The following is a 230,686-nucleotide window of genomic DNA, read 5'->3' on the forward strand; positions in this document are numbered from 1 at the left end:
CGGTTCGACGACACCTTCGCGTTCGTCGGCCCCGAACCGGGACCGGACACCGGCGCGCTGCGCCCGGCGTCGGACCGGGACCGCACGGTGCTCGTCTCGCTCGGCACCTCGGCGACCGCGAACCCGCAGTTCTTCCGCGGCTGCGCGGACGCCTTCGCGGGCAGCGGCTGGCAGGTCGTCCTCGCCACGGCGGGGCACCTCGGCGCGGCCGACGTCGAACGGCTGCCCGCGGGCGTCGAGGCGCACGACTGGGTGGACCACGACGAAGTGTTCCCGCGCATGCGCGCGGTGGTCTGCTCGGCCGGTGCGGGCACGGTCCTCGACGCGCTGCGCCACGGCGTGCCGGTGGTGATGGTGCCGCAGCAACCGGACGCCGTGACCTTCGCCCGCCACCTCCAGAAGCTGGGGCTCGGGAAGACGCTCGACCCCGAAGAGGCGACCGGCGCGACGATCCGGTCGGCGGTCGAAGCGGTCACCGCCGATCCCGTGATCGGCCGGAACGTCGCGCGCATGCGCACCGAAATCCGGGAAGCAGGCGGCTCGGTCCGGGCAGCGGACGTGCTCGAGTCGCTCTGGCCGCGCACCACCACACCCTGAGCGTTCGCCTCCGTCGTCACCGATCCGAACGCCCGGCACCCATCCGTTCGTCCCGACAACCCCAGAAGGTTCCCATGAAGGGCATCATTCTCGCCGGCGGCAGCGGCACCCGGCTGCATCCGGTGACGCTCGCCGTGTCCAAGCAGCTCGTGCCGGTCTACAACAAGCCGATGATCTACTACCCGTTGTCGGTGCTCATGCTGGCCGACATCACCGAGATCCTGATCATCACCACCCCGACCGACCTCCCCGCGTTCCGGCGCCTGCTCGGCGACGGGTCCTGGCTCGGGCTGCGGATCGACTACGCCGAACAGCCGGAGCCGAACGGCCTCGCCGAGGCGTTCATCATCGGCGCCGACCACATCGGCAACGACGACGCCGCGCTCATCCTCGGCGACAACATCTTCCACGGCCCCGGCTTCTCCGGCATGCTCCAGGCCAAGACGCAGGACCTGAAGGGCTGTCTCCTCTTCGGCTACCCGGTGTCCGACCCGCACCGGCACGGCATCGGCGAGGTGGACGAGAACGGCATGCTGATCTCGGTCGAGGAGAAACCGGCCCAGCCGAAGTCCAACCGCGCCATCACGGGGCTCTACTTCTACGACAACGACGTGGTGGAGATCGCGAAGGGACTGACCCCCTCCAAGCGGGGCGAGCTCGAGATCACCGACATCAACGCGACCTACATGGAGCGGGGCAGCGCGCACGTCGTCGATCTCGGGCGCGGGTTCGCGTGGCTGGACACCGGCACGCACGAGTCGCTGCTCGAAGCCGGGCACTACGTGCAGACGCTGGAGGAACGGCAGGGCGTGCGGATCGCCTGCCTCGAGGAGATCGCCCTGCGGATGGGGTTCATCGACCCCGTGGCCTGCCACCGGCTCGGCGAGCGGATCAACAAGTCGGTCTACGGGCAGTACGTCATGGAAATCGCGCTCGCCGCGCAACGGAACGGGAGGTGAGCCGGATGCGCGTCGTGGTGACCGGCGGGGCCGGGTTCATCGGTTCGCACTACGTCCGGCAGGCGCTCTCCGGCGCCTACCCCGGGTTCGAACCGGACGTGCTGACCGTGCTCGACCTGCTGACCTACGCCGGGAACCGGGCCAACCTCGCCCCGGTCGCGGCCGACGAACGGCTGCGGTTCGTCGTCGGCGACATCTGCGATCCCGCGACCGTCAAGCAGGTGCTGTCCGACGCCGACCTGGTCGTGCACTTCGCCGCCGAGTCGCATGTGGACCGCTCGATCGAGGGCGCGGCCGATTTCGTCCGGACCAACGTGGTCGGCACCCAGACGCTGCTCCAGGGGGCGCTCGAGGCGGGCGTCGAGCGGTTCGTGCACGTGTCGACCGACGAGGTGTACGGCTCGATCGACGAGGGCTCGTGGCCGGAGGACTTCCCCCTCTCGCCCAACTCCCCTTACGCGGCTTCGAAGGCGTCGAGCGACCTGATCGCGCTCGCCTTCCACCGCACGCACGGGCTGAACGTCTCGGTGACCCGCTGTTCCAACAACTACGGGCCGTACCAGTTCCCGGAGAAGGTCATCCCGCTGTTCGTCACCAACCTCCTCGACGGACTCCGCGTCCCGCTGTACGGCGACGGGCTCAACGTGCGCGACTGGCTGCACGTCGACGACCACTGCCGGGGCATCCAGCTGGTCGCCGCCAAGGGCCGGGCCGGCGAGGTCTACAACATCGGCGGCGGGACCGAGCTGACCAACCGCGAGCTGACCCACCGGCTGCTCGAAGCGACCGGCCGCGACGAGTCCGCGATCCAGCCGGTCGCCGACCGCAAGGGGCACGACCGGCGCTACTCGGTCGACATCACGAAGGCGTCGGCCGAGCTCGGCTACCGGCCGGAGGTCGACCTCGAGCGCGGGCTCGCGGAAACCGTCTCCTGGTACCGGGACAACCGGTCGTGGTGGGAGCCGCTGAAGGCACGCTGACCCCCGCCGCCCTCTTCCGAGCGGACTTCCCGCGACTGTCCCATGTCACCCGAAGGTGGACAACCTTCGTCGCGCACTGTGACCAGAGGACTGGGAATTTCCCTCAAAAGAGGAGACCATCGTGCGAGTGAGCAACGACCGTCCTTAGTGTCGGACTCGTTGATCACCTAGTGCTCTGGGGGAGTACTCACTCGTGCGGTCCACTGTGCGCAAACGTTTGCTATCCGGTCTCCTCGTGGTCGCGGCCGCCGCGAGCGGCATCGCCGCGGCCTCCGGCGACGGGGAGGCCCGCCCGGCGGCCGCTCCCGGCGGCCGGTACAGCGGGTGGGACGTCTACCGCGACATCGACGGCCTGAGTGCGCTGCGCACCGGCGACCGGGCCGGCCGGTTCTCCAGCTTCGACCGGTCGGGCGCCAACGACGACGGGTTCTTCGGCACCTACACCTGCCTGTCGGAGAGCCCGGACGGCTGCGTCATCGCCGACCGGACCGGCGCCGGGCAGCTGACCTCGATCTGGATGGTCGGCGACACGCCCCCCGACGAGCCGGATCCGCCGACCGGACAGACGGGCCACCAGGCGGCCGAGCAGGCGGCCCGGCCGCCGAACCGGGCCGTGGCGGCCCGGGTGCCGCCGCCCGACCGCTACGAGAACAACAGGATCAAGATCGAACTCGACGGCCGGACGGTGCTCGACGCCCGGATGGGCGACGTGGTGTCCGGCAAGCTGGGCGCGCCGTTCGCGTGGCCACTGGTCGGCGACAGCCTCGGCACCAAGGGCGGCATGTCGATCCAGGTCCCGATGCCCTACCGCGAGTCGATGCGCGTCACCATGCGCAACTCGCCGCTCTTCTACCACGTCGACTACCGCGACTTCGACGACGCTTCCCAGGTGCGCACGTTCGACCCATCCGACCCCGCCGACGACGTCCTCCAGCGGCTGCGGCGGTTCGGCTTCGACGATCCCAAACCCCCGGCACCCGGCGCGACGACCACGACGCGGACCGCCGACGTCCCGAGCGGCCGGGCCACCGAACCGGTCCGGCTGACCGGCTCCGGCCGCATCACCCGGGTGCGCGTCGCGCTCCCGCAGGTCGTGCCGGCCTCCGCGGGCCACGAGGACGGCCGGACGCTCGGCGCGGGCGGCGAGAGTTCGTTCCGCGTCACCGTCGATCCCCGCAACCAGGGGGTCCGGCTCACGCGCAAGGTCGACCCGGCGGAGACCGGGCCGCCCCCGCAGGTGTTCGTCGACGGCAAGCGGGTGAACGCCACCGCGCAAACCGCCGGCGCAGCCGGGTTCGAGTCGCTGCAGGTCCCCGCGGAGCTCACCGCGGGCAAAGCGTCGCTCGCGATCACCACCAAAGCCGACGCGAAGTCCACCGAATTCCGCTACGACGTCCACAGCCTCGTCGACGGCTCCTACACCCGGACCGACACGCTCGACGTCGGACACTGGCACGAGGCCGAGGAACGCGTCCACGGCTACACGAACCGCGGCGAGGTGTGGCACGGTCTGCGGGAGCTGCGCATCCCGGTGCCCGAAGCCGCCGCCGAGCGCTCGCGCGCGCTGCTCACCGGGGCGCGTCTGCGCATCTCGTTCGACGGGCGCACCACGGTCGACGCCCCCATCGGCGAGTTCTTCGGCTCCGGGCTCGGGGCGTTCGACACGCGGAGCCTGCTGTACGCCATGGACCCCTCGCCGGGCGGCTGGTACACGGCCTGGTGGCCGATGCCCTTCGCCGGCCACGCCGAGGTCGAGCTCGTGAACGACTCCGGCGTGCCCATCACCGGCGCGAAGGTCGAGGTCACGTCGGCGCCGGACGGCTCGGTCGCCGGCAAGCTCGCCGCCCAGTCCACCGGCTACTTCCACGCCACCCACGGCAAGTCCGGCAAGCTCCCCGACGGCACCGACGTGCCGCTGCTCGACGCACGGGGCCGCGGGACCTTCTACGGCGTCACCGACACGATGCGCGGCGCGCCCGGTGGCCTGAACAAACTCGAATTCCTCGAAGGCGACGAGCGCGCCTACGTCGACGGCCGCGCGACACCCGCGCTGCACGGCACGGGGACCGAGGACTTCTACGGCGGCGGCTGGTACTTCCTCGGCATCACCATGCCCGGGTCGACGCCGACGGCCGCCCTGTCCGGCTTCTCCGAGGAGGCCGACGGCTGTGTCTCGCTGTGCGTCGGGGCGACCAAGCTGCTGCTCGCCGACGCCATCCCGTTCGCCGCCTCGCTGCGGTTCTCCGCGGAACGCGGTTCGGTGAACACCGACCCGGTCGAGCACAGCTGGACTTCGTACTGGTACGGCCAGGAAAAGACCGGGCTGCGCGAAACCGACGTCATCGATCCGGCCGACGGCGCCAGCCGGGCGGCACACGGGTATCGAGCCGGCGGCGAGACGGTGTCCGCACTGGACAGCACGGTCGAGGGCGTGGACTACCGCGCGAACCTGCGGCGGCCGACGACCTCGGCGACCGGCACCGTCGCGTTCACCGTGCGGACCGCGCCGGACGGCCGCGGCGCGCTCCTGCGGCGGCTGGCCGACCAGCAGCTCGCCGGCCAGGAAGCCGCGGTGTTCGTCGACGGCAAGGCGGCCGGGACGTGGCGGCAACCGCTGCACGACAGCACTTCGCGCTGGCTCGAGGACGAGTTCGCGCTGCCCGCCGCGCTGATCGGGAACAAGCGCGAGGTCACCGTCGAACTCCGGCCGAAAGCCGGCGCGCCCGCGTGGTCGGCCTCGCAGTACCGGCTGCTGACCCGCGTCGAACCGTTCGCCGACACGACGCGGCCGGCCGCACCGGCTTCGGTGCGCGCGACGGCGGACCGGACCGACGCCGTCGACGTCGCGTGGGAGCCGGCCCGCGACGACGGGACGATCGCGCAGTACGAGGTGTACGCGGCGCGAACGCCCGAGGTGGCACTGACGACGGCGAACCTCGTCGGCACCACGGTCGGCCGCTCGTTCCAGCACCGCGGCGCCGGTCCCGGCGCGCAGTGGTACTACCGCGTCCGGGCGGTGGACGGCGGCGGCAACGCGAGCGAGCCCTCCGCCGCCGTCGCGGGAACCGCGGGACGGCAGTACGAGATCGAGGCCGAGGCACTCGCCTCGGCGGCACAGGCGAACGTGCCGCTCTACGTGCCGCTGAGCCCCATCATGTCGGACACGGCCTACGTGCTGGTCGCGGCGGACCACCCCGGCGACGGCTTCACCGCCTCCGTCACGGTGCCCCGGGACGGGGTCTACGACCTGAGCGCGTTCTGGTCGGTCTCCCCCGAACGCGGCCTGGGGGTGATCGAACTCGACGGCACGGCGGTCGGTGCGCCGTTCGACACCTACCGCCCCGGCGACGAGGCAGTCGTGCGGAACGACCGGGGCGCGGTGCGGCTGACCGCAGGCAAGCACGAACTCGCGGTCCGGACCGCCGGGAAGAACGCGGCGTCGGCGGCGCTGGTGCTCGGTCTGGACAAGCTCGTTCTCACACTTGCCTGAGCCGGAGAACACGGGGTGACCCAGGCAACAGAAGATTATCCGAAGGTCTGTCCGCAAAATATACTTTGGTATCTTGCCGACCGACTACGGTCAGCCGGAATGCGAAGAATCGGTTTCACTTATTAAAGCATGATCATTTGATGTAAACTTAACTTAACCCGGGAGTCAAAGTCCCGCCCTGAACACCGGCCTGACCACGGTTGACTGACCCACTCACTGCTGATAGGTTATGGTTAGAAGTTCACCATGGCTTCTGTGTTCACGAATTTAATATACAATTAACATTATTCGTAGGTCTCTGGGGGGTCTACTAATGAATGTTCGCATGGAAGCATCGCCTGCGCCGGGGAATATTTGCCCGCCACAGCGAACGGCCCGGCCTGCGGCCGGTCAGCTTTCGGAATTCTGTGTAGCCAATCTCGACCACAATCTACTCGTACTGGAAGCGAACGCCGAATTTCTCAACTACCTCGGCCGGTCGGCGGCCGAGGTCTACGGCCGGACGTTCAGCAAGTTCGTCCACCCGAGCGTCGAACGCCTCGTCTCCCAGCACCTCGCCGGCCTCCGGGCCGGCACCCGGGACCGGTTCACGACGCGGATGCTGGCCGAACGGCCGAGCTACACGGTGGCCTCCGGCGTGCTGACCGGGATCGCCGTGCGCAAGGCAGCAGGTGGGGTGAGCGGCATCGTCATGCTGCTCAAGCCCGATCGAGCACACGCCGTGGAGGGCGCGTCCGAGTCCGACCAGCGCAAGACGCTGAGCGAACTGGACGCGCGGGTGCTCGAAGGGATCGCCACCGGCATCTCGACCGCACGGCTGGCCACCAAGCTGTACCTGAGCAGACAGGGGATCGAGTACCACGTCAGCGCGATGCTGCGCCGATTCAAAACACCCAACCGTTCGGCACTGGTGTCCAAAGCGTACGCGCAGGGCATTCTTCCGGTCGGGCAATGGCCACCGAAGGTTTCACCGGAAAACATTCACTGACAACGACGTCGGTGAATGATCAGAGTTGAAGAAAAGGGCACCGTGCACTCCCGGCAGGGAACGCGGTGTCCTTTTCTTTTGGTCGTTCGACGTCCGCGCGATCGACGGGAAAATCCCAATGACTGGAACAATCGGCCGACCGGCGCGGTGAAGATCATCAGTGAGATCCGAATCACAGTTTACGCTGGCATAACTCGGTCGGGCACTGCACCACGGCCTCTTCATGATCACCCACGGTATCTCTTCCCGTGATGAAATTACCCGAATGGGTGAATACCTTTTCACGGATCCACCTGGACCGACCAAAGTCTTGGGTCGTCCGGAGCAATCCTGGACCTTTGACAGCTCGAAATCCCGCTTGATCCACGGTCAGATGGGTAACAGAGAGTCAGAGCTGGTTCCCACCGAAAGGACGGCCGGTGCCCGCGATGTCATCGAAGAACGCACGGACGCTGACAGCCCCGGCAGACGCCGCGAGAGCCGGCGCTGCGACACCGCATTCCGCCGCGCCCCCCGCGGTGCCCCCCATCGCGTGGGGACCGGTGCTGGCCATCGTTGCCCTCGTCGGCGTCGTGATGGTGGTGACCAGCGCCAACTACGCCCGCGGGTTCGACGAGATGTACTTCCTCATCGCCGGCCGCGATCACCCCGCACTGGGTTACTTCGACCAGCCGCCGCTGGTTCCGCTGCTGGCCGGCCTGCTGGACCGGTGGTTCCCGGATTCGCTGATTGCGCTGCGCCTGCCGGTCAGCCTCGCGGCCGCGGCGGGTGCGGGCATCACCGCGCTCATCGCCCGGGAGCTCGGCGGCGGCCGGGGCGCGCAGGCCATGGCCGCCGGCGCCTACGCGTGCAGCGGGATCATCACGGTCAGCCACTGGCTGGCGACCTACACCCTCGACCCGTTCTTCTGGACGCTGCTCACCTGGCTGGTGGTCCGCTGGGTGCGGCTGCACCGGGCCGGCATCCGCGACGACCGGCCCCTGCTGTGGGCGGGCATCGTCACCGCGGTCTCGCTCGAGACCAAGTTCATGATCCCGGCGTTCTGGGTGCTCACCGGCCTCAGCGCGCTCGTGCTCGGGCCGCGGGAACTGCTGCGCAGGCCGATGCTCTGGCTCGGCGCCGCCATCGCCGTGGTCTGCACCATTCCGGCGCTCGGGTGGCAAGCCACGCACGGCTGGCCGTACCTCGAGATGGGCCGGGTCGTCGCGGCCGAGTCCCCGGGCAAGGTGGCCTTCGTCATCACGAGCGTGTCCGGCGCCGGGTTCCTGGCGGGCGTGATCGGGCTCTGCTACGGGTACTGGCGCCTGCTGCGCGCCCCCGAGCTGCGGAGCTACCGGTTCCTCGCGGTCGCGCTGCTGGCGACGTTCGTCGCGTTCCTGCTGACCGACGGGCGGTTCTACTACACGATGGGCCTGTACGCGCTGCCGTTCGGCGCCGCGGCCGCCGAGCTGAGCCGGCGCCGGATGGCGAAGGGCTGGCGCCTGCTGGCCTGGCCGGTGTTCGCGCTCTCGGCCGTGCTCCTGGTGGTCCAGCTGCCGATCTACCCGGAGAGCAAGGTGCGCGGCATGCCCGAGTCGTGGAACGGCGTCCCGCTCGGCTCGACGTTCGCGGGCGGCGAGCTGCCGCAGCGGGACGTCGGCCTCCGCGCGGGTCAGGCCTACGCCGCGCTGCCGCCCGAGGTGCGCGAGCGCACCGCGGTCTTCGCCGAGATCTACCCGTTCGCCGCGGCGACCGATTACTACGGCCGCGGCTACGGCATCGAGCAGGTCTACAGCGGACACCGGGGGTATTGGTACTTCGGTATGCCGTCGGACACCAAGGACAAGGTCCTCGTGGTCAACCCGAGCCGCTCGGAGGGCAAGCGGGACCAGCTCGCGCCGTACTTCCGCAGCAGCCGCGAGGTGGCCGCCGGGCTGCTGACGTTGTACGAGGGCCGTGAGCGGCCGTGGAGTGAGATCTGGCCGCAGGTGCGGAACAGCTGATCACCGGGCCGGGCTTGGTGCCGGCGGCGTCGAACGCGCCGCCGGCACCCAGCCCGGCCCACCATCGCCGCTTCGATGGCTCAGCGGGCCGGCGCGGCCAGGCGGGCTTCCACGACGTCCGCGGCGCGCGCGGCTCCGCCCGCGTTCCGCGTCGCCTCGCGCAGGCGCTCGACGTTCTCCCCCACCGACTCGTCGCTCGCCACCGCCAGCACGGCGTCGCGCAGGGACTCCGCGTCCGCTTCCGCCGGGTCGAGCAGGCGGCCGGCGCCGAGTTCCACCGCGCGGCGGGCGACGAAGTGCTCCTCCGGGGTTCCTGGGACCAGGACTTGCCGCACGCCCGCGTGCATCGCCCGCATGACGCTGCTCATCCCGGCGTGGGAAAGCAGCACCGTGGCGTGCGGCAGCACCTCCGTGTGCGGCAGCCAGCGGTACGCCGTCGCGTTCGCGGGGAGCGGGCCGAGGTCGGCCGGGTCGAGGCCGCCGCCGAGGGTCAGGACCACGCGCCACGGCAGCCCTTCGAACGCCTTGGCGCAGCGGGTGAAGAAGCCCGCGTCCCGGTTCTTCTCCGAGCCGAGGGACACCACCACGAGCGGGTCGTCGCCGTCCGGTGGCTGCCACGATCGCTCGCCCGCGGGCACGTCCTCCACGCAGGGGCCGACGAACGCGTGCCGCTCGTCGAAGCTTTCGTGCTCCAGCTGGAACTCCTCGGGGAGGAACACCAGGTTGCTGCTTTCGCACGGGGCGTGGAACTCCTCCATCGGCAGGTCGGCCAGGCCGTGGCTGGCCAGCAGCTCGCCCATCCACGCGAAGAACTCCGAGAAGGCGGGGTGCGAGGCGTCCAGCTCCGGCGCGAACTCCGCCCCGACCAGCGGGCCGAGCTGGAACTTCTCGTTGGCCGCGAACGTCGGGTACAGCTGGATCGCCGGGCGCTGCCACTTCGCGGCCAGCACCCGGCCGGCGGCGTACGTGCTCGAGTCGTAGAGCAGCAGATCGGGCACCTCGCGGCCGGTGAAGAACGACTCGACCGGCGGGATGGTCGCCATCGCCTCCAGCATCGCGCGCAGCGGTTCGCGGGCCAGGTAGTCGGCGTCGAACACCTCCGGCAGCGGCCGTCCCGCCAGCGCCGAGACGTACGGCAGCACCTCGGCGCCCGCCGCCTCCGTCTCGGCGGCGAAGCGCGGGGTGGTCGGCATCGTCACCCGGTGGCCGCGCCGGACCAGCTCGCGCACCACCGGCAGCACCGGGTTCACGTGCCCGTACCCCGGGAACGGCCACACCAGCAGGTGCTTGCCGTCGTTGTCCTTCATCGCGCTGTCCTTTCCGCTGAGGAGAGTTCGCCCGGCGGCACCGTGAGGTCGGCGGGCAGGTGCCCGGCGAGCCAGTCCCGCATCACTTCGGCGGTGCCGGCGGCCAGCGACTCGACCATCGTGAAGTGGTCGCCGGGCACTTCGAGCACCGTGTGCGCTTCCTTCCAGGTGGGCTGCCACGGCTTGGCGCCGTCCGGATCCGGCTCCGGTTCACCCATCGCGTCCGCCGCGCGCAGGAAGAGGATCGGCGCGGCGGGCTCGCCCGGCGTCCACTCCCCGCTGATCCGGAAGTACCAGTCCATCGAGGTGAGCCGGGTGCTGTCCATCCGGCCCGCGATGTCCTCACGGGACAGCAGGCCGGCCATCATCTCCGGCCCCGAGACGCCGAGCGCGGCGGTGTCGTCCGGCCGGAAGCTGTCCATCATCACGATCGCCGCCGGGCGCAGGCCGAGCCGTTCGAGGTAGCACGCCGTCGCGTGCGCCATGAGGCCGCCCGCCGAGTGTCCGAAGAGGACGAAGGCGCCGTCTTCGACGAGCGGCCGCGTCGCCTCGCCGAGCACTTCGGCCGCCGCTTCGATCGACGTCGGCAGGCTCTCCCCCTTCGCGAACCCGGGGTTCGGGAAGGCGTGCAGCTCGTGCGTGCCGCGGAAGGCGGCCGCCATGCGGGCGTACTGGTGCACGCCGCCGAGTCCCGCGTAGGACGAGAACGCGATCAGCTTCGCCGGTGACGGCCCGCGCGAGAGCGTCACGTGCTTCGGGATCCTCGTGGCCTCCGCCGCCGTGGAGAACGTGGAGCGCAGCTTCGAGACGGCCCGCAGCATCTCCCACGTCTCGTGCTCCTTGCCCTGCTCGATGCCGAGCCGGAACAGGTCGCTGAGCGTCTCGCCGTCGTCGGCCGCTGCCGCGGTGGCGCCGGCCGGTGCGGTGGCGCCGGCCGGCGTGACGGTGCCGAGCGCGTCCGCGAGCTGGTCGAGCAGGAACTCCGCAAGGTCGGTCGGCACCGGGTGGTCGAAGACGAGCGAGGCGGGCAGCCGGAGCCCGGTCGCGGCGGCCAGCCCGTTGCGCAGCTCGACGGAGGTGAGCGAGTCGAAGCCGAGCTCGGCGAGCCCGCGGTCCGGTTCGATCGCGTCGGGCCCGGCGAAGCCCAGCACGGCCGCCGCGTAGGACCGGACGAGCCGCACGGTCTCGTCGAGGCGTCCGGCGGGCGGGAGCGCGGCCAGCCGCGTGACCAGTTCCCCGCTGTCGGCCTCGGCCGCCGCCCCGGCCACCCGGCGGGTGACCGGGGCCAGGGCCCGGAACACCTTCGGCAGCGTCTCCCCCTGGGTGCGCAGCGCGGCCAGGTCGAGCGCCACCGGGGCGAGCACGGGTTCTCCCGCGCCGAGGGCGACGTCGAGCAGCCGCAGGCCCTCCCCGGTGGGCAGCGGGGCGACCGCGCCGCCGCCGACCCGGGCCTGGCCCACCTGCTCGGGCGTGCGGCCCGCCTCGACCGACCGGGCCCACAGGCCCCAGTCGAGCGCGAGGGCGGGCAGTCCCCGCGAACGGCGGTGGTGCGCGAGCGCGTCGAGGAACGCGTTCGCGGCGGCGTAGTTGCCCTGCCCGGGCAGGCCGAGCACGCCCGCGACCGAGGAGAAGAGCACGAACGCCGCTAGCTCCCGGTCGGCGGTCAGGTCGTGCAGGTTGAGCGCGACGTCGACCTTCGAGCGCAGCACCGTGTCCATGCGCTCGGGGGTCAGCGACCCGATCGTGCCGTCGTCCATCACCACGGCCACGTGCAGCACCGCGGTCAGCGGGTGCGCCTCGGGGATGCCGTCGAGGACCGCGCGGAGCGAGTCGCGGTCGGTCGCGTCGCACGCGGCGACGGTGACTTCGGCGCCGAGCTCGGCGAGTTCCGCGACCGTCTCGGCGACGCCGTCGGCGTCGGGACCGCGCCGGCTGGTCAGCAGCAGCCGGTGCGCGCCCCGCTCGGTGACGAGGTGCCGGGCGACGCTCCGGCCGAGCGTGCCCGTGCCGCCCACGATCAGCACCGTGCCGTCGGGGTCCCACTTCGCGGGCTCGGCCTCGGCGACGGCCACCCGGGCCAGCCGCGCGACGCTCGTGGCACCCGCGCGGACCGCCAGCTGGGGTTCGCCCGCCGACGCGGCCGCGGGCAGCGCGGCGAGCGAGGCGGGGTCGTCGTCGTGGTCGATCAGGACGATGCGGCCGGGGTTCTCCCACTGGGCGGTCCGCACGAGCCCCCAGACGGCCGCACCCGCGAGGTCCGTGACGGCCTCGCCCGCGGTGGTGACCGCGCCCGACGTGACGACGACGAGCCGGGTCGAGGCCAGCCGGTCCTCGGCGAGCCAGTCCTGGAGCACCGCCAGCACCCGGTTGGCCGTCGCCCGGACCGCGTCGGCGGTCGCACCGGGCGCGACCGGCAGCACCACGGTCCGCACGCCCGCGACACCGGACTCGACGACCTCGCCGAGCGCGGCGACGTCCGGATAGGACTCGATGGTGCGCCGCCCCCGCCCGGCCTCGTCGAGGCGGTCGCGCAGGGCGGGCTCGTCGTCGCCGAGCACCACCCAGATCCCGTCGTCGGCCGGGTCGGCGACGACGGACGGCGACCACTCCAGCCGGAACAGCGAGTCGTGGTGGACCGCGCTCGCCGCCGCGATCGCGTCGGCCGGCATCGGCCGGAAGGCCAGCGAGCCGACGGTCAGCACCGGCGCGCCCGCCTCGTCGACCGCGTCGATCGCGACGCTGTCCGCGCCGGCGGAAGCCAGCCGCACGCGCAGCACCGAGGCACCGGCGGCGTGCAGGGCCACCCCCGACCACGAGAACGGGAACATGGCCGCGCCGTCCTCGCCGATCCGCACGACGCCGAGGCCGAGCGTGTGCAGCGCGGCGTCGAGCAACGCGGGGTGCAGGCCGTACCGGTCGGCCTCGCCGCCGTCGGGCAGCGCGACCTCGGCGAGCACCACGTCGCCCTGCCGCCACGCGGCGCGCAGGCCGCGGAACGCGGGCCCGTAGGCGTAGAAGCCCGCGGCGTCGTCGCCGTAGAAGCCGTCGAGCGCAATCGGCTCGGCGCCCGCCGGAGGCCACTCGCCGCCGAACGGTTCGGACGGCCCGGCGGTGGCTCCGGCGGCCAGCAGCCCGCTCACGTGCCGGGTCCACGGCTGCTCCTCCGGCGCCCCGTCCGGTCGCGAGTGGACGGTGACCGGACGGCGGCCGGACGCGTCGGCCGGTTCGACCCGCACCTGGACGGCCACCCCGCCGCGCGCGGGCAGCACGAGCGGCGCCTCGAACACGAGCTCGTCCACGGTGTCGCAACCGGCCTCGTCGCCCGCGCGGATCGCCAGCTCCACGAACACCGTGGCCGGCACCAGGTTCGTGCCGGCGACGACGTGGTCGGCGAGCCAGGACTGGGTGTTCGCCGAGAGCCGTCCGGTGAACAGGTACCCCGCGGAGCCCGCCAGCGACACCCCGGCACCGAGCAGCGGGTGCTTCGCGGCCGCCAGCCCGAGCGAGACCGGGTCGCCGCCGCCGAAGTCCGGCGCCTTCGGCCAGAACCGCTCGGGGCGGAAGGCGTAGGTCGGCAGCTCGACCGGCCGCGCGTCGTACGGGGCGAAGAAGCGCGGCCAGGTCACGGCCCCGCCCCGGGTGTGCCACTCGGCCAGCGAAGTGTGGAACCGGTCGAGCCCGCCGTCGTCGCGGCGCAGCGTGCCGGTCACCGCGCCCCGCCTGCCCGCGTCGTCCAGCGTTTCCTGGATCGCCGCCGACAGCACCGGGTGCGGGCTGACCTCGACGAACGCCGGGTAGCCCGCGTCCGCGAGCGCGCGAACGGCCGTCGCGAACCGCACCGGCTCGCGCAGGTTCGTGTACCAGTACGCGGCGTCGAGCTCCGCGCCGCCGACCCAGTCGCCGGTGACGCTCGAAAGCATCGGGATCGCGCTCTCGCGCGGCCGCACCGGGGCCAGCACCTCGGCGAGCACGGCTTCGATCCGTTCCACCTGCGCCGAGTGGGACGCGTAGTCGACCGCGATCCGCTTGGCGCGCACCCCGTCGGCGTCCAGGGCCGCGACCAGCTCGTCGATCGCGTCGCGCTCCCCCGCCACCACGACCGCCGAAGGCCCGTTGACCACCGCGACGGAGACCCGTGGTGCCCACGGTGCGATGCGGCGCCGGGCCTCCTCCTCCGGCAGGCCGATCGACGCCATGCCGCCGTGCCCGGACAGCCCGGCTTCGATGGCCTGGCTGCGGCGCACGACGATCGTCGCGGCGTCCTCCAGCGACAGCGCCCCGGCGACGCAGGCGGCGGCGATCTCGCCTTGCGAGTGCCCGACGACGGCGTCCGGCTCGACGCCGGCCGCCCGCCACAGGGCGGCGAGCGAGACCATGACGGCGAACGAGACCGGCTGGACGACGTCGACCCGCTCGAGCGAGGGCGCGTCCGGCTCGCCGCGCAGGACGTCGACGAGCGACCAGTCGACGAGGCCGGCGAAGGCGAGCGCGCATTCCGAAATCCGCTCGGCGAAGACGGGCGAGGCGTCGAGCAGCTCGGCGCCCATCCCGGCCCACTGCGCGCCCTGGCCCGGGAACACGAAGGCGGTCTTGCCGCCCGGCACCGCTTCCGCGCGCACGAGGTTGCTCGCCGCCGTCCCGTCGGCGAGGGCGGCGAGCCCGGCCCGGAACCCGGCGGCGTCGCCGGCCGTCACCGCGGCGCGGTGCTGGAACACCGCGCGCCGCGTCGCCAGGGTGTAGCCGACGTCGGCGAGGTCGACCTCCCCGTTTTCGTCCACATAGGACAGAAGCCGGGCGGCTTGTCCGCGCAGCGCGTCCGCCGTCTTGGCCGAGAGCACCCACGGCAGCGCCACACGGGCGCGCGGTGCGCGGGCCGCGGGCTCGCCCGGTTCGGGCTCTTCGAGGATCACGTGCGCGTTGGTGCCGCTGATGCCGAAGGACGACACCGCCGCGCGGCGGGGCCTTCCGCGGCGTTCCCAGGCCACCGGTTCGGTCAGCAGCCGGACGTGGCCCGCGGACCAGTCGACCTGGGGTGTCGGGGCGTCGACGTGCATGGTCTTCGGCAGCAGGCCGTGCCGCATGGCGAGGATCATCTTGATGATGCCCGCCGCGCCCGCCGCCGCCTGGGTGTGGCCGAGGTTGGACTTGACCGAGCCGAGCCAGAGCGGCCGGTCCTCGGGGTGGTCCTGCCCGTAGGTGGCCAGCAGCGCCTGCGCCTCGATCGGGTCGCCGAGCCGGGTGCCGGTCCCGTGGGCCTCCACGACGTCGACCTCGGCGCCGTCGAGGTCCGCGTCGGCGAGCGCCTGCCGGATGACCCGCTGCTGGGACGGCCCGTTCGGGGCGGTCAGGCCGTTCGACGCGCCGTCCTGGTTGACCGCCGTGCCGCGCACGATCGCCAGGACGGGGTAACCGGCCTCGAGCGCGTCCGAGAGCCGGGCGACGAGCAGCATGCCGAGGCCCTCGCCCCAGCCGGTGCCGTCGGCCGAAGCCGCGAACGATTTCGACCGGCCGCTGGCCGAGAGCGCGCGCTGCCTGCTGTAGTCGATGAAGGTGCTCGGCGTCGACATGACCGTCACGCCGCCGGCGAGCGCGAGCGAACAGTCGCCGCGGCGCAGGGCCTGCGCGGCGAGGTGCAGGGTGACCAGCGACGACGAGCACGCCGTGTCGATGGTGACGGCGGGCCCTTCCAGGCCGAGCACGTAGGACACCCGGCCGGAGGCGACGCTGCCCGAGGTGCCGGTGCCGACGTACCCCTCGGCGCCGTCGGGGAGCAGGAACAGCTGGGCGCCGTAGTCGTGGTACATCACGCCGGTGTAGACGCCGGTTTCGCTGCCCTTCAGCGACGTCGGGTCGATCCCGGCCGACTCGATCGCTTCCCAGCAGCCTTCCAGCAGCAGCCGCTGCTGCGGGTCCATGGCGAGGGCCTCGCGCGGGCTGATGCCGAAGAACGCGGCGTCGAACTCCGCGGCGTCGTGGAGGAACCCGCCCTCCCGCACGTAGCTGGAGCCGGCCTGGTCCGGATCGGCGGCGAACAGCGCCTCCAGGTTCCACCCCCGGTCCAGCGGCATCGGCGAAATCCCGTCGCCGCCGGCCTCGACCAGCGACCACAGGTCGTCGGGGTTGCGCACGCCGCCGGGGTACCGGCAGCTCATCCCGATGATCGCGATCGGCTCGTCGCCGGATGCCCGGGCCGTGCGCGTGCGCGTCCGCGCCGGGGCCTCGCCGAAAACGCGTTCGAGCAAGTGGTCGGCGAGCACGACCGGGTTCGGGTAGTCGAAGATCAGGGTGGCGGGCAGGCGCAGCCCGGTCGCCGCCGCGAGCCCGTTGCGGAGTTCGAGCGCCGTCAACGAGTCGAAGCCCAGCTCGCGGAACGCCCGGCCGGGCTCGACGCCGGTCGCGTCGGGGTGCCCCAGCACGGCGGCGGCCTGCGCGCGGACCAGCTCGACGACCGCGTCCCGCCGCTCGTCCGGGGCCAGCTCGGCGAGCCGTTCGCCGAGCGCGGTGGCGGATCCCCGCCGGGCCGCGGCGCCGGCGCTGCGACGGCGGACGGCGGGCACCAGCGCCCGCCAGACCGGCGCGAGGGCGTCGCCGATCCCGCGCAGCGCGGGCAGGTCGAGCCGCATCGGCACGTGCAGGGCGCTCGGCGCCGCCATGGCCGCGTCGAACAGCGCGCGGCCCTCGGCGGCGGACAGCGGCAGCACCCCACCGCGGGCGATCCGGGAGCGGTCCGCGTCGTCGAGCCCGCCGGTCATCGCGCCGGCCTCGTTCCACAGCCCCCACGCCAGCGACCGGCCGGGCAGGCCCGAAGCCGCGCGGTGGGCCATCAGCGCGTCGAGGAACGCGTTCGCGGCGGCGTAGTTGCCCTGCCCGGCGGCGCCGACGACACCGGAGATCGAGGAGAACACCACGAACTGGCGCAGGTCCATCTCGCGGGTCAGCTCGTGCAGCCACCACGCGGCGTCCGCCTTCGGCCGCAGCACGGTGGCGAGCCGGTCCGGGGTCAGCGCTTCGACGATGCCGTCGTCCAGGACCCCGGCCAGGTGCACGACGGAGCTGGGCCGGGCGGACGCGAGCAGCTCGGCCAGCGCGTCCGGATCGGCCACGTCACAGGCGACGACTTCGGCGTGGGCACCGAGTTCGGTGAGCTCGGCGACGAGCTCGGCCGCTCCCTCGGCGGCGAGGCCGCGGCGGCCGGCGAGCAGGAGCTTGCGGACGCCGTGCGCCGTCACCAAGTGCCGGGCGAAGACCCCGCCGAGGGCTCCGGTGCCGCCGGTGACGAGCACGGCCCCGTCGCCCCAGTCCACAGTGGACTCCGGGGCCGGCGGGGCGCCGCGGACGAACCGCGGCGCGCGGAGCACGCCGTCGCGCACGGCCAGCTGGGGCTCGCCGGTGCCGAGCGCGGCCGCCAGCACGGCGTCACCGGCGTCACCGGCGTCCTCGCTGCCGTCGGTGTCGAGGAGCACGAACCGGCCGGGGTTCTCCGTTTGCGCCGAGCGCACCAGGCCCCACACCGTCGCGGCGGCGGGATCGGTGACGCCGGAACCGGCCGCGACCGCTCCCCGGGTGCGGAAGACGAGCCGGGACGCGGCGAACCGCGGGTCGGCGAGCCACGCCTGCACGAGGCCGAGCGCCTGGGCGGCCAGCGCGTGGGCCCGCCCCGGCAGTTCGCCGTCGGCCGCCGGGGACACCAGCACGTGCTCGGGCACCGTGGCGCCGTCGTCGATCCGCGCGGCCAGCTCGGTCAGGTCGGTCAGCTCGGCCCCGGCCAGCTCGGTCCAGCCGGCCTTCGCCCCGGCCGGGACGTCCGGCCAGGCGAGCTCGAACAGCGACTCGGTCCCACCGGCCTGCCCCGGTTCCGCGGGGCCCCCGCGCAAGGTCAGCGACTCCACGGTCAGCACCGGCGCACCCGCCGGGTCCGTCACGTGCAGCACGACCGCGTCCTCGGTGGCGGCGGGGCTCAGCCGCACGCGCAGCGAGGCCGCGCCCGCCGCGTGCAGCTCGACGCCGGTCCAGGAGAACGGCAGCACGGTGGTCCCGGACGCGGCGCCGGGCAGCGCCGCGCCGGAGCCGACGCCGAGCGCGTGGAGCCCGGCGTCGAGCAGCGCCGGGTGCAGCCCGAAGCGGCCGGCCTCCGCCGCCGCGTCCTCGGGCAGGGAGACTTCGGCGAAGAGCTCGTCACCGCGCCGCCACACCGCGGTGAGTCCCTGGAACACCGGCCCGTAGGCCAATCCCGCGGCGGCCAGCTTGCCGTAGGCGTCGGTCAGCTCGACCCGGGTCGCGTCTTCCGGCGGCCACGCGGTGTCCTGGTCGATCCCGGCCGCGGCGCCGGTGCCGAGCACGCCGGTCGCGTGCCGGGTCCACGGTGCGTCGGCGCCCTCGTCCTCGGGCTGGGAATGGACGCTGATCGCCCGCGCGCCCGCGTCATCGGCGTCGCCGACGACGACCTGCAGCCGGACCCCGCCGCGTTCGGGCAACGCCAGCGGCACGGCGAGGGTGAGCTCCTCCACGTGCGTGCAGCCGAACTCGTCGCCCGCGCGCACCGCCAGCTCGAGGAACGCCGTGCCGGGCACCAGGATCGTGCCGGCGACGACGTGGTCGGCCAGCCACGGCTGGGTGCGCGTCGACAGCCGTCCGGTGAACACCGCACCGCCGGCCCCCGCGAGCCCGACCACCGCGCCCAGCAGCGGGTGCTCGGCGCCGCTCAGCCCGGCGTAGCGCATCCCGTCACTCCCGCCGGGCAGCACGACGTCCGGCCAGTAGCGGCTGCGCTGGAACGGGTAGGTCGGCAGGTCGGCCCGGCGCGCGCCGCGCCCGGCGAAGACCGCGGCCCAGTCCGGCGAGACACCGGCGGCGTGCAGGACCCCCACCGCGGTGGTCAGCGCCTCGGCCTCGTCGCGGTCCCGGCGCAGGACCGGGATCACCACGCCGTCGCCGTCCAGGCACTCCTGCGCCATCGGGGTGAGCACGGCGTCCGGGCCGAGCTCCACGAACCGGGTGGCACCCAGCGCCCGCAGCGAGCGGACGGCGTCGTGGAAGCGCACCTCGCGGCGCACCTGCCGGACCCAGTACTCGGCGGTGCTCAGCTCGCCCGGCTTCGCCGCTTCCCCCGTCACCGTCGAGACGACCGTGATCGATGGGTCCTGATAGGACAGTCCTTCGGCGACGGCCGCGTACTCCGCCAGCATCGGTTCCATCCGCGGCGAGTGGAACGCGTGGCTGACCCGCAGCCGCCGGGTCTTGCGGCCCTGCCGCTCGAACTGCGCGGCGACGTCGAGCACGGCCGGCTCGTCACCGGACAGCACGACCGACGCGGGCCCGTTGACCGCCGCCAGGGAGACACCGCCGGTGAGCAGCGGCGCGACCTCCGCCTCGGTGGCCGCGACGGCGACCATCGCGCCACCGGCGGGCAGCTGCTGCATGAGCCGGCCGCGCGCGGCGACGAGCACGGCGGCGTCTTCGAGCGAGAGGACACCGGCGACGTGCGCGGCGGCGAGCTCGCCGATCGAGTGTCCCGCGACCAGGTCGGGGGCCAGCCCCCAACGGCCGAGGAACCGGTACAGCGCGACCTCCACCGCGAACAGCGCGGGCTGGGTGTACTCGGTCCGCTCCAGCACCTCGGCCCCGGCGCCGAGCAGCTCCCGCAGCGGCCGGTCGAGGTGGCGGTCCAGCTCGGCGCCCACCCGGTCGAGCTCCTCGGCGAACGCGGGGAACGCCGCGGCGAGACCGGCGGCCATCCCCGTCCGCTGGGCACCCTGCCCGGAGAACAGGAACGCCGTGCGCCCTTCGGTGGCCACCCCGGTGAGCACCCCGGGCGCCCGCTCGCCCGCGGCGAGCGCGTCGAGGCCGCGCAGGGCGGTCTCGACGTCGTCGGCGAGCAGGACGGCACGGTGCTCGAAGGCGGAGCGGGAGGTGGCCAGCGAGTAGGCCACGTCGACGGCGGCGGGCTTCGTGGCCGAGGCGAGCAGCTCGCGCAGCCGCCGGGCCTGGGCCCGCAACGCCGCGTCGGTGCGGCCCGACAGCGGCCACGGCGTCGGCGCGTGCACCCGGACCGGCTCCGGCGCGGTTTCGTCGGGCCGGGGCGCCTCCTCGATGATCAGGTGCGCGTTCGTGCCGCTGACCCCGAACGCCGAGACCCCGGCCCGGCGCTTCTCCCCGGTCCACGGCTGAGGCTCGGTCAGCAGGCGCACGTCACCCGCCGTCCAGTCGACCCGGCTCGACGGCCGGTCGGCGTGCAGCGTCTTCGGCAGCTCGCCGTGCTGGAGCGCCAGCACGACCTTCAGCACGCCCGCGACACCCGCCGCCGCCTGCGTGTGGCCGAGGTTCGACTTGATCGAGCCCAGCCACAGCGGGCGGTCGCGGTCCTTCCCGTAGGTGGCCAGCAGCGCCTGGGCCTCGATCGGGTCGCCGAGCGAGGTGCCCGTTCCGTGCGCCTCGACGGCGTCCACATCGGACGGGGAGAGCCCGGCGTCGGCGAGCGCCTGCCGGATGACCCGTTGCTGCGACGGGCCGTTCGGCGCGGTCAGGCCGTTCGAGGCACCGTCGGAGTTGATCGCCGAACCCCGCACCACCGCGAGCACCGGGTGGCCGTTGCGCCGCGCGTCGGAAAGCCGTTCCAGCAGCAGCATCCCGGCGCCCTCGCTCCAACCGACACCGTCGGCGGAGTCGGAGAACGCCTTGCAGCGGCCGTCGGCGGCCAGCCCGCGCTGGCGGCTGAAGGCGATGAACGCCCCCGGCGTCGCCATCACGGTCACGCCGCCGGCCAGCGAGAGCCGGCACTCACCGGCCCGGAGGGCCTGCGCCGCGAGGTGCACCGAGACCAGCGAAGACGAGCACGCCGTGTCGACGGTCAGCGTGGGGCCTTCGAGCCCGAGCGCGTATGCGATGCGCCCCGACAGCACGCTGGCCGAGCTGCCGGTGCCGAGGTAGGCCTCGGTGTCGGGGGCCAGCGCCGCGAGCCCGCCGTAGTCCTGCCCGTTGGTCCCGGCGAAGACCCCGACCTGGCCGCCGCGCAGGGAGGCGGGATCGATGCCGGCGCGTTCGATCGCCTCCCACGACGTCTCCAGCAACAGCCGCTGCTGCGGGTCCATCGCCAGCGCCTCGCGCGGCGAGATGCCGAAGAACGCCGGGTCGAACTCGCCCGCCGCGTCGAGGAAGCCGCCCTCGGCGACGTAGCTCGTCCCCGGCTTGTCGGGATCGGGGTCGTAGAGCGAATCGAGGGCCCAGCCGCGGTCGGCGGGGAACTCCGCCATCACGTCGACGCCGCCGGACAGCAGGTCCCACAGCCGCTCCGGGGTGTCGGCGCCGTGCGGGAAGCGGCAGCTCATCCCGACGATGGCGACCGGCTCCGGCAGGGCCGCCTCGGCTTCGCTCAGCCGCTGCCGGGTCTGGTGGAGGTCGGCCGTCACCCGCTTGAGGTAGTCGAGGAGCTTGTCCTGGTCCGCCATCCTGGTTTCTCCGGTTCGTCGTCTCGCTGGCTGAAATGGCTCTTCGGACCGGCCTCAGCCGAGGCCGAGCTCCTGGTCGATGAAGGCGAAGACCTCGTCCGAGGTCGCCGTCTGCAGCTGTTCCGCGACCTCGGTCCCGCGTTCGCCGTGCTGTGCGTCGCCGAGCTGCTTCACGAGGGCCTGCAGGCGGGCGGTGAGGCGGGTGCCCGCGAGCTGCTCGACCGGCAGCGCGGCCACGGCGCTTTCCAGCCGGTCCAGCTCGGCCAGTACCGGCACGACCTCGGCCTCGCCGTCGGCGAACAGCTCGCCGCGCAGCCGCTGCGCCAGCGCGGCGGGGTTCGCGTGGTCGAACACGACGGTCGCCGGCAGCGCGACGCCGGTGATCGCGACGAGCACGTTGCGCAGCTCCACCGCGGTGAGCGAGTCGAAACCGAGGTCCGAGAACGCCTTCCCCGGCTCGATCGCGCTCGCGCCCTCGTGCCCGAGCACCTGCGCGGCCTGCCCGCGCACGAGCTCGAGCATGGCGTTGGCCCGGTCGCCGTCCGGCAGCGCCGCCAGCCGGGCCTTGAAGTCCGACGACGAGCTCTCCGGTTCCGCGGCGGAGGCGCGCCGGGCTTCGGGGATTTCGTCGAACAGCCGGCTCGGCCGCAGCGCCGTGAACCCGGGCGCGAAGCTTTCCCAATCCACGTCGGCCACCACCAGGCACGCGTCGGGCCGCGCGGCGGCGCGCGCCATCGCGATCATGGCCGTGCGCGGCGGCAGCGCCCGCACGCCGCCCCGGCGCTGCCGGCTCGCCACCGTCTCGCCCGCGGCCATGCCCGCCTCGGCCCACGGCCCCCACGCGATGGAGGTGGCGGGGAGGCCGGCCGCGCGGCGCTGCTCGGCCAGCGCGTCGAGCGCGCTGTTCGCGGCGACGTAGTTGCCCTGGCCCGCCGCGCCGATCGTGCCCGCGAAGGAGGAGAACAGCACGAAGGCCGCGAGGTCCCGGTCGCGGGTGAGCTCATCCAGATGCCCGGCGGAGTCCACTTTGGCCGCGAGCACGGCGGCGAGCCGGTCCGGGGTCAGCGAGTCGAGCACGCCGTCGTCGAGGACGCCCGCGGCGTGCACCACCGCCGTCAGCGGGTACTCCTCCGGGATCTCCGCGAGCAGCCGCTGCACCGCCTCCCGGTCGGCGACGTCGCACGCGACGACACTGACTCGCGCGCCGAGGTCCGCCAGCTCGGCCACGAGGTCCGCCGCGCCGGGCGCGTTCTCGCCGCTCCGGCTGGCGAGCACGAGGTGCTCCGCTCCCCGGCCCGCCGCCCAGCGGGCGACCTCCGCGCCGAGCGCACCCGTGCCGCCCGTGATGAGCGTGGTGCCCGGCACGGGCCACTCGGCCGCCGGGCCGGCGGGAGCGGCACGCAGCAGCCGCCTGCCGAAGACGCCGGTCGCGCGGATCGCGACCTGGTCCTCGCCGTCGAGGCCGGCCAGCACCCCGGCGAGCTGGTCGGCGCCGCGTTCGTCGAGTATCTCGGGCAGGTCCACGGCGCCGCCCCAGCGGTCCGGCGCCTCCTGGGCCGCGACCCGGCCGAGGCCCTGGACCGCGGCACCGGTCCGGCTGCGCACCGGTTCCGTCGCGTCGACCGACACCGCGCCCGTGGTCAGGCACCAGAGCGGGGCCGTGACACGCGCGTCCCCGAGCGCCTGCACGAGCGCCAGCGTCACCGCCGGTTCGCCGGTATCGGCCAGCGAGCACAGGGAGACCACGCCGGCGAGCTCCGGCTCGGCCGAGGCGGCCGCGCGCACCTGCTCGGCGAGCGCGGCGCGGTCCGCGCCCGGTTCGATCTCGACCGGCACACAGTGACCGAGCCGCTGTTCGAGGGCCTTCCGGACGGTCGTGGCGCCGTCGTCGGCCCGCACGGGCAGCACCAGCAGCCAGGTCCCGGCCGGGGCGGGGCGGGCGGCCGTCTCGATCCGCCGCCACCCGACCCGGTAGCTCCACGAGTCCACAGTGGACTTCTCGGTGTGCTCGCGCCGCCAGGCCGACAGCGCGGGCAGCAGCGACCCGAGCGTGGTTTCGCCGTCGACGGACAGGGTTTCGGCGAGCGCGTCGAGGTCCTCGCGCTCGACGGCCGCCCAGAACTGCGCGTCGACGCCGTTCGACGGGGCGGCCGCGGCCGCCCTCGCCGCGTCGAACCGAGGCCAGTAGTGCCGTCGCTGGAAGGCGTAGCCGGGCAGCGCGACCCGGCGCGCGCCGGTGAACAGCCGCGTCCAGTCGATCCGGTGTCCGGTGACGTGGAGCGCCGCGAGCGCCGTCAGCACGCTCTCCGGCTCGGGCCCGCCGTTCTTGCGCAGGACCGCGGCCATCGTGGCGTCGGCCGACTCGGCGGCCATCGCCGCGAGCACGCCGTCGGGGCCGAGTTCGAGGAACCGGGTGACCCCCTTCCCGGCGAGGAAGGTGATCCCGTCGTGGAACCGCACCGCCTGCCGGACGTGCCGGACCCAGTAGTCCGGCGAGGTCAGTTCGCCCGCCGCGGCGAGGGTGCCGGTCACGTTGGACACGACGGGAATCGACGGCTCGTGGTAGGTCAGCTCCGCCGCGACGCGCCGGAACTCGGCGAGCATCGGCTCCATCCGCGGCGAGTGGAACGCGTGGCTGACCGTCAGCCGGCGCGTCTTCCGCTCGTCCCGGAACCGCGCGGCGACCGCCTCGACGGCGTCCTCGTCGCCGGAAACCACGACCGAGGCGGGCCCGTTCACCGCCGCGATCGACACCCCTTCGGTGAGCAGCGGGGTGATTTCGGCCTCGCTCGCCTGGATCGCCACCATCGCGCCGCCGGGCGGCAGGGCCTGCATCAGCCGTCCCCGCGCGCCGACGAGCCGGCAGGCGTCGGCCAGCGAGAGCACGCCGGCCACGTGGGCCGCCGCGAGCTCGCCGATCGAGTGGCCGAGCAGGTGGTCCGGCGTGACGCCCCACGACTCCAGCAGCCGGAACAGCGCGACTTCGAGCGCGAACAGCGCGGCCTGCGTGTACCGCGTCCGGTCGAGCAGCCCGGTGTCACCGAACATCACCTCACGCAGCGGGTGGTCCAGTTCGGGGTCCAGGTGCGCGCACACCGCGTCCAGCGCCTCGGCGAACACGGGGAACGCCCCGGCCAGCTCCCGGCCCGCGCCGGCCCGCTGCGCGCCCTGTCCCGAGAACAGGAACGCCGAGCGGCCTTCCGCGACCTCTCCGGTGACACCGCCCCGGCCGCCCTCGGCGAGCGCCGTCAGCCCGGCCAGCGCGGCGGCCCGGTCGGCCGCGAGCACCACGGCCCGGTGTTCGAGCGACGCCCGGCCGGTGAGCAGCGACCAGCCGATGTCGGCAAGCTCCGCTTCCGTGCGGGACTCCACGACGCCGGCGAGCGCCCGCGCCTGGGCGCGCAGCGCGTCGGCACCGCGCGCCGAGAGCACGAGGGGCACCGCGCCGCCGTCGACGACGGGCTCGGCGTCCCGCGCCGGGGCCGGTTCGGTGTCCTCCTCGATGATGACGTGGGCGTTGGTGCCGCTGAGGCCGAAGGAGGAAATGCCGGCGCGGCGGGGACGATCGCCCCCGGTCCACGGCACCGGTTCGGTCGCCAGCGCGACTCGGCCCGCGGTCCAGTCCACGTGCGACGTCGGGGAGTCGACGTGCAGGGTCCGCGGCAGGACGCCGTGGCGCAGGGCCAGCACCATCTTCAGCACGCCGGCCACCCCGGCGGCCGCCTGCGTGTGCCCGAGGTTCGACTTCACCGACCCGAGCCACAGCGGCCGGTCGCGGTCCTTCCCGTAGGTGGCCAGCAGCGCCTGCGCCTCGATCGGGTCACCGAGCGTGGTGCCCGTCCCGTGCGCCTCGACCGCGTCCACATCGGACGCTTCGAGCCCGGCGGCAGCCAGCGCGTCACGGATCACCCGTTGCTGCGACGGGCCGTTCGGGGCGGTCAGGCCGTTCGACGCGCCGTCGGAATTCACCGCCGAGCCCTTGACGACGGCGAGCACCGGGTGCCCGTTGCGGCGCGCGTCGGACAGGCGCTCGACCAGCAGCAGGCCGACGCCTTCGCCCCAGGCCGTGCCGTCCGCGTCGTCGGAGAACGCCTTCACCCGGCCGTCGGGGGCCAGCCCGCGCTGGCGGCTGAACTCGAGGAACGAGCCCGGCGTCGACATCACCGTCACGCCGCCCGCCAGCGCGAGCGAGCACTCGCCGCGCCGCAGCGACTCACTCGCCCAGTGCAGGGCGACCAGCGACGACGAGCACGCCGTGTCGACGGTGACCGCGGGACCTTCCAGGCCGAGCGTGTACGCCACGCGGCCGGACACGATGCTCGCCGCGTTGCCGGTGCCCGCGTGCCCGGCGGAGTCCTGGTCGGCGTAGGCGAGCAGCATCGGGTAGTCCTGCCCGTTGGTCCCGACGAACACCCCGACCGGGCTGCCCTGCACCGACCGGGGGTCGATCCCGGCGTCTTCGAGCGCCTCCCACGACGCTTCGAGCAGCAGCCGCTGTTGCGGGTCCATCGCCACCGCTTCCCGGGGCGACACCCCGAAGAAGCCCGCGTCGAACTCCGCGGCGCCGTCGAGGAAACCGCCGTGCCGGGTGTACGACGTGCCGGGCCGTTCCCCGTCGGGGTCGTACAGCGCCTCGACGTCCCAGCCGCGGTCCTCGGGGAACGGCGTCATCGCGTCGACGCCGAGGTCCAGCAGCCGCCACAGCGCCTCGGGCGAGTCGGCGCCGCCGGGGAACCGGCAGCTCATCCCGACGATCGCGATCGGCTCGTCGAGCGCGACGGTCCGCGCGGCGCGGGCCGGTTCCGGCGCGCCGCCGAACAGTTCGGCGTGGAGGTGGCCGGCCAGCGCCTGGGCCGTCGGGTGGTCGAAGACCGTCGTCGAGGGCAGGGACAGGCCGGTGGCCGCGCCGAGCGCGTTGCGGAACTCGACGGCGGTCAGCGAGTCGAACCCGAGTTCCTGGAAGGCCCGGGCGGGATCGACGTGTTCGGGGCCCGGGTGGCCGAGTGCGGCCGCGGCGTGGGCGCGCACCAGTTCGAGCACGGCAGCCGGCCGTTCGGCTTCGGGCAGGTCGGCGGGCAACGGGCTCGCGGCGGCCGGTGACCGCTGCCCGGCGACGCGGCGCACCTCCGGGAGCTCGGCGAGCAGCGCGCTCGGCCGGGCGGTGGAGAAGCCGGGCGCGAACCGGGCCCAGTCGACGTCGGCGACCGTCACCGTGACGGCGCCGGTGAGCTGCCCCAGCGCCAGGGTGGCGGCGGCAGGCGGCAGCGGGGTGAGGCCGCCACGGCGCATCCGCTCGGCCCCGTCGGCGGCCATCCCCGACTCGGCCCACGGGCCCCAGGCGATCGAGGTCGCGGGCAGTCCCAGGCCGTGCCGGTGTTCGGCCACGGCGTCCAGATAGGCGTTGGCCGCCGCGTAGCTGCCCTGCCCGGCCGCGCCGACCGTGCCGGCGAACGACGAGAACAGCACGAACGCGTCCAGCTCGAGGCCGAGCTCGGCCGAGACCTCGTGCAGGGTCCGGGCGGCCACGCCCTTCGCCCGCACGACCGCCGCGAGCCGCTCGGGGGTCACGGCGTCCAGCACGCCGTCGTCCAGCACCCCGGCCGCGTGCACGATCGCCGTGACTTCGCTTCCCGCGGACTTCAGCGCGGCTCGGCACTGCTCGGCGTCGGCGACATCGGCGGCGAGCACGCTGACCTCGACGCCGAGGTCCGTCAGTTCTGCCGCCAGTTCCCGGGCTCCGGGCGCGTCCGGTCCCCGGCGGGACAGGAGGGCCACCTTCTCGGCGCCCGCCTCGGCGGCCCACCGCGCGACCCGCGCGCCCAGCGCGCCCGTGCCCCCGGTGATCACCACGGTCCCGCGCGGCCGCCAGGCGCCTTCCTTCGCCGGTGCCGTCCGGATCAGCCGTCGGCCGAGCACACCGGAGTCGCGGACGGCGAGCTGATCTTCATCGTCCTTGTTGGACAGCGCGGCGGCGAGATGCCGCGCCGAGCGGTCGTCGAGTTCCGCCGGCAGGTCGACGAGACCGCCCCATCGCTCGGGGAACTCCAGGGCCGCGACGCGGCCGAGGCCCCAGAGCTGGGCCTGGGCAGGGTCGGTGACGGTGTCCGGCACGGCACCGCGCGTCACGCACCACAGCGGCGCGGTGACACCGGCGTCGCCGAGCGCCTGGATCAGGGTGAGGGTGCCCGCGACCGCGCGGAACCGGTCGGGATCGGGGGTGGCGTCGAGCGCGAGCAACGACAGCACCCCGGCGTACCCGGCCTCCGGGACCGATCGCGCGAGCGATCCACGGTCGGCGGTGTGCGGATCGACCACGATCGTGGTGACGTCGGCGCCACCGTCGGCGAGTGCGCGCAGCACCGCGTCGTGACCGGACGCCGCGGCGGGCACGACGGCCAGCCAGGCGCCGTCGAGCCGTCCGGGTTCCACCGGCAGCGGCTTCCAGGTCGCCCGGTGGCACCACTGGTCCACTTCGGACTGTTCGGTGGGGCCGGCGGTTTCTCCGGGATCCAGCCAGAAGCGCTCGCGCTGGAAAGCGTAGGTCGGCAGCGGGACGCGCGCGGCCGCGCGGCCGGCGAAGAACCGTTCCCAGTCCGGGGACAGCCCGCTCACCTGCAGCCTGCCGACGGCGACCGTGATCGACTCGACGTCGGCGCGGTCCTTGCGCAGCGCCGAGACCAGCGTGCCCTCGACGGACTCCGCCGCCATCGCGGTCAGCACACCGTCCGGGCCGAGCTCCAGGAACCGGGTCACGCCCTGGCCGGCCAGGTACGTCACGCCGTCGTGGAACCGGACGGTGGCCCGCACGTGCCGGACCCAGTACTCCGGCGTGGTCAGGTCTTCCGACGGCGTTCCGGTCACATTGGACACCACCGGGATCGCGGGAGCGTGGTAGGTCAGCGTCTCCGCGACCCGGCGGAACTCGTCCAGCATCGGCTCCATCCGCGCCGAGTGGAACGCGTGGCTCACCGGCAACCGGCGGGTCTTCCGGCCCTCGAACCGCTTGACGACCGCGTCGACCGCGGCCTCGTCACCGGAGAGCACCACCGACGACGGGCCGTTCACCGCCGCGATCGACACCCCCTCGACCAGCAACGGCGAGACCTCGGCCTCCGCGGCCTGCACCGCCACCATCACCCCACCCGAAGGCAGCGCCTGCATCAACCGGCCCCGTGCCGAGACCAGGACACACGCGTCCTCGAGCGAGAGAACACCGGCCACGTGCGCCGCCGCCAGCTCCCCGATCGAATGCCCGACGAGGAAGTCCGGGGTCACGCCCCAGGATTCGACGAGCCGGAACAACGCCACCTCGACGGCGAACAACGCCGCCTGCGTGTGCACGGTCTGATTCAGCAGCTCGGCGTCGTCGCCGAACATCACCGCACGCAGGCCCTCCACGCGGGCACACACGGCGTCCACCGTCTCGGCGAACACGGGGAACGCGTCGTACAGCTCCTGCCCGGCACCGAGCCGCTGCGCGCCCTGGCCGGAGAAGAGAACCGCCGTCTTGCCCGCTTTCCCCTTGCCCGGCGCGACTCCGCGGACCTGGTTCGGCGAGTGGCGACGTCCGGCCAGCGCCGCCAGCTCCGTGCGCAGCCCCGCCCGGTCGGCGCAGACGAGCACGGCCCGGTGCTCGAAGGTCGCCCGCGCGGTGGCCAGCGAATACGCCAGGTCGGTGAGCGTGACGTCCGGATTCTCGTCCACATAGGACAAGAGGCGGGTGGCTTGTGCGGCCAGTGCCTCCTCGCCCCGGGCGGACAGCACCACCGGCACGACCGCCGTCCCCACCTGCGCGGGCTCCGGCTCGGCGACGTCCACCGCGGGTGGTTCCTCGACGATCACGTGGGCGTTCGTGCCGCTGATGCCGAACGACGAGATCCCGGCGCGGCGGACCCGCTCGCCGCCGGGCCACGGCCGCGCCTCGGTGAGCAGCTCGACCGCGCCGGCGGACCAGTCCACCTGCGGGGTCGGCTCGTCGACGTGCAGCGTGCCGGGCAGCAGCCCGTGGCGCAGCGCGAGCACCATCTTCATCACGCCCGCGACGCCGGCCGCCGCCTGGGTGTGCCCGATGTTCGACTTGATCGAGCCCAGCCGCAGCGGCTCCGCGCCCGCGCGGTTGCGGCCGTAGGTCGCCAGCAGCGCGTGCGCCTCGATCGGGTCGCCGAGCGCGGTGCCGGTCCCGTGCGCCTCGACGGCGTCCACATCGGACGCTTCGAGGCCCGCGCTGTCCAGTGCCTCGCGGATGACCTGCTGCTGGGACGGCCCGTTCGGGGCGGTCAGGCCGTTGGACGCACCGTCGGAGTTCACCGCCGAACCCTTGACGACGGCCAGCACCGGGTGGCCGTTCCGCTGCGCGTCCGATAGGCGCTCCAGCAAAAGCAGTCCGGCCCCTTCGGCCCAGCCCGTGCCGTCGGCGGCCGCGGCGAACGGCTTGCAGCGCCCGTCCGCGGCGAGCCCGCGCTGGCGGCTGAACTCGAGGAACATGCCCGGCGTCGACATCACCGTCACGCCGCCCGCCAGCGCCAGCGAACACTCCCCGCGCCGCAGCGACTGCGCCGCCCAGTGCAGCGCGACCAGTGAAGACGAGCACGCGGTGTCCACCGTGATCGCCGGTCCCTTGAGGCCGAGCACGTAGGCGACCCGGCCCGAGGCGATGGCGGTCGAGGTCCCGGTCAGCAGGTGCCCTTCGACGCCTTCGGGCAGGCTGGTCAGCCCGGAGCCGTACCCGGTCGACGCGGCCCCGACGAACACGCCGGTCCGGCTGTTCTTCAGCGTCAGCGGATCGATCCCCGCCCGCTCGAAGGCCTCCCAGGAAATCTCCAGCAGGAGGCGCTGCTGCGGGTCGGTGGCGAGCGCCTCGCGCGGGCTCATCCCGAAGAACGCCGGGTCGAACTGCGCCGCGTCGTACACGAACCCGCCCTCGCGGACGTAGGTCGAGCCGGACCGGCCCGGGTCCTCGTCGTAGAGCGCGGCGGGCCAGTTGCGGTCCAGCGGGAACGAGGAGATGCCGTCGCCGCCGTCGGCGAGCAGCCGCCACAGCTCCTCCGGCGTGCGCACCCCGCCGGGGTAGCGGCAGCTCATCGCCACGATGGCGATCGGCTCCGACTCCTTCTCCTCGACCTCACGCAGCTGTCGATGGGCCTGCCGCAGATCAGCGGTCACCTTCTTGAGGTAGCCGAGCAGCTTGTCCTCGTCCGCCACGTTCGTCACCTTTCTCGCCGGGCACCCTCAGGACCCGAACTCCTTGTCGATCAGGTCGAACAGCTCGTCGGCACTCGCGGCCGCCACGTCGCCGTCTCCGCCGCCGTCCGACGGCGCGCCGCTGCCGCTCCACCGGCCGAGCAGGTCCTCGAGCTTGCGCGTGATCGCCGAGCGCAGCCCGTCGTCGGCGGCGACCCGGGAGAGCAGGCCGCCCAGCTGGTCCAGCTCGCCGAGCGCGCGCTCGGCGGCCGGTTCCTCCTCCGGCACGATCTCGCCGAGCAGGTAGCCCGCGAGCGCGGTCGGGGTCGGGTAGTCGAAGACGAGGGTCGCCGGCAGCCGGAGCCCGGCCGCGGCGCCGAGCCGGTTGCGCAGCTCGACCGAGGTCAGCGAGTCGAAACCGAGCTCGTTGAACGACCGCTCCGGCTCGATGTCCCCGGCCGAGGCGTGCCCGAGCACCGCGGCGACCTGACCGCACACGAGCTCGACCAGCGCCTCGGCCCGCTCCGCCTCGGCCATCCCGCCGAGCGCCTTCGCCAGCGAACCGGCGACGTCCGCGGTGCCCGCGGACTGGGCGCTGCGCCTCGACGGCGTCTTGACCAGGCCCCGGTAGAGCGGCGCGAGGGCCTCGCCCTGCTCCCGCAGCGCGGCCGCGTCGAGGTCCATCGGCAGCAGCGCCGGCTCGTCGGTGGCGAGTGCCGCGTCGAACAGCGACAGGCCCAGCTCCACGGTGAGCGGACGCATCCCGCCGCGCGCCATCCGGGCGAGGTCGGCTTCGGTGAGCTTGCTCGTCATCCCGGCGCCCTGGCCCCACGGGCCCCACGCGAGCGCCGTGGCGGGCAGCCCGCTGCGGTGCCGCCGCACGGCGAAGGCGTCGAGGAAGACGTTCGCCGCCGCGTAGTTGCCCTGGCCCGCGCCGCCGAACAGGCCCGCGGCGCCGGAGAACAGCACGAAGGCGGCCAGCTCGGCGTCCCGGGTGAGCTCGTGCAGGTTGACCGCGGCGTCGAGCTTCGGCCGCAGCACCCGGTCGAGCCGCTCGTGGTCGAGCGAGGCGAGCAGCCCGTCGTCGACGACGCCCGCGGTGTGCACCACCGCGGTCAGCGGGTGCTCGGCGGGCACCCCGGCCAGCACGGTCGCGAGCGCCGCCCGGTCCGCGACGTCGCAGGCCGCGATCGTGACCTCGGCGCCGAGCCCGGCGAGTTCTTCGGCCAGTTCCGGGGCACCGTCGGCCTCGAGCCCGCAGCGGCTGGTCAGCAGCAGGTGGCGGACGCCGCGCTCGGTGACGAGGTGGCGGGCCAGCTCGCTGCCGAGGCCACCGGTACCGCCGGTGACGAGGACCGTGCCTTGCGAGTCGAGCGGCCGCGGCATCGTCAGCACGACCTTGCCGATGTGCTTGGCCTGGCTCATGAACCGGAACGCCTCGGGGGCGCGCCGCACGTCCCACGTGGCGATCGGCAGCGGGCGCAGCGCGCCGCCCCGCAGCAGCTCGACCAGCTCGGCGAGCATCCGCCCGATGCGCTCCGGACCCGCCTCGACGAGGTCGAAGGCCTGGTAGCGCACCCCTTCATGGGCGGCGGCGACCTCGTCGCCGGTGCGCACGTCGGTCTTGCCCATCTCGAGGAACCGGCCGCCGGGAGACAGCAGCCCGAGCGAGGCGTCGACGAACTCACCCGCGAGCGAGTTCAGCACCACGTCCATCCCGCGGCCCCCGGGCGCCGCGAACTCCGCCGCGAAGCCGAGCGAACGCGACGACGCGATGTGGTCCTCGGCGAGGCCGAGTTCGCGCAGCGCGTCGTGCTTGCCCGCGCTCGCCGTGCCGTAGACCTCCGCCCCGAGGTGCCGGGCCAGCTGCACCGCCGCCATGCCGACGCCGCCCGCGGCGGCGTGCACGAGCACCGACTCGCCCGGCCGGACCCCGCCGAGGTCGACCAGCGCGTAGTAGGCGGTCAGGTAGGCCAGCGGGATCGAAGCGGCCGTCACGAACGACCAGTCGTCCGGGATGCGCGCCACCATCCGGTGATCGGCCTGCACGAGCGGGCCGAACGCGCCGCCGAACATGCCGAGCACGCGGTCGCCGACCGCGAACCCGGTGACGTCCGGGGCGACCTCGGTGATCACGCCGGCGCCTTCGAGCCCCATCGCGCCGACCTCGCCGGGGTACATCCCGAGCGCGTTCAGCACGTCGCGGAAGTTGACGCCCGCGGCGCGCACGGCGATCCGCACGTGCCCGGGCAGCAGCTCGCCGACGGCTTCGGGGGCGGGCTGCAGCCGGAGGTTCTCCAGCGTGCCCCGCTGCCCGATGTCCAGCCGCCAGGACGGCGCGTCCGGCGGGGGCACCAGTGCGCCCGCGGACGGCTTCGCCAGCCTCGCCACGTGGGCGATCCCCGCGCGCAGCAGCAGCTGCGGCTCACCGCAGCCGAGTGCCGAGGGCAACGCCTCGATCGAGGCGGGCTCGTCGTCGACGTCGACCAGCAGCACGCGGCCCGGCTGCTCGGTCTGCACCGACCGCACGAGGCCCCAGACCGGCGCGGACGCGAGGTCACGGACGTCCTCGCCGTCGCGCGCGACCGCGCCCCGGGTCACGACGACCAGCGTCGAGGCCTCGAACCGCTCGTCGGAAACCCAGTCCTGCAGCAGGTCCAGCAGCCGGTAGGTCGCCGCGCGGACGTCCGCGGGCAGGTCACCGGTCGCGTGGCCGTTGGTCACGCACGGCACCAGCACGACGGCCGGCACGGTGTCCCCGGCGAGCGCGGCCAGGTCAGGGCAGGCCGTGACCGCGGCACCGGTGCGGGTCAGCTCGGCGGCCAGCTTGAGGTCGTCGGCGCCGAGCACGGCGAACGACGCCGAGCCCGTGGTCCCGCCCGGTTCGATCGGGCTCCAGTCGAGGCGGTAGAGCGATTCCGGTGCCGACGGCGCGGTCTGCAGCGCCTCCCCCGAGATCTCCCGCATCGCCAGCGACTCGATCGACGCGACGGGCAGGCCGGCCGCGTCCCACACGGTCAGCGCGAGCGCGTCGGGACCGGCCTGCGCGAGCCGCACCCGCGCAGTCGCCGCGCCGCCCGCGTGCAGCGACACCCCGCTCCAGGAGAACGGGAGCCTGCTGCGGCCCGAGCCTTCGAGTGGGAGGAACACCAGCGGGTGCAGCGCGGCGTCGAGCAGCGCGGGGTGCAGGCCGAAGCCGCCGGCCGCCTCCTGCTGCGCCTCGGGCAACGCCAGCTCCGCGAAGACGTCGTCGCCGATGCGCCACGCCGCCCGCATGCTCTGGAACGCCGGGCCGTAGGCGAACCCGCTGCGGGCATACATCTCGTAGAAGCCCTCGACGTCAAGTGCTTCCGCGCCCGCCGGCGGCCACGCGTCGAGCCGGTCCGCCGGCTCGACGGCCCCGGTGTCGAGGACACCGGTGGCGTGCAGCGTCCACGGCGCTTCCGCGCCCGCCTTCTCGGGTCGAGAGTGGACGGTGAGCGACCGGCTGCCGTGCTCGTCCGGCTCGCCGGCGACGACCTGCAGCTGCACGCCGCCGTGCTCGGGCAGCACCAGCGGGGCGGCCAGCGTCAGCTCGGCCACGCGGCCGCAGCCGACCTCGTCCCCGGCGCGGATCGCCAGCTCCAGGAACGCCGTTCCCGGCAACAGGATCCGGCCCTGCACGGCGTGGTCGGCCAGCCACGGCTGGGTCTGCACCGACAGCCGGGAGGTGAACAGGTGGCCGTCCGAGGCCGCGAGCGGCACGGCCGCCCCGAGCAGCGGGTGGCCCGCCGCACCGAACCCGGCCGCGCGGACGTCGCCGAAGCCCAGCGCCGACGCCGTCGGCCAGAACCGGCGGCGCTGGAAGGCGTAGGTGGGCAGGGCGACGCGGCGCGCGTCCCGGCCCGCGAAGAACGCGGCCCAGTCCGGCGACATCCCGTGGACGTGCAGCGTGGCGACGGCCGTCGTGATCCCGGTGACCTCGGTGCGGTCCCGGCGCAGCGCGGGCACGAGCACCGCGCCGGAGTCCACGCAGTCCGCGGCCAGCGCGGTGAGCACGGCGTCCGGGCCGAGTTCGAGGAACCGCGTCACCCCGTGCCCGGCGAGGTAGCGCAGGCCGTCGTGGAACCGGACGGCCTGGCGGACGTGCCGGACCCAGTACTCCGGCGAGGTCAGCTCCTCGGCCGTCGCCAGTGTCCCGGTCACGTTCGACACGACCGGCAGCCGCGGCTGCTCGAACGTCAGGCTCTCGGCGACCCGGCGGAACTCGGCGAGCATCGGCTCCATCGACGGCGAGTGGAACGCGTGGCTCACCGTGAGCCGCCGGGTCTTGCGGCCGGCCGCGCGGAAGTGCTCCGCGATCGCCTCGGCCGCCGCCTCGGTCCCGGAGACCACGACCGACGCGGGACCGTTGACCGCCGCGATCGACACCGGATCCGTCAGCAGCGGCGAGACTTCGTCCTCGGTCGCCTGGATCGCGATCATCGCGCCTCCGGCCGGGAGCGCCTGCATCAGCCGGCCGCGCGCGGCGACCAGCTTCGCGGCGTCGGGCAGCGAGAGCACGCCCGCGACGTGGGCCGCGGCCAGCTCGCCGATCGAGTGGCCCACCAGGTAGGCCGGGGTCAGGCCCCACGACTCGACGAGCCGGTACAGCGCGACCTCGACGGCGAACAGCGCCGCCTGCGTGTAGACCGTCTGGTCGAGCAGCGCGGCCGTTTCCGCCTCGGGCCCGTCCGGTTCGGCGAAGAGCACCTCGCGCAGGGGCCGGTCGGCGACCCCGCCCGCGGCGTCGAACTCGGCGTCGAGCTGCGCGCACACGGCGTCGAGGGCGTCGGCGAACACGTCGAAGGTGGCGTAGAGCTCACGGCCCATGCCCGCCCGCTGCGCGCCCTGGCCCGAGAAGAGGAACGCCGAACGCGCGTCCGGCGCCGCGACGCCCCGGATGACCTCCGCGGGTCCTCCCCCGGCCAGTGCGTCCAGCGCGGCCAGGAACTCCGCCGGCTCGGTGGCCACGATCGCCGCCCGGTGCTCGAACGACGAGCGCGCGGTGGCCAGGGTGTAGGCGACGTCGAGCGGATCGGCGTCCTCGCAGGCGGCCCGCAGCCGCGCCGCCTGGGCCGCGAGACCGTCGGCGGTCGCCGCGGACACGAGCCACGGCACCGGCCCGGACGGCTGCCGCTCGGGCACGGCCCGGACGGGTTCCGCGGGCGGCGCCTGCTCGACGATCACGTGCGCGTTGGTGCCGCTGAGCCCGAACGAGGAGATCCCGGCCCGGCGCGGCGTCCCGTTCGCCCGCCACGGCACCGGCTCGGTGAGCAGGGCCACGTCGCCGGCCGACCAGTCGACGTGCGACGACGGCTCGGTGACGTGCAGCGTCCGCGGCAGCAGCTCGTGCTGCAGCGCCAGCACCATCTTCATCACCCCGGCCACGCCCGCCGCGGCCTGCGTGTGCCCGACGTTGGACTTCACCGAGCCCAGCCACAGCGGCCGGTCCCGGTCGCGGCCGTAGGTGGCGAGCAGGGCCTGCGCCTCGATGGGGTCGCCGAGCACGGTGCCGGTGCCGTGCGCCTCGACCGCGTCCACATCGGACGGGCGAAGACCGGCGGTGGCCAGCGCGTCCCGGATCACCCGCTGCTGCGAGGGACCGTTCGGCGCGGTCAGGCCGTTCGACGCGCCGTCGGAGTTGATCGCCGAGCCCTTCACCACCGCCAGGACGGGGTGGCCGAGGCGCTGGGCGGCGGAAAGCCGTTCCAGCACCAGGATCCCGGCGCCTTCGGCCCAGCCCGTGCCGTCGGCGCTCTCCGAGAACGGCTTGCACCGCCCGTCGAGGGCGAGCCCGCGCTGACGGCTGAACTGCACGAACGACGACGGCGTGGACATCAGCGTGACCCCGCCCGCCAGCGCCAGCTCGCATTCGCCGTTGCGCAGCGCCTGCGCCGCCCAGTGCAGGGCGACCAGCGACGACGAGCAGGCCGTGTCGACGGTGACCGCCGGGCCTTCCAGGCCGAGGGTGTAGGCGATGCGCCCGGACAGGATGCTGCCCGAGTTGCCCGTCATGACGTAGCCCTCGACGTCGTGGTCGGACATCGCCAGCAGCGGCGTGTAGTCCTGGCCGGTGGCCCCGGCGAAGACACCGGTCCGGCTGCCGCGCAGGGTCGTGGGGTCGATCCCGGTGCGCTCGAGGGCCTCCCACGAGGTTTCGAGCAGCAGCCGGTGCTGCGGGTCCATGGCCAGTGCCTCGCGCGGGTTGATCCCGAAGAACGCGGCGTCGAACTGCGTGGCGTCGCCGACGAAACCGCCGGAGCGCACGTAGCTCGTGCCGGTGTTGTCGGCGTCCGAGTTGTAGATCGCGTCGAGGTCCCAGCCGCGGTCGGCGGGGAACTCCGTGATGGCGTCGCCGCCCTCGGCGAGCAGGTCCCACAGCTGCTCGGGCGAGCGGACGTCGCCGGGGAACCGGCAGCTCATGCCGACGATGACGATCGGGTCGTCGGCGGGCTGCGCGGTGACCGCGGCCGGGGGTTCGGCGGCGGGCGCGTCGTCGGCGACCAGCTCGCCACGCAGGTAGCGGGCCAGCGCGGTCGGCGTCGGGTAGTCGAAGATCAGCGTCGACGGGAGCCGGACCCCCGTCAGCGAGCTGAGCCGGTTGCGCAGCTCCACCGCGGTCAGCGAGTCGAAGCCGATGTCGCTGAAGGCCCGTGCGGCGTCGACCTCGTCGGCGCCGTCGAACCCGAGGACACCGGAGACGAACAGCTTCACGATGTCGAGCAGCTCCCGCTCCCGCTCGGCCTCGGACAGCCCGGCGAGCCGCGCCGACAGCGCCGAACCGCCGGCGTCCGGATCGCCGGACGCCTCCGCGGTCAGCTCCAGCGCGCGCTTCGCCTCCGGCACGCCCTCGATGAGCCGGCTCGGCCGCAGCGTGCCGAAGCCCGGCGCGTAGAGCGCCCAGTCGACGCCCGCGACGGTCACGCACGTGTCGTCGTGGTCGAGCGCCTGCCGCAACGCGGCGAACGCCTGCTCGACCTCCAGCGCGAGGATGCCGCCCCGGCGCTGGCGCTGCAGCAGCGCCGCGTGGTCGGCCATCCCGCTCTCGGCCCACGGCCCCCACGCGATCGACGTCGCGGTGAGGCCGAGCCCGCGCCGGTGCTCGGCGAGCGCGTCGAGGAACGCGTTGGCGGCGGCGTAGTTGGACTGGCCGGGGCCGCCCCAGACACCCGCGGTCGAGGAGAACAGGACGAACGCCGACAGCTCGGCGGTCCGGGTCAGCTCGTGCAGGTTGAGTGCCGCGTACGACTTCGCCCGCAGCACGCCGGCCAGCCGGTCCGGCGTCATCGAGTCGAGCATGCCGTCGTCGAGCACGCCGGCCGCGTGCACGACCGCGGTCAGCGGGTGCTCGGCGGGCACCAGGGACAACGTCGCCGCCAGGCTGTCGCGGTCGGCGGCGTCGCACGCGGCGATCGTCACGCCGACCCCGAGCGCGGCGAGCTCGGCTTCGAGTTCCGCGGCCCCCGGGGCGTCCGTGCCCCGGCGGCTGGTCAGCAGCAGGTGCCGGGCACCCTCGTGGGCCAGCCACCGGGCGATGTGCGCGCCGAGCGCGCCGGTGCCACCGGTGACGAGCACGGTGCCGGACGGCGACCAGGTGCCGTCGGTGCCCGTGCCGCCGAGCGGCGCCCGGACGAGCCGCCGCCCGAAGATGCCGGACGCACGCACCGCGAGCTGGTCCTCGCCGTCGATCCCGGTGAGCGCGGCCGCGAGGCGGCGGGCGGAGCGGCGGTCGGGACGCGCGGGCAGGTCGACGAGACCACCCCAGCGCTCGGGGTGTTCGAGGGCGGCGACCCGGCCGAGACCCCACACGAGCGACTGCGCCGGGTGGTCGAGCGAGTCCGCGCGGCCGGTGGAGACGGCACCCCGCGTGGCGCACCACAGCGGCGCGTCGACCTCGGCGTCCCCGAGCGCCTGCACGAGCGTGGCCGTGCGGGCCAGGCCGGCGGGAAGCTCGCGGTGACCGTCCTCGGCCGTCTCGTCCAGTGCCAGCAGCGAAAGCACGCCGCCGAGGGTGCGGCCGCCCGCCGCGTCGCGGACGGCATGGGCCAGCTCGGCGCGGTCGGTGCCCGCGGTGAGCCGTTCGACCTCGGCGCCGTGCGCGGTGAGCGCTTCGGCCGCGGCCGTCGCCCAGTCGCCGGTGTCCGCGCCGGTGACCAGCAGCCAGGTCCCCGGCAGCTCGGGAGCGGCCGGATCGGTGACGGGCCGCCAGCTCACCCGGTAGCGCAGGTTGTCCAATGTGGACTCTTCGTGGCGGCGCCGCCGCCACGAGGACAGCGCGGGCAGCACTGGTTCCAGCGCCGCCCGGTCGAGGTCCAGGGTTTCGGCGAGCGAGCCGAGGTCTTCGGACTCGATGGCGTCCCAGAACCGCGCGTCGGCCGGGTCGGCCGCGCGGTTGCCGTCCGAGGTACTGCCCGGCTCGGGGAACGTCGGCCAGAACCGCTGGTGCTGGAAGGCGTAGGTGGGCAGGTCGACGTCGGGCAGCTCGCGACCGGCGAACACCGGGGTCCAGTCGACCGCGAAGCCGCCGCAGTGCAGCTCGCCGAGGGACAGCAGGAACCGCCTCAGGTCCCCCTGCGTGCGGCGGAGGGTGCCGGCCACCAGCGGCCCGGGCTCGTCCTCGGCCGCCGTGCGGGCCACGTCCCCGACCGCCGTCGTGAGCACCGCGTCGGCGCTCACCTCGACGAACACGCCCGCTTCGCGCGTCGCCGCGAGCACGGCGGCGTCGAGCAGGACCGGGGCGCCGATGGCGCGGGCCCAGTACCCGGCGTCCAGCACGTCCACCGGGGCGCCGGTCACCGTCGAGACGACCGGCACCCGCGGTTCGGTGGTTTCGAGACCGTCGAGCTCCGCCTGCAGCCGGTCGGCCGCGGCGGGGTCCGGCAGGGGGCCGCCGCTCACGGAACGGGCCTGCCCGCCGCGAGCCCGGCACGCCTCGATGAACTCCTCGATCGCGCCCGGGTCCCCGGAGACGATGGCCTCCGCGGGCCCGTGCGAGGCCGCGAGCCGCACCCGGCCGCCGGTCTCGCCGAGCAGCACGTCCAATTCGGCACGGGCCAGCACCACGTGGGCCGCCGCGGCCGTTTCCGTCGCGCCGGTCAGCACCCGGCCGCGGGCGACGAGCACCTTCACCGCGTCACGCAGGGAAAGCGCGCCCGCCACGCAGGCCGCGGCGAGTTCGCCGTCGCCGTAGCCGAGCACCGCCGACGGCCGCACGCCGTGGGCACGCCACAGGTCGGCCAGCGCCACCGACACCGCGAACGCGCACGCCTCCGCCACGTCGATCCGATCGGCCGCGGGAGCGCCTTCCCCGCCGCGCAGCACGTCGAGGACCGACCAGCCGGTGGCCTCGGCGACGGCGTCGGAACACTCGCCGAGCCGGTCGGCGAACACGGCCGACTCGGCCAGCAGGTCCGCCGCCATGCCGTGCCAGCTCGCCCGCTTGCCGGGGAACACGAACACGGCCTTGCCGCGCGCGGCGGTGACCCCGGTGACCAGGCCGCTGTCGGCGCGCTCACCGGTCAGGGCCCGCAGCGCGCGCCGGAATCCGGTGACGCCGTCGCCGACGAGCACCGCGCGGTGCTCGAAGTGCGTGCGGCCCGTCGCCAGCATCTTGCCGATCGCGGCGGGGTCCAGGCCGTCCACGGAGTCCACCACGGACAGCAGCCGCTCGGCCTGCGCCCGCAGGGCACCGGCCGACCGAGCCGAGATCGGCCAGGCGACCGTGCCGCCCGCCGGCTCGAACTGCCGCGCCGGCTCCTCCGGGGCCAACTCGATGATCACGTGCGCGTTGGTGCCGCTCATGCCGAACGACGAGACGCCCGCGCGCCGCGGCGCGCCGGTCTCGGGCCACGGCCGGGCTTCGGTCGCCAGCTCCACGGCACCCGAGGACCAGTCGACGTGCGGGGTCGGCGTTTCGGCGTGCAGGGTCGGCGGGACGATGCCGTGCCGCATCGCCTGCACCATCTTGATCACGCCGCCGACGCCCGCGGCCGCCTGGGAGTGCCCGATGTTGGACTTGAGCGAGCCCATCCACAGCGGCCGGTTCGCCGGCCGGTCCTTGCCGTAGGTCGCGAGCACGGCGCCCGCCTCGATCGGGTCGCCGAGCGCGGTGCCCGTCCCGTGCGCCTCCAGCACGTCGACGTCGGCGGGGGCCAGGCCCGCGTTGCCGAGCGCGTGCCGGATGACCCGCTGCTGCGAAGGTCCGTTCGGCGCGGTCAGCCCGTTGGACGCGCCATCGGAGTTGAGCGCGCTCCCCTTGACCACGGCGAGCACGCGGTGCCCGTTGCGCCGGGCGTCCGAGAGCCGTTCGAGCAGCAGGACACCGGCGCCCTCGGCCCAGCTCGCGCCGTCGGCGTCGGCCGAGAACGGCTTGCAGCGCCCGTCGGGGGCCAGCGCCTTCTGCGCGCTGAACTCGATGAGGGAAACCGGGCTCGACATCACGGTCACGCCGCCGGCCAGCGCGAGCGTGCAGTCGCCCGCGCGCAGCGCCTGCGCGGCCCAGTGCAGGGCGACCAGCGACGACGAACAGGCCGTGTCGATCGAGACGGCGGGTCCTTCGAGACCGAGGGTGTAGGCGACCCGGCCGGACAGCACGCTCGGCGAGTTGCCCGTGCCGAGCATGCCTTCGGCGCTTTCGACCGCGTGCATGAGCAGCGAGCCGTAGTCCTGGTAGGTCACCCCGGCGAACACGCCGGTTTTACTGCCCCGCAACGCCTCCTGGGTCAGTCCAGCGCGTTCCAGCGCCTCCCAGCTGATCTCCAGCAGCAGCCGCTGCTGCGGGTCCATCGCCACCGCCTCGCGCGGGCTGATCCCGAAGAACGCGGCGTCGAACTCGCTCGCGTCGTGCAGGTAGCCGCCTTCGCGCGTGTAGCAGGTGCCCGGGGTCTGGCCGTCGGGGTCGTAGAGGGCGTCGAGGTCCCAGCCGCGGTCGGCCGGGAACCCGGTGATCTCGTCGGACCCGGCCGCGACGACCTCCCACAGCTGCTCGGGCGTGCGGATGCCGCCCGGGTAGCGGCAGGCCATCGAGACGATCACGATCGGGTCGTCGTCGTCGGCGGCGGCCGCGGTCACCGCGGGCACGCTCGCGCCCGCCGCGGCGCCGAGGAGCTCCTCCTCGAGGTGCCGGGCGAGCCCGGCCGGCGTCGGGTAGTCGAACACGAGACTCGCGGCCAGGCGGAGCCCGGTGACCTCGTTCAGCGCGTTGCGGAACTCGACCGCGCTCAGCGACGTGAAGCCGAGGTCGCGGAACGCCCGGCCGGGCTCCACCGTCTCCGGTCCCGGGTAGCCGAGCACGATCGCGGCCTGCTCGCGCACGAGGTCGAGCAGCAGGGTGTGCCGGTCTTCGGCGTCGACGGCGACGAGCCGCTCGCGCAGGCCGACCCCGGCGTCGCCGACGACGGTCTCCGGCACGGGCCGGGCCCGGCGCACGAGCGCGCGCAGCGGCGCGGGGACCGCCTGCCCCCCGAGGACGCTCTGGTCGACGTCCAGCGGCAGCACCGGCGAATCGGCCGCTCCGAGCGCCCGGGCGGCGAGCACCGCGAGGTCGTCGGCGGTGAGCGGGCGCAGCCACGGCCGGTCCGCCGCGTCGAGCCGGACCACGACCGCGGACCCGCCGGCCGCGCGACGCCGCCGCGCCAGCGCGTCGGCCGAAGCCGACGGTCCGGCCGCCAAGAGCAGCAGCCGCGCCGACGCCGGGATCACCGTTTCCACGGCTCGCAGCGTCCCGGGATCCGTTCCCGTGTGGACGATGGTGGTCACGGCGTGCTCGGTCACCAGCGCCGACACCGACGCGGCGTCGGCGAGGTCAGTCTCGACGACGGAAACCCCGTCGAGGCCGTCGAGTTCGGTGCCCAGCTCCGCCGCGCGCTGCACCGAACCGGCGGCGAGCAGCACGGTTTCGTGGCCGAGGGCGCGCAGCCGCCGGGCGAGCGGGGCCGCCACGGCGTCGGCACCGGCGTCCGCGAGCAGCACCGGGCCGCCCGGTTCGACGGCCTCGACGGCGGCGCGCACCAGCCGTGAGACGAGCACTTCGCCCTGCCGCACCACGGCTTCCGGCTCGCCGGGGACCACGACCGCCGTCTCGTCCGTGTCGACCACGGCGAACCGGCCGGGGTGTGCGGCCTCGGCGGCGCGGACGCGGGCCCAGAGCGCGGCACCGTCCTCGGTCCACTCGCCGTCCGCACCGGCCCCGGTGGTGACGAACGTCAGCGTCTCCCCCGCGAACGCGGGTTCGGCCAGCCACGCTTCGGCGAGCGAGGCGATTTCCTCCACTGTGGACACTGCCGCGGCAACCGGGGCCGTCCGCTCCAGTGCCGCGAGGCCGGTGTCGAGCAGGACCGGCGTGACCCCGCCCTCGGCCGGCTGCCAGTCCAGCCGGTAGAGCGCGCCGCGGCCGGCGTCCCCGGACGCGGCCAGCTGCCCGGCCGAGACGGTGCGCAGCACGAGCTCGTCGGCCGCGGCGAGGAAGCGGCCCGCCGGGTCGGCGAGCGTGACGGCGACCCCGTTGTCCGATGGCGAAAGCCGCACGCGCAGCGCGGTCGCCCCGGGCGCGCCGAGGGTGATCCCGCGCCAGGAGAACGGCAGCCTCGGTCCGCTCGCCCCGTCGCCGGCGGGCAGGAAGGCCAGCGCCTGCAGCGCCGCGTCGAGCAGCGCGGGGTGCAGGCCGAACCCGGCCGCGCCGGCGGACTCGGGCAGCGCGACCTCGGCGTAGACGACGGTGCCGAGCCGCCAGGCCGCCCGCAGTCCGCGGAAGGCCGGACCGTAGTCGAACCCGCCGTCGGCGCGCCGGTCGTAGTGGTCGTCGACGGGGATCGCCACGGTGCCCGGCGGCGGCCACTCGGCCAGTGCGGTTCCGGTGCGCTCGGCGACCTCGCGCAGGAGCGTGCCGCTCGCGTGCCGCGCCCACGTGCCGTCCCCGTCTTCGTGGCGGGAGTACACGGCGAACGACCGGATGCCGGCCGGGTCGGGAGCGCCGGTGCGCACCTGCAGCCGGATCGCGCCGGTCTCGGGCAGCGTCAGCGGCTCTTCGAGGACCAGTTCCTCGACGCCGTCGCAGCCGAGCACCTCGCAGGCGCCCAGCGCGAGCTCGACGTAACCGGTGCCGGGGAACAGAATCCGGCCGCCGACGACGTGGTCGGCCAGCCACGGCTGGGACCGCACGGACAGCCGGCTGCTGAACAGCGTCTCCCCGGACCCCGCGACCGCCGTGACGACGCCGAGCAGCGGGTGCCCGGAGGCGCCCAGCCCCGCGGTGGCCGGGTCGCCGCCGCCGTCGGCGGCTTCGAGCCAGTACCGCTCGTGCTGGAAGGCGTAGGTCGGCAGCTCCACGCGCCGGGCGCCGGGGCCGCCGAGCAGCGTGCCCCAGTCGGGGGCCAGGCCGCTGACGTGCAGCCGGGCCAGCGCGGTGAGCAGCGCGTCCGCCTCGCCGCGATCGCGGCGCAGCAGCGGCACGAGCACGGTGTCCGCCGGCAGCGGGTCGAGGCACTGCTCGGCCATCGGCGTGAGGATGGCGTCGGGGCCCAGTTCGACGAACCGGGTCACGCCGTCTTCGGCGAGGCCGCGGACGCCGTCGTGGAAGCGCACCGCTTCCCGGACGTGCCGCACCCAGTACTCGGGACTGCCGAGCTCGCGGGCGGTCGCGGGCTCGCCGGTGACGTTCGAGCGGATCGGGATCGACGGCTCGCCGTAGGTCAGCGACTCGGCGACCGCGCGGAACTCGTCGAGCATCGGGGCCATCAGCGGCGAGTGGAACGCGTGGCTCACCCGCAGCCGTTTCGTCATCCGGCCCTGGTCCTCGAACCCGGCGGCCACCTCCAGCGTCGCCGCTTCGGCACCGGCGATCACGACCGCCGACGGGCCGTTGACCGCGGCGATGGACACCTCGGCTCCGCGGCCGTCCAGTGCGGCGACGACCTCGGGTTCGGCAGCCTGCAGCGCGACCATCGCGCCCCCGGCCGGCAGCGCCTGCATCAGCCGGCCGCGCGCGGCGATCAGCTTCGCCGCGTCGGACAGCGAGAGCACCCCGGCGACGTGCGCGGCGGCGAGCTCGCCGATGGAGTGGCCGACGAGGTGGTCCGGGGTCACGCCCCACGCCTCGACGAGCCGGAACAGCGCCACCTCGATGGCGAACAGCGCCGGCTGCGTGTACGCGGTCTGGCTCAGCAGCTCCGCGTCCGCGCTGTCCGGCTCGGCGAACATGACCGTCTTCAGTGGACGGTCGAGGTGCAGGTCCAGGTGCGCGGTGACCGCGTCGAAGGCGTCGGCGAACGCCGGGAAGGCGGCGTACAGCTCGCGGCCCATGCCGGGCCGTTGCGAGCCCTGGCCGGAGAAGAGGAACGCGGTGCGGCCTGCCGTCGCGGTCCCGCTGAACACGCCGGGCGCCTTCGCACCGGCCCGCAGCGCCTCGAGGCCGTCCGCGAGGTCGGCGGTGTCCCGCCCGAGCACCACGGCGCGGTGCTCGAACGTCGACCGGGTCGTGGCCAGCGCGTGGGCGAGGTCGGCCGCGGGTGCCCCGTCGAGGGCGGACAGCAGCCGGTCCGCCTGCGCGCGCAGGGCGGCCGCGGTCCGGCCGGAGACGGGCCAGGCGAGCACCGGCGGCACGGTCCGGCCGGCGGCCTCGGGGTCGTCCGGGGTGGCGGCGGGCGCTTCGATGACGACGTGGGCGTTGGTGCCGCTGATCCCGAACGACGAGACGCCGGCGCGCCGGGGCCGGTCGTGCTCGGGCCACGGGGTGGCCTCGGCGAGCAGGCGCACGTGGCCGGCGGACCAGTCGACGTGCGGGGTGGGTTCGGCGGCGTGCAGGCTCGGCGGGAGCACGCCGTGGCGCATGGCCAGCACCATCTTGATGACGCCCGCGACACCGGACGCGGCCTGCGTGTGCCCGATGTTCGACTTGACCGAGCCGAGCCACAACGGCTGCTCGCGGTCCTGGCCGTAGGTCGCCAGCAGGGCCCCGGCCTCGATCGGGTCGCCGAGCGTGGTGCCCGTGCCGTGGGCCTCCACCGCGTCGACGTCGGCGGGCGAGAGGCCGCCGTCGGCGAGCGCCCGGCGGATGACCTGCTGCTGGGCGGGTCCGTTCGGGGCGGTGAGGCCGTTGGACGCGCCGTCGGAGTTGACCGCGGAACCGCGCAGGATCGCGTGCACGGTGTGCCCGTGGCGGCGCGCGTCCGAGAGCCGTTCGACCAGCAGCAGCCCGGCCCCTTCGGACCAGCCCGTGCCGTCGGCGGCGGCCGAGAACGGCTTGCAACGCCCGTCGGCGGCCAGCCCGCGCTGGCGGCTGAACTCGAGGAAGGACGCGGGGGTCGCCATCACGGTCACGCCACCGGCGATCGCCATCGTGCACTCGCCGTCGCGCAGGGCCTGCGCGGCCAGGTGCAGGGCGACCAGCGACGAGGAGCACGCGGTGTCGACGGTCAGCGTCGGCCCTTCGAGGCCGAGTGTGTAGGAGATCCGGCCGGAGGCCACGCTGCCGGAGTTGCCGGTGAGGAAGTGGCCGGCCAGCCCGTCGGGCACTTCGGCGAGCCCGGCGCCGTAGCCCGACGCGCCCGCGCCGACGAACACGCCGGTCTGGCTGCCGCGCAGCGAGTGCGGGTCGATCCCGGCGCGTTCGAACAGCTCCCACGCGGTCTCCAGCAGCAGCCGGTGCTGGGGGTCGGTGGCGAGCGCTTCCTTGGGGCTCATCCCGAAGAACAGCGGGTCGAACTCCGCGGCGTCGTCGAGGAAACCGCCGGTCACCGAGTAGGTCTTGCCCTCGACGCCCGGTTCGGGGTCGTAGAGCGCGTCGACGTCCCAGCCGCGGTCGGCCGGGAAGGTCGACAGTCCCTCGGCGCCGTCGGCGACCAGGCGCCACAGGTCGTCGGGGCCGCGGACGCCGCCGGGCAGCCGGCAGCTCATGCCGACGATGACGATCGGGTCGTCGGCCACCGGCGCCTGGGGCAGCGCGGGACCGGCCGCGCTCGCGGAGCCGAGCAGCTCGCCCAGCAGGTGCTCGGCGAGGGCGGCGGCGTTCGGGTAGTCGAACACCAGCGCCGCGGGCAGGGCGACGCCGGTCTCGGCGGCGAGCCGGTTGCGCAGCTCCACCGCGGTGAGCGAGTCGAGGCCGAGGTCCCGGAACGCGCGGTCGGCGGCGATCGCGCCGGCGGTGCCGTGCCCGAGCACGGCGGCGACCTCGGTGCGGACGAGGTCCAGCAGGATGTCGGCCCGCTCGCGTTCGGTGCGCGGCCGCAACTTGGCCAGCAGCGCGGAGCCGTCCGAAGTAGACGGTACGGGTGCGGCCGCGACGGCCGCGACGGCTTCGGGAAGCGCGCCGAGCAGCGGGCTCGTCCGCACGGCGGTGAACCCGGGCACGAACCGCGCCCAGTCGACGTCGGCGAGCACGCAGGTGGCCTCGTCCGTGCCGACGGCCTGGGCCAGCGCGTCGAGCGCGGTCCCGGGGTCGAGCACGGTCAGGCCCTGCCGCGCGAGGCGCTGCTGTTCACCGTCCGACGCGGCCATGCCGTCGCCGCCCCACGGGCCCCAGGCGATCGAGGTCGCCGCGAGTCCCGCCGCCCGGCGGCGCTCGGCGAGCGCGTCGAGGAACGCGTTCGCGGCGGCGTAGCCGGACTGCCAGCCGCTGCCCCAGGTCCCGGCGATCGACGAGAAGAGGACGAACGCGTCCAGCGGCTCGGTGCCGAACAGCTCGTCGAGGTGGGCGGCGCCCTGGGCCTTGGCCCGCAGCATGGCGGCCAGTTCGTCCACAGTGGATTCCAGCAGCGCGGTGCCCTCGGTGGCGCCCGCCGCGTGCACGACCGCGCGGATGTCCGCACCCTCGGCGCGGAGGCGGTCGACGAGCGCGGTCAGTTCGGCCTTGTCGGCGACGTCGCAGGCGGCGACGGTCACCCGCGTCCCGAGCGCGGTGAGCTCGGCTTCGAGCTCCGCCACGCCGGGTGCGGCCGGGCCGCGGCGTCCGGTCAGCACGAGGTGCTCGGCCCCGCGCGCGGCGGCCCAGCGGGCGACGTGCGCGCCCAGCGCTCCTGTGCCGCCGGTGATCAGGACGGTTCCGCTCGGCGTCCAGCCCGGCCCGGTGCCGGGGAAGCTCGCGCGCCGGAGCCGGCGGGCGAACACGCCGGAGTCGCGGATGGCCAGCTGGTCCTCGTCGGAGCCGGCGAGGACGGCGGCCAGCCGGCGCACCGCGCGCTCGTCCGGCCGCGCGGGCAGGTCGACGAGCCCGGCCCAGCGGCGGGACTGTTCGAGCGCCGCCACCCGGCCCAGGCCCCAGACGGCGGCCTTCGCGGGCACGGGCGGCTCGTCGGAGCGGCCGATCGAGACGGCCTCGGTGGTGACCGACCAGACACGCACGTCGAGTCCGGCGTCTTCGATGGTCCGCAGCAACGACACGGTGTCCGCGAGTCCCGCGGGCACGGCCGGGCTGCCGGGGTGGGGTTCGACGTCGAGGGCGAGCAGCGAGAGCACGACGCCCTGGCCGGACGTCTCGGCGGCGTCGCGCAGGCGATCGGCGAAGCCGGGGGTGCCGAACTCGATCGCGGTGCCGCCGAGGGCGGCGGCGAGCTCGGCGGCGAGCCCGCCCCGCGGAACGACGACGGGCAGCGCACTGTCCACAGTGGCCGATTCGAGCCCGGTGACCGGCTGCCAGCCGATCCGGTAGCGCCAGCCGTCGATGCTCGCCTGCCGGTCCTGCTTGCGGCGCCAGGAGGAGAGCGCCGGGAGCAGCGCCTGGAGCGACTCCTGCGTGGTTTCTTCCGACACGTCGAGGGTGCCGGCGAGGGCTTCGAGGTCCGCGCTTTCGACGGCCGCCCAGAACGCGGAGTCGGCCGGGTTCGCGCCCGCCGCGGTGGTGCTCGCCGCGCGCTCCGGCCAGTAGCGCCGTCGCTGGAAGGCGTAGGTGGGCAGGGCGATCCGGCGGGCACCGGGGAACAGCGGCGCCCAGTCCACGTGCTGTCCCGACACCGCGAGCGCCGCGACTGCCGTCAGCACGTTCCGCTCCTCGGCACGGTCCTTGCGCAGCGCGGACACCAGGGTTCCCTCGACGGATTCCGCCGCCAGCGCTGTGAGCACGCCGTCGGGGCCGAGTTCCAGGAACCGGGTGACCCCGTGCTCGGCGAGGTACGTCACGCCGTCGTGGAACCGCACGGTTCCGCGGACGTGCCGGACCCAGTACTCCGGCGAGGTCAGGTCTTCGGCCAAGGTTCCGGTCACATTGGACACGACCGGAATCGACGGGGCCTGGTAGGTGAGGGTCTCCGCGACCCGGCGGAACTCCGCCAGCATCGGCTCCATCAACGCCGAGTGGAAGGCGTGGCTCACCGCCAGCTGGCGGGTCTTGCGGCCCTCGAAGTGCTTGACGACCGCGTCGACCGCATTCTCGTCACCCGAGAGCACCACCGAGGAGGGGCCGTTCACCGCGGCGATCGACACGCCGTCGACCAGCAGAGGAGTCACCTCGGCCTCGGTCGCCTGCACGGCCACCATCACGCCACCGGCAGGCAGCGCCTGCATCAACCGGCCACGCGCGGCCACCAGCGCACACGCGTCCTCCAGCGACAGAACGCCCGCACCATGGGCCGCCGCCAGCTCACCGATCGAATGCCCGACCAGGAAGTCCGGCCGGACACCCCAGGACTCGACCAACCGGAACAGACCCACCTCGATGGCGAACAACGCCGCTTGCGTGTACACGGTCTGGTTCAACAACTCGGCGTCGTCGCCGAACATCACCTCACGCAGAGGCTGATCCAGCTCACCGTCCACGTGCGCACACACCGCGTCCACCGCGTCGGCGAACACCGGGAACGACTCATACAGCTCCCGGCCCGCACCGAGCCGCTGCGCACCCTGACCGGAGAAGAGGAACGCCGTGCTCCCCTCCGCCACGACACCGGACACCACACCCGCGGAAGACTCACCGGCAGCCAGCGAAGCCAGCCCCGCCAGGGCTTCGGACCGGTCGGCCGCCACCACCACCGCGCGGCAGCCGAGCGCGGCCCGCGTCGTCGCGAGCGACCACCCGGCGTCCACCAGCCGCGGCGGTGCCGCTCCGTCCAGTACCGCGGCCAGCCGGGTGGCCTGGGCCCGCAGCGCCGCGTCGTCGTGGGCCGAGAGCACCAGCGGCACCAGGCCGTCCGCCCGCTCCGGAACCGGCGGCCCGGCCGCGGCGACCGCGGGTGCTTCTTCCAGGATCACGTGTGCGTTGGTTCCGCTGAGCCCGAACGACGACACACCGGCCCGGCGCGGCCGGTCGCCGGCCGGCCACGGCCGGTCCTGCGTCAGCAGTTCGACGGCCCCCGCCGACCAGTCCACGTGCGACGACCGCTCGTCCGCGTGCAGGGTCTTCGGCAGCACGCCGTGGCGCAGCGCGAGCACCATCTTCATGACGCCGGCGACCCCCGCGGCCGCCTGCGTGTGCCCGAAGTTCGACTTCACCGACCCCAGCCACAACGGCTGTTCCCGGTCCCGCCCGTACGTGGCCAGCAACGCCTGCGCCTCGATCGGGTCGCCCAGCGTCGTCCCGGTTCCGTGGGCTTCGACGGCGTCCACATCGGACGGGCTCACGCCGGCCGACGCCAGCGCCGCCCGGATCACCCGCTGCTGCGACGGGCCGTTCGGCGCCGTCAAGCCGTTGGACGCGCCGTCCTGGTTCACCGCGGAGCCGCGCACGACCGCCAGCACGGTGTGCCCGTTGCGCCGGGCGTCCGACAGCCGCTCCACGACCAGCACGCCGGCCCCTTCGGCCCAGGCCGTGCCGTCCGCGTCCTCGGAAAACGCCTTCACCCGGCCGTCGGGGGCCAGCCCGCCCTGCCGGTCGAACTCGACGAACGAGCCCGGCGTCGACATCACGGTCACCCCGCCGACCAGCGCGAGCGAGCAGTCACCGGACCGCAGCGACTCGGCGCCCCAGTGCAGGGCCACCAGCGACGAGGAGCACGCCGTGTCCACCGTGACCGCGGGTCCTTCCAGGCCCAGCACGTACGCGACCCGGCCGGACAGCACGCTCGCCGCGTTGCCGGTGCCCGCGAACCCGCCGGAGTCCGCGTCGGTGCCCAGCAGCAGCCACGGGTAGTCCTGGCCGTTCGACCCCATGAAGACGCCGACCGGGCCGCCGCGCAGCGACAGCGGATCGATGCCGGCGTCTTCGAGTGCTTCCCACGACGTCTCGAGCAGCAGCCGCTGCTGCGGGTCCATCGCCACCGCCTCGCGCGGCGAAACCCCGAAGAAGTCCGCGTCGAACTCCGCGGCGCCGTCGACGAACCCGCCGACCCCCTCGCCGTCCCACCCGCGGTCGGCCGGGAACGGGGCCATCGCGTCGGCACCCGCTTCGAGCAGGTCCCACAGGCTCTCCGGCGAACGCACCCCGCCCGGGAACCGGCACCCCATCCCGACGATCACGATCGGATCGCCGTCGGTGCCGGGACCGGCGGGCGCGGCCGGCTGCTCGCCGGTGTCCGCGGGCGCGCCCAGCAGTTCCCCGGCGAGGTAGCCGGCGAGGACGGTGGCGTTCGGGTAGTCGAAGACCATCGTGGCCGGCAGCCGCAGCCCGGTGGCCGCGCCCAGGGAAGTGCGCAGCTCGACGGCGGTCAGCGAGTCGAAGCCGAGGTCGCGGAACGCCCGGCCCGGCTCGATGTGCTCGGGGCCGGCGTGGCCGAGCACCGCGGCGGCGTGGGCGCGCACCAGGTCGAGCAGCGCGCGGCGGGCCTCGGCGTCCGGCAGCGAGCCGATCCGGTCCGGCACGGACGAGGGGCCGTGCCCGGTGTCGTCGGCGGCCGCGGCGGCGAAGACCCGGCGGACCTCGGGCAGGTCGCCGATGAGCGCACTCGGGCGGGCCGCGGTGAAGCCGGGCGCGAACCGTTCCCATTCGACGTCGGCGACGGCGACGAACGTGTCGTGCGCGACCGCCTGCCGCAGGGCCAGCAGCGCGGTTTCGGCGGCCATCGGCGGCGTGCCGCCGCGCCGCATCCGGGCGTCGACCTTCGCGTCGGTGGCCATGCCGCTGCCCGCCCACGGCCCCCAGGCGATCGACGTCGCCGCGAGGCCCGACGCCGCGCGGTACTCGGCCAGCCCGTCGAGGAAGGCGTTGGCCGCCGCGTAACTGCCCTGTCCCGCCGCGCCGACCGTGCCGGCGAACGACGAGAACAGCACGAACGCGTCCAGTTCCAGGTCGAGCTCCAGCGACAGCTCGTGCAGGTTCCGCGCCGCGTGCGCCTTCGCCCGCACCACGCCCGCGAGCCGCTCGGGCGTCACGGAGTCCAGCACGCCGTCGTCCAGCACGCCCGCCGCGTGCACGATCGCCGACACGGGGATGTCCCGGCCCGCGGAGGCCAGCAGGGCCCGGCACGCTTCGCGGTCGGCGACGTCGGCGGCCATGACGCTCACCCGCACGCCGGTCTCCGCCAGCTCGGCCTTCAGCTCCGCCGCGCCCGGCGCGTCCATGCCCCGCCGCGACGACAGCACCACGTGCTCGGCGCCCGCCTCGGCGACCCACCGCGCGACCCGCGCGCCCAGCGCGCCGGTGCCCCCGGTGATCACCACGGTCCCGTGCGGCTGCCAGACCCGGTCGCCCGCCGGTTCGGCCCGGCTGAGCCGTCGCCCGAAGACGCCCGAGGGCCGCACCGCGACCTGGTCGTTTTCCCCGGCACCGGCCAGCACGCCGCACACCCGGCGCACCGCGCGCGCGTCGAGCTCCTCCGGCAGGTCGAGCAACCCGCCCCAGCGGTCGGGGAACTCGAGCCCGGTCACCCGGCCGACGCCCCAGAGCGTCGCCTGGCTCAGCCGGAGCACGCCGTCCCAGCGGCCGACCGAGACGGCGCCGCGGGTCGCGCACCAGAGCGGCGCGTCGATCCCGGCGTCGCCGAGCGCCTGCGGGAGCGTGACGCTCAGCGTGAGTCCCATGGCCAGTTCGGGGAACTCCGGATGCGGGTTCTCGTCGAGGCCCAGCAGGGACAGCACCCCGTCGAACGGGGTTCTGGCCTCGGCCACTTCGCGAAGCTGCGCCGCGAGTGCTTCGCGGCTGGTCTCGGTGGGGTGGAAGGACACGACCGCCAGGCCGTTCTCGCGCATGCCCGCGACGAGCCGGCCGGCGGGTTCGCCGGGGGGCGCCACGACCAGCCAGGTGCCCCGGGCCGGTGCGGTGAGGTCGCCGGTGAGCGGTTTCCAGGTCACCCGGTACCGCCAGGAGCCGACCAGGCTCTGCTCGTCGCGGTGGCGGCGCCACGACGACAGCACGGGCAGGAGGTCGTCGAGGGTGCTCCGGCCGGCCTCGCCGAGCCCGAGTTCCGCGCTGAGCGTGTCGAGGTCACGGCGTTCGACGGCGTCCCAGAACTCGCCGTCCGCGCCGCCGCTCGCGACCGGTTCCCGGGCGGCGGGTGCCGCGTCGAGCCAGTAGCGCCGTCGCTGGAAGGCGTAGGTGGGCAGGTCGACCCGGGCGGTGCCGGTGAACAGCGCCGTCCAGTCCACTTTGTGCCCGACGACGTACAGCGACGCCACCGCGGTGAGCACGCTCTCGACGTCCGCGCGGTCCTTGCGCAGCGCCGAGACCAGCGTGCCTTCGGCGGATTCCGCCGCCATCGCCGTGAGCACGCCGTCCGGGCCCAGTTCGAGGAACCGGGTCACGCCCTGCTCGGCCAGGTAAGTCACGCCGTCGTGGAAGCGGACGGTTCCGCGCACGTGCCGGACCCAATAGTCCGGTGCGGTCAGGTCTTCGGCCAGGGCGCCGGTCACGTTCGACACCACGGGAATCGTCGGAGCGTGGTAGGTCAGGGTTTCCGCGACCCGGCGGAACTCTTCGAGCATCGGCTCCATGCGGGCCGAGTGGAAGGCATGGCTCACCGACAGCTGGCGAGTTTTGCGGCCCTCGAACTGCTCCACGACCGACTCGACCGCGTCCTCGTCACCCGAGAGCACCACCGAGGACGGACCGTTCACCGCGGCGATCGACACGCCCTCGACCAGCAGAGGAGTCACTTCAGCCTCGGTGGCCTGCACGGCCACCATCACCCCACCACTCGGCAGGGCCTGCATCAACCGGCCACGCGCCGCCACCAGAACACACGCGTCCTCCAACGAGAACACACCCGCGACGTGCGCGGCCGCCAGCTCACCGATCGAGTGGCCGACCAGGAAATCCGTTGTCATGCCCCAGGATTCGAGGAGCCGGAACAAGCCGACCTCGACGGCGAACAACGCCGCCTGCGCATACATCGTCTGGTTCAAGAGTTCGGCGTCCTCGCCGAACATCACCTCACGCAGGCCTTCAACCTGCGTGCACACCGCGTCCACCACATCGGCGAACACCGGGAACGACTCATACAGCTCCCGGCCCGCGCCCGGGCGCTGCGCACCCTGACCGGAGAAGAGGAACGCCGAACGACCACCCGACACGACACCGGATACGACGCCCGGGGCCGACTCGCCGTCCGCCAGCGCGGCGAGCGCCGCGCCGCGATCGTCGGTCAGGATCACCGCGCGGTGATCCAGCCGCGCCCGCGTCGAGGCCAGCGCGAAGCCCGCCGCCACCGGATCTTCGATGTCCACAATGGATCGCAAAGCGCCCGCCTGTGCGCGCAGGGCGTCCGCGGTCTTGCCCGAAAGCAGCCACGGCACCACCGGAGACGCGGTGGTGACCCCCGTCTCCGCTTCCGCGGCCGGCGCCTGCTCCAGCACGACGTGTGCGTTGGTGCCGCCCACCCCGAAGGCCGAGACGGCGGCGCGGCGCGGCCTGCCGGTCGACGGCCACGGCCGGGCCTCGGTGAGCAGCCGGACGTTCCCCGCGGTCCAGTCCACCTCGGTCGACGGCCGGTCGCCGTGCAGTGATTTCGGCAGGATCCCGTGCTGGAGCGCCAGGACCATCTTGAGCACGCCGGCGACGCCCGCGGCGGTCTGCGCGTGCCCGAAGTTCGACTTGACCGAGCCGAGCCACAGCGGCTCGGCGGCCTGGCGGCCCTGACCGTAGGTCGTGAGCAGGGCCTGCGCTTCGATCGGGTCGCCGAGCTTGGTGCCCGTGCCGTGCGCCTCCACCGCGTCGATGTCGGCGATGCCCAGCCGCGCGTCGGCGAGCGCCTGCCGGATGACCCGTTGCTGCGAGGGCCCGTTGGGCGCGGTAAGCCCGTTGGACGCGCCGTCGGAGTTGACGGCGGAGCCGCGCAGCAGGGCGAGCACGCGGTGGCCGCGGCGCTGGGCGTCCGAAAGCCGCTCGACCAGCACCAGGCCCACGCCTTCGGCCCAGCCGGTGCCGTCGGCGTCGTCGGCGAAGGGCTTGCACCGCCCGTCGCGCGCGAGACCGCCCTGCCTGCTGAACTCCACGAAACCGTCGGGGGCCGCCATCACCATGACGCCGCCGGCCAGCGCGAGCGAGCACTCGCCGTTCCGCAGCGCCTGCGCGGCCATGTGCAGCGACACCAGCGAAGAGGAGCACGCGGTGTCCACGGTGACCGACGGACCCTCGAGCCCGAAGGTGTAGGAGATGCGGCCCGACAGCACACTGCCGGAATTGCCGGTCAGCAAGTGGCCTTCGACGTCGTCCTGCGCCTGCGCGCCGTGGCCGTAGCCCGACGGGCCCGCGCCGATGAACACGCCCGCGGGGCTGCCCTTCACCGACAGCGGATCGATCCCGGCGCGCTCGAACAGCTCCCAGGACGCTTCGAGCAGCAGCCGTTGCTGCGGGTCGGTCGCCGTGGCCTCGCGCGGCGACATCCCGAACAGCGACGGGTCGAATTCCGCGACACCGTCGACGAAACCGCCCTCGGCGACGTAGCTGGAGCCGGACCGCGCACCGTCGGGGTCGTACAGCGCGTCGAGGTCCCAGCCGCGGTCCGCGGGGAACGGCCCGACCGCGTCGACGCCGTCGGACAGCAGCGCCCACAGGTCTTCCGGCGACCGCACGCCGCCGGGGAACCGGCAGCTCATCCCGACGATCGCGATCGGCTCGCGGGCGCCGGACTCCAGCTCTTCGAGCCGGCGGCGGGTCTCGTGGAGATCCGCCGTGACCAGCTTCAGGTACTCGCGAAGCTTGTTCTCGTTCACCATGCGAACCTCGCCTGTGCACTACTGCGCCGGGTGGATGCCGAAACGGCCGGAAGCATGCGGCGGGGGCGAGCCGGAACCGCGGTCGCGGCCGGCTCGCCTCCGAGCTCGTTGGTGAGTGCACGGCGGAAGTTCCGCCGTGAAGGGCAGTGACAACCGGGGCTCCGCCCCGGGCCGGGGGCTCCGCCACCCGGCCCCCCGAAAAAGAGCAGTCAAGACCTGCCGAGCTCCTTATTGATGAACTCGAAAATCTCGTCATCGGTGGCTGAGTCGAGCTTTTCCGCAACGGTGGCGCCATCCGTCCTGTCCTGACCTTCTCCCAACACCGACAGCATGGTCCGAAGGTGGGAGACGACCAGAGGATGCGCACCATCATCTGGGGAAATTCTTGAAATCAGGGCCTCGATCCGGTCCAGCTCGGCGAGCACCGACAGCTCGCCACCGCCGCCCAGCTCGCCGTCGACGAACTCGGCCAGCGCGCTCGGCGTCGGCCGGTCGAACACGAGCGACGCGGGCAGTTTCAGCCCGGTGGCGCCGGTCAGCCGGTTGCGCAGCTCGACCGCGGTGAGCGAGTCGAACCCGAGCTCCTTGAACGGCCGTTCCGGGTCGAGCACGCTGCCGGCGGAGTGGCCGAGCACCGCGGCGACGTGGTCGCGCACGAGGTCGAGCAGGACCCCGCGCCGCTGGGCGGGCGGGAGCCCGGCGAGCTCGGCGGTGAGCGCCGCGCCCCGGTCCGGTGCCGCCGTGGGCTCCGCCTCCGCGAGCGCCGCACGGACCTCCGGCAGCTCGTCCAGCAACGGCCGCGGCCGCGCCATCGTGAAGCCGGGCGCGAACAGGGCCCAGTCGACGTCGGCGACCGCGACGAAGGTCTCGTCGTGGTCGAGGACCTGCCGCAGCGCGGCCAGCGCCAGCCCGGTCGGCATCGCGTGGACACCGCGGCGGCTCAGCTGCTCCTCGTCCGCCTGGTCCGAGACCATCCCCCCGCCGGCCCAGGCGCCCCAGGCGACCGAGGTCGCCGGGACGCCCCGCGCGCGCCGGTGCTCGGCGAGCGCGTCGAGGTAGGCGTTGGCCGCCCCGTACGCGCCCTGGCTGCCGCTGCCCCAGACCCCCGCGTTCGACGACAGGAACACCAGGGTGTCGAGGTGCTCGCCGTCCAGCAGCTCGTCGAGGTTGCGGGCACCGGCGACCTTCGCCGCCATGGTGGCCGCGACCTCGGCCGGGCTGGTCGACGCGAGCACGGCCGGGGTCGAGACACCGGCGGCGTGGATCACGGTGCGGACCCGCTCGCCGTCGGCCTCGAGCCGGCCCAGCAGGCTCGCCAGCGCGTCGCGGTCGGCGACGTCGCAGGCCGCGATCGTCACGCGGGCGCCGAGGGCGGCCAGTTCCGCCGCGAGCTCGGTCGCGCCGGGCGCGGCCGAGCCGGCCCGGGAGGTCAGCACCAGGTGCTCGGCTCCGGCCTCGGCGAGCCACCGCGCGAGGTGGCCGCCGATGGCGCCCGTGCCGCCGGTGACCAGTGCCGTGCCCGTGGGCTGCCAAGAGCGCCCGGGGACCCGGTCGCCGAGCGGGTCGTGCACGAGCCGGCGCAGGAACACCCCGGAGTCGCGCACGGCGACCTGATCCTCACCGTCCACACCGGACAGGACGGCCGCGAACCGCCGGTGCGCGGTCTCGTCCCACGTCTCGGGCAGGTCGACGAGCCCGCCCCAGCGGTCGGGGTGCTCGAGGCCGAACACCCGGCCGAGCCCCCAGAGCTGCGCTTGGCCCGGCGAGACGAGGCGATCGGCGCGGTGCGTGGCCACCGCGCCCCGGGACGCGAGCCACAGCGGCGCCGTGCCGCCGGCCTCGCCGAGCGCCTGCATCAGGCGCAGGGTCGCGGCGAGGCCGCGGGACAGCCCCGGTTCCGCCGGGTCCGGCTCTTCGTCGAGCCCCAGCAGGGACAGCACGGCGTCCGGGGTTCGCCCGGCCAGCGTGGGGGCGTCGCTGCCGGTGACGGCCACCGTGGTCACCTCGCCGCCCGCCGCGGTCAGCGCGTCGACGCAGCCTTGCACCAGTTCGTGCTCACGCAGCGCCGCGGGCACCACGACCAGGAACGCCCGCGACCCGAGCGCCGGGGCGGGTGCTTCCGGCTTCGCCTTCCAGGCGATGCGGTAGCGCCAGGAGTCGATGGTGGTGGTCTCCCGCTGCTTGCGCCGCCAGGTCGACAGCGCGGGCAGCACCACACCGAGCTCGCCCTCGCCGACGGCCAGTTCACCGGCCAGCGAGGCGAGATCGCCGCGTTCGACGGCGGCCCAGAACTCCGCGTCGACGGGATCCCCGGCCTTCGCCGCCGACGCCCCGACGGCGAGGGTCGGCCAGTACCGCTGCCGCTGGAAGGGATACGTCGGCAGGTCGACCCGCCGGGGGTGGTGCGCGGCGAACACCGCGTTCCAATCGGGGCTGATGCCACGCACGTGCAGCTCGGCCACCGACGTCAGGAACCGCTCCAGGCCGCCTTCGCCGCGCCGCAACGTCCCCACCGCGACCGACGGACCGGCTTCCGCCAGCGTCTCCTGCACGGCCATCGTGAGCACCGGATGCGAACTCACCTCGACGAACGCCGCATACCCCGCGCCGGACAACGCACGGACCGCCGCCGCGAACACCACCGTGTCCCGCAGATTGGTGAACCAGTACCCGGCGTCCAGCTCGGTCGTGTCCAGCCAGTCCCCGGTCACCGTGGAGAAGAACGGCACACTGCCGGACTGCGGCCGGATCGGGGCCAGGTCGGCCAGCAACCGGCCCTTCAGCTCCTCCACCTGCGCCGAATGCGACGCATAGTCGACTGGCACCCGCTTCACGCGCACGCCGTCGGCCTCGCACGAGGCCATCAGCTCCTCGAGTGCCCCGGGCTCACCGGACACCACGACCGCCGACGGGCCGTTCACCACGGCCACCGAAATCCGCGGCTCCCACCGGGCGATGCGGTCGCGGACAGCGGCCTCCGGCAGCGCGACCGAAACCATGCCGCCCTTGCCGGACAACGACTCGTCGATCGCCCGGCTCCGCAACGCCACCACCCGGGCGGCGTCCGCCAGTGACAAGGCACCCGACACGCACGCGGCCGCGATCTCGCCCTGCGAGTGCCCCACGACCGCGTCCGGCTCGATCCCGTAGGACCGCCAGAGCGCGGCCAGCGACACCATGACCGCGAACGACACCGGCTGCACGACGTCGACCCGCGCCAGCATCTCCTCATCGGCCAGCACGTCCACGAGCGACCAATCGACGAACTCGGCCAGCGCGTCCGCACACTCCCGCATCCGGGCTGCGAACACCGGCGAAGACTCCAGCAGTTCCACGGCCATTCCGGCCCACTGCGCACCCTGCCCCGGGAACACGAACACCGTCCGGCCGTCGACGTCCGCGATGCCCTCCACCGCGCCCGCCCTGCCGTCGGCGAGCGCCGTCACGCCGGCCAGCAACCGGGCCGGGTCGGCGCCCACGACGACCGCACGGTGCTCGAAGGAGGACCGTGCTGTCGCCAGCGAGTGGCCCACGTCCACCGGACGGTCCGCTTGGGCGGCGGGCCGGTCCGCCAGCGATCCGGCCTGTGCACGCAGCGCCTCGCGGGAGCGGGCCGACAGCGGCCAGGCCACCACCGGGAAGGTGTCGCCGTCGCGCTCGGGTTCCTCGGCAGGCGGCGGTTCTTCCACGATCACGTGCGCGTTCGTGCCGCTCACGCCGAACGAGGAGATCCCGGCCCGCCGGACCCGCTCGCCCGGCACCCACTCCCGCGCCCCGGTCAGCAGCTCGACCGCACCCGCCGACCAGTCCACGTGCGACGACGGCTCGGTGACGTGCAACGTCCGCGGCACCGACCCGTGCTGCAGGGCGAGCACCATCTTCATCACGCCCGCCACGCCGGCGGCGGCCTGGGTGTGGCCGAGGTTCGACTTGATCGAGCCGAGCCACAGCGGCGCGGTCCGGTCCTGACCGTAGGTCGCCAGCAGCGCCTGCGCCTCGATCGGGTCGCCCAGGGTCGTGCCGGTTCCGTGCGCCTCGACGACGTCCACATCGGACGGTTCGAGACCGGCGTTCGCCAGCGCCTGGCGGATGACCCGCCGCTGCGACGGGCCGTTCGGCGCGGTCAGGCCGTTCGACGCGCCGTCCTGGTTCACCGCCGAGCCGCGGACGACGGCCAGCACCGGGTGCCCGTGGCGGCGGGCGTCCGACAGCCGCTCGACCAGCAGCACCCCGACGCCTTCGCCCCACGCGGTGCCGTCGGCGTCGTCCGAGAACGGCTTGCACCGGCCGTCCGTCGAGAGCCCGCGCTGCCGGCTGAACTCCATGAACACCGACGGGGTCGACATGACGGTCGCCCCGCCGGCGAGGGCCAGGTCGCACTCGCCGCTCCGCAGCGCCTGCGCGGCGAGGTGGAGTGCCACCAGCGAAGACGAGCACGCCGTGTCGACCGTCACCGCCGGCCCTTCGAGGCCGAGGGTGTAGGAGAGCCGTCCCGAGACGACGCTGGCCGAGCTGCCGGTGGCCAGGTAGCCGTCGACCCGGTCTTCCGAATGGTGCAGCAGCGAGCCGTAGTCCTGCCCGTTGGTGCCCGCGAAGACGCCGGTGCGGCTGCCCTTGAGCGACCGCGGGTCGATCCCGGCCCGCTCGATCGTCTCCCACGCGGTCTCCAGCAGCAGCCGCTGCTGCGGGTCCATCGCCAGCGCCTCGCGCGGCGAGATCTCGAAGAACGCCGGGTCGAAGTCCGCGACCCCGCTGAGGAAACCGCCTTCCCGCACGTACGAGGTGCCGGCGTGGTCCGGGTCCGGGTCGTAGAGCGATTCGAGGTCCCAGCCGCGTTCCGCGGGGAACGGCGCGATCGCGTCGCCGCCCTCGGCCAGCAGCCGCCACAGCGACTCGGGCGAGTCGACACCGCCGGGGAACCGGCAGCTCATCCCCACGATGGCAATCGGCTCGTCGGCCGCGGCCGCGGCGACCGAAATCTCCTCGGCGGCGGTGCCGGTGAGCTCGTCGCGCAGGTGGTCGGCGAGGGCCGCGGTGGTCGGGTAGTCGTAGATCAGCGTCGCGGGCAGGCTCAGCCCGGCCGCGGCGCCGAGCGCGTTGCGCAGCTCGATCGCGGTCAGCGAGTCGAAGCCGAGGTCGGAGAACGGCTTCGACACGCCGATGTCGTCCCCGGAGGCGAAGCCGAGCACCCGCGCGACCTGCGCGGCGACCAGCTCGCGGACCCGGCGGGTCCGCTCGGCCGCCGTCAGGCCCGCCAGTTCGCGGCGCAGCGCGGGTTCGGCGGCCGCGGACTTCGCCCGCTCGGCCGCCGCCGCGACCTCGGGCAGGTCGGCGACGAGCGGGATCGGCGGTATCCGCGACCAGTCGACGTCGACGACGGCGAGCAGAGGCCTGCCGTCGGTCACCGCACGCCGCATGGCGGTGAACGCCTTTTCCGGCGTCAGCGGGGTCATGCCGGTGCGGTGCCGCCGTTCGGCGGCCGACTGCTCGGCGGCCATCCCGCCGCCGGCCCACGGCCCCCACGCGATCGAAGTCGCACGCCGTCCGCGGGCGCGGCGGGCCTGCGCGATCGCGTCGAGGGTGGCGTTCGCGGCGGCGTAGGCGCCCTGTCCCGGCCCGCCGAACGTGCCCGCGAACGACGAGAACAGCACGAACGCGTCGAGGTCGAGCGCGTCGGTCAGCTCGTCGAGGTGGCGGGCGGCGTCGACCTTCGGGCCGAGGACACCGGCGAGCCGCTCGGGCGTCAGCGACGCGAGCACGCCGTCGTCGACGACGCCGGCCGCGTGGACGACCGCGGTCAGCGGGTGCTGCGCGGGGACGGCGGCCAGTACCTCGGCGAGCGCGGTCCGGTCGGCCGCGTCGCAGGCCACGACGGTGACCTCGGCCCCGAGCTCTTCGAGCTCGGCCGTCAGCTCGGGCACGCCGGGGGCGGCGGGCCCGCGCCTGCTGGTGAGCACGAGGTGGGCGGCACCCGTGCGGGCGGCCCATTTCGCGGTCTGCGCGCCCAGCGCGCCGGTGCCGCCGACGACGAGGACCGTCCCGCTCGGCCGCCACAGCTCGGTGTCCGGCGCGTCGGCGAGCTCGGCGTGCGCGAGCCGGCGCGCGAACAGCCCCGCGTCGCGGACGGCGAGCTGGTCCTCGCCGCCGGGGGCGGTCAGGACGGCGGCCAGCGCGGCGACCGCGCCGTCGTCGATCCGGGCCGGGAGGTCGACGAGCCCGCCCCACTGGTCCGGCCGCTCCATCGCGGCGACCCGCCCGAGACCCCAGATCCCGTTTTGCGCGGGGTTGCGGACGTCGTCGGTGTCCCCGACCGAGACGGCGCCGGTGGTGGCGCACCACAGTGGACCGTCGAGGCCGGCGTCGTCGAGTGCGCGGAGCAGCACCGTGGTGGCCGGGAGCCCCGCGGCGGGGCCGAACGCGACGAGCGACAGGATTCCGGCGACCGGTTCCCCGGCGGCCGCGTCCCGCAGCCGCTCGGCGACGGTGGCCGGTCCGTCGCCCGGACCGACGGGCAGGGTCCGGGCCTCGAGTCCCTGCCGGTTCAGGAGTTCCGCGATCCAGTGGGCGGTTTCGTCCTCGGGGACGGCGAGCAGCCACGGCAGCCCCGGTTCGGCGGTACGGGCGGCCAACGGCTGCCACCGCTCCTCGTAGTACGGGGATTCCGCGGTGGCCGTGGCCCGGGCGGCGGGCACCGCGTCGATCCAGTAACGCTGGTGCTGGAAGGCGTAGGTGGGCAGGTCGACCCGGGCGGTGCCGGTGAAGAACACCGTCCAGTCGACGTCCTGCCCGACGACGTACAGCGACGCCAGCGCCGCCAGCACGTTCTCTTCCTCGGCCCGGCCCTTGCGCAGCGCGGACACCAGCGTGCCCTCGACGGACTCCGCGGCCATCGCGGTCAGGACAGCGTCCGGCCCCAGTTCCAGGAACCGGGTCACCCCCCGCTCGGCCAGGTAGCCGATGCCGTCGTGGAAGCGGACCGTTCCGCGCACGTGCCGGACCCAGTACTCCGGCGAAGTCAGGTCTTCGGCCAAGGTTCCGGTCACATTGGACACCACCGGAATCGAGGGGGCTTGATAGGTAAGGGTTTCCGCGATCCGGCGGAACTCTTCCAACATCGGCTCCATGCGGGCCGAGTGGAACGCATGGCTCACCGACAACCGACGAGTCTTCCGGCCTTCGAACTGCTCCACGACCGACTCGACCGCATCCTCATCGCCGGAAAGCACCACCGACGAGGGGCCGTTCACCGCCGCCAGCGACACACCGTCGACCAGCAGCGGCACCACCTCGGCCTCGGTGGCCTGCACGGCCACCATCACCCCACCGGTCGGCAGGGCCTGCATCAACCGGCCACGCGCCGCCACCAAGGCGCACGCGTCCTCCAGCGAGAACACACCCGCAACATGGGCCGCCGCCAGTTCGCCGATCGAATGCCCGACCAGGAAATCCGGGGTCACACCCCACGACTCGACCAACCGGAACAGAGCCACCTCGATGGCGAACAACGCCGCCTGCGTGTACACCGTCTGGTTCAACAACTCGGCGTCCTCGCCGAACATCACCTCACGCAAAGGACGATCCAGCTCACCGTCCACATGCGCGCACACCGCATCCACCGCGTCGGCGAACACCGGGAAGGAGTCATACAACTCACGACCGGCACCCAGCCGCTGCGCACCCTGGCCGGAGAAGAGGAACGCCGAACGACCGCTCGAAACCGTGCCGACCGGCGACTCGCCCGCGGCCAGCGAAGCCAGCCCGGCCAACGCCTCCGACCGGTCGGAGGCCAGCAGCACCGCGCGGTCCTCGAACACTGCACGGGACGACACCAGCGCCGCACCCAGCTCCGCCACACCGAGTTCCGGCCGACCGTCCACAAACGACAGCAACCGGGCGGCCTGGGCCCGCAGAGCCGAGCCACCACGACCCGACACGACCAGGGGAACGAGCGAACCCACGGGCGCGACCTCGGGCCGCGGCTGCTCCTCGGGGGCCTGTTCGAGGATGACGTGGCCGTTCGTGCCGCTGAGGCCGAAGGACGACACGGCGGCCCGGCGCGGGCGGCCTGTCTCGGGCCAGTCCCGTGCCTCGGTCAGCAGCCGCACGTGGCCTGCCGACCAGTCGACGTGCGGGGTCGCCGTCTCGGCGTGCAACGTCTTCGGCAGGACGCCGTGCCGCATCGCGAGCACCATCTTGATGATCCCGGCGACACCGGCCGCGGACTGGGTGTGCCCGAGGTTCGACTTGACCGAGCCGACCCACTGCGGCACGTCCCGATCGCGGCCGTAGGTGGCCAGCAGCGCCTCCGCCTCGATCGGGTCGCCGAGCGTGGTGCCGGTCCCGTGCGCCTCAACCGCGTCCACATCGGACGGTTCGAGACCCGCGTTCGCCAGCGCCTGCCGGATCACCCGCTGCTGCGACGGCCCGTTGGGCGCCGTCATGCCGTTGGACGCGCCGTCCTGGTTCACCGCCGAACCCTTGACGACGGCGAGCACCGGGTGGCCGTTGCGCCGCGCGTCCGAAAGCCGTTCGACGAGCAGGACGCCGACGCCCTCGCCCCAGCCGGTGCCGTCGGCGGCGGCCGAGAACGGCTTGCAGCGGCCGTCCCTGGCCAGCCCGCCCTGCCGGCTGAACTCGATGAACCCGCCCGGCCCGGCCATCACGGTCACACCGCCGACCACGGCCAGCGAGCACTCGCCCTGCCGCAGCGCCTGCGCCGCGAGGTGCAGCGCCACCAGCGAGGACGAGCACGCGGTGTCCACCGTGACGGCCGGGCCCTCCATGCCGAAGGTGTAGGCGATCCGGCCGGACAGCGCCGCGGACGACGTGCCGGTGAGCAGGTGCGCCGTCGCCTCGTCGGCGGGGTCCCACGCGCCCGCCGCGTACCCGGACGACGACGCCCCGATGAACACCCCGCCGGTGCCGCCGCGCAGGGTGGCCGGCGGGATGCCGGCCCGCTCGGCCGCCTCCCAGCACACTTCGAGCAGCAGCCGCTGCTGCGGGTCCATCGCCAGTGCCTCGCGCGGCGAGATGCCGAAGAACAGCGGGTCGAACTCGCCGGCGTCGTAGAGGAAGCCGCCGGTGTTCGCGTACGAGGTGCCCGGCCGCGTGGACTCGGGGTCGTACAGCGCCGCGAGGTCCCAGCCCCGGTCGACCGGGAAGCCGGCCACCGCGTCGGTGCCGTCGGCCACCAGCTGCCAGAGCTCTTCGGGCGAGCCCACCCCGCCGGGGAAGCGGCAGGCCATCGACACGATGGCGATCTCGTCTTCCGCGACGGCCCGCGTCACGGGTGCCGCGGCGGGCGGTGGCTCGATCGCCCCCTCCAGCTCGGCCCGCAGGTGCCGGGCCAGCTCGGCGGGGGTCGGGTGGTCGAAGACGAGGCCGACGCCGAGTTCGAGCCCGGTGGCCGCGGCGAGCCGGTTGCGCAGCTCGACCGCGGAGAGCGAGTCGAAACCGAGGTCGCGGAACGCGCGTGCCGGGTCGACCGCGTCCGCCGAGGCGTGCCCGAGGGCAGTGGCCGCTTCGGCGCACACGAGGTCGAGCAGGCGCCGTTCCCGCTCCGGCGCCGGGAGGGCCGCCAGTTCGTCACGCCACGAGGACGGCTGTCCCGGAGTGCCGCCGGCCGCCGGTTCCCGGGCGGCGGGCAGGTCCGCGAGCAGCGGGCTCGGCCGGGCCGAGGTGAACCCGGTGACGAACGCGGGCCAGTCGACGTCGGCGACGACCGGCGCCGGCTCGGTGCGGCCGGTGGCGGTCAGGAGCGCGGCGAGGGCGAGCGACGGCGGCATCGCGCCGAGCCCGCGCCGCCGCAGTTCGGCCTCGGTCGCGTCGTCGGCGGCCATGCCGGCGCTCGACCACGGCCCCCAGGCGATCGACGTCGCGGCGAGGCCGCGGCCGCGGCGGTGGGTGGCCAGCGCGTCGAGGACCGCGTTCGCCGCCGCGTAGGCACCCTGGTTGCCGCTGCCCCAGACGCCGGCGATCGAGGAGAAGAGGACGAACGAGTCCAGCTCCCGGTCGGCGAGGAGCTCGTCGAGGTGCCGCGCGCCGTCGGCCTTGCCCGCCAGCAGATCGGACAGCTCGGACACGGTCGTCTCGGCGAGCGGGGTGAACCGGGTGGCGCCCGCGGCGTGCACCACCGAGCGCAGCGGCCGGTCCGCGGTGTCGATGCGGGCCAGCAGCGCGGCGACCGCGTCCCGGTCCGCGACGTCGCAGGCGGCGATCGTGACGTCGCTGCCGAGCGCGATCAGGTCGGCTTCGAGCTCGGCCGCGCCTGCCGCGTCGCGACCGCGGCGGCCGGCCAGCACGAGGTGTTCGGCGCCGCGTTCGGCGAGCGACCGGGCGAGGAGCGCGCCGAGACCACCCGTGCCGCCGGTGATCAGCGTGGTCCCCGCCGGCTGCCAGCCGCCGGCCGGTTCCGCGCCCGCGTCCGTCGCCGGGACGAGCCGGCGGACCATCGTGCCCGAGGGCCGGACGGCGAGCTGGTCCTCGCCGTCGAGGCCGCGCAGGGCGGCGGCGAGCCGGGCGCGATCCCGGCGGCCGAGGGTCGCGGGCAGGTCGATCAGCCCGCCCCAGCGGTCCGGGTGCTCCAGCGCCGCGCTGCGGCCGAGCCCCCAGGTCGCGGCCTGTCCGGGGTGGGTCAGCGGGTCCGACCGGCCGACGGAGACCGCGCCGCTGGTGGCGCACCACAGCGGCGCCGTGACCCCGGCGTCGCCGAGGGCCTGGATCAGGGTGAGGGTGCCCGCGAGGCCGCGGGAAACCCCGGCGTCCCCGGTGGGGGTTTCGTCCAACGCGAGCAGGGAGAGGACACCGGCCGCGCCGGCGGCCACCTCGCGGAGGCGGTCCGGATCGCCGGGAACGCGCACGACTTCGGCGCCGTGCTCGCGCAGCGCTTCCTCGACGTCGGCGACGAGGCCCGCGGCGGCCTCGGCAGGCGGCACGACGAGCAGCCAGCGGCCCGGTAGGTCGACCGTGTCGGCGCGGGCCTGGTGCACCGGCTTCCACCGGACCCGGTAGCTCCAGGATTCCACTGTGGACGCCGTCTGGGTGCGCCGGCGCCACGAGGCGAGCGCGGGGGCCATCGCGGCGAGGGACGACCGCTGCTCCGGCGAGGACAGTTCCAGGGTCTCGGCGAGCGCGTCGAGGTCGGCGCGGTCGACGGCACTCCAGAACGCGTCGTCGACGACGGTGCCCGGCGCGAAGTCGACCGGCGCGGCGGTGTCGTCGGCGTCCGGCCAGTAGCGCTGGTGCTGGAAGGCGTAGGTGGGCAGGTCGACCCGGGCGGCACCGGTGAACAGCGCCGTCCAGTCGACGTCCTGCCCGGCAACATACAACGAGGCCACCGCGGTCAGCAGGCTCTCTTCCTCGGCCCGGTCTTTCCGCAGCGCAGACACCAGCGTGCCCTCAACGAACTCCGCCGCCATCGCGGTCAGCACACCATCCGGACCCAGCTCGAGGAACCGAGTCACGCCCTGCTCGGCCAGATAGGTCACACCGTCGTGGAACCGAACCGTTCCCCGCACGTGCCGGACCCAATACTCCGGCGAAGTCAGCTCTTCGGCCAAGGTTCCGGTCACATTCGACACGACCGGAATCGAAGGAACTTGATAGGTAAGGGTTTCCGCGATCCGACGGAACTCCTCCAGCATCGGCTCCATCCGCGCCGAGTGGAACGCGTGGCTCACGGACAACCGGCGCGACTTCCGGTCCGCGAACCGCTCCACGACCGACGCGACCGCAGCTTCGTCACCGGAGAGCACCACCGACGACGGGCCGTTCACCGCCGCCAGCGAAACACCCTCGACCAGCAGCGGCGACACCTCCGCCTCGGTGGCCTGAAGCGCCACCATCACCCCACCGGCGGGCAGGGCCTGCATCAACCGGCCACGCGCCGCCACTAGCGCACACGCGTCCTCCAAGGAGAACACCCCTGCGACATGCGCAGCCGCCAGCTCACCGATCGAATGCCCGACAAGGAAGTCCGGGCGAACGCCCCAGGATTCGACCAGCCGGAACAACGCCACCTCGACGGCGAACAACGCCGCCTGCGTGTACTTCGTCTGGTTCAACAGCTCGGCATCCTCGCCGAACATCACCGCACGCAAGCCGTCCACGTGCGCACACACGACGTCCACGACCTCGGCGAACACCGGGAACGAGTCGTACAGCTCCCGCCCGGCACCGAGCCGCTGCGCACCCTGGCCCGAGAAGAGGAACGCCGTGCGTCCCTCCGCCACCGCGCCGGACACCACGCCGGGAACCGGCTCACCGGCAGCGAACGCGGCCAGCGCCGCGGCCCGGTCGGCCGCCAGGACCACCGCGCGGTGCTCCAGCCGCGCCCGCGTCGAGGCCAGCGCGAAGCCCGCCGCAGCCGGGTCTTCGGTGTCCACAATGGATCGCAGAGCGCCCGCCTGTGCGCGGAGGGCGTCCGGTGTCTTGGCCGAAAGCAGCCACGGCACCACCGAGGACACCGGGGTGACCCCGGTCTCCGCTTCCTCCTCCGGCGCCTGCTCCAGCACGACGTGGGCGTTCGTGCCGCCGACGCCGAACGCCGACACCCCGGCCCGGGCCGGCTTGCCGGTCTCCGGCCACGGCTCGGCCTCGGTGAGCAGCCGCACGTCCCCCGCCGACCAGTCGACCTGCGGGGACGGCTCGTCCACGTGCAGCGTCTTCGGCAGCTGCCGGTGCCGCATCGCGAGCACGGTCTTGATCACGCCGGCGACCCCGGCGGCGGCCTGGGTGTGCCCGAGGTTCGACTTGACCGCGCCGAGCCGCAGGGGCTGCCCGGCCGGCCGGTCCTTGCCGTAGGTGGCCAGCAACGCATGCGCTTCGATCGGGTCGCCGAGCGTGGTGCCGGTGCCGTGGGCCTCGACGAAGTCGATGTCGGCCGGTTTGAGACCCGCGTTGTCCAGCGCTGCGGCGATCATCCGGCGCTGCGAAGGGCCGCTGGGAGCGGTGAGGCCGTTCGAAGCGCCGTCCTGGTTCACCGCCGAACCGCGGACGACGGCGAGCACCGGGTGGCCGTTGCGCCGGGCGTCGGCCAGCCGTTCGAGCGCGAGCATCCCGATGCCCTCGCTCCAGCCCGTCCCGTTCGCCCCGGCCGCGAACGCCCGGCAGCGGCCGTCCGGCGACAGGCCGCCCTGCTCGCTGAACTCCTGGAACGCACCGGGGGTGGCCATCACCGTGACCCCGCCGGCCAGCGCCAGCGAGCACTCGCCCTGCCGCAGCGCCTGCGCGGCGAGGTGCAGCGCCACCAGCGACGACGAGCACGCGGTGTCCACCGTGATCGCGGGCCCTTCGAAGCCGAAGGTGTAGGAGAGCCGGCCCGAGGCGACCGACGAGGCGTTGCCGGCGAGGAACCGGCCCGCCAGGTCCTCGTCCCAGTCCCGCCGGACGTAGGCGTAGTACTGGGTCATCAGCCCGACGAACACGCCGGTCCGGCTGCCGCGCAGGCTCGCCGGGTCGATCCCGGACCGCTCGAGCACTTCCCACGCGCCTTCGAGCAGCAGCCGCTGCTGCGGGTCCATGGCGAGGGCGTCCCGCGGCGCGATGCCGAAGAACCCGGCGTCGAAGTCCGCCGCGTCGTAGAGGAACCCGCCGCCGCGGGCGTGCCCCGGCCCGGAGAGCGCGCCGAGGTCCCAGCCGCGGTCGGCGGGGAAGCCGGAGATGACGTCGCGGCCCTCGGCGAGCACCTCCCACAGGTCTTCGGGCGAGCCGATGCCGCCGGGGAACCGGCAGCTCATCCCGACGATCGCGATCGGCGCGTTCGCGGCGGTGACCAGCTCCCGGTTCTGCTCGCGCAGCCGCTCGACCTCCTTGAGCGACGCACGCAGCGCCTCGACCATCTTGTCAGCGGGGTTCGGCATCGCTTTCTCCGTATCGGCACGCGGGGTCGGTCGCGGGGTCGGGCTCACGAGGTCGGTCCGCCGTCCAGGGCCAGCGCGATGAGCCGGTCGGCGTCCATGTCGTCGATCGAGTCCACCGGCGCGGCCGCTTCCGCGTCTTCGCCGTTCTCGTTCTTCCGGTCGGTGGGTTCGCCGCCTTCGGCGAGGTCGAGCAGCAGGTCGGCCAGCCCGGCCGAGCGCAGCCGGGCCAGCGGGATGGACGCGAGCGCGGCGCGCAGCCGCGCCTCCTCGCCGTCTTCGGCGGTCTCCGGGCCGCCGAACAGCTCGGCGCCGAGGTACCCGGCGAGCGCTCCGGCGGACGGGTGGTCGAACACGAGGGTGGTCGGCAGGCGCAGGCCGGTCGCCGCGGCGAGCCGGTTGCGCAGCTCCATCGCGGTGACGGAGTCGAAGCCGAGGTCGCGCAGCGCGCGATCGACCGGCACCTCCGCCGCGGTGCGGTAGCCGAGCACGGCGGCGGCCGCCGAACGCACCAGGTCGAGCAGCGCCGGCGCCCGCTGGGCGGGCGGCAGGCCGGCGAACCGTCCCGGCTCGTCCCGCTCCACCGGCGGCGCGGCCTGCCGGGCCCGCCTGACCTCGGGCAGGTCGGCGACCAGCGAGTCGCCCGCGTCCGCGGCGGCACGGGCCCAGTCGACGTCGGCGACCAGCGCGAACCCCGCGCCGTCGGCCAGCACCCGGTCCAGCGCGGCGAGCGCCGTCGCGGGATCCATCGGCGAGGAACCACCGCGCCGCAACGACTCCTGGCGCGTGCTCTGCTCCGCGAGACCGCCGCCACCCCACTGCCCCCACGCGACGGAACAGGCCGCCAGCCCCAGGCCGCGGCGGTGGGCGGCCAGCGCGTCGAGGTAGGCGTTCGCCGCCGCGTAGTTCGCCTGCCCGGCGTTGCCGAGCGTGCCGGCGGCCGACGAGAACAGGACGAACGCGGACAGGTCGAACTCCGCGGTCAGCTCGTGCAGGTTCCGCGCCGCGGCGACCTTCGGCCGCAGCACGTGCTCGAACCGGTCCGGGGCGAGCGAGTCGAGCACCCCGTCGTCGAGCACCCCCGCCGTGTGCACGACCGCGGTGAGCGGGCCGTCGGCGGTGACGTCGCGCACCAGTCCGGCGAGCTGCTCGCGGTCGGCCACGTCGCACGCCGCAATGGTGACCTCGGCGCCGAGGCCGGTCAGCTCGGTCCGCAGGGCCTCGGCCTCCGGGGCGTCGAGACCGCGCCGGCTCACCAGGACCAGGTGGGCGGCGCCGTGCTCGGCGGCCCAGCGGGCGACCCGCGCCCCGAGGGCGCCGGTACCGCCGGTGATCAGCACCCGGCCCCCGGCCGCCCAGCCGGCGTCCGGCCCGGCGGTCTTGCTCACCGCGCGCGTCAGCCTCGGGACGAAGGTGCCCGCCGCGCGCACGGCGACGGCCCGCTCGGAACCGCCGAGGGCCGCGGCGAACGCCTCGCGCGCCGGCTCGCCGAACTCCTCGGGCAGGTCGGCGACGCCGCCCCAGCGTTCGGGGTGCTCGATCCGCGCGACCCGCGCCAGCCCCCACACCGGAGCCTGCGCCGGGTGTCCGACGGGGTCGCCGTGGCCGGTCGTCACCGCGCCCGAGGTGGTCAGCCACAGCGGTGCGTCGATGCCCGCGTCGCCCAGCGCCTGGATCAGCGCCGCCGTGCCGCACAGCCCGAGCGACACCGACGAGAACACCGGATGGGCGCGCTCGTCGTGCGCGAGCAGCGAGACGATGCCGTCCGGCGTCACTTCCAGGTCGCCGAGCAGCTTCGCGAGGGCGTCGCGGTCGACGTCGGTGACCGCCAGCACGGTCACGTCGACGCCCTTGCCGCGCAGGGCTTCGCGCGTTCCGGCGAGGATCGGTTCGGGCACGTGGCCGCCGGTGACGACGAGCCAGTGCCCGGTGACGACCGCCGCCGGGACGGCCGCCGGCCGCCAGGTGATCTCGTACCGCCACGAGTCGACGGTCGCGCTTTCCCGGCGCCGTCGCCGCCACGACGTCAGCGCGGGCAGCACCGCGCCCAGCTCGTCCTCGGGCACGGCCAGCTCGCCGGCCAGCGACGGCAGGTCGGCGCGTTCCACCGCGGCCCAGAACTCGGCGTCGACCGGGTCCGCGGCCGGCGCGGGCCGGTCCGGGACGTCGAGCCAGTAGCGGCGGCGGTGGAAGGCGTAGGTCGGCAAGTCGACCCGGCGCGGCCGGTGCGGGCCGAACACCGCGTCCCAGTCGGGGCTGATGCCGCGCACGTGCAGTTCGGCCACCGAGGTCAGCAGCCGGTCCAGGCCGCCATGGCCGCGCCGCAGCGAGCCCACCGCAGCCGACGGACCGGCTTCCTCCAAGGTTTCCTGCACCGCCATGGTCAGCACCGGGTGGGCGCTCACCTCGACGAACGCCGCGTGCCCCGCCTCGCCGAGCGCGCGGATCGCCGGTTCGAACCGCACGGTCCGCCGCAGGTTCGTGTACCAGTACCCGGCGTCCAGCCCGGCCGTGTCCAGCCAGTCGCCGGTCACGGTCGAGAAGAACGGCACGGTCCCGGACCGCGGCCGGATCGGGGCGAGGTCGGTGGCCAGCCGCTGCTCCACGGCCTCGACCTGCGCCGAATGCGACGCGTAGTCCACTGCGATCCGCTTGGCCCGGACGCCGTCGGCCGCGCACGCGGCCATCAACTCGTCCAGCGCGCCGGGCTCGCCCGAGACCACCACCGAGGACGGGCCGTTCACCGCCGCCACCGAGATCCGCTGCTCCCACGGGGCGATCCGCTCCCGCACCGCCTGCTCGGGCAGCGCAACGGACACCATGCCGCCCCGGCCCGACAGCACCTCGCCGATCGCCCGGCTCCGCAACGCCACCACGCGCGCCGCGTCCGCCAGTGACAACGCACCCGACACACACGCGGCCGCGATCTCACCCTGCGAATGCCCGACCACGGCGTCCGGCTCGATGCCGTAGGACCGCCACAACGCCGCCAGTGAGACGTTGACCGCGAACGACACGGGCTGCACGACGTCGACCCGCTCCAGCATCTCCTCGTCGGCGAGCACGTCGAGGAGGGACCAGTCGACGAACTCCGCGAGCGCGTCGGCACACTCACGCATTCGCGCCGCGAACACCGGCGAAGACTCCACCAGCTCCACGGCCATTCCGGTCCACTGCGCGCCTTGGCCGGGGAAGACGAACACCGTCCGGCCGGTCACATCGGCCACGCCACGGACCGGATTCTGCAGCGCTGTAACGAGATCCGCCGGGTCCGAGCCCACCACCGCGGCCCGGTGCTCGAACATCGACCGGCCCGTCGCCAGCGTGTGGCCCACGTCCACCGGCCGCACCGGCGACTCGGCCACCCACGACGCCAGCCGTGCCGCCTGCTCCTCCAGCGACTCCGGCGACCGCGCCGACAGCACCCACGGCACCACCACCGCCGGGCCCTGGTCCGGCACCGGCTCGACGCCGTCCGGCGCCTCCTCCAGGATCACGTGCGCGTTGGTGCCACTGACCCCGAACGACGACACGCCCGCCCGCCGCACGCGCTCGCCGCGTGCCCACTCCCGCGAACCCGTCAGCAGCTCGACGGCTCCCGCGCTCCAGTCCACGTGCGACGACGGCTCCGACACGTGCAACGTCCGCGGCAGCACTTCGTGCCGCAGCGCCTGCACCACCTTGATGATCCCGGCCACCCCGGCCGCGGCCTGGGTGTGCCCGATGTTCGACTTCACCGAGCCCAGCCACAACGGCTGTTCCCGGTCCCGCCCGTACGTGGCCAGCAACGCCTGCGCCTCGATCGGATCACCCAAGGTCGTCCCGGTCCCGTGCGCCTCCACGACGTCCACATCGGACGCTTCAACACCGGCGTCGGCCAAGGCCGCCCGGATCACCCGCTGCTGCGACGGGCCGTTCGGCGCCGTCAACCCGTTCGACGCGCCGTCCTGGTTCACCGCCGAACCGCGGACGACGGCCAGCACCGGGTGCCCGTTGCGCCGCGCGTCCGACAGCCGCTCCACCAGCAGCACGCCGACGCCCTCGCCCCAGCCGGTGCCGTCGGCGTCGTCCGAAAAGGACTTGCAGCGGCCGTCGGCCGACAGTCCCCGCTGCCTGCTGAACTCGACGAACAGCGAGGGGGTCGACATGACCGTCGCGCCGCCGACCAGGGCGAGGGTGCACTCGTCCCGGCGCAGGGCCTGTGCCGCGAGGTGCAGCGCCACCAGCGACGACGAGCACGCCGTGTCGACGGTCATCGCCGGTCCTTCGAGCCCGAGCGTGTAGGCGATCCGGCCCGAGGCGACGCTGCCCGCGTTGCCCATGCCGAGGTGCGCGTCGAGCCCCTCGGGCATCGATTCGAGCTGGGTGAAGTAGTCGTAGTACATGAGCCCGGCGAACACGCCGGTCCGGCTGCCCTTGAGCGAGCGCGGATCGATCCCGGCCCGTTCGACGGCCTCCCAGGCCGTCTCCAGCAGCAGCCGCTGCTGCGGGTCCATCGCGGTCGCTTCCCGCGGCGAGACACCGAAGAACGCGGGGTCGAACCCGCCCGGCTCGTCGAGGAAACAACCCGTGCGCGTGTAGGTCTTGCCGGAGGCGTCCGGGTCCGGGTCGTACAGCGATGCGACGTCCCACCCGCGGTTGGCGGGGAACTCGGCGACGGCGTCACGCTCGCTTGCGACGAGCCGCCACAGGTCCTCCGGGGTGTGCACCCCGCCGGGAAGCGGCAGCTCATCCCCACGATCGCGATCGGGTCGTCGGCGGCGGCCGCCCGCTGCCGAGGCGCGGCCGGCGCGTCCCCGCCGGTGAGCTCCCGCGTGAGGAACCCGGCGAGCACCGCGGTGTTCGGGTAGTCGAAGACCAGGGTCGCCGGGAGGGACAATCCCGTCGCGGCGGCGAGCCGGTTGCGCAGCTCCAGCGAGGTCAGCGAGTCGAAGCCGAGCTCCTTGAACGCCTTCTCCTGGTCCACCGCCTGCGTGCCGTCGTAGCCGAGCACGGCGGCGACCTGCTCCCGCACGACGTCGGCCAGCACGGCGGCACGGTCCTGGGTGGACAGCGCGGCGATCCGGCCGGCGAGCGAACCGGATCGCGCGGCCACGGGGTCGACGCGGCGACGCCGGACCGGGACGAGCCCGGCCAGCCGGGCGGGCACCGGGTCGAGCCGCCGCACCGCCGCGAGGTCGAGCTTCACCGGCACGAGCACCGGTTCGCCCGAGGCGAGCGCGGCGTCGAACAGCGCGGTGCCCTCGGCGGCGGTGAGCGGCAGCACGCCGCCCCGCGCCAGCCGGGCCCGGTCGGCCTCGGTCATCGCGCCGGTCATGTCGCTCGCTTCGTCCCAGAAGCCCCACGCGAGCGACTTCCCGGGCAGGCCGGCCGCGCACCGGTGCTCGGCCAGCGCGTCGAGGAAGGCGTTGGCCGCCGCGTAGTGGGCCTGCCCCGCCGCGCCGAGGATCCCGGCCGCCGACGAGAACACCACGAACGCGCTCAGCTCCGCTTCCCGGGTGAGGGTGTGCAGGTGCCAGGCCGCGTCGACCTTGGGACGCAGCACCGAGTGGACCTGTTCGGGCGTCAGCGCGGTCAGCAGCGCGTCGTCGAGCACGCCCGCGGCGTGCACGACGGCCGACAGCGGGCGGTCCGCCGGAACGCCCGCGAGCAGGTCCGCGAGCGCGCCGCGGTCGGTGAGGTCGCAGGCGGCGAGATCGACGGTGGCGCCGAGGTCGCGCAGCTCGGCCACCAGGTCCGCGGCGCCGGGCGCGTCCGGCCCCGGCGGCTGGTGAGCAGCAGGTGCCGGACTCCGCACGAACGTACGAGGTGCCGGGCGAACACGGTGCCGAGCACGCCGGTGCCGCCGGTCACGAGGACCGTGCCGGACCCGAAGCCGGGCTCGCCCGCCGCCGCGGTCCGCCGGCCCAGCCTCGGCACGGTGACCGTCGTGCCGCGCAGCACGACCTGCGGTTCGCCGAACCGGACGGCCGCGGGCAGCCCGGCCGGGGTGTCCACGTCGATCAGCAGGAACCGGCCGGGGTTCTCCTCCTGCGCGGACCGGACGAGGCCGCACAGCGGGGCGTGCCCGAGATCGGTCGCGCCGGGGCCGGCCGCGTGGCTGGTCACGAAGGCGAGCTTGCTGCCGGCGAACCGGTCGTCGGCCAGCCACGCACGCGCGGCTTCGAGTGCGGCGAGCGTGGCCGCGTGGGCCGCCTCGGGCAGGTCGCCGGAGTCGCTGCCCAGGCAGGGAACCACCACCAGCTCCGGTACCGCGGCACCGGCGTCGATCGCCGCCGCCAGCTCCGCCAGACCCGAGTACGTCTCGGCGGACGGCCACACACCGGCATCGACGCCGAGGACCGCGACGCGCTCGACCGGGTCGGCCGGCGAGGTCACCGGCTGCCAGTCGATGCCGTACAGCGCGTCCCTCGGCACTCCCCCGTCGCGGAGCTGTTCCTCGGCGACTTCGCGCAGCACGAGCGTCCCGACCGTGAGCACCGGCGCCCCGGTCTCGTCGGTGGCGAGCAGCGTGAGCGCGTCGGGACCGGTCCTGGTCAGCCGCACGCGCAGCCGGCCGGCGCCGGTGGCGTGGATCGTGACGTCGGACCAGGTGAACGGCAACGCCGCCGTCGTCTCCTCGCGCAGCAGCGCGGCGGCGTGCAGGGCCGCGTCGAACAGCGCGGGGTGGAGGGCGAACGCGCCGGTGAGGTCCTCGGGCAGGTCGACCTCGGCGCAGACGTCGGCACCGGCCCGCCACGCGGCGCGCAGGCCCTGGAACGCCGGGCCGTAGGCGAAGCCGGACCGGGCGGTCCGGTCGTAGAAGTCGTCGACCGCCACCGGTTCGGCCCCCGCGGGCGGCCATTCGGCGAGCTCCGGCGCCGGTGCCCCGGTGCCGGCGGCCAGGGTTCCGGTGGCGTGCAGCTGCCACTCGCCGGCGTCTTCCGGGCAGGAGTAGATGGCGATCGAGCGCCGGTTCTCCTCCGGGGCGCCGACCATGACCTGCAGGCGGACGCCGCCGTGCTCCGGCAGGGTCAGCGGGGCGGTGAGCGTCAGTTCCGCGACGCGGTCGCAGCCGACCTCGTCGCCCGCGCGGACGGCCAGCTCGACCAGGGCCGCGCCCGGCAGCAGGGTCGTCCCGAGCACGGCGTGGTCGGCCAGCCACCGGTGCGACCGGAGCGACAGCCGGCCGGTGAACAGCAGGCCGTCGGAGTCGGCGAGCGTCGTCGCCGCGCCGAGCAGCGGGTGGCCGCCCGCCGCGAGGCCGAGACCGGCCACGTCACCCGCGCCGTCGGTGGCGTCGAGCCAGTAGCGGCGGCGCTGGAACGCGTAGGTCGGCAGGTCGGCCGGCCGCGGGTCGTGCCCGGCGAACACCGCGTCCCAGTCGGGGCTGATGCCACGCACGTGCAGCTCGGCCACCGACGTCAGGAACCGCTCCAGGCCGCCTTCGCCGCGCCGCAACGTTCCCACCGCCACCGACGGACCGGCGTCCGCCAAGGTCTCCTGCACGGCCATCGTGAGCACCGGGTGCGAACTGACCTCGACGAACGCCGCATACCCGGCTTCGGCGAGCGCGCGGACCGCCGGTTCGAACCGGACCGTCTCCCGCAGGTTCGTGAACCAGTACCCGGCGTCCAGCCCGGCCGTGTCCAGCCAGTCCCCCGTCACCGTCGAGAAGAACGGCACACTCCCGGACTGTGGCCGGATCGGGGCCAGGTCGGCCGGCAGCCGGGTCTTCAGCTCCTCCACCTGCGCCGAGTGCGAGGCGTAGTCCACCGCGATCCGCTTGACCCGCACCTCGTCGGCCTCGCACGCGGCCACCAGCTCGTCCAGGGCACCGGGCTCCCCCGACACCACCACCGACGACGGACCGTTCACCACGGCCACCGAAATCCGCGGCTCCCACCGGGCGATGCGGTCGCGGACGGCGGCTTCGGGCAGCGCGATCGACACCATGCCGCCCTTACCCGACAGCACCGCGCCGATCGCCCGGCTCCGCAACGCCACCACGCGCGCCGCGTCCGCCAGTGACAACGCACCCGACACGCACGCCGCCGCGATCTCACCCTGAGAATGCCCGACCACCGCGTCCGGCTCGATCCCATAGGACCGCCACAACGCCGCCAGCGAGACGTTCACCGCGAACGACACCGGCTGGACCACGTCGACGCGGTCCAGCATTTCCGCATCGGCCAGCACGTCCAGCAGCGACCAGTCCACGAACTCGGCCAGCGCGTCGGCACATTCGCGCATCCGCGCCGCGAACACCTGGGAACCGGCCAGCAGCTCCGTGGCCATCCCGGCCCACTGCGCACCCTGCCCCGGGAAGACGAACACCGTCCGGCCGACCACATCGGCCACCCCGCACACGGGATTGCCCAGCCCGGCGGCCAGGTCCGCCAGGTCAGAACCCACCACCGCGGCCCGGTGCTCGAACATCGCCCGGCCCGTCGCCAGCGTGTGGCCGATGTCCACCGGCCGCACCGGCGACTCCGCCACCCACGACGCCAGCCGCGCCGCCTGCTCGTCCAGCGACTCCGGCGACCGCGCCGACAGCACCCACGGCACCACCGCGTCCCCGGCGTCCGCGGGAGGCTCCGCACCGGCCGGGGCCTCTTCCACGATCACGTGCGCGTTCGTCCCGCTCACCCCGAACGACGACACCCCGGCCCGGCGCGGGCGCTCGTTCTCCGGCCACGGCACCGGCTCGGTCAGCAGCTCGACGGCCCCGGCACTCCAGTCCACGTGCGACGAGCGCTCGCCCACGTGCAGCGTCCGCGGCAGCACCTCGTGCCGCATCGCCTGCACGACCTTGATGATTCCCGCCACCCCGGCCGCGGCCTGGGTGTGGCCGATGTTCGACTTGATCGAGCCCAGCCACAGCGGCGCGGTCCGGTCCTGACCGTAGGTCGCCAGCAGCGCCTGCGCCTCGATCGGATCGCCCAAGGTCGTCCCGGTCCCGTGCGCCTCCACGACGTCCACATCGGACGGTCCGACACCGGCGTCGGCCAGGGCCGCCCGGATCACCCGCTGCTGCGACGGGCCGTTCGGCGCGGTGAGACCGCTGCTCGCGCCGTCCTGGTTGAGCGCGGTGCCGCGCACGACGGCCAGCACCGGGTGGCCGTGGGCGCGGGCGTCCGAAAGGCGTTCCACCAGCAGCATCCCGACGCCCTCGCCCCAGCCGGTGCCGTCGGCGTCGTCCGAAAAGGACTTGCAGCGGCCGTCGGCGGCCAGTCCCCGCTGCCTGCTGAACTCGATGAACGTGCCCGGTGTCGGCATCATCGTGACCCCGCCGACCAGCGACAGTTCGCACTCGCCGTTGCGCAGCGCCTGGACGGCCCAGTGCAACGCGACCAGCGAAGACGAGCAGGCCGTGTCGACCGTGACGGCCGGGCCCTCGAGCCCCAGCGTGTAGGCGACCCGGCCCGACGCGATGCTCGCGGCGCTGCCGTTGCCGAGGTAGCCCTCGAGCCCTTCCGGCGTGGTCCGCAGCCGGGCGCCGTAGTCGTGGTACATGACGCCGGCGAACACGCCGGTCCGGCTGCCGGCGAGCGAGCGCGGGTCGATCCCGGCCCGTTCGATCGCCTCCCAGGCCGTCTCCAGCAGCAGCCGCTGCTGCGGGTCGGTCGCCAGGGCCTCCCGCGGGCTCATCCCGAAGAACTCGGCGTCGAAGTCCGCGACGTCGCGGAGGAAGCCGCCCTCGCGTGCGTAGGACGTGCCGGGGTGGTCCGGGTCGGGGTGGAACAGGGCGCCGAGGTCCCAGCCGCGGTCTTCGGGGAAGCCGCCGATCGCGTCGGCGCCGTCGGCGACCAGCCGCCACAGGTCCTCCGGCGACCGGACCCCGCCCGGGTACCGGCAGCTCATCCCCACGATGGCGATGGGCTCGTGCGCCCGCTCCTCGTGCTCCCGCAGCCGGGCGCGGGTGCGCGCCAGGTCCGAGGTCACCTTCTTCAGGTAGTCACGAAGCTTCTGCTCGCTCACTGGTCGGAGTCACCCTTTCTGGCGGGAGCCGGCACAGCTCGCCCGTCCCGTGTTCAAGAGATGCCGAGTTCGTTGTCGATGAACTCGAAGATCTCGTCGTCCGAGGCAGCGTCGATCTTGTCGGTGACCTGCGCATCGGTGTTCTCACCCGCGGCCTCGTCCAATTTGGACAGGAGATCCTGCAGCCGCCGCGCCACGGCCGTGCGCGCCGTCTCGTCGGCGGCGATCGCCGGCAGCAGCGACTCGACCCGGCCCAGTTCTTCGGCCAGCGACGGGACCGCCGCGGTGCCCCGCTCGCCGCCGAGCTCGCCGGCGAGGTGCTTCGCGAGCGGCTTGGGCGACGGGTAGTCGAACAACAGCGTCGCCGGCAGCCGCAGCCCGGTCAGCGAGCCCAGCCGGTTGCGCAGTTCGACCGCGGTGAGCGAGTCGAAGCCCAGCGCGAGGAACCCGCGCCCGGCCTCGATCGCCTTGGCGTCGGCGTGCCCGAGCACCGCCGCCGCTTCCGCGCAGACCAGTTCGAGCAGCCGCTGTTCCCGCTCGGCCCCGGTCAGCCCGGCCAGCTCGTGCCGGACCGGCACCGGTTCGGTGCGCGCCGGTCGCGCGGCGCCGCGCACCAGGCCGCGCAGCAGCGGCGGCGCCGGTTCGCCGCGCAGCCCGGCGAGGTCGAGCCGCGCCGGGACGAGCGCCGGGTCCCCGGTGGACACCGCGAGGTCGAACAGCGCCAATCCGTCCTCGGTGGACATCGGCACGAGCCCGCCGCGCGCCATCCTGGACCGGTCGGCACCCGCGAGCTTGCCGGTCATTTCGCTGCGCTCGTCCCACAGGCCCCACGCCAGCGACACGGCGGGCAGGCCGAGGGTCCGGCGGTGGACGGCGAGCGCGTCGAGGAACGCGTTGCCCGCCGCGTAGTTCGCCTGCCCGGCGCTGCCCGACGTGCCGGCGATCGAAGAGAACAGCACGAACGCGACCCGCTCGTCGGCCCCGGCCAGCTCGTGCAGGTTCAGCGCCGCGTCGACCTTCGTCCGCAACACGGTGTCGAAGCGTTGCGGCGTCAGCGAAGTCACCACTCCGTCGTCGAGCGCGCCCGCGACGTGGACGACGGCGCCGAGCGGATGGTCCCCCGGCACCTCGGCCAGCAGGGCCGCCAGCGCCGCCCGGTCGGCGACGTCGCACGCGGCGAGCCGGACCTCGGCGCCGAGCCCGGCCAGCTCGGCGGCCAGCTCCTCGGCACCCGGCGCGCCGGTGCCGCGCCTGCTGACCAGCAGCAGGTGCCGCACTCCGCGCTCGGTGACGAGGTGCCGGGCGACGGAGCGGCCGATGGTGCCGGTCGCGCCCGTCACGAGCACGGTCGTCTCAGCGTCCCAAGGGGACGGCGGTTCCGACGGCGGCTCGACGCGGCCGAGACGCGCGGCGCGGAGTTCGCCGCCGCGGATCGCCAGCTGTGGTTCGTCCGCGGCCGCCGCGCGGGGCAGGACGGCCGCGGACGCGTCTGTTCCGTCGAGGTCGACGAGCTGGAACCGGCCGGGGTGCTCCGCCTGCGCGGAGCGGACGAGCCCCCAGAGCGGCGCGTTCACCAGGTCGCCGAGCGGTTCGCCGGGTTCGGCCTGGACCGCGCCCGTGGTCGCGATCACCAGCTTTGTGTCCGCGAAGGCGTCTTCGGCGAGCCAGCGCTGGATCAGCTCCAGCGCCCAGGTCGTCGCCGCGCGGACGTCCCCGGCGAGGTCGCCGGTTTCCCGGCCGGGCACGGGCACCACGACGACGGCGGGTGCCGGGTCCGCGGACCGCAGTTCGTCGAGTCCCGAGTAGACAGTCGTGCCGCTCGGCGGCGACCACGTTCCGGCCACGTCGAGCACCGCCGGTGCCCCGGCTGCGCCCGGCAGTTCGACCGGGGTCCAGCCGAGCCGGAAGAGGGCGTCGTGGTGGACCGGCCGGGCCTCGCGCAGTTGCGCGGCCGAAACCTCGCGCAGCACGAGCGATCCCGCGGTCAGCACGGGACGGCCCGCGGTGTCGGTCACGGCGAGCGAGATGCCGCCGGTGCCGCCGTCGCCGAGCCGGATCCGCACCGGCGCGGCGCAGGCCGCGTGCAGGGACACGTCGGTCCACGAGAACGGCAGGCCGGCCGCGGACCGCTCGCCGGGCTTCTCCCGCAGGGCCGCCGACTGCACGGCGGCGTCGAGCAATGCGGGGTGGACGCCGAAGCGGGTGGCTTCGGCCTGCTGGTCCGCGGGCAGCGCGAGGTCGGCGAGGATGTCGTCGCCGAGCCGCCAGGCCGCCGTGACCCCTTGGAAGACCGGCCCGTAGTCGAAGCCGCGTTCGGCGTAGGCGTCGTAGAACCCGGTGAGGTCGACCGGCTCGGCGCCCGCGGGCGGCCATTCGGCGGGGGCGCTCGCCGGCGGGAGCGCGGCCACGGCGAGCCGGCCGGCGGCGTGCAGCGTCCACGGCGACTCGTCGTCCGGTCGCGAGTGGACGGTGATCGGCCGTCCGCCGCCGTCCTCGACGCCGCCGACGCTCACCTGCAGCCGGACGTCGCCGCGGTCCGGCAGCACGAGCGGTGCGGCCAGGGTCAGCTCCTCGACGGTCGCGCAGCCGACCTCGCCGCCCGCGCGCATGGCGAGTTCGAGGAAGGCCGTGCCGGGGAAGAGCACGGAACCGAGCACGACGTGCTCGGCGAGCCACGGCTGTTCGGAGAGGGACAGCCGCCCGCTGAAGACGACGCCGCCGGTGTCGGCGAGCCAGGTCGCGGCGCCCAGCAGCGGGTGGTCGGTCGTCATCAGGCCGTGGGCGCGAAGATCACCCTTCGCGGTGGTCCGTGCCCAGTAGCGCTCGCGCTGGAAGGCGTAGGTGGGCAGGTCGACCCGCGCGGCACCGGGGAAGAAGGCCGACCAGTCGACGTCCTGCCCGGCGACGTACAGCGACGCCACCGCGGTCAGCAGACTCTCTTCCTCGGCCCGGTCTTTCCGCAGCGCCGACACCACCGTGCCTTCAACAGATTCCGCCGCCATCGCGGTCAGCACACCATCCGGCCCCAGTTCGAGGAACCGGGTCACGCCCTGCTCGGCCAGATAGGTCACACCGTCGTGGAAGCGAACGGTTCCCCGCACGTGCCGGACCCAATACTCCGGCGACGTCAGGTCTTCGGCCAGGGTTCCGGTCACATTGGACACGACCGGGATCGCCGGAGCGTGGTAGGTCAACGTTTCCGCGACCTGACGGAACTCCGCCAGCATCGGCTCCATCCGGGCCGAGTGGAACGCGTGGCTCACGGACAACCGGCGAGTCTTGCGGCCCTCGAACTGCTCCACAACCGAGCCGACGGCATCCTCATCGCCGGAGAGCACCACCGAGGACGGACCGTTCACCGCCGCGATCGACACGCCCTCGACCAATAGCGGCTCGACCTCGGCCTCGGTCGCCTGCACCGCCACCATCACCCCACCAGTCGGCAGGGCCTGCATCAACCGGCCACGCGCCGCCACTAACGCACACGCGTCCTCCAGGGAGAACACACCCGCAACATGGGCCGCCGCCAGCTCACCAATCGAATGCCCGACCAGGAAGTCCGGACGGACACCCCACGACTCGACCAGCCGGAACAACCCGACCTCGACGGCGAACAACGCCGCCTGCGCATACATCGTCTGGTTCAACAGCTCGGCATCCTCGCCGAACATCACCGCACGCAAACCATCCACCTGCGCACACACCGCGTCCACGACCTCGGCGAACACCGGGAACGACTCATACAGCTCCCGGCCCGCACCGAGCCGCTGCGCACCCTGACCGGAGAACAGGAACGCCGAACGCCCCGAATCCACCACCCCGGACACGACACCCGGAACCGGCTCACCGGCAGCGAACGCGGCGAGTGCCGCGGCCCGGTCATCGGCCAGCACCACCGCGCGGTGCTCCAGCCGGGCCCGCGTCGAGGCCAGCGACCACCCGACCTCGGCCACCCCGAGTCCGGGCCGCGACTGGACGAAGGACGCCAACCGCCCCGCCTGCGCCCGCAAGCCCGCCGCGCTCCGCGCCGACACCAGCCACGGCGTCACGCCGGTGACGTCGGCCGGCTCCGGCGCTTCGCCTCCGCCAAGCGGGGGTGCCTGCTCCACGATCACGTGGACGTTCGTGCCGCTCATCCCGAAAGACGAGATCCCGGCCCGGCGCGGCCGCCCGTTCTCCGGCCACGGGACCGGCTCGGTCAGCAGCGCGATGTCCCCGGCGCTCCAGTCCACGTGCGACGAGGGCTCGGTCACGTGCAACGTCCGGGGCAGCAGCTCGTTCTGCAGCGCGAGCACGACCTTCAGCACGCCGGCGACCCCGGCGGCGGCCTGCGTGTGCCCGATGTTCGACTTGACCGACCCGAGCCACAACGGCTGCTCCCGGTCGCGCCCGTAGGTCGCCAGCAACGCCTGTGCCTCGATCGGGTCGCCCAGCGCGGTACCCGTGCCGTGCGCCTCGACGACGTCCACTTCGGACGCGGTCACCCCGGCCGACGCGAGCGCCGCCCGGATCACCCGTTGCTGCGACGGCCCGTTCGGCGCCGTCAACCCATTGGACGCACCGTCCTGGTTCACCGCCGAACCCCGCACCACCGCCAGCACCGGATGCCCGTGGCGCCGGGCGTCCGACAGCCGCTCCACCAGCAGCATCCCGGCGCCCTCGCCCCACCCGGTGCCGTCGGCGTCGTCCGAGAACGCCTTCACGCGGCCGTCTTCCGCGAGCCCGCGCTGCCTGCTGAACGCCTGGAACGCGGTCGGGGTCGACATCACGGTCGCCCCGCCGGTCAGCGCCATCGCGCATTCGCCCTGCCGCACCGCCTGCACCGCGAGGTGCAGCGCCACCAGCGAAGACGAGCACGCGGTGTCCACGGTCAGGGTCGGGCCTTCGAGGCCGAGCGCGTAGGCGATCCGGCCGGAGAACACGCTGCCCGCCGTTCCGGTGCTCGCGTGGCCCTCGGTGTCCGCGGTCGGGTCCATCACGAGCACGGAGTAGTCCTGCCCGTTGGTGCCGACGAACACGCCGACCTGGCCGCCCCGCAGCGAGGTGGGGTCGATGCCCGCGGCCTCGATCGCCTCCCACGACGTTTCGAGCAGCAGCCGCTGCTGCGGGTCCATCGCCGTCGCCTCGCGGGGCGAGACCCCGAAGAAGCCCGCGTCGAATTCCGCGGCACCGTCGAGGAAGGCCCCGCGCCGCGTGTAGACCTTGCCGGGCTTGCCCGGCTCCGGGTCGTAGAGGTCGTCGAGGTCCCAGCCCCGGTCCTCCGGGAACGACGTCAGCGCGTCGGCCCCTTCGGACAGCAAGCGCCACAGCGCGGCCGGCGTGTCGGCGCCGCCGGGGAACCGGCAGCTCATGCCCACGATCGCCACCGGCTCGTCGCTGCGCACCCGGCCCGCTTCCGGCGCCTCGACCGCGGCGGGGGACCCGAACAGCTCGGTCAGCAGCATCCCGGCCAGCGCTTCGGCCGTCGGGTAGTCGAACACGATCGTCGACGGCAGCGACAGGCCGGTCGCCGCGCCGAGCACGTTGCGGAACTCCACCGCCGTCAGCGAGTCGAAGCCCAGTTCCCGGAACGCCCGCGTCGGCTCGATGTCTTCGGGACGCGCGTAGCCGAGCGCCGCGGCGGCGTGCGCCCGGACGAGCTCGAGCACGGCACGCGGCCGGTCGGCTTCGGGGACTCCGGCGAGGGTCGCGCCGGGCGCCGGACGCGCCGCGGCGAGCACTCGGCGGGCTTCCGGCAGGTCGCCGAGCAACGCGCTGGGCCGGACGGCCGCGAAGCTCGGCGCGTAGCGTTCCCAGTCGACGTCGGCGACGGCCACGAACGCCTCGCCGATCGAACCGGGCAACGCGCTCATGGCCGATCCGGGCGCCATGGGCGGCAGGCCGCCGCGGCGCGCCCGGCCGGCCACCTCGTCGGCCGTCGCGAGCCCGGTCTCCGCCCAGGGCCCCCAGGCGATCGACGTCGCGGGCAGGCCGAGCCCGCGCCGGTGCTCGGCCAGCGCGTCCAGGTAGGCGTTCGCGGCCGCGTAGGCGCCCTGGCCGGCCGCGCCCATCGTCGCCGCGAAGGAAGAGAACACGACGAAGGCGTCCAGCGCGAGCTCCCGCGACGCCTCGTCCAGGTTCCGGGCGGCCAGCGCTTTCGCCCGCACCACGCGGTCGATCCGGTGCGGGGTCGCGGACTCCAAGACGCCGTCGTCGAGCACCGCGGCGGCGTGCACGATGGCCGACACCGGCACCTCGGCACCCGCCGTGGCCAGCAGCTCGCCGCACGCTTCCCGGTCGGTCACGTCGCAGGCGACCACCGACACGGCGACCCCGGCTTCTTCGAGTTCGGCCGTCAGCTCGGCCGCCCCGTCCGCCGCCGGACCGCGCCGCGACGCCAGCACGACCCGCTCCGCACCTGCGTGCGCGGCCCAGCGGGCGACCCGGGCGCCCAGCGCGCCGGTGCCGCCGGTGATCACGACGGTCCCGCGCGGCTGCCACTCGGCCACCGGCGCGGCGGCCCTGGTCAGCCGCCGTCCGAACACGCCGAACTCCCGGACCGCGACCTGGTCCTCGCCCGCGGTGCCGGACAGGACCGCGCACAGCCGTCCCACCGTGCGCTCGCCGGGTTCGGCGGGCAGGTCGACCAGGCCGCCCCACCGGCCGGGCAGCTCCAGCGCGGCCGTCCGGCCGAGTCCCCAGAGCTGCGCCTGCCGGGGTGCCGTCACCAGGTCACCGCGTCCGGTGGACACCGCACCCGTGGTGGCGAGCCAGAGCGGCGCGTCGAGCCCGGCGGCCCCGAGCGCCTGCACGAGGGCGACGCTCGCCGTGAGCAGCGCGGTGAACTCCGCGTCCGGCGTCTCGTCGAGCGCGAGCAGCGACAGCACCCCGCTCACGGCTTCGTCACCGGCGGCCGCTTGCAGCCGCTCGCGGGAGACCTCACCGGCGTCGAGCGGCACCACGGTGGCACCGGCCGCCGACAACTCCTCGAGGAGGCGGGCCTGCCGCTCGGTACCGGACGTCACCACGAGCCAGCGGCCGGACAGCCGGGCCTCCTCCCGCGTCACGAGCGACCACGAAACCCCGTACCGCCAACCCTCCACTGTGGACCGTTCGCGCCGTCGCCGCCGCCACGCCGACAGCGCGGGCAGGACCGGGCCGAGCGCCGCCTCGCCGACCCCGAGCTCCCGGGACAGCCGCTCGACGTCGTCGCTCTCGACGGTCGCCCAGAACTCGGCGTCGACCGGGTCGGCCGGGGCCGCGTCCGCGCCGGGCTCCAGCCAGTACCGCTCCCGCTGGAACGCGTAGGTCGGCAGATCGACCAGCCGGGCTTCGTGCCCGGCGAACACGGCGTCCCAGTCCGGCGCCACGCCGCGGACGGACAGCTCGGCCAGCGACGTCAGGAACCGGCCGCGGTCGCCGTCGCCGCGGCGCAGGGTCCCGACGGCGACCGCCGGACCGGTCGTGGCCCGCTCCAGCGTTTCCTGCACCCCGACGGTCAGCACCGGGTGCGAGCTGACCTCGACGAACGCGGTGTACCCCTCGGCCGCCAGCGCGCGGATCGCCGTCTCGAACCGCACCGGCTGCCGCAGGTTGGTGTACCAGTACCGGGCGTCCATCGTGGCGGTGTCGAGCCACCGGCCGTGCACGGTGGAGAACAACGGCACCTCGCCGGCCCGCGGGGTGACGGGGGCGAGCGCGGCCAGCAGCCGCTCCTCGATCCGTTCCACCTGCGCCGAATGCGACGCGTAGTCGACCGCGATCCGCTTCGCCCGGACGCCGTCGGCTTCGCACGCGGCCACGAGCTCGTCCAGCGCGGCGGGCTCGCCGGCCACGACCGTCGAGGACACGCCGTTGACGGCGGCGATCGAGATCCGCGTCTCCCAGCGGGCAAGGCGTTCGGCGACAGCGGCTTCCGGCAGCGCGATCGACACCATCCCGCCGTCGCCCGAGAGCACCTCGCCGATCGCCCGGCTGCGCAGCGCGACGATCCGCGCGGCGTCGGCGAGCGACAGCGCCCCGGACACGCACGCCGCGGCGATCTCGCCCTGCGAATGCCCGACGACGGCGTCCGGTTCGATCCCGTGCGCCCGCCACAGCGCGGCGAGCGAGACCATCATGGCGAAGGACGCCGGCTGCACGACGTCGACGCGTTCGAGCATCTCCGCGTCGGCAAGGACGTCCAGGAGCGACCAGTCGACGAACTCGGCGAGCGCGTCGGCGCACTCCCGCATCCGCGCCGCGAACACCTCGGAGCTCTCCAGCAGCTCGGTGGCCATCCCGGCCCACTGCGTGCCCTGGCCGGGGAACACGAACACCGTCCGGCCGGTCACGTCCGCCACGCCCTGGGTGACGCCGGCCCCGCCCGAGGCCACCGCCGCGAGCCCCGAGCCCAGCTCGGCCCGCGTCGACCCGACGACGACCGCGCGGTGCTCGAAGGCCGATCGCGAGGTCGCCAGCGAGAACCCGAGGTCGACCGGGCGGTGGCCGGTCTCGTCCACCTGCGCCAGCAGGGCCGCGGCCTGCGCCCGCAGCGCGGCCGCCGTCCGGCCGGACAGCGGCCAGGCCACCACCGGCGCGGTGTCCGGCACCGGGCCGTCCGGCGCCGGCTCGGGAGCCTGCTCGACGAGCACGTGCGCGTTCGTGCCGCTGACCCCGAACGACGACACCGCGGCGCGCCGGACGCGGTCGCCCGACGGCCACGGCTGCGGTTCGGTGAGCAGCCGCACGGCACCCGAAGACCAGTCCACGTGCGTGGTGGGCCGCTCGACGTGCAGGGTGCGCGGCAACGTCTCGTGCCGCAGCGCCTGCACCAGCTTGATGATCCCGGCGACGCCGGCGGCGGCCTGGGTGTGGCCGATGTTCGACTTGATCGACCCGAGCCACAGCGGCCGGTCCCGGCCCGTCCCGTAGGCGGCGAGCAGCGCCTGCGCCTCGATCGGGTCGCCGAGCGCGGTGCCCGTGCCGTGCGCCTCGACGACGTCCACATCGGACGCCGCGAGTCCCGCGTCGGCGAGCGCCTGCTTGATCACCCGCTGCTGCGACGGCCCGTTCGGCGCGGTGAGCCCGCTGCTCGCGCCGTCGGAGTTGACCGCGGAGCCGCGGACCACGGCCAGGACGGGGTGACCGCGCCGCTGCGCGTCCGAGAGCCGTTCGAGCAGCAGCATCCCGGCGCCTTCGCCCCAGCCGGTGCCGTCGGCGTCGTCGGAGAAGGCCTTGCAGCGGCCGTCCCGCGCGAGCCCGCGCTGGCGGCTGAACTCGACGAACCCGCCGGGCGAGGACATGATCGTGACGCCGCCCGCGAGCGCGAGCGAGCATTCGCCCTTGCGCAGCGCCTGCACGGCGAGGTGCAGCGCGACGAGCGAAGAGGAGCAAGCCGTGTCGACCGAGACGGCCGGGCCTTCGAGACCGAGCGCGTAGGCCACCCGGCCCGAGGCGATGCTGGGCAGGTTGCCGTTGCCGAGGTGCCCCAGCACCTCCTCCGAAAGACCCGGCAGGTCGGTCGCGTAACCGGCGTACATGACGCCGGTGAAGACGCCGGTCCGGCTGCCGCGCAGCGACGCGGGCACGATGCGGGCGCGCTCGATCGCCTCCCACGCGGTCTCGAGCAGCAGCCGCTGCTGCGGGTCCATCGCCGCCGCCTCGCGGGGCGAGATGCCGAAGAACGCCGGGTCGAACCCGGCGACGTCGTCGAGGAAGCCGCCTTGGTCCACATAGGACGTGCCGGGCCGGACGGAGTCGGGGTCGTAGACACCCGCGGTGTCCCAGCCGCGGTCGCCGGGGAACGGCGACACGGCGTCGATCCCCTCGTCGACGAGCCGCCACAGCTCTTCCGGCGAGTTCGCGCCCCCGGGGAACCGGCAGCTCATCCCGACGATGGCGATCGGCTCGGTGCCGCTCGCCTCCAGCTCCTGGAGCCGGGCCCTCGTCTCGTGCAGGTCGGTGGTGACCCGCTTGAGGTACTCGACCAGCTTCCGTTCAGATCCGTCTGAGGACATTCAGCCGAACTCCCTGTCGATGAAATCGAAGATCTCGTCGGTCGAGGCGCCGCTGAGGGCCTCGGCCGCGGAAGTGCCTTCGCCGGTGCGCCGCGTTCCGTTCCACGTCGACAGCAGGGCACGCAGCCGGGCGCCGATCCGGTCGTGCTCCTCGTGTTCGACCGAGCCGGCGGTGGCCGACAGCCGCTCCGCGAGCCGGTCGAGCTCGGCGTGCACGGCCGGCTCCCCGGCACCGGCCGGGCCGAGGTGCGGTGCCAGCTCGCCGAGCAGGTGCGCCGCGAGCGAAACCGGGGCCGGGTAGTCGAACAACGTCGTCGCCGGCAGCTTCAGCCCGGTGGCGCCGCTGAGCCGGTTGCGCAGCTCGACGGCGGTCAGCGAGTCGAACCCGATCTCCATGAACCCGCGTTCGGCGGGCACGGCCTCGTGCGGGGCGTACCCGAGCACCGCGGCGGCTTCGGCCAGCACCAGGTCGAGCACGGCCGGGCCGCGGTCCTTCTCCGGCAGCGACTCGAGCCGCTCGGCGAACGCGGGACCCCCGCTCGCGGCCCCCGACGCGGTGGGCCGCGCCGCGCCGCGGGCCGGGCGGACGAGCCCGCGCAGCGGCGCCGGTGCCGTCGCGCCCAGCCGGGCCGGGTCGAGCCGGATGGGCACGACCAGGGCGAGATCGAGCTGCCGTGCGTCGTCGAACGCCCGCAGGCCGTCGGCGACGTCGAACGGCTTCACCCCCGACGCCGCCATCCGCCGCACGTCGGCCGCACCGAGCTCGCCGGCCATCCCGCCGCCGGACCACGGGCCCCAGGCGAGCGAGGTGACGGTGCGGCCGGCCGCCCGGCGGTGCGCCGCGAGCGCGTCGAGGAACGCGTTGGCCGCGGCGTAGTTGCCCTGCCCGGCGTTGCCGAGGATCCCGGCGGCCGAGGAGAACAGCGCGAACAGCGCGAGGTCGTCGTAGGCGGTCAGCTCGTGCAGGTTGACCGCGGCGTCGACCTTGGGCCGCAGCACGTGTTCGAGGCGGTCGGCGTCGAGCGCGGTGAGCACGCCGTCGTCGACCACGCCCGCGGTGTGCACCACCCCGGTCAGCGGGTGTTCGGCGGGGACCCGGGCCAGCACGGCGGCCAGCTCGGCGCGGTCGGCCACGTCGCAGGCGGCGATCGTGACGTCGGCGCCGAGCCCGGTCAGCTCGGCGGCCAGCTCCGCCGCACCGGGTGCGCCGACACCGCGCCTGCTGAGCAGCAGCAGCCTCCGCGCGCCGTGTGCGGTGACCAGGTGCCGGGCCACGTGGGCGCCGAGGCCGCCGGTGCCGCCGGTGACCAGCACCGTGCCCGCCGGATCGAGCGGCGCGGGCAGGGTGAGCACCACCTTGCCGATGTGCTTGGCCTGGCTCATGTGCCGGAACGCCTCCGGTGCCCGGCGGATGTCCCACGACGTCACCGGAAGGGGCCGCAGCACGCCGCGTTCGACCAGGTCGACGGCCTGGGCGAGGATCTCGCCGATCCGGTCGGGACCCGCGTCGCCGAGGTCGAACGGGTGGTACCGCAGGCCGGGCCGTCCGTCGGCCCGGACGTCGGTCTTGCCCATCTCGACGAACCGGCCGCCGTCGGCCAGCAGGTCGAAGGAGGCGTCGACGAATTCGCCCGCGAGCGAGTTCAGCACGACGTCGACGCCGGTGCGGTTCGTCTTCCGGAACTTCTCGGCGAACTCCAGCGTGCGCGAGGAAGCGATGCGGTCGTCGGGGAGGCCGAGCTCGCGCAGCGCCCCCCACTTCCCGGGGCTGGCGGTGCCGAAGACCCGGGCGCCGAGGTGCCGGGCCAGCTGCGCCGCGGCCATGCCGACCCCGCCCGCCGCGGAGTGCACCAGCACCGACTCGCCCGGCCGCACCCCGGCGAGGTCGACGAGGGCGTAGTAGGCGGTGATGAACGCGATCGGCAGCGCCGCCGCGTCGGTGAACGACCAGCCGGCCGGCATCCGCACCACCATGCGGTGGTCGGCGACCACCAGCGGGCCGTACGCCCCGTGGAACATGCCGAGCACGCGGTCGCCGGGGACGAACCCGGTGACACCCGGGCCGACCTCCGCGATCACGCCGGCGCCCTCGAGCCCCATCGGGCCCGCCTCGCCCGGGTACATGCCGAGCGCGTTGAGGACGTCGCGGAAGTTCACGCCGGCCGCGCGCATCGAGATGCGCACCTCACCGGCGCGCAGGGGCGCGGCGGCCTCGGGCGCGGGCAACGGGCGGAGGTTGTCCAGCGTGCCCTTGCCGGTGCTGTCCAGCCGCCACGGCCTGCCGTCCGCCGGGGGTTCGAGGAGCCCGGTGCCGGCCCGTTCGAGGCGGGGCACGGACAGCTCGCCCGCGCGCACCGCCACCTGGGGCTCGCCGGAGGCGATCGCGGCGAACAACGCGGCGACGGAGGCTTCCTCGTCGTCGATGTCGATGACCACGAACCGGTCCGGGTGTTCGGCCTGCGCCGTGCGGAGCAGGCCCCACGCGGGGGCGAACGCCAGGTCCCGGATGCCCTCGCCGGGCAGCGCGGCGACCGCTCCCCTGGTGACGAAGGCGAGCTTCGCGCCGGCGAACCGGTCGTCGGCGAGCCAGTCGCGCACGAGGTCGAGCACCCCGCCGACGGCGGTCCGGACGTCGGCGGGAACGCGGCCGGTGGCGTGCCCGTTCAGCACGCACGGCACGAACACGAGGCCGGGGCGCGCGCCGCCGTCGATCGCCGCGGCGAGGTCGGCCAGGGTGCGGTGCGAGGTCGCCTCCGCCTCGGCACCCACCCGGCCCGCCAGCTTGAGCTGGTCGTCGCCGAGGACGACGCAGTCACGGACGCCGGCATCGGGTTCGGTGGCCGGCGGGTGCCAGGCGAGCCGGTACAGCAAGTCGAGCGGCCGGTGCCGGAGCTCGCTCGCCTCCACCGTGCGCAGCACGAGCGAGCCGATCGAGGCCACCGGGCGGCCGGCCGGGTCGGCCACGGCGAGGGAGAGCGATTCGGGGCCGGCCTTCGCCAGGCGGACCCGCAGGCTCGACGCGCCGCCCGCGTGCAGCGAGACCGCCGACCACGAGAACGGCAGCCGCCCGGTTCCGCCGTCGGCGAGCGGCAGGAAGACCAGGGCCTGCAGGGCCCCGTCGAGCAGCGCCGGGTGCAGGCCGAACGAGGCGGCGTCGCGCGCGGCCCGTTCGGGCAGCGCGACCTCGGCGTACACCTCGTCGCCGAGCCGCCACGCCGACGTCAGGCACTGGAAGCTCGGGCCGTACTGGGCGCCGGAGTCCTCGCCGCGGTCGTAGAAGCCGTCGAGGTCGATCGGTTCGGCGTCCCGCGGCGGCCAGTGCACCGGCCGCGTGTCCGGGGTGACGGCCCGCGGGACGAGCACGCCGGTGGCGTGCAGCGTCCACGGCGCGTCGTCGTCCGGTCGCGAGTGGACGGTGAGCTTGCGTGCCCCGTCGTCGTCCGGCTCGCCGACGACGACCTGGAGCCGGACGCTCCCGTCGCCGGGGAGCACGAGCGGCGCCGCGAGCGTCAGCTCCTCCACCTGGGCGCAGCCGACCTCGTCGCCCGCGCGCACGGCCAGTTCGAGGAAGGCCGTGCCGGGCAGCAGCGCGGTGCCGAGCATGACGTGGTCGGCGAGCCACGGGTGCGTCGCCACCGAGAGGCGGCCGGTGAACACGAGCCCGCCGGACTCGGCGAGCGGCACGGCCGCGCCGAGCAGCGGGTGCCGGGTCGCGGTCAGCCCGAGGCCGCTCGCGTCGAGCGAGCCCGCCGGTGCGTCGATCCAGTAGCGCTGGCGCTGGAAGGCGTAGGTGGGCAGGTCGACCCGCGCGGCACCGGAGAACAACGCCGCCCAGTCCACGTCCTGCCCGGCAACGTACAACGACGCCATCGCGGTCAGCAGGCTCTCTTCCTCCGCACGGTCCTTCCGCAACGCCGACACCAACGTGCCTTCAACGGACTCCGCCGCCATCGCGGTCAGAACACCATCCGGACCCAACTCCAGGAACCGGGTCACACCCTGCTCGGCCAAGTAGGTCACGCCGTCGTGGAAACGAACCGTTCCCCGCACATGCCGGACCCAATACTCCGGCGACGTCAGGTCTTCAGCCAGGGTCCCGGTCACATCGGACACGACTGGAATCGAAGGAGCTCGATAGGTAAGGGTTTCCGCGATCCGACGGAACTCTTCGAGCATCGGCTCCATCCGCGCCGAATGGAACGCATGGCTCACCGACAACCGACGAGTCTTCCGCCCTTCGAACTGCTCCACGACCGACTCGACCGCGTCCTCGTCACCCGAGAGCACCACCGACGAGGGGCCGTTCACCGCGGCGATCGACACACCCTCGACCAGCAGAGGAGTCACTTCAGCCTCGGTGGCCTGCACGGCCACCATCACCCCACCACTCGGCAGGGCCTGCATCAACCGGCCACGCGCCGCCACCAGAACACACGCGTCCTCCAACGAGAACACACCCGCAACATGGGCCGCCGCCAGCTCACCGATCGAATGCCCGACCAGGAAGTCCGGGGTCACACCCCACGACTCGACCAACCGGAACAAGCCGACCTCGACGGCGAACAACGCTGCCTGCGTGTACATCGTCTGGTTCAAGAGTTCGGCATCCTCGCCGAACATCACCTCACGCAAGCCGTCAACCTGCGCACACACCACATCGACCACATCGGCGAACACCGGGAACGACTCATACAGCTCCCGCCCGGCACCGAGCCGCTGCGCACCCTGACCGGAGAACAGGAACGCCGAACGACCACCCGACACCGTCCCCGGCACGACACCGGGAGCCGAGTCGCCGTTCGCCAGCGCGGCCAGACCGGTCAAGGCCCCGGCCCGGTCGGCCGCCAGCACCACCGCACGGTCCTCGAACACCGCACGCGACGACACGAGCGCCGCACCCAGCTGCGCCACCCCCAGGTCCGGACGACCGTCCACGAACGACAGCAACCGCGCCGCCTGCGCCCGCAGGGCGGCACCACCGCGGCCCGACACCACCAGCGGGACCACGCCGACGGCGGGCTCCGGCTCTATCGCCTCGGGCTCGCCGGGCGCCGGGGCCTCCTCGACGATCACGTGCGCGTTCGTCCCGCTGACCCCGAACGCGGAGATCCCGGCCCGGCGGGGGTGCCCGTTGCGCTGCCACGGCACCGGCTCGGTCAGCAGCTCGATGTCTCCGGCGCTCCAGTCGACCTGGGCCGACGGGGCGTCGACGTTCAGGGTGCGCGGCAGCACCTCGTTGCGGAGGGCCTGCACCATCTTGATCACGCCGGCCGCACCGGCGGCGGACTGCGTGTGCCCGATGTTCGACTTGACGGAACCGAGCCACAGCGGCCGGTCCCGGTCCTCGCCGTAGGTGGCCAGCAACGCCTGCGCCTCGATCGGGTCGCCGAGCGCGGTTCCGGTCCCGTGGCCTTCCACCGCGTCCACTTCGGACGGCTGCAGGCCGGCGTTCGCGAGCGCCTGGCGGATCACCCGCTGCTGCGAAGGGCCGTTCGGCGCGCTGAGCCCGTTGGAGGCGCCGTCGGAGTTCACCGCCGAACCCCGCACGACGGCGAGCACCGGGTAGCCCCGGCGCCGGGCTTCGGACAGCCGGGTCAGCAGCAGCATGCCGGCCCCCTCGCCCCAGCCGGTGCCGTCGGCGCCGTCGGCGAACGCCTTGATCCGGCCGTCCGCGGCGAGCCCGCCCTGCCGGCCGAACTCGGCGTAGGCGCCGGGGGTGACCATCACGCTCACCCCGCCGGCCAGTGCCATCGTGCATTCGCCCTGCCGCAGCGCCTGCGCGGCCAGGTGCAGCGCGACCAGCGACGAGGAGCACGCCGTGTCCACCGTGACAGCGGGGCCTTCCAGCCCGAACGTGTAGGCGATCCGGCCGGACGCGACCGCGCTCGACCCGCCGGTGAGCAGGTGCCCGCGCAGCTCCTCGGGAACCTCGCGCAGCCCGGCGCCGTAGTGCTGGCTGCCGCACCCGACGAAGACGCCGGTGGCGCTGTTCTGCACCGACAGCGGGTCGATCCCGGCCCGCTCGAACGCCTCCCACGCCGTCTCCAGCAGCAGCCGGTGCTGCGGGTCCATGGCGGTCGCTTCACGCGGCGAGATGCCGAAGAACGCCGGATCGAACTCGGCGGCGTCGTGGACGAACGCCCCGACCCGCGCGTAGTCCTTCGCCTTCGGGTCGTCGAGGCCGGCGAGGTCCCAGCCCCGGTCGGCCGGGAACTCGCCCAGCGCGTCCTCGCCGCGGAACACCAGGTCCCACAGGTCTTCGGGCGACCGGACGTCACCGGGGAACCGGCAGCTCATGCCGACGATCGCCATCGGCTCGTCCGAGGCGACCGCCACCACCGGCGCGGCCCGCTCGGCCGGCTCACCCGCGACGAGCTCGGCGAGGTGCTGCGCGAGCCGGGTCGCGGACGGGAAGTCGAACACCAGCGTGGTCGGCAGCCGCAGCCCGGTTTCGCCGGCGAGGCGGTTGCGCAGCTCGACGGCGGTGAGCGAGTCGAAGCCGAGCTCGCGGAACGCCCGATCGGCGTCGACCGCGTCCGCGCTCTCGAACCCGAGCACCGCGGCCGCCTGCGCACGGACGATCTCGAGCAGGGCCCGCCGTCGGTCCCCGGACGGCAGCCCGGCCAGCCGCGACGTGAGCGACGGACCGGCCGGGTCGTCGGCGGGCTCGGCGTCCCGCAGGGCGCGGACGGCCTCCGGCAGCTCGTCGAGCAGCGGCCGCCGTCGGGCGGCCGCGAAGCTCGGGGCGAACCGCCCCCAGTCGACGTCGGCGACGGCCAGGAACGTCTCGTCGTGCTCGATCGCCTGCGCCAGCGCGAGGACGGCGAGCTCGGGTGCCATCCCCCGCACCCCGCGCCGGCTCAGGTGCCGCTCCGCGACGTCGGTCGCGGCGAGGCCGTCGCCCGCCCACGCGCCCCACGCGACCGAGGTCGCGGTCAGCCCGTCGGCACGGCGGCGTTCGGCCAGCGCGTCGAGGAAGGCGTTGGCGGCGGCGTACGCGCCCTGCCCGCCACCGCCCCACACCCCGGCGTTGGAGGAGAACAGGACGAACGCGTCGAGTTCGGTGTCCGCGAGCAGTTCGTTCAGGTTGACGGCCCCGCGGACCTTGGCCGCGGTGACGCGGGCGAACTCCTCGGGCGTGGTGTCGGCGAGGGCGGCGACGCCGTCGACGCCCGCCGCGTGCAGCACCGCCCGCACCGGCTCGCCGCGCTCCGCCAGCTCACGCAGCAGCCCGGCGAGCCGGTCCCGGTCCGCGACGTCGCACGCCGCGATCGTCACCTCGGCGCCGAGCGCACGCAGCTCGGCGGCCAGCTCGGCCGCACCGGGGGCGGCTTCGCCCGCGCGCGAGGTCAGCACGAGGTGCCCGGCGCCCCGCCCGGCCAGCCAGCGGGCGACGTGCCCGCCGATCGCCCCGGTGCCGCCCGTGACGAGCACCGTGCCCCGCGGCGTCCAGTCCCGCACGGGGGCGGTGGCCGGCAACGGCGCCCGGACGAGCCGGCGGGCCAGGACACCGTGGTCCCGCACGGCGACCTGGTCCTCGCCGCCGGTGCCGGCCAGCACGGCGACCAGCCGGCGGGCCGCTCGCTCGTCGAACGTCCCGGGCAGGTCGACGAGCCCGCCCCACCGGTTCGGCTCTTCGAGGCCGAACACCCGGCCGAGGCCCCAGACCTGCGCCTGCGCGGGGGCGCGCGGCGGGTCCGACGGCCCGGTCGACACCGCGCCGCTCGTCACCAGCCACAGCGGCGCGGCGATGTCCACATCGGACAATGCTTGGATCAGCGCGAGCGTGGCCTGCGCGTCGAGGAACCCGAGGACGGCCGCCGGGTTCTTGCCGGAAAGCTCGCGCGTCAGGCCTTCCCTGTCAGCCGCGTCAGGCCGGAGGATCTCCGGTTCGGCGCCCGCGGCGGCGAGGGCCGCCACGATGCCCGTGACCGTCTCCCCGGCCATCTCTTCGCCGACGACCAGCAGCCACTCGCCGGAGAGCGCGGCTTCCTTCGCCGGAACGGGCTGCCACGCGATGCGGTAACGCCACTCCTCCACAGTGGACTTGTCCCGGCTGCGGCGCCGCCACGACGACAACGCGGGCAGCACCGGGCCGATTTCGTCCTCCGGCAGCGCCAGCTGACCGGCCAGTCCTTCGAGGTCCTCGCGGTCGACCGCGTCCCAGAACGCCGCGTCCACCGCGTCCTTCGCCGGGGCGGAACCGCGCTCGGGCGTGAGCCAGTACCGCTGCCGCTGGAACGCGTACGTCGGCAGGTCGACGACCCGCGGTTCGCAGGCGGCGAAGACGGCGTCCCAGTCCGGCGACACGCCTCGCACGTGCAGCTCGGCCAGCGAGGTGAGGAACCGCGCCTCGCCGCCCTCGCCGCGCCGCAGCGTGCCGACGACCACCGTCGGCTCGTCCGCGATCTCGTCGAGCGTCTCCTGGACGCCCATCGCCAGCACGGGGTGCGAGCTCACCTCGACGAACGCGGTGAACCCCTCGCCGGCGAGCACGCGGATCGCGGCTTCGAACCGGACGGGCTCGCGCAGGTTGGTGTACCAGTAGCGGCCGTCCACTGTGGTCCCGCCGGCCCACTCGCCGGTCACGGTCGAGAGGAACGGCACGCGCGGCTCGCGCGGCTCGATCGGGGCGAGGTCCGCCGCCAGCCGGTCCTCGATGGCCTCGACGTGCGGCGAGTGCGACGCGTAGTCGACCGCGATGACCTTGGCGCGGACCCCGTCCGCCACGCAGTCCGCGACCACGGTGGCCAGCGCGCCGGGGTCTCCGGACAGCACCACCGACGAGACGCCGTTGACCGCGGCGACGGCGACCCGCCCGCCGAGTGCGGCGATCCGCTTCCCGGCCTCCTCGGCCGGCAGCGCGACGGAGGCCATGCCACCGTGCCCCGAGAGGCACTCCGCGATGGCCTTGCTCCGCAGCACGACGACGCGCACGGCGTCCGCCAGCGACAACGCTCCGGACACGCAGGCGGCGGCGATCTCGCCCTGCGAGTGCCCGACCACGGCGTCCGGGTGGATGCCGCGCGATTCCCAGAGCGCGGCCAGCGACACCATCACCGCGAACGACACCGGCTGCACCACGTCGACCCGCTCCAGCAGCGCGGCGTCGGTCAGCGCGTCGGGCAGCGACCAGTCGACCAGCTCGCCGAACGCGGCGGCGCACTCCGCCATCCGCGCCGCGAACACCGGCGACGAGCCGAGCAGCTCCGCCGCCATGCCCACCCACTGGGCGCCCTGGCCGGGGAACACGAAAGCCACCCGGCCCTTGACGTCCGCGACCCCGCGGACCGCGCCGGCGCCGGTCAGGGCCGCCGCCAGGTCCGCGGCCGCCGAACCCACCGCCACCGCCCGGTGTTCGAACGACGACCGCGACGAGACGAGCGAGTAGCCGACGTCGGCCGGACGCTCCGGCACCGAGCTCACGTGCGCGGCCAGCCGGGCCGCCTGCTCGGACAGCGCCGCCGCGGACCGCGCCGACAGCACCCAAGGCACCACCGGCGCATCCGGCAGCTCGCGTGCCGGGCGCTCGACGGCCTCCGGTGCCTGTTCGAGCACCACGTGCGCGTTGGTGCCGCTCATCCCGAACGACGACACGGCGGCCCGCCGGGGCCGCTCCCCGGACGGCCACGACCGCGGTTCGGTCAGCAGCCGCACCTCGCCGGCGGCCCAGTCCACGTGCGGCGAGGGCTCCTCGGCGTGCAGCGTGCGCGGCAACAGCTCGTGGCGGAGCGAAAGCACCATCTTGATGACGCCGGTGATCCCGGCGGCGGCCTGGCCGTGGCCGACGTTGGACTTGCCCGACCCGAGCCACACCGGCCGGTCCCGGTCCTGCCCGTAGGTCGCGAGCAGCGCCTGCGCTTCGATCGGGTCGCCCAGCGGCGTCCCGGTCCCGTGCGCCTCGACGGCGTCCACATCGGACGGTCCGAGGCCCGCGTCGGCCAGCGCCGCCCGGATCACCCGCTGCTGCGAAGGACCGTTGGGCGCCGTGAGGCCGTTCGAGGCGCCGTCCTGGTTCACCGCCGAGCCCCGGACCACGGCCAGCACCGGGTGCCCGTGGCGGCGGGCGTCCGACAGCCGCTCGACGAGCACCATCCCGGCGCCCTCGGCCAGCCCCATGCCGTCGGCCTGCGCGGAGAACGCCTTGCACCGGCCGTCGGCGGCGAGCCCGCGCTGGCGGCTGAAGCCGACGAAGCCGATCGGGTCGGCCATCACCGCCGCGCCCCCGGCCAGCGCGAGCGTGCACTCGCCGCCGCGCAACGCGCGGATCGCGAGGTGCAGCGCCACGAGCGACGACGAGCACGCCGTGTCGACGGTGAGCGCGGGACCTTCCAGGCCCAGCGCGTAGGCGATCCGGCCGGACACCACGCTCGTCGACGAACCGGTGACGAGGTGGCCCTGTGCCTCGGCGGCCACGCCGTCGGAAGTGGCGCCGAAACCCTGGTGGGACGCGCCGATGAAGACGCCGGTGGCCGAGCCGCGCAGGGAGGCCGGGTCGATCCGCGACCGCTCCAGCGTCTCCCACGCGCCCTCGAGCAGCAGCCGCTGCTGCGGATCCATCACCGCGGCTTCGCGCGGCGAGATGCCGAAGAAGGCCGGATCGAATTCGGCCGCGTCACGCAGGAACCCGCCGTCCCGCGCGTAGGTCGTGCCCGCCGCCGTGTCGTCGGCGGCGAAGAGCCGGTCGAGGTCCCAGCCGCGGTCGGCCGGGAAGCCGGAGATCACGTCGCCGCCGTCGAGCAGCAGCTGCCAGAAGTCCTCCGGGCTGCGGACGCCGCCGGGCAGGTGGCAGGCCATCCCGACGATCGCGATGGGCTCGTCGGCGACCCGGGCGGGGGCCGCGGCTTCGGCGGGCGCGGGCTCCTCGCCGAGCAGCTCCGCGAGCAGGTGGCCGGCGAGCACCGCCGGGGTGGGGTAGTCGAAGACGAGCGTGGCGGTCAGCTTGAGGCCGGTCGCCGCGGTCAGCCGGTTGCGCAGCTCGACCGCGGTCAGCGAGTCGAAGCCGAGGTCGCGGAACGGGCGCTCCGCCTCGATCAGCGTGCCCGCCCGGTGCCCGAGCACGGCGGAGGCCTCGGCTTGAACGAGCTCCACCAGCGTCCGGATCCGGTCCGCCTCGCCGAGCCGGGCGAGGCGGCGGTGCAACGCCGGCTCGCCGGCCGAGCTCCCGGCCGCGGCCCGCCGGGCCGTCGTCCGGACCAGGCCGCGCAGCAGCCACGGCAGCGAGCCGGCCCGCGCCTGCTCCCGCAGCGCCGCCCGGTCCAGGCGGATCGGCACCTGGACCGCCTCGTCGAGCAGCCGCGCGCGGTCGAACAGCGCCAGCCCCTCCGTTGTGGACAGTGGCGCCATACCGATGCGGCGCAGCCGCGCCACGTCGGCGTCGGTGAGGTGCGCGGTCATCCCGCTGCGCTGCTCCCAGAAACCCCACGCCAGCGCGACGGCGGGCAGGCCGCTCGCCCGGCGGTGCTGCGCGAGCGCGTCGAGGAAGCTGTTGGCGGCCGCGTAGTTGCCCTGGCCCGCGTCACCGAAGATGCCGGCGCCCGCGGAGAACAGCACGAACTCCGCGAGGTCGAGGTCCCGGGTCAGCTCGTGCAGGTGCCACGCGGCGTCCACCTTGGGCCGCAGCACCGCGTCCAGCCGTTCCGGCGTCAGCGACTCGACGACGCCGTCGTCGAGGACACCGGCGAGGTGCACCACCGCGGTCAGCGGGTGCGCCGCCGGGATCCGCGCGAGCACGCTCGCCAGCTCCTCGCGGTTCGCCGCGTCGCAGGCGGCGATGTCGACTTCGGCACCGAGGCCGGTGAGCTCGGCGCGCAGCTCGGCCGCACCCGGTGCGTCCTCACCGCGCCGACCGAGCAGCAGCAGCCGCCGCGTGCCGGTGGCGGCCAGGTGGCGGGCGACCTCCGCGCCGAGGGTGCCCGTGCCGCCGGTGAGCAGCACGGTGCCGTCCGCCGGGCGGGACCGGGGAACGGTCAGCACGACCTTCCCGACGTGGCGGGCCTGGCTGACGAACCGGTAGGCCTCGGGCGCGCGCCGCACGTCCCACGGGCGCGACGGCAGCGGCTGCAGCGCGCCTTCGGCGGACAGCCGCAGCACCTCGGTCAGGATCTCCCGGACGCGCTCCGGCGCCGCCTCCACCGCGTCGAACGCCCGGTACCAGACGCCGGTGGCGGCGGCGATCCCCTCGGCGTCACGGATGTCGGTCTTGCCCATCTCCACGAACCGGCCGCCGTCGCGCAGGAGGCCCAGCGAGGCGTCGACGAACTCGCCGGCCAGGGAGTTCAGCACGAGGTCGAAGCCGCCCTCGCCGGCGAACCGCTCGGCGAAGCGCAGGTCCCGCGACGACGCGAGACGCGTGTCGTCGAGGCCCAGCTCGCGCAGCGCGGGCCACTTGGCCTCGCTCGCCGTGCCGAAGACGTCCGCACCGAAGTGGCGGGCGAGCTGGACGGCGGCCATGCCGACGCCGCCGGCCGCGGCGTGCACGAGGACGCGCTGCCCCGCCGCGATCCGGCCGAGGTCGACGAGGCCGTAGTAGGCGGTCAGGAACACCACGGGCACGCCGGCCGCCCGCTCGAACGTCCAGCCGTCCGGCACCGGCACGAGCAGCCGGTGGTCGGTGACCGCGACGGTCGCGATGGAGTTCCCGCGGAAGATGCCGGTCACCCGGTCGCCGGGCGCGAGCCCGGTGACCGGGTGACCGGCGCCGACCTCGGTCACCACGCCGGCCGCCTCACTGCCCATCACGGCGTCGTCGCCGGGGTACATCCCGAGGGCGATGAGGACGTCGCGGAAGTTCAGGCCCGCGGCCCGGACCTCGACGCGGACCTCGTCGTGGCCGAGCGGGGCGTCCGTCGCCGTCAGCAGCGCGAGGCCGTCGAGCGCGCCCTTCTTCGCGGTGCCGAGCCGCCACGCGCCGTGCTCCGGCGGCACCAGCGCCGGGTGCTGCGCCGGCAGCTTCGCCAGCCGCGCCGCGCACACCTGGCCGCCGGTGACGGCCAGCTGCGGCTCGCCCGAACGCAGCGCGCCGAACAGCCCGTCGGGCAGCGCGCCGGACGTCGCTGCGGCGCCGAGGTCGAGCAGCACGACCCGGCCGGGGTGTTCGGAGGCGGCGGACCGGAGCAGGCCCCAGGCCGCCGCGGCGGCGAGGTCGGTCACCGGCCCGTCCGGCGTGCCGACCGCGCCGCGGGTGACGACCACGAGCCGCGCGCCCGCGAACCGCTCGTCCGCGAGCCAGCGCTGGACGACCGCGAGCACCCGCCGCGTCGCCGCCCGCGTGGCCTCGGCCAGGTCTCCCGGGCCGTCGGTGGTTCCGGAGTGCGGCAGGAACACCAGCTCGGGAACCTCGCCGTCGAAGGCGTCGAGGTCGGGGTACACGTCGGCGGGCAGGCTCGCCGGAACGATGCCCGCGGGGTCGTCGCCGAGCACCGCGCAGCGTGGCGTCTCGTGCCCCGGCTCGCCGGCCGGGACCCAGTCGACGAAGTACAGCGAGTCGTGGCCGCGGTCCGTGGCGCCCTCCGGTGCGGCGAACGGCCGCAGCGCGAGCGATTCGACGCTCGCCACCGGTTCGCCGAGCGGGTCGGCCAGCGCGATCGACACCGACCCGGCGCCGGACGGCGTCAGCCGGACCCGCAGCGCGGTGGCCCCGCTCGCGTGCAGCCGGACGCCGTTCCAGGAGAACGGCAGCAGCGGCGAGCCGGAGTCGTCGAAGGCGCCCGTGAAGCCGATGGCGTGCAGCGCCGCGTCGAGCAGCGCCGGGTGCAGGCCGAACGCGGCCGCGTCCTGGCGGGCCTGCTCGGGCAGTTCGACCTCGGCGAGCACCTCGTCGCCGAGCCGCCACGCCGTGCGCAGGCCGCGGAACACCGGGCCGTAGCCGTAGCCACGCTCGCCGAGCGTCTCGTACGGCTCGCCGAGATCGAGCGCCACGGCGCCCTCCGGCGGCCAGGACCCCGCCGCGGAACCCGGCACCCCCGCGTCCGGTTCGAGCACGCCGGTCGCGTGCCGCGTCCACGGCACGCCGTCGTCGGCGTCCTCGGGCCGCGAGTGGATGACGAGCGAGCGCGCACCGTCGCCGTCGGCCGGGCCGAGGGCGAGCTGGAGCACCACCGCGCCGTTCTCCGGCACCGGCAGGGCCGCTTCCAGAGTGAGCTCCCGGACCACGCCGCAGGCGACCTGGTCACCGGCGCGGACCGCCAGTTCGAGGAACGCCGTGCCGGGCAGCAGCACCGTGCCGCCGACCCGGTGGTCGAGCAGCCACGGGTGCGTGCGCGGGGACAGCCGTCCGGTCAGCACGACCTGGTCGGACTCGGCGAGCGTCATCACCGCGCCCAGCAGCGGGTGCTCCGGCGAGCGGAGGCCGGCACCGGACACGTCACCGGTCGCCGCGGCGCTCTCCAGCCAGTAGCGCTCGCCGCCGAAGGCGTACGTCGGCAGCTTCACCGTGCGGGCACCCGAATCCGCGAACGGCGCGAGCCGGTCCGGTTCGAGGACGCCGACCTGGGTTTCGGCCACCGAGAGCAGGAACCGGCCGAGTCCGCCGTCGTCGCGGCGCAGCGACCCGACGGCGATCGCGTCGGCGCCGCGCTCCTCGATGGTCTCCTGGATGCCCGTCGTGAGCACCGGGTGCGGGCTCACCTCGACGAACGCGTCGCGGCCCTCGTCGAGCAGAGCGCGCACCGCCTCGTCGAACCGCACGGTGCCGCGCAGGTTGGTGTACCAGTACTCGGCGTCCAGCTCGCGCGTGTCCAGCCAGCCGGCGGTCACGGTCGAGTAGAACGGGATCCGGCCGGCGCGCGGCTCGATCGGCGCCAGCTCGGCGAGCAGGCGCTCGCGCAGCGACTCGACGTGCGCCGAGTGCGACGCGTAGTCGACGGGAATGCGTTTGGCGCGCACGCCTTCGGCCCGGCAGGCGGCGATCAGCTCGTCGAGCGCGCCGGGTTCGCCGGCCACCGCGACCGCGCTCGGCCCGTTGACGGCCGCCACGGAAAGCCGGTCGGCGAACGGCGCGAGCAGCTCACGGACCCGCTCGACGGGAGCCGCCACCGAGGCCATCCCGCCCCGGCCCGCCAGTTCCGCGGCGATGGCGATGCTGCGCAGCGCCACCACACGGGCGGCGTCCTCCAGCGACAGCGCACCGGCCACGCAGGCCGCGGCGATCTCGCCCTGCGAGTGCCCGACGACCGCGGACGGGCGAATCCCGTTGGCCCGCCACAGTTCCGCGAGCGACACCATCATCGCGAACAGCGCCGGCTGCACGACGTCGACCCGGTCGAGGCCCGGCGCGCCGTCTTCGCCGCGCAGCACGGCGGTCAGCGACCAGTCGACGAACGGCGCCAAGGCCCGCTCGCAGTCGGCGATCCGCTCGGCGAAGCGGGGCTCGGTGTCGAGCAGCTCCACCGCCATCCCGGCCCACTGCGCGCCCTGGCCGGGGAAGACCAGGACCGCGCGGCCCTCGGCCCGCGCGGTGCCGACGCGCAGGTGGGCGGCGGACTCGCCGTCGGCGAGCGCCCGCAGCCCCGCGATCAGCTCCCCGGCGTCCGAGCCGACGACGGCGCCCCGCCTCGGCAGTGCGGCCCGCGTGCTCGCCAGCGAGAACCCGATGTCGAGCGGGCTCGGCGCGCCGTCGGCTTCGACCGCGGACAGCAGCCGCGCGGCCTGGGCCCGGAGCGCGTCGTCGTCGTGGCCCGACAGCAGCCAGGTCACCGGTCCCGGCCGCGCGGCCGGTGCGGCTTCCTCGGCCTCTTCCGGCTCCGGCGCCTGTTCGAGGATCACGTGCGCGTTGGTGCCGCTCGCGCCGAAGGCCGACACCGCCGAACGCCGCGGGCCGTCGCCCTCCGGCCACGGCGTCCGCTCGGTCAGCAACCGGACCGTGCCCGGCGACCAGTCGACGTGCGGGCTCGGCGCGTCGACGTGCAGCGTGCGCGGCAGGCTGCCGTACCGCATCGCCAGCACCATCTTGATCACCCCGACCACGCCCGCGGCGGCCTGGGTGTGGCCGATGTTGGACTTGATCGTGCCCAGCCACAGCGGTTGCCCGGCCGAGCGCCCGGCGCCGTAGGTGGCCAGCAGCGCCTGCGCTTCAATCGGGTCGCCGAGGGTGGTCCCGGTGCCGTGCGCTTCGACCGCGTCGACGTCCGCGGGAGCCAGCCGGGCGTCGGCGAGCGCGTCCTGGATGACCCGCTGCTGCGACGGTCCGTTCGGCGCGGTGAGCCCGTTCGACGCCCCATCGGAGTTCACCGCGCTGCCGCGCACGACGGCGAGCACCGGGTGGCCGTTCTTCCGGGCGTCGGACAACCGCTCGAGGACGAGCACGCCGACGGCCTCGCTCCAGCCGGTGCCGTCGGCGCCGGCCGCGAAGGCCCGGCACCGGCCGTCGGCGGAGAGCCCGCGCTGCCTGCTGAACTCCACAAAGGACTGTGGCGTGGCCATCACCGTCGCCCCGGCGGAGACCGCCATCGAGCACTCGCCCGCGCGCAGCGCACGCACCGCGAGGTGCAGGGCGACGAGCGCCGAGGAACACATCGTGTCGACGGTGACCGCGGGGCCCTCGAGCCCGAAGCTGTAGGCGAGCCGCCCGGACAGCACCGCGGTGCAGCTGCCGGTGAGCAGGTGCCCCTCGATGCCCTCGGCGGCGGCGATCGGACCGGAACCGTAGCCCTGGTTGCTGGCGCCGACGAAGACGCCGGACCGGCTGCCGCGCAACGAGGACGGGTCGATCCCGCCGCGCTCGAACGCCTCCCAGGCGAGCTCGAGCAGCAGCCGCTGCTGCGGGTCCATGGCCGTCGCCTCGCGCGGCGAGATGCCGAAGAACCCGGCGTCGAACGTGCCCGCGTCCTCGAGGAAGCCGCCCGAGCGGGTGTAGGTGTGCCCGGCGCGGTCCGGGTCCGGGTCGTAGAGCGCGTCGGCGTCCCAGCCGCGGTCGGCCGGGAACTCGCCGATCACGTCACGCTCGTCGACGAGCAGGCGCCACGCGTCCTCCGGGGTACGCACCCCGCCGGGGAGCCGGCAGCTCATCGAGATGATCGCGATCGGCTCGCTGTCCCGGGCCTCGGCCGCGCGCAGCCGCTGCCGGGTCTCGCGCAGGTCGGCCGTGACGCGCTTGAGGTAGTCGCGAAGTTTCTGCTCGGTGTCCATGGCGATGTCAGCTCCTCGAGAAGTCGGCCGGGCGGTGCCGGCGAGCCGACCGATGTCTTCACAGTGCCGGGTCGCCGCCGGGCGGACGAGGTCGGCGGGGAAGATCTAGGTGGACCACTAACTCCCGCCCGTCCGCAGCCGGGCCCGTCAATCCACAGTGGACTGACGGGCCCGGTGGGTGCGCGCGGGGGTCAACCGGGGGTCTCGTCCCAGGTCACGGGGAGCCGGTGGACGCCGTAGTGCAGCATGTCCTCCTTGGTCGGCACCTCGTCCGCGGGAACGGCCAGCCGCAGCGAGCCGAACCGCTCGAACAGCGCGCGGTAGCCGACGCGCAGGGTCAGCCGGGCCAGGTGCTGCCCGAGGCACTGGTGCACCCCGTGCCCGAACGCCACGTGCCCCTGGGTGTTGCGGCCGAGGTCCAGGACGTCGGGATCGGGGAACCGCGCCGGGTCCCGGTTCGCCACCGGCAGCGCCACGACCACGGTCTGGCCCTGCTCGATCGTCTCGCCGCCGATCGTCACGTCCGAGAGCGCCGCCCGGCTCGCCCCGAGGTGCGAGACCGTCAGGTAGCGCAGCAGCTCCTCGACCGCATTGTCCAGCAGCTCGGGTTCCGCACGCAGGCGGGCGAGCTGGTCCGGGTGCTCCAGCAGGGCGAAAACCCCGAGCGCCAGCATGTTCCCGCTGGTGTCGAAGCCCCCGCCAAGCAGCGCCCAGGCGATGTTGATCAGCTCGCCGTCGGTGAGCTCCCCGGCCGCGGCCAGCTCGCCGAGCAGGTCCGGCGTCGCCTTCTCCCGCTTCTCCTGCACGATCTCCGTGAGCAGCCTGCCGAGCTCGACGACCGCCTCGGTCAGTTCTTCGATCGTGTAGGACATCCGGGAGACGACGGCGAGGTGCTCGGCCAGCGGCGCCCGGTGCCGCGGCGGGATGCCCATCAGCTCGCACATCACCCGGATCGGGAACGGTTCGGCGAACGACGCCACCAGGTCCGCCCCCGGGCCCGCGTCGGCGAGCGCGTCGAGGCACTCCTGCGCGACCTGCTCGACCATCGGCGTCAGCTCACGGACCCGCCGCACCGTGAAGTACCCGGCGAGCAGCCGGCGGTACCGCAGGTGCTCCGGGGGGTCCATCGAGATGAACGCACCCGGTTCCGGGGCCGGTGCGCGGTAGACGACCTGCTTGCTGTCGTCGCCGGTCGGGATCGGCGAGGGGATGGACAGCGAGATGAGGTCCTTGCGGTGGCTGAACCGGTCGTCGGCGAGGATGCGCCGCACTTCGTCGAGCCCGGTCGCCACCCAGCCGTCGCGGCCGTCCACGCTCACCGGCATGGCGATCTTCGCGATCGGCCCGGCCTTCGTCAGCGCCGCGTAGCCCTCGGCCGGGTCGAACGGGCAGCGCCGTTCGACGGGCAGTCGCGGGTTCCCGGCCGCGCTGTCGGACATCTCCGTCTCTCCTGTCGTCGTCCCGGCCGTCACGGTGCGACCGGGTGGAGCTCGGCCGCCGGTCGCGGGGAGGTGAGGCGCTGCTCCAGCACGTCGGCCGCCTTCCGCGCGCCGCCCGCGCCACGCACGTGTTCGCGCATGACGGCGACCCGCGCGCGCATCCCGTCGTCCGCCGCGGCGTCGAGCACGGCCGCGCGCAGCCGCTCCGGCGTCACCGACCCGTGGTCCAGCCGCGTGGCGAGCCCGAGCTCGAGCAGCCGGCGCGTGTTGAGGTGCTGTTCGGTGTGGTGCGGGACGACGACCAGCGGCACCCCGAAGTACAGGGACTCCAGCACGCTGCCCATGCCCGCCTGGCACACCACGAGGTCCGCGTGCGGCAGCACCGCCGCGTGCGGGATCCACTGGTGCACCTCGACGTTCGGCGGCGGCGTGCCGACGTCCTCGATCCGCAGCCTGCCGCCGAGGGTCATCACGACGTGCCACGGCAGGCCGGCGAAGGCACGCAGGCAGTCGCGGAAGAACCCGGGCCGGTCGTTCACCGTCGTCCCCAGCGTCACGAGCACGACCCGCTTGCCCTCCGGCGGGCGCCAGTCGTGGTCCACGGCCGGGCCGGTCGGCGGACCGACGAAGGCGTAGCTGTCGTCGAAGGTTTCGGCGGCCGGCTGGAACTGCTTCGGGACGAAGACCAGGTTGAACTCGCGGTCGCCCTGGTACAGCCGGACCAGCGACGCGTCGTCGACGCCGTAGTCCGCCGCGTACCCGGCGATCAGCCGGTCGAACTCGACCAGCCCGGGGTGCGCGGGGTCGAGCGGGCCGATGTCGCTCCCGCCCTCGCCGAGGATCCGCGCGCCGTCGTCGTTGAGCGAGAAGCTTTCGTTCGAGGCGAAGGTCGGGATCAGCTGCACGGACGGCAGCCCGGTCCGCCACGCGGTGAACCGCCCGGGAGCCCACAACGTCGTGTCGTAGGCGAGCAAGTCGGGCGGATCGGCGGCGAAGACGGCGTCGACGCCCGGCGCGACGGCCATGGTCATCGACAGCAGGTTCGCCGGCAGCCAGGCGGCTTCGTCCGCGGTGTGGTACTCCGAGGGCGGTCCCGTCCCCAGTTCCGCGGAGTAGTCGACGGCACGGGCCCCCGTGGCCGCCACGCGTTCGGCGAACGTCGGCGTCGTGAAACAGGTGACGCGGTGCCCCCGCGCGGTCAGCTCGGCGAGCACGGGCAGCACCGGGGTCGTGTGCCCGAACGCCGGGTAGGGCAGGAACGCGAAGTGACGGCGGCTCATCGCGACTTCGCCACCGCTTCGATGGCGTCGGCCGCGGCCGACGTTCCGCCCGCGGCGTGGATCTCGTCACGCACCTTCGCGACCCGCTCCTTCGCCGCGCTGTCGCCGGCGAGCCCGAGCACCGCCGCGCGCAGGGTTTCCGCGTCGGCGTCCGAGGGCATCACCATGCGCCCGAGCCCGAGCTCGACCAGCCGCTCGCCGATCAGCTGCTGCTCCCCGAGCCGGGGCACGACCACCGGCGGCACCCCGAAGTACAGCGCCTCCATGGTGCTGCCCATCCCGGCGTGCGCCAGCAGCGCGTCGGCCCGCCGCAGCACTTCCAGCTGCGGAACCCACGGCACGACGTCGAAGTTCGACGGCAGCGGCCCCAGTTCGGCCGGCTTGACCTGGGTCCCGACCGCCATCACGACGGCCCAGTCCACGTCGCCGAACGCGCGGACGCACTGGCGGTAGAACTCCGCCCGGTTCTCGTAGCCGTGGCTGCCCATCGTGATCAGCAGCAGCGGCCGGTCACCGGCGGGCGGGGTCCAGTCGCCGTCACCGGCACGCCGTCCGTTGCCGAGCGACGGGCCGGTGAACACGAAGCCGTCGCCGAAGGTTTCGGCGCCGAGCTGGAACGACTTCGGCAGGAACACGACGGAGAGGTCCTCCCCGCCCGCGCTGAACTCCTCGACCGAGAGGTCCGCGAACCCGTGTTCGTCCAAAGTGGCGCGGAAGACCTTGCCGAGCTCGGCGAAGGACGGGTGCGTGAAGTCGAGCTGGACGTCGCTCAGCTCCGCCAGCCGCGCGTACGGCGAGTACTCGGCGTTGGCGGCGAACGTGGTGCAGGTCTGCACGCTCGGCAGCGACCACTTCCGCGCCAGGAGCCGGCCCGTGTGGTGGGCGTACTGGTCGAACACGATGAGGTCCGGCACGTCGTCCGCGAGCCGCTCTTCGGCCGCCGGCAGCGGCGCGAAGCCCTCCAGCACCTGCGCGAGCATGGCGTTGGCCGCGTCGTCGCCGGTCGGCTTCTCGGGAATCGCGACGTCTTCCCAGTTTTCGGGGGTCGTCGACGCGTACGTCAGCACGGCCGCGCCGGCGTCGGCCACCGCGCCGGCGTACCGCCGAGGAGCGGCGTAGGTGACGCGGTGGCCGCGGCGGACGAGCTCGGCGACCACCGGCAGCGCCGGGTTGAGGTGCCCGTGCGCCGGGTAGTTGAAGAAGGCGATGTGCTTGTTCTCGGGCATGAGAGCTCCGTTCGCTACCGGGTTTCCCGCGGGGGCCAGTCGATCTGCGGCGAGCGGTAGTAGCCGACACCGGTCAGGTCCCAGTGCGGCCCCTGCGCGGCCAGCCGGTCGCGGAAGGAGTTCCAGTCGTGGGCCGCCGCCGGGGACCAGCCGAGCTCGGCGATCGCGGGCAGCCGGGGGAAGGCGAGGACGTCGACGTCCGGACGTTCGAAGACCAGCTCGGTGAACAGCGGGGCCGAGACGCCGATGACGGACTTCACGTCGATCCCGGGGATGACCGTCTCCGGGTCCCATTCGTAGGCGTCCCGCACCTCGATGAAACCGGCCCAAAACTGCCCGACCGGGTACCCGGGGTTGTCCTCGTCGTACTTCATGTCGAGGTAGGCGTGCTCCGCCGGGGACATGATCAGCTTCGTCCCGTGCCTGCTCGCGTCGGCGATGGCCGGCGAGTCGGCTTCCTCGGGGAACCAGATCTGCGCCGTGGTCCGCGCCGGGTCGGCCGAGCCGGTCAGCTCCTGCCAGCCGATGAGCTTCTTGCCGTACTTCGCCACGATCGCCTGCACCCGCTGCACGTAGGCGCGGTACTGGTCCTTCGGGACGTCCTTCGCCTCGTCGCCGCCGATGTTCAGGTACGGGCCGGGGGTCAGCGCGGCGACCTGGCGGATCACGTCGTCGAGGAACCGGTAGGTGATCTCCTTGCTCAGGCACAGGGTGCTGTACGGGCTGCCGTAGATGTCGGTGAAGACCGGCGGCGCGACACCGTCGCAGTTCAGCTCCGCGTACGACGAGCGCGCGGCGTTCGCGTGCGAGGGCCCTTCGATCTCCGGGATCACGGTCATGAAGTGCGCGTCGGCGTACGCGACGATCGCCCGGTAGTCGTCCTGGGTGAAGTAGCCGCCCCGCTCGCCGCCGACACCGGTCGCCCCGCCCACCGAGGTCAGCCGCGGCCAGCCGTTGATGGCGAGCCGCCAGCCCTGGTCGTCGGTCAGGTGCAGGTGCAGGTAGTTGATCTTGTAGCGGGCGATGTCGTCGATGTACTTCTTCACCTCGGGCACCGTCCAGAAGTGCCGGGCGACGTCCAGCATCGCGCTGCGGTAGGCGTAGCGCGGGTAGTCCGTGACCGACCCGCCCGGCAGCGGCCACGGCCCCGGCTGCACCGAGGTCCGCTCGGCCTTCGCCGGCAGCAGCTGGCGCACGGTCTGCACGCCGTGGTACAGCCCCTCGGCCCGGTTCGCCTTGATCCGGACCGAGTCCGCGCCGATGTCGAGGCGGTAGCCCTCCCCGCCGAGCTGTTCGCCTCCGCCGAGCTGCAGGGCGATCCCCGGCGGCGTCAGCCCCGGCACCGCCGGGACCACCGGCAGCGGGAAGCCGGTGGCCGGCCGCAGCTGGGCCGCGAAGCCGTCGGCGACCTGCCGGGCCCGCGGCAGCCGCGGGTCGTAGGAGAGCACCGACCACGGCCGCAGCTCGAAGGTCACCCCGTTCGCCGGCTGCACGCTCACCGGCGCCGGGACGACCCGGGCCAGCGACGGAACCCCGTCGGCCGCCACGGCCGGCTGCGCCGCCGGCACCACCAGCCCGGCGACCAGGGCCAGCACGAGGAACAGGCCCCGGAACCGCCGTCGGTCGGTCGTGGATTGCACCATGGTCGGACCACCTCATGAACTCTGGGATCAGCAGGCTCCATGGGTATACCGAGCGGGCACCCCGCCCTAGCGGCGCCGCGGATTCCTAGCAGTTTTCTCAGCGCCGTTCCCTCCGGCGCCGCCTGGCCCGGACCAGGAATTCCCTTAGTACTCGGCAGCGCGGGCTTGCCGCCCGCACGCGCAGCCGATTGCCTTGGCCCGCTGCCCCCGCTCGCGCGACGTCGCGCGGCGTCGTCCCCCCACTTTCGCAGGAGGTACCCCCGGATGCCCATTCTCACCTGGGACTACAAGCAGGAGTACGAGAACGAGCGGGACGACATCCTCGACGCCGTCGACACGGTCTTCCGGTCCGGCCAGCTCGTCATGGGCCAGAGCGTCAAGGGCTTCGAAGCCGAGTACGCCGCCTACCACGGCATCGACCACTGTGTCAGCTGTGACAACGGCACGAACGCCATCGTGCTCGCGCTCCGCGCGCTCGGCGTCGGCCGCGGCGATGAGGTCATCACCGTCTCGAACACGGCGGCTCCGACCATCATCGCCATCGACCAAGTCGGCGCGACCCCGGTGTTCGTGGACATCAACCCCGATGACTACCTGATGAACACCGACCTCGTCGAGGCCGCGATCACCGAACGCACCAAGTGCCTGCTGCCCGTGCACCTCTACGGCCAGTGCGTCGACCTCGCGCCGCTGAAGGCGCTGGCGGCGAAGCACGGCCTCGTGCTCCTCGAGGACTGCGCCCAGTCCCACGGCGCCAGGCAGAACGGCGTGCTCGCGGGTACGACCGGCGATGCCGCGGCGTTCTCCTTCTACCCCACCAAGGTGCTCGGTGCCTACGGCGACGGCGGCGCGGTCGTCACGGCGAACGCCGAGACCGCCGCGAACCTGCGCCGGCTGCGGTACTACGGCATGGAGAAGCAGTACTACGTCGTCCAGACGCCCGGCCACAACAGCCGGCTCGACGAGGTGCACGCGGAGATCCTGCGCCGCAAGCTGAAGCGGTTCGACGGCTACCTCGCCGCCCGGCGCCGGGTCGCGCAGCGCTACGCCGAAGGGCTCGGCGACACCGATCTCGTGCTGCCGCGGATCACGCCGGGCAACGACCACGTCTACTACCTCTACGTCGCCCGGCACCCGCAGCGCGAGCAGATCATCGAGCGCATGAGCACCTACGACATCAACATCAGCGTGAGCTACCGCTGGCCCGCCCACACGATGACCGGCTTCGCCCACCTCGGTTACGAGAAGGGTTCGCTGCCGGTGACCGAAGAGCTCGCCGACCAGATCTTCTCGCTGCCGATGTACGCCGGCCTCAGCGAAGACCTCCAGGACAAGGTCATCAGCGCGCTGCGCGAGGTGCTCGCCACCCTCTGACGGAAGGACCCCCGATGCGGGTGCTCTTTGCGACCCTGTCCGAGAAATCGCACGTCTACGCCATGGCCCCGCTCGGCTGGGCCATGGCCGCGGCCGGGCACGAGGTCCGGATGGCGAGCAATCCCGGGATGGCGCCGGTCATCGCGGGCACCGGGCTGACCGCGGTGCCCGTCGGCGTCGACCACCCGATGCACGACATCGTCATGGAGGCGCAGCGGAACGGGATGCTGGAGAAGGACTACGCGGCCTGGACCGAGATCTCCAGCGACGTGCTGGGCTGGGACGAGGTGCTGCTCAAGTCCACCGAGGAGCGGATGGGCCTCGACGTCTACAGCAACTCGATGGTGCACGAGCTCGTGGAGTTCTGCCTGTCCTGGCGGCCGGACCTGGTCGTCTGGGACCCGCTCACCTTCGCCGGCGCCGTCGCGGCGCGGGTCTGCGGGGCCGCGCACGCGCGGCTGCTGTGGGCCGCCGACGTGTACTCGACGACCCGGGCGGCGTTCCTCGACCTGCGGGCGCGGGACCCGGCGCGGGCCGGCATCGACCCGCTCGGCGACTGGCTCGGCGGGTACCTCGACCGCTACGGCCACGAGTTCGACGACGAGATCCTCAATGGACAATGGAGCATCGACCTGCTCCCCGCCCGCATCCAGCTGCCGCTCCCGGTGCCCCGCGTGCCGGTGCGCTACACGCCCTACAACGGGCCGTCGATCGCGCCGGACTGGGTGCTGCGGCCGCCGGAGAAGCCCCGGGTGTGCCTGACCCCCGGGGCTTCCTTCGGCGTGGACTCGAGCTACCTGCCGATCGGGACGGTGCTCGACTCACTGGCCGATCTCGACGTCGAGGTGCTGGCCACGTTCGACCCCGAGGAGCTGCCCGCGGCGGCGGTGCCGGCCAACACCAGGCTCACCGGCTTCGTCCCGCTGCACACCCTGCTGCCCAGCTGCTCGGTCACGGTCAACCACGGCGGCTACGGCTCGTGGATCACCGCGGCCTACTACGGCGTACCCCAGTTCCTGCTCCCCATCCGGTACGGCGACCTGATGCCGGTGGCGCACAACCTCAGCGCGGCCGGGGCCGCGTTGTTCGCAGACGGGGCGACGGCCGACGCGGAGCAGGTCCGGCAGGGCGTGCTCCGGCTGCTGTCGGAGCCGTCCTTCGCCGCCGACGCCGGGGCCCTGCGCGCCGAGATGATGACCACCCCGTCGGCGGCGGAGATCGTGCCGCAGCTGGAGCGCCTGACCATCACCCACCGCTCGAACCGCAGCCTCGTCTGACCCAGCGACGAGAAGAGGGCCGGACGTTCCCGTCCGGCCCTCTGCTGCATGCTCTGCCGCGGCTTGTCGTGAGTGGTAAGGAGGGTTCTAACCCTCCTTACCACTCACGACCGGGTCAGCGGTTCGCCGTGCCCTGGAGGCTGTGCAGGCACGCGACGATGCTGCGGGCCTGGATGTTGACGTAGTGGCTGTGCCGCAGGAGGTCCGTCAGCTGCGGCAGCGACACCCAGCGGTACTCCGGGAACTGCTCCGGCGGGACGTCGATCCCGGTCTCGACCACGACGTACCGGTTCAGCGCGTGGTGGAACCGGCCGCCCTCCTCGGAAAGCAGGTTGTCGTACCGGATCCGCGCGGGCCCCGCGCCGAGGATCTCGCCGAGGAACGGCGGGTGGGCCGCGGCGGGCAGCACCGTGAAGTTCTCCGGGGTGCACTGCACGGTCGGGGCGAGTTCGACCACGTCGACGTACCCCGGCTCGACCCGGGCGTGCATGAGGCAGTGGAGCACCCCGTCGATCCGCTTCACGAGCATGCCGACCACGCCGATCCCGATCGGCTCGATCATCGGCTGGCACCAGCGGCGCACCTCGCGCCCGCCCGCGCGGACGTCGACGCCGATCACGTTGAAGAACTTCCCCGACTCGTGCCGGATCGACGTCCCGTCGCGCTGCCAGCCGGTGACCTCGTTGAGCGGGATGCGGTCGGCGTAGACGTCGTTGCGGGTCCGGGCCTCGGTGATCCAGGCGAGCAGGTCGCGCATCCGTGAGCTGTCCGGCGCGCCGGCGAAGGGCAGACAGGACAGCACGGTCCTGGCGTCCATGTTCACGACGTCTTCCTCGTGCAGCAGCGCGTGCACCTGGCCGAGGCTCAGCCAGCAGAACCCGTCGAGCACCTCGACCTCGGACGACACCTCGATGATCATGTTGCGGTTGCGCTTGTGGTGGAACCACGAGCCCTGCTCGGACTGCCGGACGTCGGCCACCACGCGGCGGTCGCCCGAGCGGTCGCGGAAGTATTCGAGGTAGGGCACCGGCTTGCCGTGGTGGACCCGGGTGTAGTTGCTGCGGGTGGCCTGGACCGTCGGCGACAGCTGCACGCCGTTGCGGTTGCCCGGCTCCACCTTGGCCTGCATGAGGCAGTGCAGGACGCCGTCGAACTCCTTGACCAGGATGCCGAGGATGCCGATCTCGGGCTGGTTGATGATGGGCTGGGTCCAGGACGGCACCGCGGCGTCGGGCATGCGGACGTCGAGGCCTTCGACGGTGAAGAACTTCCCGCTGTCGTGCACGATGTTGCCGGTCACCGGATGGGTGGACCACCCGGTCAGCTCGTCCAGCGGAACCCGTTCGACGGCGGTGTAGTTGCGTTCCGCGCAGGCGGCGAACCACCGGTGGAACTCGTCGAGGCCCAGCACCTTCCCGTCGGCGCACGACACGGACTTCGCGATCCGTTCGGCGATCGCCGGCTCGTCGTCGACAGGCGGAGGTGCGAGCATCGTGGTGGCGTCGGTCATCTGAGCTCCTCGTCGCACCGGCTTCGATGCGGTCAACGTTTTCAGGGCAGCGGAAACAGCGCGCGGCACCGCTCGTAGTCCGGCAGCATCCCGCGGGCGGCGGCCTCGTCGAGGGTCACCGCGGCCGTGTCGCGTTCGGACATGAGCGGCTCGGTGCCCGCCGGGATGGGCAGCCCGATCCGCGGGTCGAGCGGGCTGATCGAGAGCTCCTCGCTCGGCACGTACCGCGTCGAGCACAGGTACGACATCACGGTGTCGTCTTCCAGCGCGACGAACGCGTGGCCGAGCCCCTCCGCGAGGTACAGCGAGCGGAACGACTCCCCGTCCAGCTCCACGGCGTCCCACTCCCCGAACGTCGGCGAGCCGACCCGCAGGTCGACCGCGATATCGAGGGCGCGGCCGCGCGCGCAGAACACGTGCTTGTAGCCGGCCGGGGGCATCGCGGTGAAGTGGATGCCGCGCACGACACCGCGCCGGGAAGTGCTGTGGATCGTCCGCGACAGCTCGAACGGCCGTCCGGTCGCCGCACTGAAGTCCGGCTCCTCGAACGGCGACACGAACGTTCCGCGGTCGTCGGTGTACACGACGGGCGTGAACTCGACGGCGCCGGAAATGGACAGCTGGCGTGCTTTCACGACGCCCGACCCTAGGTCGGCATCCGGGGTGCGGCGGCCATCGCCGTCGAACAATGGGGAATCGACTAGGACTGGCCCGCCGCCGGCCACCGGGCGGGCGCGCATGCCCGACCATGGCAGGTGATCGCAGGCCCAGGCGATCAGTCACGCCCGTTCTCCCGAAACGAGGGTCCGACCACCGATGACCGGTCACATCGCGTTCTTCAGCTTCCCGGCGTACGCCCACATCGCGCCGACTTTGCCGGTCGTGGCGGAACTGGTCGGGCGCGGGCACCGGGTCACCTACGCGGTCGCGGACCGGTTCGCCGGCCAGGTGGCCGCCACCGGGGCGGCCGTCCTGCCCTACGACTCCACGTTTCCCTGGGAGAAGGGGCTTTCCGGCGCCGGGACCCGGGCCGCGATGACCGAAATGGTGACCAGCTTCGTGTCCGAGGCGCTCTCGTCGCTGCCGGCCGCGCTCGACCGGTTCACCGGCGACGTCCCCGACCTGTTCGTACACGACCACGCGGCGTCCGAGACCGCGCGCATCCTCGCCAAGGCCTGGAACCGCCCGGTCGTGCAGACCGTGCCGACGATCGCTTCCAGCGAACGGTTCTCCATGAGCCGGGAGCAGGACAAGCACGCGGCGAGCCGGCCCACCCTGCAGCCGGACGACCCGGCGCTCGTCGAGTTCTTCCTGCGCCAGCAGGAACTGCTCGACCGGTTCGGGCTCGGCGACGTCGACATCGAAGGCTTCGGGGCCGAGCACGGCCCCAACATCGTGTTCGCGCCGCGGGAGTTCCAGCCCTTCGGCGCCGAGTTCGACCCGCGGTTCGCGTTCGTCGGGCCGTGCTTCGGGAAGGACGAGCCGGACACCGGCGGCTGGACGCCGCCGGACGGCCGCCCGGTGGTGCTGGTTTCGCTCGGCACCTCCTACAGCCCCGGCCGCGTCGAGTTCTTCAAGCGGTGCGCGCAGGCGTTCGCCGGCACCCGGTGGCACGTCGTGATGACACTCGGCTCCGCGATCGCCCCGGCCGATCTCGGCCCGCTGCCGGCGAACGTCGAGCCCCGCCAATGGGTTTCGCACCCCGCCGTCCTCCGGCACGCCGGCGTCTTCGTCACGCACGCGGGCATGGGCAGCGTCATGGAGGCGCTCGACGCCGGCGTTCCGATGGTGTGCGTGCCGCAGCAGGTCGACCAGCACGTGATCGCGGGCCAGGTCGCCGCGCTCGGCCTCGGCCGGACCGTCCCCGGGCCCTTGGACGCCGAGGAACTGGTGGAGGCCGTCGACGCCGTGGCGGTCGACGACCGGTGCCGCGCCGCGCTGCGCGCCATGCGCACGCACCTGCGCAACGCGGGCGGAGCCGGCAAGGCCGCCGACGTGCTGGAAGGCTGCCTGGCCGGGGCGACCGCGTGACCCACGACGACGAGAACCGGGTGCGGCACCCGGGAGGAGGCCGGACCCCATGACCGAGTTCGCGATCGAGGTGGACAGGCTCAGCAAGAGCTTCGGCACCGTGCACGCCCTCGACGAAGTGAGCCTGACCGTGCCGAAGGGCAGCGTCTGCGGCCTGCTCGGCCACAACGGCGCGGGCAAGACGACGCTGGTCAACATGCTGAGCACGCTCCTGCTGCCGACCGGCGGCGCGGCCACCGTCGCCGGGTTCGACATCGTCCGCGAGGGCGCGCAGGTCCGCAGGCGCATCGGCCTCACCGGCCAGTTCGCCTCCGTCGACGAGAACCTGACCGGCTTCCACAACCTGGTGCTCATCGCCCGCCTGCTCGGCGCCTCGAAGCGGGACGCGCGGGCGCGGGCCGACGAACTGCTCGAGGTGATGGGCCTGGTCGAGGCCGGGAAGCGGTACGCGAAGACGTACTCGGGCGGCATGCGGCGCCGGCTCGACCTCGCGGCCAGCCTCGTCGGCCGTCCGGAGCTGATCTTCCTCGACGAACCGACGACCGGGCTCGACCCGTCGGCCCGCATCACGATGTGGCAGCTCGTCAAGCGCCTTGTGCGCGAGGGCACCACCGTGCTGCTGACCACCCAGCTGCTCGACGAGGCCGAACAGCTGGCCGACTCGATCACCCTGCTGTCGCAGGGGAAAGTCGTCGTCTCGGGGACCCCCGCCGAACTGAAGGCCAGGGTCGGCACGCGGACGGTGACGATCACGCTGGCCTCGGAGGCGGACGTCCCGGCGGCGACCACGGCCCTGCTGGACGTCGGACTGCCCCCGCAGATCGCCGGCGGCGACACCGGCGAGGACGCCGAGACCGAGCTTTCGGTGCCCGCGGAAAGCCCGGCCGATCTGGCCCGCGTCGTGCGGGCGCTCGACGACGCGGACGTGACCCCACGCCGGCTCGCGCTGGTCGAACCGCGCCTGGACGACGTGTACCTGGCCTTCACCCACACCGCGCCGAACGCGGCCTGATCCCGGGAGCAAGAACGTGACGACGGTGACGACGGGGCAGCGGACGACCGGCGAACTCGCGCCGCCGGGAGTCGATGTCAGCACCTGGCACGGTGCCGGTTTCCCCACGCAGGTGGCACTGCTGACCGGACGGCTGCTGCGGCAGCAGGCGCAGCACCCGCTGTCGGCGCTGCTCGGCCTGCTGCAGCCGATGGTGATCCTCTTCCTGTTCACCCAGGTGTTCGCGAAGGTCGTCGCCGGCACCGGCCAGCTGACCGGCGGGATCAGCTACCTGGACTTCCTGATGCCGGCGATCGTGGTCATCGGGGCGTTCACCACCGCGGTCAACTCCGGCGCGGGCATGGTCGAGGAGGTCAAGAACGGCGTGATGGCCCGGCTGCGGTCGCTGCCCATCACCTCGGCGTCGGTGGTGATCGCCCGCAGTCTCGCCGACGCGGTGCGCAACGCCGTCCAGCTGGGCGTGATGCTCGTCGTCGCGGTGCTCGTGTTCGGCTTCCGGCCGGCCGGGGGCGTGCTCGGCACGCTCGGGTGCTGGCTGGTGGCCGTCCTGATCGGCTGGTCGCTGAGCTGGGTGTTCATGGCGCTGGCGACCTGGATCCGGGACGCCGAGCTGACCCAGGTCGCCGGGGCGACCATCATGCTGCCGCTGATGTTCGCCTCGTCGGCCTACGTCCCCATCGACAGCATGACCGAGTGGATGGGCGCGGTGGCGCGGGTCAACCCGCTCACCTTCGCCGTCGACACCTCGCGCTCGCTGGCCCTCGGGCTGCCGCTGGAGAGCGGCCCGCTGTGGGCCCTGCTCGTCTCGATCGCCGGCGTCGTGCTCGCGATCGTCATGGCCCTGCGTGGTTTCCGGCGGCGGGCGGCGTGACCCGGTCGTTCCGCTTCGGTGTCGTCCTGATCTCCGAGGGCTGCTCGCGCGCGGAATGGGTCGCGAAGAGCCGCCGCGCGGAGGACCTGGGCTACGACGTCATCGCCGCCCCCGACCACCTCAACCTCACCTCGCCGTTCCCGTCGGTGGTGCTGACCGCGGAGAACACGACCCGGCCGCGGGTCGGCACGTACGTGCTCAACGCCGCCTTCCACAACCACACGCTGCTGGCGCGGGACCTCGCGACGCTCGACCAGTTCACCGACGGACGCCTCGAGATCGGTCTCGGCACCGGCTACGTCGAGTGGGAGTTCACCGCCGTCGGCGTGCCGTTCGGCGCGCCGGGCACCCGCGTCGAACGGCTCGTGTCGGCCGTGACGGAGATCGAGCGGACCTTCGACGATCCCGCCAGTCCCAAGACGGTGCAGCGGCCACGGCCGCCCCTGCTCCTCGCCGGCCACGGCGACCGGGTGCTGCGCCTGGCCGCGCGCCACGCGGAGGTGGTCGGCCTGACCGGCGCGAAGTTCGATCCCGCCCACGGGCGGATGACCATCGCCACGGCCGCACAGATGGACGAGCGCGTCGCCTACGTGCGCGCGTGCGCCGGCGACCGGGCCGGCGAAGTCGAGCTCAACCTGCTGTCCAAGGCGACCCTGCTGACCACCGACCGCGGCTCGGCGATCGAGCGGCTCCGGCGGTTCGGGCCCGACCTCCCCGAGGACGAGCTCCTCGGCGCACCGACGGTCCTGGCGGGCACGCCCGCGGACATCGCGGCGAAGCTGCACGAGATCCGCGATCGCTACGGGATCTCCCACACCACCGTCATGGAGAACTCCATGGAGAACTTCGGCAAGGTCATCGAAGCCGTCCGCTGAACGCAAAACGCCGGTGGGGTGATCGCTGCTGCGATCACCCCACCGGCGCGTGCGCGTTCTGTCCGCGCTGGCAACGGGTTTGCGGCGGCCGGGCCCTGGTGGTCCCGGGCCGGGCCGCCGCAGCGGGGAAGAACCGTGCTTCAGACGGTGTGGACGTCCGGCACGTAGAGGATCCACTTGCCGCCGTTGCGGCGGAACTCCTGCTCCTTGGCGAGGATCTCGTCGGCGTGGTTCCACGCGAACAGCAGCGCGTAGTCGGGGTAGGGGTCGCGGAAGGCCTCCGGGCCGCGGACCGGGATGTGGCTGCCCGGGGTGACCCGGTTCTGCTTCTGCGGCGTGATGTCGCAGACGAACTCGACGAGGTCCGGGCCGAGCCCGCACAGGTTCGCCACGGTCGCGCTCTTGGCGGTGGCGCCGTAGGCGACCACCCGCTTGCCCTCGTCGCGCAGCTTGGTCAGCAGGGTGACGAGGTCGTCCTTGATGGCCGTGACGCGCAGGCCGAACTCCTCCAGGGTGGACAGCTGCGCGAGGCCCCGCGCGTCCTCCTCGGCCAGCAGCTCCTCGACGGCGGGCTTCGGCTCGCGGGCGCCCTGCCGGGCGATCGTGTACCGGACTTCGCCGCCGTGCACGCCGAAGTGTTCGACGTCGACGAGCTCCAGGCCGAACCGGCGCGCCATGTTGCGCACCGCCCGCGCGGTGAAGAGATAGAAGTGCTCGTCGTAGATCTGGTCGAACGACGCGCGCTCGACGATGTCGCCGAGGTAGGGGTCCTCGAACACGAAGATGCCGTTCGGCTTCAGCAGCGCGGCCACGCCGCGGAAGATGGAGTCGAGGTACGGGATGTGGCAGATCGTGTTCGCCGCGAAGATGACGTCGGCGTTGCCTTCGGCCGCGACGACGGCCAGCGCTTCCGACTCCTCGAAGAAGGCGGTGCGCGTGCGGATCCCCTTGCTGCGCGCGCGTTCGGTGACCGCGCCGGAGGGGTCGACGCCGAGGTGCTTGACGCCGGCGTCGGCGATCGCCTTGAGCATCACGCCGTCGTTGCTGCCGATCTCGACGATGAACGGGTCCGGCCCGGTCAGTTCGGTGTCGAGGAAGTCCCGCGCGGTGTGCTCGAAGTGCTTGCGCATCACCTCCGAACCGGAGGAGTAGTACGGGTAGTCCTCGTGGAACATCTTGTCCCGGGGGACTTCCTCCATCAGCTGGACCATCGTGCAGGCACCGCACATGCCGACGGCGAGCCGGTAGAAGAACTCTCCTTCGAGCTTGTCGGGCTCGAGGAAGGCATCAGACAGAGGCTGGCGACCGAAGTCGTAGACTTCGGTGAGGGCGCCGCCGCAGGTACGACATTCAGGCATGTCATCAACGTAAAGCCCGCTGTTCCGGCGTTCAACGTCTTCTAAGGATGCCCCTAGGTGTCCTTGGCGGCGAGGCCGGTGCGGGGGTGCCGGAGTGAAGATGGAGACGACTTTCTTCCGTCGGCAGGAACATCTCCGTGACTCATTAACCACACCCGCGCTCACTCTGGTACTGTCACTTCCCTAGGTAACACCGGTCGGGAAATTCGGGGAAGGTTCCATGGCAAACCTGGAGAGTTGGCAACTGATTGCGGGAGTCGGCGGCGGCATCGTGCTGGCCCTGATTTTCCTGTGGGCGCTCGCGGGCTCCGTCGGCGCGGTTTCGGTCACGAAGAAGTCGCGCAAGTCCTCGGCCGCGAACAAGGGCCTCGCCCGCGGCTACGCGCTGCTGGCGCTCGGCCTCGCCGCGTTCCTCGAGGCCAAGGTGCTGTTCAAGGACGGGGAGACCACCCAGTTCACCCTCTTCGCCATCGGCGGCCTGCTGCTGATCATCGCCATCGTGGTGATCATCGGCGCCGAGCGCAAGCAAAAGAAAGGGGTCTGAACACCCACACCCGGGTTAACCACGGCAGAACTTTCCTGAGGGCCGCGTGACGTTTCGTCCGCGGCCCTCAGTCATGTCTCGACGCATTCTTCCGCGCCTCGGGTTTTATGGCGCGCTCGAATTGCGCGGTCCCGTCCCGAACCCCGGAACTCGACCGCGCATCCGCGTTTCGCCACTCCGTTCCCCTAGTCGGCCCCCAATTCCTGTTCGATGAGGTCGAAGATCTCGTCGTCGGTGGCTTCGTCGATATCGGCGGGCACGCCGGAGCGGGAATCCACGCCCCACCGCTGGGCCAGCTCGCGCAGGCGCGCCCGGACCTCCTCCGGCGGCGGAGTCCGGTCCAGCGCCCGCTCCAGCTGCTCCAGCTGTTCGGCCAGCGGAGCCGGCGACGCGTACTCGGCGAGCACGCGCTCGCAGAGGTGCTCGGCCAGCGCACGCGGTGTCGGCTGGTCGAACACGATCGTCGCGGGCAGGCTCAGCCCGGTCGCCGAGCCCAGCTCGTCGCGCAGCTCGACCCCGGTGAGCGAGTCGACGCCGAGTTCCTTGAACGGCTTGGCCGCCCGGATGTCGTCGTGCCCGAGCACCCGCGCGGTCGCGGCCCGCACCAGGTCGAGCGCGGCGGGCAGCCGGTCCTCCGCGAGCGCGTCGAGGAGTTTCGCCACGAACGCGGGCGGGCCGCCCGCTTCCGCCGGGGCGGCGGCCGGCTCCGCGGGTGCCGCCGAGGCCTCGGGAAGCTCGTTCAGCAGCGGCCGCGGCCGCGCCATCGTGTAGGCGGGCACGAAGGTGGCCCAGTCCACGTCGGCGCAGACCACGTGCGCGCGGTCGCCGCGCACGGCGCTGCCGAGCACGCCGACCGCCGTCTCCGGTGCCATCACCGGAACCCCGCGGCGCCGGTACAGTTCCGCGGTTTCCCCGTCGACCATCCCGCCACCGCCCCAGGCGCCCCAGGCGATCGAGGTCGCGGCCAGGCCGCGTGCCCGGCGCTGCTGGGCGAGGGCGTCGAGGAATCCGTTCGCGCCGGCGTACGCGGCGGAACCGTGGTTGCCCCACACCGCCGAGACCGAGGAGAACAGCACGAAGGCGTCCAGCGGCTCGTCGGCGAAGAACGCGTCGAGAACCCTTGCGCCGCCGAGCTTCGCGCGCGCGATCTCGGCGAACTCGGTGAGCGACAGCTGCTCCAGCGGCCGCGGTTCCTGCGCGACGCCCGCCGTGTGCACGACCGCGGTCACCCCGACGCCGTCGGGCAACCGCTCCGGGAGCGAGGTCAGCAGCGCCGAGAACGCCTCCTGATCGCCGACGTCGCAGCCGAGGATCGTGACCCCGGCGCCGTGCCCGGCGAGCTCCGCCGCCAGTTCGGCCGCTCCCGGGGCCTCCTCGCCGCGGCGGCTGACGAGCACGAGGTGCTCCGCGCCCTCCTCGGCGAGCCAGCGCGCGACCCGGGCGCCCAGCGCGCCCAGCCCGCCGGTGACCAGTACCGCTCCGCGCGGCCGCCAGCCACCCGTGGTCTCGGAACCGAACGGCGCACGGACCAGCCGGCGCGCACTGGTCCCCGAGGCGCGGACGGCGACCTGGTCCTCGCCGTGGCCGCCGGCCAGGACGGCCACCAGCCGCCCGATCCCGGCATCGTCCACATCGGACGGGACGTCGATCAGGCCGCCCCACTGCGCAGGCCGCTCCAGCCCCAGCACCGCGCCCAGGCCCCAGACCGCGCCCTGCGCGGCGTCGCCGACCGGCTCCCCCTCGGCCGTCGCGACCGCGGAAGCGGTCACGCACCACACCGGTGGCGCGGATTCGCCGAGCGCGCCCAGCAACGTCACCGTGTCGGCGAGGCCGCGGCTCAACGGGGCACAGCGGGGATCGTCGCGCCCGTCCAGCGCCAGCAACGAGAGCACGCCCGCGAAGCGCTGCTGCGCCACGACGGCGGCGACCTCACCGAGCTGGTCCGCGCGCAGCGGGACCACGGCGGCCCCGGCGGCGCGCAGGCCGGCCAGCAGGCGATGGGCCAGTGCGTTCCCGCCCGACGGCATCGGCACCAGCCAGGTGCCGTCGAGGACGGCGGAACCGGCGTCCGGGACGGGCCGCCACTCGATGCCGTACTGCCAGGATCCGGCCATCGCCTCCTGGCGGCGGCGAGAGGGCCGCAGCCAGTACCGCCGGCGCTGGAAGGCGTAGGTCGGCAGCGGAACCCGGTGCACCGGACGCCCGGCGAACCAGCGCCGCCAGTCGGGCGAGGAGCCCGCGACGTGCAGCGTGGCCACCGCGCCGAGCACCGCGGCCACCTCGTCCCGGTCCGCGCGCGAGGCCGCCACGAGCACGGCGGACTCCCGGTCGACGGTCTCGGCGGCGAGCGCGGTCAGCACCCCGGCCGGGCCGACTTCGAGGAACCGCGCCACGCCGAGGCCGGCCAGGTGCCCGACGGCGTCGGCGAACCGGACCGTCGCCCGGACCTGCCCGACCCAGTACCCGGGCGTGCGCAGCAGCGCCGGGTCGGCGAGCTCGCCGGTGACCGTGGAGACCACGGGCAGGCGCGGCTCACCGTAGGAGAGCCCCGCGGCCACCCGGCCGAACTCCGCCAGCATGGCGTCCATGCGCGGCGAGTGGAAGGCGTGGCTCGTGCGCAGCCGCTTGGTCCGCCTGCCGTCGGCGGCGAACCGGCCGGCCAGTGCCGTCACGGCGTCCTCGTCTCCGGACACCACCACCGACGCCGGCCCGTTCACGGCGGCGAGGGACACCGATCCGGGCAGCAGCGGCTCGACCTCGGCCGCCGCGGCCTCGATGGCCACCATGGCCCCGCCTTCGGGCAGCGACTGCATCAGCCGGCCGCGGGCGGCGACCAGCGTGCACGCGTCGTCGAGGGAGAACACCCCGGCCACGTGCGCGGCGGCCAGTTCGCCGATCGAGTGGCCGACGAGGAAGCCGGGGGCCAGGCCCCACGATTCGAGCAGCCGGTACAGCGCGACCTCGAACGTGAACAGCGCGGGCTGGGTGTAGGCGGTGTGGTCGAGCAACGCGGCGTCGGCAGTCCCCTCGCCGGCGAACATGACCTCCCGCAGCGGGCGGTCCGCGAACCCGCCGTCCGCGCCGAGCAGGGCGTCGAACCGCGCGCAGGCCGCGTCCACCGCGTCGGCGAACACGTCGTAGGTCTCGTAGAGCCGCTCGCCCATCCCGGCGTGCTGCGCGCCCTGCCCGGAGAACAGCCACGCGGCCGGTCCGGTGGCGGCGAAGCCCGTGAACACGCCCGGCGCGGTCGTTCCCCCGGCCAGTGCCGCGAGACCCCGCGCCGCCGATTCGTGGTCTTCGGCCAGCACCACGGCACGGTGTTCGAACGCCGAGCGCGAAGTGGCAAGGGAGAACGCGAGGTCGTCGAGCGGGTGCGCGGCGTCCTCTACGACGGCCAGCAGGCTCGCCGCCTGGGCCCGCAACGCGGAATCGGTGCGGCCCGACAGGACCAGCGGCACGGTCCCGGGCACCGGCTCGCGCCCGGCGTCCGGTTCCGGACCGGCGGGCGGCTGCTCGAGGATGACGTGCACGTTCGTGCCGCTGATGCCGAACGCCGAAACGCCGGACCGGCGGACCCGGCCGCGCTCGGGCCACGGGCGTTCCCCGGCGAGCAGCGCGACCGTGCCGCCGGACCAGTCCACGTGCGGTGTCGGGTCCTCGGCGTACGGGCTGCGCGGCAGCACGCCGTGGCGCATCGCCTCGATCATCTTGAGCACGCCGACGAGACCGGACACGGTCTGGGTGTGCCCGACGTTGGCCTTGACCGACCCGAGCCACAGCGGTTCGGCCCGCTCCCCCTCGCCGTAGGTCGCCAGCAGCGCGTTCGCCTCGATCGGGTCGCCGAGCGTGGTGCCGGTCCCGTGCGCCTCGACGGCGTCCACTTCGGACGGTTCGAGCCCGGCCGCGGCCAGCGCGTCCCGGATCACCCGCTGCTGCGCCCGCCCGTTCGGGGCGGTGAGCCCGTTGCTGGCCCCGTCGGAGTTCATGGCCGAGCCGCGCACGACCGCGAGCACCGGGTGGCCGAGGCGCCGGGCGTCGGACAGCCGCTCCACCAGCACGACGGCCGCCCCCTCGGCGAGGGCGAACCCGTCCGCCCGCGCGGAGAACGGCTTGCAGTGACCGTCCTCGGCCAGCCCGCGCTGCCTGCTGAACGCGATGAACTGCGACGGGGTGGCCATCACCATCGCGCCGGCCGCGACCGCGAGCGAGCATTCGCCGGAGCGCAGCGCGTTCGCCGCCAGGTGCAGGGCCGCCAGCGAAGACGAGCACGCCGTGTCAAGGGTGACGGCGGGACCTTCGAGGCCGAAGACGTACGCGATCCGGCCCGAGGCGACGCTCGCCACGTCCCCGGTGACCAGGTAGCCCTCGTCCCGCTCGGGGTCGTTCCGGTTCGGATCGCCGTAGTACTGGTCGGTCACGCCGACGTAGACGCCGGTCCGGCTGCCGCGCAACGACTCGGGCGGCAGGCCGGCGCGTTCCATGGCCTCCCAGGTGAGCTCGAGCAGCAGCCGTTGCTGGGGGTCGGTCGCCAGCGCTTCCCGCGGGGACATGCCGAAGAACTCCGCGTCGAAGTCGCCGCTGTCATGCAGGAACCCGCCGGTCCGGGTGTAGCTGGTGCCGGGCCGGTCGGGGTCCGGGTCGTAGACGCCGGGATCCCAGCCGCGGTCGGCGGGCAGGCCGGACATCACGTCCCCGCCGCGGGCGAGCAGGTCCCAAAGCTGTTCGGGCGAGCCGATCCCGCCGGGCAGCCGGCAGCTCGCCGCGACGATCGCGATCTCGTCCCCGGCCACCGGGGCGGCCGTGGTGCCCGCGCGCGGCCCGGCGCCGGGCTCGGCGCCGCGCGCCAGCGCGAGCAGGTGGTCCGCCAGCGAGGACGGCGTGGGGTGGTCGAAGACGAGCGTGGCGGGCAGCGGGAGGCCGGTCGCCGCACCGAGCCGGTTGCGCAGCTCGACCGACGTCAACGAGTCGAAGCCGAGATCCTTGAACGCCTTGCCGAGTTCCAGCGCCGACGGGTCGTCGTGGCCGAGTGCCCGCGCGGTGTGGGCCCGCACCAGCTCGGTGACCACCCGCTTCGCTTCCTCCGGCCGCTGATGCGCCAGCCGGCGCACCAGCGACGGCTCCTCGGCACCGGACGGCTCGGCCCGCGCCGCCTCGTCGTCCGCACCGCCCAGCCGGGCCAGCAGCGGGCTCGGGCGCACCGAGGCGAACGTCGACACGAACCGCGCCCGGTCCAGCTCCGCGAGCGCGACCACGGTGTCCCGCCGGTCCAGCGCCTGCCGCAGGCCGGCCAGCGCGGGCTCCGGGTCGAGGACCGGCACCCCGCGGCGCCGCAGCACGTCCTGCTGGTGCTCGGCGATCATGCCGCCGCCCGCCCACGGTCCCCACGCGACGGACAGCACCGGCAGGCCTTCGGCACGGCGCTGCTCGGCGAACGCGTCGAGGAAAGCGTTGGCCGCGGCGTACGCGGCGTGCTCGCCGACGCCCCACGTCGCGGAGATCGACGAGAACAGCACGAGGGTGTCGAGCTCGCGGTCGCCGAGCAGCGCGTCGAGATTCCGCACGCCCGCGACCTTGGCTTCGGCGACTTCGGCGACCTCGGCGACGGTGAGCTCGCCGATCGGCGTCAGCGGCGCGATCCCCGCGGCGTGCACGACCGTGCGCACGGGTTCGCCGTCGGCGGCAAGGCCGTCCAGCAACGCCTCGAGCGCTCCGGCGTCGGTCACGTCGCAGGCCGCGACGGTGATCCGGGCGCCCTGGGCGGTGAGCTCGTCGCGCAGTTCGGCCGCGCCGGGCGTGTCGAGGCCGCGACGGCCGGTGAGCACGACGTGGTCCGCGCCCGCGTCGGCGAACCAGCGGGCGAGGTGCCCGCCGAGCCCGCCCGTGCCGCCCGTCACCAGCACCGTCCCGCCGGGACGCCACGGCGTGGCCGGGGCGGTGTCGCCGACCGGGGCGGGCACCAGCCGCCGGGCGAACAACCCGGAGGAACGCAGGGCCAGCTGGTCCTCGCCGTCGAAGCCGGCCAGCGCGGCGCACAGCCGGCCCGCGGCCCGGCCGTCCAGCACCGGCGGCAGGTCCAGCAGCCCGCCCCACCGGCGCGGGAACTCCAGCGCCGCGGTCCGGCCGAACCCCCACACCGCCGCCTGGTCCGGGCTGTCCAGCCGGTCGTTCCGGCCGGTGGTCACGGCGGCGCGGGTCAGCACCCACAGCGGCCCGGCCGCCGGGAGGTCGCGCAACGCCGCGGTCAGCTCCACCGTCGCCGCCAGGCCCGCCGTGAGCACCCCGAACCGGGCGTGCGGCCGCTCGTCCATCGCGAGCAACGAAACCAGGCCCGCCGCGGAAGCGCTGTCACGCAGGGATTCCGCGAACCACGTGCGGTCGGCCGTGTCCGGCACGCGCACGACGGTCGCCCGCGCGCCTCCCGCTTCGAGCGCGGCCACGACGTCGTCGAGCACGTCGGCTCCCTCGGCGGGGGCGAGGACGGCCCAGTCGCCGGACAGCCCGGCGCCGCCGGGCCGGACCGGTTCCCATTCGATCCGGTAGCGCAGCGCGTCGGCGACGGTCTCGGCGTTGCGGCGGCTGCGCCACGCCGACAGCGCGGGTACCAGCGGACGCACTTCGTCCTCGCCCACCGCCAGGGTCTTCGCCAGCTCCCCGACGTCGGAGCGTTCGACGGCGGTCCAGAACCGCCGCTCCACCGGGTCGGTGCCGGCCGTCGAAGGCTGCTCCGGCGAAAGCCAATAACGCCGGCGCTGGAACGCGTACGTCGGCAGGTCCACCCGGCGCGGCCGGTGCCCGCCGAACACCGCGGACCAGTCCGGCGTCACACCGCGCACGTACAGCTCGGCCAGCGACGTGTAGAACCGGCGGAGGCCGCCCTCGTTGCGCCGCAACGTTCCCACGACGACCGTGGGACCCGCCCCGAGCTCGTCGACCGTCTCCTGCACCGCCATGCCGAGCACCGGGTGCGGGCTGCTCTCGACGAAGACGCGGAAACCCTGTGCGGCGAGGGCTCTGGTCGCGGCCTCGAACCGCACCGGACGCCGCAGGTTTTCGTACCAGTAGCCCGCGTCCAGCGTGGCCGTGTCCGTCCATTCCCCGGTCACCGTCGACAGGAACGGCACCCGGGCCGCCATCGGCTCGATGAACGCGAGCTCGTCGAGCAGCTGCTGCCGGAGGCTTTCGACGTACCCGCTGTGCGAGGCGTAGTCCACCGGAACCCGGCGCGCCCGGATCCCGTCGGCCGCGCAGCGAGCCAGCAGCTCGTCCAGCGCGGCGGGCTCCCCGGCGACCACCGTGGCCGTGGGACCGTTGAACACCGCGATGCCGATCCGGCCCGCCCAGTCTTCGATCAGCCGCTCGGTGTCGGACGCCGACAGCGAAACCGACACCATGCCGCCGTGCCCGGCCAGCTCGTCGTGGATCGCCTTGCTCCGCAGCACGACCACCGCCGCGGCGTCACGCAGCGACAGCGCTCCCGATACGCAGGCGGCGGCGATCTCGCCCTGCGAGTGCCCGACCACCGCGTCCGGCTCGATCCCGGTGGCCTGCCACAGCGCCGCCAGCGAAACCATCACCGCGAACGAGACCGGCTGGACGACGTCGACCCGCGCCAGCATCGCCTCGTCGCGCAGCGCTTCGGGCAGCGACCAGTCGGTGAACTCGCTCAGCGCGGCCGCGCATTCGGCCATCCGCGCGGCGAAGACCGGAGCGGTGTCCAGCAGCTCGAGCGCCATCCCGGCCCACTGCGCGCCCTGGCCGGGGAAGACGAAGACCGTGCGGCCGGTCACGTTCGCGGTTCCTTCGACGAGCCCGGCTGGCACCACGCCCTCGGCGAACTCCCGCAGCGCGGCCAGCGGTTCCGCGCACCCGGCGCCGATCGCGACGGCCCGGTGCTCGGCCGCGAACCGCGTGGTCGCCAGCGAGTGGGCCAGATCGGCCGCCCGCGGCTCGCGCATCGAGGTCACCCGCGAGACCAGGCGGCCGGCCTGGGCGCGCAGCGCGTCCGCGCCGCGTCCGGAAAGGACCCACGGCAGCACCGGTTCACTCCCGGTGTCCCGAGGCGGCTCCTCGGCGGGCTCCTCGGCCTGCTCGAGCACGACGTGCGCGTTGGTCCCGCTGATCCCGAACGAGGACACCGCCGCGCGCCGGGGCCGGTCGGCGGCCGGCCACGCGCGCGCTTCGCCGAGCAGGCGGATCGTTCCCGCGCTCCAGTCGATCCGGCTCGACGGCTCGTCGGCGTGCAGGGTGCGCGGCAGCGTCGCGTTGCGCATGGCCTGCACCATCTTGATCACGCCGCCGACACCGGCCGCGGCCTGCGCGTGCCCGATGTTCGACTTCAGCGAGCCGAGCCACAGCGGCCGGTCGGCGGGCCGGTGCCTGCCGTACGTGGCGAGCAGGGCCTCCGCCTCGATCGGGTCGCCGAGCGTCGTCCCGGTGCCGTGTGCCTCCACGGAGTCGACGTCCTCGGGTCCGAGGCCCGCGTCCGCGAGCGCGGCGCGGATGACGCTCTGCTGCGCCGGGCCGCTCGGCGCGGTGAGCCCGTTGGAGGCGCCGTCGGAGTTGACCGCGGAGCCCCGCACGACGGCGAGCACCGGGTGCCCGGCCCGCCGCGCGTCGGCCAGCCGTTCCAGCAGCAGCACACCGGCCCCCTCGGCCCAGCCGGTGCCGCCGGCGCCTTCGGCGAAGGCCCGGCACCGGCCGTCCGCCGCCAGGCCCTGCTGCCTGCTGAACTCGACGAAGATGCCGGGCGACGAAAGCACGGTGGCCCCGCCGGCGAGCGCGAGCCCGCACTCGCCAGCGCGCAGGGAACGCACGGCCGAGTGCAGCGCCACCAGCGACGACGAGCACGCGGTGTCCACGGTGAGGGCCGGACCGTGCAGCCCGAGGGTGTAGGCCAGCCTGCCGGACGCGACGCTCGCGGTGTTGCCGGTGAGCAGGTGGCCCTCGTACCCCTCGGCGCCTTCGGCCAGCCGCGGGCCGTATTCCTGGGACATGATCCCGACGAACACCCCGGTGTCACTGCCGCGCAGCGCCGACGGATCGATGCCCGCGCGCTCGACCGCCTCCCACGAGGTTTCCAGCAGCAGGCGCTGCTGCGGGTCCATGGCCGTGGCCTCGCGCGGCGAGATGCCGAAGAAGTCCGCGTCGAACTCGGCCGCGTCGTAGAGGAAACCCCCCTGGTCGGTGGCCGAGCTGCCCCGGCGGCCGTCCGCGGCGCGCAGCGTGCGCAGGTCCCAGCCGCGGTCCTCGGGGAAGGCGCCGATCGCGTCCACCTCGTCCGCGACCAGGCGCCACAGCTGTTCGGGCGAGCGCACGCCGCCGGGGAACCGGCAGGCCATGCCGACGATGGCGATCGGCTCGTCCGGCGCCGGCTTCGTCCGCGTGCCGTTCCCGGCCCGGCGTGCCCCGGCCGGCTCGCCCGCGAGCCGCTCGGCCAGGTGCTCGGCCACGGCGTGCGGCGTCGGCCGGTCGAAGAGCAGTCCCGCGGGCAGCGCGAGCCCGGTGGCCGCGCTGAGGCGGTTGCGCAGCTCCACCGACATCACGGAGTCGAAACCGGCTTCCTTGAACGTCGTCGTCCGGCCGATCGCGTCCGGATCGCCGTGCCCCAGCACCGCGGCGGCGTGCGCGCGGACGACGTCGAGCGGGTCGAGCGACGGCGTGACCGGGACGTCGTCCTCGACGGCGTCGCCGGGCCAGTACCGCTTGCGCTGGAAGGCATACGTCGGCAGGTCGACCCGCACGCCGCCGGGGAAGACCGCGGCCCAGTCGGGTTCGACCCCGCGCACGTGCAGCTCCGCCAGCGAGGTGAGGAAGCGCGCGAGACCGCCCTCGTCGCGCCGCAGCGTGCCGGCGACCACCGACGGGCCCGCGCCGACGTCGTCGAGCGTCTCCTGCGTGCCCGCCAGCAGCACCGGGTGCGAGCTCACCTCGACGAACGCCGCGTGCCCGGCGGCGGCGAGCGTGCGGACGGCCGCCTCGAACCGCACCGGCTGCCGCAGGTTCGCGTACCAGTACCGAGCGTCCACAGTGGCCGTTTCGATCCACTCGCCGGTCACCGTCGACAGCCACGGCACCCGCGGGACCCGCGGCTCGAGCGCGCCCAGCTCGCTCGTGAGGCTTTCCTCGATCTTCGCCACGTGCACCGAATGCGAGGCGTAGTCCACCGGAACCCGCTTCGCGCGCACGCCGTCGGCCTCGAGGTTGGCGACCAGTTCGTCCAGCGCCGCCGGTTCGCCCGCGACGACGACCGACGACGGGCCGTTGACCGCCGCCACCGTGACCGGCGACCCGGCGATCCGCGCCGTCACCTCGCGTTCGGACAGGCCGATCGAAGCCATGCCGCCGCTGCCGGCCAGCTGTTCGCGGATCACCCGGCTGCGCAGCACCACGACCCTCGCCGCGTCCCGCAGCGACAACGCGCCCGCCACGCAGGCCGCGGCGATCTCGCCCTGCGAGTGCCCGACCACCGCGGCCGGGTGGATCCCGTACGACTCCCACAGCGCGGCCAGCGACACCATCACCGCGAACGACACCGGCTGCACCACGTCGACCCGCTCGAGCAACGCGGGGTCGGCGAGCGCGTCCGTCAGCGACCAGTCGACGAGCTCGGCGAACGCGTCCGCGCACTCCGCCATCCGGGCCGCGAACACCGGCGCGGAGCCGAGCAGTCCGACGGCCATCCCGGCCCACTGCGCGCCCTGGCCGGGGAACACGAACACCGTCGGGCCCGACACGTCCGCGACGCCGCGGATCCCCGCCGCGCCGCCCTGTCCGATGCCGCGCACGGCGGCGGCCAGTTCGGCACGGTCGGCTCCCACGACGGCAGCGCGGTGCTCGAACGCCGAACGGGTGACCGCGAGCGAGAAGCCGATGTCGGCCGCACTGACCTCAGTGGAGTCCGCGTATTCGCCCAGCCGGGCCGCCTGCTCCCGCAGCGCGGCCGCGGAGCGGGCCGACACCACCCACGGCACGACCGCGGAGGAGTCGTCCCCGGTGGCGGCCGCGGGGGCCGGCTCACCGGATTCGGCCAGCACGACGTGGCAGTTCGCCCCGCCGACACCGAACGAACTGACGCCGGCGACGAGCGGGCGCCGCTCGCGCGGCCACGGCTCGGTACCGCGCTGCACCTCGATGTTCGCGGTGTCCCAAGGAATTTCCGGATTGGGCGTCTCGAAGTGCAGGCTCGGCACCAGCTTCCGATGGTGCACGCACAGCACGGTCTTGAGCAGCCCGGCGATCCCGGCGGCCCCCTCCAGGTGCCCGATGTTCGTCTTCACCGACCCGACCCGCACCGGGGCGTCCCCGTGCTCGCCGAGCGCGGCGCCCAGCGCGGCCGCCTCGATCGGATCGCCGGTCCGCGTGCCGGTCCCGTGCAGCTCGACGTACTGCAGCGCAGCGGGTTCGACGGCCGCGCGGCGGACGGCCGCCCGGATCACCCGTTCCTGCGCCGCCGCGCTCGGGACCACGAGGTCCGCGTCGTCGCCGTCGTGGTTCATCGCGCTGCCGCGCAGCACGCAGTAGATCCGGTCGCCGTCCCGGCGCGCCCGGCGCAGCGTCTTCAGCACGACGAAACCGCCGCCTTCGCCGCGAACGAAACCGTTCGCCCGCGCGTCGAACGTGTGGCACCGGCCGTCCGGCGACAGCCCGCCGAACCGTTCGAGCGTCAGCGCGCTCTCCCAGCTCAGGTTCAGGTGCACGCCCCCGGCAAGAGCCACTTCCGACTCACCGCGGCGCAGGCTCTCCGCGGCGAGGTGCACCGCCACCAGCGACGACGACTGTGCCGTGTCGACGGTCAAGCTGGGCCCGGTCACGCCGAGCGCGTGGGAAAGCCGGTTGGCGATCAGCCCGCGGTGCAGCCCGGCCAGGCTGTGGTGGGTGATCGCGTCCGTGCCGTGCTGCCGGGTCACGGCCGCGTAGTCGTCGGCGATGGCGCCGACGAACACGCCCGCGGCCGTGCCGCGCACGGCGGCGGGCACGATGTGCGCGTCCTCCAGCGCTTCCCAGCCCAGTTCGAGCGTGAGCCGCTGCCGCGGGTCCATCGCGACGGCCTCGCGCGCGGAGATGCCGAAGAACCCGGCGTCGAACCGGTCGGCGTCCTCGATGAACCCACCGGCCCGCAGCGGGGTGCCCCCGGCGTCGTCCGGCGGCGCATCGGGGCCCCACCGCCACGGCGGCACCGTGCCCACCGCATCGACCCCGCCGGTGAGCAGCCGCCAGAACGCCGCGGGGCCGTCCGCACCGGGGAGGCGGCAGGACAAGCCGACCACGGCGAGGAGATCCTCGTCCCGGCCGTCACCGGGAAAGCCGTCAGACACGGTGGTACCCATGGCGGCGAGTATCCGGCAGCCGCACCGGCCGCCCCGGCCCTCGGGAACGGAGACTAAGTGAACTCCTACAGCGCTTGCGGCGTGCGCGCCGGCCCGGCCACCCGCGCGCAGAGCACGTCCAGGTACTTGTCGAGCAGCCGCGGCAGGTAGTCCTCGCCGAAGCCCAGCCCGGCCCACTCGGGGACCAGCCGGCGCAGCCGGTCGGTGTTCGTGGGCATGCTCACCACCGGCACGTCCACAGTGGTCCGTTCCGCCACCACGCCGAGCCGGTCCTCGATGCTGTCGACGATCCGCTCGATCGGCTCCAGCACCCCGGAGGCTACGTTGATCACTTTCTGCCGGACACCGCTCGCGAGCACCCGGTCCAGCGCCAGCAGCAGGTGTTCCACGTCGAGCAGGTCGCGGTGGGCGTTGCGGTGCACGGTCACCGAACCGCCGAGGATCTGCCGCCCGAGCGACGGGATCAGCTGGTGGGGCCGCTGTCCCTCGCCGACGATGTGGCTGAGCCGGAACGCGAGGTAGTCCACGCCGGACCGGGCGAGGATCTCCTCCAGCCCGAGTTTGTGCCTGCCGTAGGCGGAAACCGGGTACACCGGGCCCTCCACCAGCCCCGGGCAGTCGTGCGTGCCGTACATCGAATCCGACGCGGTGGAAAAGAACACCACCGTGCGGCCGGATCGCCGTGCGCGGCGCACGACGTCGTAGACCAGGGCCGCTTCCCGGTCGAAGTCCGCCAGCGTCGCGGACGTGGTCTTGGTGACGCCCGCCGCGATGGCCGTGACGTCCGCATGGCGGTCGGCGAACGAGCGGGCGAGGTGCCGCGAGAGGAAGCCGTCTCCGATGATCTCCACAGGCCATTCCGTTTCGTCGGTGGCCCCGACGCGGTGGCGGGGCGGGCGGGTGACTCCGCCGACACCCGGGTTCTCGCGGAAGCGGCACGAAACCGCTTCGCGGCGACGTGGTCCCGAGATCGGCGGCAGGCGTCACGACCGGCGACGACGAGCCCGTGCCGGACCGGCATCCGCGATGCCCGCGCCACGCCACGGCCGCATCGTTCGATCGGTGACCCGACCGAGTCTCACGGGGCTTCGCGCTGCGTGTCAAAGAGACCTACGAGAATGACTAGACGATCGGAATCCGCGCGGCCGCCCGGAAACGGGCGGGCGACCGGCGAGTCGGCGCAGCACGAGGAGGGACCACCGGATCGGCGGTCCCTCCTCGTGCTCCACGCCGGGCAACCACCGGCGAAGTGGCCCGCCGGCGGCATGGCGGAAGGTGCCCGGCACGTCCTTGGCGGCGGTTACCGGCCGGTTCGGGGCGAGTTCGCGGCGCTGAGCCAGTCGGTCAGCAACCGGAACCACCGCTGGTTGTCGGTGCGCTCGCTGAACCAGCGGTGGTTGAGCAGCAGGTACGCCTCCTCGCCGCTGGTGCGGCGGATGATCACCGGAGCGCCGGCCTTCTTCAGGCCACCGCCGAGGAACCGGCCGTACAGTTCGGTGAACTCGTTCGTGATCGCACTGACCTCGCGTGGATACAGCGTGACGTCGCCGTTGTCGTCCCAGCTGCCGAGCACGAGCCGGTCGGAGTAGAGCATCGCGGTACCCCGGTGGGGGAAGATCGCACGCTGGTTGATCGCGGCCTTGGCCTTGTCCGCCAAGCCCATGGCTTGCAGGTCGGCCGCGGTCGCGCCGTAGTACTCATCCTTCGCGAGCAGGCTGTTCGGGTTGCCTTCGGTCATGGCCCCAGTCTTGATCGGCCGCGTCGGCTCGTACAGGCCACGATCGGCTAGCACCACCTGCCGAAGGTCTAGGGGTGCGCGGGCCGGTTACGACTTTGGTCGGTGTTGCCCGGCGTCGTGCGCGAGCAACGCGATCTGCACCCGGTTGTTCAGCCCGAGTTTGCCGAGCAGCCGCGTGACGTGCGCCTTGACCGTCGGCAGGCTCATGTAGAGCTCCTTGGCGATCTCCGCGTTGGTTTTCCCTTCACCGATGGCGTTCGCGACCTGCCGTTCGCGGTGGGACAGTCCGGCCAGTGCCGTCGCCGCGGCCCGCTGCCGGGCGGATTCCGCCGACTCGGTGTCGTCGGTGACGTGGTTGATGAGCTGCCGGATGACGCTCGGCGAGAGGATCGGGTCGCCGGCCGCGACCCGCCGGATGGCGTCCACGATCTCCGCCGGCGGGGTGCGCTTGAGCAGGAAGCCGCCGGCCCCCGCCCGCAGCGCGCGCAGCACGTGGTCGTCGCTGTCGAGGGTGGTCAGCACGATGACCTCGATCCCGGGGTCATCCTTGCGGAGGCGCTCGGTGGCGACGAGACCGTTCGTCCCCGGCATGCGGATGTCCATCAGGACCACGTGCGGCGCGGTTTTCTCGACGGCGGTGGGCACTTCGCCGCCGTCGGCGGCCTCGCCGACGATCTCCAGGTCGGCGACGCCGCCGAGCATCGTCCGCAACCCGCTGCGGACCAACGGGTCGTCGTCGACGATCAGCACCCGGATCGGCGGGCTCTGCGGCTGGCTCATGACGGCCAGGGTAGCCAAGCCCGGATGCGGAACTCCCCGGCCATGGTGCGGCCGTGCTCGAAGCGACCGCCGGCGAGGCTGGTCCGTTCGCGCAGCCCGGTCAGCCCCACCCCGGAGCCCGGCAGCGGCGCCGCGCCCTTCGGACGGGCGCCGGACCCGGCCAGCGCGTTGCGCATGGAGATCTCGACCCCCTCCTCCGGCGACCCGTGGATCGCCAGGTGCACGACGGCCTCCGGCGCGTGTTTGCGCGCGTTCGTCAGGCCCTCCTGCACGATCCGGTAGGTGGTCCGGCCCAGCAGCGCCGGAACGCCCTCGAGGCCGGTGATCGCGTCGTCGAACTCGATCTCGGTGCCGACCGCGCGGGCCTCCTCGACCAGCGACGGCACGTCGGCCATGGTCGGCTGCGGGCCTTCCTCTTCCGGTTCCGTCTCCCGCAGCACGTGGATGACGCCCTGGAGGTCGACCAATGCCTGGTACGCGCTGGCCCGGATGACCCCGGCCGCCTGGCTGATCTCCTCCGGCGGCGCGTCCGGCCGGAACTCCAGCGCGCCCGCGTGCATGCTCAGCAGCGAGAGCCGGTGCGCCAGCACGTCGTGCATCTCCCGGGCGATGCGCTCCCGCTCGCGCAGCCTGCCCTGGCTGACGCGCAGTTCCTGCTCGGCCTCGGCCCGCTCGGCCCGTTCCGCCAGCGACACCACGAGCTGCCGCCGCGCCCGCACGCCCATCCCCCACACCACGGCGAGCACGCTGAGCGCCGCGGCGATGCCGACCGCCATCCAGTACACCAGCGGCGTGTCCGGCTCCAGGCGGTAGATCCGGAACTGCACGAGCGGCGAGAGCACGCCCAGCACGAGCAACGGGACCACGGTGGCCGTCTTGCGGTGCACGGCGACGGTGAACAGCGCGATCGCGCTCGCCCCCGACGCGTGCGGGAACCAGACCGACAGCACCATGAGCACGAACGCCAGCTGCACCGGCCACCGCCGCCGGAACCACAGCGAGAGGCAGGCGGCGGCCGAGACCGTCAGGCTGAGCGTCACCGAGATCGAGGGGGTCGCGTCCGGGTCCCGCACCCACAGCGACACCACGCCCATGACGAAGGCGAACAGCACGCACAGGCCGTCGGTCAGCCAGTCGCGCAGCGAGCGGCGCGCACGGCCGCCGCCGGGATGGGCGGTGGCCTCGAGGGTCGCCGGCAGCATCGCCGGGTACTCGGGTCCGCGCGTGGCGGGCCGGTCCGCGCTCATCGGGCCTCCGGCTCGGGTTCGGTGGCCTGCGCACCGACCACGAAGGGCGCCAGCAGCCCGGGGACGGCCTCGCCGGCGAAGGCCAGGCCGTCCGGAAATCCGACGTCACGCACCTGGTACGCGCCGCCCTTGCCCGCCGCGGTCACGGCGCTGACGGTGACCAGCCCGGCCAGGCGCTGGCCCGGCGAGCGGGAGATCCGCCACCCGATCACGCCGTCCCGGCGCAGCGCCACGGTGTGCCGCCGCAGCGTCCCGTACCGGGTGACCAGGTAGTCGCCGGAGACTTCGTGGCCGAGAGCCCGGTAGGCGTCGACACCGAGCAGCACCGCGATCAGCACGCCGGCCACCGCGACGATCCCCGCGCCGGGCAGCACGTCCGGTGCGACGGTCCAGCCGAGCACCGCCAGCACGACCGCGGGCACGAGCGCGGCCGCCACCGAGCGGAGCAGCCGACGTCGCAGCGCGGCACGCGGGTGCGAACGCAGCGGTGTGGTCGCCGTCGGCGACGGCGCCTGTTCGGCGATCGCCCCCGCGATCCGGTCGGCTTCCCCGCGCGGCACGGCCGGGGTGACCACCTGCATGCCCGTGTAGTCGTCGTCCGAGCTGCCGAGGCCGGTCGCGATCACCTCGACCCGGCCGGCCCCGAACAGCCGCAGCGGCAACGGTTGCGTCACCTCGACCCCGCGGATGCGCCGACGGTCGATCGCGATCCGGCGGGTCGTGACCAGACCGCGGCGGACCCGGTAGGTGTAGCGCCCCTCGACCTCGAACCGGTAGCGCCACCACTGCTCGCAGAACAGCAGCAGGCTGCTCAGCGCGCTGAGGACGGCGAAGACGCCGCCGAACGAAAGGATCACCTGCGCGGGTGAAGCCTCCCGGAAGAACCGGGCCAGCCAATCGAAAACACCGTCGAGGGTCAGGCCGAACCAGTCCGCCACCCGGGTCGCGAGCGCGACGATCCCGACGATCGCCAGCCCGCCCCACATGGTGAGCGGCGCGTAGCGGATCCACGACCACCGCAGCGCGGCGATCGTGCCGTCCTCGGCCGTGCCGCGCGCGGAGTTCTCCGCCGACGCGTCGGCGCCCGCGAGCAGCTCCGCCTGCAGGGCGAGCGCGTCCCGCTTCGCCAGCGCGGAGAGCTTCACTTCGTGGTCTTTGCCGTGCGACCCGCTGCCCGTGCCGACGCGCACGACGACGAGCGCGAACAGCTGCTGCGCCGGCCCGGCGGTCAGGTCGACCCGGCGCACGCGGTCGCGCCGGATCGACCGGTGCCTGCGCAGCACCAGCCCCTTGCGCAGCTCGAACACCTCGCCGGTCAGCCGGAAGCGGGTGGTGAGCAGCTGGACCATCTCGTACCCGGTGACCGCGACGAAGGCGACGCTGACCATGGCGAGCTTGTACAGCGACGCGACCTGGAGGTCACCGCCGGTCCACACCGCGTACGCCCCCAGCGAGGCGGCGGGCGGTACGAGCCACTTCAGGTGCACGCCGAGCATCCGGAGGTTCAGCCGCCGCCAGCCGTCGCCCGGCCCGGCCTCGGCCGGACCGGTGTTTCCGGACGGCGCCACCGCGGTTTCCCCGGCCAGGATCTCGGTTCGTCCCTGCCCTTCCGGCATGCCGCCCACCCCCCAGTGATCACTGGGCACGACGATAGCAAACCGGACGATCTCGCTGTGACCGCCGGAACACGCGCCGGAGTCGCCCGCTGAGCGGACCTCCCGCCGAACGCAAAAGACTAGGGTTTTCGCCCGCGGTCCGGGCCCGGGGTTGCCGGTGCGGCCGGCAGCGCAGGAAAGTCGGGACATTCCCCCGTACCCCGAACGCAGGAGAGTGACTTCCGTGGCGGACAACGCGGAGGCGCAGCCGTGGATCCGGCGCTACCACCCGATCCCCGACGTGCCGGTCAACCTGGTCTGCCTGCCCCACGCCGGCGGCTCGGCGAGCTACTTCTTCCCGGTCTCCCGTGCGCTCGCGCCGCGGGTCGGCGTGCTCGCCGTGCAGTACCCCGGACGCCAGGACCGCAGGCACGAGCCCGGTGTGCCGAGCATCGGTGCGCTCGCCGACGCGGTGACCGAAGCCCTGCGGCCCCACACCGGCACCCCGCTGGCGATCTTCGGCCACAGCATGGGCGCGACGCTGGGGTTCGAGGTCGCGCTCCGGCTGGAGAGCGCGGGCGTCACCCCGCTGGCCCTGTTCGCCTCGGGGCGCCGGGCGCCGTCCTGCCACCGGGACGAGCGGTACCACCTGCTCGGCGACCGCGAGTTCGTCGCCGAGATCAAGTCGCTCAGCGGCGCGAACACGCACCTGCTCGACGACGAGGAACTGCTGGCGACGGCGCTGCCCGCGCTGCGCAGCGACTACCGGGCCGCCGAGACCTACCGCTACGAGCCGGGTCCCCCGCTGCACTGCCCGATCCACGCGCTGGTCGGCGAATCGGACCGGAAGGCGACCGTGGCGGAGGCCGGCGCCTGGGCCGGCCACACGACGGCGGAATTCACCCTGCACACCTACCCCGGCGGCCACTTCTACCTCGACGAGCAGGCCCCGCGCGTCCTGGACGTGATCACGCGGGCGCTGACCGCACGCCACCTTTCGAACAGCGGGAAATAGCCACAAGTCGCATTGACGGCGAGAACGCGGAACCATCGGCAGCCTCGTTCGAGACCGTTGCCCCTAGGCACGGACCGGGCACCGGGGCTTCAATGAACGGGACGCACCGAGCACGGGAGTACGGCCCGGAATTCGGAGCGCTGTGCCATCCCTTAGGGGATACCAGCGCTGGCGCGGCAAAACAGGAGACCCCCAGCTGTATTGTCGCGTCAGCGCGCCCGGCCCCCGCGCGCCCCCACCCTCGTGAGTGAGAAACAGTGTTCTAACCCTGTTTCCCACTCACGAGAGCCGCGGCAGACCCCCCGCCGGCGCGTCCCGGCCCCCTGCTCCTCCGCCGGACCGACGCGCGGATCCCGCGCGGGCTCTGAAAGCGTTTTCAGTACAGACGACCCGCTTGGCCCACTCGGGCCGCCGCCACCCGGTGCTACCGTCGCCTCACCGAAGGCCCGCTCCGACTGGGAGCGCTCTCAGGCACTCGGTGTCCGGCACTTTCCCGCCCGCAAGGAGGCGTGCAATGGGTTCGTACGGAAGCATTGCCCACAAGAAAGCGCTTGCTGTGAGCGCCGCGCTGGTCACGATCGCCGCGCTGGCCCCGCCGTCCGCCGCCGCCGCGGCCACCACCCTCTACGTGGCCCCCAACGGCAAGGACTCCGCCGCCGGCACCCAGGCGGACCCGACCACCCTGCCCGCGGCGCTCACCCGGATCGATTCCGGCGGCACCATCTCGCTCCGGGGCGGCACCTATTCCTACAGCCAGACCGTCACCATCGCGCCTGGCAACAACGGCACCGCCGGCGCGCGCAAGACGCTGTCCGCCTACCCCGGCGAGCAGCCGGTGCTGAACTTCTCGGCCATGAAGGAAGACCCGGCCAACCGCGGTCTCGCCGTCAACGGCTCGTACTGGCGCATCGCCGGCATCGTCGTCGAACGGGCCGGGGACAACGGGATCTTCGTCGGCGGGAGCAACAACGTCATCGAACGCGTCGTCACCCGGTTCAACCGCGATTCCGGGCTGCAGATCTCCCGGATCGCCTCGAGCACGCCGAAGGACCAGTGGCCGTCGAACAACCTCGTCGTCAGCTCCGAATCGCACGACAACGCCGACTCCGACGGCGAGGACGCCGACGGGTTCGCCGCGAAGCTCACCGCGGGCCCCGGCAACGTCTTCCGGTACGACGTCTCCCACCACAACATCGACGACGGCTGGGACCTCTACACCAAGACCGACACCGGCCCGATCGGCCCGGTGACCATCGAGGACTCCCTCGCCTACGCCAACGGCACCCTCAGCAACGGCACGGTGAACAAGAACGGCGACCGCAACGGCTACAAGCTCGGCGGCGACAAGATCGCGGTCAACCACATCGTCCGGCGCGACATCGCCTACCGCAACGGCCACCACGGGTTCACCTACAACAGCAACCCCGGGTCGATGTCCGTTTCGGACAACGTCGGCATCGACAACGCCGAACGCAACTTCTCCTTCGACACCGGGACTTCGGTGTTCCGCAACGACACTTCGTGCCGCTTCGCCAGTGGCGGCTCGAACGACAAGACGGTCGGCAACGTCGACAGCTCGGACCAGTTCTGGACGGGTAAGAACGGGTCACGGTGCTCGTCCTACGCCGGCACGATGAAGTGGTCCTTCGCCTCCGACGGCCGGTTGGTGGTCACCTTCGGCTGACCCGGCCGCGTGGTGGACCGGCCGGACCGCCGGCCCACCACGCGCGGTGACCGGCGTCACCCGATCCTGTCGAAAAGCTGTGAACCGGACAGACCCGGCACTCCCGGCGCGGCCCACGCGTTCTTCCTGGTGAACGAACGGAGGGACCATGGGTGCGCTGGGAACACTGCTCGGCTTCTTGCTGAGCCTGTACCTGCTGGTGCTGGTCGCGCGGATGGTGCTGGACTGGGTCGCGGTGGTGGCGAACACGCCGCCGTGGGCGCGGCGCGCCCGCGGGCTGGCCTACGCCGCGACCGAGCCGGTGATCGGGCCAGTGCGGCGGGTCGTGCGGCCGGTGCGGATCGGCGGGCTCTCGCTCGACCTGGCCTTCACGCTGGTCTTCATCGGCGTGATCGTGCTGCGCGGAATCGTGTACGCGCTTTAGAGCGGGCCGCGGAACCCCGCGGACAGCCGGTCGACGCTGCGCTCGAGCTCGGCGCGCAGCCCCCGCAGGTCGACGCCGTCGGGGTCGATCAGGGCCTGCATCGAGATCCCGCGCAGCTGGGCCAGCAGCGCCGAAGCGTACGAATCGGGGTCGCGGACACCGGAGATCGACCCGTCCGCGACCCCGCTGGCCACGGTCTGCGCGATGGCGAACCGGAACCGGCGGTCGGCCTCGGTCAGCGCGCCGCGCAGGGCCGAGTACTCCGCCGCCGCGTCGCCCCACAGGACCAGGAACGCCTGGTTGAGCGTCGGCATCGTGCGGATCAGCTCGAAGATGATGTCCAGCAGCGCGCGCAGCATGTCCATCGGGGTCGCGGTCGCCGCCCCGGTCCGGGCCGCGACGGCCTCGCTGTAGACCTCGGTGAACTCCTCGACGGCGTGCTCGACGAGCCGTCGCCCGAGCCCGTCCTTGTCGCCGAAGTGCTGGAAGATCACCGACCGCGCGTAGCCGGAGCGGGCGCAGACACCGCCGAGCTTCAGCCTGCCGAAGCCCTCTTCGGCGATCAGGTGAGCAGCGGCATCCAGGATGCGTGCCTCGACGACGCCGTCGCCGTCCTCCTGGATCCGGCCTTCGGCGGCGCGGTCCACCCGGGCCATGTTAGCGACTGCAACCGCGCGCCACCGGGCGAGCCGTCAGCGGACCGTGCGCGGACCGTCAGCGGCCGCCCGCACTCTCGGTCCCGGCATCCACCGACCCGAGAGGAACCCTCCGATGACCGCCAAGACCGTGCTCGTCTCCGGGGCCGGCATCGCCGGCCCGGCCGCGGCCCACTGGCTGCACCGCGCCGGCCACCGCGTGACCGTCGTCGAGTCCGCACCGGCCCCGCGGCCCGGCGGCCAGGCCGTCGACTTCCGCGGCGAGCAGGTGAAACTGCTGGCCGCGATGGGCGTGCTCGACGAAATCCGCCGGTACGAGACGGCGATGGGCGACCAGACCGTGCTCGGTCCCGACGGCCGTCCGGCGCTGACCGTGCCCGGCGCCGCCTGGAGCGGCGAGGTCGAGATCCTGCGCGGCGACCTCGCGCGGATCCTGTACCGGCACACCGCGGACCACACCGAATACGTCTTCGGTGACCGCGTCACGAGCCTCACCGAGACCGCCGACGGCGTCGAAGTCACCTTCCGCCGCGGCGCGCCGAGGAAGTTCGACCTGGTCGTCGGGGCCGACGGCGTGCACTCCGGCGTCCGGGCCGCCGCCTTCGGGCCGGAGGAGGACTTCCGGCGCGACCTCGGCTTCGGCATCGCCGGGTTCACCGCGCCCAACCACCTCGGCCTCGACCACACCAGCATCATGTACAACGAGCCCGGCCGCGGCCTGGTGGTGGGCAGCCACCGGCTGCCGGACCGGCTGCACGTCGGCCTGGTCTTCGCGGCCGACGGCATCGAGTTCCACCGCCGTACGCCCGGCGAGCAGGCGGCCCTGCTCGCGCAGCTGTTCGCCGACACCGGCTGGGAGACGCCGAAGCTGCTCGAAGCGCTCCCCGCGGCCGACGACCTGTACGTCGATTCGATCAGCCAGATCCACCTCGACCGCTGGTCGGCGGGCCGGGTGGTGCTGCTCGGCGACGCCGCGTGGTGCGCCGGGCCGGGCGGCTCGGGGACGGGACTGGCGATGATGGGCGCCCAGGTGCTGGCCGGCGAGCTCGCGGCGGCCGGCGGCGACCACGTGACGGCGTTCGCGAAGTACGAGCAGCGGCTGCGGAAGCCGGCCACGATCGGGCAGAAGAACGGCAAGGGCTCCGGCAACTTCCTCGCGCCGCGCACGGCCGCGAAGATCCGCAGCCGCAACCGCGGTTACCGGATGCTCAGCACGCGGCTGTTCGGCAGCATCTTCACCTGGATGACCGACCGGGCGGCCAACGCGCTCGAATACCGGGCCTACCCGCAGCTCGATTCCTCTCATCGGGGGACCCGGCTGGCGGCCGGGCGTGAGCCGGGTCACTCTTGACGCCATGTCAGCCCCGGTCAGGACCGCCCTCGCCGGCCTGGCCGTGCTGGCCCTGGGTGTGGTCACGGCGCTGAACGTCCGTTCCCTGCCGGTCATCGGCGACGGGACGACGTACGCGGCCGAGTTCGCCGAAGCGGCCGGGCTGGGGGTGGGCAACGACGTCCGCGTCGCCGGCGTCGAGGTCGGCCGGGTGTCGGACGTCCGGCTGCGCGGCGACCACGTGCTGGTTTCCTTCCGGGCGAAGGGAGCCTGGCTGGGCGACGCGACGACCGCGGCGATCCGGCTGAAGACGGTGCTGGGCCAGAAGTACCTCGCCCTCGACCCGCAGGGCGAGGCCACGCTCGACCCGGGCGTGCCCATCCCGCGATCGCGCACGACGGTGCCCTACGACATCCTCACGGCGTTCGGCGACCTCTCGTCCACAGTGGACCGCATCGACACCGCCCGGCTGGCCCGGAGCTTCGACACGCTTTCGGCGACCCTGGCGAACACGCCGCAGAGCGTCCGCGCGGCGCTGACCGGGCTCTCGCGGCTGTCGGATTCGCTGGCGTCCCGGGACCGGCAGCTCGGGTCACTGCTGGGCAACACGCGGGTGGTGTCGCAGACGCTCGTCGACCGCGACGCGGCCGTCCGCCGCCTCCTCGACGACGGCAACGAGCTCCTGGCGGAGGTGATCAACCGCGAGACGGCGATCACCACCCTGCTCGACGGCTCCCGTCGGTTGTCGGCGGAGCTGTCCGGGCTGATCGCGGAGTCACGGGTGGGACCGCTGCTGGCCGACCTGGACCAGCTGACGTCGATGCTGCAGCGCAACCAGGACGCGCTGGCCGCGGGCATCCGGGGCTTCGCGCCGTTCGTCCGGCTGGGGACCAACATCGCGGGGAGCGGCCGCTGGGTCGACGGCTACCTGTGCGGGCTGGTCCTGCCGTCGTTCGGCCCGCTGAACGAAGAAGGCTGCCACGGCTAGGGTTTCGAGCGCGCACTCCCCTGCGCGGCGGCGCACAGCACCGGCTCGCCGTCGGTGTCCACCGTGTACACGTCGCACCGGCAGGTGGCCCGCGACCGCCCGGCCTGCACGACGACGGCGCGGGCCCGCAAGGTGACCCCGACCGCCGGGCGGAGGTAGTCGATCGCGAAGCCGGCCGTGAGCAGCGCCGGGCCGAGCACCGTTCCCGCCGCGAAGGTGAGCGCGTTGTCGGCCGCGTAGGCGAGGACACCGCCGTGAAGGTAGCCGTTCTGCTGCTGGAGTTCTTCGCGGATGTCCAGTTCGAGCGTGGCCGCGCCCTCGCCGAACTCGGTCAGCCGGGCGCCGAGGAGCCGGCTGAACGGCTGGCTCGCCAGACCCGCGCGCGCTGCTGCGAAATCGAGCATGACCCCTCACTTCACTAGTGAAGTCAGCATGGCGCGGTATGTCCGGGACTGTCAAGATCGGGGCGTGCCCGAACCCGATCAGCGCCTGTTCTTCCTGCTCCAGCAGGCCGCCCACCGGCTGCGCGTGGCGGCCGACCGCCGCTGCCTCGCCGCGGCGGGCATCACCACGGCCCAGCTCGGCGCCCTCTTCGCCGTGCGCGAAGGCGCCCTGACCCAGCGGGACCTCGCGGCGCGGCTCGGCCAGCGCGAATCCGCGGTGACGGCGATGGTCACCCGGCTCGTCGAGGCGCACCTGGTCGCCAAGCAGCCACATCCCCGCGAGCACCGGGCGGTGGTTCTGCGGCTGACAGCGGCGGGCGAGGAGGCGCTGACCCGCGTCGCACCGGAGATCGAGGAGTTCAACGCGCAGTTGCGCGCGGTTCTGGGCGAAGCGGGCTTCCGGCAGACCGCCGAAGCCGTCGGCAAGCTGGCCCGCGAGGAGTGGTGAGCCGCTAGGCCACGATCAGCCGGAACCCCGCGTCCCACTCCGGCAGCTCCAGCAGCTCCGCGTGCTCCCGCTGCCACCGCCCGGACTCCAGGTCCGCCCGCAGCCGGTCGATCCCCCGGGACACCGCCTCCGGCGCGGTCTGGGCCAGCGCCGAGCACGACCGGCGGACCGCCGGGTCCAGGTAGGCCTCCGGCCGTCGCCAGTACGCCGGGAAGACGCCGTCCGTGAAGTCCCACGGCACCGGCAACGGCCGCACCGAAGACGCGCCGAGGAAGTCGGCGATCTCCGGCGCCGAAGGACGTGAGTCCTCGAGCGCGGCCACCTCCGGCACGTACTCCCGCACGAACCAGAAGTCGTTGTGCAGGGCCGTGTCGTAGGCGAGGACGACCTGCCGGGACGCCACCCGCCGCAGCTCGGTGAGCCCGGCGCGCCAGTCGGGCCAGTGGTGCACCGTCAGCACCGCCAGCGCGGCGTCGAACGTGCCCGAGGCGAACGGAAGCGCTTCCGCGACCGCCCGCACGACCGGCGCGGCCTCCGGGGACCGCTGCCGGATCATCTCCGCCGACGGCTCGACCGCGACGACGTCCCGCGCGGGCGGCTCGTAGGACCCCGTTCCGGAGCCGACGTCCAGCACCGAAGCCGCGGCGCCCAGCGCGGACACCACCGGCTCGAGCCAGCGCGGGTCGGTCCGCCGTCCCAGCGCGTAGCCGACGCCGATCTCGTCGTAGCGGGCCGTCACCGCTCGGGCCCGTCGCCGCCGTTCTGCTCGGCCAGGAACCGCTCGAACTGGGAGCCGAGCTCCTCCGCCGTCGGCATGTGCTCGACCGACTCCGCGAGCAGGCTGCCGCGGTCGGAGGCCTCGACGAACGTGTCGTACTGCCGCTCCAGGGCGCGGACGACGTCGGCGATCTCGTCGGACTCCGCGACCTGGCGGTTGATCTCGGCGTCGGCCAGGTCCGCGGCCGCGCGCAGCTCGCCCTCGGGCAGGCTCAGCCCGGTCGCCCGGCTCAGCGCGTCGAGCACGATCAGCGAGGCCGCCGGGTACGTCGACTGGGCGAGGTAGTGCGGCACGTGCGCGGCGAAGCCCATGGCGTCGTGGCCCCACTCGCCGAGCCGGTACTCCAGCAGCGCGGCGAGGCTGCCCGGCACCTGCAGCCGGTTCGGCAGCGGCTGGTTGTCGCCGACCAGGTCCTTGCGGGTGGCGTGCGCGGTGACGCCGAGCGGGCGGGTGTGCGGCGCGCCCATCGGGATGCCGTGGAAGCCGGCGGTCAGCCGGACGCCCCAGCGCTCGACCAGGTTCCGGACCGCCGCACTGAACCGCTCCCAGTCGTGGTCCGGCTCCGGGCCGGACAGCAGCAGGAACGGCGTGCCGTCGGTGTCGTGCAGCAGGTGCACCACCAGCTCGGGCGCGTCGTAGTCCTCCCAGTGGTCGACCGCGTAGGTCATCGTCGGCCGCCGCGAGCGGTAGTCGATGAGCCGGTCGACGTCGAAGCGGGCGATCACCCGGTGCTCGCCGCCCAGCAGGTGCTCGGCCAGCAGACGGCCCGCCGAGCCGGCGTCCATGAACCCCTCGAAGTGGTGCAGCAGCACCGCGCCGGTCAGGTCGGGGACGTCCGAGTCCACCTCGTACAGGTCGTCGGGATCGAGTCCCACCGGGTCCTCCTGCTCTCCGCTACACCAATCCGTCAAGCACAACACACCCGGAGAGCGATTCCATTCCTCCGGCGGTGTCGCCGATCGTAACGCCACGCGATCGAGGCCCGACCGGATCGCCATCGTGACAACCGTCGTGGGCACGCAAGGCCCCGATCGGGCACGCTTGAGCCGTGAGCGAACACACCACGAGCACGGCGCCCCGGCTGCGGCCGCCGGCGCACCGGGTCAGCCGCCGGGCCATCGGCTACTGGACGGTGACCGCCTCGATCCTCTGGATCATCCTGCTCGGCATCCAGACCCTCATCGTGGTGACCAGCGACGACGCGCCGTCGTTCCTGACCGTGACGCTGGTGCTCTCCTGCGTGCTCGGCCCACTGCACCTGCTCGTGATGCCCCAGTGGCGCTACCGCGTGCACCGCTGGGAGGTCACCGGCGAGGCCGTCTACACGCAGTCCGGCTGGCTGAAGCAGGAGTGGCGGATCGCGCCGATCTCGCGGATCCAGACCGTCGACATCGAGCGCGACCCCTTCGAGCAGCTGTTCGGGCTGGCGAAGATCACCGTGACCACGGCGTCCGCCGCGGGCCCGCTGCGGATCTCGGGGCTGGCGCACGACCGCGCGCTCGCGCTGGCCGACGAGCTGACGAAGACGACCCAGGCGGTGCGCGGGGACGCCACGTGAGCACCGAAGCGATCACCCCACCCGCCGAGGGCACGCAGGAGGCGCCGTGGCACCACCTCGACCGGCGCATGCTGCTCATCCGGCCGGTGCTCGACCTGGTGAAGTCGCTGCCGGTGCTGGCGGGCGCGCTGCTGTTCGGCCGCGGCGAACCGTGGCAGTGGGTCGGCCTCGTGTTCACCGCGATCGCCGTGTTCACCGGGGTATCGCACGTGCTGACCTCGCGCTACCGGATCACCGGGTCGCAGGTCGAGTGGCACACCGGGCTCCTGCTGCGCAAGCAGCGCGCGATCCCCCGCGACCGGATCCGCACGGTCGACGTCACCTCCGAGCCGAAGCACCGGCTGTTCTCCCTGGCCGCCGCGCGGATCGGCACCGGACGGCACTCGCACGGGAAGGGGCCGGGCAAGGACGAGCTCGTCCTCGACGCCGTCACCATCGCCGAGGCCCAGCGGCTGCGGACGCTCCTGCTGCACCGCAAGGCCGAGGCCGTCTCCGACCCGGACGCCGTAGTCGCCGCGCCGCCGGAGCAGCTGATCGCCGCGGTCGACAAGCGGTGGCTGCGGTACGCGCCGTTCACGCTGTCCGGGATCGCGGTGGTCGGCGCGGCCGTCGGCACCGTGTACCACTTCGCGCACGAGCTGCACTTCGACCCGATCCAGTTCTCGCTGGTCCAGGCCGTCGTCGGGCACTTCGCCGACACTCCCGTGTGGCTGAGCCTGGTGCTCGCCGCGGCCGGGCTGCTGGTGCTCGTCTCGCTGCTGTCGATCGGCGGGTACGTGCTGTCGTTCTGGAACTTCCGGCTCACCCGCGAACCCGGCGGCACCCTGCACGTCCGCCGGGGGCTGATCACCACGCGGTCGGTGTCGATCGAGGAGGACCGCCTGCGCGGCGCCGAAATCCGCGAACCGCTGCCGCTGCGGCTGGCCGGCGGCGCCCGCTGCGTCGCCGTCGCCGCCGGCCTGCGGGAAGGCAAGAGCGCGGACAAGGGCGGCAGCCTGTTGCTGCCCCCGACGCCGCTGGCCCGCGCGCACGAAGTCGTCGCCGAAGTGCTGGGCGAGGACCCGGCCGCGACGCCGCTGGTGCGCCACCCGCGCCGGGCGCTGTACCGGCGGCTGTCCCGGGCCGTCCTCGGCGTGCTGCTGCTCGCCGCGGCGCTCTACGGCCTGGCCCGGCTCGGCGCGCTGCCGGACTGGCCGTGGCAGGTCGCGCTGGTGCTGGTGCCGTTCGCGGCCCTGGTCGGCTGGGACCGCTACCGCGGCCTCGGGCACGCGCTCACCGGCCGGTACCTGGTGACGCGGTCGGGTTCGCTGGACCGCGGCACGGCGGCGATCCGCTGCGACGGGCTGACCGGGATCGTCGTCGAGCGCTCGTACTTCCAGCGCCGGGCCGGGCTGGTCACGCTGATCGCGCCGGTCGCCGCGGGCAAGGGCAAGTACCACGTGCTCGACGTCGGCGAGGCCGACGGGCTGGCGCTCGCCGACCGGGCGCTGCCCGGCCTGCTCACGCCGTTCCTCACCGGTCACCGGGACCGTGGTTGACGCCCGCCCCGCGCCGCTCTTAACGTGAAATCCGCCGTCCGAACCCTCGATCCGCGTTCGACGAGAGGACGGCAGGATGTTCCGGAAACTCTTCGGTGTGCTGGCCGCGGGGATCGTCGCGGCCTCGGTCCCGGCACCGGCCGCGGCGGCCGGAAACCCTTACGGCGACCCGAATCTGGTTTCGATGTTCGACGGCACCGACCTGAGCGCGTGGACGTCGTCGAAAACCGGGCTCTGGTCGGCGAAAAACGGGGTCGTCCACGGCAACGGCACCGCACGCGGCTGGTTGTACTACAACAAACAGCAGGTCGGCACGTTTCGGTGGATATTCAATGTCCGGCAGGTCAAGGGCAACCACAAACCGACCGTGCTGATCTGGGGCACCACCGACCCGATCCGCGACGCGCTGAGCGCCATCCAGTTCCAGCCGCCGAACGGGGGACACTGGGACTACCGGCCGGGACACAACGACGGGGGCGGGAAACTGTTCCGGCAGCTGCCGCACACCACCATCGACATCGAGAAGTGGGCGCAGTGCGAGCTGATCGGCGACGCCGCCACCGGCGTCGCGCGGATGGCGTGCTGCCCGCTCACCGGCACGACGATCACCTGCAAGGGCGTCGAAGTGCTGCGGTTCACCGACAAGACGGCCGGGCGCGTCGGCCCGCTCGCGCTGCAGGTGCACAACTCGGGGATCCAGGACGAGTACCGCGGGCTCTACGTCGAGTCACCCGTGGTGACGAAACCGGGCGAGTTTCTCACCATGTGACCTCGGCGCGACGGCAAACGCCCTTTTCCGGGCCCATTGCTGGCCTTCCTTTCACACTACGTGCTAATTTATTCACCCCGTGTGATAGCGAAGGTAGTTTTTGACTCACCGAGAGGGTCACGATGACGCCTGCCGTCAGTACCGTCGACGGTTCCGCCACCACTTCCCCGCGCCGCACCCCGGGGCCAGCAGTTCCCGCAAGGTCCTCCAGCTGCTGCTGGCCTTTTCGGAGCGCCGGTGGGAGGCGAGCGTCGCCGAGCTGGCCGCGACGATCGGGACCCCGGTGGCGACGACCTACCGGTACGTGGCCCTCCTCAAGGAGCTGCAGCTGCTCGAGGAGGGCCGGGCCGGGCACTACCACCTGACCAGCCAGGTGATGCCGCTGGCGCGCGCCGCGCAGCTGGCCAACGACATGGTCCGGCTGGCGCGGCCCGCGATGGAGGAGGCCGCGCGGGAGCTCGGCGAGACGGTGATGCTGTTCCAGCGGTTCGGCGACGTCGCCGTGTGCGCGGACCGCGTCGAGTGCGATCGCGCCATGCGGTTCACGTTCGAGCCCGGGCATTCGCTGCCGCTCGGCGTCGGCGCGTCCGGCAAGATGCTGCTCGCGCTGCTGCCGGAGATCGAACGCGACCGGCGGTGGGCGTCGATCGTCGAGCAGCGCGGGACGGCGGTGCGCGACGAGCTGAAGCAGGCGCTGGAGAACCGGTACGCGGTCAGCTCCGGCGAGCTCGACGAGGGCGTCTGGGCCTGTTCGGTGCCGGTGCAGACGATCGGCAGGCGGCCGACGGTGCTGAGCCTGGCCGGCCCGGCCGCCCGGATCACCGAAGAGGCCCGGCAGACGGCGATCGCCGCGCTGCAGGAGTACGCGATCCGCATCCAGCGGGCGATCACGTCTTATTCGCTGTGAGAATTCCGCCCGGGCGCGTAGAACTGCCCGGGTGATCCGGCTCGCGCGCCCCGACGACCTGCCCGCGCTCATCGACGTCGAGCGCGAAGCGGGTGCGCTGTTCCGCGACGTCGGCATGGCCGCGATCGCCGACGACGACCCGGGTTCGGTGGCCGAGCTGGCGGTGTTCCAGGCGGCGGACCGCGCGTGGGTCAGCGTCGACGCGGCCGACCGGCCGGTGGCCTACCTGCTCGCGGAGGTCGTCGACGGCCACGCCCACATCGAGCAGGTCTCGGTCCGGCCGTCGCACGCGCGGCGGGGAATCGGCAGCGCGCTGATCGAGACGCTCGCGGAGTGGGCGGCGGCGCGCGGGCTGACGGCGCTGACGCTGACGACGTTCGAAACCGTGCCGTGGAACGCGCCGTACTACGAGCGGCTCGGGTTCCGGGTCGTCCCGGCCGCGGAAATCGGCGACGGCCTGCGCTCGATCCGCCGTGCCGAAGCGGCCCGCGGCCTGGACGCCTGGCCGCGTGTCGCGATGATCCGCCCCCTCTGACCTGCGGTTTCTTTCGGTGGTCCCCTACATGAGGGAGAGAGTGGCGCGGCAGGTCGAACATGTGTTCTACTGTGCCCTGCCGGTCCCGGAGGGGGAAGCTCCGCGGGCCGGCCCACATACTCGGGAGGTAGTCGTGGCGGTCAAGATCACCCACCTGACGAACGGCCAGCAGGTGCGTTTCGCCAACGCCGACGGTGCACGCCGGTACGCCGAAATCATGGGCGGCGGCGTGGACAAGTGGCGGTTCACGGTCGTCCCCGAGGACCCGATGCTCCGGAAAATGTCGGACTCGGTGGTTAATGTGCCGGTATGGCGCATGACTTCCAGGTAGTGGTGGATTCGGCCGACCCGCACGTCCTCGCCGACTGGTGGGCCGAGACGCTCGGCTGGACCGTGGAACCGACGGACGAGGACTTCATCCGCGAGATGATCGCGAAGGGGTACGCGGCGGAGTCGGAGACCCGGACCCACCGCGGTTCGCTGGTGTGGAAAGCGGGAGCGGGGATCCGGCACCCGGACTCGCCACCGGAGGGGCCGCCGAAGCGGATCCTGTTCCAGGAGGTACCGGAGGCCAAGACGGTGAAGAACCGGGTCCACCTGGATGTGTGGGTGGGCGCGGACAACGTCGAGGCGACCCTGGAAAAGCTCAAGTCGCGCGGCGCGGAGTTCCTCTGGCGGGGGCGGCAGGGCCCGCACAGCTGGGTGACCATGGCCGACCCGGAAGGCAACGAGTTCTGCGTTTCCTGAGGTGCCCGGGCCGGGTCGGCGGCGAGCTGGGGCGCCGCCGGCCTGGTGAGGGCGCTTTCCTGCCGTCGGAGGACAGGAAAGCGCCCTCACCTCACACCTGCGCCGCCAAGCGGTCCAGCGCCTTCGGCAGGGCCGCCGCCAGCAGGTCCAGCTCCGGTTCCGCCGCCACCAGCGGCGGCGACACCGCCACCCCACGGCCCAGGTTCCGCACGATCACACCCTCGTCGCGGCACGCCCGCTGCAACTTCACCGGCGCGCCCGGATCCGCGTCCACGACCTCCGCCGTCAGCTCCACCGCCGCCAGGAAGCCCAGGCCCGCGCGAATCTCCTTGACCAGTGGGTGTCTGCTCACCGAGGACACCGCGTCCGCCAACGGCTTCTCCAGCTCGCGCCCGCGCGGGATCAGCCCGTCGCGCTCGTAGATGTCCAACGTCGCCAACCCCGCCGCGCAGGCCACCGGGTGACCCGCGTACGTCGGGCCGTGGCGGAAGATCGGGGCGCCCGGCTTCCCGGTGAAGAACGGCTCTGCCACCCGCGGAGCCACCACCAGCGCGCCCAGCGGGATCGTACCGCCCGTGATGCCCTTCGCCGTCGTGATCAGGTCCGGCCGCACCGGCCACCGGTCGATCCCGAACCACGTGCCCAGCCTGCCCCAGGCCGCGATCACGCAGTCCGCCACGAACAGCACGTCGTGACGGCGGCAGATCGCCGCCACCTCCTCGAGGTAGCCCTCCGGCGGCAGCAGCACGCCGCCCGCGCCGATCACCGGCTCGCAGAAGAACGCCGCCACGCGGGACGCACCGACCCGCTCGATCTCCGCCTCCAGCGCTGCCGCGTCGTCGTAGGCAACGTGGGAGAACGACGGCGGCTGCGGGCCGACGCCCGCCGCGTTCGCCGGGATCCCGCCGACCGCCGTGCCGAACCCGTGCGTTCCGTGGTACCCCTGCGCCCGGCCGATCACGTGGACCTTCTCCGGCCGTCCGGTCTGCGCGAAGTACGCCCGCGCGAGCTTCACCGCCGTGTCGATGACGTCGCCGCCGCCCGAGCCGAAGAACACCTTCGACCCCGGCTCCGGGGCCAGGGCCGCGACGCGGTCCGCCAGCTCGATCGCCGGCCGGTTCGCGTTGTAGCCGAACAGGTTCCACGAGTCCAGCTCCTGCAGCTGGCGGGAGACCGCTTCGGTGATCTCGGGACGGCCGTGGCCGAAGTTCGCGTACCAGAGCGACGCCGTCGCGTCGAAGTACCGGCGGCCCGCGTCGTCCCAGACGTACGAGCCCTCGCCGCGGGTGATGACCATCCGGTCGCCGTCGACCGCGCCCATGTCGGCGAACGGGTGCCACAGGGCGTGCTGTGCTGACATCGGTCCTCCTTGCTCCTGTCCCATCCCTACCATCAGTCCAGGAACTCCGCGATCTCCTCGGCCGAGTACCCCAGCTCGGCCAGCACCTCCGCGGTGTGCTGCCCCAGGGTCGGCGGGGCGGACGTCGGCCGCGCCGGGGTGTCCGACGCCTTCACCGGGAAGCCCGTGCCCACGTACGTCCCCACCGTCGGGTGCGGCAGCCGGACCACCTGCTCGCGCGCGGCCGCCCACGGGTCCGCGTAGACGTCGTCGATCTCGTTGATCGGGGCCGCCGGGATGCCCGCCGCGTCGAACGCCTTCATCCACTCCGCCGCCGGGCGGGTCAGGAGCACCGGCTCCAGCAGCGCGTTCAGCTCGTCGCGATGCGCAGCCCGGAGAGCGTTCGACGAGAACCGCGGGTCGGTGGCGATGTCCAGGCCGAGCACCCCGCAGAACGCGTGCCACAGCTTCTCGCTGCCGACCGCGATGGTCAGCCAGCCGTCGGCGACGTGGTAGCCCTGGTACGGCACGATGCTCGGGTGCGCCGAGCCCATCCGGCGCGGGCGTGGCGCGTCGTAGAAGTGCGCGCCCGCCGCGTACACGTGCCAGGCCAGCTGACTGTCCAAAAGGGACACGTCGAGGTACTGGCCGCGGCCGGTCGTGTGCCGGGCCTGCAGCGCCATCAGCACGCCGATGATCGCCCACGTCCCCGCGTTCAGGTCCGCCACCGGCAGCCCGACCTTCGCCGGCGCGCCGTCGGGCTCGCCGGTCAGCGACATCACGCCGCCGAGGGCTTGGGCCACCAGGTCGTAGCCCGCGCGGTCGCGGTAGGGCCCGGTCTGCCCGAACCCGGTGATCGACACGTGGATCAGCCGCGGGTTGAGCGCGGACAGCTCGGCGTACCCGATGCCCCACTTCTCGAGCGTGCCCGGCCGGAAGTTCTCGACCAGGACGTCGGCGTCCGCGACCAGCCGCCGCAGCGCCTCCCGGCCGCGGTCGCTCTTGAGGTCGAGCACGATCCCGCGCTTGTTCCGGTTCGCCGCCAGGTAGTAGACGGCCTCGTCGCCGACGAACGGCGGCCCCCAGCCGCGGGTGTCGTCGCCGTGGCCCGGCGGTTCGACCTTGACGACGTCCGCGCCCATTTCGCCGAGGTACTGGGTGCAGTAGGGCCCGGCGAGGATGCGGGAGAGGTCGACGACCTTGATCCCGTCCAGCGGGCGGACAGCAGGGGGCATCCACGGCTCCTCGGGTGGCTCGGCGTCGGTCCCCTTTCTACCCCGGGGCATCCGGCGGACTCGGGAAGCCGCCGTCCGGAGGCGGGCATTTCTCCCCTCATGCCCGGTTCGCCCCCACGTCACCCTGGAGATCTTGTCCGCGGTCCCGGGGAGGGAACCATGCGCCGGTTCGGGGTCCTGCTGCTCACGCTCCTCACCTTCGGCACGGCGCTCGCCGCGCCCGCGGCCGCCGACGAGCCGGTCGTCGCCGCGAAGCCGCCCATGGGCATCTCGTGGTCCCGCGGCTGGAACCAGTGCCCGCGGATCGACGACACGAAGGTCCGCGCGGCGGTCGACATGCTGGTCACCAGCGGCCTGAAGGACGACGGCTACACCTACGTCAACATCGCGGGGTGCTGGGCGGCCAAGACGCGCGCGGCGGACGGGAAGCTGCAGCCGGACCCGGCCAAATACCCGGACCTGCCGGGACTCATCGCCTACGTGCACGCCAACGGCCTGAAGTTCGGGCTGCACAGCGGCACCGGCGCGCTCGTCTGCGGCAGCGCGATGCCCGGCTCCCGCGACCACGAGGAGCTGGACGCGCGGACGTTCGCGGCCTGGGGCGTCGACTACCTCGAATACGACACGTGCGGCGGCGAGAACGGGGTCGCGGCGGCCGCCAAGAAGATGGGTGACGCGCTCAAGGCCACCGGGCGGCCGATCCTGTTCGCCATGATCGACACCTTCTCGGCGAACTACCGCCAGTGGGAGTGGGCCCCCGGCGCCGGCGCGCACACGTGGCAGCTCACCAGCGACCTCCCGGACAACTTCCCGGCCGCGATGCTGGCCGTGGACCAGCAGATCCCGCTCGCCGGGCACACCGGCCCCGGCGGCTGGAGCGACCCCGGCTACCTCAACTTCAGCTTCCTCGACCCGTGGGTGCGGCGCGCGCAGTTCTCGTTGTGGGCGCTGATGAATGCACCGCTCATGCCGAACGAGTCGTTCCCGCCGGACACGCTCGGCAACCGGGACGTGATCGCGGTCGACCAGGACTGGTCCGGGACGCCGGGGCGCAAGATCCGCGACCTCGGCGACGCCGAGATCTGGGCGAAGCCGATGTCCGACGGCTCGGTCGCCGTGCTCCTGCTGAACCGCGGCTGGACCGCCCGGACGATCGCGGTCGACCTCGCGGAATCCGGGGTCGCGACGGCGCCGGTCTACCGGGTCCGCGACCTGTGGACCGGCGCCGAGCTGACCAGCACCGGCACCCTGCGCACGTCCGCGGGCGCGAATTCCGGGACCTTCCTCCGCGTGTGGCCGGGCCAGCCCGCCCCCGCCGAGCCACTGGTGACGCTGGGCGTGGAGCTGCCGGAGGGCTTCCTGGCCGGCCAGCCGGTGCCCGGCACGGTGACGCTGACCAACGACGGCGACACCCCGATCACCGACGCGCGCTACACGATCACCGTGCCGTCCGGGTGGACGCTGGACGGCCCCGCGCAGGTCGACGTCCCCCGGGTTTCGCCGGGCAGCACGGTGACGCGCGAAATCACGCTGCGGCCGACGGCGGCCCCGGCGGCGAAGGTGCTGGTCGGGGCGAGCGGCGGGTACACGACCGAATTCGGCCCGCGCACCGCGGCGGGCTCCGCCGAGACACCGCTGGTGACCGCCCCGGGCACCGGGACGACGTACCTGAGCACCCGGCCGTGGCTGTACTCGGAGAACGGCCTCGGTCCGGTGGAACGCGGCAGCGTGGCCAACGGGCGGGCGATGGCCGTCGGCGGCGTGGGCTACCAGCCGAACAGCGGGATCGGCGTGCACGCGCCGTCGGTGATCCGGCTGTACCTCGGCGGGGCGTGCAAGTCGTTCACCACCCAGTACGGCGTCGACGACGCATCGGGCCCGCGGGCGACGGTGGCGTTCCGCGTGCTGGGCGACGGCCGGGAGCTCTTCGCGACGGGGATCGTCCAGCGCGGCACGCAGCCGCGGAAGCTGACGATCCCGGTCACCGGGGTCCAGCAGCTGGCCATCGCGGTCGACGACGGCGGCGACGGGTCGGCGGACGAGTACGCCGACTGGATCGCCCCGAACGTCAGCTGCTGACGCCGCCTTCGAGGAGGGCGACGGCCTGGGCGGTCCGCCGGTAGAGCACGTACCGCCCGTCCCGCACCTTGCTCACCAGACCCGCCCGGTGCAACGCGCTCAGGTGGTACGACACGGTCCCCGGGCTGTACCCCGTTCGGGCGGCGAGCTCCGCGGTCGACCGCGCGAGGTCGAGCTCGGTCAGCAGCGCCGCCCGGGCCGCCCCGACGACCGGCGCGATCCGGCCCGGCCGGTGGCCGGCGCCGGTGCCGACGCCGTGGGCGGGATAGCAGAGGACGACCTGGCCGGGCACGTCGATCTGGATGCTGATGACCGGCCAGCTGAGCACCCCCGGCGCGAGCACCAGCTCCCGGCCGGAGACGTCGGCCTCGCCGTCGAACGGCTTCACCACCGTGATCGCGTCGCCGGCCCAGCCGATCGTGGGGTGCAGGCTGCCGAGCACCCCGCCGACGCCGTGACGGGCGATCGCCTGCGCGCGGTGGGTGATGTCCCGGTCGAGGACCGCCTGCAGGCCGGCCCAGTCCTCGGCCAGCGCGTCGCGCCAGAACCGGGCGAGGCCGTTGGCCAGGCGCCGGGGCATCGACCCGGACTCGACGCTGCGCCGGGCGGTCACCGGCAGCGGTCTGGTCCAGTGGGCCTGCGTGTGGGCCAGCACCTGGGTCTCGACCTCGTCCTGCGTGGTCGCCTCGATCCGCGCGATCTGCTCGTCGAGCAGGTCACGCGGCCGGGTGGCCGTGCCGGGCTGCGGGGTGAGCAGGTCCGGCGTGTAGACCTCGCCGGGACGCGGCAGCAGGTCCAGGAGCAGGGCGACGTCGGGGTGGGCGAGCGCCCCGCGGGCGAGCGGGCCGGGGTCGCCGAACACCGGGTGCCGTCCCGCGTCGGCGGCGAGCTTCAGCCAGGCGAGGGACTCCGCCGCGAGTGACGGGGAAAACCGTGTCCTGGCCACCGTCTCCGCGTCGACCCGCAGCTTGAACACAAACCGACGGTAGCAGCGGAGACGGCGGATTTGAACCGGCTCGAATCCTTTCCGGTCGGCGGTCGTCCCGGGGTTGAGTGGGGTGGTGTGCTTCCGACGTGCGCGAACCGCCGCCGCCGTGGCCGCCGTGCTGCTCGCCTCGGCACCGGCCGCCACGGCCGCCCCGGCCACCGCCGGCTACGGCACGTGTTCCGTCGTCCGCACGATCGCCTTGGCCGGCTGGGTGGCCGGCTCGGACGGGCGGTACCACCGCGTCACGGTCCGCAAGCCGTACGCGATCAGCGTGGCGTTCCCGGTGCTCCGCTTCCGGCCGCCGGCGTACTGAGTTCGAGCAGCCGGGCTTCGGCGTCACGCAGGTAGCGGTCCAGCGCGGCCTCCGCGGCGTCGAACCGCCCGCGGCGCAGGTCGCGCAGGATCTGCTCGTGGCACTCCAGGAACGGCTCGTAGAACGCGCGCGTGTTTTCGTTGAGCACGAAGAACAGCCGCGTCTCGGCGAGCACCTGGCGCATCGTCGCGGACAGGCGTTCGCTGCCCGCCAGGTCGGCGAGGGCCTGGTGGAAGTGGATGCTGGCGGTGCCGACCGACGGCCAGTCCTCGGCCGCCGCGGCCACCCGGCCGTCGCGCAGGGCCGCTTCCACCTGCGAAAGGTCCACTGCGGACAACTCCGCCGCGCGGCGCAGGGCCCCGCATTCGGTGGCCCGGCGGACGACGTAGAGATCCTCGATGTCCTCTGTGGTCAGTTCGCGCACGAACACCCCGCGGTTCAGCTCGTGCACGGCCAGCCGCTCGTGGGCGAGCAGCTGGAACGACTCGCGCAGCGTGTTGCGCGAGACGCCGAGCGCCGAGCTGATCACCGGCTCGGACAGCCGCTCACCGGGGGCGAAGGCGCCGTCGGTGATGTACTGGCGCAGGATCGCCGCGACCCGCTCGGCCGTACCGCTGCGCTCCAGCAGGGGCCGCGCGCTCTCCAGTCCCGAGGCATCGACGGTCACGGCACTACCTGACGCCGAGGTCGAAGTCGAGGCTGTACCGGTTCCCCGGCATCGCCCCCGCGGCCTTCGCGCCGTCGATCGGCAACACGACGCCGTTGACGAACCGGGACTCGTCGCTCGCCAGGAACACCACGGCCTTCGCGACCTCCCAGGCCTCGCCGACGCGCGCCGCGGGCGTGCTCGCGACCAGCTGGTGCTGCTTGGTCTCGAACTCCTCCGGCGAGTTCAGCGTGCTGCGCAGCATGTCGGTGTCGATCGCGCCCGGGTTCACCGTGTTGGCCCGGATGCCCTGGTGCGCGTGCGCGACGGCGATGGACTTCGTCAGCCCGACCAGCGCGTGCTTGGTGGCGTTGTACACCGGGTCGCCGGGACGCCCCATCACGCCGCCGTTCGACGACGTCGTGATGATGCTGCCCGCCTTCCGCGCGATCATGTGCGGCAGCACGGCGCGGGTGCCGAGGAAGGCGGCCCGGACGTTGAGCGCGAAGATGTGGTCGAACTCGGCGAGCGTGGTGTCCACCAGGGACTTGCCGAGGTGGATGCCGACGTTGTTGAACAGCACGTCGATGCGACCGGCCTCGGCGATCACGCCGTCGACGAACGCCGCCACGGCGGCCTCGTCGGTCGCGTCCACTATGGAATGACGGTAGCCGTCGAGTGCTTCCGCGGGCTCGCGGATGTCGGACGCGAAGACCGTCGCCCCCTCGGCGAGGAACTCCTTCACGGTGGCGAGGCCGATGCCCCGCGCGCCGCCGAAGACCACCGCGACCTTGCCGGCCAACCGACCCATGTTCACTGCCCCGCTCTCAGTCGTGCTGTCTGCTCTTCGTCCACCGCGTAGTCCTCGGGCAGCCGGACGAGGGCGTCCGGAGCCCCGAGGTACCGCACCTCGACGCCGTACACCTCGCGCGCCGCGGCCACCGAGACGTACCCCGCGACAACGTCGGCGAGCACCGCCGCCACCGGCCGTTCGAACGGCGGCCCGTACCCGCCGCCACCCGGCAGCGTGACGTCCACAACGGACCCGGCCGCCAGCGGCACCCGGCTCTTCGCGGGCAGGTCCGCCCCGCCGCGCAGGCCGAAGCGGCCCGGCGCACCGGGCTGTCCGCCGTCCACCCCGGACGCGGCGGCGCGGACCCGGTCCACGTTCCCGTTGACGCTCCAGGACGGCACGCCGAGTGCACCCATCGTGGTCACCTGTCCGAGTCCGCCGCGGAACCGGCCCGCGCCGCCGGAGTCCACGCGCAGTTCCCGCGTGTGCTGGACCAGCGGCGCCATGGTTTCGATCACCTCGGTCGGCGTCGACCGCAGGCCGCTCGGGAAGCCGGTGGTGGACAGGCCGTCCTGGTCCGCCCGCGCGCCCATCCCGCCGGTCTGGAAGACGTTCAGCATGAATCCGGGCCCGCGCCAGATGGTCATCCACAGCGCGTCCGCGCTCGGCGCGATCGCCGTGCCGGGCAGCGCCCCGATCAGCAGCGACGGCAGGAAGTGGCCGATCAGGTGCCGGGAGGCGACCGGCGCCGGCGGCAGGCAGTTCAGCACCGAGCCTTCGGGCGCGGTGACGTGCACCGGCCGGAACGACCCGGCGTTGTGCGGCACCTCCGGCGCGATTGCCGCCTTGACCGCGAACGACGCATACGCGCGCGTGTAGTTGAGCACCACGTTGATCCCGCGACGGCTCTGCGGCGAGGAGCCCGCGAAGTCGAGGTGGATCTCGTCACCGTCCACAGTGGCCGTGACCCGCAGGACGATCTCTTCGTCGTCGAAGCCGTCGGTGACGACTTCGTTGGTGTACGTGCCGTCGGGCAGTTCCCGCAGCGCGTCGCGCAGCGCCCGCTCCGAGCGGTCCATGATCTCGGCGGCGACTTCGTCCAGGCTGTCCAGGCCGAGCTCGTCCAGCAGCCGCAGCAGGCTCACCGCGCCGACCTCGTTGCCGGTGACCTGCGCGTACAGGTCGCCGATGGTCTCCTCCGGGGTCCGGACGTTCGCCCGGATCAGCCGTTCCAGATCCGTGTTGACCTCGCCCGCGCGCAGGAACTTGAGGATCGGCAGGCGCAGGCCTTCCTCGAAGACCTCGTGGGCTTCGGCCGACACCAGCCGCCCGCCGATGTCCGGGGCGTGGCAGCAGGAGGCGAACCACGCGACCAGCCTGCCGTCCCGGAACACCGGGGTGGCCACCGTGATGTCGTTGATCTGCCCCGCGGTCTGCCACGGGTCGTTGGTGAGCAGCACGTCCCCGGGTTCGAGGGTCTCCGGCGGGTGCTCGGCGACGAAGTGGTGCATGCCGGTCGCCATCGCGTTGATGTGCCCCGGCGTGCCGCCGACGGACTGGCCGATCATCTCGCCGCGCGCGTCGAACACCGCGCAGGCGAGGTCGAGCGACTCGCGCACGACCGCGGAAAAGGCCGTGTTGACCAGCGCGTTCTGCTGTTCGGCGAGGATCGAGTGCAGGCGGTGGCCGAACAGCCCGACGACGATGGGGTCGACGCTCACACCGTCACCTCCAGCGCGCCGTCGTCACGGACGACGCAGTGCGCGCCGGGCGGGACGACCACGGTGGACTCGCGTTCCTCCACGATGGCCGGTCCGTCGACCCGCGCGCCGGGTTCGAGCCGGTACCGGTCGAACACAGCCGTGTCGACAAATCCACCAGTCGACGGGAACCAGGCCCGCCGGGTGCCCTTCCGCGCGTCTCCGGTCGGCTGCCCGGGAAGCCGCAACGCCACGGCCGGTTTCGGCCCGCTCGACACGACCCGCCAGTTCAGCACCTCGACGCCGACCTCGGGGCCGGTGCGCCGGTAGAGCGCGCGGTAGGTGCGCGTGAATTCGTCGATCAACGTTCCGGGCCAGGGACCGTCGCGGACCGGGACGCGGATTTCGTAGCCCTGCCCGGCATAGCGCATCTCGGCGACGCGGTGGTGCGTCACGTCGTCCACTCCGGACTTGGCGAGCAGCGCCGCGCCCTCGGCTTCCATCTCGGCGAACAGCGCGTCGACCTGGTCCCACGCCAGGTCGTGGACGGCCGCGCGGGCCGAGCGCACGAAGTCGAACGCCAGCGGCGCGGTCAGGAACCCGGCCGCGCTGAGCACCCCGGCGGCGGGCGGCGCGACGACCGACGGCGCCCCGAGCGCTCGCGCGACGCCGACGCCGTGCACCGGGCCCGCCCCGCCGAAGGTGTACATCGGCAGTTTCGCCGGGTCTTGCCCGCGCTCGACGGCGTGCACGCGGGCGGCATTGGCCATGTCCTCGTTGACGCTCGTGTGGATGCCCCAGGCGGCCTCCTCGACACTCACGCCGAGCGGATCGGCGATCTTCTCGCGGAGCACTGCTCTCGCCGCTTCGGCGTCCAGGCGCATCTCGCCGCCGAGGAAGTAGCCGGGGTCGAGGTAGCCGAGCACCAGGTCGGCGTCGGTGACCGTGGGCTCGGTGCCGCCGCGTGCGTAACAGACCGGGCCGGGCTCGGACCCGGCCGAATCGGGGCCGACGGTCAGCAGCCCCAGCGCGTCGATCCGGGCGATAGAACCGCCGCCGACGCCGATCTCGATCATGTCGGTGACCGGCACCCGCACCGGCAGCCCGGAACCGGGCCGCAGCCGGTACTTGCGGTCGACTTCGAACTCGTGCGTCACCAGCGGGGCGCCGCCCGCGATCAGGCACAGCTTGGCCGTCGTGCCGCCCATGTCGAAGGCCAGCAGCTCGGCCGGGCCGATCGCCGCGGCCGCCAGCGCCCCGCCCGCCGGGCCGGACTCGAGGATGCGGATCGGGTGCCGCGCGGCGGTGTCCACAGTGGCCAGCCCGCCGTTGGACAGCATGATGTGCGGCGCTCGGCCGATCCCGAGCCGGTGCAGCCGCCGTTCGAGGTCGCGCAGGTACCGCTCGGTGCGGTCCTGGACGTAGACGTTCGCGACCGTGGTCGACGTCCGCTCGAACTCGCGGATCTCCGGGACGACGTCGGAGGACAGCGCCACCCGCAGGCCGGGTGCGACCTCGGCGAGGATCTCGCCCGCCCGGCGTTCGTGCGCGGGGTTGGTGAACGCGTGCAGGAAGCAGACGGCGACCGCCTCGATCCCCCGCGCCACCAGCTCCCGGCCGAGCCGCGCGACGTACTCTTCGTCGAGTCCGGTGTGGACGGACCCGTCGGCGAGGATCCGCTCCGGGACGTCGAACCGCAGGTGCCGCGGCACGAGCGGCGCGGGCAGTTCCAGGCGCAGGTCGTAGAGCTCGTACCGGTGCTCGCGGCGCATTTCCAGGACGTCCCGGAAGCCGGCGGTGGCCAGCAGGGCGGTCCGCGAGCCCGTGCGCTCGATCAGGGCGTTCGTGACCAGCGTCGTCCCGTGCACCACCTGCTCCACGGCCGAGAGGTCCGGGAGCAGGGCCGCCAAGCCCTCCTCGACCGCCCGGGCCGGCTCGTCGTGCGTGGTCAGGACCTTGCCGACGGCGACGATCCCGCGCTCGTCCACCGCGCAGAGGTCGGTGAACGTGCCGCCGATGTCGACGCCGACCCTCATGTCCGGTACCACCGCGGCGAGGTGTTCAGCGGCGGCTTCAACTTGGCCTTGACGACCAGCACGTTCGGCTCGTCCGACTCGACGAACTCGCCGAGCAGCCGCCGGAACGCCCGCCCGAAGCCGGAGACGCGGTCGGCGTGCACCCCGAACGACCGGGCCAGGCCGACGAAGTCCGGGCTGTCCCAGTCGACCCCGCGGCGCGGCAGGCCCTCGCGGTCTTGGTCGTAGCGCAGCATCCCGTACCCGCCGTCGTCGACCAGGACGACGGTGACCGGCAGCTGCTCCTGGGCGAGTGTCGCGAGATCGCCGCAGCCGTAGAGGAAACCGCCGTCGCCGGTGATGCAGATGGCCCGCCCGGTGCCGGCCGCGGCCGCGCCGAGCGACGCCGGGAAGCCGTAGCCGAGGGTGCCCCAGCCCATCGGGTAGGCGAGCTTGCGCGGCGCCCGCACGCGGTGGAAGCCGCCGACCCAGTACCCGGCGACGCACATGTCCGAGACGAGCACGGCGTCCGTCGGCAACACCTCGTCCAAAGTGGACAGGAAGTCGTAGGCCTGCGGTTCCTCGTCCCGGATCCGCTGGCGCACGCGCCGGCCGATCCCGGCCAGCCGCAGCGTGACGTCGTCCAGGCCGTCCCGCTGCTTCGGCAGCAGCCGCTCGACGATCGAGCGCGCGTCCCCGACCAGCGTGAGGTCGGGCCGGTAGTTCTTCGCGGCGTCGTCGGCGTCGACGTTGACCGCGATCAGCCGGGGCGGCCGGGGCATCCGCCAGTTCTGCGTCATCAGGCCGTCGAAGTCGGTGCCGATGGCCAGCACGACGTCGGCTTCGTCCCACAGCTCGCCGACCTCCGGCGTGTGCACCGGGTTCGGCGCCAGGCACGGGTGGTCGAGCGGCAGCAGCCCGCGGGCGGCGAACGTGGTGATCACCGGCGCGGCCAGCTTCTCGGCGAGCGCCCCGATCGCCTCGCCCGCGCCCGAGCGCAGCGCGCCGCCGCCCGCCCAGATCAGCGGGTGGTCCGCGTCGGACAGCATCGCCTCGGCCCGCGCGAGGTCGGGGACGTCGACGTCGGGCTTGCGGTGCGGGGCGGGCGGACGCCGGTGCGGCACCTGTTCGCGCAGGTAGTCGGTCGGCACGCCGAGGTAGACCGGGCCGCTCTGCGGCAGCTGGGCGAGCCGGGCGGCGCGGTGGACGGTGGTGCCGATCTGGTCCGGGGCCCGCACGGTGAAGCCGCCCTTGGTCACCGGCGCGAACATCGCCTGCTGGTCGGACGTCTCGTGCAGCACACCGCGGACGACGCCGGGCCGCCGCAGCGTCGAGGGGATGTCGGTGGCGATGACCAGCACCGGAGCCGCGGACGCCATGGCTTCGCCGACCGCGCCGAGGGTGTTCGCCGCGCCCGGGCCGGTGGTGACCAGCGCGACGCCGAGCTTGCCGGTGGCGCGGGCGTAGCCGTCGGCGGCGTACCCGGCGGTCTGTTCGTGGCGAACGCCGACCAGCTTGATGCGGGTTTCACCGAGCGCTTCCCACAGTGGCAGGTTGTGCACCCCCGGAAGACCGAAGACGATCTCCGTTCCGAGCGCTTCCAGCGCGTCCACCAGCTCCCGAGCACCACTCACAGCCACGGCGCGGATACTGCCAGATCGTTCAACGATCTGGCAATCGACCCCTCGACGGTGGCCGGCTCACGCTCGCCCCGCCGCCGATCACCCGCGTTCGGCCATCGGTGGCACGGACGTTTCCCCTGCGCCGCGGGCGGTCATCCGAGACGGAGTAGAACGTGATCCACCGGCGGCCGCCGAGCGCGTAGAGTCGGCGTGCCGAGCTCGAGAGGTGATGTCCCATGGCGATGATGCCCGTGACCGATTCGATGTTCCTCCTCGTCGAAACGCGCGAGCATCCGATGCACGTGGGCGGTCTGCAGCTGTTCAAGAAACCCGAGGGCGCGGGCGACGAGTACCTGCGCGATGTCCGGAACAGCCTCCTCGAATCGGACAACATGCGCTCGGTGTTCCGGCGCCGCCCGGCCCGGCCGGTGAACACGATGGGCCACGTGGCCTGGGCGACCGACGACAACCTCGAACTCGACTACCACTTCCGGCATTCGGCGCTGCCGCGCCCGGGCCGCGTCCGCGAGCTGCTCGAGCTGACCGGCCGCTGGCACAGCACCCTGCTCGACCGGCACCGGCCGCTCTGGGAGACCCACCTCATCGAGGGCCTCGACGACGGCCGGTTCGCCGTCTACACCAAGGTCCACCACGCGCTGATGGACGGCGTTTCGGCGTTGCGCCAGCTGCAGGGCACGCTCTCGGACGACCCGGCGGACCTGGACTGCCCGCCGTGGTGGGGCACCCGGCGCGAGCCGGGCGGCGAGCGCGACAAGCGCCCGCGGTCGCTGTTCGGGACCGCGCGCAAGACCGCCAACCAGCTCGCGAGCCTGGCGCCGGCCGCGATGAAGGTGGCGCGGGAGGCGTTCGGCGAACACACCCTGACCCTGCCGGGGCAGGCGCCGAAGACGATGCTGAACGTGCCGATCGGCGGCGCGCGGCGGTTCGCGGCGCAGAAGTGGCCGCTGGACCGCGTCCGGCAGGTGGCCACCGCGGCCGGGGTGTCGCGCAACGACGTCGTGCTCGCGATGTGCTCGGGTGCGCTGCGGGACTACCTGATCGAACAGCGCGCCCTGCCGGACGCGCCGCTCATCGCCATGGTGCCGGTGTCGCTGCGCCGCCAGAACGACCCGGGCGAGGCGGCCGGCAACCACATCGGCGCGCTGCTGTGCAACCTGGCCACCGACCTGCCGGACGCGGGCAAGCGGCTGGTCACCATCCACCAGTCGATGCGCAACGGCAAGCGGCTGTTCTCGGAACTGACGCCGGTGCAGACGCTCCTGCTGTCCGCGGTGAACGTCGCGCAGCTCGGCGTCTCGCCGATCCCGGGCATCGTGAAGAACACGCGGCCGCCGTTCAACCTGGTGATCTCGAACGTGCCCGGCCCGCGCAAGCAGATGTACTGGAACGGCGCCCAGCTCGACGGCATCTACCCGGCGTCGGTGCTGCTCGACGGCCAGGCCGTGAACATCACGCTGACCAGCAACGGCGACCACCTCGACTTCGGCATCACGGGCTGCCGCCGCAGCGTTCCGCACCTGCAGCGAATCCTGACACACCTCGACACAGCCTTGGTGGAGCTCGAAGCTGCAGTAAGGTAGCCCGCTCATCGGCACGGTTGCTCCCCCATCGGAAGGAAACTTTCCGAAAGCACGGCGAAAATGCTGGTCAGGCGGCTCTGCCCGCTCCTAGGGTGGCGACGATCAGCCCCCGGAGAAGAGGAGCAGGCCATGACCGAGGAGTGGACCACCCCGGACTTCGTCGAGTACGAAACCCCGATGGAGGTCACCGCCTACGCGGCCCGCATGGCGGACTGAGCGATGCCGGTCGAGCCACTTCCGGAAAGCGCATTCATCGACGCCCTGCGCGGTCTTTCCGGCCGGTACTGGGGAACGCACCCGTTCCACCGCCGGCTGCACGCGGGCGAGCTCGACGAGCGCGCGCTGCGGGTCTGGGCGGCGAACCGCTGGTACTACCAGTGCGTGCTGCCGCAGAAGGACGCGGCGATCATCAGCAACTGCCCGCTGCCGGAGATCCGACGGCAGTGGCTCGACCGGATCGTCTACCACGACGGCGTGAGCGCCGGCACCGGCGGGATCGAACGCTGGCTGCGGCTGTGCACGGCCGTCGGGTTGTCCCGCGACGAGGTTCTCGATGAGCGGCACGTCGCTCCCGGGGTCCGGTTCGCCGTGGACGCGTACGTGACCTTCGCCCGGACGAAACCGTGGTGGGAGGCCGTCGCCTCGGGACTGACCGAGATGTTCGCCGGGCACCTGATGCAGCAGCGGGTGGCGGACATGCTCGCGCACTACGCGTGGATCTCTCCCGAGGACCTCGCCTACTTCACCAACCGCATCGACAAGGTTTCCGGCGAAGGCAAGGACACGCTCGACATCGTGGTCCGCCACTGCGTCACGCGCGAACAGCAGGACCGCGCGATCGCCGCGCTGTCGTTCAAGTGCGACGTCCTGTGGTCGATGCTCGACGCGATCGAGCGGGCGGCCGCGTGATCACCGCCGAGTCCGTTCCCCGGTTGCGCCGCGGCGTGCGGCTGTCCTTCGACCACGTCCGGGAGACGCACGTGCTGCTGTTCCCCGAGGGTGTCCTGGTCCCGAACGCCACGGCGGCCGCGGTGCTCGAGCTGTGCGACGGTGCCCGGTCCGTCACCGAGATCACGACGGCGCTTTCCCGGCGCTACACCGGTGTCGTCGCGCAGGACGTCCTCGCGGTGCTGTCCCGGCTGGGAGATCGGCGGGTCGTCGCATGGACGTGAGCCCGCCGCTGGGCCTGCTGGCCGAGCTGACCCACCGCTGTCCGCTGCACTGTCCTTATTGCTCCAACCCGGTCGAGCTGACCACCCGGGTCGCCGAGCTGTCCACTGAGGAATGGTTGTCGGTGCTGTCCCAGGCGCGGGAACTGGGTGTGCTGCAAGTGCACCTGTCCGGCGGTGAGCCGTTGCTCCGGCCGGACCTGCCTGCGCTGGTCTCCCACGCGCACGAGCTCGGCTGTTACGTCAACCTGGTCACCTCGGGGCTCGGCCTGACGGCCGCGCGGCTCGACGACCTGGTTTCGCGCGGGCTGGCGCACGTCCAGCTGTCGGCGCAGGGTGCGACGCGGGAGCGGGCCGACCTGCTGGCCGGGGCCAAGGCGCACGACCGGAAGCTGGCGGCGGCCGCGCTGGTGAAGGAAGCCGGGCTGCCGCTGTCGCTGAACGTCGTGCTGCACCGGCAGAACCACGACCAGCTGGCCGGGATCATCGAGCTGGCCGAGCGGATGGGCGCGGACCGGCTGGAACTGGCGAACACGCAGTACTACGGCTGGGCGTTGCGCAACCGGGACGCGCTGATGCCGACGGCGGCCCAGCTGGCCGCGGCCGAGCCGGTGGTCCGCGCGGCGGTTTCCCGGTTGCGGGGGACGATGGAGATCGTCTACGTCGTCGCCGACTACCACGAGCCGTACCCGAAGCCGTGCATGTACGGCTGGGGCGCGCGGCAGCTGACGGTGGCGCCGGACGGGACCGTGCTGCCGTGCCCGGCGGCGTCGGCGATTTCGACGCTTTCGCTGTCCTCGGTGCGGGACACGCCGTTGTCGGAGATCTGGTACGAGTCGCCGTCGTTCAACGCCTACCGCGGCGAGGAGTGGATGAGCGAGCCGTGCCGCACGTGCGACCGCCGCGGGCTCGACTTCGGCGGCTGCCGCTGCCAGGCGTTCCTGCTCACCGGCGACGCCGCGGCCACCGACCCGGTGTGCTCGCGGTCGCCGCAGCGCGCGGTGGTCGATCTGGTCCTGTCTCGCCCCGGCGCTTCCGACCTGGTCATGCGCCGGTGAAGGTGATCCTGCTCGGCACCGCGGCGGGCGGCGGGTGTCCACAGTGGAATTGTGCGTGCCGTCTGTGCACGGCGGGGCTGCCGCCGCGCACGCAGGACTGCGTCGCGATCAGCGCGGGCGACGGCTGGTACCTGCTCAACTGCTCCCCGGACATCCGGGCGCAGATCCTCGCGACGCCGGAGTTGCGGGCCGGGCCGGGGCCGCGCGAGATCCCGCTGCGCGGGGTGCTGCTCACCGACGCCGAGCTCGACCACACGCTGGGCCTGCTGATGCTGCGCGAGTCGGGCGGCCTCCCGGTGTGGGCGCCACCGGCGGTGCTGACCGCGTTGTCGCCGGTTTCTTCTGTCGTGGACAGTTACGGCGGCTGGACGTGGTCGTCCGTTGTGGACCTTCCGGGCCTGCGCGTCGAGGTGCTGCCGGTGAGCGACAAGCGGCCGAAGTACGCCTCGGCTTCCGATGGCCCCTGGGTGGTCGCGTACCGGATCACGGACCCGGCGACCGGCGGGGTGCTGGTGTATGCGCCGTGCCTGCGCAGCTGGCCCGCGGGGTTCGACGAGTTCGTCGCCGACGCTTCGCTGGTGCTGCTGGACGGGACGTTCTACGCGCCGGACGAGATGGCCGGGGTGGGCGGGCCGGACCAGCTCGCGATGGGGCACCTGCCGATCACGGCCGGCCTGCCCCGGGTGGCCGGGCGGCGGTGGGCGTTCACGCACGTCAACAACACGAACCCGGTCCTCGACCCTGCGTCCCCCGAGCACGCGGCGGTCCTGGCCGCGGGAGCAGCCCTCCCTCCGGACGGCGCGCGGTTCACCCTCTGACCCCCAAATGACTGTTTGACAGTCGTGGTTCACTGGTCCCGTGCCCCACGACCACCTCCGGGTGCTGGCCCACCCGCTCCGCTTGCGCATCTTGTCGCTCTTGACGGGCACAGCGCTGAGCGCGGCGGAGGCGGCCCGCGAGCTCGGCGAGACGCAGGCGAACGTGAGCTACCACGTCCGCAGGCTCCACGACGCGGGCCTGCTGGAGGTGGCGGAGGAAGTCCACATCCGCGGCGGCCGGGCCAAGCGCTACCGCCACCAGCCGGCCTCGGGCAGGCGCCTGACCAGCCGATCGCCGGGCGAGGAGAAGCTACTGACGAAGGCGATCGCGAACGAGCTGCTGAGACGGGCCTCGGCGCGGGCGACGGACCGCCGGGCATCGCTGACGGACGCGGAGCTGTGGGTGGACCCGAAGCTGTGGGCGCGGTTGCTGGAGAAGGCAACGGCACTGAGCGAGGAGCTGCACGCGGCGGCTCAGCCGCCGAGGACCCCGGGAACGGTGCGGGTCAGCGCGAGCGTGGCGCTGTTCGAGCTGGAGAGCCCGGATTCGGACGCGGTCTCATGAGGGCGCGCACCCCATGCCCAACCCGCGTTGCCGCGCCCTCGGAGCGGCTGTCGTGACCACTCCATTGCTCGCCCCGCTGCGGGAAGCCCGGTTCCGCGCGCTCGTCACCGGCCGGAGCCTGGCCGACTTCGGGAATGCCGTTGCCCCCTTCGCGCTCGCCTTCGCCGTCGTCGACCTCACCGGGTCCGCCGTCGATCTCGGGATCGTCGTCGGCGCCCGGTCGATCGCCAACGTTCTCCTGCTCCTCTTCGGCGGGATGCTGGCCGACCGGCTGCCCCGGTCGGTCATCCTGCAGGGCACCGAAACCGCCGCCGCGCTCACGCAGGGCGCCATCGCCGCGAGTGTCCTCTGTGGATTTTCCTCGATCCCGCTGCTGGCCGGGCTCGGGCTCGTCAACGGCGCCGCCTCGGCCATTTCGCTGCCCGCGGCCGCCTCGCTCACGCCGTTGACCGTGCCTTCCGCGCTGCTCACCCCGGCGAACGCCCTGGTCCGGCTGCTCTCCAACACCGGCCGGATCGCCGGGGCCGGGCTGGCCGGTGTGCTCGTCGCCTTCGCCGGCTCCGGGTGGGCGCTCGCCGGGAACTCGCTGCTCTTCCTCGGCGCCGCGCTGGCCTACGGCCGGATCAGGTTGCCGCGCGGCGAGCGCGTTCCCGGCCGCCGCCCGCTCGCCGAACTCGCCGAAGGCTGGCGGGAGTTCCGCGCCCGGTCCTGGGTGTGGCTGGTGGTGCTGCAGTTCATGATCGTCAATGCGGTGCTCTCCGGCGCGCTGCGCGTGATCGGCCCGCTCGTCGCCGACAGCACCTTCGGCCGCACCGCCTGGGGGCTCGCGCTGGCCGTGCAGACCGCCGGGTCGCTGCTCGGCGGCGTCGTCGCCGCCCACTGGCAACCGCGGCGGATGCTCTTCGCCGGTGTCGCGTGGGTCTTGGCGGGCGCGCTGCCGATGCTCGCCCTGGGCGAGACCCCGTACCTGGTACCGCTGCTGGCCGCGATGTTCCTCTCCGGCGTTGCGCTGGAACAGTTCGCTGTCGCGTGGGACGTGTCGCTGCAGGAGAACATCCCGCCGGACAAGCTCGCCCGCGTCTACTCCTACGACATGCTCGGCTCGTTCATCGCGATGCCGGTCGGCCAGATCGCCGCGGGTCCGGTGGCCGAGCACGCCGGCCTCTCCGCAACCCTCCTGGGCGGCGCGGCCCTGGTCGTCGCCGCGACCGTGCCCGTGCTGTGCAGTTCGCAGGTGCGCGGGCTCGTCCGCCGGGCGCCGGTCGGCCCGGGCTGACCTACCGGCCCACGCGGGGTCCGGACGTCAGGTCGCGATGGCCGTCGAGACGCCACCAGCTCTCCAGCGTCTCGCGCAGCGCCTTCAGCAGCTCCCCGCCGGTCTCCAGCGGGACCAGCGCGGCCTTGCCGTCGTCCACCCGCAACGCGGCGGCCAGCCGGTCGCCCTGCTCGACCAGGCCGACCACCAGCCGCGTCGGCTCGCCGGCGACGTCGACGGTCGGGATGGCTCGTTCGTACCGCCAGCCTTGAGCGTTCACCCGGCCGACAGTGGCACAGCTTTCCCCGCTCCGGTCCGGGTTTCACCCTCACGGGTGGTCACGCCCAGGGCCGCACTTCCTCGAGCAGCTTCGCCACCGCCAGCACGAGATCGTCCGAGTGCCGCGGCCCGACGACCTGCAGGCCGACCGGCAGCCCCGCCGACGTGCGCCCGGCCGGCACGCTGATCGCCGGCTGCTGGGTCATGTTGAACGGGTAGGTGAACGGCGTCCACTCCGGCCACTCGCTCAGCCCGCTGCCCGGCGGCACGTCGTGCCCGGCCTCGAACGCCGCGATCGGGAGGGTCGGCGTGATCAGCACGTCGTAGCGCGTGTGGAACTCGCCCATCCGGATGCCCAGCGCGGCGCGCTCGGCGGTCGCGTCGAGGTAGTCGCTCGCCGTCCACTTCGCGCCGAGTTCCCAGACCCGCCGCAGGCCGGGGTCGGTCCGGTCCGCCGAGCCGGGCGGGAACGAGTCCAGCAGCTTCGCCGCCCCCGAGGACCACAGGACGTCGAACGCCGGCTTCGGGTCGGCGAACCCGGGGTCGGTCTCCTCGACGTGCAGGCCGGCCTCCCCCAGCGCGCGGACAGCGTCCGCGACGATCGCGGCCACCTCCGGGTCGACGTCGACGTAGCCGAGCGTGGGCGAGAACGCGGCGATCAACCCGCGCACGTCCCGCCGGACGGCCTCGCGGAACGACCCCACCGGCGGCGCCAGCGCGGCCGGGTCGCGGTGGTCGGGCAGCGAAAGAACGTCCAGCAGCAGCGCGGTGTCGTCCACCGAGCGCGCCATCGGGCCGGCGTGCGAGAGCGGACCGAAGGGGCTCGCCGGGTAGAGCGGGATCCGGCCGTGGGTGGGCTTCAGTCCGACGATGCCGCAGAACGACGCCGGGATCCGCACCGAGCCGCCGCCGTCCGTGCCGACCGACAGCTCGCCCATCCCGGCCGCGACGGCCGCGGCGCTGCCGCCGCTCGACCCGCCCGCCGTCTTCGCCGGGTCGGCCGGGTTGCGCGTGATGCCGCACAGCGGGCTGTCGGTGACGCCCTTCCAGCCGATCTCGGGCGTGGTCGTCTTGCCCAGCAACACCAGGCCGGCCTCCCGCATCCGCGCGGCGACCGGGCTGTCGACGTCCCACGGCTGGTCCGGGTCGATGCTCTTCGAACCCCGGACGGTCGGCCAGCCCTGGGTCAGGAACATGTCCTTGATCGAGGACGGCACGCCGTCGAGCCACCCGATCGGGTTGCCGTCCCGCCAGCGGACCTCGGACGCCTTGGCCTGCTCCAGCGCGCGGTCGGCGTCGACGAGGCAGAAGGCGTTGCACTCGCCGTCCCGGGCTTCGATGGCCTGCAGCGCGTTCTGCGTCGCCTCGACCGGCGAAAGCTCACCGGTCGCGTAGGCGGCGACGAGCTCGCTGGCGGTCAGCATCCTGTCGTTCATCCGGCTCCCTGGTTCCCCGACGGCACGTAGCCGAGTGTCTTGTCGACGACATTGCGCAGCGGCTCCCCGGTGCGCCAGCGGCGGAAGTTCTCGGCGAACACCTCGACCAGCGTGTTCCGCCAGCCGACGAAGTCCCCGGACATGTGCGGCGAGATCAGCACGTCCGGCAGGGTCCACAGCGGGTGTTCGGCCGGCAGCGGCTCGGTGTCGAAGACGTCGAGCGCGGCGCCCGCGATGGACTTCGTGGTCAGCGCTTCGACCAGATCCGACGTCACGACGAGCTCGCCCCGCCCCACGTTGACGAACCGCGCCGACGGCTTCATCGCGGCGAACGCGCGCGCGTCGAACATGCCCTTCGTGTGCTCGGTCAGCGGCGCGACCGCGACGACGTAGTCGGCGTGCGGCAGGACCTCGGTCAGCCGCGCGGATTCGTGCACGACGCCGAAGTCCGGGTCGCCGATGCGCTCGCGGCGGCCGGCGCCGCTCACCCGCATCCCGGCCGCGCGCAGCAGCCGCGCGATGGCCCGCCCGATCGGCCCGGTGCCGACGACCAGCACCTGGCGCCCGGCGATCCGTTCGGTTTCGCGGTGCAGCCACCGGGCTTCGCGCTGCAGGTCGTGCGAGCGCGCGAAGTCCTTGGCGAAGGCGAGCACGACGCCCAGCACGTACTCCGCGATGGCGTCGTCGAAGACACCCCGCGAGTTCGTCAGGACCACGTCGCTCTCGCGCAGCCCCGGGAACAGCACGGGGTCGACGCCCGCGCTGGCGATGTGGAGCCAGCGCAGCCGGTCGGCCGCGTGCCACGCGCCCGGCACCGCCGTGGAAAGGAAGTCGTAGACGAAGAGTGCGTCCGCTCCGGACAACGCTTCGGCCAGGCCCGCCGCGTCCGTGTAACGCACGACCGCCCCGGATTCGACAGCACGCATGTCCGGTGGGCGGGACTCGCCGCAGAGCACGGCCAGGACGGGGAGTTCCCGGTGTTCCGAGGCGATCACGTTGACACGGTAAAAGTGACTCGTATGATTGTCAACAATCCGAGGAACGACCCCCGGAGCACCGGACGTGTCAAGTACGGACGTATTCCGGAGGCTGAGCCTTGGATTTCGACTTCCTGGCGTTCGACGGCCCGCTGGCGCAACGCGGCATCGGTGTCATCGCCCCCTTCGACCTCGCGCTGGAGCGCGAGCTCTGGCGCTGGGTGCCGATGGAGGTGTCCCTCCACCTCGCCCGCACGCCGTACGAGCCCGTGCCGGTCAGCATGGAGATGGCCCGCCTGGTCAGCGACAGCCACCACCTGGCCAGCGCGACCCGCGACGTGCTGCACGTCGAGCCGGAGGTCGTCGCCTACCTCTGCACGTCGGGCAGCTTCGTCAACGGCGTCGACTACGAGCGCTCGCTGACCAAGGCGATCTGCGACGCCGGCGCACCGGACGCCGTCACCACCTCGGGCGCGCTGGCCGAAGTGCTGCACCAGCTCGGCCTCCACCGCGTCTCGGTGCTCACGCCGTACGACGCCGACCTGACCCGCGCCCTGCACGACTTCCTCGCCGAGCTGGACGTCACCACCGTCGCCAGCGACCACCTCGGCCTGGGCGGCGGCATCTGGAAGGTCAGCTACCGGACCATCGCCGAGCGCATCCTCGCCGCCGACCACGGCGACGCCGAAGCGATCTTCGTCAGCTGCACCAACCTCCCCACCTACGACCTGATCGAACCCCTGGAAACCGCGCTCGGCAAGCCGGTGCTCACCGCCAACCAGCTGACCATGTGGGCGTGCCTGCGCCGGATGGACCTGCCCATCGTCGGACCCGGACGGTGGCTCCGTGACGTGTCGTGAAGGTTTTCCTTGACCTCCCCTCTAGGATTGTCGACAATTTGCGTCCCCTCCGGAGGTTCCGTGACCACCATCGGTTTCATCTACCCCGACCACGCGGCCGAAGACGACTACCCGCTGGCCGAGCAGCTCCTCGGCGGCATGGCCGTCGACGAGGGCGACATCCGGCTGGCGGTCGAGCACATCTACGGCACCGACAAGCACGCGGTGGCCGAGCTGCTCGACCTCGGCAGCGAGGCCCGCCTCGCCGACGGCGCCGCCCTCCTCGCCAAGCACGAGCCCGCCGCGGTGATCTGGGCCTGCACCAGCGGCAGCTTCGTCTACGGCTGGGAGGGCGCCCGCGACCAGACCGACCGCCTCGCCGCCGTCGCCGGTGTCCCGGCCTCCAGCACCTCCTTCGCGTTCGTGCACGCCGCGCGGGCGCTGGACGTCAAGCGGGTCGCCGTCGCCGCCAGCTACCCGGACGACATCGCCCGGCTGTTCGTGGACTTCCTCCGGGCCGGCGGCATCGAGGTCGTCTCGATGGCCAGCGCGGACATCGTCACGGCCGCCGAGGTGGGCGCGATGAGCCCGGAGGCCGTCGTCGAGCTCGCCGTGAGCCACGACCACCCGGACGCCCAGGCGGTGCTCGTCCCGGACACCGCCATGCGCACCCTCGGCGAGATCAACGCCGTGGAGGCCGCGCTCGGCAAGCCCGTGCTGACCGCCAACCAGGTCACGGTCTGGGAGGGCCTGCGCCTGACCGGGCAGCACCGGCTCGTCCGCTCGCTCGGCGCGCTCTTCCGGCACCTGCCGGACGGGAGCGCCTGAGATGGCCCTGCCGCCGGGCATGCTGCCCGAGATCGAACCGGTGAGCCGCGAGTCGACGGCCGCCGTCATCGCGCGCCAGCTGCGCGACGCGATCATGACGGGCGCCCTCCCGCCCGGGACCCAGCTCGGCGAGACCGAGCTGGCCGCGCGGTTCCAGGTGTCACGGGGGCCGCTCCGGGAAGCCATGCAGCACCTGGTGTCCGAAGGGCTGCTGCGGAGCGAAAGACACCGCGGGCTGTTCGTGATCGACCTCGAGCCGGGCGACGTCTACGACATCTACGCGGCCCGATCCGCCATCGAGCGGGCGGCCATGCTGCGCGCCCTGCGCGGCGGCGACCGCGACCGGATCGCGGACGTCCTCGAGCAGACCGTCACCGAGATGGCGACCGCGGCGAGCGAAGACGACCCCACCGCGCTCTCCACGGCGGACCTCAAGTTCCACGAGGCCCTCATCAACGCCTCCGGCAGCAAGCGGCTGGTGCGGATGGCCCGGACGCTGCTGATCGAGACGCGGATGTGCCTGACGGCGTTGCAGAGCACGTACCAGCGGGTCGAAGAGCGCGTGGAGGAGCACACGAAGCTCATCCAGGCCCTGCGCGACGGCGACGAGGAGACGGCGCTGACGCTGCTCGAAGCCCATATGGAGGACGCGGTGCAGCGGCTGGCGCCGGGTACGAGTCTCACGGACGGGGAAGCTCCGCCGGTGCCGGGAAACGCGTGATCGCAGAGCCGACACGCGTGATTGAAGAGTCGACACGCGTGATTGAAGAGCCGACTCGCGTACCTGGGTGGACGACACGCGTGATCCGGGGCGGGACTCGCGTGTCGGGAGGATGGGGTCAGTGGGCATGGCGGGGTCCTAGGACGGGCTGGCCGGCTCGGCCGTCGCGGTAGTCGGGGGACCAGGGGAAGCGGCCGCGGGTGTCCGCGTGGACCAGTTGCAGCGCCCGGATTTCCGGACCGTACAGCGCCACCGCGAACACCAGGTGGACCGACGGCTCGGTGAGCTCGACGACCTCGAGCAGCGGGCCGTCGCGCAACCGGGTGTGGTCGCCCGCCGCGAGGGACGGGCCGTGGCGGACCCGGGAAGCCATGCAGTTCAACAGGTTCCCGGCCGCGAGCATCGGCAGGCCCGTCACGACCAGCTCCGGCAAGCCGCACCCGCTCAGGCCGATCGTGTAGGCCCACGGCGGGTACGGCCCCGCTCCCTCGACGCCCTGCACCAGCCAGCCCCGCTCGGCCACGCCGTCGCGAAGCCGGTCCAGGTAACCGGATCTGTCCTGGTTCTCGCACTCGAAGCACATCGGTGTCTCCTCCCCCTCGGTGGGCTCGTGGTCCACCGTGCCGGAGGGCACCGACAAAAATCAGCCCAGCGCTTCGGCCACCGCCGTGCCGAGCCGTTCTGTGGTATCCGTGCCGCCGAGGTCCGGCGTGCGCACGCGGCCCTCGTCGAGCACCCGGTCCACCGCGGCGCGGATCGCTTGTGCGGCAACGGTTTCGCCCAGATGTTCGACCAGCATCGCGGCCGCCAGGATCTGCGCCACGGGGTTGGCGATCCCCTGCCCCGCGATGTCCGGAGCGCTCCCGTGGACCGCCTCGAACATCGACGGGAATTCACCCGATGGGTTGATGTTGCCGGACGGCGCCATTCCGAGGCCGCCGGTAATCGCGGCCGCGAGGTCGCTCAGGATGTCGCCGAAGAGGTTCGACGCCACCACGATGTCGAGCCGGTCCGGCGCCTGGACCATCCGCGCGGCCAGCGCGTCCACGTGCATCTGTTCACTGTGGACATCCGGGAACTCCGCCGCCACCTCGGCGAAGATCTCGTCCCAGAACGGCATCGAGTGGATCAGCCCGTTGGACTTCGTCGCCGAGCAGACGCGGGAAGACCGCGTCCGGGCCAGTTCGAACGCGTACCGGATGATCCGCGTGACGCCGACGCGCGTGAAAACCGACTCCTGCAGCACGAATTCGTCGGGACGTCCGGCGTTGTGCCGCCCGCCGATCGCCGAGTACTCCCCTTCGGAGTTCTCCCGGACGATGACCAGCTCCAGCTCCTCGGCCTTCCGCCCGGCCAGCACGGACGTCGTCCCCGGCAGCAGCCGCACCGGCCGCAGGTTGACGTACTGCTGGAACGCCCGCCGCAGCGGGATCAGCAGGCCCCACAGCGAAACGTGGTCCGGGACGCCGGGGAAGCCGACCGCGCCGAGCAGGATCCCGTCGAACGCCGACAGCTGCGCAACCCCGTCGTCCGGCATCATCGACCCGAGCCGCGCGTACCGCTCGCAGCTCCAGTCGAACTCCGTCCACTCCAGCGAAAACCCGAACAGCTCGGCAGAACGGTCGAGGACCTTGCGGGCCTCGACCGTGACGTCCACCCCGATCCCATCGCCGGGGATGCTCGCCAGGCGGTAGGCCGTCACAGAGCCACCGCGATGTACTTGGTCTCCAGGAACTCGTCGATGCCGACCGAGCCGCCCTCACGGCCGAGCCCGGACTGCTTGATCCCGCCGAACGGCGCCGCCGGGTTCGACACGATGCCCTGGTTGAGCCCGATCATCCCGGCTTCCAGGGCTTCCGAAACCCGCAGCGCACGCTTGAGATCGCTGGTGAAGACGTAGGAAACGAGCCCGAACTCGGTGTCGTTCGCCTTCGCCACCGCCTCTTCCTCGGTGTCGAACGGCGTGATCGGGGCAACCGGCCCGAAGATCTCCTCGTGCGTCAGCCGCGCTTCCTGCGGGACGTCGGTGAGCACCGTGGCCTGGTAGAAGTGGCCCGGCCCGTCGACGCCCGAACCGCCGGTGAGGACGCGAGCACCGCGGTCGGTGGCGTCCTTGACCAGCTCCGTCACCTTCTCGACGGCCTTGTCGTCGATCAGCGGGCCGACCACGACGTCCTTTTCGGTGCCGCGGCCCATCGGCAGCGCCCGCATGCGCTCGGTCAGCCGCCGCGCGAACTCGTCGACGACGCCGCGCTGCACGTAGAACCGGTTCGCCGCGGTGCACGCCTCGCCGATGTTGCGCATCTTCGCCTGCATCGCGCCGTCGATGGCGGCGTCCATGTCCGCGTCGTCGAAGACCAGGAAGGGCGCGTTGCCGCCCAGCTCCATCGACGTGCGCAGGACCTTGTCGGCGCACTGCTCCAGCAGCTTGCGGCCGACCCCGGTGGAACCGGTGAAGGAAAGCTTGCGAGCGCGTCCGTCGCGAATCAGCGGCTCCATCACGCCGCCGGAGTCGCTGGTCGTGACGACGTTGAGCACGCCTTCGGGCAGGCCCGCCTCAGCGAGGATGCCGGCCAGCGCGAGCATCGACAGCGGCGTCTGCGCGGCGGGCTTGATCACCGACGTGCAGCCCGCGGCGATCGCCGGGCCGATCTTGCGCGTGCCCATCGCCATCGGGAAGTTCCACGGCGTGATCAGCAGCGTCGGCCCGACCGGCTGCTTGGTGATGAGGAACCGGCCCGCGCCGTTCGGGGCGGTCGCGTAGCCGCCGTCGATGCGGACGGCCTCCTCGGCGAACCAGCGGAAGAACTCGGCGGCGTAGGCGATCTCGCCCTTCGACTCGGCGAGCGGCTTGCCCATCTCCAGGGTCATCAGCAGCGCCAGCTCGTCCTGGCGCTGCATCAGCAGTTCGTAGGCGCGACGCAGGATCTCGCCGCGCTCGCGGGGCGCCATGTTCGCGAAGTCCGCCTGCGCCGCCACGGCCGCGTCCAGCGCCGCGACGCCGTCCGACGGCGAGGCGTCGGCGACGTGGCAGAGCTCCTGACCGGTGGCCGGGTCGACCACCGGGAACGTCTTCCCGCCCTGGGCGGCCACCCACTTGCCGCCGATGAACAGTTCGTTGCCGACCGCCTCGACGACGCCGGACTCGGTGCTCGCGCTCATCCCGACTTGCTCCTCACGTGTTGTCCCGAGGGCCATGCTATGGATATTGTCAACAATCGACAACCCGCTCGAACCGACCGAGGAGCACGCTGTGGCTCAGCTCTCTCCGCTGCTCAAGCAGGCAACGCCCGTCGTGGTCGACCACGGTGACGGGGTTTACCTCTACGACGTCGAGGGCAAACGCCACCTCGACTTCACCGCCGGCATCGGCGTCACGAGCACCGGGCACTGCCACCCCCACGTGGTGCGGGCCGCGCAGGAGCAGATCGGCAAGCTCGTCCACGGCCAGTACACGACGGTCATGCACAAGCCGCTCCTCGAGCTGACCGAGCGCCTCGGCGGCGTCCTGCCGAGCGGGCTCGACTCGCTCTTCTACGCGAACTCGGGCAGTGAAGCGGTCGAAGCGGCGTTGCGGCTTTCGCGGCAGGCGACCCAACGCCCGAACGTGATCGTCTTCCAGGGCGGTTTCCACGGCCGGACGGTCGCCGCCGCGTCGATGACGACGTCCGGGACGCGGTTCAGCGCCGGCATCGGCCCGCTGATGGCCGGCGTGCACGTGGCCCCGTTCCCCTACGCCTACCACTACGGCTGGGACGAGCGGACGGCGACGAAGTTCGCGCTGCGCGAGCTCGACTACCTCTTCCAGACGGTCAGCGCGCCGAACGAGACCGCCGCGATCTTCGTCGAGCCCGTGCTGGGCGAAGGCGGGTACGTCCCGGCGAACAGCGAGTTCATGGCCGGGCTGCGCGAGCGTGCGGACCGGCACGGCATCCTGCTGGTCGTCGACGAGATCCAGACCGGCTTCGGCCGCACCGGCAAGTTCTGGGGCCACGACCACTTCGACGTCTCCCCCGACATCGTGCTCATCGCGAAGGGACTGGCGAGCGGCTTCCCGCTGTCCGGCATCGCCGCTTCGCAAGAGCTGATGGCGAAGGCGTTCCCGGGATCGCAGGGCGGAACGTATGGCGGCAACGCCGTTTCGTGCGCCGCGGCAATCGCCACGCTCGAGGTCATCCAGCAGGAGAACCTGGTCGAGAACGCCGCCGAGCGCGGCCGCCAGCTCCTTGAAGGCGCCCGGGTGATCGCGGACAAGACGCCGTCGATCGGCGAGGTGCGCGGGCTCGGGCTGCTGGTCGGCTCGGAGTTCACCACCGCCGACGGCGAGCCGGACACGGCCACCGCGCAGGCGGCGCAGCAGGCCGCGTCGAAGAACGGGCTGCTGCTGCTCACCTGCGGGCCGTACATGAACGTCGTCCGGATGGTGCCGCCGCTGGTCGTCACCGCCGAGCAGGTCGACGACGCGCTGCGGATCTGGGGCGAGGTCGTCGCTTCGGTCACGGGGAGCTGAACATGGCGCGGTACATCACGATTACCCTCGACAAGCGCGGCGTCTCCTGCCGCGCCCGGCTGCTCGACGACGAGGCCCCGCGGACCTGCAAAGCGGTCTGGGACGCGTTGCCGCAGAGCGGATCCGCCTACCACGCGAAGTACGCGCGCAACGAGGTCTACACGCTCGTGCCGCCGTTCGCGGAGCCCAAGCCGGGCCGGGAGAACCCGACGATCACGCCGATCCCCGGCGACGTCGTCTACTTCGGTTTCGAGGCCTGGGAAATCGGCAACCCGGCGTACGGCTACGACGAAGGCAGCGAGGCGCACAGCGACCAGGGCGCCACCGACCTGGCGATCTTCTACGGCCGCAACAACCTGCTGATCAACGGCGACGCGGGCTGGGTGCCCGGCAACGTGTTCGCCACCATCGAGGAGGGCCTGGCCGAGATGGCGGCGGCCGCGCAGGACCTGTGGCTGCGGGGGGTCGAAGGCGAAACGCTTTCGTTCGCACGCGCCTGAGGCGCCGGCTCACCCGAGCGCGTTCAACCGCTCGAAATCGGCGTCGGAGAGCGCGATTTCCGCGGCGGCGCAGTTCTCCTCCAGGTGCGCGGTCGACGACGTCCCCGGAATCGGGATGACGACCGGCGACCGGCGCAGCAGCCAGGCGAGGGACACCTGAGCCGGGGTCGCGCCGACACCGGCCGCGACCTCGGCGAGCACGCCGCCCGCCGTGGTGTGGCGACCGTTGGCGATCGGGAGCCACGGGACGAACGCGATCCCCTCCCGTTCGCAATAGCGGAGGACGTCTTCGGACGCGCGATCGGTCAGGTTGTAGCGGTTCTGGACGCTCGCGATCGGCGCGATGGCCCGCGCCTCGGCCAGCTGCGCAACGGTCACTTCGGACAGTCCGATCCGCGCGGCCTTGCCCTCGTCGCGCAGCCGGGCGAGCGCGCCGATCTGGTCGGCGAGCGGCACCTGCGGGTCGATCCGGTGCAGCTGCAGCAGCTCGAGGCGGTCGACGCGCAGGCGCCGCAGCGAAAGTTCCGCCTGCTGCCGCAGGTATTCGGGCCGGCCGAGCGGGACCCACTCGCCGCGGCTCGGGCGCGCGTGCCCGCACTTCGTCGCGACGAGCAGGCCGGGGTACGGGTGAAGCGCGTCGGCGAGCAGTTCCTCGTTCAGGCCCAGGTCGTAGGCGTCGGCGGTGTCGAAGAACGTCACGCCGAGCTCGGCCGCGCGGCGGGCGACGGCCTGGGCGCCGTCCTTCACGTGGTCCCACTCGGTCAGCCGCATGGCACCGAAACCCAAGCGGTGCACGGAAAGGCCGTCTTCGAAGGTGTACGTCGAGGTCATGCCGGAAGCTTCGCCGCCGCCGTGGTCACCCACCAGAGATTTAGCCTGAGCTAAATCCAAGACGGTCAGCCACACGAACATCGAAACCGCGTTGAAGGAAGCCCTTTCCATCTCCGGCGCGGTGGGAGCCGCCCTTGTCGACTACGAAAGCGGGATGGCGCTCGGGCCGCTGGGAGGCCCACCCCGACGCCAAGGCCGCGGCCAAGGCCCTCGACGAGATCCGCGACCAGGTCGACCGGGCCAACATCACCGGGCCGCTGGTGGCCAGCCGGGACGGCCTCCTGCCGGCCAGCGACACCCAGGAGATCGAAGACGACAGCGTGGCGGCCATGGCCGCCGCCTCCGTCGGCCTCGCCACGAGGTTCGTCGGGCAGGCCGGCCTCGGCGAGGCCCGCGGCGCGATGTTCCAGGGCTCGCTCGGCCACATCTGCGTCTTCCCCGTGCAGGGTCCCGTCCTGGTGGTCGTGTTCGCCCGGCCGGACACGACCATGGGCCTGTTCAACGTCGTCGCGAGGCAGGCGCCGGCCCTGCTCCAGGACGCGCTGACCACGGGGAACTGAGCCGCGGACGCGCTCAAGGGCAGGGCGCGCTGTCCTGGAAGCGGAAGGTGCAGACGGGGTTGGCGTCGACGGCGGTGATGTCGTCGATGGTGACGACGGCCAGCGGCCGGTCGGCCCCGTCGCGGCCGGCCCGGAAATCGATCCGGCCCGATACGCCCTTGAAGCAGGCGGCGCTCATCGAGTCGGAGCAGTCGAACTCGCGGAACTCCTGGGCGACCGTCGCCCGGTTCGGGGCGAGCTTGCCCGCCTCGGGGACCGCACGGAGCTTGTTGCGGTTCACGGCGGTGAGGTACAGCCCGGCCGCATCGTAGGCGGTCCCGACGCGCTCTCCGGTCCAGCGACGGTTACCGCCGTGCGCGGCGAGTTCCGCTCCGAAGGCCTGCCAGCCGGCCGGCCGGTCGTCCCGCGGCGAGTACAGCCCTCTCAGCCCGGCGCAGAAGATGGTCAGCGGCCGCTGACCGTCCGGGTCGCTGCCCGCGACGGCGGGCTTTCCCTCGGAGACGCAGGAACTGCCGGCGAGCACGACCCGGTTGGCCAGCGACACGTACCCGAGCGAAACGTTGGAGAACCGGTCGGACCGGCGGCTCTCACCCTGGGCGATGAACCGGGTCACGGCGTCGTCGCCGATGATCGTGGGCTTGCCGGTGGCCGGGCAGCCGTCGAGGACGTGGTTGAGGAAGTCGGTGAAGCCGGTCTCGCGGCCCGCGTAGAAGGCGATGTCGTCCGCGCGGCAGTCGACCTCCACCGTCGACGGGGTGCGCCACTGGCGCAAGCGGATCGACGATCGTCCGTGCGCGAGTTCGGCGAACCGGTCGTGCAACGTGCTGAGGTACTGGTCGGGTTCCTGGACGAGGTCGGGGTGGTAGACGGTCACCGTCCGCCCGGTGGCCGCGGCGTACTCGGCGACCAGCCGTGCCTGCGGGCGGTTGCCCGCGACCATCTGGAAGTACAGCGGTGACAGTGCGGGCAACGAGTCCCCGGTCAGCGTCGTGGCCACGATGGGGATGCCGAACGCCCCGAGCGCGCCGATGGCGCTCTCGGTCTGGGTGACACTCCGCCCACCGCCCACGACACCCATCACCGTCGGGTCCCGCTCGGCGAGCGGCGCGATGAACCGATCGACCGTGCGCCGCGCGTGCCGCATCTGGTAGCCGCCGTTGGCGACCACGATCCGCAGCAGCGGGTTCAGGGCGTCCTCGGTGGAGTTGCCCACCGTGTTGTACTGCGACTGCTGGATCAGCAGCCCGGTCACCTCCTCCGCCTCGGCGTCGTCGGTGCCTTCCCGGGTGTCGGGATGGGTCAATTCGGCGAAGTAGACCAGCGTGACGATCGAGCGGTCGGGATTGGTTTCGTGCAGGCGCTCCGCGATCTCGTTCTGCTCGAACACCGCCTCCTGGGCTTTGCGCAGCTTGCCCGTGCTGCCGAAGACGTAACCCCCGGCGCTCACCCCGACGCACTCCCCGGTCTCTGGCATGAGGACGGCGCCGGCCTCGGGGAACCCGGCGACCCCGCACGGGTCGGGGACGGGCTCCGGCAGCATCGCCATCGTGCTCGCGCCCGTCCCGGCCAGGAGCAGCAGCACCGCGGCGACCACGGCCGGTTTGCGGGCGAACCAGGGGATCTTCCTCGGCTCCCAGTGCCGGCCGCTGTCCGCGTCGTGCCAGGACGCCGGGTCTTCGCCGTCGAGCCGGATGACGAGGAACCGGGCGGCCGGCCGGAACTGCTGCCGTCGCCGTGGCAGGTACTTCTTCCAGTCGGCGACGTCCTCCTTGATCGTGCGCACCGAGCCGGGTTTGACGTCGAGGCTGTCCGGGAGGTCCGTCGCGGTCGCGATCACCAGCAGCGGGTCGTGCTCGCCGGTCTGGTTGCGCACGTCGTTGATCAGGTGCAGGAGCTCCCAGCCGCCGTTGACCTCGGTGATCCCGTGGAGGACGGCGGTGAGGTAGGCGGTACGCCGCCACCGGCGCAGCCACCAGGTGCGAGTGCCGTAGAACCGGCGCAGGTCCCGCAGGAAAGCGCGGACCAGGAGCAGTTTCAGCTGTTCGAGGTTCTCGTTCTCGCGGGCGTCGGTGGTGAGCCGCCGGGCGAACCCCAGGAAATCGGCGGAATGCTTGGGCACCATGAACCGCTGCCGCATCAGCCACCGCGGCTCACCGCCGCGAAGCCCCCGCAACCACAGCCACCGCCCGAACCGGGACAGCAGGCGCGGCATCAGCCGGGTCAGGTCGAGCGCCTTTTCCGGCGCCACCGCGCCCACCATGCGGCTGAGCAGTTCGGTGCCTTCGCCCTCGGGCGAGGTCGGGGCGTACCACTCGAGGAGCTTCGAGCGCAGCGGGGCCTGCTGGTTGCGTTCGAGCGTGGACTGGCGGTGCCGGGTCAGCCAGTCCACCAGGCGGAAGGTGTGGAACGGGATCTCCTTGCCCGCCCCGAACCGGTCCGAGCTCAGGTTCTTGACCAGGTGGTTGAGCAGCGGCAGCACGGGACGGCCGTCCCCGGCGTCGACGGTGATCAGGGCGGCGTCGACCGAGGCGGACGGGATCAGCCGCGACGGCACCCGGTCGAGCCCACGCGGATCCGGGTTGAGCCGGGCGGCCAGTGCCTCGGTCACGGCTTTGGTGGCCTCCGGCTCGCCGATCAGGCACAGCAACGGCAGCGCCTGCTCCCCGCGCAGGTCCCGGTGTTTCTCGGACCACCTCCAGCGCGGGCGGTCGATCAGCTCGCGCACTTCCCGCAACAGCGGGTCGAGACCATTCATGTTCCGCCCCTCCGGCTACTCGCGACCGTGCCTCCCAGCAAGGAGGATCACGGGCAGTGCGGAGTTCGTGACCGGCAATCGCGGGAGTCGTACCTGAAAAGAGCAAGAAAAAACGTGAAAACCCTTCATGGCGGCGTACCGCCGGTACGTACTACGCTGCGGTAACCACAGCGACGGCGCGGAGGAGAAACTGCCGATGGGCGACGTGGCAGCACGCCTGGCCGAGATCGTCGGGGAGAGAAACCTGCTGACGGGCGAGGCGATCTCGGAGGACTACGCGCACGACGAAGCGCTGACGGCGGAGCCGCAGAAGCCTGCGTACGTCGCGAAGCCGGCAACGGCCGAAGAAGTCGCGGAGCTGCTGAAGGCCGCTTCGGAGTATCACGTCCCCGTGACCGCCCGAGGCTCCGGCAGCGGGCTGTCCGGGGCGGCCCGGCCGCAGGCGGACGGCCTGCTGATCTCCTTCGAGCGGATGAACGCCGTCCTCGAAGTCGACACCGGGAATCACGTCGCCGTCGTCCAGCCCGGCGTGACCCTCGCCGAGCTCGACGCCAGGACCGCCGAGGCCGGGCTCGGCTACACCGTCTACCCCGGTGAGCTCAGCGCGAGCGTCGGCGGGAACGTCGGCACCAACGCCGGCGGCATGCGCGCGGTCAAGTACGGCGTCACCCGCAACAACGTGCTCGGCCTGCAGGCCGTGCTGCCGACCGGCGAGATCATCCGGACCGGCGGCAAGACGTCGAAGATCTCCACCGGCTACGACCTCACGCAGCTGATCATCGGCTCCGAGGGCACCCTCGCGCTGGCCACCGAGATCACCGTCAAGCTGCACCCGCGGCTGGCCCACGGCGCCACAGTGCTCGCCCCCTTCGGCGACTTCGGCCAGGTGATGGCCGCCGTGCCGGAGATCCTCTCCAGCGGGCTCGCGCCGCACATCCTCGAGTACATCGACAACCTGACGATGGCGGCCATCGTCTACAACGAGAAGCTCGAACTGGGTGTCCCGGACAAGATCCGCGAGACCAGCGAGGCGTACCTCGTGGTGGCGCTGGAAAACCGCGAGAGCGGCCGGCTCGAGGAGGACGTCGAAACCGTCGGCGAGCTGCTCGGCGAGCTGGGCGCCACCGACGTCTACGTTCTCGAAGGCAACGCTGCCCGCAAGCTCATCGAAGCCCGGGAGAAGGCGTTCTGGACCGCGAAGGCGGCCGGCGCCGACGACGTGATCGACGTCGTCGTGCCGCGGACCGCGATGCCGCAGTTCATCACCAAGGCCCGCGAGCTCGCGATGGCCGCCGGCGGCGGCGCGCTCGGCTGCGGGCACGCCGGCGACGGCAACGTCCACCTCGGCATCTTCTGCAAGGACGACGCCAAGCGGAAGCAGCTGCTCACCGACATCTTCGCGTACGCCATGGAACTCGGCGGCGCGATCTCCGGCGAGCACGGCCTCGGCCGCACCAAGGCGCATTACCACGCCGAACTCGAAGACCCGGCGAAGATCGAGCTGATGCGCCGGATCAAGCAGAGCTTCGACCCCGCCGGGATCCTCAACCCCGGCGTTCTCTTCCCCGAAGGAAAAGCATGAGCGAGCTGAACGGCGCCCAGTCCCTGATCCGCACGCTGGTCGACGCCGGCGTCGAGGTGTGCTTCGCCAACCCGGGCACGTCCGAGATGCACTTCGTCGCCGCCCTCGACACCGTCCCGGAGATGCGGGGCGTGCTGGCGCTGTTCGAAGGCGTCGTCACCGGCGCGGCGGACGGGTACGCGCGGATCGCGGACAAGCCCGCCGCGACGCTCCTGCACCTCGGCCCCGGCCTGGGCAACGGCCTGGCGAACCTGCACAACGCGCGCCGCGCGCACACGCCGATCGTCAACGTCGTCGGCGACCACGCGACCTACCACAAGCAGTACGACGCCCCGCTGGAGTCGGACATCGAGGCCGTCGCCGGCTCGCTGGAAGGCTGGGTGCGCCGCTCCGAGCACACGAAGGACGTCGGGGCCGACGCCGCCGCCACGGTCGCGGCGGCCCAGGACGCGCCCGGCCGGGTCGCCACGCTGATCCTGCCCGCGGACGCTTCGTGGGGCGAAGGCGGCGAGACCTGCGCGCCGATCCCGCCGCGCGTGCCGCAGGCCGTCGACGCGACGACCGTCAAGGACGTCGCCGCGGTGTTCGGTACCGGGGAGCCGGTGGCGCTGCTCGTCGGCGGGAGCGCGTGCCGCGAGGAAGGCCTGCGCGCGGCCAGCCGCATCGGCGCCGCGACCGGTGCCAAGGTGTTCGTCGAAACGTTCCCGGCGCGCCTGGAGCGCGGCGCCGGGCTGCCGTCGATCGAGCGGCTGGGCTACCTCGCCGAGCAGGTCGCCTACCAGCTCGACGGGATCAAGCACGTCGTCGTCGCGGGCACCAAGGCGCCGGTGTCGTTCTTCGCCTACCCGGGCAAGGCGAGCGACCTGGTCCCCGAAGGCGCCCAGGTGCACACGCTCGCGTCGGTCGCGCAGGACGTCACGCGCGCGCTGAACGAAGTCGCCGACCTGGTCGCCGCGGACACCGAGCCCGTGCTGGCGCCGGAATCGCGGCCGGCTCTGCCGAGCGGGCCGCTGACACCGCAGAATTGGGTCGAGGTGATCGGGGCGCTGCTGCCGGAGAACGCGATCATCGCCGACGAGGCCAACACGTCCGGCCTGATGCTGCCGATGGCGACGGCCGGCGCGCCGCGCCACGACGTCCTGACGCTGACCGGCGGCGCGATCGGCTACGGCATGCCGGTGGCGACCGGGGCGGCCGTCGCGGCGCCGGACCGGCCGGTGCTGAACCTGCAGTCCGACGGCAGTGCGCTGTACACGATCTCGGCGCTGTGGACGCAGGCGCGGGAAAACCTGAACGTCACGACCGTGCTGCTCAACAACCGCGCGTACGCCATCCTGCGCCTGGAACTGCAGCGCGTCGGCGCGGCCTCGGGCGGCCCGAAGGCGAACGACCTGCTCGATCTTTCCCGGCCGGACATGGACTTCGTGAAGATCGCGGAGGGCATGGGCGTTCCCGCGTCGCGCGCCACCACCGCCGAAGAGCTCGCCGAGCAGCTCCAGCGGGCCTTCGCCGAGCCCGGCCCGCACCTCATCGACGCCGTGGTGCCGCCGCTGCTCTAGGACCGGACTATCCTCCCGTGACACTTCTCGAACCCGGGAGCGGCGGATGAGCGAAGACGAACACGCGAAGCGGGGTATCGACCTCGAAAGACCGAACGCCGCGCGCGTGTACGACTACATGATCGGCGGCAAGCTCAACTACGCCGTCGACCGCGTCTTCGCCGACCGGATCCTCAGTGTGCTGCCGAACGCCCGGCACATGGCGCTGACCAACCGGGCGTGGCTGCGCCGCGCCGTGCGGTTCGGGGCGGAGCAGGGCGTCCGGCAGTTCCTCGACATCGGCTCGGGGATGCCGACGGTCGGCCACGTGCACGAGGTCGTCCAGGCGATCGACCCGGCGTCGCGGGTGGTCTACGTCGACAACGAGCCGATCGCGGTCGCGCACAGCGAAATCGTGCTGGAGGGCAACGAGAACGCGGCCATGGTCCAGGCCGACGCCGAGTACCCGGGCGAAGTGCTGGAGCACCCGGTCACCGAGGCACTGCTGGACTTCACCGAGCCGGTGATGGTGATCATGGCGGCGTTCGTGCACTTCATCCCGGACTCGCGAGACCCGGCCGGGCTGATCGGCGCCTACCGCGACGTCCTCGCGCCGGGCAGCTACCTCGCGCTGTCGTCGGGCACGTGGGAGGGGCAGGGCGAGGAGTCCCAGCGCTCGGTCGCGCTGTACGAGAAGAGCGGCACGCCCCTGACGCTGCGGTCGCCGGACGAGCTGCGGGCGCTGGTGAAGGGCTTCGAGATCCTGCCGCCGGGGATCGTGTTCACCCCGGAATGGCGTCCGGACGGGCCGCTCGAAGACCCGCCGGAGCAGTCGGGCGGCCTCGCGCTGGTGGCCCGCAAGGAGCGCTGATGACCGACGGGCACGCGTCCCGCGGGATCGACTTCGACAAGCCGAACGCCGCCCGGGTGTACGACTTCCTGATCGGCGGCAAGCTCAACTACGCGATCGACCGGGAGTTCGCCGAGCGGATCCTCCAGGTGCGGCCGGAGGCCAGGGAACTGGCCGTGCTCAACCGGCAGTGGCTGCGCCGCGCCGTGCGCTTCGGCGCTGCGCAGGGAATCCGCCAGTTCCTGGACATCGGCTCGGGCATGCCGACGGTCGGCCACGTGCACGAGGTCGTCCAGGCGATCGACCCGGCGTCGCGGGTGGTCTACGTCGACAACGAGCCGATCGCGGTCGCGCACAGCGAGATCGTCCTGCAGGGCAACGCCAACGCGGAGATGGTGCAGGCGGACGCGGAAATCCCGGCGGACGTCCTCGAGCACCCGGCGACCGAGCGGCTGCTGGACTTCACAGAGCCGGTGATGCTGATCATGGCGGCGTTCATCCACTTCATCCCGGACTCCCGGAACCCGGCGGGGTTGATCGCGGCCTACCGGGACGCGCTCGTCCCGGGCAGTTACCTGGCGTTGTCGTCGGGCACGTTCGAGGGGCAGGGCGAAGAGGTCCGGCGCGCGGCGGAGCTGTACCGGCAGAGCGGAACCGACGTCGTCGCGCGCTCGAAGGAGGAGCTGCGCGCACTGGTGGCGGGATTCGAAGTCCTGCCGCCGGGGATCGTGTTCACGCCGGAGTGGCGTCCGGACGATCCGGCCGAAGTCGGCGAGCATCCGGAGCTGGCCAGCCAGCTGGCCCTGGTGGCCCGCAAGAACTGAGCGGCTATTCTCGCTGCACACCTGACTCCGGGGAGCGGCGGATGAGCGAAGACGAGTACGCGCGGCGGGGCATCGACCTCGACAAGCCCAACGCCGCGCGCGTGTACGACTACATCCTCGGCGGCCAGCTCAACTACGCCGTCGACCGGATGTTCGCCGAACAGGTGCTGGCCGCCCAGCCGAACGCGCGCGAGCGGGCGCGGCTCAACCGCCAGTGGCTGCGCCGCGCCATCCGGTTCGGCATGGACCAGGGCATCCGGCAGTTCCTCGACATCGGCTCCGGCATGCCGACCGTCGGGCACGTGCACGAGGTCGCCCAGGCCGTCGACGCCAATGCGCGCGTCGTCTACGTCGACAACGAGCCGGTGGCCGTGGCGCACAGCGAGATCGTGCTTGAGGACAACGAGAACGCGGCCATGGTGCACGCCGACGCCGAGTTCCCCGACGACGTCCTCGAACACGACATCACCGAGATGATGCTGGACCTGGACCAGCCGGTGATGGTGGTGATGGCGCTGTTCGTGCACTTCATCCCGGACGAGCGCAACCCGGCCGGCCTGATCGCCGCCTACCGCGACGCGCTCGCGCCCGGCAGCTACCTCGCCCTGTCGTCCGCCACCTACGAGCAGCAGAGCGACGACACCGCCCGCGCGGTCGCGATGTACCAGAAGAGCGCGAACCCGGTGACACCGCGTTCGGCCGACGAGCTCCGCGCCCTGGTCGACGGCTTCGAGATCGTCGACCCGGGCATCGTGTTCATCCCCGAGTGGCGGCCCGACGACCCCGCGGAAATGCCGCCGAACCCGGCAGAGTGCGGCGGCCTGGCCTTGGTGGCGCGCAAGAACTAGGCGGCGACCAGCTCCGGCGCGGTCCGCGTCCGCGGGACCAGCGCCGCCAGCAGCGCCCCCGCGAGCGCGGCGAACGCGGCCACCGCGAACGTCGCGCGGAAGCCGAACAGGGACGGCACCGGCAGGCCGCCGACGCTGATCGTGAGCTGGGCCAGCATCGCCGCCATCACCGCGCTGGAGATCGCCGTGCCGACCGAGCGCATCAGGGAGTTCAGGCCGTTCGCCGACGCGGTTTCGGTGACCGGCACCGACCCCATGATCAGCGCGGGCATCGCCGCGTACGCGATGCCGACGCCGGCCCCGATGATCACCGACGCCGTGATCAGCTCGGCCGCGTTGTCCATCAGCACGATCGCGAACGCGTACCCGGCGGCGATCACCAGCGCGCCGCTGATCAGCGTCGGGCGCGGGCCGAACCGGGCGATGAGCCGCGCCGAAACCGGCGAGAGCAGCATCATCACCAGGCCGTTCGGGGCCAGCGTGAGGCCGGATTCGACCATGGTCTGGCCGAGCCCGTAGCCGGTCGACGCCGGCGCCTGCAGCAGCTGCGGGAACGACAACGCCATGGCGTACAGGGCGAAGCCGACCATGATCGACGCGAGGTTCGTGAACAGCACGGGGCGGCGAGCGGAGACCCGCAGGTCGACCAGCGGGTCGCGGCGGCGCAGCTGGTAGGCGCCCCAGCCGAGCAGGACGACGACGGCGGCCCCGGCCAGCCCGAGCGTCGGCGCGCTGGTCCAGCCCCACGTGCCGCCCTTGACCACCGGCAGCAGCAGGCAGAGGAGCCCGGCGGCCAGTCCGAACGCGCCGAAGTAGTCGAACGGCGCGGGCGTCCGCAGCGGCGACTCGGGCACCACGGTGAGGATGAGCAGCGCGCAGGCCAGCCCGAGCCCGGCGGCGGTCCAGAAGAGCACGTGCCAGTCGGCGTTCTCGGCGACGACGGCCGCGACCGGCAGCCCGATCGCGCCGCCGACGCCCAGCGTCGCGCTCATCAGCGAGATGGCGCCGCCGACGCGTTCGGGCGGGAGTTCGTCGCGCATGATGCTGATGCCGAGCGGGATCACGCCCATCGCGCAGCCCTGCAGCCCGCGGCCGAGAATCTGGAACGCGAGCGCGCTGGTCGTCGCGGACACGACCGAGCCGGCGATGAGCAGGGCGAGGCTGACGAGGATCATCCGCCGCTTGCCGTAGAGGTCGCCGAGCCGTCCGCTGACCGGCGTGATGACGGACGCGGCCAGCAGCGTCACCGTGACCACCCAGGACGCGTCGGCCGCCGGGACGTGCAGCAGCCGCGGGAAGACCGGGATCAGCGGCACGACCAGCGTCTGCATGAACGACGCGACGAGCCCGCACGAGGCGAGCACCACGACGATCGCGCCACTCGACGACGCGGAACGGGACACCGCCACACCCCCAGTGGGTACTTAGTACGCATCATGCAACTTCGTGCACTGTACCCATGGGGTGACGGGTTTCCGTCCGAGTGGCGGGTTCGTCACAGCCAGGTGCGGACACCTCCGTGGCCGGAGCAGGTCCCCGAGCGGTGCTGGCTGTAGCTGTAGGTGCCGTCCTTGCAGAGGGCCGTGGCGCCCGCGGGGTTGTCGCTGGGCCGGTGGACGCAGTTGCCGTCCGAGTTCCGGTAATAGTCGGCCCCGCATTCGGCCGGTTTGGGCGCGGCCTGCGCGGTGGTCTTCGGCGCGGCCTGCGCGGTGGTCTTCGGCGCTGAGGGCTTCGCCGTGGTCGGCGCCACCTTCGGCGCGGCGGCCTGCGGTGTCGTCGGCACGCTGGTGGCGCTCGGCGCTTCGGAAGTCGCGGGCGGCGCCTCGGTCGTGACCGGAACGGAATACGCGGGCGCCGAAGAGGTCGATGCCGGAGCGTCCACGACACCGAGGTGCCCGGTGTTCTGCGGCGACACCGCGCCGGTGCCACAGCCCGCGACCAGCACACCCGCGGCGAAGACCCACGCCAGTTTCTTGTTCACCGAGACTCCTTAGCGCCACGAAACAATGCCGCGTAGTCGGCGCGCAGCCACCCGTTGTTACAAGCGCGGCGGCTTAGACTCCGGTGCATGTCCTGGTTACGGCGGTACGCGGCCGAGGTGACGGTCGTCGTCGCGGTGCTCGTCGGCTCGCTGTTCACCGTCCTCAACGACGGCGCCAAGCCCGCTCACCACGCCGCCATCGGCTGGGTCCTCACCCTCCTCGCCTGCGCCGCCGTCTTCTTCCGGCGCCGCTACCCGCTGAGCGTCGCCGCGCTCACGCTGGTCTGCTGCGCGCTCTACTACCCCCTCACCGATCCCGACGGGCTCGTCCTGCTGGCCTTCGCCTACGCGCTCTACAACGCCGCCGCGGCCGGGCGGATCCGCGGGGCCGCGTTGCTCGTCGTCGCGGCGATGGCCGGAGTCACCGCCGGCGAGATCGGCTCGCGGACCGGACGGCACGTCGACAACTTCGCGTTCTTCCTGATGACCGGCTGGTTCGTCGCCCTGGTCGCCGGCGGCGCCGTCGCGCACTACCGCGCCGAGGCCGAGCGCACCAAGGAGGCCGAAGCCCGGGCGCGCGCCACCGACGAGCGCCTGCGCATCGCCCGCGAGCTGCACGACGTCCTCGGCCACCACCTCGCGCTGATCAACGTCCAGGCCGGCGCCGCGCTGCACCGGCGTGACCCCGGACAGGCCGAGGAGGCACTCGGGGCGATCAAAGACGCCAGCAAGACCGCACTCCAGGAGTTGCGCGCGACGCTCGGCATGCTCCGCGAGACCGGGCTGCCGTCGCTGTCGAGGGTCGCGGAGCTGGCCGAATCGGTCGGCGCGTCCGGGCTGACCGTGCGCACCGAGATCGACGGCGTCGCCCGTGACCTGCCGCCGGACGTCGAGCACGCCGCGTTCCGGGTGGTGCAGGAGGCGCTGACGAACGTCGCCAAGCACGCCGGCGCGAAGACCGTCGTCGTCCGGCTCGGTTACGGCGCCGACGCACTGTCCGTCCAGGTCGACGACGACGGCCGCGGCGGCCCGGCCCCGGCGGGCAACGGGATCCGCGGGATGGCCGAACGCGCACGGGCGCTGGGCGGCGAACTGACCGCGGCGCCGCGCGAAGACGGCGGTTACCGCGTGCAGGCGCGGCTGCCGGTGCGATGATGGGCCGATGATCCGGGTCCTGCTCGTCGACGACCAGCGGCTGGTCCGCGCCGGCTTCCGGTCCATTTTGGACGGCGAAGACGACATTACCGTCGTGGCCGAGGCCGCCGACGGGCGGGAGGCGCTGCAGGCCGCGCACGACCACCACCCCGACGTCGTGCTGATGGACATCCGGATGCCGGTGCTCGATGGCCTCGCCGCCACCCGGCACCTCCTCGAAGACCCCGGCGTGCGGACCAAGGTCGTCATCCTCACCACGTTCGACCTCGACGAAGACGTCTACGGCGCGCTGCGGGCGGGCGCGAGCGGGTTCCTGGTCAAGGACACCGAGCCCGAGGAGCTGATCCACGCCGTGCGCGTGGTCGCCCGCGGTGACGCGCTGCTGGCGCCGTCGATCACCCGGCGGCTGATCGCGGAGTTCGCCGCCCGCGGCACCCGCCCGGCGCCGTCCCCGGCGCTCGACCGGCTCACCGACCGCGAACGCGAAGTGCTGTCCCTGGTCGCCGCCGGGCTGTCGAACGACGACATCGCCCGCGAGCTCACCCTCAGCCCGGCGACGGCGAAAACGCACGTCAGCCGCATCATGACCAAGACCGGCACGCACGACCGGGCGCAGCTGGTCGTCCTCGCCTACGAGTCCGGCGCGGTGACGCCGAGGTGGCTGGCGCCCTGACCCGTACTCCCCCGGGTGTACGGGAACGGCCTTAAGGGACACCGCCGGGAGCACGCGAAGTGTCCTCCGCTGCGCGACGCGCGGTAGGGCCCCGCTCGCGAATCCTTGTCCACCATGGACACCATCACTCGTACGACCGGGGGCGGCCTGGCGCGGCTGGCCGGCTGGGCACAGCGCCACCGGTGGCTCGCCGTCGCGCTCTGGGGCCTGGTCCTCATCGGCGTCACGGTCACTTCGCAGCTGGCCGGCAGCGCGTTCCACGACGACAACTCGTTGCCCGGCACCGAATCCCAGCAGGTCGTGGACCTGCTCGAGAACTCCGCGCAATCCGGCGCGAGCGCACAGATCGTGCTGAAGGCCGACAGCGGGCTCGCCGCGAACCGCGCGCCGATCGACGCCATGCTCGGCGAGGTCCGGTCCCTGCCGCACGTGCGGTCGGTGTCCGAGACGACGCTCTCGCCCGACGGACGGATCGGTTACGTCACCGTCACTTTCGATGCCGCTTCGACCGAACTGCCCTACGACGACATCGTCAAGTTCGCCGACACCGCGAAGCGGGCCGGGCCGGTCGAGGTCGGGCTCGCCGGGGACCCGATCGAGCGGATTTCCGGCGGGGGTGGTCCGGCGGAAGGCGTCGGCCTGCTCGCCGCGCTGGTCATCCTCGTGTTCCTGTTCCGCTCGCTGCTCGCGGCCGGGTTGCCGGTCATCACCGCGGTGTTCGCCGTCGGCAGCACGCTCGGCGTGATCACGGTCGTCTCGCACTTCGTCGACATCGCGAGCTACACCGCGCCGCTGATGATGCTGGTCGGGTTCGGCGTCGGCGTCGACTACGCGCTGCTGATCTTTTCCCGCTACCGCACCGAAATCCTCGCCGGCCACGGCCGTGACGCGGCGGCTCGCCGGGCGCTCGACACGGCAGGACGCTCGGTGCTGTTCGCCGGGACGACCGTGATCATCGCGCTGCTCGGCCTGCTCGCGCTCGGGCTCGGCGGGCTGCGCGGGGTGGCGCTGTCCGTCGCGCTCACGGTGCTGATGACGATGGTCGCGTCCGTCACGCTCATGCCCGCGCTGCTGTCGCTGTTCGGCAGGCGGCTCGAGCGCGGGATCCGCCGGCACGCGCTCCGGCGCGAACACGGCAAGGCGTGGCGCCGCCTCGCCGACGGCGTCCAACGCCGTCCCGTGGCCCCGCTGGCCATCGGCCTGATCGTCCTCATCGGACTGTCCATTCCGGCCGCGGGGATGCGGCTCGGGTTCGCCGACGCGAGCGCCGACCCGGCCGGTTCCACCACGCGCAAGGCCTACGACCTGCTGGCCGAGGGCTTCGGCCCGGGCTTCACCGGGCCGCTCGCGGTGGTGGCCGAGGACGGCAACCCCCTTGCGCTGCAGCAGAAACTGGCGTCGACGCCGGGGATCGCCCGCGCACTGCCGCCGGTGGGCCGCACGGTGCTCGCGTTCCCGGCGACGTCACCCCAGGACGAGGCCACGGCAGAGCTGGTGACGCGGCTGCGCACCGAGGTCCTGCCGACGTTGCCGGGCCACTACCTCGTCGGCGGTTCGGTGGCGGCCGCGACGGACTTCGCGGATGCCGTCGCGGACCGGCTGCCGCTGTTCGTGCTGGTCGTGGTCGGGTTGTCGGCGTTGCTGCTGATGGTGGTGTTCCGGTCGGCGCTGATCCCGCTCAAGGCGGCGCTGCTCAACCTGCTGAGCATCGGCGCCTCCCTCGGCGTCATGACCCTGGTGTTCGGCGACGGCTGGTTCGGCGCCCAGCCGGGCCCGATCGAGGCGTTCGTCCCGGTGATGATCTTCGCGATCGTCTTCGGGCTGTCGATGGACTACGAGGTGTTCCTGGTGTCGCGGATGCACGAGGAGTGGCGCCGCACGGGCGACGCGCAGCTGGCGGTGCGCGAAGGCCTGGCCTCGACGGGCGCGGTGATCACCGCGGCGGGCGCGATCATGGTCCTGGTGTTCGGCGCGTTCCTGCTGGACCCGTCCCGCATGCTGGCCCAGTTCGGCTTGGGCCTGGCGGTCGCGGTGCTGCTGGACGCGCTGGTGATCCGCTGCCTGGTGGTTCCGGCGATCATGCGGCTGCTCGGGGCGAGGGCGTGGTGGCTGCCGCGGTGGCTGGACCGCCGGTTGCCGCACTTCGCGCTGGAGCCCTGAGCCGATGTACCGTCGGCAGTCCTTCACGGACAGGGGAACCGGATGATCGCACGCACCTGGCGGGGCTGGGCGCCCGCCGCGACGGCCAACGACTACCAGCGGCACTACGAGACCGAAGTGGCGGAGCACCTGCGGGACCTACCGGGTTTTCGCGGGGCCCGGCTGCTGCGCCGGACGGAGGGCGAAGAGGTCGAGTTCACCTCGATCACGTTCTTCACCGACCTCGACGCCGTACGCGGCTTCGCCGGAGACAGCTACGAAGAAGCGCGCGTCGAAGAAGCCGGGCGGCGGGCGCTGAGCCGCTGGGACGACCGCGTGCAGCACGCGGAAGTCGCCGTCGCCCTGTGACGGAAACGGGCCGTCCCCCGCGCGGGGAACGGCCCGTTTTCGTCAGCGCTTATTCGTAGATCTCGCCCTTGGCGGCCTTCTCCACGAGCGAAGCAGGCGGCTCGAAGTGGTCGCCGTACCGGGCCGCGAGCTCGCGGGCCCGGTCGACGAAGCCCTGCAGGCCACCCTCGTACTGGTTGATGTACTGGATGACGCCACCGGTCCACGCCGGGAAGCCGATGCCGAAGATCGAGCCGATGTTGGCGTCGGCCACCGACGTCAGCACGCCCTCGTCGAAGCACTTCACCGTTTCGAGCGCCTCGGCGAACAGCATCCGCTCCTTGAGGTCCTCGAACGGCACCTCGGCCGAGCCCGACTTGAACGCGTCCCGCAGGCCCGGCCACAGGCCGACACGCTTGCCTTCGGCGTCGTACTCGTAGAAGCCCGCGCCCGTCGAACGGCCCTTGCGGTCGAACTCCTCGACCATCCGGTCGATCACGGCCTCCGACGCGTGCGCCTTCCAGGTGCCGCCGGCCGCCTCGATGGCTTCCTTCGTCTCCTTGCGGATCTTGCGCGGCAGGGTCAGCGTCAGCTCGTCCATCAGCTGCAGCGGCGGCGCCGGGTAGCCGGCCTGCGAACCCGCCTGCTCGATCGACGCCGGCTCGACGCCCTCGCCCAGCGCGGCGACGGCCTCGTTGATGAACGTGCCGATCACGCGGGAGGTGAAGAAGCCGCGGCTGTCGTTGACGACGATCGGGGTCTTCTTGATCTGCAGCGTGTAGTCGAAGACCTTGGCCAGCGTCGCCGGTGACGTCTTCTCGCCGCAGATGATCTCGACCAGCGGCATCTTGTCCACCGGCGAGAAGAAGTGGATCCCGATGAAGTCCTCGGTCCGCTGCACGCCCTCGGCGAGGGTGGTGATCGGCAGCGTCGAGGTGTTGGAGCCCAGCACCGCGTCGGCGTTGACGATGCTCTCGATCTCGCCGAACACCTTGTGCTTCAGCTCGACGCTCTCGAACACGGCCTCGATCACGAAGTCCACGCCCGCGAAGTCGGCCGGGTCGCCGGTCGGCTTGATCTTCGCCAGCAGCGCGTCCGACTTCTCCTGCGTGGTCTTGCCGCGCGAGAGGGCCTTCTGCTCGAGCTTCTCCGCGTACCCCTTGCCCTTCTCGGCCGCCTCGAGCGAGACGTCCTTGAGGACGACGTCGATGCCCGCCTTCGCCGAGACGTACGCGATCGCGGCGCCCATCATGCCCGCGCCGAGTACGCCGACCTTCTTGGCCGTGTACTTCTCGAAGCCGTCCGGCCGCGAGCCGCCCGAGTTGATGGTCTGCAGGTCGAAGAAGAACGCCTTCGTCATGTTCTTCGAGACCTGGCCGGTGGCGAGGTGGATGAAGTAGCGCGTCTCGATCTGGATGGCGGTGTCGAAGTCGACCTGCGCGCCCTCGATCGCGGCGGCCAGGATCGCCCGCGGCGCGGGCATGTTCGCGCCCTTGATCTGCTTGCGCAGGTTGGCCGGGAACGCCGGGAGGTTGGCCGCGAAGCTCGGGTTCGACGGGGTGCCGCCGGGGATCTTGTAGCCCTTGACGTCCCAGGGCTGGACGCCGCCCTCGGGGTTCGCCTTGATCCACGCCTTCGCGGCGGGGACGAGCTCCTCGACCGTGCCGACCAGCTCGTGGACCAGGCCCAGCTCGAGCGCCTTGGCCGGGCGGTGCCGCTGGCCCTGGAGCAGGACGTTCAGCAGCGCGCTCTGGATGCCGAGCAGGCGCACGGTGCGCACGACGCCACCGCCGCCGGGCAGCAGGCCCAGTGTCACCTCGGGCAGGCCGATCTGGCTGCCCTTGACGTCGGCGGCGATGCGGTGGTGCGTCGCCAGCGCGATCTCCAGGCCACCGCCGAGCGCGGCGCCGTTGATCGCCGCGACGACCGGCTTGCCGAGCTGCTCGATGCGGCGCATCTGCCCCTTCATCAGGGTGCTGCCCTCGGTCAGCTCGACCGCGTGCTCGGGCTTGGCCTGGATGAGGTCGTTCAGGTCGCCGCCGGCGAAGAACGTCTTCTTGGCGGACGTGAGGACGACGCCGGTGATGTTGTCCTTCTCCGCTTCGAGGCGGTCGACGGTGACGCCGAGCGACTCGCGGAAGTCGGCGTTCATCGTGTTCGCCGACTGGTTCGGGTCGTCGAGGGTCAGGGTGACGATGCCGTCTTCGTCCTGTTCCCAGCGGATGGTCTTGCTTTCAGGCATTTGGAGTCCTCACACCCGCTCGATGATGGTCGCGACGCCCATGCCGCCGCCGATGCACAGGGTCACCAGGGCGCGGCGCGCCTGGCGGCGTTCCAGCTCGTCGACCACGGTGCCGACCAGCATCGCGCCGGTGGCGCCGAGCGGGTGGCCCATGGCGATCGCGCCGCCGTTGACATTGACCTTCTCCTCGTCGAGGTGCAGGTCCTTGATCCACTTGAGCACGACGGAGGCGAACGCCTCGTTGAGCTCCCACAGGTCGATGTCCTCGGGCTTGAGGCCCGCGGCCTTCAGCACCTTCTGGGTGGCCGGGGTCGGCCCGGTGAGCATGATCGTCGGCTCGGAGCCGATCGACGCGGTCGCCACGATCCGGGCGCGCGGGGTCAGCCCGAAGGTCTTGCCGACCTGCTCGGAGCCGACCAGCACCAGCGCGGCGCCGTCGACGATGCCGGAGGAGTTGCCGCCGGTGTGGACGTGGTTGATCTTCTCGACCGAGTGGTACTTCTGCAGCGCGACGGCGTCGAAGCCGCCCAGCTCGCCGATGCCGGCGAAGGCGGGCTTGAGCTTGCCGAGGCCCTCGACGGTGGAGCCGGGGCGGCGGTGCTCGTCGTGGTCCAGGACGGTGACGCCGTTGATGTCCTTGACCGGCACGACGGACTTGGCGAAGTAGCCGCCGGACCAGGCCGCCTCGGCGCGGTCCTGCGAGCGGACGGCCCAGCGGTCGACGTCCTCGCGGGAGAAGCCCTCGATGGTCGCGATCAGGTCGGCGCCGGTGCCCTGCGGGACGATGTAGTTGTCGTACGCGGTGGCCGGGTCCATGAACAGCGCGCCGCCGTCGGAGCCCATCGGCACGCGCGACATCGACTCGACACCGCCGGCGATGATCAGGTTGTCCCAGCCGGAGCGCACCTTCTGCGCGGCGGTGTTGGTGGCCTCGAGCCCGGAGGCGCAGAAGCGGTTGAGCTGCACGCCGGCGACGGTCTCGGGCAGGCCCGCGTTGAGAGCGGCGGTGCGCGCGATGACGGCGCCCTGCTCCCCGACGGGCGAGACGACGCCGAGCACGATGTCGTCGATCGCGGCGGGGTCGAGGTTCGGGTGGCGGACCTTCAGTTCGTTGATCAGGCCGACCACCAGGTCGACCGGCTTGGTGCCGTGCAGGGCACCGCCCTTGTTCTTGCCGCGAGGCGTGCGGATCGCCTCGTAGATGTAGGCCTCGCTACTCACTGAACAACTCCTCGCGAGCGGGATCGGACGTCGTCGTGCCGTGGCCGATGATACCGGCCAGTAGGGCTAATGGCCATTAACATATCTCCGGATAACCCCATGGTGTCAATGGCTTGCAGCTGTGCCATGAGCCGCTATCGTTCACTCACCATGACCGAACGCAGCTCCCGTCCCCGCGACCGCAAGGCCCAGCTGGCCGCGGTAGCCGCGGAGCTGTTCCGCGCCCGGGGCTTCCCCGGGGTATCGATCAAGGACATAGCGGACGCGGCGGGCGTAACAGGGCCGGCGCTGTACAGGCACTTCGCGGACAAGCAGGCAATCCTGGCGTACGTGGTCCTGAGCGGCTTCGAGGAGATGGAGACGGCGACGGCGGAGGCCCTGTCGGACGCGGTTCCCCCTGCTGACCAGCTGGAACTGCTGCTGGGCCTGTTGGCGACCCAGGCGGTCGAGCGCCGCGAAATCGCGGCGTTGTGGCGCTGGGAGGGAGGTCATCTCCCGAAGGAGGACCAGCGCGAGATCGCCCGCAGGTCGCTGTTGACACTGGCGGCCTGGTCGAAGGCCCTCCAGGCCCGCCGCCCGGAGCTGCCGGCGGAGGACGCGGAGCTCCTCTGCTGGGCGGCGCTGTCGGTGTTCGGCAGCGTGTCGGTCCACCACACGTCAGTGACCCGCCGCCGCTTCGCTCAGTTACTGGTCGAGCTGGCCCTGGATGTGCTGAACACCACACTGCCTTCGCCGTCCGCACCCCCACCTTCGGCGGCCGTGAGCCTGGGAACACCGTCCCGCCGCGAGCAGGTCCTGGCGGCGGCAACGACGTTGTTCGCCCAGCGAGGCTTCCACGACGTGAGCATGGAGGACATCGGAGCGGCGGCGGGCATAGCGGGGCCCAGCGTCTACCGCCACTTCCCCAGCAAGGCGGCATTGATGGTGGCCATCGGCCACCGAGCGGCAGACCGCCTAGCCCTGGCCGCGGAGCGCGCCCTGCAGGCGTCCGACGAGCGCTCAGCCCTCCGCCGCTTGGCGGCTTCCTACGTCCACACGATCCTGCACACGCCGGAACTCCTGGTTTCGTTCTCGGCAGACCGGGTGACCATGCCGGACCGCGACAAGGTGGACCTGCTGAGGGTCCAGCGGGATTACGTGGCCCAGTGGGTGACGCTGCTGTCAGCGGTCCGGCCTTCGCTGCCCCCGCGCGAAGCGAAAATCACGGTCCACGCGGCGCTGACCATCGCGAACGACCTGGCCCGCACCCGCCGGGTGGCGTCGAGGCCGAACTTCGAAGCGGAACTGACGACGCTGCTGCACACGGCTCTCGGCGTCGCCTGATCAGCGCACCACGCCGGTCCCTGTCGCAACCGCGGGAAATGCGGGACACTGAAACCGGGCCGACGGGGGTCCGTTCTCCCTGAGAGAGGGGAAATCGTGACGCAGCTACCGCGCTCGAGCACGGAACCGCAAATCGAGTCCGAACTCCTCGACGTAAACGGCATCCCACTGGCCAAGTTGCGCACTTTGGACCACGGCGGATTGCGGAAGGCGTTACGACATGCGGTCGAACGCGTCGCCTATATTCCGGTCACCGCCAGTGGCAGCGCCGGCGTGAAGCGAGTCGACTGACGCATGGTCCTCCCAGCGGACGACTCGACCCCAGCGCTGAGCCCGCACCGTCTGTCGTGGTCGGATTTCGATGCCCTCGCCCGAGGCCGGAGTGAGCCGGCCCTCGTCCGGCACCTGCGTGACGCCGAGCGGAGCAGAAGACTGCTGCTCATGCGTGCGTTGATTGACGAAACTACGAAATCGGCCGACCTGTTGGACCCGCTCCCGTCTCCGGAATCGGCTTGGGAACTGCTTGCCCGGGCCCAGCACGCGGATCCTGCCGCGGTGGAGCGGATTCTCGACCATCCTTACACCGGTACCTGGGTCGGCTACACAACCCGTTTGTACCGCCAGGACGTGTCCGGCGTGTGCCCTCTGTGGGTCCACGTCGGGCACGTGCACTGCCTCGCCGCCGCCGCGGCAATCCGGGCCGGCATCCGATTCGAGATACAGGTACCGGTCTGGTCCGGAACCGTTTCCCTGCCCACCCTCGGCGTGGCCGAACTGGGCACCGGGCGGCAGTTTTCGGTCGCCGTGGCGCGCGGACACGACGGCGTCGTGGAACTCGGTGATGGGAACTCCTGGGTTCGAACCGCCGACGACGATCGCCGCTGGCACCCTTTGCGCAGTGCGGTGTCGTGGGCGCAAGACCGGTGCTTCCCGGTTCGGCTCGACGATGCCGATCCTTATCGCGGTCTCTACGAACCCCAGCTGCCGCACCGGCTCACCGCCCTCGAAGTGGAGTCGTGGCGGACAGCCCTGGAACAAGCGTGGACGCTGCTCGTCACCCATGTCCCAGCGGTCGCGGAGACGTTGCCGGAAAGCCTCGAATCCATCGTCCCGGCTCCCGCTGTCCCGTTCCGGCTGCCCAGCGCGTCGACGGGCGAAGCTTTCGGCAGTGCGATCATCTCGTACTCCGAAGACCCCGCAGCACTGGCGGAAGCGCTCGTGCACGAGGTGCACCACATCCGCCTCGGTGGTCTGCAACACCTCACGCACCTGCACGAGGACGACGCGCGAGAGCGGTTTTATGCGCCGTGGCGCGACGACCCGCGTCCGATCGGCGGCGTGATCCACGGCATCTACGCGTTCTTCGGGGTAACGGCCTTCTGGCGCGCCCTGGCTCGCGATGAGCCGGAGAATCCGCGCGCGTGCTTCGAATTCGCGCTGTGGCGGACCCAGACATGGCGCACCCTCCAAGCGGTCAGCGGCGACGACGTCCTCACCACCGCCGGGCGCCGGTTCCTGCGCGGGATCGCAGCGGAGCTGGCCCCCTGGCAGGACGACCCCATCGCGGCGGAAGCTCGGAAGTGGGCGAACCACGCCATGGCCGACCACTACGTCGGCTGGCGCCTCCGCCACCTGCGCCCGGCTCCGGAAACGGTCGCGGAACTCGTCGGGGCGTGGCGCGCCGGCCGCCGGTGGACGGGGCACATCCCGGCGGACCGGCAGCCGACGCCGGTGCCCGACGGCACGTGGCCGGACGCCAGGCTGGACCTCATCCGGCTGCGCATGAGGGAGAACGGGGCTTCCACGCTGTCCTCGGACGGCTCGGCCGTCCCCGGCGCGACGCCGGCCGACATCGCCTTCGTGGGAGGACGTCTTCAAGAAGCGATCGACGGCTACCGGGCCGAACTGGTGGCCGATCCGGACAACTCGGCCGCACTCGCCGGACTCGCCGTCGCCCTTTCGTCGTGGACGACCGGACCGGCATCACGCGCGCTGATGCACCACCCGGAGCTGGTCCGGGCGGTGCATCGCGAGCTCCGCTCTGACAGCGACGCTTCCTTGGAAGCGGTCGCCGGCTGGTTGGGCCGGTCCGTCCACTGACCCCGCTACAGCGGCATCGGGTCGATGTCGCAATCCGCCCGGATCCCGACCGCGGCGGCCCTTGTCCCCGGGTGGGCTGAGCCGAGCGTTTGGCGGTACCCCGACTTCACGGCCTCGAACAGTTCGTCGGCTTCCTCGGTGCGTCCCAGCGCACGCAGGTCCAATGACCGGTTGAGCCGGACCGCGAGCGAGGTCGGGTGCTCCGGCCCGAGGACACGGGTAGCCCGTTCGACGAGGTCGGCGTCGATCTCCGCCGCCTCTTCGATCCGGTCCAGTGCGAACAGGTCACTGGCCACGTTGATCCCGCAAACGATCGTGTGCGGGTGGTCCTCGCCGAGTGCCTCGCGGAGCTTGCCCAGAGCCTTCACGTCGAGCTTCCGCGCACTGGTCGGGTCGCCACTGAGGCGCATGGTCACCGCGAGGTCGACCGCGGCGGACAGCGTGTGCGGGTGGTTCTCGCCCACGCTTTCGCGGTAGAGGTCGAACACCTCTTCACCAAGCCGGCGGGCCTCCGCGAATTCTCGCGCGTGGCGCAGGTCGATGGACTGGCCCAAAGCACAGGCCATCGTGCTCGGGTGGGTGTTGCCGTAGCGGATCCGGAACAGCCGCAACGCTTCCGCTGACAGGGCGAGAGCCTGCTTGTGGTCGCCATCCTTGCGGCAGGCGACCGAATGGTGGTACTGGCGGCGGAGGGTCCCGACGCTTTCCCGGCCGTAGAAGGACAACGCCCGCTTGGTGATGTGTTCCTGCTCCACCCTGGCCCACGGGTAGTCGCCGAGCTCGCGCCGGGCGATCACCAGGAGCACCTGGGTCGACAACGTGGCGTCGTTGTCGTAGCCGAAGACCTGGATGCGCCGCTCGTAGGTCTGTTCGGCCAGTGCACGCGCGGCCTGGTAGTCGCCGGTCAGCAGGCGGGACACGACGCAGTCGTGAGCAGCGTTCAGCGTGATCGGCTCTTCCGGCCCGAACAGGTTGCTGGCCTTCGTCAGCACTTCTTCGTTGAGGCGGCGCGCGTCGGCGAACTTGCCGTTCGCCTTGAGGATCAGCGCGTTCGTCACCTGGGCGTTGAGCGTCTCTTCGCGATCGCTGCCCAGCGTCTCGTTGTAGGACGCCAGCGTCCGGTCGATGGTGTCGGCGGCGTCGGTGTACCGGCCCACCACCCACTGGTAGAACGCCAGCCGTTCGGACGCCTCGAGTTCGCGGAGCAGCTGGTCCTCGGACAGCGGCTCATTGCGCGCCGCCCGTTCACGGCGGTCTTGCTCCCACACCGTGACAGCGTGTTCGGCAAGGGCGAGTGCACCCTGGTGGTCGCCCCAGTGGTAGAGGAACCGGAGCAGGTTCACCACCAGCTGCCGGACCCAGGGGTCGTTGCACCGGGCCAGATCAGCCTCGTAGATGTGGGGAAGGATCTCCTGATAACGCGGCCAGTGCCGGGGCGACGCCGGGTCGTTCGGGTCGAGGTTCGCGAGCAGCTGGTGTGCTCCGTGCCGGATTTCGATGCTGTGCCGTTCGTCCATCCGGTTGCGCAGCACCAGCTGAACCAGGCGGTGGAGCAGGAGCGTGTCGGCACGGTGGTCGATCTTGGCGAGGCCGTATCGGTTGATGTCGCGAACGGCGCGGGCCAGCCGGATCGGGTCGCGCAGCGCAGCGTCGAGATCCGGTGCCACAGACACCCCGCGAACACCGGAGAACAAGCTGCGGGCGATCGGCTCGGGCGCGAAGAACGCGCAGACCTGCAGCAACTGGTGCGCCGCCGGGCTGCGGGTCTTCAGCTCGTCGAAGGACACGTTCCAAGCCGCCGCCACGGAGAGCTCGTAGTCGCGCGGGGCCGCGGTGTCCAGCAACTCGGCGACTTTGCTGTCGAACAGTTCGAGGTACTGGGTGGCGGACATTCCCGTTTCCGCCAGCCAGGCGGCGGCCTGTTCGACCGCCAGCGGGAGGTCGCCCAGTTTGCTGGAGATCCGGTCCGCGTCCGCGTCATCGAGCACTGGCCCGCGACGTCCGAGAAGCTGCTTGCTCTCGGCCCGCCGGAACACAGCGACCTCGAGCGGACGCGCGATCCCGGCCCAGTCGGGATTGCGGGAGGTCACCAGGATGTGGCCTTTCCCCCCTTGCGGGAAGAAGGCGCGGACCGTGTCCGGGTCCTCCGCGGAGTCGAAGACAAGCAGCCACCGGTCGTGCGGCCGCCCGCGCCGGAGTGCTTCACGCACCGCCGGAACGGCCGTGATGGCTTCGTCAGAATTGGGCAACTTCAGCCGCTGAGCCAATTCAGTGAGTGATTTACGAATTTGCGTCGGCTGGGTTGCTTGAATCCACCAAACGATATCGTAGTCAGGCAGGTGGCGATATATGTATTCGACCGCCATCTGAGTTTTTCCGATACCACCCATTCCATGGAGCGCGGCGGGGAGCACCGCAGTCGTGCCCGCTTCGAGGCGCTTCGCCAACTGGTCGAGCAGTTCACCTCTTCCGGTGAAATTGGAGTTTCGAGGCGGGATCATCCCCCACACTGGTGGCGCTTCGTCCGCCGGTCTCCTCGGATGGCGCTCGGTTTCTTCCACTCCCACCAGCGCTTGCACGGTCCTCTGGTTCGCTTCACCCCCTGGCGGGTCGACGTCCTGCGGTACCGCCTCGGGCGGGTTCGAGGTCGAAGGGGCTCGTTCTGAGGCGGGGGCCATCGTCTCGCTCACCGGCTCGATCCTAGATGGGTCCACAATGGATGATGTCGCGCGGGTCACATCCACTTCCGCACCGACCTGACCAGCCAGTCTGGCGGCTCTCGACGCATAAGGACCCGACATGGCGCTCATCACCACCCTCTGCAGATCGACCTCGCCGGCCCCGACTACCGTCGTTTCGGGGTCGACCGTGCTGTCCGGTTCGGCCACGGCCTCGCGCAGGCGCGCCAGCCCCGGATCATTGTCTCCACTGTGCCGGTAGGCGGCCTCGATCGCCTCCGCAGTCTCCGACCGACGTGCCCCACTGAGCAGATGAGCCCGGACCTGCATGGGGATTTCCCATCGCGCCACGTCCCACGCGATGCCGCTCCGAGGCTGCTGCAGCAACCCGCTGGTGAAGACTTCCGCCAGGTGAGCGGGCTCCGAGCCGGGCACCAGTTTCTTCTGCAGGTGCCGAGCCGTCCCGACGTCAACAGGTACCGCGGCGAGCAGCGTGGCGAGCCGGTACGCCGGCGGTGACGCAATGCTCCTGAACAGTTTCACCCGTTCGTACGCAGGTGGAATCACCGGATCGGGCCATTCCTCTTCGCGGGGCGGCACGGGCTTCTCCCGCGCGAGGTAGACCCGTGCGGCCAGGTCTCGGCCGCCCTTGGCTATCATCGCCGACCACCAGTGCAACCACCTGGGCGACAGTTCCAGCACGGGAATCGGTATGGCGTTTTCCGCGAGTTCGGCATACCGGGGCGGATCGACCCATTCGTCCGTCAATTTCAGCCGGTAACCACCGTTGGGTTCGAGCGGTTTGTGGACGGTCAATTCACTTCGGTGCAGTTCCGGCCCGTCCCTGTCCCACATCCGTTCCGGAAGCAGGTGCAGGATGGCCACCGGCATCTCTCTGGCCCATTCGGCCAGCACGGGCGAGACGAGGTCACTGCGCCACGCGTCGCCGAACCCATCGGTGAGCACCAGCACCAGCCGTCGTTTCGACTGGTCGAGAATCTCCGACGGCCGCCGGGCAGGCGAGTCCGGGGTACCGCCGTGCAGCACCGGTCCGGCGGTGGTGCCGTCTTCACTACGCCCCGCCTTCGCAGTGTCGAGCCTGCGCTGCTGAACCGAGCGGAAGACACCGGAGGACTGGATCAGGGCCACCAGCCTGGTGACCGTAGGACGCCACAGCGCCATCGAGGGTGTCGCGTCGATGACCAGAGTCAGGTCCAGCCATCGTGAGCGCCGCGGCCTGGTGACCAGTTGCCATTCCCGGGTCTCCGCCGCACGTTCCGCCGTAGCCGGTTCATCGAGTTCCACGTCGTCAGGTCGGTTCGATGGGACCTTTCGCTTGATCGGGCGGAGGGCACGCAGGAGCTCCGCGGTGGAGACCAGGGCCGAGTCCATGGGATAGGGCACACTTCCGACGGACCCGGCCGCTCCCGTACGCCGTTCCGCTCGCCGCCGGTAGCCGAAGCCGCCGCGGCCGTTGACCGCGTTCCGCGCGGACACGTCGTGCTCCGGCGGTCCGGTTTCCGGTACCCCCCGCTCGGCTTCCGCTGCATTGCCGTCCGGTTGTTCGTGACTCGGTGACGGCACCGACAGGGCGCCGGTCGTGTCGTCGTGCCGAGGAACCCGCCGCGGCCCGGCCGGTTCGGCGCCACCGGATTCGGGGGCGAGCGGACCCGCCCCTTCCCGCACCGCCATCAAGTACAGGGCATCAGCGAGGTCCGGCCAGCTCAAGCCGTCCGCGTCCGGAACACCACCGGTGCCGCTTCCCATCTCACTGCACCGTCTGGTTGAGCTGCCGCCACAGCGCGTCCTGGATCCGGGTCAAGGTGCGTTCGTCCCCGCGGGTGATGCCGGACGCCACGAGGAACACCGCGTCGAGCAGCTTGTCGGCCGGAATTCCGCCACGCTCACGGCTGCGCGCGACGAAATCCGCGATCATGGCGGATGATCGCTCGGGGTTGTCGGGATCGACTGCATGCGATGCGACCATCGCTGCCAGCTGCTCGGCGGTGGGTTCGGGAATCTCGTAGGACAAGCAGCGCCTCAGGAACGCCGGCGGGAAGTCGCGTTCGCCGTTGCTGGTGATGATGACGACCGGGAAAGCGCGGCACGCCACGCGTCCCTTGACGATTTCCGTCGTCACCTCCGGATCGGCGGTGAAGACTTCCGTGGTCGGCGTGCGCCGCGCCGCTCGCGCGAGCTCCTCGATCGCGAACTGGCCTGCCTCGAACAGCTCGAGGAGGTCATTGGGCAAGTCGGAGTCGGACTTGTCCAGTTCGTCGATCAGCAGCACCCGCGGTCGCCGCCGCGGCAGGAACGCCGTCCCCAGTTCGCCCAGTCGCACGAACTCGCCGATCGGCAGGTCGTCCTGGCCCGCGTCAAGGCCTCCGGCGAACGCCGGCCGCGCCTGCGCGCGCCCGATCGCGTCGTAGCTGTACAAGCCGGATTTCAGCGTGGAGTGCGAAGTGATCGACCACCGCAGCACACGCCCGAGGCCCAGCTCGCGGGCGATGCGGTAGGCCAAGGCGGACTTGCCGCTTCCCGGGCGTCCGGTGACCAGCAGTGGCCGGCGCAGGAGCAACGCGGTGTTGACGATTTCGACCTCGTCGGGGTTGACGACGTCTTCCGCCAAGCGGTATTCCCGGCCGAGCCGGCGCGCTGTTTCGCCGTCGTCCGGCGGAGTGATCTCCACGTCCGGCAAGGTGCCACCCTCGAACGTGCGCCAAGGCGGCGGCGGTGGCAGTCGCTGGAGGGGATCCACTTCCGGAATCGGACGGCCAGTACCGTGATAAATCCGCCAATCGGGGGGACCGTCAGGATGCCTCGTCGCGGTCATCGGCGGATCCCCCCTGCGCAAGGTGGGACGCCGTGCCGCCCAGGAAGACGAGTCTGCTCGGATCGTCCCACAACACCACCAGATCGCGAAAAACGTCGAGATCGAACGGTACCTGCCGGTTCTGGAAAACCGCTTGACGGGACCTTTGGGTCCGCGCCGGCAACTCCCCCAATCCCTGGTTTTCGACAAGCCAGGATACCACCTGCCGCAAGACATCCGGGGTGGCCGTGGGATGCCAGACGAGCGCCGGAAGTCCCGCTCGCAGCGCAGCGAGAAGCTGATCTTGTCCCGGCACCGGTCGCCTCGGCGGCGATTCGGTGAGAACCATCATCACCCACCGTTGATCACCGAGGATTGCGTCCAGCCGAAACCGCTCTTCGGTGTCTCGCTCCCGGCAGAAATACACGTGCTCGAGGGCGGCCTCCGACACCAGTTTCCGCCAGCGCAGCCGCCAGCGGCGGTGCCAGCGCGGGTACGCCATTCGCTCGAACGACCGGATGACGATCGGATAGGACAAGGACAACGGTTGCGGATCACCCGAACGGAGCTCCGCGGACCACGAATGCACGGGAATGTTCACCAGGGAACGAGGAAGCACGAATTCGAGGACCACGTCGGCCATCCGCCCGGACCAGATCTCCTCGGCTTCGGCGACGATCCCGTCGACGTGTTCCTCCAGCTCCGCCGCACTGACCGAGGCGGTCTCCCCACGCGCGGGCGGCCACTCGTCCGGTTCGTCCTGCCGCCAGGAGCAAACCTGAAAGCGGTCGAGGTCGATTGCGTCCGGCTGGATCACGATCATCAAGTGCAGTTTGTCCCGGCCGGGCTCCGCGCCCTCCGCGTCCGAGCGGAGCTCTCGCAACGCCTGTTCCAGCCGAAACCTGCGGGCCTGACCTGAAGACCATTCCCTGAGCCATGCCCGGCGCGGCTCTTCGCAGGCGGCAGCCAAGAGCTCGACGAAGACCAACGCCGGAGGCAGTTCGCCCGGCGGGGAGTTGAGGTCGGCAAGGTAGGAGAACGCGGCCCAGGCTTCGTCGAACCGAGGGGGTGTCTGGGCCGCGTGGCGGGCCGCACGGCTCACCAGCACCGGCAGGCGCTCCGGCACCAGTCCATCGAGCCACGCTTTCAGCTCGTCCTGTTGAGCTTCCGGGAAGAGGTCACGCGCCGGCAGCGACGCAACGAGCTGACGCACTTTGACGCATTCCGGGCTGCCCGGGCGCATCAACTCCAGGACCGAGGCCAGTGCGCCCATCCCCTCTTCCAGCCGGCTGCACACACCGACGATTTCGATCAACTGGTCACGCGGGGTCAGCTGGTCGGGCACGGTGAACGGTCGGCGAAGCGCGATCCGCAACTCGCTCACCATCAGTGAGCGAGCCGACCGGTCGTCGAAACCGGCTTCGACAAGGACATCCACCAATGCCTTGCGCGCCTCGATCGCCAGCCCCGGCAGGCTCAGACCCGTCGACACCTGACGATCCACCTCCCACGTCGTCCGTGCCCGGGAAATCGTGAGTTTACCCATCCGGCCCAATCGGAGAAGAGCCAAAAGTTGGACAAGAATCAGCGCATCGGAGGTTCGGGCCAGTCCGCGATGAGCGAGGCCAGCGACTTGACCTGCGGCGAATCGGGATCCAGGATCCTGATCACGTCGAGGAGATCGTTCAGTCCACCGGGGAAGCGCTGGCAGGTTCGCGCGAGCGCGATGACGTGCAGTCTGTCCTGCGCTTGGTAGGGGACTTGGTCGGCGATTTCCCGGCGCGGGAACATTTCGAGCAGAAGCCGGCGGTTTTCCGCGTTTCGCACGCACGGCACCGCCATCAGCGCGTCGACCAGCGCGGAGAAGACAAACGGCGACCCCGCCCAGGTCCGCGACGACGCGGGGACAGCCAGCAGGCGCAACCACGCGATCGAGGTGGTTTCCTTGACCGCCACGGAAATCTTCCGGTACTCGCCCGGCGCCGCCGCCGGGTCCTGCAGCGCGACCTCCTGGTAGAAAGAGTCGGCGAGGATGACCGCCAGCTTCGCACCCGTTGCTTTCTGCGCGGCTTTCGCTTCGTGCGCGTCGAGCAGCCGGAACGTGAAACTCACCGCCTTGCTCACCGAGCCGTGACTGGCCTGCTGCACCTCGCCGGCGTTCAGCGCGAGCCTCAGATGCATCCGGGCTCCCGCCGAACGTACGGAGTTGTAGCGGCGCAGCTCGGCCTGCATGCGCTCGGGCAGCTGGGCGACGAGATCGACCTTCGCGATGTCGGGCGGCAGAAGGATCATCGCGCCGTCGCCGGTGTTCTCCACGTAGCAGACATCCCAGGGGATGCCGGTTTCCGCGAACGTGCCTTTGAGCACAGCCCAGAGTCCTTCGTGCACCTCATTGAGGTCGAGCATGGTCCGCCCCGGATCGTTGTATCCGGCGACGTCCACGGCCATGATCGTCCGGTGCAGCGCGGCCGGATAGGAATGCACGGCCCACCTCCCCACGTCCGTCGCTCATTGTCCCAGACCCATGCACGCTCGGCCATGTTCGCGCAGGGCGTTACGACAAAACCGAAGCCTGTTGACATGTTTTCGTCCATAATTCGGCGTGCCCACGACACGCCTGCACCTGGTCAACGCGGACGAGGACCACCGCGTCTCGACCATCGAGCTCTTCTTCGACCTGGTCTTCGTCTACGCCATCACCCAGACCACGCAGCTGATGGCCGACCGTCTGAGCCCCGTCGGGGTCGGGCAGGGCGTCGCCATGCTCGCCGTCCTGTGGTGGTGCTGGTGCTCCTATGCCTGGCTCGGGAACACCATCCACGTCGACCACGGGATCGCGCGGCTGGCCATGTTCGGGGCGATGGCCGTCATGTTCCTGGTGTCGCTGACCATCCCGGAAGCCTTTGTCGATCATCCCGGCGGGCTGTATGCGCCCGCTCTGTTCGTTGTCTGTTACGCCCTCGTGCGACTGCTGCACCTCGTCGCCTACCTCGGGGCCGCGCAACACGATCCCGCCCTGAAAAAAGTCCTGCTCAAGATGTTCGTCGGGTTGCTGCCCAGTGTCGGGCTGCTCGGCGTTGCCGCCTTCCTGAGCGGGCCGTGGCAGCTCGGGCTGTGGGTGGTCGCGCTGGTCGTCGACTACCTCAACGTCTACCTCGCCGGGCCGGACGGGTGGCGGCTCAACGCTCCGGCGCACTTCGCCGAACGGTTCGGGCTCATCGTGATCATCGCGCTCGGCGAATCGATCGTCGCGATCGGGATCGGGATCGGGGCGCTGCCGATGTCGTGGCTGGTCGCCGGGGCGGCCGTGTGCGGGCTGGCGCTGGCCGCCGGGATGTGGTGGACGTACTTCGACGTCGTCGCGCGCGTGTCCGAGCACCGGCTCACCCAGGCCACCGGGACCGAGCGCACGAAGCTCGCCACCGACTCCTACACCTTCCTGCACCTGCCGCTGATCGCCGGGATCGTGCTGGTCGCGCTCGGGCTGAAGAAGGCTTTCCTCTACATCGCCGACACCGAGCACCACACGCCCGGAGAGGCACTGCACGGCGTGCCGATCTGGACGCTGACCGGCGGCCTCGCGCTCTACCTGATCGCGCTGAGCGCCCTGCGCAAGCGCAACCTCGGCAGCTGGAACGTCCAGCGGCTCGTCCTCGGCCTCCTGTTCGTCGCGGCGACACCGCTGCTGGAGCACGTGCCCGCCGCGGCGTTGCTGCTGGTCGTGGCCGCCCTGGTGCTCGGACTCATCACTTTCGAGCGCATCCGGTTCGGCGAGTGGCGCAGAAAAGTGCACATCGCGCATCCGTAACCCACCCCCACACTGGCGTTAACCCGCCTCCCGGGTTAACCTACTCGCGAGTAGGTAACGGGATGGAGGGCCACATGGCTGCGCCAAGGAAACGGGACGCGATGGGCTGGGGCCTGTCCGCGCTGACCCGGCTGGCCGGGAGCAAGGTCGTCGACCGGGCCGGGCTGCGGAAGCCGCTCGAAGGCCTGGTCACCGCGGGGACCCGGAACGGCTTCCGCGTCGCCGGCGCGGCGACCCGGTCGTTCAAGTCCGTGCAGAAGCTGGGCAAGCCCGCCCGGCTCGCGCCGGCCGCGGACACCGGGCTGTTCGACCTCACGCCGACCGAGGACCAGCAGCTCATCGTCGAAACGGTGACCGAGTTCGCCGCCGAGCAGCTGCGGCCGGCCGCCGCGGACGCCGACGCCAAGCTCGAGGCGCCCGAGGGCCTGCTGAGCCGGGCCGCCGAGCTGGGCATCAGCCTGGTCGGTATCCCCGAGGAGCTCGGCGGGGTCGGCACGGAACGCTCGGTGGTGACCAACGCGCTCGTCGCGGAAGCGCTCGCCCACGGCGACCTCGGCCTGGCCGTGGCCGTGCTCGCGCCCTCCGCCGTCAGCACCGCGCTGGTCAGCTGGGGTGACGAGCAGCAGCAGGCCGACTACCTGCCCGCGTTCACCGGCGAGCACGTCCCGGCCGCGGCGCTGGCCCTGCAGGAGCAGAAAGCGCTCTACGACCCCTTCAAGCCCGCCGCGAAGGCGCGCCGCACGCCGAAGGGCTACCAGCTCGACGGCGTGAAGTCGCTGGTTCCGCGGGCGACGCAGGCGGAGCTGTTCATCGTGTCGGCCGACCTCGAAGGCCGCGGTCCGGCGCTGTTCCTCGTCGAGTCGTCGAACGCCGGGGTGTCCATCGAGGCCGAGCCGGCGATGGGCCTGCGCGGCGCCGCGACCGGCAAGCTGCACCTCGAGAAGGTCGCGCTGCCCGCGGGTGCGCTGCTCGGCGGCGGCAAGGCGGACGTCTTCGCCGAGGTCGTCCGGCTGTCGCGGCTGGGCTGGGCGGCGCTGGCCGTCGGCACCGCGAAGGCCGTCCTCGACTACGTCGTCCCCTACGTCAACGAGCGGGTCGCGTTCGGCGAGCCGATCAGCCACCGGCAGGCCGTGGCGTTCTCCGTCGCCGACATCGCAATCGAGCTCGAGGGCCTGCGGCTGGTGACGCTGCGCGCCGCGGCGCGGGCCGAGCAGGGCAAGCCCTACGCCCGCGAGGTCGCGCTGGCGCGGAAGCTGGCCGTGGACAAGGGCATGCAGATCGGCAACGCGGGCGTGCAGCTGCTCGGCGGGCACGGCTTCGTCAAGGAGCACCCAGTCGAGCGCTGGTACCGGGACCTGCGCGCCATCGGCGTCATGGAAGGCGCCGTCCTTCTCTAGGCTTTGAGAAAGGCTTTGGACCAATGATCAACCTGGAAGTCCCCAAGAAGGCCGGCGCGCTGATCAACCAGGCGTACCAGGCCGCGGCCGAGGTGTTCCGGCCGATCTCGCGCAAGTACGACCGCGCGGAACACACGTACCCCAGCGAGCTGGACATGTTCGCAGCGCTGCTGGACGGCCTCAACTCCTCCGGCGAAGGTGGCGCGGGCGCGGCCGGCGTGCGCCGCTCCGCTTCCGAGAAGGAAGAGAAGGGCAACCGCAACGGCGCCAACCTGAACGTCGTCCTCGGCACCATCGAGATGTGCTGGGGTGACGTCGGCCTGCTGCTGTCGATGCCGCGCCAGGGCCTCGGCAACGCGGCGATCAGCTCGGTGGCGACGGACGAGCAGCTCGAGCGCTTCTCCGGCATGTGGGCCGCGATGGCCATCACCGAACCGTCGTTCGGCTCGGACTCGGCGGCGGTCAGCACGACGGCTCGTCTCGACGGCGACCACTACGTCCTGAACGGCGAGAAAATCTTCGTGACCTCGGGCGAGCGCGCCGACGCGGTGGTCGTGTGGGCGACGCTGGACAAGTCCAAGGGCCGCGCGGCGATCAAGTCGTTCGTGGTCGAGAAGGGCACTCCCGGCTTCGAGGTCGTCCGCACCGAGCACAAGCTCGGCATCCGCGCTTCGGACACGGCGGTGCTGCGCTTCGAGAACTGCCGCGTCCCGAAGGAAAACCTCCTGGGCTCGCCGGAGATCGACACCAAAAAGGGTTTCGCGGGCGTCATGCAGACGTTCGACAACACCCGCCCCCTGGTGGCGGCCATGGCGATCGGCGTCGCCCGCGCGGCGCTGGAGGAGACGAAGCGGATCCTCACCGAGGCGGGCATCGAGATCGACTACGACCGCCCGGCCAACTCCCAGCACGCGGCGGCGGCGGAGTTCCTGCGCCTCGAGGCGGACTACGAGTCGGCGTACCTGCTGACGCTGGAATCGGCCTGGATGGCGGACAACCGCAAGCCGAACTCGCTGCAGGCGTCCATGGCGAAGGCCAAGGCGGGGCGCTCGGTGGTGGAGATCGCGCTGAAGTGCGTGGAGCTGACCGGGGCTTACGGCGAGGAGTCGCTGCTCGAGAAGTGGGCGCGGGACGCGAAGATCCTGGACATCTTCGAGGGGACGCAGCAGATCCAGCAGCTGATCGTCGCGAGGCGGGTCCTCGGGAAGACGTCCGCCGAGCTCAAGTAAGTCCTCTGCCGCGGCTTGTCGTGAGTGGTAAAGCGGGTTCTAACCCTCCTTGCCACTCACGACGGCCGCGGCAGGCTGCTGAGCTGGTCGTCCAGGAACTCGTCCAGGTAGCGCCACGTCGTGCCGCGGGCTTTCCGGCCCGTCAGCACGCCCAGGTGGCCGCCCGGTGCCGTCTTGAAGCGGACCTCCGGGGCCTTGTCCAGCAGCTCCACCACGCGCTCGACCGAGGGCCGCGGGGCGATCGTGTCGTTCTCGCCCGCCACCACCAGCGTCGGCACGCGGACAGCGGACAGCGAAATGATCCGGCCGTTCAGGTCCACCTTGCCCTCCGCCAGGTCGTTCGTGCGGAACAGGCGGTGGTACAGCTGACCGAACGTGCGGCCCGGGTAGGCGTACATGTTGCTCATGAAGTGGTCGACCGCCTCGATCTGGGCCAGGTAGTCGCGGTCGTCGAGGTTCTTCAAAATGGCCAGCGGTTTGGTGATTTCCTTGCTGATGCCCGTCGCGCGGAACACCCGGCTGACCAAATAGGACGGTGCGCCGCCGAACGCCCGGTAAATCGGGGTCAGCAGGTGGCCGTTCGTGAGGTCGACCAGCGGGCGGAACGGCGCCACGATCGGGATGGCCGTGAAGTCCACCGGCGAGCCGATCGCGGTGATCGACGCGATCGGGAGGTCCGGCTGGTCGGCGTTCACCAGCAGCGAGAAGATCCCGCCCAGCGACCACGACACCAGGTGCACCGGCTGCCCGCCCGCATCAAGACTCACCCGTCGGATCGCGCGCGGCAGCACCTCGTCGATCCAGTGCTCGATACCCAGGCGGCGGTCGGAGAACGCCACCATTCCGTAGTCGACGAGGTAGGTGTTGCGGCGGCCCTCGACCAGGTGCTCGATGAGGCTGCAGCCGCGGCGCAGGTCGAAGCAGATCGCCGGCGCGGCCAGCGGCGGCACCAGCAGGATCGGCGGCCCGGACACCGTCCCGCCGCGGTGCGTCATCCGGTACAGCGAGCGGTTGGGACCCTGGTCGATCAGCACCCGCGGCATCGGGCGCAGGTCGGCGACGCCGCCGTGCAGCACCTTGCCGACCACGTTCGACGCCGCGGCGGCCAGCCGCGCAGGTGGTGAAGCCATCGAGTCCTCCCAAAAACCGGTCCGAGGCAATCTTGCCGGGCCGGCCGGGCGGACTCAACAGCCCCTCACCCGCGAACACGTCCAATTCGGACAGTCACTGCTCCGTCCGAGTTACCCCGGGCCCGCTCTCCGCGGCTCGGGCTTCGTACGCCGCGCGGGCCGGGGAATGGGCTGCCGAAGCCAAAAAGCCGGTCCGCTTTCAACGCCCGCGCGAACGCCTCGCCCGCCCGCCGCGGCAGCAGCCGCGTGAGCTTGCCCATAGCGCCCAGCGAGCGGGGCACGAAAACGTCGAAACGAGGCTTGCGCAGCGCGGATACGATGGCGTCGGCCACATCTTCCGGCCGCACCGACTTGAACATCTTCGCCTCGGCTAGTCCGCTCGCGAGCTCCGTCCGCACGATGCCCGGCATCACGCACGAGACGTGGACGCCGCTGCCGTGCAGCTCCAGGTGCACCGCCTCGGACAGCCCGACGACGGCGTGCTTGGTGGCGCAGTAGGTCGCCGCGCCGGGGAAACCGGCCTTGCCCGCGAACGAAGCGACGTTGACGATGTGCCCGCTGCGCCGCGGCCGCATCCGCTTCACCGCCTCGCGCGTGCCGTGGATGACGGCGTGCAGGTTGATCTCCAGCTGACGCCGGGTCGTCGCGTCGCTCTCCGTCTCCAGGTCGCCAAGCGGCATGATGCCGGCGTTGTTGATCAGCACGTCGATGCGGCCGTGCCGGCGTTCGACCTCGTCGAGGAATCCGGTGAACCCGCGGAGGTCGGTGACGTCCAGCGGCAGCGCCTCGGCCCCGAGCTCGCCGGCGGTCTTCTCGGCCCGGACCTGGTCGAGGTCGCCGATCACCACCTTCGCGCCGAGCCGGGCCAGCGCCGACGCGGTCGCCGCGCCGATCCCCTGCCCGCCACCGGTGATGACGACGACCTTGCCCGCGAGATCCATGGCGACTCCTTCGTCTGTTGGCACCGCGTCAACAGTGTCGCCCCCGAACCGGAAGTGCGCTACCCCACGCGCTGCTCCAGCACCTGGCCGACCCACTCCTCGACGGTGAACCGCACGGTCGGCTCGAACCCCTGGCTCTCGTAGTACCGCTGCAGTTCACCGTCGCCGCCGGCCCAGCAGTCGACACGCACGAGGTCGATGCCGCGCCGCCGGGCCTCGTCGAGCGCGTACTCGACGAGGCGCCCGCCGACGCGCCGCCCGGTGAACCGCCGTGACGTGATCAGCAGCCGGATGTACAGCTCGCGCTCGTCGACCGCGGGCACGTGCGGGTCGTGTTCCTCGGACACGATCAGCGCCCCGGCGGGCTCGCCGTCGACCACCGCGATGCGCAGGCCCGGATCCGCCGCCATGCCCTTGACCCGCTCGACGCGCTTCGGGACCCGGCTCCACCGCTCGGTCCCCCACTGCTTCCCGCTTCCCCGGGCGACCAGCCATTCGACGGCTTCGTCGAAGAAGCGCAGCAGCGTGTCCACATCCCCAGAGTCACCCGATCGGATGACGATGTTGTCCATGGCCTCCTGTCTACCGCACGGTGAGCACGCGCGGGCCGTCTTCGGTGATCGCGATGGTGTGCTCGACGTGCGCGGCCCGGCTGCCGTCGGCGGTGAGGATCGACCAGCCGTCCTCGGCGTACCGGTAGGCATCACCCCCACGGGTGAGCATCGGCTCGATGGCCAGCGCGAGACCCGGCTTGAGCCGCATTCCGCGGCCCGCGCGACCTTCGTTCGGCAGGTGCGGGTCCTCGTGCATCGCGCGGCCGATGCCGTGCCCGCCGTGGTCGTCGAGCATGCCGTGACCCTCCGCCCGGCCGGCGGCGCCGATCGCGGACGAGATGTCCCCCAGCTTCGCGCCCGGCTGAGCGGCGGCGATGCCCGCGGCCAACGCGCGCTCGGTGGCCGCGATGAGCGCGAGGTCGGCGGGATCGGCGTTGCCGACGACGAAGCTGATCGCGGCGTCACCGTTCCAGCCGTCGAGGATCGCGCCGCAGTCGATGCTGACCAGGTCGCCGTCCTGGATGCGGTAGGCGGTGGGGATCCCGTGCACGACGACGTCGTTGACGCTGGCGCAGAGGACGTTCGGGTAGGGCGTCGGCGCGGACCGCGGCTGGTAGTGCAGGAACGACGGTTTCGCGCCGGCCTCGCTGATGACGTGGGCGGCGACTTCGTCCAGCTCACGCAGCGAAACGCCGATCGCGGCGGCCTCCTTGACCGCGTGCAGGGTGTTCGCCACGACTCGGCCGGCTTCGCGCATCATCGCGAGCTCGGACTCGGTTTTGATCTCGACCATGGCGATAACTATACCGGTATAGTTATCGCTGTCCAGCGCGAGCCGACCTGGCGGCGTTCAGCCGGTGGCTCCGTCCGCGTCATCCGCAGTTCAACGGGCGCTGATTGACTTCCGGTGTTCACGACCTCCTTTGCGAGAAGGACAAATTGACCCAGTCAGTGCCCGACGGCGATGCCTTGGCCGCGTTCGGCGCGGAACTCGCGGAGATCCAGGCGAAAGCCGCCGCAGCCCAGGAAAAACTCCAAGCCGCCACGGCCAGCGTGCAATCGCCGGACGGAGCGGTCTCGGTGACGGTCGGCCCGAGCGGGGTCCTGCAGGACCTCCGGTTCGGCCCCCGCGCGTACGAGCGCCCCCCGCAGGCCCTTTCGGGTCTGGTGATGCAGCTGATCGGCCGCGCGCAGCAGAAGGTCTCGGCCCAGGTCGCCGACGCGTTCAGCGGCATGGTGGGGGAGAACTCGGCCGCCCGCGGGCTGCTGGACGAGTTCCTGCCGTCGCCCGAACCGGACGACGGGCCGCCACCCGGCAAGAGCGAGGTGTTCATGCCGGAGCAGGAGGCCACCGATCGACCGCCTTCGCCCCCGCACCGCCCGCCGCCACCACAGCAAGGTCCGCCGCGTCGCCGTCCCCGGCCCGAGCCGGACGAAGACGACGAGAGCAACCCTTGGTAGGAGGGGAAACCGTGGTTTCCGGAGCAGGTTTCTCGGTCGACCCGGCCGAGCTGCAGAAGTTCGGCCAGTACCTTTCGGGCACCACGCAACCGGCGGTGCAGGACGCCGCGAACCGGATGCAGGCCGCCAACGGGTTCGACAACGCCGCGTTCGGCATCCTGCTCGCGCAGGTCCTCGCCGTGCCCTCGCGGATCACGATGGCGGTGATCACCGGCGAGATCGGCAAGCTCGCCGGGGACATCGGCAAGTCCGCCGCCGACGTGCAGAAGGCAGCCGAGACGTACGCCATCCACGACGCGAACACGGCACAGGGCTTGAGCACCTTCGAAACGGAGCTGGGCAAGTGACCGTCCCCATCACGGCCTCGAACTCGACGACCGGCGCCGGCGTCTTCGACAGCTGGAAGCAGGTCGGCGACTCGATCGGCAAGGTCCAGACCGAGCACGGCGGCGACCTCGCCGCCGTCGGCGTCGAGCTGGGCATCAACCTCGTCAGCGCCGCGCTCGACACCGTCGCGTTCGCCATGGACCCGCTGGCGAAGCTGATCGCCGCGGGCTTGGGCTGGCTGATCGAGCACGTCTCGTTCCTCAAGTGGCCGCTCGACCAGGTCGCGGGCAACCCGTCCGAGGTCACCAAGCTCGCCAACGAGCTGCACAAGATCGGCGAGTCGCTGCGCAACACCGGCGAAGAGCTCGACAAGACGCTCAAGTCGACGATCACCCAATGGCAGGGCAAGGGCCACGACAGCTTCGAAAAGTCGATCAACGACCGCAGGGGCTGGATCGACGCCAACGCGAAGGCGTCCGACGTCGCCGGCTACATGGTCGAGACCACCGGGGCGCTGATCGCCGCGGTCCGCGCGCTGCTGCGCGACATCATCACGACCATCCTCGGCGACATCATCTCGACGATGCTGATCGCACTGGCGATGGCCGCGTTCACCTTCGGCGCCTCGATCGCCGTCGGCGTGAGCAAGATCGTCGTCCAGGTCTCGGTGCAGGTCGCGGCGATGGCGGCCAAGCTCGCCAAGGTCGTCGCCTACGCCGGGCGCACGATGGCGCGGCTCACGCAGCTGTCGAAGCTGGTCAAGCCGAAGCCGGGCGCGTCGGGCCACGAGCTGACGCCGGTGCCGCGCCCGAACGGCAACACCGTGCCCAACTTCTCCCGGCCGCTGCCCCCGCCACCCGGCACCGCCATCACCCACGACGTGCCCGGGACCGGTGGCGCCACGCCGAGCACCCGGCCGCCGGGCGACGGGACCGTCCCGAACTTCTCGCGGCCGCTGCCGAAGCCCGCGGACCCGCCACCCGCACCCAAGCCGCCGTCACCGCAGTCGCACCTGAGCGAACACGACTTCCCGATGATCAAGAAGCACGAGGACTGGCTGAAGACCAAGTTCGGGGACAGCTACCAGAAGATGAAGTTCGCCGACGACTGGCTCAAGAAGAACCACCCGGAGTACTACCCGATGCTGAAGGCGCTGTCCGACGCCAAGAGCTCGAAGAACTTCGCCGGCTGGGCGGGCAAGGACATCGTGCAGGTCGACCGCGGCCTCACCGACATCCAGATGCAGGCGGAAGCCGCGTGGGCCGAGGAGGACAAGAAGCAGCAACAGCCGCAGTAGCCCTCGTGAGTGGTAAGGCGGGTTCTAACCCGCCTTACCACTCACGAGACGCCGAGGTGGCGCGAGATCAGCATCTTCTGGACCTCGCTCGTGCCTTCGCCGATCTCCAGGATCTTCGCGTCGCGGTAGAACCGGCTGACCGGGTATTCGTTCATGAACCCGTAGCCGCCGAAGATCTGCGTCGCGTCGCGGGCGTTGTCCATGGCCGCGTTGGAGGCCACCAGCTTCGCGATCGACGCCTCCTTCTTGAACGGCTCGCCGCGCAGCATCTTCGACGCCGCCTGGTAGTACGCCAGGCGGGCGGTGTGCGTGCGGACCTCCATGTCCGCGATCTTGAACTGGATCGCCTGGTACTCGCCGATCCGCTTGCCGAACGCCACCCGGTCCTTGACGTACTTGAGGCACTCGTCCACGCAGCCCTGCGCGAGACCGACCGACAGCGCGGCGATCGCGACCCGGCCTTCGTCCAGGATGGACAGGAACTGCGCGTACCCGCGGCCGCGGACGCCGATCAGGTTCTCCGCGGGCACCCGCACGTCCGAAAAGGACAGTTCGTGCGTGTCCGAGCAGTTCCAGCCGACCTTGGAGTACTTGGGCGCCACCTCGAAGCCCGGTGTGCCGGACGGGATGAGGATCGCCGAGATCTCCTTGCGGCCGTTCTCCATCACGTCGGTGACCGCGGTGGCGGTGACGAACCGGGTGATGTCCGTGCCGGAGTTCGTGATGAACGCCTTGCTGCCGTTGACGACCCACTCGTCACCGTCCAAAGAGGCGCGCGTGCGGGTCGCGCCCGCGTCCGAACCGCCGCCCGGTTCGGTCAGGCCGAAGCCGCCCAGCGCCGTCCCCGCGCACAGGTCGGGCAGCCACTTCTCCTTTTGCTCCTGCGAACCGAAGCGGTAGATCGGCATCGCGCCGAGGGAAACGCCGGCCTCCAGGGTGATCGCCACCGACGAATCGACCCGGGCCAGTTCCTCCAACGCCAGGCACAGCGCGAAGTAGTCGCCGCCCATGCCGCCGAACTCCTCGGGGAACGGGAGCCCGAACAGGCCCATCTCCCCCATCTTCGCGACGATGGCGTACGGGAACTCTTCCTTCTCGTACAGCTCGCCGATCACCGGCGCGACTTCGGCGTGCGCGAAGTCCTCGACGGTCTTGCGGAGGGCCTCGTACTCCTCGTCCAGGCGGAAGTCGATCACTGCTGCTCCTCGTGGGGCTTCACTACGGCAAGGGTTTCGTCGAGCGCGACCTGCTGGCCGGCCCGGACGGGGAGTTCGCTGACCACGCCGTCGATCGGCGCGGTGACCGTGTGCTCCATCTTCATCGCTTCGACGACCAGCAACGGCGTTCCGGCCTTCACGACGTCTCCTGCGGCGACCTTCACCACGAGCACCGTGCCCGGCATCGGGCTGGTGACCGGGCCCGCCCCGGCGGCCTCGCCGCGCGACGCGAGCACGAACTCCTGCTCCCCGAACGGGAAGCTGAGCCCGTCCCGCGCCAGCCAGACCGTCCGGTCCGGACCGCAGGCCTGGCGGTAGCGGTGGAAGCCGCCCGCGTGCCGGATCTCCAGGACGTCGCCGTCGCGCCGGGCCGACACCCGGACCGGCTCACCCTCGTCGACGAACACCGTCGCCGCGGCGGGCGTGCCCTGCACGCGGACCACCGCGCGGGCGGCGCCGGACTTCAGCCGGAACGTCACCCCGCCGGAGCCCCCCATCCGCCAGCCGTCCGGCACGTCCCACGGGTCCACCACGGGCCCGGACGGCTGCAGTTCCAGGAAGCGGTCCAGCGCGGCCGCGACGAAGAACTCCGGGGGCACGTCCGGGGAAACCAGCTCCGACAGCCGCCGGTCGACCAGCTCGGTGTCGAGCCGGCCCGCGCGGACGTCGGCGTCGGCCAGCAGCCCGCGCAGGAACGCCGTGTTGGTGCCGATGCCGAGCAACGCCGTATCGGCCAGCGCCAGGTCGAGCCGGTGCAGCGCCGCCGCGCGGTCCGGACCCCAGGCGATGACCTTGGCCAGCATCGGGTCGTAGTTCGAGCCGACGACCGCGCCCGGCGTCATCCACGAGTCGACGCGGACACCGTCGCCGGACGGCTCGTGCACCGCCAGCACCGTGCCACCGGTCGGGATGAAGCCGCGCGCCGGGTCCTCGGCGTACACGCGCGCCTCGACGGCGTGGCCGTTCAACACCACGTCGTCCTGCGTGACGGTGAGGCGTTCCCCCGCCGCCACCCGGACCTGCCACTCGACGAGGTCGAGGCCGGTGACCAGCTCGGTGACGGGGTGCTCGACCTGCAGCCGGGTGTTCATCTCCATGAAGAAGAACTCGTCCGGGTTCTTCGCCGACATGATGAACTCGACGGTCCCGGCACCGACGTACCCGACCGAGCGCGCGGCTTCGGCCGCCGCCGAGCCCATCTTCTCGCGAGTGACGTCGTCGAGCAGCACCGACGGCGCTTCTTCGATGATCTTCTGGTGCCGCCGCTGCAGGCTGCACTCGCGCTCGCCGAGGTGGATGACGTTGCCGTGCTTGTCCGCCATGACCTGGATCTCGATGTGCCGCGGGGTCGTGACGAACCGCTCCATCAGCAGCGTGTCGTCGCCGAAGGACCCCTTGGCCTCGCGCCGCGCGGACTCGATCGCCGCGTCCAGCTCCTCGGGCGCGTGCACCAGCCGCATGCCCTTGCCGCCACCACCGGCGGACGGCTTGAGCAGCAGCGGGTACCCGACTTTCGCAGCCGCCGAAGCGAAGTCGCCGTCCGGGATGTCCACATCGGACGCGCCGGGCACGACCGGGACCCCGGCCTTCGACACCGTCGCCTTGGCGCGGATCTTGTCGCCCATGGCTTCGATCGCGGCCACCGGCGGGCCGATGAACACCAGCCCAGCTTCCTCGCAGGCCCGTGCGAACTCGGCGTTCTCGGCCAGGAAGCCGTACCCCGGGTGCACGGCCTGCGCACCCGAAGACACGGCAGCGTCCACAATGGCCGGGATGTTCAAGTAACTGCGAGCCGCCTCGGCCGGGCCGATGCGCACCGCCGTGTGCGCCTCCCGGACGTGCCGCGCGTCGGCGTCCGCGTCGCTGTACACGGCGACCGCGCGGATGCCCAGCGCCCGCAGCGTGCGGATGACCCGGACCGCGATCTCGCCCCGGTTCGCGACCAACACTGAGTCGAACATGCCCCTCACATCCGGAAGACGCCGTAGTTGACCTCGGACAGCGGCGCGTTGGCCGCGGCCGAGAGGGCGAGGCCGAGCACCGTGCGGGTGTCCGCCGGGTCGATGACGCCGTCGTCCCACAGCCGCGCGGTGGAGTAGTACGGGCTGCCCTGCGCCTCGTACTGCTCGCGGATCGGGTCCTTGAACGCCTCTTCGTCCTCTGTGGACCACTCGCCGCCGCGGGCCTCGATCGAGTCGCGGCGGACCGTCGACAGCACCGAGGCCGCCTGCTCGCCGCCCATCACCGAGATCCGCGCGTTCGGCCACATCCACAGGAACCGCGGCGAGTACGCCCGGCCGCACATCGAGTAGTTGCCCGCCCCGAACGAGCCGCCGATCACGACGGTCAACTTCGGCACCCGCGCGCACGCCACCGCGGTGACCATCTTCGCGCCGTGCTTGGCGATGCCGCCGGCCTCGTACGCGCGCCCGACCATGAAGCCGGTGATGTTCTGCAGGAACAGCAGCGGGATCGAGCGCTTGTCGCACAGCTCGATGAAGTGCGCGCCCTTCATCGCCGACTCGGCGAAGAGCACGCCGTTGTTCGCGATGATGCCGACCGGGTGGCCGTGGATCCGGGCGAAGCCGGTCACCAGCGTCGACCCGTACTCCTTCTTGAACTCGGCGAACCGGCTGCCGTCGACGATCCGGGCGATCACCTCGCGTACGTCATACGGCACGCGCGGGTCGGTCGGCACGACGCCGTACAGCTCGGCCGGGTCCACCGCGGGCTCCTCGGTCGGCCGGACGTCCCACGGCCGCGGGGCGCGCGGACCCAAAGTCGACACGATCGAGCGAACGATCCGCAGCGCGTGGGCGTCGTCGTCGGCCAGGTGGTCGGTGACGCCGGACTGGCGGGCGTGGACGTCGCCGCCGCCCAGCTCCTCGGCCGTCACGACCTCACCGGTCGCCGCCTTCACCAGCGGCGGGCCGCCGAGGAAGATCGTGCCCTGGTTCCGGACGATCACGGCTTCGTCGCTCATCGCCGGGACGTACGCGCCGCCGGCGGTGCAGGAGCCGAGCACGGCGGCGATCTGCGGGATGCCGCGCGCGGACATCGTCGCCTGGTTGTAGAAGATCCGGCCGAAGTGTTCACGATCCGGGAAGACCTCGTCCTGCCGGGGCAGGAACGCGCCGCCGGAGTCCACCAGGTAGACGCACGGCAGGTTGTTGTGCAGCGCGACCTCCTGGGCGCGCAGGTGCTTCTTCACCGTCATCGGGTAGTAGGTGCCGCCCTTGACGGTGGCGTCGTTGGCGACGACCACGCACTCCCGGCCCGAAACGCGCCCGACGCCGGTGATGATGCCGGCCGAGGGTGCCTCGTCGTCGTAGAGCCCGTTCGCCGCCAGCGGGGACAGTTCGAGGAACGGCGAACCCGGGTCGAGCAGCGTGTCGACGCGGTCGCGGGGCAGCAGCTTGCCGCGTTCGACGTGCCGGGTGCGAGCCTTCTCCGGGCCGCCCAGCCGGGCGCTCGCCAAGCGTTTGCGGAGGTCTTCCACCAGCTCCGCGTGGGAGGTGGCGTTGCGGGCGTAGGCCTCGCTGTCCGGGGCAGCCGTAGTCCCCAGTGCCGGCGTGTCCATGGGCTCCCTCGAAGTTAGCGGTCGTTAACCTCTGCCTCGATGTTAGCGACCGCTAACGTGGGTGTCCAGTCGCCGGCGCGCGGAAGGGGTCACCCCGGCGGACCGGGGTGACCCGCACGGATCCGGCTCAGCCGATCGCCGCCTGCAGCGGGGCGTAGTAGCCGCCCGACTGCCCGGCGACGGTCGGGTGGTAGGACTCGATCACCGGCCAGGTCAGGCTGTGCAGGTAATCGCCGGCCGACGAGCAGATGTTGTGCCCGACGAACGACGGCCGCACGTCGACGAAGGTCGCGCCCGCCGAGCCGGCCCGCGACTGGATCACCGACGCGAGCGCGTCGGCGCCCGAGTTGATCGCCGTGCGCTTGGTGTCGCTCAACCCGACCCAGCAGGAGCCGGGCACGGTGTAGAAGCGCGGGTAGGACAGGACGACGAGCCGGGCGCCCGGCGCCTTGGCCTTGATCGCGTTGTAGGTGTTGGTCAGCAGCGCCGGCAACGTGTTGTTCACGTACGTCTTGGCGGTGTCGACCCGGTTCACGCAGTCGGAGTCACTGCCCAGGGTGCAGGTGGTGATCACGTCGCTGAACCCGGCGTCGTTCCCGCCGACGGTCACCGTGACGAGCGTGGCCGACGAGGGGATCGAGTTCGCCTGGTTGATCACGTCCCCGGTCTTCGCCCCCGAGCAGGCGAGGAACGTGAACGAGGTGCCGCTGTGGGCGTTGGCCCACAGTTGCGGGTAGGCCTTGGAGCTGCGGTAACAGCTCCCGGAACTGCCGTAGCTGCCGGCCCCGACCCCGGAGGAGTAGGAGTCGCCGAGCGCGGCGTAGACGGTCCCGGCGGCGTGGGCGAGGCCCGTGACGCCGAGAGTGGCAAGGACGACGGCCCCCAGGGCCGTGCTCAACCGTAGGAGGGATCGCCGGAAATTACGGGTGGGAACAGCCATGGGTCACTCCTTTGTGACAGGGCCGACCCAAATAGGACAGCAGGTGGAAGGCTGGCAAGGAACCCCTCGTTACCGGTAGGTACCCACTCGGCCCACACCGGAAGTGTGAAACGTCGGCGATCGGCTGACTGCCGTTCCCCGCGACGCAAGATTCACCCCGCGCCCTTGACACGGTGACCGCGATCGCTAACCTCGTCTGGGAGCGCTCCCAGAACGACGTTTCGCTCAAAGGAG

The 230,686-nt window shown here is 72.8% G+C and carries 113 protein-coding genes and 6 pseudogenes (1 of these 119 cut by a window edge); 60 read left to right on the forward strand and 59 right to left on the reverse strand.

Annotated features, from left to right (window positions below; all coding sequences use genetic code 11):
- The 6 genes from ACFPLC_RS05295 to ACFPLC_RS05320 all read left to right on the forward strand — a co-directional run.
- On the forward strand, nt 1–597 hold the final stretch of the coding sequence (locus tag ACFPLC_RS05295) for a macrolide family glycosyltransferase (RefSeq protein ID WP_378188784.1). It extends 672 nt beyond the left edge of the window; the window shows 597 of its 1,269 coding nt (coding positions 673–1,269); its start codon lies beyond the left edge, outside the window; the stop codon is at nt 595–597.
- 74 nt (nt 598–671) lie between these two features.
- On the forward strand, nt 672–1,556 hold the full coding sequence (rfbA, locus tag ACFPLC_RS05300; RefSeq protein WP_378188785.1) for a glucose-1-phosphate thymidylyltransferase RfbA: 885 nt from the start codon (nt 672–674) through the stop codon (nt 1,554–1,556).
- A gap of 5 nt (nt 1,557–1,561) precedes the next feature.
- Nucleotides 1,562–2,536: a dTDP-glucose 4,6-dehydratase gene (gene rfbB, locus ACFPLC_RS05305; protein WP_378188786.1), complete on the forward strand. Its 975-nt coding sequence runs from the start codon at nt 1,562–1,564 to the stop codon at nt 2,534–2,536.
- Between the two features lie 193 nt (nt 2,537–2,729).
- The gene (locus ACFPLC_RS05310) at nt 2,730–6,026 is read left to right on the forward strand and encodes a glycoside hydrolase family 172 protein (protein ID WP_378235708.1); all 3,297 of its coding nucleotides are present in this window, start codon (nt 2,730–2,732) and stop codon (nt 6,024–6,026) included.
- Nucleotides 6,027–6,351: 325 nt separating this feature from the next.
- Nucleotides 6,352–7,014, forward strand: a complete 663-nt coding sequence (locus ACFPLC_RS05315; protein ID WP_378188789.1) for a helix-turn-helix transcriptional regulator — start codon at nt 6,352–6,354, stop codon at nt 7,012–7,014.
- Nucleotides 7,015–7,556: 542 nt separating this feature from the next.
- Complete coding sequence (locus ACFPLC_RS05320; protein ID WP_378188791.1) at nt 7,557–8,996, forward strand: ArnT family glycosyltransferase; 1,440 nt, start codon at nt 7,557–7,559, stop codon at nt 8,994–8,996.
- Nucleotides 8,997–9,076: 80 nt separating this feature from the next.
- Here the strand turns inward: ACFPLC_RS05320 and ACFPLC_RS05325 are convergent, their stop codons facing one another.
- The 14 genes and pseudogenes from ACFPLC_RS05325 to ACFPLC_RS05390 form a co-directional block, all read right to left on the reverse strand.
- Nucleotides 9,077–10,303 carry a macrolide family glycosyltransferase gene (locus ACFPLC_RS05325; protein WP_378188792.1) on the reverse strand — a complete coding sequence of 409 codons (1,227 nt, stop codon included), beginning with the start codon at nt 10,301–10,303 and terminating at the stop codon, nt 9,077–9,079.
- Complete coding sequence (locus tag ACFPLC_RS05330) at nt 10,300–21,747, reverse strand: SDR family NAD(P)-dependent oxidoreductase (protein WP_446681625.1); 11,448 nt, start codon at nt 21,745–21,747, stop codon at nt 10,300–10,302. The genes ACFPLC_RS05325 and ACFPLC_RS05330 overlap by 4 nt, the downstream gene beginning before the upstream one ends.
- A 54-nt stretch (nt 21,748–21,801) precedes the next feature.
- A pseudogene (locus ACFPLC_RS05335) lies at nt 21,802–30,933 on the reverse strand (type I polyketide synthase); the annotation flags it as partial.
- A gap of 42 nt (nt 30,934–30,975) precedes the next feature.
- Complete coding sequence (locus ACFPLC_RS05340; RefSeq protein WP_378188793.1) at nt 30,976–55,959, reverse strand: type I polyketide synthase; 24,984 nt, start codon at nt 55,957–55,959, stop codon at nt 30,976–30,978.
- Nucleotides 55,960–56,168: 209 nt separating this feature from the next.
- Nucleotides 56,169–69,866 (reverse strand): type I polyketide synthase, encoded by a 13,698-nt coding sequence (locus tag ACFPLC_RS05345; protein WP_378235709.1) that lies wholly within the window; start codon nt 69,864–69,866, stop codon nt 56,169–56,171.
- A 245-nt stretch (nt 69,867–70,111) separates the two neighbouring features.
- A pseudogene (locus tag ACFPLC_RS05350) lies at nt 70,112–74,835 on the reverse strand (type I polyketide synthase); the annotation flags it as partial.
- A 366-nt stretch (nt 74,836–75,201) separates the two neighbouring features.
- Nucleotides 75,202–75,758, reverse strand: a pseudogene (locus ACFPLC_RS05355) (SDR family NAD(P)-dependent oxidoreductase); the annotation flags it as partial.
- A pseudogene (locus tag ACFPLC_RS05360) lies at nt 75,738–79,739 on the reverse strand (type I polyketide synthase); the annotation flags it as partial. The pseudogenes ACFPLC_RS05360 and ACFPLC_RS05355, both read right to left, overlap by 21 nt.
- Before the next feature lie 89 nt (nt 79,740–79,828).
- Nucleotides 79,829–89,731, reverse strand: a pseudogene (locus tag ACFPLC_RS05365) (type I polyketide synthase); the annotation flags it as partial.
- A gap of 21 nt (nt 89,732–89,752) precedes the next feature.
- On the reverse strand, nt 89,753–106,879 hold the full coding sequence (locus tag ACFPLC_RS05370) for a type I polyketide synthase (RefSeq protein WP_378235713.1): 17,127 nt from the start codon (nt 106,877–106,879) through the stop codon (nt 89,753–89,755).
- Nucleotides 106,880–107,070: 191 nt separating this feature from the next.
- A complete protein-coding gene (locus tag ACFPLC_RS05375; RefSeq protein ID WP_378188799.1) occupies nt 107,071–108,318 on the reverse strand; it encodes a cytochrome P450 in 1,248 nt (415 codons plus the stop codon).
- 29 nt (nt 108,319–108,347) lie between these two features.
- Entirely contained in the window at nt 108,348–109,598 is a 1,251-nt protein-coding gene (locus tag ACFPLC_RS05380) for a macrolide family glycosyltransferase (protein WP_378188801.1), read from the reverse strand.
- Nucleotides 109,595–110,824, reverse strand: coding sequence for a macrolide family glycosyltransferase (locus tag ACFPLC_RS05385; protein ID WP_378188802.1), 1,230 nt, complete (start codon nt 110,822–110,824; stop codon nt 109,595–109,597). Before ACFPLC_RS05385 ends, ACFPLC_RS05380 begins: the two co-directional genes overlap by 4 nt.
- Nucleotides 110,825–110,838: 14 nt before the next feature.
- A complete protein-coding gene (locus ACFPLC_RS05390) occupies nt 110,839–112,467 on the reverse strand; it encodes a family 20 glycosylhydrolase (RefSeq protein WP_378188803.1) in 1,629 nt (542 codons plus the stop codon).
- 264 nt (nt 112,468–112,731) lie between these two features.
- On the opposite strand from ACFPLC_RS05390, the gene ACFPLC_RS05395 reads away from it, so the two are divergent.
- Both ACFPLC_RS05395 and ACFPLC_RS05400 read left to right on the forward strand, forming a co-directional pair.
- On the forward strand, nt 112,732–113,841 hold the full coding sequence (locus tag ACFPLC_RS05395) for a DegT/DnrJ/EryC1/StrS family aminotransferase (RefSeq protein WP_378188804.1): 1,110 nt from the start codon (nt 112,732–112,734) through the stop codon (nt 113,839–113,841).
- A gap of 14 nt (nt 113,842–113,855) precedes the next feature.
- Nucleotides 113,856–115,118, forward strand: coding sequence for an activator-dependent family glycosyltransferase (locus tag ACFPLC_RS05400; protein ID WP_378188806.1), 1,263 nt, complete (start codon nt 113,856–113,858; stop codon nt 115,116–115,118).
- Nucleotides 115,119–115,233: 115 nt separating this feature from the next.
- On the opposite strand, the gene ACFPLC_RS05405 is transcribed toward ACFPLC_RS05400, so the two are convergent.
- Both ACFPLC_RS05405 and ACFPLC_RS05410 read right to left on the reverse strand, forming a co-directional pair.
- Nucleotides 115,234–116,628, reverse strand: coding sequence for an NDP-hexose 2,3-dehydratase family protein (locus ACFPLC_RS05405; RefSeq protein WP_378188808.1), 1,395 nt, complete (start codon nt 116,626–116,628; stop codon nt 115,234–115,236).
- 41 nt (nt 116,629–116,669) lie between these two features.
- The gene (locus ACFPLC_RS05410; RefSeq protein ID WP_378188809.1) at nt 116,670–117,263 is read right to left on the reverse strand and encodes a dTDP-4-dehydrorhamnose 3,5-epimerase family protein; all 594 of its coding nucleotides are present in this window, start codon (nt 117,261–117,263) and stop codon (nt 116,670–116,672) included.
- A 181-nt stretch (nt 117,264–117,444) separates the two neighbouring features.
- On the opposite strand from ACFPLC_RS05410, the gene ACFPLC_RS05415 reads away from it, so the two are divergent.
- Genes ACFPLC_RS05415 through ACFPLC_RS05430 form a run of 4 tightly spaced genes read left to right on the forward strand, consistent with a single transcriptional unit; the run spans nt 117,445 to nt 121,417 of the window.
- Complete coding sequence (locus ACFPLC_RS05415; protein WP_378188810.1) at nt 117,445–118,659, forward strand: macrolide family glycosyltransferase; 1,215 nt, start codon at nt 117,445–117,447, stop codon at nt 118,657–118,659.
- A 49-nt stretch (nt 118,660–118,708) separates the two neighbouring features.
- Nucleotides 118,709–119,671 (forward strand): ATP-binding cassette domain-containing protein, encoded by a 963-nt coding sequence (locus ACFPLC_RS05420; RefSeq protein WP_378188811.1) that lies wholly within the window; start codon nt 118,709–118,711, stop codon nt 119,669–119,671.
- Between the two features lie 16 nt (nt 119,672–119,687).
- Nucleotides 119,688–120,542, forward strand: a complete 855-nt coding sequence (locus tag ACFPLC_RS05425; protein WP_229902843.1) for an ABC transporter permease — start codon at nt 119,688–119,690, stop codon at nt 120,540–120,542.
- On the forward strand, nt 120,539–121,417 hold the full coding sequence (locus ACFPLC_RS05430; protein WP_378188812.1) for a TIGR03621 family F420-dependent LLM class oxidoreductase: 879 nt from the start codon (nt 120,539–120,541) through the stop codon (nt 121,415–121,417). Before ACFPLC_RS05425 ends, ACFPLC_RS05430 begins: the two co-directional genes overlap by 4 nt.
- 140 nt (nt 121,418–121,557) lie before the next feature.
- On the opposite strand, the gene ACFPLC_RS05435 is transcribed toward ACFPLC_RS05430, so the two are convergent.
- Nucleotides 121,558–122,775, reverse strand: coding sequence for a methyltransferase domain-containing protein (locus tag ACFPLC_RS05435; RefSeq protein ID WP_378188813.1), 1,218 nt, complete (start codon nt 122,773–122,775; stop codon nt 121,558–121,560).
- A 271-nt stretch (nt 122,776–123,046) separates the two neighbouring features.
- Between ACFPLC_RS05435 and ACFPLC_RS05440 the strand changes: the two genes are divergently transcribed.
- Nucleotides 123,047–123,319 (forward strand): hypothetical protein, encoded by a 273-nt coding sequence (locus ACFPLC_RS05440; protein WP_378235714.1) that lies wholly within the window; start codon nt 123,047–123,049, stop codon nt 123,317–123,319.
- Between the two features lie 185 nt (nt 123,320–123,504).
- Here the strand turns inward: ACFPLC_RS05440 and ACFPLC_RS05445 are convergent, their stop codons facing one another.
- The 6 genes from ACFPLC_RS05445 to ACFPLC_RS05470 all read right to left on the reverse strand — a co-directional run bounded on the left by ACFPLC_RS05445 (nt 123,505) and on the right by ACFPLC_RS05470 (nt 141,026).
- The gene (locus tag ACFPLC_RS05445; protein WP_378235716.1) at nt 123,505–135,645 is read right to left on the reverse strand and encodes a type I polyketide synthase; all 12,141 of its coding nucleotides are present in this window, start codon (nt 135,643–135,645) and stop codon (nt 123,505–123,507) included.
- Between the two features lie 65 nt (nt 135,646–135,710).
- Nucleotides 135,711–136,496 carry an NAD-dependent epimerase/dehydratase family protein gene (locus ACFPLC_RS05450; protein WP_378188816.1) on the reverse strand — a complete coding sequence of 262 codons (786 nt, stop codon included), beginning with the start codon at nt 136,494–136,496 and terminating at the stop codon, nt 135,711–135,713.
- A gap of 449 nt (nt 136,497–136,945) precedes the next feature.
- Nucleotides 136,946–137,383 (reverse strand): hypothetical protein, encoded by a 438-nt coding sequence (locus tag ACFPLC_RS05455; RefSeq protein WP_378188817.1) that lies wholly within the window; start codon nt 137,381–137,383, stop codon nt 136,946–136,948.
- Between the two features lie 87 nt (nt 137,384–137,470).
- On the reverse strand, nt 137,471–138,163 hold the full coding sequence (locus tag ACFPLC_RS05460) for a response regulator transcription factor (RefSeq protein ID WP_378188818.1): 693 nt from the start codon (nt 138,161–138,163) through the stop codon (nt 137,471–137,473).
- The gene (locus ACFPLC_RS05465) at nt 138,160–139,410 is read right to left on the reverse strand and encodes a sensor histidine kinase (protein ID WP_378188819.1); all 1,251 of its coding nucleotides are present in this window, start codon (nt 139,408–139,410) and stop codon (nt 138,160–138,162) included. Before ACFPLC_RS05465 ends, ACFPLC_RS05460 begins: the two co-directional genes overlap by 4 nt.
- Entirely contained in the window at nt 139,407–141,026 is a 1,620-nt protein-coding gene (locus ACFPLC_RS05470; RefSeq protein WP_378188820.1) for a PH domain-containing protein, read from the reverse strand. Before ACFPLC_RS05470 ends, ACFPLC_RS05465 begins: the two co-directional genes overlap by 4 nt.
- 223 nt (nt 141,027–141,249) lie before the next feature.
- On the opposite strand from ACFPLC_RS05470, the gene ACFPLC_RS05475 reads away from it, so the two are divergent.
- The 3 genes from ACFPLC_RS05475 (at nt 141,250) to ACFPLC_RS05485 (ending at nt 144,128) form a co-directional block, all read left to right on the forward strand.
- Entirely contained in the window at nt 141,250–142,020 is a 771-nt protein-coding gene (locus ACFPLC_RS05475; protein WP_378188823.1) for a thioesterase II family protein, read from the forward strand.
- A gap of 514 nt (nt 142,021–142,534) precedes the next feature.
- Nucleotides 142,535–143,704, forward strand: coding sequence for a right-handed parallel beta-helix repeat-containing protein (locus ACFPLC_RS05480; protein WP_378188824.1), 1,170 nt, complete (start codon nt 142,535–142,537; stop codon nt 143,702–143,704).
- Nucleotides 143,705–143,852: 148 nt separating this feature from the next.
- A complete protein-coding gene (locus ACFPLC_RS05485) occupies nt 143,853–144,128 on the forward strand; it encodes a YggT family protein (RefSeq protein ID WP_378188825.1) in 276 nt (91 codons plus the stop codon).
- On the opposite strand, the gene ACFPLC_RS05490 is transcribed toward ACFPLC_RS05485, so the two are convergent.
- Nucleotides 144,125–144,784 carry a TetR/AcrR family transcriptional regulator gene (locus ACFPLC_RS05490; protein ID WP_378188827.1) on the reverse strand — a complete coding sequence of 220 codons (660 nt, stop codon included), beginning with the start codon at nt 144,782–144,784 and terminating at the stop codon, nt 144,125–144,127. The genes ACFPLC_RS05485 and ACFPLC_RS05490 overlap by 4 nt on opposite strands.
- A 115-nt stretch (nt 144,785–144,899) precedes the next feature.
- Between ACFPLC_RS05490 and ACFPLC_RS05495 the strand changes: the two genes are divergently transcribed.
- Both ACFPLC_RS05495 and ACFPLC_RS05500 read left to right on the forward strand, forming a co-directional pair.
- Entirely contained in the window at nt 144,900–146,135 is a 1,236-nt protein-coding gene (locus ACFPLC_RS05495; protein ID WP_378188828.1) for an FAD-dependent monooxygenase, read from the forward strand.
- 4 nt (nt 146,136–146,139) lie between these two features.
- A complete protein-coding gene (locus tag ACFPLC_RS05500) occupies nt 146,140–147,102 on the forward strand; it encodes an MCE family protein (protein WP_378188829.1) in 963 nt (320 codons plus the stop codon).
- Here the strand turns inward: ACFPLC_RS05500 and ACFPLC_RS05505 are convergent.
- Nucleotides 147,099–147,506 carry a PaaI family thioesterase gene (locus ACFPLC_RS05505; protein ID WP_378188830.1) on the reverse strand — a complete coding sequence of 136 codons (408 nt, stop codon included), beginning with the start codon at nt 147,504–147,506 and terminating at the stop codon, nt 147,099–147,101. The two genes, ACFPLC_RS05500 and ACFPLC_RS05505, sit on opposite strands and share 4 nt — an antisense overlap.
- A gap of 64 nt (nt 147,507–147,570) precedes the next feature.
- On the opposite strand from ACFPLC_RS05505, the gene ACFPLC_RS05510 reads away from it, so the two are divergent.
- Nucleotides 147,571–147,993: a MarR family winged helix-turn-helix transcriptional regulator gene (locus ACFPLC_RS05510; protein WP_378188831.1), complete on the forward strand. Its 423-nt coding sequence runs from the start codon at nt 147,571–147,573 to the stop codon at nt 147,991–147,993.
- Nucleotides 147,994–147,997: 4 nt separating this feature from the next.
- On the opposite strand, the gene ACFPLC_RS05515 is transcribed toward ACFPLC_RS05510, so the two are convergent.
- Both ACFPLC_RS05515 and ACFPLC_RS05520 read right to left on the reverse strand, forming a co-directional pair.
- Entirely contained in the window at nt 147,998–148,732 is a 735-nt protein-coding gene (locus ACFPLC_RS05515; RefSeq protein WP_378188834.1) for a class I SAM-dependent methyltransferase, read from the reverse strand.
- The gene (locus ACFPLC_RS05520; protein WP_378188835.1) at nt 148,729–149,646 is read right to left on the reverse strand and encodes a proteasome assembly chaperone family protein; all 918 of its coding nucleotides are present in this window, start codon (nt 149,644–149,646) and stop codon (nt 148,729–148,731) included. The genes ACFPLC_RS05515 and ACFPLC_RS05520 overlap by 4 nt, the downstream gene beginning before the upstream one ends.
- Nucleotides 149,647–149,819: 173 nt before the next feature.
- Between ACFPLC_RS05520 and ACFPLC_RS05525 the strand changes: the two genes are divergently transcribed.
- The 7 genes from ACFPLC_RS05525 to ACFPLC_RS05555 all read left to right on the forward strand — a co-directional run bounded on the left by ACFPLC_RS05525 (nt 149,820) and on the right by ACFPLC_RS05555 (nt 154,825).
- On the forward strand, nt 149,820–150,329 hold the full coding sequence (locus ACFPLC_RS05525) for a PH domain-containing protein (RefSeq protein ID WP_378188836.1): 510 nt from the start codon (nt 149,820–149,822) through the stop codon (nt 150,327–150,329).
- Nucleotides 150,326–151,867 (forward strand): PH domain-containing protein, encoded by a 1,542-nt coding sequence (locus tag ACFPLC_RS05530; RefSeq protein ID WP_378188837.1) that lies wholly within the window; start codon nt 150,326–150,328, stop codon nt 151,865–151,867. The genes ACFPLC_RS05525 and ACFPLC_RS05530 overlap by 4 nt, the downstream gene beginning before the upstream one ends.
- 76 nt (nt 151,868–151,943) lie before the next feature.
- Nucleotides 151,944–152,636: a 3-keto-alpha-glucoside-1,2-lyase-like domain-containing protein gene (locus ACFPLC_RS05535; RefSeq protein ID WP_378188838.1), complete on the forward strand. Its 693-nt coding sequence runs from the start codon at nt 151,944–151,946 to the stop codon at nt 152,634–152,636.
- Between the two features lie 100 nt (nt 152,637–152,736).
- Nucleotides 152,737–153,543, forward strand: coding sequence for an IclR family transcriptional regulator (locus ACFPLC_RS05540; RefSeq protein WP_378235718.1), 807 nt, complete (start codon nt 152,737–152,739; stop codon nt 153,541–153,543).
- Nucleotides 153,544–153,574: 31 nt separating this feature from the next.
- Entirely contained in the window at nt 153,575–154,078 is a 504-nt protein-coding gene (locus ACFPLC_RS05545; RefSeq protein ID WP_378188840.1) for a GNAT family N-acetyltransferase, read from the forward strand.
- A gap of 133 nt (nt 154,079–154,211) precedes the next feature.
- Nucleotides 154,212–154,409 (forward strand): hypothetical protein, encoded by a 198-nt coding sequence (locus ACFPLC_RS05550; protein WP_004561810.1) that lies wholly within the window; start codon nt 154,212–154,214, stop codon nt 154,407–154,409.
- Nucleotides 154,409–154,825, forward strand: coding sequence for a VOC family protein (locus tag ACFPLC_RS05555; protein WP_378189071.1), 417 nt, complete (start codon nt 154,409–154,411; stop codon nt 154,823–154,825). Before ACFPLC_RS05550 ends, ACFPLC_RS05555 begins: the two co-directional genes overlap by 1 nt.
- 91 nt (nt 154,826–154,916) lie before the next feature.
- Here the strand turns inward: ACFPLC_RS05555 and ACFPLC_RS05560 are convergent, their stop codons facing one another.
- Together ACFPLC_RS05560 and ACFPLC_RS05565 are read right to left on the reverse strand one after the other, a co-directional pair.
- Nucleotides 154,917–156,185: an aminotransferase family protein gene (locus ACFPLC_RS05560; RefSeq protein WP_378188841.1), complete on the reverse strand. Its 1,269-nt coding sequence runs from the start codon at nt 156,183–156,185 to the stop codon at nt 154,917–154,919.
- Nucleotides 156,186–156,217: 32 nt separating this feature from the next.
- On the reverse strand, nt 156,218–157,399 hold the full coding sequence (locus ACFPLC_RS05565; protein WP_378188842.1) for a CaiB/BaiF CoA transferase family protein: 1,182 nt from the start codon (nt 157,397–157,399) through the stop codon (nt 156,218–156,220).
- A 159-nt stretch (nt 157,400–157,558) separates the two neighbouring features.
- Between ACFPLC_RS05565 and ACFPLC_RS05570 the strand changes: the two genes are divergently transcribed.
- Nucleotides 157,559–159,478 carry an NPCBM/NEW2 domain-containing protein gene (locus ACFPLC_RS05570; RefSeq protein WP_378188843.1) on the forward strand — a complete coding sequence of 640 codons (1,920 nt, stop codon included), beginning with the start codon at nt 157,559–157,561 and terminating at the stop codon, nt 159,476–159,478.
- Here the strand turns inward: ACFPLC_RS05570 and ACFPLC_RS05575 are convergent.
- Entirely contained in the window at nt 159,468–160,454 is a 987-nt protein-coding gene (locus ACFPLC_RS05575; RefSeq protein ID WP_378188844.1) for an ArsR/SmtB family transcription factor, read from the reverse strand. The genes ACFPLC_RS05570 and ACFPLC_RS05575 overlap by 11 nt on opposite strands.
- Nucleotides 160,455–160,539: 85 nt before the next feature.
- Between ACFPLC_RS05575 and ACFPLC_RS05580 the strand changes: the two genes are divergently transcribed.
- Nucleotides 160,540–160,779, forward strand: a complete 240-nt coding sequence (locus tag ACFPLC_RS05580) for a hypothetical protein (RefSeq protein WP_378235720.1) — start codon at nt 160,540–160,542, stop codon at nt 160,777–160,779.
- Here ACFPLC_RS05580 and ACFPLC_RS05585 read toward each other — a convergent pair.
- Genes ACFPLC_RS05585 through ACFPLC_RS05605 form a run of 5 tightly spaced genes read right to left on the reverse strand, consistent with a single transcriptional unit; the run spans nt 160,733 to nt 167,573 of the window.
- Nucleotides 160,733–161,446, reverse strand: coding sequence for a GntR family transcriptional regulator (locus tag ACFPLC_RS05585; protein WP_378188846.1), 714 nt, complete (start codon nt 161,444–161,446; stop codon nt 160,733–160,735). The genes ACFPLC_RS05580 and ACFPLC_RS05585 overlap by 47 nt on opposite strands.
- Before the next feature lie 4 nt (nt 161,447–161,450).
- Nucleotides 161,451–162,236, reverse strand: a complete 786-nt coding sequence (locus ACFPLC_RS05590; RefSeq protein WP_378188847.1) for an SDR family NAD(P)-dependent oxidoreductase — start codon at nt 162,234–162,236, stop codon at nt 161,451–161,453.
- A 2-nt stretch (nt 162,237–162,238) separates the two neighbouring features.
- Nucleotides 162,239–163,939 (reverse strand): hydantoinase B/oxoprolinase family protein, encoded by a 1,701-nt coding sequence (locus tag ACFPLC_RS05595; RefSeq protein ID WP_378188848.1) that lies wholly within the window; start codon nt 163,937–163,939, stop codon nt 162,239–162,241.
- Nucleotides 163,936–165,954: a hydantoinase/oxoprolinase family protein gene (locus ACFPLC_RS05600; RefSeq protein WP_378188849.1), complete on the reverse strand. Its 2,019-nt coding sequence runs from the start codon at nt 165,952–165,954 to the stop codon at nt 163,936–163,938. Before ACFPLC_RS05600 ends, ACFPLC_RS05595 begins: the two co-directional genes overlap by 4 nt.
- Nucleotides 165,951–167,573 (reverse strand): thiamine pyrophosphate-binding protein, encoded by a 1,623-nt coding sequence (locus ACFPLC_RS05605; protein WP_378188850.1) that lies wholly within the window; start codon nt 167,571–167,573, stop codon nt 165,951–165,953. The genes ACFPLC_RS05600 and ACFPLC_RS05605 overlap by 4 nt, the downstream gene beginning before the upstream one ends.
- A gap of 218 nt (nt 167,574–167,791) precedes the next feature.
- On the opposite strand from ACFPLC_RS05605, the gene ACFPLC_RS05610 reads away from it, so the two are divergent.
- From ACFPLC_RS05610 to ACFPLC_RS05645, 8 genes are read left to right on the forward strand one after another with little or no spacing between them, the layout of a single operon-like run.
- A complete protein-coding gene (locus ACFPLC_RS05610) occupies nt 167,792–169,156 on the forward strand; it encodes a WS/DGAT/MGAT family O-acyltransferase (protein ID WP_378188852.1) in 1,365 nt (454 codons plus the stop codon).
- 60 nt (nt 169,157–169,216) lie between these two features.
- Nucleotides 169,217–169,372 carry a pyrroloquinoline quinone precursor peptide PqqA gene (gene pqqA / locus ACFPLC_RS05615; RefSeq protein ID WP_378188853.1) on the forward strand — a complete coding sequence of 52 codons (156 nt, stop codon included), beginning with the start codon at nt 169,217–169,219 and terminating at the stop codon, nt 169,370–169,372.
- A gap of 3 nt (nt 169,373–169,375) precedes the next feature.
- On the forward strand, nt 169,376–170,065 hold the full coding sequence (pqqC, locus tag ACFPLC_RS05620) for a pyrroloquinoline-quinone synthase PqqC (protein WP_191312934.1): 690 nt from the start codon (nt 169,376–169,378) through the stop codon (nt 170,063–170,065).
- Entirely contained in the window at nt 170,062–170,328 is a 267-nt protein-coding gene (gene pqqD, locus ACFPLC_RS05625) for a pyrroloquinoline quinone biosynthesis peptide chaperone PqqD (protein ID WP_378188855.1), read from the forward strand. The genes pqqC and pqqD overlap by 4 nt, the downstream gene beginning before the upstream one ends.
- The gene (gene pqqE, locus ACFPLC_RS05630; protein WP_378188856.1) at nt 170,319–171,383 is read left to right on the forward strand and encodes a pyrroloquinoline quinone biosynthesis protein PqqE; all 1,065 of its coding nucleotides are present in this window, start codon (nt 170,319–170,321) and stop codon (nt 171,381–171,383) included. Before pqqD ends, pqqE begins: the two co-directional genes overlap by 10 nt.
- Nucleotides 171,380–172,201 carry a pyrroloquinoline quinone biosynthesis protein PqqB gene (pqqB, locus tag ACFPLC_RS05635; protein ID WP_378188857.1) on the forward strand — a complete coding sequence of 274 codons (822 nt, stop codon included), beginning with the start codon at nt 171,380–171,382 and terminating at the stop codon, nt 172,199–172,201. The genes pqqE and pqqB overlap by 4 nt, the downstream gene beginning before the upstream one ends.
- Before the next feature lie 40 nt (nt 172,202–172,241).
- Nucleotides 172,242–172,766, forward strand: a complete 525-nt coding sequence (locus tag ACFPLC_RS05640; protein ID WP_378188858.1) for an ArsR/SmtB family transcription factor — start codon at nt 172,242–172,244, stop codon at nt 172,764–172,766.
- 52 nt (nt 172,767–172,818) lie between these two features.
- Nucleotides 172,819–174,042, forward strand: a complete 1,224-nt coding sequence (locus tag ACFPLC_RS05645; RefSeq protein WP_378188859.1) for an MFS transporter — start codon at nt 172,819–172,821, stop codon at nt 174,040–174,042.
- 1 nt (nt 174,043) lies between these two features.
- Here ACFPLC_RS05645 and ACFPLC_RS05650 read toward each other — a convergent pair whose 3' ends face one another.
- The 3 genes from ACFPLC_RS05650 to ACFPLC_RS05660 are packed head-to-tail and all read right to left on the reverse strand — an operon-like array spanning nt 174,044 to nt 176,731.
- Nucleotides 174,044–174,301: a hypothetical protein gene (locus ACFPLC_RS05650; RefSeq protein WP_191312922.1), complete on the reverse strand. Its 258-nt coding sequence runs from the start codon at nt 174,299–174,301 to the stop codon at nt 174,044–174,046.
- Between the two features lie 58 nt (nt 174,302–174,359).
- On the reverse strand, nt 174,360–175,736 hold the full coding sequence (locus ACFPLC_RS05655) for an amidase (RefSeq protein ID WP_378188860.1): 1,377 nt from the start codon (nt 175,734–175,736) through the stop codon (nt 174,360–174,362).
- Nucleotides 175,733–176,731 (reverse strand): D-2-hydroxyacid dehydrogenase, encoded by a 999-nt coding sequence (locus ACFPLC_RS05660; protein ID WP_378188861.1) that lies wholly within the window; start codon nt 176,729–176,731, stop codon nt 175,733–175,735. The genes ACFPLC_RS05655 and ACFPLC_RS05660 overlap by 4 nt, the downstream gene beginning before the upstream one ends.
- A gap of 101 nt (nt 176,732–176,832) precedes the next feature.
- On the opposite strand from ACFPLC_RS05660, the gene ACFPLC_RS05665 reads away from it, so the two are divergent.
- From ACFPLC_RS05665 to ACFPLC_RS05675, 3 genes are read left to right on the forward strand one after another with little or no spacing between them, the layout of a single operon-like run.
- A complete protein-coding gene (locus tag ACFPLC_RS05665; RefSeq protein ID WP_378188862.1) occupies nt 176,833–177,573 on the forward strand; it encodes a maleate cis-trans isomerase family protein in 741 nt (246 codons plus the stop codon).
- A 60-nt stretch (nt 177,574–177,633) separates the two neighbouring features.
- A complete protein-coding gene (locus ACFPLC_RS05670) occupies nt 177,634–178,380 on the forward strand; it encodes a maleate cis-trans isomerase family protein (protein WP_378188863.1) in 747 nt (248 codons plus the stop codon).
- Between the two features lies 1 nt (nt 178,381).
- Nucleotides 178,382–179,101, forward strand: a complete 720-nt coding sequence (locus tag ACFPLC_RS05675) for a GntR family transcriptional regulator (RefSeq protein WP_378188865.1) — start codon at nt 178,382–178,384, stop codon at nt 179,099–179,101.
- Between the two features lie 118 nt (nt 179,102–179,219).
- Here the strand turns inward: ACFPLC_RS05675 and ACFPLC_RS05680 are convergent, their stop codons facing one another.
- From ACFPLC_RS05680 to ACFPLC_RS05690, 3 genes are read right to left on the reverse strand one after another with little or no spacing between them, the layout of a single operon-like run.
- Nucleotides 179,220–179,684, reverse strand: a complete 465-nt coding sequence (locus tag ACFPLC_RS05680; protein WP_378188866.1) for a DUF4262 domain-containing protein — start codon at nt 179,682–179,684, stop codon at nt 179,220–179,222.
- A 60-nt stretch (nt 179,685–179,744) separates the two neighbouring features.
- Nucleotides 179,745–180,803 carry a tartrate dehydrogenase gene (locus ACFPLC_RS05685; RefSeq protein ID WP_378188867.1) on the reverse strand — a complete coding sequence of 353 codons (1,059 nt, stop codon included), beginning with the start codon at nt 180,801–180,803 and terminating at the stop codon, nt 179,745–179,747.
- On the reverse strand, nt 180,800–182,263 hold the full coding sequence (locus ACFPLC_RS05690) for an NAD-dependent succinate-semialdehyde dehydrogenase (protein WP_378188869.1): 1,464 nt from the start codon (nt 182,261–182,263) through the stop codon (nt 180,800–180,802). Before ACFPLC_RS05690 ends, ACFPLC_RS05685 begins: the two co-directional genes overlap by 4 nt.
- Before the next feature lie 91 nt (nt 182,264–182,354).
- Between ACFPLC_RS05690 and ACFPLC_RS05695 the strand changes: the two genes are divergently transcribed.
- Nucleotides 182,355–183,611 (forward strand): aspartate aminotransferase family protein, encoded by a 1,257-nt coding sequence (locus ACFPLC_RS05695; protein ID WP_378188870.1) that lies wholly within the window; start codon nt 182,355–182,357, stop codon nt 183,609–183,611.
- 2 nt (nt 183,612–183,613) lie between these two features.
- Complete coding sequence (locus tag ACFPLC_RS05700) at nt 183,614–184,111, forward strand: DUF3830 family protein (RefSeq protein ID WP_003079597.1); 498 nt, start codon at nt 183,614–183,616, stop codon at nt 184,109–184,111.
- A 9-nt stretch (nt 184,112–184,120) separates the two neighbouring features.
- Here ACFPLC_RS05700 and ACFPLC_RS05705 read toward each other — a convergent pair whose 3' ends face one another.
- A complete protein-coding gene (locus ACFPLC_RS05705; RefSeq protein WP_378188872.1) occupies nt 184,121–184,942 on the reverse strand; it encodes an aldo/keto reductase in 822 nt (273 codons plus the stop codon).
- 134 nt (nt 184,943–185,076) lie between these two features.
- On the opposite strand from ACFPLC_RS05705, the gene ACFPLC_RS05710 reads away from it, so the two are divergent.
- Nucleotides 185,077–185,502 carry a roadblock/LC7 domain-containing protein gene (locus ACFPLC_RS05710; RefSeq protein WP_378188874.1) on the forward strand — a complete coding sequence of 142 codons (426 nt, stop codon included), beginning with the start codon at nt 185,077–185,079 and terminating at the stop codon, nt 185,500–185,502.
- Nucleotides 185,503–185,515: 13 nt separating this feature from the next.
- Here the strand turns inward: ACFPLC_RS05710 and ACFPLC_RS05715 are convergent, their stop codons facing one another.
- Nucleotides 185,516–188,257 (reverse strand): type 1 periplasmic-binding domain-containing protein, encoded by a 2,742-nt coding sequence (locus ACFPLC_RS05715; RefSeq protein WP_378188875.1) that lies wholly within the window; start codon nt 188,255–188,257, stop codon nt 185,516–185,518.
- A 196-nt stretch (nt 188,258–188,453) separates the two neighbouring features.
- On the opposite strand from ACFPLC_RS05715, the gene ACFPLC_RS05720 reads away from it, so the two are divergent.
- Genes ACFPLC_RS05720 through ACFPLC_RS05740 form a run of 5 tightly spaced genes read left to right on the forward strand, consistent with a single transcriptional unit; the run spans nt 188,454 to nt 193,899 of the window.
- Nucleotides 188,454–189,839, forward strand: coding sequence for an FAD-binding oxidoreductase (locus ACFPLC_RS05720; RefSeq protein ID WP_378188877.1), 1,386 nt, complete (start codon nt 188,454–188,456; stop codon nt 189,837–189,839).
- Nucleotides 189,836–191,398 carry an acetolactate synthase large subunit gene (locus tag ACFPLC_RS05725; protein ID WP_378188878.1) on the forward strand — a complete coding sequence of 521 codons (1,563 nt, stop codon included), beginning with the start codon at nt 189,836–189,838 and terminating at the stop codon, nt 191,396–191,398. The genes ACFPLC_RS05720 and ACFPLC_RS05725 overlap by 4 nt, the downstream gene beginning before the upstream one ends.
- A gap of 46 nt (nt 191,399–191,444) precedes the next feature.
- On the forward strand, nt 191,445–192,248 hold the full coding sequence (locus tag ACFPLC_RS05730; protein ID WP_378188879.1) for an SAM-dependent methyltransferase: 804 nt from the start codon (nt 191,445–191,447) through the stop codon (nt 192,246–192,248).
- Nucleotides 192,248–193,051 carry an SAM-dependent methyltransferase gene (locus tag ACFPLC_RS05735; RefSeq protein ID WP_378188881.1) on the forward strand — a complete coding sequence of 268 codons (804 nt, stop codon included), beginning with the start codon at nt 192,248–192,250 and terminating at the stop codon, nt 193,049–193,051. Before ACFPLC_RS05730 ends, ACFPLC_RS05735 begins: the two co-directional genes overlap by 1 nt.
- Nucleotides 193,052–193,092: 41 nt before the next feature.
- A complete protein-coding gene (locus ACFPLC_RS05740; RefSeq protein ID WP_378188883.1) occupies nt 193,093–193,899 on the forward strand; it encodes an SAM-dependent methyltransferase in 807 nt (268 codons plus the stop codon).
- Here ACFPLC_RS05740 and ACFPLC_RS05745 read toward each other — a convergent pair.
- Both ACFPLC_RS05745 and ACFPLC_RS05750 read right to left on the reverse strand, forming a co-directional pair.
- Entirely contained in the window at nt 193,896–195,308 is a 1,413-nt protein-coding gene (locus ACFPLC_RS05745; protein WP_378188885.1) for an MFS transporter, read from the reverse strand. The two genes, ACFPLC_RS05740 and ACFPLC_RS05745, sit on opposite strands and share 4 nt — an antisense overlap.
- An 86-nt stretch (nt 195,309–195,394) precedes the next feature.
- Nucleotides 195,395–195,880, reverse strand: a complete 486-nt coding sequence (locus tag ACFPLC_RS05750) for a DUF3761 domain-containing protein (RefSeq protein ID WP_378188887.1) — start codon at nt 195,878–195,880, stop codon at nt 195,395–195,397.
- A gap of 87 nt (nt 195,881–195,967) precedes the next feature.
- Here ACFPLC_RS05750 and ACFPLC_RS05755 point away from each other — a divergent pair, with 87 nt between their 5' ends.
- The 4 genes from ACFPLC_RS05755 (at nt 195,968) to ACFPLC_RS05770 (ending at nt 200,216) form a co-directional block, all read left to right on the forward strand.
- The gene (locus tag ACFPLC_RS05755) at nt 195,968–197,035 is read left to right on the forward strand and encodes a sensor histidine kinase (RefSeq protein WP_378188888.1); all 1,068 of its coding nucleotides are present in this window, start codon (nt 195,968–195,970) and stop codon (nt 197,033–197,035) included.
- Nucleotides 197,036–197,042: 7 nt separating this feature from the next.
- The gene (locus ACFPLC_RS05760; protein ID WP_378188889.1) at nt 197,043–197,708 is read left to right on the forward strand and encodes a response regulator; all 666 of its coding nucleotides are present in this window, start codon (nt 197,043–197,045) and stop codon (nt 197,706–197,708) included.
- Between the two features lie 114 nt (nt 197,709–197,822).
- Nucleotides 197,823–199,868 (forward strand): MMPL family transporter, encoded by a 2,046-nt coding sequence (locus tag ACFPLC_RS05765; RefSeq protein WP_378188890.1) that lies wholly within the window; start codon nt 197,823–197,825, stop codon nt 199,866–199,868.
- Between the two features lie 42 nt (nt 199,869–199,910).
- Entirely contained in the window at nt 199,911–200,216 is a 306-nt protein-coding gene (locus ACFPLC_RS05770; protein ID WP_378188891.1) for an antibiotic biosynthesis monooxygenase family protein, read from the forward strand.
- A 49-nt stretch (nt 200,217–200,265) separates the two neighbouring features.
- Here ACFPLC_RS05770 and ACFPLC_RS05775 read toward each other — a convergent pair whose 3' ends face one another.
- Both ACFPLC_RS05775 and ACFPLC_RS05780 read right to left on the reverse strand, forming a co-directional pair.
- Nucleotides 200,266–202,437 carry a 3-hydroxyacyl-CoA dehydrogenase NAD-binding domain-containing protein gene (locus ACFPLC_RS05775; RefSeq protein ID WP_378188893.1) on the reverse strand — a complete coding sequence of 724 codons (2,172 nt, stop codon included), beginning with the start codon at nt 202,435–202,437 and terminating at the stop codon, nt 200,266–200,268.
- A gap of 9 nt (nt 202,438–202,446) precedes the next feature.
- Nucleotides 202,447–203,658, reverse strand: a complete 1,212-nt coding sequence (locus ACFPLC_RS05780; protein ID WP_378188894.1) for an acetyl-CoA C-acetyltransferase — start codon at nt 203,656–203,658, stop codon at nt 202,447–202,449.
- A 150-nt stretch (nt 203,659–203,808) separates the two neighbouring features.
- Between ACFPLC_RS05780 and ACFPLC_RS05785 the strand changes: the two genes are divergently transcribed.
- From ACFPLC_RS05785 to ACFPLC_RS05795, 3 genes are all read left to right on the forward strand, one after another.
- On the forward strand, nt 203,809–204,981 hold the full coding sequence (locus ACFPLC_RS05785) for a TetR/AcrR family transcriptional regulator (protein WP_378188896.1): 1,173 nt from the start codon (nt 203,809–203,811) through the stop codon (nt 204,979–204,981).
- Nucleotides 204,982–205,077: 96 nt separating this feature from the next.
- On the forward strand, nt 205,078–205,272 hold the full coding sequence (locus tag ACFPLC_RS05790) for a hypothetical protein (RefSeq protein ID WP_378188897.1): 195 nt from the start codon (nt 205,078–205,080) through the stop codon (nt 205,270–205,272).
- A gap of 3 nt (nt 205,273–205,275) precedes the next feature.
- A complete protein-coding gene (locus ACFPLC_RS05795; protein ID WP_378235722.1) occupies nt 205,276–207,081 on the forward strand; it encodes an HEXXH motif domain-containing protein in 1,806 nt (601 codons plus the stop codon).
- Between the two features lie 5 nt (nt 207,082–207,086).
- On the opposite strand, the gene fxsT is transcribed toward ACFPLC_RS05795, so the two are convergent.
- From fxsT to ACFPLC_RS05815, 4 genes are all read right to left on the reverse strand, one after another.
- Entirely contained in the window at nt 207,087–211,526 is a 4,440-nt protein-coding gene (gene fxsT / locus ACFPLC_RS05800) for an FxSxx-COOH system tetratricopeptide repeat protein (RefSeq protein ID WP_378188901.1), read from the reverse strand.
- A 1-nt stretch (nt 211,527) separates the two neighbouring features.
- Nucleotides 211,528–212,517, reverse strand: a complete 990-nt coding sequence (locus tag ACFPLC_RS05805; protein WP_378235723.1) for an AAA family ATPase — start codon at nt 212,515–212,517, stop codon at nt 211,528–211,530.
- 52 nt (nt 212,518–212,569) lie between these two features.
- The gene (locus tag ACFPLC_RS05810) at nt 212,570–214,075 is read right to left on the reverse strand and encodes a VMAP-C domain-containing protein (protein WP_378235724.1); all 1,506 of its coding nucleotides are present in this window, start codon (nt 214,073–214,075) and stop codon (nt 212,570–212,572) included.
- An 80-nt stretch (nt 214,076–214,155) separates the two neighbouring features.
- Nucleotides 214,156–215,055 carry an effector-associated domain 2-containing protein gene (locus tag ACFPLC_RS05815; RefSeq protein WP_378188904.1) on the reverse strand — a complete coding sequence of 300 codons (900 nt, stop codon included), beginning with the start codon at nt 215,053–215,055 and terminating at the stop codon, nt 214,156–214,158.
- Nucleotides 215,056–215,173: 118 nt separating this feature from the next.
- Here ACFPLC_RS05815 and ACFPLC_RS05820 point away from each other — a divergent pair, with 118 nt between their 5' ends.
- The 3 genes from ACFPLC_RS05820 (at nt 215,174) to ACFPLC_RS05830 (ending at nt 219,005) form a co-directional block, all read left to right on the forward strand.
- Complete coding sequence (locus ACFPLC_RS05820; RefSeq protein ID WP_378188905.1) at nt 215,174–216,379, forward strand: low temperature requirement protein A; 1,206 nt, start codon at nt 215,174–215,176, stop codon at nt 216,377–216,379.
- Between the two features lie 101 nt (nt 216,380–216,480).
- Nucleotides 216,481–217,776, forward strand: a complete 1,296-nt coding sequence (locus ACFPLC_RS05825; RefSeq protein WP_378189074.1) for an acyl-CoA dehydrogenase family protein — start codon at nt 216,481–216,483, stop codon at nt 217,774–217,776.
- Between the two features lie 23 nt (nt 217,777–217,799).
- Nucleotides 217,800–219,005, forward strand: coding sequence for an acyl-CoA dehydrogenase family protein (locus tag ACFPLC_RS05830; RefSeq protein ID WP_378188906.1), 1,206 nt, complete (start codon nt 217,800–217,802; stop codon nt 219,003–219,005).
- Between the two features lie 56 nt (nt 219,006–219,061).
- On the opposite strand, the gene ACFPLC_RS05835 is transcribed toward ACFPLC_RS05830, so the two are convergent.
- From ACFPLC_RS05835 to map, 4 genes and pseudogenes are all read right to left on the reverse strand, one after another.
- Nucleotides 219,062–220,135, reverse strand: coding sequence for an alpha/beta fold hydrolase (locus tag ACFPLC_RS05835; protein ID WP_378188907.1), 1,074 nt, complete (start codon nt 220,133–220,135; stop codon nt 219,062–219,064).
- Between the two features lie 94 nt (nt 220,136–220,229).
- Nucleotides 220,230–221,076: pseudogene (locus tag ACFPLC_RS05840) on the reverse strand (SDR family oxidoreductase).
- Nucleotides 221,077–221,135: 59 nt separating this feature from the next.
- Complete coding sequence (locus tag ACFPLC_RS05845; RefSeq protein ID WP_378188908.1) at nt 221,136–221,648, reverse strand: GNAT family N-acetyltransferase; 513 nt, start codon at nt 221,646–221,648, stop codon at nt 221,136–221,138.
- Nucleotides 221,649–221,658: 10 nt separating this feature from the next.
- Nucleotides 221,659–222,423: a type I methionyl aminopeptidase gene (gene map / locus ACFPLC_RS05850; protein ID WP_378188909.1), complete on the reverse strand. Its 765-nt coding sequence runs from the start codon at nt 222,421–222,423 to the stop codon at nt 221,659–221,661.
- A gap of 146 nt (nt 222,424–222,569) precedes the next feature.
- Here map and ACFPLC_RS05855 point away from each other — a divergent pair, with 146 nt between their 5' ends.
- From ACFPLC_RS05855 to ACFPLC_RS05865, 3 genes are read left to right on the forward strand one after another with little or no spacing between them, the layout of a single operon-like run.
- On the forward strand, nt 222,570–223,091 hold the full coding sequence (locus tag ACFPLC_RS05855) for a YbaB/EbfC family nucleoid-associated protein (protein WP_378188910.1): 522 nt from the start codon (nt 222,570–222,572) through the stop codon (nt 223,089–223,091).
- Nucleotides 223,092–223,102: 11 nt separating this feature from the next.
- Nucleotides 223,103–223,438 carry a hypothetical protein gene (locus ACFPLC_RS05860; protein ID WP_378188911.1) on the forward strand — a complete coding sequence of 112 codons (336 nt, stop codon included), beginning with the start codon at nt 223,103–223,105 and terminating at the stop codon, nt 223,436–223,438.
- The gene (locus ACFPLC_RS05865) at nt 223,435–224,715 is read left to right on the forward strand and encodes a WXG100-like domain-containing protein (RefSeq protein ID WP_378188913.1); all 1,281 of its coding nucleotides are present in this window, start codon (nt 223,435–223,437) and stop codon (nt 224,713–224,715) included. Before ACFPLC_RS05860 ends, ACFPLC_RS05865 begins: the two co-directional genes overlap by 4 nt.
- A gap of 41 nt (nt 224,716–224,756) precedes the next feature.
- Here the strand turns inward: ACFPLC_RS05865 and ACFPLC_RS05870 are convergent, their stop codons facing one another.
- The 4 genes from ACFPLC_RS05870 to ACFPLC_RS05885 all read right to left on the reverse strand — a co-directional run bounded on the left by ACFPLC_RS05870 (nt 224,757) and on the right by ACFPLC_RS05885 (nt 230,452).
- Complete coding sequence (locus ACFPLC_RS05870) at nt 224,757–225,911, reverse strand: acyl-CoA dehydrogenase family protein (RefSeq protein ID WP_378188915.1); 1,155 nt, start codon at nt 225,909–225,911, stop codon at nt 224,757–224,759.
- Nucleotides 225,908–227,893: an acetyl-CoA carboxylase biotin carboxylase subunit gene (locus tag ACFPLC_RS05875; RefSeq protein ID WP_378188916.1), complete on the reverse strand. Its 1,986-nt coding sequence runs from the start codon at nt 227,891–227,893 to the stop codon at nt 225,908–225,910. The genes ACFPLC_RS05870 and ACFPLC_RS05875 overlap by 4 nt, the downstream gene beginning before the upstream one ends.
- A 5-nt stretch (nt 227,894–227,898) precedes the next feature.
- The gene (locus ACFPLC_RS05880; protein ID WP_378188917.1) at nt 227,899–229,512 is read right to left on the reverse strand and encodes a carboxyl transferase domain-containing protein; all 1,614 of its coding nucleotides are present in this window, start codon (nt 229,510–229,512) and stop codon (nt 227,899–227,901) included.
- 127 nt (nt 229,513–229,639) lie between these two features.
- Entirely contained in the window at nt 229,640–230,452 is an 813-nt protein-coding gene (locus ACFPLC_RS05885) for an SGNH/GDSL hydrolase family protein (protein WP_378235725.1), read from the reverse strand.
- Between the last annotated feature and the right edge of the window lie 234 nt (nt 230,453–230,686).

It is taken from the genome of Amycolatopsis plumensis (assembly GCF_042652605.1).
GTDB lineage: Bacteria > Actinomycetota > Actinomycetes > Mycobacteriales > Pseudonocardiaceae > Amycolatopsis > Amycolatopsis plumensis.

Bases quoted from the DNA above. Each gene is read 5' to 3' on its own strand.
- rfbA (WP_378188785.1), top strand. From the start codon at position 672: ATGAAGGGCATCATTCTCGCCGGCGGCAGCGGCACCCGGCTGCATCCG.
- rfbB (WP_378188786.1), top strand. From the start codon at position 1,562: ATGCGCGTCGTGGTGACCGGCGGGGCCGGGTTCATCGGTTCGCACTAC.
- ACFPLC_RS05315 (WP_378188789.1), top strand. From the start codon at position 6,352: ATGGAAGCATCGCCTGCGCCGGGGAATATTTGCCCGCCACAGCGAACG.
- ACFPLC_RS05325 (WP_378188792.1), bottom strand. From the start codon at position 10,303: ATGAAGGACAACGACGGCAAGCACCTGCTGGTGTGGCCGTTCCCGGGG.
- ACFPLC_RS05330 (WP_446681625.1), bottom strand. From the start codon at position 21,747: ATGGCGGACCAGGACAAGCTCCTCGACTACCTCAAGCGGGTGACGGCC.
- ACFPLC_RS05340 (WP_378188793.1), bottom strand. From the start codon at position 55,959: ATGGTGAACGAGAACAAGCTTCGCGAGTACCTGAAGCTGGTCACGGCG.
- ACFPLC_RS05370 (WP_378235713.1), bottom strand. From the start codon at position 106,879: ATGGACACCGAGCAGAAACTTCGCGACTACCTCAAGCGCGTCACGGCC.
- ACFPLC_RS05375 (WP_378188799.1), bottom strand. From the start codon at position 108,318: ATGTCCGACAGCGCGGCCGGGAACCCGCGACTGCCCGTCGAACGGCGC.
- ACFPLC_RS05380 (WP_378188801.1), bottom strand. From the start codon at position 109,598: ATGAGCCGCCGTCACTTCGCGTTCCTGCCCTACCCGGCGTTCGGGCAC.
- ACFPLC_RS05385 (WP_378188802.1), bottom strand. From the start codon at position 110,824: ATGCCCGAGAACAAGCACATCGCCTTCTTCAACTACCCGGCGCACGGG.
- ACFPLC_RS05390 (WP_378188803.1), bottom strand. From the start codon at position 112,467: ATGGTGCAATCCACGACCGACCGACGGCGGTTCCGGGGCCTGTTCCTC.
- ACFPLC_RS05395 (WP_378188804.1), top strand. From the start codon at position 112,732: ATGCCCATTCTCACCTGGGACTACAAGCAGGAGTACGAGAACGAGCGG.
- ACFPLC_RS05400 (WP_378188806.1), top strand. From the start codon at position 113,856: ATGCGGGTGCTCTTTGCGACCCTGTCCGAGAAATCGCACGTCTACGCC.
- ACFPLC_RS05405 (WP_378188808.1), bottom strand. From the start codon at position 116,628: ATGACCGACGCCACCACGATGCTCGCACCTCCGCCTGTCGACGACGAG.
- ACFPLC_RS05415 (WP_378188810.1), top strand. From the start codon at position 117,445: ATGACCGGTCACATCGCGTTCTTCAGCTTCCCGGCGTACGCCCACATC.
- ACFPLC_RS05420 (WP_378188811.1), top strand. From the start codon at position 118,709: ATGACCGAGTTCGCGATCGAGGTGGACAGGCTCAGCAAGAGCTTCGGC.
- ACFPLC_RS05435 (WP_378188813.1), bottom strand. From the start codon at position 122,775: ATGCCTGAATGTCGTACCTGCGGCGGCGCCCTCACCGAAGTCTACGAC.
- ACFPLC_RS05445 (WP_378235716.1), bottom strand. From the start codon at position 135,645: ATGGGTACCACCGTGTCTGACGGCTTTCCCGGTGACGGCCGGGACGAG.
- ACFPLC_RS05455 (WP_378188817.1), bottom strand. From the start codon at position 137,383: ATGACCGAAGGCAACCCGAACAGCCTGCTCGCGAAGGATGAGTACTAC.
- ACFPLC_RS05460 (WP_378188818.1), bottom strand. From the start codon at position 138,163: ATGAGCCAGCCGCAGAGCCCGCCGATCCGGGTGCTGATCGTCGACGAC.
- ACFPLC_RS05465 (WP_378188819.1), bottom strand. From the start codon at position 139,410: ATGAGCGCGGACCGGCCCGCCACGCGCGGACCCGAGTACCCGGCGATG.
- ACFPLC_RS05470 (WP_378188820.1), bottom strand. From the start codon at position 141,026: ATGCCGGAAGGGCAGGGACGAACCGAGATCCTGGCCGGGGAAACCGCG.
- ACFPLC_RS05480 (WP_378188824.1), top strand. From the start codon at position 142,535: ATGGGTTCGTACGGAAGCATTGCCCACAAGAAAGCGCTTGCTGTGAGC.
- ACFPLC_RS05485 (WP_378188825.1), top strand. From the start codon at position 143,853: ATGGGTGCGCTGGGAACACTGCTCGGCTTCTTGCTGAGCCTGTACCTG.
- ACFPLC_RS05490 (WP_378188827.1), bottom strand. From the start codon at position 144,784: ATGGCCCGGGTGGACCGCGCCGCCGAAGGCCGGATCCAGGAGGACGGC.
- ACFPLC_RS05495 (WP_378188828.1), top strand. From the start codon at position 144,900: ATGACCGCCAAGACCGTGCTCGTCTCCGGGGCCGGCATCGCCGGCCCG.
- ACFPLC_RS05500 (WP_378188829.1), top strand. From the start codon at position 146,140: ATGTCAGCCCCGGTCAGGACCGCCCTCGCCGGCCTGGCCGTGCTGGCC.
- ACFPLC_RS05505 (WP_378188830.1), bottom strand. From the start codon at position 147,506: ATGCTCGATTTCGCAGCAGCGCGCGCGGGTCTGGCGAGCCAGCCGTTC.
- ACFPLC_RS05535 (WP_378188838.1), top strand. From the start codon at position 151,944: ATGTTCCGGAAACTCTTCGGTGTGCTGGCCGCGGGGATCGTCGCGGCC.
- ACFPLC_RS05560 (WP_378188841.1), bottom strand. From the start codon at position 156,185: ATGTCAGCACAGCACGCCCTGTGGCACCCGTTCGCCGACATGGGCGCG.
- ACFPLC_RS05565 (WP_378188842.1), bottom strand. From the start codon at position 157,399: ATGCCCCCTGCTGTCCGCCCGCTGGACGGGATCAAGGTCGTCGACCTC.
- ACFPLC_RS05570 (WP_378188843.1), top strand. From the start codon at position 157,559: ATGCGCCGGTTCGGGGTCCTGCTGCTCACGCTCCTCACCTTCGGCACG.
- ACFPLC_RS05590 (WP_378188847.1), bottom strand. From the start codon at position 162,236: ATGGGTCGGTTGGCCGGCAAGGTCGCGGTGGTCTTCGGCGGCGCGCGG.
- ACFPLC_RS05600 (WP_378188849.1), bottom strand. From the start codon at position 165,954: ATGAGGGTCGGCGTCGACATCGGCGGCACGTTCACCGACCTCTGCGCG.
- ACFPLC_RS05610 (WP_378188852.1), top strand. From the start codon at position 167,792: ATGGCGATGATGCCCGTGACCGATTCGATGTTCCTCCTCGTCGAAACG.
- pqqA (WP_378188853.1), top strand. From the start codon at position 169,217: ATGCTGGTCAGGCGGCTCTGCCCGCTCCTAGGGTGGCGACGATCAGCC.
- pqqC (WP_191312934.1), top strand. From the start codon at position 169,376: ATGCCGGTCGAGCCACTTCCGGAAAGCGCATTCATCGACGCCCTGCGC.
- pqqE (WP_378188856.1), top strand. From the start codon at position 170,319: ATGGACGTGAGCCCGCCGCTGGGCCTGCTGGCCGAGCTGACCCACCGC.
- ACFPLC_RS05655 (WP_378188860.1), bottom strand. From the start codon at position 175,736: ATGAACGACAGGATGCTGACCGCCAGCGAGCTCGTCGCCGCCTACGCG.
- ACFPLC_RS05675 (WP_378188865.1), top strand. From the start codon at position 178,382: ATGGCCCTGCCGCCGGGCATGCTGCCCGAGATCGAACCGGTGAGCCGC.
- ACFPLC_RS05680 (WP_378188866.1), bottom strand. From the start codon at position 179,684: ATGTGCTTCGAGTGCGAGAACCAGGACAGATCCGGTTACCTGGACCGG.
- ACFPLC_RS05690 (WP_378188869.1), bottom strand. From the start codon at position 182,263: ATGAGCGCGAGCACCGAGTCCGGCGTCGTCGAGGCGGTCGGCAACGAA.
- ACFPLC_RS05700 (WP_003079597.1), top strand. From the start codon at position 183,614: ATGGCGCGGTACATCACGATTACCCTCGACAAGCGCGGCGTCTCCTGC.
- ACFPLC_RS05705 (WP_378188872.1), bottom strand. From the start codon at position 184,942: ATGACCTCGACGTACACCTTCGAAGACGGCCTTTCCGTGCACCGCTTG.
- ACFPLC_RS05715 (WP_378188875.1), bottom strand. From the start codon at position 188,257: ATGAATGGTCTCGACCCGCTGTTGCGGGAAGTGCGCGAGCTGATCGAC.
- ACFPLC_RS05720 (WP_378188877.1), top strand. From the start codon at position 188,454: ATGGGCGACGTGGCAGCACGCCTGGCCGAGATCGTCGGGGAGAGAAAC.
- ACFPLC_RS05725 (WP_378188878.1), top strand. From the start codon at position 189,836: ATGAGCGAGCTGAACGGCGCCCAGTCCCTGATCCGCACGCTGGTCGAC.
- ACFPLC_RS05730 (WP_378188879.1), top strand. From the start codon at position 191,445: ATGAGCGAAGACGAACACGCGAAGCGGGGTATCGACCTCGAAAGACCG.
- ACFPLC_RS05735 (WP_378188881.1), top strand. From the start codon at position 192,248: ATGACCGACGGGCACGCGTCCCGCGGGATCGACTTCGACAAGCCGAAC.
- ACFPLC_RS05740 (WP_378188883.1), top strand. From the start codon at position 193,093: ATGAGCGAAGACGAGTACGCGCGGCGGGGCATCGACCTCGACAAGCCC.
- ACFPLC_RS05755 (WP_378188888.1), top strand. From the start codon at position 195,968: ATGTCCTGGTTACGGCGGTACGCGGCCGAGGTGACGGTCGTCGTCGCG.
- ACFPLC_RS05760 (WP_378188889.1), top strand. From the start codon at position 197,043: ATGATCCGGGTCCTGCTCGTCGACGACCAGCGGCTGGTCCGCGCCGGC.
- ACFPLC_RS05765 (WP_378188890.1), top strand. From the start codon at position 197,823: ATGGACACCATCACTCGTACGACCGGGGGCGGCCTGGCGCGGCTGGCC.
- ACFPLC_RS05770 (WP_378188891.1), top strand. From the start codon at position 199,911: ATGATCGCACGCACCTGGCGGGGCTGGGCGCCCGCCGCGACGGCCAAC.
- ACFPLC_RS05775 (WP_378188893.1), bottom strand. From the start codon at position 202,437: ATGCCTGAAAGCAAGACCATCCGCTGGGAACAGGACGAAGACGGCATC.
- ACFPLC_RS05785 (WP_378188896.1), top strand. From the start codon at position 203,809: ATGACCGAACGCAGCTCCCGTCCCCGCGACCGCAAGGCCCAGCTGGCC.
- ACFPLC_RS05795 (WP_378235722.1), top strand. From the start codon at position 205,276: ATGGTCCTCCCAGCGGACGACTCGACCCCAGCGCTGAGCCCGCACCGT.
- fxsT (WP_378188901.1), bottom strand. From the start codon at position 211,526: ATGGGAAGCGGCACCGGTGGTGTTCCGGACGCGGACGGCTTGAGCTGG.
- ACFPLC_RS05825 (WP_378189074.1), top strand. From the start codon at position 216,481: ATGGGCTGGGGCCTGTCCGCGCTGACCCGGCTGGCCGGGAGCAAGGTC.
- ACFPLC_RS05830 (WP_378188906.1), top strand. From the start codon at position 217,800: ATGATCAACCTGGAAGTCCCCAAGAAGGCCGGCGCGCTGATCAACCAG.
- ACFPLC_RS05835 (WP_378188907.1), bottom strand. From the start codon at position 220,135: ATGGCTTCACCACCTGCGCGGCTGGCCGCCGCGGCGTCGAACGTGGTC.
- ACFPLC_RS05845 (WP_378188908.1), bottom strand. From the start codon at position 221,648: ATGGACAACATCGTCATCCGATCGGGTGACTCTGGGGATGTGGACACG.
- map (WP_378188909.1), bottom strand. From the start codon at position 222,423: ATGGTCGAGATCAAAACCGAGTCCGAGCTCGCGATGATGCGCGAAGCC.
- ACFPLC_RS05875 (WP_378188916.1), bottom strand. From the start codon at position 227,893: ATGTTCGACTCAGTGTTGGTCGCGAACCGGGGCGAGATCGCGGTCCGG.
- ACFPLC_RS05880 (WP_378188917.1), bottom strand. From the start codon at position 229,512: ATGGACACGCCGGCACTGGGGACTACGGCTGCCCCGGACAGCGAGGCC.
- ACFPLC_RS05885 (WP_378235725.1), bottom strand. From the start codon at position 230,452: ATGGCTGTTCCCACCCGTAATTTCCGGCGATCCCTCCTACGGTTGAGC.